Source organism: Pseudomonas sp. AC172 (assembly GCF_979258595.1).
Window position 1 is genome coordinate 678,785 of the sequence record NZ_OZ409868.1, and the last position, 228,209, is coordinate 906,993.

A 228,209-nucleotide genomic window follows, 5' to 3' on the forward strand; every position below is an offset into this window, starting at 1 on the left:
GCGGACGCACCAGCCCGACGTTGTTCACCAACCCGTCGAACTCATAGGTGCGCGCCAGCTCCGCGAGAACCTCACCGGTCAGCTTGCGATCGCTCAGGTCCAGCGGAAACAGAATCCCCGGAAAGCTCAGATCCGGCTGGCGAGCAATCCCCACCACGCGATGCCCGGCGCGGTCCAGATGTTCGGCCAGCGCCCGGCCAATGCCTTTGCTGGCGCCGGTGATGAGGAAAGTACGTCGGGTCATGGCAACTCCAGGGCAGATCATCGATTCAGCCGCGCAATGCATCCAGCATCGCTTCAGGCTCGGGACGCTGAGTGTAATCCGGGTTGACCTCGGCGTAACGAATCACGCCATCCTGACCGATCACATACCGCGCCGGCATCGGCAAGGTCCACGCGGGATCATCGTTGAAGCTCGGCAGGTCATTGCGCAGGTTCTTGTACAGCTCGATCAGGTAGGGCGGCAATTCGAAACGCAGCCCGAAGGCTGCCGCCACGTCATTGCGCGGGTCGCTGAGGATCGGAAATTGCAGCTCGTTGATGCGTTGCGACTTACGGCTGTTGGCAGCGATCTGCGGTGAAATCGCCAGCAGACTCGCCCCGGCGTCCTGAATCGCCGGCAGAAAAGCCTGGAGTGCTTGCAACTCCATGTTGCAGTAAGGGCACCAGACGCCACGATAAAACGTCAGCACCAACGGCCCCTGCGCCAACCGGTCGGCGGACGAGACCGGGTTGCCCTCAGGGTCTTTCAGGGTGAACAGCGGCGCCGTGTCGCCGACCTTCAACGCACGGCTGGCGGCATCAGAGGCGATCAGTTCGGCAGTGGCGCGTTCCATCACCGGGTGGATATCGGCCGGGGCGTTGTAAGGTGGTTTGCCGGCCTTGAAGTCGGCTTTGAAGGCATCGAGTTTTGCTTGCAGCGTCATGGTCGGAAGTCCTGAAGAAGCGCCGGTAGTGGCTGGGTTCAAGAGTGACTGTCAGGCACGGGCAGGAGAACGCCGGTGCGGGGCATAGCATTCATGCTTGGTGGGAATGAATGAAAACTCACACTCTGCAAAACAACCGGACGTCGCTTTGCGGTTTCCTGTGCTTGAATAAAGATAACTCTAGGGTTATTTTTAATAGGCCAAGCCAAGGAGGCGATTGGTGCAGAGCAGGCAATTGATCAAGGAGTTGGAGGAGGCGGGGTGGGTGCTGGATCGGATCACCGGCAGTCATCACATCTTCACTCACCGATACAACCCGTACACGATTCCCGTCCCTCACCCGAAAAAGGATTTGCCACTGGGGACGGTCAAAAGCATCAGGAGGCGTGCCGGGTTGTATAACCCGCCAGCCAGTTACCAAGGAGATCCATAATGCAATATCCAATCTGCATCGAATGGGGTGACGAAAATACCGCCATTGGTATTCAGATCCCCGATATTCCCGGCGCCGTTACGGCAGGGGATAGCTTTGAAGATGCCTACAATGCGGCGGTTGAAATCGCCCACATCATGCTGCAAGAGATTGCGGCGGACGGTGAGTCGATCCCTATGCCGACATCGGCATCCGCCCATCGCAGTAATCCGGAATTCGCCGATATGGGATGGGGCATGCTGGAACTGGATATCTCGCCGTATCTCGGCAAGACCGAGAAGGTCAACGTGACGCTGCCCGGTTACGTTATCCAGCGAATCGATCGTTATGTGCGCGAGCACAACGTCAAAAGCCGCTCCTCCTTTCTGGCGGACGCGGCGATGGAAAAACTGGTTCGATATTGAACGTCATCGCTCCCACGGGCGTAGTGAGTAACCTGTGGGAGCGAGCTTGCTCGCGAAGCTTTTAACGCCTTACGCCGTTGCCAATGAGCCGCGCTGCGAAGCACTCAAAAACCGCAACAACGCCAACAGCGGAAACACACTGCCGACAATCACGATCCACAACCAGCCGCCATGCTCGTACACCGCACTGGCCACCGACGAACCAAACGCGCCGCCGATGAAGATGCTGGTCATGTACAGCGCGTTCAGACGGCCACGGCTTTTCGCGTCCAGCGAGTAAACAGCGCGTTGGCCGAGAACCATGTTCATCTGTACGCAGAAGTCGAGCACCACGCCGGTCACGGCCAGGCCGATAACGCTGTAGGCGGGGTGGATGAACGCGGGCAGGAAGCTCAGGCTGGCGAACAGCATAGCCAGCAGCGAGGCGATGCGGGTATGACCGGCATCGGCCAGACGCCCGCTGATTGGCGCGGCGATGGCACCGATGGCACCGACCAGAGCAAAAATAGCGATCTCGCTTTGCGACAGACCATGGTTGCGCGCCAGTTCCAGCGGCACCGCAGTCCAGAACAGGCTGAACGTGGCGAACATGCAGCCCTGATAAAACGCTCGCTGACGCAATACCGGTTGCTGACGCAGGAGGGTCCACAGCGAGCCAATCAGTTGACCATAAGTGGCGCTGTGATCGGGTTGGCGCTTGGGCACGGTCAGTGCCAAGACAACGCTGATTGCCGCCATCAATGCGGCAGCAATCATGAACATCGCCCGCCAGCCTAAATGGTCGGCGACCACACTCGACACCGGCCGCGCCAGCAAAATACCTAGCAACAAACCGCCCATGATCCCTCCGACCACCCGGCCACGTGATTCTTCCGGAGCCAGATGCGCAGCCAATGGAATCAGAATCTGCACCGACACCGAACTGAAGCCCACTAGCAACGAGATCAGCAGGAACACGTTCGGCTGATCGGTAAACGCCGCCGCCAACAGGCTGGCAATCGCCACCACGGTGGTGATGATCATCAACCGGCGGTTCTCCAGCAGATCGCCCAGCGGCACCAGAAAGAACAGGCCCAGCGCATAACCGATTTGCGTCAGCGAGACGATGAAGCTGGCCATGGTGTCGGAGAGACCGATGTCCGGCGCGATAAGACCGATGATCGGCTGCGCGTAGTAGATGTTGGCAACGATGGCGCCGCAGCAGAAGGCGAACAGCAGCACCATGCCTCGGGTCATTGCGTGAGCGGTGGTGGTCATAAGGTTTCTCGATCCAGCGAAAGGGAGTGCGGTGAGGCTATGGGACAAACCGGGCAGGCAGAAGACGCCGGCGGTTGATATCAGTTATTCCGTTGCGGAATGACCCGATGCTATCGACTTGTCATCCATCGGCGGACCTTGCGTCCGACCGTTGAGGGTCGATGATACATTCACTTACATCCTGTTCGATAGCGTGCTTATGTTTGCATCGGCTTGTTCCACATTCATGACCGGAGGATTGCCATGAAGCTTCGCCTTATCGCAACGATTGTCCTGATCAGCCTGCTCGGCGCGACGAGCGTGCAGGCCGCTGATGCACCTGGGATGCGCATCGGCGTGCGCGGCGAGATCACCGGGGTTAGCGCCGACTCACTGAAAGTCCACGTCAACAGCGGCGAGAACGTGGTGATTCAGCTGGCGACCGACACCAAGGTTCGCGCCGTCACCCTGGCCAACATCGAAGACATCAAACCCGGTAGCTACATCGGTTCGGCAGCAATGCCACAGGAAGACGGCACACTCAAAGCGCTGGAAGTGCACGTGTTCCCGCCGGAGCTGGCGGGGAGTGGCGATGGCCATCGTCCATTCGATCTGGCCAAGGGCAGCAGCATGACCAATGGCAGCGTCGGCGATCTGGTGGTGAGCAACGGGCGGGTGCTGACGGTGAACTACAAGGGCGGGCAGCAAAAAATTCTGGTGCCGGAGGATGTGCCGATCGTCAATCTGACGCCGGGGGATCGGAGCTTGCTGAAGGTTGGAGTGAAGATCGTCACCTTCGTCACGCAAAGTGCAGACGGCACGCTGACTGCGCAGGCGATTTCTGCGGGTAAGGATGGGGTGACACCACCGATGTAGAAGCCCCTCACCCTAGCCCTCTCCCGGAGGGAGAGGGGACTGACCGAGGTGTCTGGCGCTATACATCGACCTGAAAGACTTGCAGCGATTATGGATTCACAGCAGCACTTTCAGGTCGGCGAATCTTTTGAGCATCCCACGGTCGGCCCCCTCTCCCTCCGGGAGAGGGCTGGGGTGAGGGTAAAGCGGCCACAAAAAAAGGCGACCGTTGAGGGTCGCCTTTTTCATGTCAGCTTAACTGTTACTGGCCGGTATAGATCTGATCGAAGACACCGCCATCATTGAAGTGAGTCTTCTGCACCGTACGCCATTCACCAAAGGTCTTCTCAACCGAAAGGAAATCAACTTTCGGGAAACGATCGGTGTACTTCGCCAGCACCGCCGGGTCACGCGGACGCAGGTAATTTGCCGCGGCAATCTCCTGACCTTCCGGCGACCACAGGTACTTCAGGTACTCATCCGCCGCCGCACGCGAACCCTTCTTGTCGACCACTTTATCGACCACAGAAACCGGCGGCTCGGCCTCAGCCGAAACACTCGGGTAGATCACTTCAAACTGATCACGACCAAACTCGCGGGCAATCATTTCCGCTTCGTTTTCGAAGGTCACCAGCACGTCGCCGATCTGGTTGGTCATGAAGGTCGTGGTCGCCGCACGGCCACCGGTATCGAGCACTGGCGCTTGCTTGAACAGTTTGCCGACGAAGTCCTTGGCCTTGTTCTCGTCGCCGCCATTCTTCAACACATAGCCCCAGGCCGACAGGTAGGTGTAGCGACCGTTACCCGAGGTTTTCGGGTTTGGCACGATCACTTGCACGCCGTCCTTGAGCAGATCCGGCCAGTCTTTCAGGGCTTTCGGGTTGCCTTTGCGCACGATAAACACCGTGGCCGAGGTGAACGGCGCGCTGTTGTTCGGCAGACGGGTGACCCAGTTCTCCGGCACCAGTTTGCCGTTGTCGGCGAGGGCGTTGATGTCGGTGGCCATGTTCATGGTGATGACGTCAGCCGGCAGGCCGTCGATCACCGAGCGCGCTTGCTTGCTCGAACCGCCGAAGGACATCTGCACGGTGATGTTTTCGTTGTGCTCGGCTTGCCAGTGTTTCTGGAACGCAGTGTTGTAGTCCTTGTAGAAATCGCGCATCACGTCGTAGGAAACGTTGAGCAGCGTTGGGGCTGCCTGGGCGATGTTGGCCAAGGCCAGGCCGGCGGCGAGAAGTGAGGCGCCAAAGATTTTTTTCACTGCGCATTCCTTGTTTTATCGGTGTAGAAGCAGGGGGTGATGTTCAATTGCCACTGACTATAACGGTGCATGCATAGTCGTTTAAAGATTAAAAAGCTCTTTGCTTATTCCAGTTTCTTGAACAGTGCATTGCCACATCGTGAGCAAAACGCGGCGCCGTGTTCATGGCTGTTTTTCTTGCACACCGGGCAGTCGTGTTGCAGCTGTTCTCCGCGCATGGCGTTGGCCAGTTCGGCGGTGAAAATCCCCGTCGGTACGGCGATGATCGAGTAACCGGTGATCATCACCAGCGAAGAAATCACCTGACCCAGCGGAGTTTTCGGCACGATGTCGCCGAAGCCCACGGTGGTCAGCGTGACGATCGCCCAATAGATGCCTTTGGGAATGCTGGTGAAGCCATGCTCCGGGCCTTCGATCACGTACATCAGCGTGCCGAACACCGTCACCAGCGTGCAGACACTGACCAGAAAGACGACGATTTTCTGTTTGCTGCCGCGCAGCGCCGACATCAAATAGTTGGCTTGCTTGAGGTACGGGCTGAGCTTGAGCACGCGGAAAATCCGCAGCATGCGGATGATTCGAATGATCAGCAGGTACTGCGCATCGCTGTAATACAGGGCGAGGATGCCGGGCACGATCGCCAGCAAATCCACCAGCCCGTAAAAGCTGAAGGCGTAGCGCAACGGCTTGGGCGAGCAGTACAGGCGCAGGATGTACTCGCCGAGAAAGATGATCGTGAAGCCCCACTCGATGTAGGCCAGCACGTCGGCGTAGTTCTGGTGAATGCTGTCGATGCTGTCGAGCATCACGATCACCAGACTGGCAAGGATGATCAACAGCAAGATGCCGTCGAAGCGACGCCCGGCGAGGGTGTCGCTCTGGAAAATCATGACGTAAAGCCGTTCGCGCCAACTGTTGCTGCTGTCCATGGGTAACGCCTGAATCGAAGATCAGCGCAGCCTAGGTTGATTCTCCCCATGAGCGCAAGGCGCACGCTCGACCGGGGTTTTGCCGAGCATCTGAATACCGGCGCGGATCAGCCAGCCGGCGAGGATGAACGGCGCGGTCAGAGTGGCGAGGCCGACGGCAGCAAATAGCGGAGTGACCAGCAGCGCCAGCACGATGCCGAGCAGCGGCAGCCATGGTTGTTGGCGTTGCGCGGAGAATGCAAGGGCGGCGAGCACGGCGTTATAGCTGCCGAGACCGAGCAAAGCGGAGCCGCTTTCGTGATGCAGCAGGCTGGAACCGAGGCCAATGGCAGACGCCAGCATTGCCCAGCAAAACGCCCGGCGATCAGCGATCAACAGGCCGATGGCGATCAGCGCGCCGGCCAGTGGATGGCCGAGGAACATCACTTGGCCCAAACCGCGCAGTTCGGCGGCGAGCAGGTTTAGCGTGTTCATCTCGATGTGCGCCATCGGCGTCGACGGTTCGGCGAACAGCAGCAGAACCCAACTCATCGCCACGAATGGCGAGGTGTAGGCCGGTATGGACCGGCTGCGGTACACGTGTTTGAGCCATTGTTGAGTCACCATCGCGCTCAATCCACCAGCGGCGAGAATCAACGGCGGCAGCATGGGCGACCACGGGAAATACAGGCTCAGCAGCAGGCCGAGCAAGATGCCGTTGTAGCTGAACAGCCCGGCTTGGCGATCAGCCTTGGCGTAGTTGCGTCGTTGCGCGGTGAGCAATCCGGCGACGGCACCGAGCAGCGCACCGGCGAACAACACGGGCGCCGTCAGCAGGATCGCCAACAGGCACAGCAGGCCACACAGCGGATGGCGCTGAAGGAATATTTGACTGAAACCGTTGAGCAAAGCCTCGGCCCAGTCGGGGCAGTGGGTGTTGAAATGATTGGCAGGCATGGGCAGTTCTGAAAGTCAGTGAAACCGAGTTGCCTTTTTCGCCAACAGGCTGGCTCCCACATTGAATCTTTGTTCAGTCATTGAGTTTGTGATGCACACAAATCAACTGTGGGAGCGAGCCTGCTCGCGAAGAGGCCGGTACAGGCGCTAAATCAATGTTTCGATACGCAGCGAGTTAGTCGACCCAGGCTGACCAAACGGCACGCCGGCAGTGATCAGCAGCGTGTCACCACGCTCGGCCATACCCTGAGCCTGGGCGATTTCCAGCGCCGTCGAGCAAACCTCATCGACCTGACGCAGGCGATCGTTGACCACCGAGTGAATCCCCCACGCCACGCTCAGACGCCGCGCAGTTTGCAGGTTCGGCGTCAGGTTGAGGATCGGTGCTTTCGGCCGTTCCCGCGCCGCTCGCAAGCTCGACGTTCCCGACTCGCTGTAGTTGACCAATACGGCCACCGGCAGCACGTTGCTGATGCGCCGGATCGCGCAACTGATTGCATCGGAAACGGTTGCCTCGGCTTTCGGCCGGCTGACGTCGAGCTGGGTCTGATAATCCGGGCCGTTCTCCACCTGACGAATGATCTTGCTCATCATCTGCACGGCTTCCAGCGGGTATTCGCCGGAGGCGGTTTCTGCCGACAGCATCACCGCATCGGCACCTTCGGCCACGGCGTTGGCAACGTCGGTCACTTCGGCGCGGGTCGGGGCAGGGGAGAAGCGCATCGACTCGAGCATCTGCGTCGCCACCACCACCGGTTTGCCCAGTTCGCGGCAGGTGGTGATGATGTTTTTCTGAATCTGCGGCACGCTTTCGGCCGGCACTTCGACGCCGAGGTCACCGCGAGCCACCATGATCGCGTCGCTCAGTTCAGCGATTTCACGCAGCTGTTCAACGGCGGAAGGCTTCTCGATTTTCGCCATCAAAAAGGCTTTGTCGCCGATCAGTGCCCGGGCTTCGACGATGTCTTGCGGGCGCTGCACAAACGACAGCGCGACCCAGTCCACGCCCAGTTCCAGACCGAAGCTCAGGTCGCGGCGATCCTTGGCGGTCAGCGGGCTGAGGTCGAGCACCGCCTGCGGTACGTTCACGCCTTTGCGATCCGACAACTCGCCGCCATTGAGCACGGTGGTATCGATCGCATCAGCGTATTTGGTGACCACGCGCAGACGCAGTTTGCCGTCGTCGAGCAACAGATCCATGCCGGCTTCCAGCGCAGCAATGATCTCCGGATGCGGCAGGTTCACTCGGCGCTCATCGCCCGGTGTCGCATCCAGATCCAGACGGAATGCCTGACCACGATGCAGCTGTACTTTGCCGTCAGCGAACTTGCCGACGCGCAGTTTCGGCCCCTGCAAGTCCATCAGAATACCCAGCGGGTAGTTGAGCTGACGCTCGACTTCGCGGATCCACTGATAGCGCTTGGCGTGGTCGGCGTGATCGCCGTGGCTGAAGTTCAGGCGGAAGATATTCACCCCGGCCTCGACCAGTTCACGGATGTCTTCGATGCCATCGACAGCAGGCCCGAGGGTGGCGAGGATTTTGACCTTTTTATCAGGCGTCATGATTTGCAGCTCTCGAGGATCAGAATGGCGCGGAAGTCGTTGACGTTGGTGCGGGTCGGCTCGGTGACGATCAGCGCATCGAGCGCCGCGAAATAGCCGTAGCCGTTGTTGTTATCCAGTTCATCGCTGGCGCTCAGGCCCAGCGCGGCGGCGCGGGCGTAGCTGTCCGGGGTCATGATCGCGCCGGCGTTGTCTTCCGAGCCGTCGATACCGTCGGTGTCACCGGCCAGTGCGTAGACGCCCGGCTGGCCTTTGAGGCTGTCGGTGAGGCTGAGAAGGAATTCGGCGTTGCGTCCGCCACGGCCATTGCCGCGCACGGTCACGGTGGTTTCGCCGCCGGAGAGAATCACGCACGGTGCTGCCAGTGGCTGACCGTGATGGATGATCTGGCGGGCGATGCCGGCGTGGACTTTCGCCACTTCGCGCGACTCACCTTCGAGGTCGCCGAGGATCAGCGTGCTGAAACCGGCCTGACGGCATTTCACCGCAGCGGCATCCAGCGATTGCTGAGGGCGGGCGATCAGCTGGAAGTGACTGCGCGCCAGGCTCGGATCACCGGGTTTGACGGTTTCCGATTCAGGGCTTTGCAGCCAGGTGCGCACGGACGCCGGGATCTCAATGCCGTAGCGCTTGATGATCGCCAAGGCTTCGGCGGACGTGCTTGGGTCGGCCACGGTCGGGCCGGAAGCGATGACCGTGGCGAGGTCGCCCGGTACATCGGAAATCGCGTAGGTGTAAACAGTGGCAGGCCAGCAGGCCTTGCCGAGGCGGCCGCCCTTGATCGCCGAAAGGTGCTTGCGCACACAGTTCATCTCGCCGATGGTCGCGCCGGATTTGAGCAGGGCTTTGTTGATCGACTGCTTGTCGGCGAGGGTGATGCCTTCAGCCGGCAACGCGAGCAGGGCAGAACCGCCACCGGAGAGCAGGAAGATCACGCGGTCGTCTTCAGTCAGGTTGCTGACCAGTTCGAGCACGCGTTTGGCCACGGCCAGACCGGCAGCGTCCGGAACGGGATGTGCGGCTTCGACCACTTCGATTTTTTCGCACGGGGCGCCGTGACCGTAACGGGTCACAACCAGGCCAGTGACTTCACCTTTCCAGCAGCGCTCGACCACTTGCGCCATGGCCGCAGCGGCTTTGCCGGCGCCGATGACGATCACCCGGCCGCTGCGGTCGGCAGGCAGATGGGCTTCGAGGACCTGGTTCGGATGGGCCGCGTCGATGGCTGTGGCAAACAGCTCGCGCAGCAGTTGTTGCGGATCGACCGACATGGCGGGCTCCCGGAATTCTTGTTATTTGAAAGGGCGGTAGAGATCCCTGTGGGAGCGAGCTTGCTCGCGAAAGCGGTGGATCAGTCAATATCCATGTCGACTGATACGCCCTCTTCGCGAGCAAGCTCGCTCCCACAGGTTTAAGCGGTGGGGCAGTGGCTTATTTGTTGTCGCGAATCGAGAAGTTGGCCATGTGTTCCAGACCTTTGATCAGCGCCGAGTGATCCCAGTTGCTGCCACCGATCGCTGCGCAGGTGCTGAACACTTGCTGGGCGTTCGCGGTGTTTGGCAGGTTGATGTTCAGCTCCTTGGCGCCTTGCAGGGCCAGGTTCAGGTCTTTCTGGTGCAGGCTGATGCGGAAGCCTGGATCGAAAGTGCCTTTGATCATGCGCTCGCCGTGCACTTCAAGGATCTTCGAGGACGCGAAACCGCCCATCAGTGCTTCACGCACCTTGGCCGGATCAGCACCGTTTTTCGAAGCGAACAGCAGGGCTTCAGCGACAGCCTGAATGTTCAGCGCAACGATGATCTGGTTGGCGACTTTGGCGGTTTGACCGTCGCCATTGCCACCGACCAGAGTAATGTTCTTGCCCATGGCCTGGAACAGCGGCAGGGCGCGTTCGAAGGCATCGGCGTCGCCACCGATCATAATGCTCAGGGTTGCGGCTTTAGCGCCGACTTCACCGCCGGAAACCGGTGCGTCGAGGTACTGCGCGCCTTTCTCGTTGATCTTCGCAGCGAAGGCTTTGGTGGCGGTCGGTGAGATCGAGCTCATGTCGATAACGATTTTGCCTTTGCTCAGGCCTGCGGCAACGCCGTCGGCGCGGAACAGTACGTCGTCGACCTGTGGGGTATCCGGGACCATGACGATGATGAATTCAGCTTCCTGCGCGACTTCGCGCGGGTTGGCCAGGGCGACGGCGCCAGCGGCCACCAGGTCGGCCGGGGCGGCGTCGTGGTGCGCGGACAGGAACAGGCTGTGACCGGCTTTCTGCAGGTTCGAAGCCATTGGGTGGCCCATGATGCCGGTGCCGATAAATCCGATTTTAGCCATGAGAAAATCCTCTTTTTATTGTCTTGCTCAAGCAAATAGGGGAGCTGCTTTTATGTGGGAGCGAGCCTGCTCGCGAATGCGCTATGCCAGACGCCATTGATGGTGAATGTGCCGGCCTCTTCGCGAGCAGGCTCGCTCCCACAGGGTTTTGCAGTGTTCTTTAGATTGCGTTGTGCGACTTCAGCCAGCCGAGGCCTGCTTCAGTGGTGGTCAGCGGCTTGTATTCGCAACCCACCCAACCCTGATAACCGATGCGGTCGAGGTGTTCGAACAGGAAGCGGTAGTTGATTTCACCGGTGCCGGGTTCGTTGCGGCCCGGGTTGTCCGCGAGCTGCACATGGTTGATCTCGCCCAGGTGCGATTGCAGGGTGCGGGCCAGATCGCCTTCCATGATTTGCATGTGATAGATGTCGTATTGCAGGAACAGATTGGCGCTGCCGACCTGCTCGCGAATCGACAGGGCTTGCGCCGTGTTGTTCAGGTAGAAACCCGGGATGTCACGGGTGTTGATCGCTTCCATCACCAGTTTGATGCCCGCTGCCTGCAGCTTGTCGGCGGCGTATTTCAGGTTGGCGACGAAGGTTTTTTCTACGGTTGCATCATCAACGCCTTGCGGGCGGATACCGGCCAGGCAGTTGATCTGGGTGTTGCCCAGCACTTGCGCGTAAGCGATGGCCAGATCGACACCGGCGCGGAACTCTTCAACCCGATCCGGCAGGCACGCGATACCGCGCTCGCCCTTGGCCCAGTCACCGGCCGGCAGGTTGAACAGCACTTGAGTCAGACCGTTGGCGTCGAGCTTGGCCTTGATTTCGGCAGAGCTGAAGTCGTACGGGAACAGGTACTCGACACCGCTGAAACCAGCCTTGGCGGCGGCGTCGAAACGGGCAAGGAAATCCTGTTCGGTGAACAGCATGGACAGGTTGGCTGCGAAACGCGGCATGGTGGTCTCCCAAAAAACGGATGTGACACGGTTGGTCAGACTGAACGCGATCAGTCCCCTCTCCTGGGGGAGAGGGAAATGTAGCCACCCTCTCCCAAGGGGAGAGGGGGCTAAAAGCAATCAATCAAGCAGCGAAATCGCCGTTGGCGCATCGTTGCCGACCAGCGCCAGGTCTTCGAATTCGTTGACGGCGTTGATCTCGGTACCCATGGAGATGTTGGTCACACGCTCCAGAATGATCTCGACGATCACCGGCACCTTGAACTCTTCGATCATCTGTTCGGCCTTGCGCAGGGCAGGGGCGATTTCCGAGGGTTCGAATACACGCAGCGCCTTACAGCCGAGGCCTTCAGCCACTGCGACGTGGTCAACACCGTAACCGTTGAGTTCCGGCGCGTTCAGGTTATCGAAGGACAGCTGCACGCAGTAGTCCATTTCGAACCCGCGCTGTGCCTGACGGATCAGACCCAGGTACGAGTTGTTCACCACGACGTGGATGTACGGCAGTTTGAACTGAGCGCCGACCGCCAGTTCTTCGATCATGAACTGGAAGTCATAGTCCCCCGACAGGGCCACGACTTTACGGCTCGGATCGGCCTTCACCACGCCCAGCGCTGCCGGAATGGTCCAGCCCAACGGGCCGGCCTGGCCGCAGTTGATCCAGTGACGCGGCTTGTAGACGTGCAGGAACTGCGCGCCGGCAATCTGCGACAGACCAATGGTGCTGACGTAACAGGTGTCCTTGCCGAACACCTGGTTCATTTCTTCGTAAACGCGCTGTGGTTTCACCGGCACGTTATCGAAATGGGTTTTGCGATGCAGGCTGGCTTTGCGCTGCTGGCAATCTTGCAGCCAGGCACTGCGGTTTTTCAGCTTGCCAGCGGCTTGCCATTCACGCGCCACTTCGATGAACACGGTCAGTGCGGCAGCAGCGTCGGACACGATGCCCAGATCCGGCGTGAACACACGACCGATCTGCGTGCCTTCGATGTCGACGTGAATGAACTTGCGGCCTTCGGTGTAAACGTCAACCGAACCGGTGTGACGGTTGGCCCAACGGTTACCGATCCCCAACACCACGTCGGATTTCAGCATCGTCGCGTTGCCGTACCGGTGCGACGTCTGCAGACCCACCATGCCGACCATCAGCGGGTGATCGTCCGGGATGGTGCCCCAGCCCATCAGGGTCGGGATCACCGGGATGCCGGTCAGCTCAGCGAATTCAACCAGCAGATCGCTGGCGTCGGCGTTGATGATACCGCCGCCTGCTACCAACAGCGGACGCTCAGCCTGATCGAGCAGCGCCAGAGCCTTTTCAACCTGAACGCGGGTAGCGGTCGGTTTGGCCAGTGGCAGCGGCTGGTAAGCGTCGATGTCGAATTCGATTTCGGCCATCTGCACGTCGAACGGCAGGTCGATCAGCACCGGACCTGGACGGCCGGAGCGCATTTCAAAGAACGCTTTCTGGAACGCGTAAGGCACTTGGCCCGGTTCCAGAACAGTGGTCGCCCACTTGGTGACTGGCTTGACGATGCTGGTGATGTCGACAGCCTGGAAGTCTTCCTTGTGCATACGGGCGCGGGGTGCTTGCCCTGTGATGCAGAGGATTGGAATCGAGTCGGCCGAGGCGCTGTAGAGCCCGGTGACCATGTCGGTACCGGCAGGGCCGGAAGTACCGATGCACACGCCGATGTTGCCGGCCTTGGTGCGGGTGTAGCCCTCGGCCATGTGCGAGGCGCCTTCCACGTGGCGAGCAAGGACGTGATCGATGCCACCGACTTTCTGCAAGGCGGAGTACAGCGGGTTGATGGCAGCGCCCGGGATGCCAAAAGCGGTATCAACCCCTTCACGGCGCATCACCAGAACGGCGGCTTCGATTGCTCTCATTTTGCTCATGGTTTTGTGCCTCTTTACGTTTTGTAATTGTATACAAGTGGCTTTGCGCAGAGTGTATTCACGGCGGACGGCGCAGGTCAATCCATTTTCTCAAGCGGCTGTTTCATTCGTCGGAAGCCTGTCTGAGTGTGGCTTTTCGTCGCATGTGGCGCTTTTCGAGAATTATTGTATACAAAAAAATAACTCATTGTGTTCTATTTGTTGCATCGGCCTGCGGCAGAAAAGCGCAGGTCCACGACTTTCCCTATAACAAAATGAGGACGGCACCATGAGCGCTTTAACCTTGAAAGTCGCAGTCAACCTGGTCAACGAAGCCATCAATGCAGGGCGCGGCATCAACGCCGCGCCGCTGACCATCGCGGTACTCGATACCGGCGGCCACCTGATCACTCTGCAACGCGAAGACGGCGCCAGCCTGCTGCGCCCGAACATCGCCATCGGCAAAGCCTGGGGTGCCATCGCCCTGGGCAAAGGCTCACGCCTGCTGGCACTCGACGCGCAACAACGTCCGGCCTTTATTGCCGCGCTGAACAGCATGGGCCAGGGCAGCGTCGTGCCGGCACCGGGCGGTGTGTTGATTCGTGATCAGGCGGGGAACGTGCTGGGCGCGATCGGGATTAGCGGCGATCTGTCGGATATTGATGAGCAAGTGGCGATCAAAGCGGTGGAGGCGCTGGATCTGCGGGCGGATGCGGGGGTGGCTGCTTGAATCTGCGTTGATTGAATAACCGCTATCGCGAGCAGGCTCACTCCTACAGGGATTTGTGTTCAGACACAAAATGTTTGAATACCCCAGATCCCCTGTAGGAGTGAGCCTGCTCGCGATTGCTATCTACAAGACACATCCTGCCAACAGTTGACCGCTCCATCTGTCTTTCCCGGTACTAGCCTTGTCATGACCTGATCACAGAGGGCGAAGGAATGCCGGATCTACCTGCTGCACATAAATTGCGAGCCGGGCGCTTTACCGAAGTCAGTCGAATCTATCTGTTAACCAGCACCACTTATCAACGAAAGCCGATTTTCACGAATTTTGCCTTGGGCAAACTGGTCGCTGATCAATTCCGACACGCTCAAGATTCGGGGCTGGTGAGTTCACTAGCCTGGGTAGTCATGCCAGATCATTTCCATTGGCTGATTGAATTGCGACGAGATTCATTGAGTAAGGTGATGCAAAAGACTAAATCGTTGAGCACCAAGGCTGTCAGGCAAGTGACTGGTGGAAATAACGTTCTCTGGCAGAGAGGGTTTCATGACCGCGCGCTGAGGCGGGAAGACGACTTGGTGAAGATGGCGCGTTATGTCGTGGCCAACCCGTTGCGGGCTGGTTTGGTTAAGAAGCTTGGCGACTATCCGCTGTGGGGTGCTATTTGGGTTTGAGCTGAAACCGAGTTGCCTCGATCGCGAGCAGGCTCACTCCTACATTTGGAATGCGTTCGCCTGTAGGAGTGAGCCTGCTCGCGATGGCGTCTCTACGGTGTTTCAGTCCGGCTCACACCCTTTCAACACCAACCGGATAATCGTCTGCGCCGCCGCTTCATAATCCGCTTCGTCCAGTTTGTCCTTGCCGGTCACCGCAGAAATCTGCCAGTCGAAGTCGGCGTAGGTCTGGGTCGCGGCCCAGATGCTGAACATCAGGTGATTAGGGTCGATCGGGGCGATCTGGCCTCGATCGATCCAGGTCTGGATGCAGTCGATGTTGTGCTTGGCCTGGCCATTGAGCTGCTCGACCAGGTCGGCGCTCAGGTGCGGCGCGCCGTGCATGATTTCGCTGGCGAATACTTTCGAGGCGAAGGGCAGATCGCGGGAGATGCGGATCTTCGAGCGGATGTAGCCGCTCAGCACTTCGCTCGGCACACCATCCGGATTGAACGGCGTCGAGGCCTGCAAAATCGGCACGATGATGCTTTCCAATACCTCGCGGTAAAGGTTTTCCTTGGACTTGAAGTAGTAGTAGACGTTGGGCTTGGGCAATCCCGCCTTGGCGGCGATGTCGCTGGTTTTGGTCGCAGCGAAGCCCTTGTCGGCAAACTCCTCACTGGCGGCACGCAGGATCAGTTCTTTGTTGCGCTCGCGGATTGTGCTCATAAACCCGGTGGTTCCTTGCCTGTTCTGGCGGTTGCGCATGGTAGCACCGGCCTCGCGCGCCGCTCAAGAATGCCCCGTGTGGTCTGTGGTCGCGTTATGCTTCGCAACATTCATACATAAAAGGAAACAGGATTCATGGCAGGAAGCAGTTTGCTGGTGCTGGTCGACGATATTGCCACCGTGCTGGACGACGTGGCGTTGATGAGCAAAATGGCCGCCAAGAAGACCGCCGGCGTGCTCGGTGATGATCTGGCGCTCAATGCCCAGCAGGTCTCCGGAGTGCGTGCCGAGCGGGAAATTCCCGTGGTCTGGGCCGTGGCCAAGGGCTCGTTCGTTAACAAACTGATCCTCGTGCCGTCGGCGCTGGCGATCAGTGCGTTCGTACCGTGGCTGGTGACGCCGTTGTTGATGGTCGGTGGTGCGTATCTGTGTTTTGAGGGTTTCGAGAAGCTCGCGCACAAGTTTCTGCACAGCGAAGCTGAAGATGAGGCCGGGCATGCGCAACTGACAGAGGCGGTGGCCGATCCGGCGACGGATCTGGTGGCTTATGAAAAGGACAAGATCAAAGGTGCGATTCGCACTGACTTTATTCTGTCGGCAGAGATTATCGCGATCACCTTGGGCACCGTGGCTACTGCTTCGCTGACTCAGCAAGTGATCGTGATGTCGGGCATTGCCATCGTCATGACGGTTGGCGTTTACGGCTTGGTGGCGGGCATCGTCAAGCTCGACGATCTCGGTTTGTGGCTGACCCAGAAGCCTGGGCAGATCGCGAAGAAAATCGGCAGCGCCATTCTCAGCGCCGCGCCGTACATGATGAAAACGTTGTCGGTGGTCGGTACGGCAGCGATGTTCCTGGTCGGCGGCGGCATTCTCACCCATGGTGTGCCGGTGCTGCATCACTGGATTGAAGGCGTTGGCGCAGCGGCCGGCAGTGTCGGGTTTGCGGTGCCGATGTTGCTAAACGGTGTGGCGGGGATCATTGCCGGTGCGGTGGTGTTGGCGGTGGTTTCTGTCGTCAGCAAAATCTGGAAAGCCGTGAAGGGCTAATCAGCGACACAAAACAAATGTGGGAGCGAGCTTGCTCGCGAAAGCGGAGTCTCAGTCGACTTAAGTATTGACTGGACTACCGCATTCGCGAGCAAGCTCGCTCCCACCGTGTTTTGTGGCAACCGTTTTTATTCGGCGATCTGCAACTTACGCGCTTCGGTATATACGTAACGCACCTTCTCGTACTCGAACGGCGAGTTCATCTGGCCATATCGGAAACTGGTCTGATAACGCTTGTCGACCGCGCGCAAAGCCCAGACTTCCGGATGGTTGGAGCTGACTTCCGAGACGTTGAGGAAGTTGATCGCCGATTCGGTGGTGTAATCCACCGCCAGACCTGCGGTATCGCGGATGTTCGACGGGCCGAAGATTGGCAGTACGAAGTAGGCACCGCCCGGTACACCATAGAAGCCCAGGGTCTGACCGAAGTCTTCGCTCTGGCGTGGCAGGCCCATGGCCGTTGCCGGATCCCATAGGCCGGCGATGCCGATGGTGGTGTTGAGCAGCAGACGCGCGGTGGTTTCCATCGAGCGCTGGCCTTTGAACTGCAACAGGCTGTTGACCAGGTTCGGCACGTCTCCGAGGTTGTTGAAGAAGTTGCTCACCCCGGTGCGCACGAAGCTTGGCGTGATGTAACGGTAGCCATCGACTACCGGCAGGAACACCCATTGGTCGAAGCGGTAGTTGAAGTGGTAAACCCGGCGGTTCCACGATTCCAGCGGATCGTAGACGTTCAGCGCGTTGAGCGTCGAGCGCTCGAATTCGCGTTGGTCCAGCCCCGGGTTGAATTTTAGTTTTGACAGCGGCTCTTTGAAGCCGTCGCTGTCGACGACCACCGGCGCGTTGGCTTTACTGTTGTCGGCCTGGGCCACGCCTGCGCAGAGGAGCGCTGCCATCAGCAGGAGATATTTAGCCACGGAAGAACTCCAGCATGGCGTCGCTGTTGACGCGGTAGTTAATGTTGCCGCAATGGCCGCCCAGTGGATAAACGGTCAGGCGATCACCGAAGGTCTTGCGCAGGAACCCGAGGTCGCCCGGGCCGAGGATCACGTCGTCGGCGTTGTGCATCACGGCGATTTTCGGGCTGTCATGCAGGTAATCCTTGAGCGCATACAGGCTGACCTGATCGATCAGTTGCAGCAGGCTGCCGCCGTCGGTGCGCGCACGCCACATCGGGATCACCTGATCGGTCAGGTAGCAGTCGAAGTCGCACTGCAGCGCACGCTTGAGGAACGGCGTGAGGCTGGTGCCTTCGGTAATCGGGAACTTCGGTGGAGTGATCAGGCCGCGACGGTTGATCAGGTCCGAAGTGAACGCGATGTCGGCCGCCGAGAAGCGGAACGAGGTGCCGATCAGCATCGCCATCTGTTCGTTGGTCAAATGTTGTTTGGACTGCTGGAAGTCATAGAGCAGCGCATCGTTGAGGTCGATGTAGCCTTTCTGCTGGAAGTAGCGGGTCAGCTTGGACAGCACCAGCTCATAGAATGTCGTGCTGTTGTTGATGCCCTTAACTTCGGTTTGTACCAACTTGTCGAGGTTGGTCACCGAGGTGTAGAGGTTGACCGGCGGATTGAGCAGCAGGACTTTCTTGAAGTTGAAGCTGCGGCGCGTCTCGTCCAGATGCGCGACGAACGCGGCATCAAGGGCGCCGAGGCTGTAGCCGGTCAGGTAATACTCGGTGACTGGCAGCTTGGGATTCTGCGCGCGTACGGCCTGCATCACCCGGTACATGTCTTCGGCGTCTTCCTTGGTCACGCCCGGAGTGGCGAAGCGCGAGGCGGCGCTGATGAAGTCGAAACTGGTCGGCGACGACAATTGCACAACGTGGTAGCCGGCCTTGTAGTAGAGCTTTTTCAGATATTCGTTGAGCGTGCTGTCATAGCGTGCGCCGGTGCCGGCGATCAAGAAGATCAGCGGTGCCGGCTTGTCCTGGGTGGCGATGCGGTAGGTGAGCTTTTTCACCGCCCAGAAGTTGTCCGGCAGGATGAACTCTCGCTCCGGGCGCAACGTCAGGCTGCGGTCCGACTGATTGATGTCGTCGTCCAGCGGCAATTCCGGGCGCAAGTCCGGTGGCGTCGTGGCGATAGTCGCCTCGAACGGGTTGGTCAGGGGGTAGCCATAACTGGCGGCGTCGATATCCACCGCCAGTGCGGACGCACTCAGAATAAGGCCGCTGAACAGCGCGGCGAAGCGCAAGGAACGGAGCATGACTAGATCCCTTAGAGGAAGGTGCCGAATGAAGTTCGCAGGCTATGACCACCGGGTTTGCGCCAAAGTGCCATGCTGCGGCACCAAACAGGCAGAATTCGGAGTAATAGTAGCTGGACGATACACTTTGCACCGTCTGAATGAACAGTTAACAGTTGTTAGTTCTTGCACACGGCTGGCGGCAGATTAAGCTGGCCGCCGATTTCCGATGATTGGAGTGTTTCATGTCCCGCCGTTTTCCCGTGATTTTGCTGCTCGTTCTGTTGCCGTTGTGGCTGGCTGCCAGTTATGGCGCGCGTTATGGCTTTATGGAAGACGGCAAGTGGGTGGGCATCTGCGTCGACGAAGCCGGTCGTTGGGAATGCCTGTTGCGCTCCAATCTCGGCTTGATGATTCACTTCAAGGTGCTGGGCTGGGCGGCGCTCGGTGCGGCGCTGATCGGTTTTGTCGTGCCCGGGCGGGCAGGGTGGTGGCTGGCGGTGCTGGCACTGGTGTTCGGGGCGCCGGCGCTGGCGTTGTACAACACTACATTGGCGGTGTTTGCGTTGGTGATTACCGGGTTGCGGCTGGTCCGCGAGTCTCGTACTGCCTGACAGTCAGTCTTCGCGAGCAGGCTCGCTCCCACAGAGGATTTGTGAACGCCACAGATCTAATGTGGGAGCGAGCCTGCTCGCGAAGAGGCCTGATGTCACTCTGAAGATCAGCGGCTGTGAACGCGCAGGCAGCGCCACAAAGCAGCAACCATCAAGCCGCTCACCAACGCCCAGCCCCACGCCTGCTGATTCTGCAAACCTTCCAGATACAACTGCGGCGCAATCCCCGCGCCGACAATAAACGTCAGCAACGCAATCTCGCGACGCGGCACGCTGACCGGCCGGCACAGATAAACCAGCGCTGGCAGCACAAACGCCATGCTCGCAAAGCTGCGATAACGCGGATCGAAGACCATCTCCAGCATCATCACCGCCGCAGCAAAACCTGCCGCCGCGACCAGCCAGCCGGCGCGACGATCCAGCAGATTGAACGCACGTTGACGCCAGCCAGTCCGCGCACTCAGCGTCAGTGCCGCATGCGCCAACACCAACAGGTTCAACGCCGTCAGCAAGCCGACCCACAGCCATTCGCTGGTAAACCGTGTGGTCACCCGCGCCAGATCACCCCAGGCGCCAATCGAGCAAGCGGCGAGGGCGCCGAGCAATGGCAATACCAAAGCCGAGCGCGTGGTACGAACGCGACCGCCAAGGATCAGTGTGCCAAGGAAAATCAACCCACCGACCGCCAGCCATTCCTTCCAGTACGGCACATTGGTCACCGGCCCGGCCAGCACACCCTTGTCCTGACGATCGGCATCGAACAGGCCCCAATAACCGCCAACCGCACCTTCGCTGCCGCGCTTCCACGGCTGGTCAAACGCTTCGATCAGGTTGTAATGCCAGCCTTCCTTCTCGGCCATCGCGACAAAACCACGAATGAACTTGGCCTCGTTGACCCGACTCGGCAGGGCGGTCTCGCGCTGGCGGCCTTCGCTCGGCCAGCCGGTTTCGCCGATCATCACGTCTTTCGGCGCAAATTTATTGCCGAACACCTGGCGCACATCGGCGACATGCTGCAGGGCGACGTCGATGTTTGAAGGATCATCTTCCCAGTACGGCAGCAGGTGAATGGTCAGGAAGTCCACCGCCGGCGCGATTTCCGGATGCTTGAGCCAGAACTCCCAGACATCGGCGTACGTGACGGGTTGCTTGACCTGGCTTTTAACCTTGTTGATCAGCTTCGCCAGTTGCGCGCCGGTGACTTCTTTGCGCAGCAATGCTTCGTTGCCAACGATCACCGCGCTGACCACGTCCGGGTTGGCATTCGCCGACTGGATCAGCAGGTCGACTTCTTTCTCGGTGTCCACCGGGTTGCTGTTGACCCACGCGCCGATCATCAATTTCAGACCATGCTTGCGCGCCAGATCCGGCAGCGCTTCCAGGCCCGTCATCGAATAAGTGCGAATGCACTCAAAGCGTGTCGCCAGCAATGCGAGATCGGCGTCCATGCGCTCCGGGCGCAGTTTGAATGGCACGTCGAACGGCGACTGATCTTTATCGAATGGGGTATAGGAGGCGCACTGCAATTTATGCGTCGGGGTCGCAGCGTCCGGCAGGATCACCGGTTGGCCGAGGCCGTACCAGAAGCCACCCAGTGCAAACAGCCCCAGCAGGCAGGCGAAGAGATAAGGCAGAAAGGGAAAACGGGAAGTCGCGGACATGGTCAGGCCGAGTGGCTGCAAAGCGACGCATGTTACCTGCATTTATAAGGGGGTTGGTGGCTCGCATGATTCGGGCATGCAAAGTTCGGGCGGATTGTCTGGCGTCAAATATCCAGACGCCATTAATGGCCTTGTGATGTCGTTTCTCGCTGTCTTGAGGTCGCTGGCAGAGCAGGTCGACTGCCGCCTGAGGTTGATGATCAAGCTATCAGTGCTCCGCTGATGTTCTAACGAGTTTGCGGTCAGGCGTGATGGGGGCGCCGTGCACCATAACAATACGTTGACGCCGCCCGTCATCCGTCGGGCGCAGCATTTCGGGGAAGTAACGATGAAGATGCGACGACTTTTAGGCGCAAGTGCTGCTCTGGTGCTTGCGATGAGTTCCACGTTCGCCAGTGCAGAAAAACAGACCCTGAACATCGGTTACGTTGACGGCTGGTCCGACAGCGTTGCGACCACCCACGTGGCGGCCGAGGTGATCAAACAGAAACTCGGTTATGACGTGAAACTGCAAGCCGTTGCCACCGGGATCATGTGGCAGGGCGTTGCCACCGGCAAACTCGACGCCATGCTCTCGGCCTGGCTGCCAGTGACCCACGGCGAATACTGGACGAAGAACAAGGATCTGGTCGTCGATTACGGCCCGAACTTCAAGGATGCGAAAATCGGCCTGATCGTGCCGGAGTATGTGAAAGCCAAGTCGATCGAAGACCTGAAAACCGATGACACCTTTAAAAACCGCATCGTCGGCATCGATGCCGGTTCAGGCGTGATGCTCAAGACCGATCAGGCGATCAAGGATTACGGCCTCGACAAATACAGCCTCAAAGCCAGTTCTGGCGCCGGCATGATTGCCGAGCTGACCCGTGCCGAGAAGAAAAACGAATCCATCGCGGTCACCGGTTGGGTGCCTCACTGGATGTTCGCCAAGTGGAAACTGCGCTTCCTCGACGACCCCAAAGGCGTGTACGGCGCAGCTGAAACCGTAAACAGCATCGGCAGCAAAGAACTCGCGACCAAAGCACCGGAAGTGGCCAAGTTCCTGAAGAACTTCCAGTGGGCGTCGAAAGACGAAATCGGCGAAGTCATGCTGGCGATTCAGGACGGTGCCAAGCCTGACGCAGCGGCCAAGGATTGGGTCGCCAAGCACCCGGATCGCGTGGCTGACTGGACCAAATAACCGCAACACCGCAATACCCTGTGGGAGCGAGCCTGCTCGCGAAAGCGATCTGTCTGTTGATGCAAATATCGACTGATATGACGCCTTCGCGAGCAAGCTCGCTCCCACAGTTGTTTTGTGGGTACCGGAAATTGGCAAAAGTGTCATGGCGTTCTACTACTAAGGTCGTCTGTTACCGCTCCCGCAGCCGCATACATTAGCTATGTTCCAACAATAATCTGTGCTGCGAGGATAAAAACAATGAACGACAGCATTTACCTCTCGATTCAAAACAGTCCCCGATTCAAGGAGCTGGTTCGGAAAAGGGAACGATTCGCCTGGATTCTCTCGGCAATCATGCTCGGGCTTTACTCTGGCTTCATCCTTTTGATCGCTTACGGGCCGCACATACTGGGAGCGAAACTCAGTCCCGAGTCTTCGATTACCTGGGGTATTCCGATCGGTGTCGGACTGATTCTTTCGGCATTCATCCTCACCGGTATCTACGTGCGCCGCGCCAATGGCGAGTTTGACGACCTGAACAATGCGATTCTCAAGGAGGCTCAGCAATGATCCGGCGTCTACTGGCTCTATTGAGTGTTGCGGCTTTCGCGCCGGGTGTCTGGGCGGCTGACGCGTTGACGGGGGAGGTGGCCAAACAGCCGCTGAACATTCCTGCGATCCTGATGTTCGTGGCGTTCGTCGGTGCGACGCTCTACATCACCTACTGGGCCTCGAAGAAAAACAACTCGGCGGCCGATTACTATGCGGCCGGCGGCAAGATCACCGGTTTCCAGAACGGTCTGGCAATTGCCGGAGACTACATGTCGGCGGCGTCCTTCCTGGGGATTTCCGCGCTGGTGTTCACCTCTGGCTACGATGGCTTGATCTACTCGATCGGCTTCCTGGTGGGCTGGCCGATCATCCTGTTCCTGATCGCCGAGCGTCTGCGTAACCTGGGTAAATACACCTTTGCCGACGTGGCGTCCTACCGCCTCGGGCAAACCCAGATCCGCACCCTGTCTGCCTGCGGTTCGCTGGTGGTGGTGGCGTTCTACCTGATCGCGCAAATGGTTGGTGCCGGCAAGTTGATCCAGCTGTTGTTCGGTCTGGACTACCACGTTGCGGTGATTCTGGTCGGTGTGCTGATGTGCATGTACGTGCTGTTCGGCGGCATGCTGGCGACCACTTGGGTACAGATCATCAAGGCTGTGCTGTTGTTGTCCGGTGCCTCGTTCATGGCACTGATGGTAATGAAGCACGTAGGCTTCGACTTCAACACGCTGTTCTCCGAGGCGATCAAGGTTCACGCCAAAGGCGAAGCGATCATGAGCCCGGGCGGTCTGGTCAAGGATCCGATTTCGGCATTCTCGCTGGGTCTGGCGCTGATGTTCGGTACCGCTGGCCTGCCACACATTCTGATGCGCTTCTTCACCGTGAGTGACGCAAAAGAAGCTCGCAAGAGCGTGCTCTACGCAACTGGCTTTATCGGTTACTTCTACATCCTGACCTTCATCATCGGCTTTGGCGCGATCCTGCTGGTCAGCACTAACCCGGCTTTCAAAGATGCGGCTGGCGCGCTGTTGGGCGGCAACAACATGGCGGCTGTGCATTTGGCCAACGCGGTCGGCGGCAGTATCTTCCTCGGCTTCATCTCGGCGGTGGCGTTCGCGACCATTCTGGCGGTTGTGGCAGGCCTGACTCTGGCCGGTGCCTCGGCGGTTTCTCACGACCTGTACGCCAGTGTGATCAAGAAGGGCAAGGCGAACGAGAAGGACGAGATTCGCGTTTCGAAGATCACCACCATTGCCTTGGCGGTGTTGGCGATCGGCTTGGGCATCCTGTTTGAAAGCCAGAACATTGCGTTCATGGTGGGCCTGGCGTTCTCGATCGCGGCGAGTTGCAACTTCCCGGTGCTGTTGCTTTCGATGTACTGGAAGAAGCTGACCACTCGTGGTGCGATGATTGGTGGCTGGTTGGGTCTGGTGAGTGCGGTGGGCCTGATGATCCTTGGCCCGACCATCTGGGTGCAGATTCTGCATCATGAGAAGGCGATCTTTCCTTACGAATACCCGGCGCTGTTTTCTATGATCATTGCGTTTGTGGGGATCTGGTTCTTCTCGATCACTGACAAGTCGGCGGCGGCGGACAAAGAGCGGGCGCTGTTCTTCCCGCAGTTTGTGCGTTCGCAGACTGGGTTGGGGGCGAGTGGGGCGGTTTCGCATTGATGGGTTGATGGTTTTGTAATGTTGTGCTGAATGCCCCGGTTGAGAGATCGGGGCATTTTTTGTGGGCGGTTATCGGACTTTGGTGTGTTTTTTATTGGGTGCATATCCGTTGCTGCGGTAACGGCTGCTTAGGGTTTCGCCCTTACGGCGACTCACTTTTTTTCAAACGCCAAAAAAAGTAAGCAAAAAACGCTTGCTCCTACGTGCGGCCCGCTCGCTGGGGCTCGGGGTCCCTTCGCTGCGGGATCGATCCGGGCGCAGCGCCTACGGTTTGCTTCGCTGCACCTCCTCTCGCTGTATTTGGCTTCGCCAAACGGTCGCTACGCTCCCACGCCCGGATCAATCCCTCCACTCAGCCTTCCGACGTCGCTCGTGGATCAAGATCAAAAGCGGTACTCGAGCTTGCGCTCATTGTTTTGAGTGGTGAGAAGCCGAAGCGATACGAGTAGCTGAGTTTGAACTCAATTCCGGTGGGAGCTGGCTTGCCAGCGATGGCGGCCTTACAGCCTGCCAATCTCTTGAAGTGAAACAATCCTATGTAGGAGCTGCAGAAGGCTGCGATCTTTTGATCTGCTTTGGCTTTGGCTTTGGCTTTGGCTTTGGCTTTGGCTTTGGCTTTGGCTTTTGATGTGGCTTTTGATTTTTTGCCCCTTCGGCAGGCCGAGCGGAGGTGTTCATCAGGGGGTGGGAGCGCAGCGACCGTGCGGCGCAGCCGCATACATCGAGAGGAGGTGCAGCGAAGCAAACCGTAGGCGATGCCCCCGGATGGACACCGTAGCGAGGGAACATTGAGCCTAAGCGAGGTGCCGAACGCCGGGGCCAGCCTTTTGGGTTACCTTTTCGGCGTTTGGAAAAGGTGACTCGCTGTAAGAGCGAAACCGCCAGCGGCAGCACCCGCAGCAACGGATATGCCCCCAACCAAAAAACCAGCACAAACAAAAACGGCCCCTATATAAATAGAGGCCGTTCCCGGTACAACTTAAGACGTTATCGCAAGACAGGTCTTATTTGCGGTCTTCCAGCTTGGAAATATCACGCGACTCGTAGCCAGTGTACAACTGGCGCGGACGGCCAATCTTGTACGGGCTGGAGAGCATTTCTTTCCAGTGCGAAATCCAGCCAACAGTACGTGCCAACGCGAAGATCACGGTGAACATGCTGGTTGGAATGCCGATCGCCTTGAGGATGATCCCCGAGTAGAAGTCGACGTTCGGGTACAGCGAGCGCTCGATGAAGTACGGGTCGGTCAGCGCGATCTCTTCCAGGCGCATGGCCAGTTCGAGTTGCGGATCGTTGTTGATGCCCAATTCCTTCAGTACTTCGTCGCAGGTCTGCTTCATGACAGTCGCGCGAGGGTCGCGGTTCTTGTAAACGCGGTGACCGAAGCCCATCAGTTTGAACGGATCGTTCTTGTCCTTGGCCTTGGCGATGAACTTGTCGATGTTCGAAACATCGCCAATCTCGTCAAGCATGGTCAGCACGGCTTCGTTCGCACCGCCGTGGGCAGGGCCCCACAGTGCAGCGATACCGGCGGCGATACAGGCGAACGGGTTGGCACCCGAAGAACCTGCCAGACGCACGGTGGAAGTCGACGCGTTCTGCTCGTGGTCGGCGTGGAGGATGAAGATCCGGTCCATGGCCTTGGCGAGCACCGGGCTGATCGGTTTGATCTCGCACGGGGTGTTGAACATCATGTGCAGGAAGTTTTCCGCGTACGTCAGGTCGTTGCGCGGGTACATCATGGGTTGGCCCATGGAGTACTTGTAAACCATCGCTGCCAGGGTCGGCATCTTGGCAACCAGACGGATCGCGGAAATTTCGCGATGCTGCGGGTTATTGATGTCCAGGGAGTCGTGGTAGAAGGCCGAGAGGGCGCCGACTACACCGCACATGACGGCCATCGGATGGGCGTCGCGACGGAAACCGTTGAAGAAGGTTTTCAGCTGCTCGTGAACCATGGTGTGGTTTTTCACGGTGCTGACGAACTGGGCCTTCTGTTCTGCGGTCGGCAGTTCGCCGTTGAGCAGCAGGTAGCAGGTTTCCAGGTAGTCCGATTTTTCAGCCAGCTGTTCGATCGGGTAGCCGCGGTGCAACAGAATGCCGTTGTCGCCGTCGATATAGGTGATCTTCGACTCGCACGAGGCGGTCGACATGAAACCAGGGTCGAAAGTGAAGCGGCCCGTGGCCGTCAGGCCCCGAACATCGATTACATCGGGACCAACGGTGCCGGTTAAAATGGGCAGCTCGACGGGGGCTGCGCCCTCGATGATCAACTGCGCTTTTTTGTCAGCCATGTGGCCTCCTATTTATGCTTGAACCATCAGACAGACCCCCCACGCAGGGCCCGCACCACTATAGTGAGATAAATTCGAATGTCAATTTGCCTAAAGTCTTGCTCCAGAAGGCTTTAAGCGCACTTTTTCCTCGAAATTGACTGCCATTTACGCCTTTTATGCAACTTGTGCAATCAGCTATTGGGGGTAGGTGATTGCGTTGTCATTAGTAGCCTAACTGTCTATACTCGGCCACCGACCGCCAAGGGCTTTTGGGCTTGCTTTCATTGGGGGTCGCATCCCTGGGTGGTGGTTACCTGACCAGTGCACTCCCCAACAACTTTGCCCTGATTGTTAGGGGCTCTTCAGTGTGAAAAAAAAGCCGTGAAAAGCCAACGACCTGTAAACCTAGACCTAAGGACCATCAAACTCCCAGTCACTGCTTACACGTCCATTCTTCACCGTATCTCCGGTGTCATCCTCTTCGTGTGCCTTGCCATCATGCTTTATGCATTGGACAAGTCGCTGAGCTCCGAGGAAGGCTTCGGTCAGGTGAAAGCGTGTCTGACCAGTCCGCTAGCCAAGCTAGTGATTTGGGGCATCCTGTCCGCTCTGCTGTATCACCTGGTAGCCGGTGTGCGCCATTTGATCATGGACATGGGCATCGGTGAGACGCTGGAAGGCGGCAAGCTGGGCTCGAAAATCGTTATCGCCGTTTCCGTGGTGGTAATCGTTCTGGCAGGAGTTTGGATATGGTAACTAACGTCACGAACCTGTCGCGTTCGGGCCTCTATGACTGGATGGCGCAACGTGTGTCTGCGGTCGTTCTCGCGGCTTACTTCATCTTTCTGATCGGATACGTCGTGGCCCACCCTGGCCTCGAGTATGCCCAGTGGCATGAACTGTTCGCCCACAACGGGATGCGTATTTTCAGCCTCCTGGCCCTTGTTGCTCTCGGCGCTCACGCCTGGGTCGGCATGTGGACCATCGCGACTGACTACCTGACGCCAATGGCGTTCGGCAAGTCCGCAACGGCGATACGTTTCCTTTTCCAGGCAGTATGCGGCGTTGCGATGTTCGCTTACTTCGTCTGGGGTGTGCAGATTCTCTGGGGTATCTGAGTCATGGCTAACATTCCAACGATTTCTTTCGACGCCATCATTATTGGTGGTGGCGGTGCCGGCATGCGCGCTGCGCTGCAACTGGCACAGGGCGGTCACAAGACTGCCGTGATCACCAAGGTTTTCCCGACCCGTTCGCACACTGTATCCGCTCAGGGCGGCATCACGTGCGCAATCGCGTCCGCTGACCCGAATGATGACTGGCGCTGGCACATGTACGATACCGTCAAGGGTTCCGACTACATCGGTGACCAGGACGCTATCGAATACATGTGTCAGGAAGGCCCGGCTGCCGTTTACGAGCTGGACCACATGGGCATGCCGTTCTCGCGTACCGAACAAGGCCGCATCTATCAGCGTCCGTTCGGTGGTCAGTCCAAGGACTACGGTAAAGGCGGGCAGGCTGCACGTACTTGCGCGGCTTCCGACCGTACCGGTCACGCGCTGCTGCACACCCTTTATCAGGGCAACCTGAAAGCCGGCACCACGTTTCTGAACGAGTACTACGCTGTCGACCTGGTGAAAAACCAGGAAGGCGACTTCGTCGGTGTGATTGCAATCTGCATCGAAACCGGCGAAACCACCTACATCCGCGCTAAAGCCACCGTATTGGCTACCGGCGGTGCAGGCCGTATCTACGCATCCACCACCAACGCCCTGATCAACACCGGTGACGGCGTCGGCATGGCTCTGCGTGCTGGCGTGCCGGTACAAGACATCGAAATGTGGCAGTTCCACCCGACCGGCATCGCCGGCGCCGGTGTACTGGTTACCGAAGGTTGCCGTGGTGAAGGTGGTTACTTGATCAACAAGCACGGCGAGCGTTTCATGGAGCGTTACGCTCCGAACGCCAAAGACCTCGCCGGTCGTGACGTAGTTGCTCGCTCGATGGTTAAAGAAATCATCGCCGGCAACGGTTGCGGTCCGAATGGCGACCACGTACTGCTCAAACTCGACCACCTGGGCGAGGAAGTGCTGCACAGCCGTCTGCCAGGCATCTGCGAACTGTCGAAGACTTTTGCACACGTTGACCCGGTTGTTGCGCCGGTTCCTGTTGTTCCGACTTGCCACTATATGATGGGCGGCGTTGCCACCAACATTCATGGCCAGGCGATCACCCAGGACGCTGAAGGCGTCGACAAGATCATTCCTGGTCTGTTCGCTGTGGGCGAAGTGGCTTGCGTGTCGGTTCACGGTGCCAACCGTCTGGGCGGCAACTCGCTGCTCGACCTGGTGGTATTCGGCCGCGCTGCCGGCCTGCACCTGGAAAAAGCCCTGACCGACGGCATCGAATACGACGACGCTACCGAAGCCGACATCGAAGCTGCCCTGTCGCGTCTGAACGCGCTGAACAGCCGTACCGACGGTGAAGATGTGGCAACCCTGCGTCGCGAGCTGCAGAACTGCATGCAGAACTACTTCGGTGTATTCCGTACTGGCGAATACATGCAGAAAGGTATCGCTCAGCTTGCTGACCTGCGTACCCGCATCGCCAACGTGAAGATCAACGATAAGTCGCAGGCGTTCAACACTGCCCGTATCGAAGCGCTGGAACTGCAAAACCTGCTGGAAGTGGCTGAAGCTACTGCCATCGCCGCTGAAGTCCGCAAAGAGTCGCGCGGTGCTCACGCCCGTGAAGACTTCGAAGACCGTGACGACGAAAACTGGCTGTGCCACACCCTGTACTTCCCGGGTGACAAGCGCGTCACCAAGCGTGCCGTGAACTTCTCGCCGAAGACTGTTCCGACTTTTGAACCTAAGATTCGGACTTATTAAGGGTGGCCGCCATGTTGCAAGTCAGCGTTTATCGTTACAACCCTGATCAGGACGCCGCGCCGTTCATGCAGGAATTCCAGGTCGATACTGGTGGTAAAGACCTGATGGTGCTGGACGTACTGGCCCTGATCAAAGAGCAGGACGAGGGTTTCTCCTATCGTCGCTCTTGCCGTGAAGGCGTTTGTGGTTCCGACGGCATGAACATCAACGGCAAGAACGGTCTGGCGTGCATCACGCCGCTGTCTGCCGTTGTAAAAGGTAACAAGTTGATCGTTCGTCCGCTGCCAGGTTTGCCGGTTATCCGTGACCTGGTCGTTGATATGAGCATCTTCTACAAGCAATACGAGAAGGTGAAGCCTTACCTGCAGAACGACACGCCGGCTCCGGCCATCGAGCGTCTGCAGTCGCCAGAAGAGCGTGAAAAGCTCGACGGTCTGTACGAGTGCATCCTGTGCGCTTGCTGCTCGACCTCTTGCCCGTCCTTCTGGTGGAACCCGGACAAGTTCCTGGGTCCAGCTGCGCTGCTGCAAGCTTATCGCTTCCTGGCAGACAGCCGTGACACCAAGACATCCGAGCGCCTGGCTTCGCTCGATGACCCGTTCAGCGTTTTCCGCTGCCGGGGCATCATGAACTGCGTCAACGTATGTCCGAAAGGCCTGAACCCGACTAAGGCCATCGGTCACATCCGTAACATGCTGCTTTCGAGCGGCGTGTGATTCAGCTGCTGTAACCGCTGTACCGTAGAGGCTGTGGCGCGGGCTTCAACCCGCGTCATGGCTATAACCAGAGCAGTAGCCATAAGCTGCGGCTCTTATTTTGAAGAAATGAGACAAGCAGGGGCATCCGGGCTGGTACCCGGACTATCAGTGTGATCCTAAGTGGCTTGTTTTAGTCGCTGCATTCGGACTTCTGCAAGTTTGCTCGGTGTCGACATCGATGGTGTTCCCCTAACCGAGGGTGACCAAGCATGCAAGAAAGCGTGATGCAGCGCATGTGGAACAGCGCCTACCTTTCAGGTGGAAACGCTGCCTATGTGGAAGAGCTTTATGAGCTCTACCTGCACGACCCTAACGCTGTGCCAGAAGAGTGGCGCACCTACTTTCAGAAGTTGCCTGCCGACGGCAACTCTGCCACTGATGTTTCGCACTCGACAATTCGCGATCATTTCGTGCTGCTGGCAAAGAACCAGCGCCGCGCTCAACCGGTTTCCGCCGGCAGCGTGAGCAGTGAGCACGAGAAGAAGCAAGTTGAAGTGCTGCGATTGATCCAGGCCTACCGTATGCGTGGCCACCAGGCAGCCCAGCTTGACCCGCTGGGGCTGTGGCAGCGTCCTGCACCTGCAGACCTGTCGATCAATCATTACGGCTTGACCAATGCCGATCTTGATACGACCTTCCGTGCCGGCGACCTGTTCATCGGCAAAGAGGAAGCGAGCCTACGCGAAATTCACGAAGCGTTGCAGCAGACATATTGCCGCACCATCGGCGCTGAATTTACGCACATCACCGATTCCGAGCAGCGCCAGTGGTTCCAGCAGCGTCTGGAAAGCGTGCGTGGTCGTCCGACGTACTCCGCCGACATCAAGAGCCACCTGCTTGAGCGCGTGACAGCCGGTGAAGGCCTGGAAAAATACCTGGGCACCAAATACCCGGGCACCAAGCGTTTCGGTCTGGAAGGCGGCGAAAGCCTGATTCCGATGCTCGACGAACTGATCCAGCGTTCCGGTTCCTACGGCACCAAGGAAGTCGTCATCGGCATGGCCCACCGTGGCCGTCTGAACGTACTGGTCAACACCTTCGGCAAGAACCCGCGCGAGTTGTTCGACGAGTTCGAAGGCAAGAAGAAGGTCGAGCTGGGTTCCGGTGACGTTAAGTATCACCAGGGCTTCTCGTCCAACGTGATGACCGCCGGCGGTGAAGTTCACCTGGCCATGGCGTTCAACCCGTCCCACCTGGAAATCGTTTCCCCGGTGGTAGAAGGTTCGGTTCGCGCCCGTCAGGATCGTCGTAACGATCCGACCGGTGAGAAGGTTCTGCCGATCTCCATCCACGGTGACGCTGCATTCGCAGGTCAGGGCGTGGTCATGGAAACCTTCCAGATGTCGCAGACCCGCGGTTTCAAGACCGGCGGTACCGTGCACATCGTGATCAACAACCAGGTTGGTTTCACCATCAGCAACCCGCTGGACTCACGTTCCACCGAGTACGCCACCGACGTTGCGAAGATGATCCAGGCGCCGATCCTCCATGTGAATGGTGATGATCCGGAAGCCGTTCTGTTCGTGACCCAGCTGGCCATCGACTACCGCATGCAGTTCAAGCGTGACGTGGTGATCGACCTGGTCTGCTACCGTCGTCGCGGCCACAACGAAGCTGACGAGCCAAGCGGCACCCAGCCTCTGATGTATCAGCAGATCACCAAGCAGCGCACCACCCGTGAGCTGTACGCTGATCGTCTGACCCAGTCCGGTGTACTGGACGTTGAGCGTGTTCAGGCCAAGGTCGACGAATACCGCAACGCGCTGGACAACGGTCTGCACGTAGTGAAATCGCTGGTCAAAGAGCCGAACAAAGAGTTGTTCGTCGACTGGCGTCCGTATCTGGGCCACGCCTGGACTGCGCGTCACGACACGCGTTTCGATCTGAAGACCCTGCAAGAACTGTCCGCCAAGCTGCTGGAAATTCCGGACGGCTTCGTTGTTCAGCGTCAGGTTGCGAAGATCTACGAAGACCGTCAGAAAATGCAAGCCGGCGGCCTGCCGATCAACTGGGGTTACGCCGAAACCATGGCGTACGCGACCCTGGCGTTCGAAGGTCACCCGATCCGCATGACCGGTCAGGACATCGGCCGCGGTACGTTCTCGCACCGTCACGCTGTGTTGCACAACCAGAAAGACGCGGGCACCTACATTCCGCTGGCACACCTGTACGACGGTCAGCCACGCTTTGACCTGTACGACTCGTTCCTGTCGGAAGAAGCGGTACTGGCTTTCGAATATGGTTACTCGACCACTACGCCGGATGCGCTGGTGATCTGGGAAGCCCAGTTCGGCGACTTCGCCAACGGTGCACAGGTTGTTATCGACCAGTTCATCACCAGCGGCGAGCACAAGTGGGGCCGTCTGTGCGGTCTGACCATGTTGCTGCCACACGGTTACGAAGGTCAGGGCCCTGAGCACAGCTCGGCACGTCTTGAGCGTTACCTGCAACTGTGCGCCGAGCACAACATTCAGGTAGCTGTACCGACCACGCCAGCACAGATCTACCACTTGCTGCGTCGTCAGGTGATTCGTCCGCTGCGCAAGCCGCTGATCGTGCTGACGCCGAAGTCGCTGCTGCGCCACAAGCTGGCCATCTCGACTTTGGAAGATCTGGCCGAAGGTTCGTTCCAGACCGTTATCCCGGAAATCGATGCACTGGACCCGAAAAAGGTCGAGCGCGTTGTTCTGTGCAGCGGCAAGGTCTACTACGATCTGCTGGAAAAACGCCGTGCCGAAGGCCGTGAAGATATCGCCATCGTGCGGATCGAGCAGCTGTACCCATTCCCTGAGGACGACTTGAAAGAAGTCCTGGCTCCATACACCAACGTCAAAAATGCCGTTTGGTGTCAGGAAGAGCCGATGAACCAGGGCGCCTGGTACTGCAGCCAGCACCACTTGCGTCGCAGCATCGGGAACCTCGACAAGTCTCTCGTACTTGAGTACGCGGGCCGTGAGGCTTCTGCTGCCCCAGCTTGTGGTTACGCATCGATGCACGCCGAGCAGCAGGAAAAACTCCTGCAAGACGCGTTTACCATTTAACGCCTTCGCGCACCTGAAACCGAATTTAAGGAACCACAGATAATGGCTATCGAGATCAAAGCCCCCACTTTCCCGGAATCGGTTGCCGATGGCACCGTTGCCACCTGGCACAAGCAACCGGGCGACGCCGTCAAACGTGACGACCTGATCGTCGACATCGAAACTGACAAAGTCGTACTGGAAGTTCTGGCTACCGCCGACGGCGTGCTGGGCGCAATCATCAAGAACGAAGGCGACACCGTTCTGTCCGACGAAGTGCTGGGCTCCATCGAAGCGGGCGGCGCTGCTGCCGCTGCTCCAGCCGCCGCTGCTGCTCCGGCCGCTGCTGCCGCTGCACCGGCTGCTGCCGAAGGCGAAGACGATCCAGTTGCTGCTCCTGCTGCGCGCAAGCTGGCTGAAGAAAACGGCATCAACATCGCTTCCGTTGCCGGCACCGGCAAAGGCGGTCGTGTGACCAAGGAAGACGTGGTTGCTGCTGTTGCTGCCAAGAAAGCCGCTCCGGCTGCCGCGCCTGCCAAGGCTGCTGCTCCTTCGGCCGCCGCTCCTGTGTTCGCCGCTGGCGACCGCATCGAGAAGCGCGTACCGATGACCCGCGTTCGCGCCACCGTGGCCAAGCGTCTGGTTGAAGCACAGTCGAATATGGCGATGCTGACCACTTTCAACGAAGTCGACATGACTGAAGTCATGGCCCTGCGTTCGAAGTACAAGGACCTGTTCGAGAAGTCCCACAACGGCGTACGCCTGGGCTTCATGTCGTTCTTCGTTAAAGCGGCCACCGAAGCGCTGAAACGCTTCCCGGCTGTCAACGCGTCGATCGACGGCGGCGACATCGTTTACCACGGCTACGCAGACATCGGCGTTGCCGTTTCCAGCGACCGTGGCCTGGTTGTTCCGGTTCTGCGTAACGCCGAGCTGATGAGCCTGGCTGAAATCGAAGGCGGCATCGCCACTTTCGGCAAGAAAGCCCGTGACGGCAAATTGTCGATGGACGAGATGACCGGTGGTACCTTCACCATCACCAACGGTGGTACCTTCGGTTCGATGATGTCGACCCCGATCGTCAACCCGCCGCAGGCAGCGATTCTGGGCATGCACAACATCATCCAGCGTCCTATGGCCATCAACGGTCAGGTCGTTATCCGTCCGATGATGTACCTGGCACTGTCCTACGATCACCGTCTGATCGATGGCAAAGAAGCTGTGACCTTCCTGGTGACCATCAAGAACCTGCTGGAAGATCCGGCTCGTCTGTTGCTGGATATCTAAAAAACAGCTGCAAGCTTCAAGTTTCAAGCCACAAGTTCAAAGCGAGCGGGGTGGCTGGAAGCTTGTAGCTTGCGGCTTGTAGCTTTATTGCTAAAGAGGATTTTTTGAATGTCGCAGAAATTTGACGTAGTAGTGATCGGTGCTGGCCCTGGTGGCTACGTGGCTGCCATCAAGGCCGCGCAGCTGGGTCTGACCACTGCCTGCATCGAGAAATACACCGACGCAGAAGGCAAGCAAGCCCTGGGCGGCACCTGCCTGAACGTGGGCTGCATTCCTTCCAAGGCGCTGCTCGACAGCTCCTGGAAATACAAGGAAGCGAAAGAAAGCTTCAACGTTCACGGTATCTCGACTGGCGAAGTCAAAATGGACGTCGCTGCGATGGTTGGCCGCAAGGCTGGCATCGTCAAGAACCTGACCGGCGGCGTTGCCACTCTGTTCAAGGCCAACGGCGTTACTTCGATCCAGGGCCACGGCAAACTGCTGGCTGGCAAGAAAGTCGAAGTCACCAAGCCAGACGGCTCGGTTGAAGTCATCGAAGCTGAAAACGTCATCCTGGCTCCAGGTTCGCGTCCGATCGATATTCCACCGGCTCCGGTTGATCAGAAAGTCATCGTTGATTCGACTGGCGCACTGGAATTCCAGACCGTACCTAAGCGTCTGGGCGTGATCGGCGCTGGCGTGATCGGTCTGGAACTGGGTTCGGTGTGGTCGCGTCTGGGTTCGGAAGTGGTTGTTCTGGAAGCGCTGGACACCTTCCTGATGGCAGCGGACACCGCTGTTTCCAAGGAAGCGCTGAAAACCCTGACCAAACAAGGTCTGGACATCAAGCTGGGCGCTCGCGTGACCGGCTCGAAAGTGAACGGCGACGAAGTCGTTGTGAACTACACCGACGCCAACGGCGAACAGACCATCACTTTCGACAAGCTGATCGTAGCCGTTGGTCGCCGTCCGGTGACCACTGATCTGCTGGCTGCCGACAGCGGCGTGACCCTCGACGAGCGCGGTTTCGTGCACGTTGACGATCACTGCGCCACCACCGTACCGGGCGTTTTCGCCATCGGTGACGTGGTTCGCGGCATGATGCTGGCTCACAAAGCTTCCGAAGAAGGCATCATGGTTGTCGAGCGCATCAAGGGCCACAAAGCCCAGATGAACTATGACCTGATCCCTTCGGTTATTTATACTCACCCGGAAATCGCGTGGGTTGGCAAAACCGAGCAGGCCTTGAAAGCTGAAGGCGTTGAAGTTAACGTCGGCACCTTCCCGTTCGCCGCTTCCGGCCGTGCCATGGCCGCCAACGATACCGGTGGTTTCGTCAAGGTCATCGCTGATGCCAAGACTGACCGCGTATTGGGCGTGCACGTGATTGGCCCGAGCGCTGCAGAACTGGTTCAGCAGGGCGCGATCGGTATGGAATTCGGCACCAGCGCTGAAGACCTGGGCATGATGGTTTTCTCCCATCCGACCCTGTCTGAAGCCTTGCACGAAGCTGCTCTGGCTGTAAATGGCGGTGCCATCCACATTGCCAACCGCAAAAAGCGTTAACAGACAATAAGAAACCACGGCGGTAACGGCCCGTCGTGAGCCTTGCGAGCAAGTCTCACCGCGGAATGTCCGCTGGACGCAGTCTTGCGTAGCTCAGCTACGCAAGCAGCAGTCACAGGTGGCGCGGCACTCAAACGAGCGCAGCGCCGAATGCGCAGTACCTAACGAAGACGGTAAAAAGCATGAATCTTCACGAGTATCAGGGTAAGCAGCTGTTCGCTGAATACGGCCTGCCAGTTTCCACTGGTTACGCAGTAGACACCCCGGAAGCAGCAGCAGAAGCTTGCGACAAAATCGGCGGCAGCGAGTGGGTTGTCAAAGCCCAGGTCCACGCCGGTGGTCGCGGTAAAGCGGGCGGCGTCAAGCTGGTTCGCAGCAAAGAAGACGCCAAAGCCTTCGCACAGCAGTGGCTGGGCAAGCGTCTGGTGACTTACCAGACTGACGCCAATGGCCAGCCAGTCACCAAGATCCTGGTTGAATCGTGCACTGATATCGCTAAAGAGCTGTACCTGGGCGCTGTCGTTGACCGTTCGAGCCGTCGCATCGTGTTCATGGCTTCCACCGAAGGTGGCGTGGACATCGAGAAAATCGCTCACGACACTCCAGAAAAAATTCTCAAGGCCACTATCGATCCACTGGTTGGCGCTCAGCCATTCCAGGGTCGCGAGCTGGCATTCCAGCTGGGTCTGGAAGGCAAGCAGGTTGCTCAGTTCGCCAAGATCTTCGTAGGTCTGGCCAAGCTGTTCAAGGATCACGACCTGGCTCTGCTGGAAGTGAACCCGCTGGTGATCAAGGCTGACGGCGATCTGCACTGCCTGGACGCCAAGATCAACATCGACGCCAACGCAATGTACCGTCAGCCTAAGCTGAAGACTTTCCACGATCCGTCGCAAGACGATCCGCGCGAAGCGCACGCTGCCAAGTTCGAACTGAACTACGTGGCACTGGAAGGCAACATCGGCTGCATGGTCAACGGTGCTGGCCTGGCCATGGGTACCATGGACATCGTCAACCTGCATGGCGGCAAGCCAGCCAACTTCCTCGACGTAGGTGGTGGCGCTACCAAAGAGCGCGTAACTGAAGCGTTCAAGATCATCCTGTCCGACACCAACGTCGCGGCAGTACTGGTCAACATCTTCGGCGGCATCGTTCGCTGCGACATGATTGCCGAAGGCATCATCGGCGCTGTGAAAGAAGTCGGCGTGAAAATCCCGGTTGTTGTTCGCCTTGAAGGCAACAACGCTGAGCTGGGCGCTAAAGTACTGGCAGAAAGCGGTTTGAACATCATCGCTGCTACCAGCCTGACCGACGCTGCTCAACAAGTTGTCAAAGCTGCGGAGGGCAAATAATGAGCGTCCTGATCAATAAAGACACCAAAGTTATCTGCCAGGGTATTACCGGTTCGCAAGGTAGTTTCCACACCCAGCAAGCCATCGAATACGGCACCAAGATGGTTGGTGGCGTTACTCCTGGCAAAGGCGGCACCGAGCACCTGGGTCTGCCAGTGTTCAACACCGTCAAAGACGCAGTAGAAGCCACTGGCGCTACCGCCAGCGTGATCTACGTTCCGGCTCCTTTCTGCAAGGATTCGATCCTGGAAGCGGCATTCGGCGGCATCAAGCTGATCGTTTGCATCACCGAAGGCATTCCTACCCTGGACATGCTGGACGCTAAAGTTAAGTGCGACGAGCTGGGCGTAGTCCTGATCGGCCCTAACTGCCCAGGCGTTATCACTCCGGGCGAGTGCAAGATCGGCATCATGCCAGGTCACATTCACTTGCCAGGCAAGGTCGGTATCGTTTCGCGTTCCGGCACCCTGACCTACGAAGCTGTCAAGCAAACTACTGACGCCGGTTTCGGTCAGTCGACTTGCGTCGGCATCGGTGGTGACCCGATCCCGGGTTCGAACTTCATCGACATCCTGAAGCTGTTCCAGGAAGACCCGAAGACCGAAGCGATCGTCATGATCGGCGAGATCGGCGGTTCGGCTGAAGAAGAAGCGGCTGCCTACATCAAGGCACACGTGACCAAGCCGGTTGTTTCCTACATCGCTGGTGTGACTGCTCCTCCGGGCAAGCGCATGGGCCATGCTGGCGCAATCATCTCTGGCGGCAAAGGCACTGCAGACGAGAAATTCGCTGCTCTGCAAGACGCAGGCGTTAAAACCGTGCGTTCGCTGGCAGACATCGGCAAGGCCCTGGCCGAGCTGACTGGTTGGGCTGTCAAGTAAGCCTCGCGCTTAGCTGACGCTTTACCTAACAAAGGCCACCTTCGGGTGGCCTTTGTCGTTTCTGGCATTCGCTGATTTATAGGCTTTCGCCCAATTACATGCAAAAACGCGACACGGAAACGTCGCGTATCGGATAGTTCGCCCTCTAACAGTGCGTTTGTAAGTCAAATTCGTTAGGCTAGCAGCCATTTTTGCGTCTGCCGCCCACAAGGCATGCAACGCGCTTTAAGGGTCAGTCCCATACGGATCGACAGCATTTCCCTAATTACACAGGGCAATCCCCCTCTAAATTCCGATTCAGTAGTGTGGTATTACCTTAATGAAAGTTTTGAAAGGTCAGGACATCCTGGCACTTGGTTTTATGACGTTTGCCCTGTTCGTCGGGGCTGGCAACATTATTTTCCCGCCGATCGTTGGCTTGCAGGCCGGACCTCACGTCTGGATGGCCGCGCTGGGCTTCCTGATCACTGCGGTGGGTTTGCCGGTGATCACTGTCGTTGCACTGGCCAAGGTCGGTGGGGCAATGGATGCGCTGAGCAGTCCGATCGGCAAGATCGCCGGCGGCATTCTGGCTGCGGCTTGCTATCTGGCGGTCGGCCCGCTGTTCGCCACCCCGCGTACGGCGACTGTGTCCTTTGAAGTCGGTCTGGCGCCATTGACAGGCGAAAGCCCGTTGGCACTGTTCCTCTATAGCTCGGTTTACTTCCTGCTGGTGTTCTTCATTTCGCTCTACCCAGGGCGTTTGCTGGACACTGTTGGCCGCTTCCTCGCGCCGTTGAAGATCATCGCGCTGGCAGTGCTGGGTATCGCTGCATTCGCCTTGCCGGCCGGTGACATCGGTCACGGCACGCCGGAGTACGTGGCGGCACCGTTCTCCCAAGGCTTTATCAATGGTTACCTGACCATGGACACCTTGGGTGCACTGGTGTTCGGCATCGTCATCGTTAACGCGATTCGCTCCCGTGGCGTCGAGTCGCCGGCGCTGATCACCCGTTACGCGATCATCGCTGGTCTGATTGCCGGTGTCGGTCTGGCGCTGGTCTATGTCAGCCTGTTCCGTCTTGGTTCCGGCAGCCACGAAGTAGCAGCGGGCGCGACCAATGGCGCGGCGGTATTGCACGCGTATGTGCAACACACCTTCGGTTCGCTGGGCAGCGGTTTCCTCGCGGTGCTGATCTCGCTGGCGTGTCTGGTGACAGCGGTCGGCCTGACCTGTGCTTGCGCTGAATACTTCAGCCGTGTGCTGCCACTGTCCTACAAGACCCTGGTGATCATTCTGGCGGCGTTCTCGCTGCTGGTGTCCAACCTGGGCCTGACCAAGCTGATTGCGTTTTCGATTCCGGTGCTCACGGCGATCTACCCGCCATGCATCGTTCTGGTCGCGCTGAGCTTCTGCAAAGACTTCTGGCATGAGCATGGCCGGATTCTCGGCCCGGTGATGCTGGTGTCGTTCATCTTCGGCACCATTGACGCGCTGAAAGGCGCCGGTCTGGCCGGCTGGATGCCATCGCAGTTGTCCCACCTGCCGCTGAGCGAGCAGGGGCTCGCGTGGCTGGTGCCGTGCGTGATGACCCTGGTGGTTGCGGTTGTTTGCGATCGCATGCTGGGTAAACGCAGCGAAGCGGTTGCCTGATGTTGCGTGACCCGCCATAAGCGGGTCTTCAACGCTTAAACAGAAATGCCCCGTATCAATCGATACGGGGCATTTTTTATGCGCGTCAGGCAGTGTCTTTTTCCCTGAGCTAACGTCGAAGGGTTGCCGAAATCTCAATGTGGGAGCGAGCCTGCTCGCGAAAGCGGCGTATCGCGCAACATTGATGGCGGCTGACACACCGCTTTCGCGAGCAGGCTCGCTCCCACAAGTAAACAGTGCGTGTACACACCTCACAGGGAATTGCATGTCGTTCATCCAAGCCAACCTTATCCACCTGCTCGCGGCCGTCTGGTTTGTCATATGCTGGGGCGGTTATACCCGTTATGCCTCCTGGAAGGGACGCGATACAGCCTGTCTGGCGAGCGTGCTGCACCTGTACCGCGAAGACTGGATGCGCCGCATGTTGCTGCGTGACAACCGCATCGCCGACGCCAGCGTGATCGGTAATCTTGAGCGCAACGCCTCATTCTTTGCCTCAAGCACGCTGATTATTCTCGCCGGCATTCTCACCGTGCTTGGCGCGTCCGAGCGCGCGGTATCGTTGTTGGCGGATATTCCGATGGTGCAACAGGCGTCGCAGGGCATGTCGGAAATCAAATTGCTGTGTCTGGCGATGGTGTTTGTCTACGCGTTCTTCACCTTCAGTTGGTGCATGCGTCAGTACAACTTCGCGGCTGTGCTGGTCGGCTCGGCGCCGATGATCGGTGAGCGCCATGTCTCCGAGCAGGAGCGTAAGGCGTTCGCGGCACGGGCAGCACGGGTGATTTCGATGGCGGCCAACCAGTTCAACTTCGGTCTGCGCTCCTATTACTTCGGCATGACCATGCTCGCGTGGTTCGTCAGCCCATGGCTGTTCATGTTGATGAGCGCCGGCGTGGTATTGGTCCTGTATCGCCGCGAGTTTCATTCCGACGTTCTCGATGTCATGGTCTATACCCCTACAGAGGCGCCCATTCCCGAGGCGAACAAAGAGGCTGCTTGATGAGTATTCCGTTCTGGTGTGTGTTTATTAGTGCGTTGCTGATCTACGTCGCGCGTATGCCCGTGGCCAAGGCCATGAAAGAGCAGGGCGGTTACAACAATCACCTGCCGCGTCAGCAACAGGCGCAATTGACCGGCTACGGCGCACGGGCGCTGGCGGCTCACCAGAACAGTATCGAAGCGTTCATATTGTTTGCGGTCGGTGTGCTGATGGCGCACACCACACAAACGGCGGGCTGGCTGATCGATACATTGGCGATCATCTTTGTGATCGCGCGGATTTTCTACTTGTGGCTTTACCTGGCTGATCAGCCGTCGTTGCGCAGCCTGGTCTGGTTCGTCGGCTTAGTGTGTTCGTTGTTGTTGATGATTAGTCCGACTTTTAGAACTGTGTTGCTCTAAGGCGCAGCAGGCGTTAAATGACAGGCAAAAGAAAACCCGCACTTGGCGGGTTTTCTTTTTTCTGCAGCAAAAAGCGGATTATTGCTTCTTGGCAGCTTCTTCTTGAGCAGCGGCGTTCGATTCAGCCTGAGCTTTGGCAGCTTCGGCGTTTTCTTTCGCAGCGTCGTTCACTTTATCCTGAGCTTTGTTCATGTCTTGCTGAGCTTGTTCAGCATGTTGGTTGGCATCTTGAGCTTTGTCCTCGGATTTTTTATCGCAGGCAGCGAGACCGAGGGAAGCGGTCAACATCAAGGCAATAGCTAAAGTCTTACGCATGGGGTGTTTCTCCTTATGGAAAATAACTACTGGCCTTAAGAGCTTGGCGCTGAGGGTTAAGTTCCTCATTTCTTTCAGATATATAAGTTTGTTTTTAAGCGGAACTTTTGCTGTATTCCTTACTACTGGCAAAGGGCTCTAACGAGAGTAATTATCAAATGGCCGAAAACCCCGTTTTTGAGCGCGCGACGCGGTTTCTCTCCGCGCTGCGACACTGTCAGGTACTTGGATTGCGCGTGCACAGCGCGTCCAGCGAAGGGCTTACGGTGATCCTTCCGTACAGCACCAAAATCGTCGGTAATCCACAGACCGGCGTGATCCACGGCGGCGCAATTACTTCGTTGATGGATACCGCCTGCGGAATGTCCACGCTGTGCGTTTTGCCGGAATTCGAGGTCTGCCCGACGCTCGACTTGCGCATCGACTACATGCATGCCGCCGAACCCGATAAGGATGTGTATGGCTTCGCCCAGTGCTACCGCGTGACCACCGACGTGATCTTCGCTCGCGGTTTCGCCTATCAGGACGATCCCGAGCACCCGATCGCCCATGTGGTCGGGACGTTCATGCGCATGGGCAAGGGCCTCAAAGGCACCAAAGGCTTTGGCGGCGCAATCAAAGGAGAAGGGTAATGAGCGACGACCTAAAGCAGCAGTTGCAGCAGGCTCACGCTCAGGGCGACTACGCGCCGCTGTTGCAGTTGATTCCCTACGCCGGGCTGATCGGCATTGAGTGCTCGCGAGTCGGCGATGAACTGTTGTTCAAGTTGCCGGCGAACAAGGACAACATTGGTAACCCTTTATTGCCGGCAATTCACGGTGGTGTCATTGCCGGGTTCATGGAGTTGGCCGCCGCCCTGCATCTGCTGATTTTCACCGAAACGCCGGGTGTGCCGAAGATCATCGATTTCTCTCTCGACTACCTGCGCGCCGGGCAGTTCCGCGATACCTGGGCCAAGTGTCAGGTCTGTCGCCAGGGGCGTCGCGTCGCCAACGTCGCCATCACCGCCTGGCAAAGCACCGAAAGCGAACCGATTGCCACCGCTCGCGCGCACTTCAAAATCGATGAGCCCTTGAAATCCTGAACAGCGCCCCAAACTCACAAGACAACCCGCCGCCGACCATTTCGGGTCGCGGCCACTGCCATCTGATTGGAGTTTGATGACCATGAGTGTGGAAACTCAAAAGGAAACCCTGGGCTTCCAGACCGAGGTAAAGCAGCTGCTGCACCTCATGATCCATTCGCTGTATTCCAACAAGGAAATTTTCCTTCGCGAATTGATCTCGAACGCCTCTGACGCTGTCGACAAGCTGCGCTTCGAAGCCCTGGCCAAGCCAGAATTGCTCGAAGGTGGCGCTGATCTGAAAATCCGTGTGAGCTTCGACAAGGACGCCAAGACCGTCACCCTCGAAGACAACGGTATCGGCATGAACCGTGACGATGTGATCACCCATTTGGGTACCATCGCCAAGTCGGGCACCGCTGATTTCATGAAGAATCTCTCGGGCGATCAGAAAAAAGATTCGCACCTGATCGGTCAATTCGGTGTGGGCTTCTACTCCGCCTTCATCGTTGCCGACCAGGTTGACGTGTATTCCCGTCGCGCCGGCACCCCAGCCAGCGAAGGCGTGCACTGGTCGTCGAAAGGCGAGGGTGAGTTCGAAGTCGCCACCATCGACAAACCAGAGCGCGGCACCCGTATCGTTCTGCACCTGAAGGCTGCGGAAGACGAGTTCGCCGATGGCTGGCGTCTGCGCAACATCATCAAGAAGTACTCCGACCACATCGCTTTGCCGATCGAGCTGCCGAAAGAAGCTGCAGCTGCCGAAGGCGAAGAGGTTCCAGCCGTTGAATGGGAAACCGTCAACCGCGCCAGCGCCCTGTGGACCCGTCCGCGCACTGAAGTGAAGGACGAGGAATACCAGGAGTTCTACAAGCACATCGCTCACGACTTTGAAAACCCGCTGGCCTGGAGCCACAACAAAGTTGAAGGCAAGCTTGAATACAGCTCGCTGCTGTACGTGCCGGCCCGCGCACCGTTCGACTTGTACCAGCGTGAAGCGCCGAAAGGCCTGAAGCTGTACGTGCAGCGCGTGTTCGTGATGGATCAGGCGGAGTCGTTCCTGCCGCTGTACCTGCGCTTCATCAAAGGCGTGGTCGATTCCAATGACCTGTCGCTGAACGTGTCGCGTGAGATCCTGCAGAAAGACCCGATCATCGATTCGATGAAAACCGCGCTGACCAAGCGCGTGCTCGACATGCTGGAAAAGCTGGCGAAAAACGAGCCTGAGCAATACAAAGGCTTCTGGAAGAATTTCGGTCAGGTCATGAAAGAAGGCCCGGCTGAAGACTTCGCCAACAAAGAGAAAATTGCCGGTCTGCTGCGTTTCGCATCGACCAACGGCGACGACGGCGAGCAGATCGTTGGTCTGGCCGACTACCTGGCACGCGCCAAGGAAGGTCAGGACAAGATTTACTATCTCACCGGCGAAACCTACGCGCAGGTCAAGAACAGCCCGCACCTGGAAGTCTTCCGCAAGAAAGGCATCGAAGTGTTGCTGCTGACCGATCGTATCGACGAGTGGCTGATGAGCTACCTCAGCGAATTCGACGGCAAGACTTTCGTTGACGTGGCACGCGGTGACCTCGATCTGGGCAATCTGGACTCGGAAGAGGACAAGAAAGCCGCGGAAGAAGTCGCCAAGTCCAAAGAAGGTCTGGTCGAGCGTCTGAAAACCGCGCTGGGCGATTCTGTGGCGGAAGTCCGCGTATCGCATCGTCTGACCGATTCGCCGGCCATCCTGGCCATCGGCGAGCAGGATCTGGGTCTGCAAATGCGTCAGATCCTCGAAGCCAGCGGGCAGAAAGTGCCGGACTCGAAGCCGATTTTCGAATTCAACCCGAGCCACCCGCTGATCGAGAAACTCGACGGCGAGCAGAGCGAAGAGCGTTTTGGCGACCTGTCGCACATCCTCTTCGATCAGGCAGCGCTTGCTGCCGGCGACAGCTTGAAAGACCCGGCCGCCTACGTGCGCCGTCTGAACAAGCTGCTGGTTGAACTGTCAGCTTGATCACGTTGTAGAAAAACCCGCTTCGGCGGGTTTTTTCATTCTGGTGTTTAACAAATCAGGAGTCAGAAATGAGCCAAGTCACTGTACGTTCCGTGGTCTATCAGATTGACGGCCAACCTTATGAAGGTCGTCTGGCGTTCGACGCCGAACACAAAGGCGCGCGTCCGGGTTTGTTGATGGCGCCGAACTGGATGGGCGTCAGCGCCGGTGCAGAAGAAATCGCCAAATCGGTCGCGGCCAAGGGCTACGTGGTGTTGATTGCTGACGTCTACGGTCAGGCGGTGCGTCCGCAGAATGCTGATCAGGCGGGCGCGGCGATGATGCCGTTGAAGGATGATCGTGCGTTACTGCGCAAGCGTATGCAGGCGGCGTTTGAGCAGTTGCAGAAGCAGGGTGAAGCAACGGTTGATACGTCAAAACTGGCAGTGTTCGGTTTCTGCTTTGGCGGTTGCTGTGCGCTGGATCTGGCTCGCACGGGGGCGCCGGTGAAGGCGGCGGTGTCGTTCCATGGCACGCTGGATTCGCCGAACCCGGCCGATGCGCAGAACATCAAGGGCTCGGTGCTGGTGCTGCACGGTGCTGCCGACCCGTTGGTGCCTAAAGATCAATTGCCGGCGTTTGAAGACGAGATGAATGCGGCGAAGGTCGATTGGCAGTTGCTGAGCTACGGCGGTGCTGTGCACTCGTTTACTGATCCGCATGCGAATGTGCCGGGCAAGATGATGTACGACGCGAAGACCGCCAAGCGCGCGTTCAAGTCGATGCATGATTTGCTGGATGAAGTGTTCAAGGGCTGAAGCCTGAAAAGCAAAACCCCCTCACCCTAGCCCTCTCCCAAAGGGAGAGGGGACTGATTGGGGGGGCTTGAGGGTTACGCCGACCTGAAAGTGTCTTGGTGAATCCATAATCGCCAAGACTTTTCAGATCGATGGGTGACGCAAGACACCTCGGTCGGCCCCCTCTCCCTCCGGGAGAGGGCTGGGGTGAGGGTAGCTCTTCAGCGGGGCAACTCGATCCGCTCAACTTCCCCCGGCACCGTCGGCCATTCCCCGGCCGCCCATTTGCGCCGCGCTTCATCGATCGCCGCCGGATCACTCGCGACAAAATTCCAGTTGATCCGCCGAGGCCCATCCAACGGCGCGCCGCCAAATACCACCGCGTGCACATCGCTTTCGGCAAACAGGCTCATTTCTTCCCCGGCCGGCAATACCACCAGTGCATGCGGCTCAATCGCCTCGCCATTCAATTGCGCATCTCCACTCAACACATACACCGCCCGCTCTTCATGCTCGGTCGGAATCAGCAGAGTGGTCGCCGTTTGCATCTTCACTTCCGCATACAGCGTAGGAGAAAGCACCGGCACCGGCGATTCCAGGCAAAAGCCTGACCCGGCAATCATGCGGATCTGTACGCCAAGGTTGTCGCTGATCGGCAATGTCGCTGCCGGGTGATGGCTGTAATGCCCCGGACCTTGTTCATGATCCCTGGGTGATGCCAGCCAGATCTGTAAACCGTGCATCGTGAAGCTTTTGTCCCACAACGGCTCAGGCGTGCGTTCAACGTGAGCAATCGCGCTGCCAGCGGTCATCCAGCTGACGTCGCCAGCGCTGACCACCTGATCCGAGCCAAGGCTGTCCTTGTGCTGGAGCTGGCCTTCAAACAAGTACGTGAGGGTCGACAGACCAATGTGCGGATGCTGTCGGATGTTCATGCCTTTGCCCGTCGGATATACCGTCTCGAGCATGTGATCAAAAAACACGAAAGGCCCGACGCTGCGGCATTTGGCTGACGGCAGCGGGCGCAGAATCGGTTGGCCTTCGACGTCTTCGGCGCGCGGGCGGATGATCAGAGGTTGCGTGTCCATGGTGCATTCCAGGCTGAGCGGGTGATGCCAGAAGCATAACCCGCCGCTGGCATGAGGAGGATTACTGGCTATCAAAGCCTTGCGGGGCGTGGGTTTCGATGGTGACTTCGCTGGTGGTCATCAGTTTGTGGATCGGGCAGCGGTCGGCGACTCGCAGCAGTTCCTCACGCTGAGCATCGGTGAGTACGCCTTTCAGGGTGAGGGTGACGTGCAAGACGTATTTGCCTTTTTGTTCTTCGCTGTTGTCGCGTTTGACGTCGACACCGACGCCGGTCAGCGGGATGTCTTTTTTCTTTGCGTACATCTTCAGGGTCAGCGCTTTACAGGCGCCGAGCGCGGCGTCGAAGTAATCGTGCGGCTCAGGCGCCGAGCCTTCGCCGCCGGCGGATTTCGGTACGTCGGCAAACAATTCGTGATCATCAATCTGTACGGTGTGACGAAAACCTTCAGCGGAGACGGTATTGACGGTAACAGTCATGGGAACCTCGCAGGCAGTAGGAAAAGTCGTTCGATCAAACAAGATCTTGCAGTTATAGAGCATTCCCACCGGTACGCGTTCCACTTTCCTGCGGGATGAACCCTTGTCGTCAGGGCGGGGTCTAGGCTATGCCTACTTCCCGGAGATTACTTGTGTCCCTGTATCGTTTGAGTCTTGCCTGCCTTCTGCTGCTTGCCGGCAGTGCCAGCGCCCGCGAATACACCTACAGCGATGCGCACCTGCATTACGTGGATTTTTTTCAGGAAAGTGCAGGCATGGCGAAACTGCTGACGGCAATGAAGGACGGGTCCGTCGAGCATGTAATGATTTCCGGGATTCCCGTGGCGAAAAAATGGCACGAGGACGAACCCAAGCGTCCGCGTTATTACGCCGGGGATGACGCCGATGCCTATTGGTACAGCGCAACCGACGTGATTGTTGCCGATGCGGTGCAAAAGCTGTCAGCCGAGCAGCGCCCGTACTTTCATCCCTTCCTCTCGGGTTTCAACCCCAACGACAAGAACTCCGCCGCACATATCCAGCGCATGCTCGATCTGTATCCGGGGCTTTGGCAGGGCATTGGCGAGGTGTTCACTCGGCATGATGACCTCACGGCGCTGACGTCCGGCGACACGCCGCGCGCCAACAACGAAGCCATGACCAAGATCTATCACTTGGCAGCCGAGAACGATCTGCCGGTGATGTTGCATTCCAACATCACTTCCAAGCGTGAGAAAAACCCGCTGTACCTGAAGGAAATCGAAGAGCCGCTGCGTAATCACCCGCACACGCGATTCATCTGGGCCCACGCCGGCACCAGCGCTGAAATCCATCGCCATCAAACGCAACTGAAGTTCTTGCTGCCAACCCTGACCCGCATGCTTGAGGCGTATCCGAATCTGTTCATCGATCTGTCATGGAGCATGCTCACGCCGTACTTGCTGGATGAGCAGGGCAAGCCGCGCCCGGAATGGTTGGCACTGGTCGAGAAATACCCCGAGCGCTTTATGCTCGGCTCTGACGTGGTAGGGCGTTTCAACAAGCTCGGTGAGGAAATGCACAGTTTTAAACCGTTCCTTGATGCGCTGCCTGAAGGTGTTGCTAAAAAAGTCGCCAGAGATAACTTCCTGGCGATCTTGCCGCGAACGGAGCTCAAGTCCGGCAAAACCACGCTGAATCGTTAATGCCGACGGTTCGGAGTATTAAGGCCTTTTGATATCACGTTTTGGTCTTACGCAAATTTTCACCGGGCCGATACCTTCTTAAGCAACCAGCTGCAGGGTTGATGCAGCGCTTTTGGAAGGAACCAGAGCAATGAGTATCCGTAGTCTCAATATTGCCCCGCGCGCCGGCCTCGGTTTTGGGCTGTTGGCGCTGATGGTGTTTGCCCTCGGGGCGTTCGCCTTGCTGCAAATGTCGAACATGCGCGCGCAGTCCGACGAGGTCGACAACAATTGGCTGCCCAGCGTGATGGCTGTCGGCGAGATGAGTCAGGACATGTTGCGCCTGCGCGCGCTGACCATGCGCCTGTTGCTCAACCGCGATCCACAGGCGCTGGAGCAGAATGTCGTCAAACTCAATGAGCTGCGCGGGGTGCTAAGTGAGGCTCAGCAGCGTTACGACGTGCTGATCGTACTGCCCGAAGAGCGCAAGCTGTTTGATCGCTTCAAAGTTGCCGAGCACCAGTATCTGGAGTTTCAGGCGCAGGTCATGCAGTTGTCTGCGCAGAATCGCGTTGAAGAGGCTGCGACCATCCTCAACGGCCAGATGAGTCCGCTGGCCGATGAAATTGCAGTGCTTTTGCGCGAACTGGTTGAGCTGAATAAACACAATGCCAATCTCGCCACTGAAGCAGCGCGGCTGGTGTTTATGAATTCGCGGGTGTGGGTCGGGGTGATGATCGGCGTTACCGCGCTGATCACCATTGGCCTGGCCCTGTTGCTGACGCGCAGCATCGTGCTGCCGCTGGCGCAGTCGTTGGGTGTCGCCGAAGTGGTGGCCGGTGGTGATCTGACCGGCGATATCAACATCACCGGCAAGGATGAGCCGGCGCGACTGCTGCAGGCGCTCAAGAGCATGCAACACAACCTGCGCGACACGATTCGGCAAATCTCCGAGTCCTCCAGTCAATTGGCATCGGCGTCGGAAGAGCTGAGTTGCGTTACGGAAGACGCTACGCGCGGTTTGCACCAGCAGAGTCTGGAAATCGAGCAAGCGGCTACAGCGGTTAATCAGATGACGGCAGCGGTGGAGGAGGTGGCAAGCAATGCCGTGGCGACCTCCGAGGCCTCTCGTGAATCTGACCGCATCGCCCAGCATGGTCGCGAACAGGTGCATCAAACGGTTTTGTCCATCGAATCGCTCGCCGATGATGTGACAGCCAATGCGAGTCAGGTGGAAGATCTGGCGAAGAAGGTCTACAGCATCAGCAAAGTGCTGGATGTGATTCGTTCGATTGCCGAGCAGACCAATTTGCTGGCGCTTAATGCTGCGATTGAGGCCGCGCGGGCTGGGGATGCCGGGCGCGGGTTTGCGGTGGTGGCCGATGAAGTGCGCGCACTGGCGCATCGCACGCAGCAATCGACGCAAGAGATCGAGCAGATGATTGGCGGCATTCAGCAGGGCACCGATTCGGCGGTCAGTTCAATGCAGCAGAGTAATGTGCGGGCGCGTTCGACACTGGAGTTGGCCAAGGCTGCCGGGACTGCACTTGAAGAGATCGCCTCGGCGTTCACGCTGATCAATGAGCGCAATCTGGTGATCGCCAGTGCCTCTGAGGAGCAGGCAGCGGTGGCGCGGGAAGTGGATCGTAATCTGATGAATATTCGTGATCTGGCGATGCAGACCTCGGCGGGGGCGAATCAGACGAGTGCGGCGAGTCAGGAGTTGTCGCGGTTGGCGGTGGATTTGAACAGTATGGTCGCCAGGTTTTCTGTCTGAATTAGCACTGAACCCTGTGGGAGCGAGCCTGCTCGCGAAGGCGTCCGATCAGTCAACCTTTTCAGAGGCTGACACTCCGCTTTCGCGAGCAGGCTCGCTCCCACATTGGCTGGTGGTGCTGCAGAAATCGCAGGCGAAAAAAAGCCCCGCTTTTCGCGAGGCTCTTTGTTCTTGCGGCGGATCAGCTGCCTTTAACGGTTTTGCCGTTGACCATGCCGTCCTGGAGCATGATGTTGTACTCCTTACCGTCGGTTTCAACCTGTTGCAGACGAACCAGCAGGTAATCCCAGTCCTTGGCGAACCACAGGACGGTGATGCGCTTGCTTTGTGTCGGGTCGCGTACGCGCTCGACCTTGATCGCGTCGATCTTGCCAGCCTTGGTTTCGACTTTTTCCGAACCCAGTACGCGGAAGTCATAAGTATCGACTTCGCCGTCATCGACCACTTGATAGCTCATGGTCTTCTTGCCGGCAGCCACATCATGTTGCAGCGCCAGTTGATAGGTGGACTTGTCGACCATGCCGCGGTTCAGCGGGATCTTCACCGCATCGCCACGATCGGTGCCGGTGACCATCTTGCTGTTCCAGTCGAAATCCAGATCAGCCTTTTTCGCTTTGCCCAGACCGCCACGTTCGAAGTGGTAGGACTGCGGTAGCAAGGTGTCCTTGTCCAGGGTCAGGGTGCTTTCTTCAGTCAGGCTGGCGATCATCATCGAAGCCTTGAAGCTGAGCTTCCAGACGCCGTTGGCTTCCTTTACCAGACTGCGCTCGGCGGTGCCGCTCATGGGCAACTGCTTCCAGTCGGCGGTGTAGCTGGCGGAGAACGGTTGAAGTTCCGCTGCCTGCGCGAAGGGCAGGGCGAGCAGAGCGCAAGCGAAGAGCAGGGCGCGACGCATAATATCTCCTAGTGTCGAATCAAGTGGCCGCTGGCCGCGAGTAACTGGCCATCCAGTAAAGCACCGTGTTCACCGAGTGCCAGTCTGCCTTCGGCAAACCAGCGCACTGCCATCGGGTAGATCAGGTGTTCCTGAACGTGGACTCGCTGCGCGAGACTGTGCGGCGTGTCGTGCAACTCTACCGGTAATACTGCCTGTACGACCAGTGGTCCGCCATCGAGTTCCTCGGTGACGAAATGCACGGAGCAGCCGTGCTCGGTGTCACCGGCCTCCAGCGCGCGCTGATGAGTGTGTAACCCTTTGTATTTGGGCAGCAGCGACGGGTGGATGTTGAGCAGGCGACCTTGGTAGTGGCGAACGAAATCAGCGCTGAGAATGCGCATGAAGCCGGCCAGCACCACAAGTTTCGGTTGGAATTCATCGATCAGATCGATCAGAGCAGCATCGAAGGCCTCGCGACCTTCGAATGCCTTGTGATCCAGCGAGCGAGTCGCGATACCCGCATCACTGGCGCGTTGCAGGCCGTAGGCGTCGGCGCGATTGGAAATCACTGCAGCGATGCGGGCCGGGTTGTCGCCGGCCCGCGTGCTGTCGATCAGAGCCTGCAAGTTACTGCCGGTGCCGGACAACAGCACCACGACATCACAGGTTGCGGACATTAATGAGCCTTAAGGTTCTGCAGATCAACCTGAGCAGCGCCTTCGGCAGCGGCAGCGATCTGACCGATGACCCAAGGCTGTTCGCCGGCGTCACGCAGGGTTTTCAGGGCTACTTCTACGTGCTCTTGAGCCACGCAGATGACCATGCCGACGCCGCAGTTCAGCACGCGGTGCATTTCGGTTTCGTCGACGTTGCCTTTTTCCTGCAGCCAGTCGAACACGGCAGGGCGAGTCCAGCTCGCTACGTCAACCACCGCCTGAGCGCCTTTTGGCAGTACGCGCGGGATGTTGTCGAGCAGGCCGCCACCGGTGATGTGGGCCATGGCTTTGACGGCGCCGGTGTCTTTGATCAGCTTGAGCAGCGGCTTCACGTAGATGCGGGTTGGAGCCATCAGCAGGTCGGCCAGCGGTTTGCCGTCGAGCTGGATGTTTTCGATGTCGGCACCGGACACTTCGATGATCTTGCGGATCAGCGAGTAGCCGTTGGAGTGCGGGCCGGACGATGGCAGCGCGATCAGCGCGTCACCGGTGGCGACTTTCGAGCCGTCGATGATTTCCGACTTCTCCACGACGCCGACGCAGAAACCGGCCAGGTCGTAGTCTTCGCCTTCGTACATGCCTGGCATTTCAGCGGTTTCGCCGCCAACCAGGGAGCAACCCGACAGTTCGCAGCCTGCGCCGATGCCGGTCACTACCTGGGCAGCGGTGTCGACATTGAGTTTGCCGGTGGCGTAGTAGTCGAGGAAGAACAGCGGCTCAGCGCCGCAAACGACGAGGTCGTTCACGCACATGGCAACCAGGTCGATGCCGATGCTGTCGTGCTTGTTCAGGTTCAGCGCCAGACGCAGCTTGGTGCCGACGCCGTCGGTGCCGGAAACCAGCACGGGCTGCTTGTAGCCGGCCGGGATTTCGCAGAGGGCGCCGAAACCGCCCAGGCCGCCCATGACTTCCGGGCGCGCAGTGCGCTTGGCGACGCTCTTGATGCGTTCGACCAATGCTTCACCGGCGTCGATGTCTACACCGGCGTCCTTGTAGCTCAGGGAGGGTTGCTTGCTCATGATCCAGGCCTTTAGGGGAGGGGATTCAGGGGTAACGACCGAGTTCAGCGGGAACTTCGAAATCGACGGGGCGATGGCCTCACGCGAGTTTCGAGGTGCCCGGCTGTTGCCGGTCTGCGAAGGCGCGCGATTTTATCAGGCTTGAGGGGCAGCGGCCATCCTCGCACCGACGGGCAGGGCCATATCAGCGGAAATTTTTTGCAATTGAGCCATATGAACGCCTGTATAAAGTGTGGCGATTAACCGTCTATCGTTATCACTGTGCAAAATTTTACCGCTGTCGTGTGAATGTTTAGTGCTGGCAGATTGTCACAGCCTTGCTTAACCGGTTCACGCGGCCTGTTCCAGCCGCTCCTGTCGACGGGAATTCTCCATGCGTTTGTGTAAATTGTTGTTTGTGGGTTGTTTGTCTCTGATCAGCCTGGCGAGTCATGCCGAAAATCTCAAAGGCCTTTATCAAGTGCGTGAGCCGGTCAATGGCCAGGCGCCGGAAGAGCGTGATCGCGCCACGCAAGCGGCGCTCGACACGCTGGTATTGCGTTTGACTGGCGATCCGAAGGCTCCGCAAAATCCGGGGCTGGCGGCGATTCGCAAGGACCCGCAGCAAATTATCAGTCAATTCGGTTTCGATGCCGGGCCGCCGGAGGTGCTGAAGGTCGATTTCGATCCGGCGACTACCGAGCAAGCGCTGCGGCGTGCCGGGTTATCGTTGTGGGGCGCCAGTCGGCCGTCGATCCTGAGTTGGTGGCTGAACGATTCGGCTGAAGGGTCGAGTCTGGTTGGTGATGGTCAGGCCGCTGCTGCGCCGTTGCGTACGGCCGCGCAACATCGCGGCTTGCCATTGCGCTTGCCGCTGGCGGACCTGAGCGAGCAATTGGTTGCCACTGCGCCAGCGCTGGAAGGCACCGATCCGGCACCGTTGCGCGGTGCCTCCGAGCGCTACAACGCTGACGCCCTGCTGGCGGTGCATGCGCGCGAAGAAGGCGGGCAGTGGCAGGCCAAATGGCACTTGTGGCTGGGCGATCAGAAAGAGGCAGGCAGCGTTCAGGGCGCCGATCAGGCTGCTGTCGCGGACGCGGTGATGCTGGCGGTGGCCGAGCGGCTGGCGCCACGGTTTGTTGCCAAACCGGGCGCTTCGGGGCAACAGACCCTGGAAGTGCAAGGTATGAATCTGGAGCATTACGCGGCGCTGTTGCGGTTACTCGAACCGTTTGGCGTGCGTCTGCAAAGTGTTGACGGCGATCGCGTCGTCTATCGGGTCAATGGCAGCGCCGATCAGATGCGTGCGCAATTGTCGCTGGCCAAGTTGCAGGAGTTGCCGGCCGAAGCACCCGCCCCGGTGACGGCGCCACAGCCAGTGGCTGGCGGCGCAACACCTGTCGCGGCGCCAGCCCCGACCCCGGCAGCACCGTCGTTGCGGTTTCGCTGGTAAGTCTTTCCTTATATAGAAGCAACAGGAGTGGTACATGGCCGATACGCGGCGTTGGTTCTGGCTCGGTGGGGTAGTCCTGCTGTGCGCGTTTGTATGGTTGTTGCACCCGATCCTCACGCCGTTTCTGGTGGCGCTGTTGCTGGCTTATCTGTTCGATCCGCTGGTGGATCGCCTGGAAAAACTCGGGCTGTCGCGCACGTGGGGCGTGATTGCGGTGTTTGCCTTGTTCACCTTGATCGTCACCGCGCTGTTGCTGGTGCTGGTGCCGATGCTCGCCAAGCAGTTACTGCGTCTGTACGAACTGGCGCCGCAAATGCTCGACTGGCTGCAACACACGGCGTTGCCGTGGGCGCAGGCGAAGCTGGGTCTGTCGGATGGTTTCTGGAAATTCGACAAGGTCAAAGCGGCGATCAGCGAGCACATGGGGCAGACCACCGATATCGTCAGTGTGGTCCTGAGTCAGGCCACGGCATCGAGCCTGGCGCTTATCGGTTGGCTTGCGAATCTGGTGTTGATTCCGGTGGTGAGTTTTTACTTGCTGCGCGACTGGGACGTGATGATGGCCAAGATCCGCAGCCTGCTGCCGCGTGATCGGGAAGAGACCATCGTATCGTTGGCCGGTGAATGTCATGAGGTACTGGGCGCGTTTGTTCGCGGTCAGTTGCTGGTGATGGTGGCGCTGGGCGTGATCTACGCAGCGGGCCTGATGATCGTCGGGCTGGAACTGGGGTTGTTGATCGGCCTGATTGCCGGTCTGGCGGCGATCGTGCCTTACATGGGTTTCGTGATCGGTATTGGCGCTGCGCTGATTGCCGGGTTGTTCCAGTTCGGTGGCGACTTGTATACGATGGTGGGGATCGTTGCGGTGTTCATGGTCGGTCAGGCGCTGGAAGGCATGGTACTGACGCCTTTGCTGGTGGGCGATCGTATCGGTCTGCATCCGGTTGCGGTGATTTTCGCGATTCTGGCCGGCGGCGAGCTGTTCGGTTTCACCGGCGTGCTACTGGCGTTGCCAGTGGCGGCGGTGATCATGGTGCTGGTGCGCCATGTGCACGACTTGTACAAGGACTCCGACATCTATAGTGGCGTTGACGATCCGCAACTGTAATGGCGAAGGGTGGCCCGGCGAATAGCCGGGTTGGCCCGTGTCCTGCAGGTGCTGGCGCCAAAGAATCTGCCATAAAACCAGTGCATTAACGCAAACCTTTGATTTTGCTTGGACTCTGTCGCATTGTGCGCTCAGCTTCACGGGTATAAACTTCGCAAACTTTACACAGAGGCCACTAACGGTTCCTTGAGAACTGTTCAGTCAGCATGAAACCGATTCAGCTGCCCCTAGGTGTGCGTCTGCGTGACGACGCCACCTTCATCAACTACTACCCAGGCGCCAATGCCGCTGCACTCGGCTATGTCGAGCGTCTATGCGAAGCCGACGCCGGCTGGACAGAAAGCCTGATCTACCTGTGGGGCAAACACGGCGTAGGGCGTACGCATCTGTTGCAGGCTGCGTGCCTGCGATTCGAGCAAATGGGGGAGCCGGCTGTGTATTTGCCGTTGGCCGAGTTGATGGACCGCGGCGTCGAAATCCTCGACAACCTCGAACAGTACGAACTGGTTTGCCTGGACGACTTGCAGGTGATTGCCGGCAAGGCTGACTGGGAAGAGGCGATGTTTCACCTGTTCAACCGTCTGCGTGACAGCGGTCGGCGTCTGCTGATCGCCGCATCCACCTCTCCGCGTGAACTGCCGGTCAAGCTGGCAGACTTGAAGTCGCGCCTGACCCTGGCGCTGATTTTCCAGATGCGTCCGCTTTCCGATGAAGACAAATTGCGCGCCTTGCAATTGCGCGCGTCGCGTCGCGGTCTGCACCTGACCGATGAGGTCGGGCATTTTATTTTGACTCGCGGCACTCGTAGCATGAGTGCGCTGTTCGACTTGCTTGAACAGCTCGATCAGGCCTCTCTGCAGGCTCAACGCAAGCTGACCATTCCCTTCTTGAAAGAAACGCTAGGCTGGTAACCGCGCGGCCTTCAGCGTGTTTTGGCATATTTCAGGCGCCAGAAAATCCGCTTTCCTGCACGGTGTGCAGGCCGCGTATCGGTTCAATCGGGCTTAAGCGCTTAGATGTAAACGAGAAACCGGGAAGTCACAAAAAGATCGATTGAATTTGCAAATGAGGTTGATAGCGGGCATAGTCTCGGCTTCTTTACAACTATCAGCCACGGTCGTGCCCATGCTAAAGCGCTTCGCACCCCTCGTGCCTCTCGCACTCGTCACCCTGTTGTACGGTTGCGCTGCTCATTCTCCAGTTCAAGAGCAGCCTCAACAGGTTAAAAATTCTGCCACGGCCCAGTCTTCGGTTATTTACCAGGAAGAGCTGGATACCGAAAAAGAACTCAACGAATTCAATGGCAAGAAGCCTTATCAGCTTCCTGTTCTGGCCGACAGCATCCTCGAACGCGGCATGTCCCTGATCGGTACCCGTTACCGTTTCGGCGGTACCTCTGAAGCCGGTTTCGATTGCAGCGGTTTCATCGGCTATCTGTTCCGCGAAGAAGCCGGCATGAACCTGCCGCGCTCGACACGCGAAATGATCAACGTCGATGCGCCGCTGGTCTCGCGCAGCAACCTTGAGCCGGGCGATCTGTTGTTCTTCGCCACCAACGGTCGTCGCGGTCGTGTCAGTCACGCCGGCATCTACCTGGGTGACAACCAGTTCATCCACTCCAGCAGTCGTCGCAGCGGCGGTGTTCGCATCGACAGCCTGGGTGACAGCTACTGGAGCAAGACTTTCATCGAAGCGAAACGCGCTCTGGCCAACGCTCCGACAGTCGTCACCGCTCGTAAGTAATTCCCCTGTTGTCGCTGCGCTCGCGGCGACAATCAGGCTTCCGGCAACGGAGTAGACGTATACTTTACAAGGTGAAGTTAAAGTCTTACTTGAAGTTTGCCGCGTAGCCGCTAGAATCCTGAATCTAGATTGATGGCAAACCGCCTGCGTGCTTACGCAGGCGGTTTTGTTTTCTGTCCACCGGCAGAAAAAGCCGCAGCCAGATCAGGATGTTCTGCTTATGACGATGTCGGCCCGCCTCACATTGATGCTCTTCGCAGCGCTGCTCAGCGCCTGTGCCAGTCGCACGCCGCCACCTGCGCCGGTGGTTCGCGCGCCGGTCGTGTTCGGCCCCTCCCAATCTTTTTCACCGGCTGCTGAAGACGTGCTGTTTCGCGCGCTCGGTCTGGTTGGCACGCCTTATCGCTGGGGCGGCAACACGCCGGATTCAGGCTTTGATTGCAGCGGGTTGATCGGTTTTGTCTACCGTGATGCGGCGGGCATCTCTTTGCCGCGTTCGACGCGTGAGCTGATAGTCATGCAGGCACCGAATGTCGGCAAGGAAGGCTTGCAGACTGGCGACCTGATTTTCTTCGCCACCAATGGCGGCTCGCAGGTCAGTCACGCGGGGATTTACGTCGGCGAAGGGCGGTTTGTGCATGCGCCTGCCACGGGCGGGACGGTCAAGCTCGACAGCCTGTCGAAGGCGTATTGGCAGAAGGCTTATCTGAGTGCCAAGCGGGTGTTGCAGCCGGAGCATCTGGCGCATAACCCGTAGTAAAATCGCAGCAATCCTAATGTGGGAGCGAGCCTGCTCGCGAAAGCGGTGTATCAGTCAACTCAATAGAGACTGACACTACGCATTCGCGAGCAGGCTCGCTCCCACAGTTGTTTCAGGTCACATTCAACATCACTTCGTGGCCGAGACTCGCCACACTTTGTTGCCAACATCATCCGCCACCAGCAAGCCGCCTTGCTGATCGATCACCACGCCCACCGGCCGACCTAGCGCATTCTCATCCTTGTCGAGGAACCCGGTCAGCACATCCACCGGTTTGCCGCTCGGCTTGCCGCCGGTAAATGGCACGAAAATCACTTTGTAGCCACTGTGCGGTTTGCGGTTCCATGAGCCGTGCTGGCCAATAAATGCGCCTTCCTTGAACTGTGCCGGCAACGTGTTGCCCGCGGCGAAGCTCAGGCCCAGCGAGGCGGTGTGCGGCCCGACCGCGTAATCCGGGGCAATGGCTTTGGCCACCAGATCCGGGTTTTGCGGCGACACACGCGCATCGACATGCTGACCGTAGTAACTGAACGGCCAGCCATAGAAACCGCCGTCCTTCACTGAAGTGATGTAGTCCGGCACCAGGTCACTGCCGATCTCGTCGCGCTCGTTGACCGCTGTCCACAGCGCGCCACTGGTCGGCTCCCAGGCCAAGCCATTGGGGTTGCGGATACCCGAAGCGAAGATCCGGTGATTACCGGTCGCCCGATCAACTTCCCAGATCGCCGCGCGGCCTTCTTCTTTATCCAGACCATTTTCGCCGACGTTGCTGTTCGAGCCGACCGTGACGTACAGCTTGCTGCCGTCCTTGCTGGCGATGACGTTTTTCGTCCAGTGGTGATTCAGCGTACCGCCGGGCAGATCGACTACCTTGATTGGCTGCGACTTGATCTCGGTCGCGCCTGCTTCGTAGTTAAAGCGCAGCAAGCGATCGGTATCAGCGACGTAAAGATCGTTGCCGACCAGCGTCATCCCGAACGGCGAGTTGAGGTTCTGCAGGAACACCGTGCGTGTTTCCGCGACGCCATCGTGATCGGTGTCACGCAGCAAGGTGATGCGGTTCGGACTCGGCACGCCCGCGCCAGCCTTGCCCATGACCTTCTTCATCACCCAGCCGCGAATGCCGCTGCTGTCGTCAGGCTTTGGCGGGGCATTGGTTTCCGCTACCAGCACGTCGCCGTTGGGCAACACGTAGAGCCAGCGCGGATGGTCGAGGCCTTCGGCGAATGCTGCGACCTGGGTGCCGGTGGCGGCTGTCGGTTTAGCGCCCTCGGGCCAGCCGATCGCCGGGGCGATGTTCACCGTCGGGATCAGGGTCTTGTTCGGTTCGGGCAGCTTGGGTGACGGGCCGGTGCCGTCGGAGACTTGCAGGCTGGAGGATTCACCGCAGGCGGCGAGCCCTCCGGCGAAGGCGATGACAAAAACGAGCTGGGGCTTGCGCATTGCTGATCTTCCCTATGAATGCATTCCTAATCATAGAGGAGGGCGCAAGCCCGATGGTTCAACTGCTCAGCCGCGGGCTTCCTTGAACAGCACGGCGATGCCTGGGTGATAGTTGCCGGTTTCGCTGCGCAATTTGCGATAGGCATAGGGGAAATACCAGGCGACCGCGCAGGTGTGTTCCTTTTGCAGATCGTCGACCATGTCCTGCAACTCTTCGGGGCTGGCGCTGTGCTGGGCTTTTTGCGGCGCGACAAACAGGCAGCCAAGCTTGAGGTCGCTGGCATAGCTGATGCGTTTGGCGTCGTTGGTGATGTCCAGCAAGGCTTGAGTCAGATTCAGGTTGGTAACCTTTGGCCAGCGCTGGGTGGCCTGGATAAAGGCGCGGTCTTCGGCACCGGCCAGAAACAGATCGGCGCGGGCGTTGCGCTCGCCTTCTTCATTCTGTTTGCGCGTGGCGGTGTCGTTCAAAGTGACCAGCTCAGCCATCCAGGCTGCGGCCGAGAGCAATCCGAGATTGGCTTTCTCGTCATGCCAGTAAGGCGTGTCGCTGTCGCCGCGTACGGCGTTGTAACGGTCGATACAGTCAAACCAGCGTTCAAGCACCGGGCGCAGGAATTCCAGGCGCGGGTTGCTGATGATCATGCCTTGCATCGTCATCATCCTTTATTGTTGTGGTGGGCTTTTCGGGAAAAGCATGGCTCTTTGATATCATTTGTATCAGTGTGGCACAAGATTGGCGTCGGATAATTGATCGGCGGCAGTTATTCGCCCGATGGCCGCCTCTTTAATTGACGCTCCATCCCCAACCCTCTAACCTTCGCGGCTTGTTTCAGGTGCTCTGTGACCTGCGTCGACAGAGTGAAACAGGGAAGCCGGTGAGGGTTGTCTTCGCACGAAGAACCACCACGATCCCGGCGCTGCCCCCGCAACGGTAAATGAGTGAACACTGCGTCGAATGCCACTGCTCAAAGCGGGAAGGCGCGCAGTCAGGCCAACGCCGCTCATGAGCCCGGAGACCGGCCTGATCCATCCAGCGGCATCACGGTGGGCGATGCCAGGCTTTTTGCCGTCTATTCTTGTGCCTGCCCGCCGTTATCCAGCCTCAACGGAGAGCTCCCCCATGACTGATTCCCCCGAGCGCGACGAACGCCATCTGGCGCGTATGCAGCGCAAAAAAGCCGTGATCGACGAACGCATCGCCAACTCGCCTGACGAGTGCGGCCTGGTGCTGGTGCTGACCGGCAACGGCAAAGGCAAAAGCAGCTCGGCGTTCGGCATGCTCGCCCGCGCCATGGGCCACGGCATGCAGTGCGGTGTGGTGCAGTTCATCAAGGGCCGCAACAGCACCGGCGAAGAGTTGTTTTTCCGCCGTTTCCCCGAGCAAGTGCGTTTCCACGTGATGGGCGAAGGTTTCACTTGGGAAACCCAGGATCGTCAGCGCGACATCGCCGCCGCCGAAGCCGCGTGGGCAGTCTCGCGTGAACTGCTGCGTGATCCGTCGATCGGTCTGGTGGTGCTCGACGAACTGAACATCGCCCTCAAGCACGGCTACCTCGATCTCGATCAGGTGCTCAGCGATTTGCAGGCGCGTCCGCCGATGCAGCACGTGATCGTCACCGGTCGCGCGGCCAAGCCGGAAATGATCGAGATGGGCGATACCGTCACCGAAATGGGCATGCTCAAACACGCCTTCCAGGCCGGCATCAAAGCGCAGAAAGGCGTCGAACTTTGAATCAACCACGTCACTGCCCGGCGGTCCTCATCGCCGCGCCGGCCTCCGGTCAGGGCAAGACCACCGTTACCGCCGCGCTCGCCCGTTTGCATCGCAATCAGGGGCGCGTGGTACGCGTGTTCAAATGCGGCCCGGATTTCCTTGATCCGATGATTCTCGAGCGCGCCAGCGGTGCGCCGGTGTATCAACTGGACATGTGGATGGTCGGTGAGCAGGAAAGTCGTCGTCTGTTGTGGGAAGCCGCTGCCGAGGCCGATCTGATTCTGATCGAAGGCGTGATGGGCCTGTTCGACGGTACGCCTTCCAGCGCTGATCTGGCGCGGCATTTCGGTGTGCCGGTGCTCGGCGTGATTGATGGGACGGCGATGGCGCAGACCTTTGGTGCGTTGGCACTGGGTCTGGCGAGGTATCAGCCGGATCTGCCGTTTGCCGGTGTGCTGGCCAATCGTGTCGGAACTTTGCGACATGCGCAATTGCTCGAAGGCAGTCTCACTGAAGGCCTGCGCTGGTACGGCGCGTTGTCCCGCGAAACGGGTATCGAACTGCCGAGCCGGCATCTCGGCCTGGTGCAGGCCAGCGAGCTGAATGACCTCGATGTGCGTCTCGACGCGGCTGCCGACGCTCTCGCCAGCAGCTGTGAGGTAGCGCTGCCACCGGCGGTTGAGTTCGCCGCGCCTGACGTCATCGCTGTCGAGCCACTGCTCAAGAATGTACGAATTGCCGTCGCCCATGATGAGGCGTTTGCCTTCACCTACGGCGCGAGTCTCGATCTGTTGCGGGCGATGGGCGCCGAGCTGAGTTTCTTCTCGCCGATCCGCGACACGCAATTGCCTGAGGCGGACAGCCTGTATTTGCCCGGTGGGTATCCGGAACTGCACCACGTTGCGTTGTCGCAGAACACCGCGATGGTTGAAGCGATCCGTGCGCATCATGCGGCAGGGAAACCGTTGCTCGCTGAGTGTGGCGGCATGCTGTACCTGCTGGATTCTTTGACCGACGTTGAAGGAACTCGCGCCGAATTGATCGGGCTGCTTAAAGGCGACGCGGTGATGCAGAAGCGTCTGGCCGCATTGGCGTTGCAAGCGGTTGATCTGCCGGAAGGTTCGCTGCGTGGGCACACTTATCATCATTCGCTGACGAAGACTGAGTTGACGCCGATTGCGCGTGGCTTGAGTCCGAATGGTGGGCGCGGTGCCGAGGCGGTTTATCGGGAAGGGCGGATGACGGCGTCGTACGTGCACTTTTATTTCCCGTCGAATCCGACTGCGATTGCCGCATTGTTTGCGCCAGACCGTGAGGCCGCCTTCGCGAGCAAGCTCGCTCCCACAGGGGATCGTGTTTCTTGAGCAAGCACCCCGTCCAATGTGGGAGCGAGCTTGCTCGCGAAGAGGTCATGACAGACAACGCATTCTCCGAAGCCGAACGCGAAGCGGTTTACAGAGCCATCGCCGAACGCCGCGACATGCGCCACTTCACCGGCGGCAGCGTCGAACCGGAGCTGTTGCGCCGACTTTTGGAAGCCGCCCACCAGGCCCCAAGCGTCGGCCTGATGCAGCCCTGGCGTTTCATCCGCATCAGCGACCGAACTTTACGCGGGCAGATCCAGAACCTCGTCGAAGAAGAGCGCGTGCGCACCGCTGAAGCCCTCGGCGAGCGCAGTGACGAGTTCATGAAACTCAAGGTCGAGGGCATCCATGACTGCGCCGAAGTGCTGGTCGCCGCGTTAATGGACGATCGCGAAAAACACATCTTTGGTCGCCGCACGCTGCCGGAAATGGACATGGCCTCGCTGTCCTGCGCGATCCAGAACCTGTGGCTGGCCTCGCGCGCCGAAGGCCTCGGCATGGGCTGGGTTTCGTTGTTCGAGCCGCAGGCACTGGCGGATCTGTTGAGGTTGCCCGCAGGCGCCAAGCCGCTGGCCGTTATTTGCCTGGGCCCGGTCAAGGAATTCTATCCGGCGCCGATGCTGGTACTCGAAGGGTGGGCGCAGGCGCGGCCGCTCAATGAGTTGCTGTACGAAAATTATTGGGGAGTGAGTCAATGAGTGTGGCGTTGTTGAGTGTCGCCGCAGTGGCGCTGGATGCGCTGCTCGGTGAACCGAAACGCTGGCATCCGCTGGTGGCGTTCGGCAATTTCGCCGGGCGCATCGAGCAACGTTTCAACGCCGGTGGCCGGGGCTGGCGCAGCCATGGCGTGACCGCGTGGGTGATCGCGGTGCTGCCGCTGACCTTGCTCGCCACCGCATTTTCCTGGGCGCCGTACGTGGGCTGGGTTGTCGAGATTCTCGCGCTGTATTGCGCCCTCGGCATGCGCAGCCTCGGCGAGCATGTCGCGCCAGTGGCTGCTGCCTTGCGCGCGGATGATCTGGATGAGGCGCGCAAGCGAGTCGGCTATCTGGTCAGCCGCCAGACCGATGAACTCGATAGCACCGCTGTCGCTCGCGCTGCCACTGAGTCGGTGCTGGAAAACGGCAGTGACGCGGTGTTCGCCGCGCTGTTCTGGTTTGTCGTCGCCGGCGCGCCGGGCGTGGTTCTCTATCGCTTGAGCAACACGCTCGATGCGATGTGGGGTTATCGCAACGAACGCTTTGAGCGTTTCGGTTGGGCCGCTGCAAAAATCGACGACGTGTTGAACTACATTCCTGCGCGTCTGGTGGCATTGACCTACGCGTTGCTGGGCAAAACCCGCCTCGCCTTGAAATGTTGGCGCACACAGGCGCCGAAGTGGGACAGCCCCAACGCCGGTCCGGTGATGGCGGCCGGCGCCGGTGCGCTGGGCGTGGAATTGGGTGGGCCGGCGATTTACCACGGCGAACTTCACGACCGTCCGCAGCTTGGCGAGGGCGCAGCGGCTGACGCCGATTCCATCGACCGTGGCTGGCAATTGGTCCAGCGCGGCGTATGGTTATGGCTGCTGATTCTCTGCGTGGGGGCTGAATTCTATGCTTGAGCACGGTGGCCGGCTGCGCAAGGCTGCACTCGATTACGGCATTGCCGAGGCTGACTGGCTCGACCTGTCCAGCGGTCTGGCGCCGTGGCCATTCCCGATCCCGGAAATCCCGCTGCGCGCCTGGGCGCGTTTGCCGGAAACCGATGACGGCCTGGAGCAAGCCGCGTGCGATTACTACGGTGCCGCGCAGGTGCTGCCGGTGGCCGGTTCGCAGATGGCCATCCAGTTGCTGCCGCGTTTACGCCGCGCCGGCAAAGTCGGCGTGTTGTCACCGTGTTATGCCGAACATGCCGAAGCCTGGCGCCGTAGTGGTTACATCGTGCGTGAAGTGCTGGAGCAGGAAGTCGAATTCTTTCTCGACAGCCTCGACGTGCTGGTGGTGGTTAACCCGAACAATCCGACCGGCCTGAGTCTGACCCCGGCACGTCTGCTTGACTGGCATGCGCGGCTCGCCCGGCGTGGTGGCTGGCTGGTGGTCGATGAAGCCTTTATGGACAACACGCCGCAATTGAGTCTGGCGCCGCATGCTCATCAAGTCGGGCTGATCGTGCTGCGTTCGTTCGGCAAGTTTTTCGGTCTGGCCGGGGTGCGTCTGGGCTTTGTCCTGGCCGAGCGCAACTTGCTCAAGCTGCTCGCCGAACAGGTCGGGCCTTGGGCCGTGAGCGGGCCGACGCGTGTGCTCGGGCAAGCGTGTCTGCAAGACACCGAAGGGCACACACGCCAACGGATTCGCAGCGATGAAGCCAGTGAACGACTGGCAGCGCTGCTTGAACGCTACGGCTTCAAGCCCCAGGGTGGTTGCGCGCTGTTCCAGTGGCTGATCACCGAGCATGCCGAAGCGCTGCACGCGTTCATGGCCCGTCGCGGCATCCTCCTGCGCATCTTTACCCACAACAGCAGTTTGCGCTTTGGCCTGCCTGCCGATGCGGCTGAAGAGGCGCGTCTCGAACACGCTTTAAGCGCTTTTGCCAAGGATCACGCATGACCACCCTGATGGTGCAGGGCACCACTTCCGACGCCGGTAAAAGCACACTGGTGACGGCACTGTGCCGCTGGGCGACCCGGCAAGGTGTCGCGGTCGTCCCGTTCAAGCCGCAGAACATGGCGCTCAACAGTGCGGTGACTGCCGACGGCGGTGAGATCGGCCGTGCGCAAGCGGTTCAGGCGCAAGCGGCGAATCTCGAGCCGCACACCGACATGAACCCGGTGCTGCTCAAGCCCAACAGCGATACCGGCGCACAGGTGATCATTCATGGCTGCGCGGTAACGTCGATGAATGCCGTGGCGTATCACGACTACAAAGCCATCGCCATGAAAGCGGTGCTCGCGTCCCACGAACGGCTCAGCGCTGCGTATCCACTGGTGATGGTTGAAGGCGCAGGCTCGCCGGCCGAGATCAATCTGCGCGCCGGCGACATTGCCAACATGGGCTTTGCCGAAGCGGTGGATTGCCCGGTGTTGCTGATTGCCGACATCAATCGCGGCGGGGTTTTCGCCCATCTGGTCGGCACCCTGGAGTTGCTCTCGCCGAGTGAGCAGGCGCGGGTCAAAGGTTTCATCATCAACCGTTTTCGCGGTGACATCGCCTTGCTGCAACCGGGCCTCGACTGGCTGGAACAACGTACCGGCAAACCGGTGGTGGGTGTGTTGCCTTATGTGATGGATCTGCATCTGGAGGCCGAGGACGGCATCGATCAGCGCCAGACCGACAAGGCTGAACAAGTACTGAACGTGGTGGTGCCGGTGTTGCCGCGCATCAGCAATCACACCGACTTCGATCCGCTGCGCTTGCATCCGCAGGTTGATTTGCAATTCGTTGGCCCGGGACAGGCGATTCCAGCGGCGGATTTGATCATTCTGCCGGGCTCGAAAAGCGTGCGCAGCGATCTGGCTTATTTACGCGCCAATGGCTGGGATGCGGCGATCTCTCGGCATCTGCGTTACGGCGGCAAGCTGCTGGGGATTTGCGGCGGTCTGCAGATGCTCGGCGAGCAGGTGCATGATCCGCTCGGCCTCGAAGGTGCGCCGGGCTCCAGCGCCGGTTTGGGCTTGCTGGCGTTCGACACCACGCTTGAAGCCGAGAAGCAGTTGCGCAATGTGCGTGGGCGGTTGGCGCTGGAAGATGCCGAAGTCAGTGGCTATGAAATCCATGCTGGCGTGACGACCGGGCCGGCGCTGGAGAATGCGGCGGTGCATCTGGACGACGGTCGTTGTGATGGTGCGCAGAGCGCGGATGGGCAGGTGTTCGGCACCTATCTGCATGGCCTGTTCGAATCGCCGGCGGCGAGTGCGGCGTTGCTGCGCTGGGCCGGGTTGAGCGATGTGCAGGAGGTGGATTACCACGGTTTGCGCGAGCGCGATATCGAACGGCTGGCGGATCTGGTGGAGAAGCATCTGGATACCAAGCTGTTACGTCAGCTCTGTGGGATTTGAGTTGCCTGTGCCGGCCTCTTCGCGAGCAAGCTCGCTCCCACAATGGACCTGTTGGTCTTAGATTTTGTTTACACCCCATAACCCTGTGGGAGCGAGCTTGCTCGCGAAGGGGCCAACTGTTTCAACACATAATTCTGTGGATGAACCCATGCTCCAACTGATTCTCGGTGGCGCCCGCTCCGGCAAAAGCCGTCTGGCCGAAAAGCTCGCCAGCGAAAGCGGCCTGGCCGTGACTTACATCGCCACCAGCCAACCGCTCGATGGCGAGATGAGCGACCGCGTCGCCCATCACCGCGCGCGCCGTCCCGCCGAATGGGGGCTCATTGAAGAACCCTTGGAACTGGCCCGCGTCCTGCGCGAATCCGCCAGCGCCGAGCGTTGCCTGCTGGTCGACTGCCTGACCCTATGGCTGACCAATCTGCTGATGCTCGACGACGCCGAACGCCTCGCCGCCGAGCGCGAAGCCCTGCTCGACTGCCTGGCAGCCTTGCCGGGTGAAATCATTTTTGTCAGCAACGAGACCGGAATGGGTGTCGTGCCGCTGGGCGAATTGACTCGCCGCTACGTCGATGAAGCCGGTTGGCTGCATCAAGCTCTGGCCGAGGGCTGTCAGCGTGTTGTCCTGACCGTTGCCGGCCTGCCCCTGACTCTGAAAGGACCTGCGTTATGACTCAATCCTGGTGGCTGAACCCGTGTAAACCGGTCGATCTCGACGTCGTTGAACAAGCGGCGGCGCGGCAGCAGCAACTGACCAAACCGGCCGGTTCCCTCGGTCGTCTGGAGGCGGTGGCGGTGCAACTGGCCGGTCTGCAAGGCCAGGTCAAACCGGCGCTGGCGCAGGTCTGGATCACCATTTTTGCGGGCGATCATGGTGTGGTAGCTGAAGGGGTTTCGGCGTTCCCGCAGGAAGTCACCGGGCAGATGCTGCTCAATTTCGTCAGCGGCGGCGCGGCGATCAGCGTACTGGCGCGTCAGCTCGGCGCGCAGCTGGAAGTGGTCGATCTGGGCACGGTGAATCCAGCGCTGAACCTGCCGGGCGTGCGCCATTTGAACATCGGCGCGGGCACGGCGAACTTCGTACTGGGCGCGGCAATGACTCAGGCCCAGGGCGAACTCGCGTTGCAGGGCGGTCGCGACAGTCTGTTGCGGGCGAAAGCGGCGAGCGCGCAGCTGTTCATCGGTGGCGAAATGGGCATTGGCAACACCACGGCCGCCAGTGCGCTGGCTTGTGCCTTGCTCGATTGCCCGGTGGCGCATCTGACCGGCCCCGGCACCGGGCTGAATGCCGAAGGCGTCAGTCATAAAGCGCAAGTGATCGAGCGCGCGCTGGCATGGCACGCCGCACAGCGTGGCGATGTGTTGCAGACCCTGTTCAATCTGGGTGGTTTTGAAATCGCCGCGCTGGTCGGTGCGTATCTGGCAGCGGCTCAAGAAGGCGTTGCGGTGCTGGTCGACGGCTTTATCTGCACAGTCGCGGCGCTGGTTGCGGTGCGTTTGAATCCGGCCTGTCGCGAGTGGCTGTTGTTCGGTCACCGTGGTGCCGAGCCGGGGCATCGCCATGTGCTGGAAACACTGAATGCCGAGCCGTTGCTGGAGCTTGGTCTGCGTCTGGGGGAGGGCAGTGGCGCTGCGCTGGCGGTGCCATTGTTACGTCTGGCCTGTGATCTGCACGGGCAGATGGCGACATTCGCCGAAGCAGCGGTGGCGGATCGTCCGGCATGACATTGCATCTGGATCTGCTGCGCCATGGTGAGACTGAACTCGGCGGTGGTTTGCGCGGCAGCCTCGACGATGCGCTGACCGAAAAGGGTTGGACGCAAATGCGCGCGGCCGTGGTCGAGGGCGGGCCGTGGGATCGGATCGTCAGTTCGCCGTTGCAACGTTGCGCGCGGTTTGCCGCAGAGCTGGGTGAGCAACTGAACCTGTCAGTGCATCTGGACAAGGATCTGCAGGAACTGCATTTCGGTGCGTGGGAAGGGCAGAGCGCGGCCGCGTTGATGGAGACCGATGCCGAGGCCTTGGGGTTGTTCTGGGCCGATCCGTATTCGTTTACGCCGCCGCAGGGTGAACCGGTCAGCGAGTTCGCGGCTCGGGTGCTGGCGGCAATTGCGCGCCTGCACGGTGCTTACGCCGGTGAGCGGGTGTTGCTGATCAGTCATGGCGGCGTGATGCGTTTGTTGCTGGCGCAAGCGCGCGGGTTGCCGCGCGAACAACTGCTCAATGTCGAAGTCGCTCACGGCGCGCTGTTTGCGCTGTCGGCCGAAGCCGATGGCGCGCTCAAGGAAGGGCTCTGACATGTTGCCGCTGTGGATCGCTCTGCAATTTCTCAGCAGCCTGCCGATTCGTTTGCCGGGGATGCCCGAGCCGGAACAGCTTGGCCGTTCGCTGCTGTTTTATCCGCTGGTGGGGTTGCTGTTCGGGGCGATCCTGTGGGCGCTGAGTCTCGCCTTGAGCGGTGCGCCATTGCTGCTTCACGCGGCGCTGTTACTGACGGCGTGGGTGCTGCTCAGCGGCGCACTTCACCTTGATGGTCTGGCTGACAGCGCCGATGCCTGGCTCGGCGGTTTCGGTGATCGCGAGCGCACGCTTACCATCATGAAGGACCCGCGCAGCGGGCCGATTGCGGTGGTCACGCTGGTATTGGTGTTGTTGCTCAAGTTTGCTGCGCTGCTGGCGTTGATCGAGCAGGGGCATGGAATCGCGTTGATCATCGTGCCGTTGCTTGGACGGGCGGCGCTGTTGGGGTTGTTTCTGACGACGCCCTATGTGCGTGCGGGCGGATTGGGGCAAGCGTTGGCGGACCATTTGCCGCGCAAGGCCGGATGGTGGGTGCTCGGCGGTAGTGCGCTGGCTTGCGTGTTGATTGCCGGGTTTGCCGCGTTCGTCGCGTTGGTGATTTCGCTGGGTGTGTTTATCTGGTTGCGGCAGGTCATGATGCGGCGGTTGGGTGGGACGACAGGCGATACGGCGGGGGCGTTGCTGGAATTGCTGGAGATGGTGGTGTTGGTTGGATTGGTTTTGGTCTGACAGTTTTTTATCGGTCATGCAGGCCCCCTTCGCAAGCAAGTCGAATCGTCGCACCGTCGCTCCCACATTTGAAATGCGATCTCCTGTGGGAGCGAGCTTGCTCGCGAAGGCAGCCTCACCGGCAGCACAAATGTTTTGGGTAAACTCATCTGTAACTTGATTTAACACAGTCGCGGGTATATACACGCATCATGCTTCCTTCTCAGTGTTTGTGCACCAACCTGCGTCGCGCCGCTCGTGGCGTCAGCAGGCATTACGACGGCGCTCTCGACGGCTTCGGGATCAACGTTGCCCAGTATTCTTTGCTGTGCAACCTGCAGCGTCTGGACCAACCGAGCATCTCGGAACTGGCTGAAGCCATGGGCCTGGATCGCAGCACCCTCGGGCGCAATCTGCGCGTGCTGGAAGGCGAGGGGCTGGTGGCGCTGGCCGAAGGCGAGGACATGCGTAACCGCATCGTCAAACTCACCGAAACCGGTGTGCAACGCCTGGCAGCGGCACTGCCGGCCTGGGAAGCGGCGCAGCAGCGGTTGATCGACCGACTGGGTGCCGAGAAGCGCGAAACCTTGCTCAGATTGCTGGATGAACTGGCCTGAGGCCGGTTTTTCCAAACTCAAGCGGGTATATACCCGCAAGCGGAGAACAACAATGACATCGATGTGGCGTACGTGCGTTTGGGTGTTGGTCGGGAGTGCGCTGATCCTGGCGTTGTCATTGGGCGTGCGGCACGGTTTCGGTCTGTTCCTGTCGCCGATGAGCGCGCAGTTCGGCTGGGGACGCGAGGTGTTTGCTTTCGCCATCGCTTTGCAGAATTTGATCTGGGGCCTGGCGCAGCCGTTTACCGGCGCATTGGCTGACCGCTTTGGCGCGGCAAAAGTGGTGCTCATCGGTGGGGTGCTCTACGCGGCGGGTCTGGTGTGCATGGGCCTGTCCGATTCGGCGGTGACGCTGTCACTGAGTGCCGGTCTGCTGATCGGTATCGGCCTTTCGGGTACTTCGTTTTCGGTCATCCTCGGTGTCGTAGGGCGTGCCGTGCCGCCAGAGAAACGCAGCATGGGCATGGGCATTGCCAGTGCCGCCGGTTCTTTCGGCCAGTTCGCCATGTTACCGGGCACGCTGGGTCTGATCGGCTGGCTCGGTTGGTCAGCTGCGCTGTTGGTGCTGGGCCTGTTGGTGGCACTGATCGTGCCGCTGGTGAGCATGCTCAAGGACAAGCCGTTGCCTGTGCTTGGGCATGAACAAACCCTGTCCGAAGCGTTGCGCGAAGCCTGCTCGCATTCGGGTTTCTGGTTGTTGGCATTCGGCTTTTTCGTGTGCGGTTTTCAGGTGGTGTTCATCGGCGTGCACCTACCGGCGTATCTGGTCGATCAGCATCTGCCAGCCAGCGTTGGCACGACGGTGCTGGCGTTGATCGGCCTGTTCAATATTTTCGGCACCTACACCGCCGGTTGGCTCGGCGGGCGTATGTCCAAACCGCGTCTGCTAACAGCGTTGTACTTGTTGCGTGCGGTGGTGATCGTGCTGTTCCTGTGGCTGCCGGTGACGACTATGTCGGCGTATCTGTTCGGCATGGCCATGGGGTTCCTGTGGCTGTCGACGGTGCCGTTGACCAACGGTACGGTGGCGACCTTGTTTGGCGTGCGAAACCTGTCCATGCTCGGGGGCATCGTGTTCCTGTTCCATCAGTTAGGCTCGTTCCTCGGCGGCTGGTTGGGCGGGGTGGTGTATGACCGCACCGGGAGTTATGACTTGATCTGGCAAGTAGCGATTCTGCTGAGTCTGCTGGCGGCCGCGCTGAACTGGCCGGTGCGTGAGCGTCCGGTCGCGCGCCTGCAAGCCGCTGCGAGCGCCGCATGAGTCGACTCTGGCCACGTATCGTCATCAGCGCACTCGGCGCTGCTTTGCTGGCGCTGGTGTGGTGGGGCTGGCATCAGGGTGGTCTGGCGCTGATGCAGTTGGGCATGAGCATTTGCTAGAACGAGGCCTGGCGAGTAACGTCGAAGTCTGACGACTGCTCAAGGATGCTCGACATGCTGATGCGCTGGTGTGCTGTTCCCGCGTTGCTGATGGCGCTGACTGGTTTGGCTCAAGCGGCTGACTGTCCCGAATTGCTGCAAGGCTCGCTGCCCAAGTTGCGGGCCAAGGAATCCATCGATCTGTGCCAGCAGTACGCTGACAAACCATTGGTGGTGGTCAATACCGCGAGTTTCTGTGGTTTTGCTCCGCAGTTCGAAGGCCTCGAGGCGCTGCATAAGCGTTACGAGGGGCAAGGGCTGCAAATGCTCGGTGTCCCTTCCAATGACTTCAAGCAAGAGTCCAAGGACAGCGCCGAAACCGCCAAGGTCTGTTACGCCAATTACGGCGTGACGTTCGCCATGACCGAGCCGCAGAAAGTCCGTGGTGATGACGCGACGCATATGTTCCAGGTGCTGGCCGCGCAGAGCAGCGCACCGAAGTGGAATTTCTACAAATATGTGGTCGATCGCCAAGGCAAGGTCATCGCCAATTTCTCCAGCCTGACCAAGCCTGATGATCCGGAGTTTATCGCTGCGATTGAAAAGGCTATCGCCTCGAAACCCCTTGAACCCTAGCGCTCCCACATTGGAACAGTGGTGTTTGAACAGGCATTAAAAAGCCCCGCTTTCTGCAAAGAGAGCGGGGCTTTTTTGTGGGCGAGGGGTGAGCCTCGCCGTGCACCATCAGAAGCGGTAGGTCGCGCCGACACCAAAACCGTTTGCCGAGTTTTCATACTTGGCATCGTAGGTCTGGCCACGATCGTTTTCGTTGCGGATCTTGACCGACTCTTCCTTCAGGTACGAGTAGGCAACGTCGATGGTCAGGTCTTCGGTCGGGCTCCAGCCGGCGCCGATGCTGAAGATGGTCCGGTCACCAGTAGGAATGCGTGGCGAACGGTCGACGTTGTTGGTCGGCGACTGGTCGAAGGTCAGGCCGGTACGCAGTACCCATTCCTTGTTCAGCTGGTACGAAGTACCCACAGCGTAAGCCCAGGAGTCGTGCCAGTTCTGGTCTTCGGTGATTTCACCGAACTGACCGGCCAGCAAAGGCTGCACACCAGAGTTCTTGACGGTGATTTTTTCCAGCTGGCTCCAGCGGGTCCAGGTCGAACCGGCGTAAACGTTCCAGCGATCGTTGATCGCCTGGGTGACCGAGAAGTCGATGGATTCAGGCGTGGTGATCTTCAGCGAAGCGTCGTACTTCTGGTTGGCGCCCAGACCGATCGCACCGAGCACACCGTAGTTGACCTTGGTGTTGCCTTCGAGCTTGTAGTCGACCTTCGAGTGGTAAGTCAGACCCAGGCGCGTGGTATCAGTGGCTTGTACCAGCACACCGACGTTGTAGCCCAGCGCGGTGTCGTCGCCCTTGATCTTGACCTTGCCATCCGGCGCGGCCTGGGTGATCGACAGGTTGGATTCCAGCGTGCCGTCGATGCGGTTGATGGTCGGACCGAAACCGATCGACACCTTGTCGTTGAAGGCGTAGCTGACGGTTGGCTGGAAGGTGATCACTTGTACTTCGGACTTGCTGCCGAAGTAACGGCCGGCAAAGCCTTTTTCGTAGTCGGTAATCAGACCGAACGGCACGTAGACGCCGAGGCCGAATGCCCAATGATCATCGATCGGTTTGACGTAGAAGCCCATAGGTACGGAGGTGAAGGGCACCATGTCGCCTTTGTTGCTGCCGCCATTAGGGCTGGAGCTACCATCGCTGATATCGGTTTTTGCATCGAGGAATGCAACGCCGCCAGTGACTTGTTCGCGCTTGAGGCGCGACATGCCGGCAGGGTTGCCATAAACGGTGCTTGCGTCGTCGGCAGAAGAAGATCGCCCAGCGTAACCAGTGCCCATCCCGCTGATACTGTGTTCGTTGATGGCAAAGCCAGCTGCGAAGATCTGGGTGGATGCCATGGTAACGGCGAGGCTAAGGGTGGTTTTGAGCATGACTTTTTTCATTATTAGAACTCCTGGTGATCACCGGGGCGAAAATTACCAAGATTTTCGTCCCAGCGCTATAGTCCGTATGCCTTGAGTTAGAGCGGTTTTGTAGGACAATCCGACCAGATTCGCGACCTGTTGGCAGATCTTCTGAAACCGGATGTTCAGCAAGCGACCTGATTCACCGTTGAAACACAGGTGTGCCAAGCGTAAGTGAAGTCGCGTAGACGACCTTGGGGTTGAAAAGTCTGACGCCAGATCCGCGCCATTCCCAGCAAATCGTTGGAATCGGGGAGTGTGGGGTTGTGCTCTTCCACCAGCAGCCAGGCAATGGCCGTGGCGTAACGCAGATTGACTGTCAGTTCCAGGTGCGGGCCGGTCAGGAACGCATGTTGACTGGCGAGTCCGCGTACCAGGCTGGCACGTTCCGGATCGAGTGCCAGGTAATCATCCCAAAGGGCTTGATGGCGATGCTCGGCGATGCGGTAGAGGCCGTGGCCACGGCGGTCATGCAGGGCGGAACCCAGGGCTGACTGACTGGCGGCGATGCCCAGCAGCAGAGATTCGGCAGTCGCGCTGTGACGTCCCAGGTAGATCAGCGTAGGACGGATCACGTAGCGGCACAGTTCGCTGGCAGCGATACCCATAAAACCCTCGGTTCTTGTTATTAATGGCGAGTCCTGAAGGGGGGCTTGGCAGCTGTGGATCGGTTCAGGCTCGCCGCAAGCGGATCACGCCGCTTGAGTTGAAGTGTAGTGTCATATTCGCGACGTAAAGGCCTGTTTTTAAAATATTTCCGGCTTCGAGTTATAACCGTTATATCCGTTGGTACTTAAGCGCCGGCGGCTAAAAGTGAAACATCAGGCAATAAAAAGCCCCGCATTTTGTGCGGGGCTTTTGCTTTTGCAGCCTTTTCGGCTTTCAGGCAACCAGTGCCTGACGGGTACGATCGATCACGGCCTGCAGCGGTTCAGCGCTGGAGTACTGATCGGGGTACAGGCGCTCGCTGTGGCGGGCGATACCGTGTTCGTTGACCAGTGTGAAGCTGAAGCAGCCTTTGCGAGCGGCCATGATCAGGCAGTTCATTGGTGCAAAAGCGTTGGTTAGGGTGCGAATGGCATCCTGAGTATGGATTTGAGTAGACATAGTTATTAGGTGTTCCTACAAATGACACGGATAAGAACCGTGCAACGTTAAAACGTTCCAGTAACGTCGACCACCATTGGTCGAACGAAGAACCCGACTGGAACAAAGCAGCCAGTTTGAAGCGCTGATAAGTTGGCGCGCTTGGGCTGGCAGGTAGGTACTTAGGAGGGCAGGCATCACAACGAGGGCAAAGGTTCTGGGCCCGGGGTGAAGATCCTGATCAATTTGCAGGTTGGTTCGGTCAGAGTAAGTGTTCTTCGCAACACCCTTCGCATCATTCGAAGGCAGTGTCGTCGCAAGATTTACCTGGAAACCATCGAGGGGTCGTTCCCGCTTTTTTCGGTAGGGCTTCTTGGTAGAAGGCTGACCGTGGGGATGTGTTCGACCGGAATTGACTTTCAGCTTGGTACTAACGCCGCGGATACTAACGGATCGAAACGGGTAAAGCAAACTTCGTGTAGAAAAAGGTTGCAGCCGGAGATTGTGCCTGCTTTTCCTGTTTGCTCAATTGCCCGCAATTGGCGCATTTTCAGACCGTCGGTCGGTGAAGATATCTTCATCATGCCGCGCGATAGACCGGCTTATCCCCAACCCTGACCCTGAAACGACCCGAAAAAGCGCATAGATATAACCAGGTAACAGGTACTTGTGCACATTAGTTGCGCAAGCTGTAACAGCGCTGTCATACCAATCCTGACTCCAGTGGCTGCCTGCATCGAAAGTTTAAGTCAATGAAAAACATCGCTTTTTTTTGTTGGTGAAAAAATCGTCAGTTTGACTGCGAGCCCCATTCCATAAGGCTTTGCGAGGGTTGGAGGGCGGTTGTCCACTGAGTTATCCACAGCTTCTGTGGATTGTCCCGAGCGCTTGCTCTAGGACGGGCGTGCCGGGTTGTTTTTCGACTTTACCTGTAAGAAAAAGAGAGTACAGTGGCGCGCCTTCCGATTCGTCCCACAGTGCTTTATGAAGTTTCGCTCAGTATCAGACTCTGTTACCTCACAAACTCTTCCTGTTACCTCGCTCAAGCGATTTTCCGTTCGCGTTGCCGAATGGCTGCTCGACAGCCCGCGCCTGAGCGACAGTCATAACGCCAAACACCTTGCTGGCCGCCTGCTCAAACAACCGGCGCGTGATGGCGTGGTGGCTGCGCAAAGCCGACTCGGCCAACTGATGTGCCGCGAGTGCGGTAACGCACGGGATCGTCGCATCGGTCAGGATCTGCTGCGCCAGGCCGCCCGTGCCGGCGATCGTCGCGCGCGGCAGGAACTCGGTCTGCTCGAAGACTGAGCTGTCCAAGACCTGACACCTTGGTTAACCTTCAGGCTTTATAAGATCGGCGGGAATGGCTATGGCGATGGACTTGACCAGCGTATTGCTGGGGCTTGCAGCGGCGGGATTGCCACTGCTGGCGCTGGCCTGGCAACTGCAACGCCGGGCGAGCAATGGGCAGGCGGAGGTCGCCCTGCTCGAAGAGCGTCTGGCCATGGCACAACTGGCACAGGACGGGCTCAACGCGCAGCTCGACGCCAGCCGCGATGAAGTCGCTGATCTTGGCCAGGCGAACGCCGCCAAACAGGCGGATCTGGCGGCTTTGCGCCGGGAAGTCGAACTGCTGCAGATCGAGCGTGACGACGCCCGCGATGCTTCCCATGCCTGGAACCTCGAACGGGCGAACAAAGAAGCCGAGCTGCGCCGCCTCGACGCACAGGCCGCTTCACTGAACGCCGAACTGCGCGAGCAACAGGAAAGCCATCAGCAACGCCTCAACGACTTGCAAGGCTCGCGAGATGAACTGCGTGCGCAGTTTGCCGAGCTGGCCGGGAAGATCTTCGATGAGCGCGAGCAGCGTTTTGCCGAGACCAGTCAGCAACGGCTCGGTCAGTTGCTCGATCCGCTCAAGGAACGCATTCAGTCCTTCGAAAAACGCGTGGAGGAGAGTTATCAGGCCGAGGCCCGCGAGCGTTTCTCGCTGGCCAAGGAGCTGGAGCGCTTGCAGGCGCTCAACCTGCGTCTGAGCGACGAAGCCACCAACCTGACCCGTGCCCTCAAAGGCCAGAAAACCCAAGGCAACTGGGGCGAGTTGATTCTCGAACGTGTGCTCGAACACGCCGGTCTGGAGAAGGGCCGCGAGTACCAGACCCAGGTCAACCTCAGAGGCCCGGATGGCGAGCGCTTCCAGCCTGACGTGATCATTTATCTGCCGGGCGACAAGCAAGTGGTGGTGGACTCCAAGGTGAGTCTCACCGCGTATCAGCAATACGTGGCTGCCGACGACGACACTCTCGGGCAGATCGCGATCAAGCAGCATGTGCTGTCGTTGCGTAATCACGTCAAAGGCCTGGCCGGCAAGGACTACAAGCGCCTGGAGGGCCTGCACAGCCTTGATTTTGTTTTGCTGTTCGTGCCGATCGAAGCGGCGTTTTCGGCGGCGTTGCAGGCTGAGCCAGCACTGTTTCAGGAGGCCTTCGACCGCAACATCGTCATCGTCAGCCCGACCACATTATTGGCGACGCTGCGCGTGATCGACAGTCTGTGGAAGCAGGAGCGCCAGAGTCAGAACGCCCGGGAAATCGCCGAGCGCGCCGGGTGGCTGTACGACAAGTTCGTGCTGTTTATTCAGGATCTCGACGAGGTCGGCAATCGACTGCAACAGTTGGATAAAGCCTACAGCTCGGCGCGTAACAAACTGACAGAGGGGCGCGGTAATCTGGTCAGTCGCAGTGAACAGCTCAAGTTGCTCGGTGCACGGGCTAGCAAGAGCTTGCCTGCTGATTTGCTGGAACGGGCGATGACCGATGTCGATGGTCTCGTCGAACTCCCGGAATAACCCCAAAAGCTTGACCGTGAACAGAGTATCTACAGGGATCACCGAAACCTTGTGGGAGTGAGCTTGCTCGCGAAGGCGTCAGTAAAGTCACCACCTACAGCGGCAGATACCGACTCAACAACGCCCGCAACGCCGCCGGCTTCACCGGTTTGGCCAGATAATCCAGCCCCGCCGCATGCACCTGCGCGACCATCTCCGGTCGCCCGTCAGCACTGATTACCACCCCGGGCACCGGTTCACCCAGGCGTGTGCGCAACCACGCCATCAGCTCGGTGCCGGTGTCACCGTGATCGAGGTGATAGTCGACCAACGCCAGTTGTGGTCGCACGCCGTCACTCAGCAGCGCCGCACATTCCTCGCGATTACGCGCCGTCCACACCTGACAGCCCCAGCGGCTCAGCAGGCTGTTCATGCCGATCAGAATGCTGTCTTCATTGTCGATGCACAGCACCTGCGCGCCGCTCAGCAACTTGCCATTCAATTCAGCGGCGGCGCTGGCCGGCACGACTTGTGAGCGAGCCAGCGGCACGCTGACGCTGAACACACTGCCGCGCCCCGGCCATGAGCGCACACGAAGGGTATGGCCGAGTACACGGCACAAACCATCGGCAATCGCCAACCCCAGCCCGAGGCCTTTTTCGGCGCGGGTCTGATGACTGTCGAGGCGTTTGAACTCCTCGAAAATCACCTGCTGTTTATCTTCCGGGATCCCCGGCCCGCGATCCCACACTTCCAGGCACAGCTCGCCGCCGCGTCGGCGCACGCCCAGCAGCACCGGACCTTTGGCATAGCGGAATGCGTTGGTGAGGAAGTTCTGCAGAATCCGTCGCAGTAATTTGATGTCGCTGTCGATGCGCAAATGACTGCCGCGCACACGGAAGGTCAAACCTTGTTCCTGGGCCAGTGCCTTGAACTCGGCACCGAGAATGTCGAACAGCTCATTGACGGCGAACGGCTTGCGGTCGGGGTTGATCTTGCCGTTTTCCAGTCGGGAGATATCCAACAGATCGCTGATCAAGTCCTCGGCCGAGCGCAGCGAGCTGTCGAGGTGCTGCACCAGTTTCTGCGCCTCGCTGCTCAAGCCGTCGTCCTGATGGGAGAGGGCGGCGGAGAACAGTCGAGCGGCGTTCAGCGGCTGCATCAAGTCATGGCTGACTGCCGCGAGGAAACGGGTTTTCGACTGGTTGGCCGCCTCGGCAGTGCCCTTGGCTTCGGTCAGTGCGACGTTGAGTTGCGACAGTTCCTGGGTGCGTTCGCTGACGCGTTGCTCCAGCCCTTCGTTAGCTTCGGTCAGCGCTTGTTCGGCTTCGCGGAACGCGGTGATGTCGGTGAAACTCATGACGAAGCCGCCGCCCGGCATCGGGTTGCCGATCAACTCGATCACTCGGCCGTTGGGGAACAGCCGCTCAGACGTGTGCGCGCGGCCCTGACGCATCCAGTGCAAACGGCGGGCAACGTGCACTTCGGCTTCACCGGGGCCGCACAGACCACGTTCGGCGTTGTAGCGAATAATGTCGGCGATCGGTCGGCCGACACTGATCAAACCGTCCGGGTAGTTGAACAGTTCCAGATAACGCCGGTTCCACGCCACCAGTTTCAGCGACTGGTCGACGACGCTGATGCCTTGGGTAATATTCTCGATCGCACCTTGCAGCAGGGCGCGGTTGAACTGTAGGACCTCCGAAGCTTCATCGGCGATTCGGACTACATCCTCCAGTTGCATTTCCCGACCTTCGATGGCGGCTTTTACCACGGCGCGCGTCGAAGAAGCGCCAAGCACACCGGCCAACAAACGCTCGGTGTGGGCGATCCATTCGCCGTCAGCATTCTGGTTCGGGTTGAAGCCTTTGCCCTGGCGATAGGCGAAGCGGATGAAGCTTTGGCGCGCACGTTCTTCACCGACAAAGCGCGCAGCCAGTTGCAGCAAGTCGTCGATCTGCACCGCCAGCATCGAGCGTGCACTCGGCCGCGCGCTGATTTCCTGACCGATGAAACGCCCGGCCTGCCAATGCTCGGATACTCGCGTACGCGACAGCACCGAAACCCAGGCAAACAAGGTGAAGTTACCGGCCAGCGACAACACCACACCTTGGGTCAGTGGGGTAATCGGCAGGTTCAGCGGATTACTGTGCAACCACGCCAGCCCCGGAAAACTGCTCAGCGACCAGCCAAGGCTGTGCGCGGCAATCGGCAGGATCAACGTGTAGAACCACAAGAAAGTACCGGCGGCCAGACCTGCGAAAACACCGCGACGGTTGGCCTGTTTCCAGTACAGCGCGCCGAGCATCGCTGGCGCCAGTTGGGTCACTGCAGCGAAGGCAATCTGGCCGATGGTCGCCAGACTGGCAGTGGAGCCGAGCAAGCGATAGCTGACGTACGCCAGCAACAGAATCACCACGATGCTCACGCGGCGAACCGAGAGCATCCACTGGCGGAACACTTCGAAGGGGCGCTCGGCGTTATTGCGGCGCAGCAACCACGGCAACAGCATGTCGTTGGAGACCATGGTCGACAACGCCACGCTGGCGACAATCACCATGCCGGTTGCCGCTGATGCGCCACCAATAAACGCCAGCATCGCCAGCGCCGGATGCGCCTGCGCCAGTGGCAGGCTGATCACGAAGGAGTCGGGCAGTACGTCGCTGGGCAGCAGCATCTGACCGGCCAGCGCGATCGGAACTACAAACAACGCGGCCAGCGCGAGATAGGCAGGAAACACCCATTTGGCCAGACGCAGATCCTGCGGATCGATGTTCTCCACCACCGTCACATGGAACTGCCGGGGCAGGCAGATGATCGCCATCATCGCCACGCCGGTTTGCACCACCATCGACGGCCAGTTGATGGTTTCTTTCCAGTATTCCTCGAGGCGTGGGGCGAGCATGGCCTGGTTGAACAGGTCATCGAAACCGTCATACAGGCCATAAGTGACGAAGGCGCCGACGGCGAGAAAGGCGAACAGTTTGACCAACGATTCGAAGGCAATTGCCAGCACCATGCCACGGTGGTGTTCAGTGGCGTCGAGGTTGCGCGTACCGAAGACAATGGTGAACAGTGCCAGCACCAGCGACACGATCAGCGCGGTGTCCTGGGCGCGGGTGCCCATGGCGTCCGCCCCGGCACCGATCAACAGATTTACGCCGAGGACGATGCCTTTGAGTTGCAGGGCGATGTAGGGGAGGACGCCGACCAGGCAGATCAACGCCACGACCACCGCCAGCGATTGCGATTTGCCGTAGCGTGCAGCGATAAAGTCAGCGATGGAGGTGATGTTCTCCTGCTTGCTGATCATCACCATTTTCTGCAGAACCCACGGCGCGCCCACCAGCAGCAGGATCGGCCCAAGGTAAATCGGCAGGAATGACCACAGTTGTTCCGCCGCCTGTCCAACTGCGCCGAAGAACGTCCAGCTGGTGCAGTAAACCGCCAGCGACAGGCTGTACACCCAGGCACGCATCCGCGGCGGCAACGGCGCGCTGCGTCGGTCGCCGTAGAAGGCGATGGCGAACATGATGGCCATATAGGCCAGGGCGACGGCGGCGATCAGCCCGGTGGACAGCGACATGCAACACTCCCGACAAAAGACTCCCCGGCACTCCTGCCCGGGCGGACAGTCTCGCATGCGCGGGGCGGTTAGTCAGTGTCGACCAAGGTCGTGGCGTGGCGGGGTGTCGCAGGGCGAGAACCGGGTGGTTTTTGTGCTGACTCTTAAGGCCCCATCGCGAGCAGGCGAAGGCCTGCATTTGGATTGCATTCCCCTATGGGAGCGAGCCTGCTCGCGAAGGCGTCAGTCCTGCTGCAATGCAATCTCGATCAGCCGATGAAGCTCATCCACCTCCAGCGCCGCCGCCGAAAACAGGATCCGGAACACCACCGGCGCGACCACCAGATTGATCAGCCGATCGACACTCGGCGCCACCTCATCGGGATGTCGCTCAACAATCGTCTGCAACTGCGCACCAATGATCGTCACGCAGTACCCCGGCGTGGCGCTCGCCTGCACGTCGCGCATCATGTTGCGGCCGGGCTCGGAGCTCATCTCATCGAGGTACTGCTCGGCCCACGCGCGAATATCACTGCGCAAGCTACCGGTTTGCGCCGGCTCGCTGTCCGGTCGCATGCGGGCGAGGGCGACGTCGGCCAACAACGCCGACAAGTCCCCCCAACGCCGATAAATTGTCGATGGCGTGACCCCCGCACGTGCGGCGATCTGCGGGACGGTCACGGTCGAACGCTCCTGCTCCTGCAGAAGTGCGCGAACTGCCGAATGAATTGCATCTTGCACCCGGGCACTGCGGCCACCAGGGCGTAAACCTTCTTTAATAGCCATGCGGCAGACCTTAACACAAAGAATTTGCTTTAAGCGTTGAGCGGTAGCACACTCTGCAAAAGCAAAAAATTAGCTTTTGCGGAGTGTGCACATGAATAGCGCTGTTTCACATCGTTCGAATCTGTGGTTTCTGGCGATCACCTTACTGAGTTTTCTCGCCGCTTCCACTGCACCGACGCCGTTGTATCACCTGTATCAGGATCAACTGCACTTCTCGGCCGCGGTGCTGACGCTGATCTTTGGCGTGTATGCGCTCAGTCTGTTGGTCGCGCTATTAACAGTGGGCTCGCTGTCCGATCACGTCGGACGCAAGCCGGTGATCTTCACCGCTGTACTGCTCAACGCGTTGGCGATGCTACTTTTTATCTACGCCGACAGTGTGATTTGGCTGATCAGTGCGCGGGTACTGCAGGGGTTTGCTACCGGCATGGCCACGGCTGTTTTAAGCGCGACATTGCTCGACACCGATCGCCAGCAAGGACCGTTGATCAACAGTGTCGCGCCGTTGCTGGGCATGGCATTGGGCGGCATGGGGTGCGGATTGTTGGCCGAGTTCGCCCCGGCACCGTTGCAACTGACCTATTGGCTCCTGCTCGCACTGTTTGTATTGCAGGGCATTTATGTATGGCGCTTGCCGGAAAGCGTTACGCCGCAAGCCGGAGCGTGGGCATCGTTGCGGCCGACTTTGCATGTGCCGGTGCGGGCACGTTCAACGTTGTGGCGAGTGTTGCCGCTGAACACCGCAACCTGGGCGCTCGGTGGTTTCTACGCCTCCCTCGCGCCATCGCTGGTGCGCACCGCCACCGGTTCTACCTCGAACCTGATCGGCGGCGCAACCGTGGCAGCCTTGACGGTGACCGGAGCATTGATGATTTTCACGCTGCGCAATCGTCCCGCGATTCGGGCGTTGCAGTTGGGCGCGAGCCTGCTGCCGATCGGCCTGGTATTGATTCTGCTGGGGGTACACAGCGCCAGTCTGTCGCTGTTTTTCCTCGGTACGCTGTTGGCCGGTTGCGGCTTCGGTTCGGGCTTTCTCGGCGCCGTACGCAGTCTGGTTCCACTGGCCTTGCCACATGAGCGCGCAGGGTTGATGGCGGCCTATTACGTGCTCAGTTATCTGGCGTTCTGCCTGCCGGCGCTGCTCGCCGGGCACTTGTCGCGCAGTTACGGTTTGCTGGCGACCACTGATGGTTACGGTGCGGTGTTGATTGTGTTGGCTGTCGGCGCACTGTTGCTCAGCCTGCGTCCTTCGGCAGCGAAGGCGTGCAGCGCTCCATAACTGCTGCGGTTTCGGTTAGCCTTGGCCAGCCTTCTTCTCACGGATCGACTCATGAAGATCATTCGCAGCAAGACCTTCACCGCCGAGCGCGCCTGGGGCGCGCTGGACATCGCCAACATGAATGGCATCACCACGCGCCTGCACTGGACGGATCAGCCGTACAAATGGCACGTCAACGACGGCGAGGAGGTGTTTGTGGTGCTCGATGGCCAAGTGCTGATGCATTACCGCGAGCAGGGCGAAGAAAAGCAGGTGCAGCTGGATGTCGGTGACATCTTCTACGCGAGCGTCGGCACCGAGCACGTTGCTCATCCGCAAGGCGCAGCACGGATTCTGGTGATCGAGAGCGAAGGCAGCGTTTAACTGCTTATTGGCAAAACAGATAACAGTTAGAGATATTACCCGTTATATAGATATTCGATTCGGTTCTACCATGGGCTCAACCTCACCAGAGGACAGGAGTTCATGATGATTTGCCCCAACAGCGCCAAACCCGGCATCAAGCCGTTCAGCCAGCTTCAGCATCCGCGCGAAGTGATCCGCCAGTTCACCCCGAACTGGTTTGCCGCCACCATGGGCACGGGTGTGCTGGCGTTGGCCCTGGCGCAACTGCCCTTGGCCATTCCAGGCCTGCACGCCATCGCCGAAGGTTTGTGGTTGTTCAACATCCTGTTGTTCAGCCTGTTTACCGCTGCCTATGCTGCGCGCTGGATCTTGTTCTTCGATGAGGCGCGGCGGATTTTCGGCCACTCCACGGTATCGATGTTCTTCGGCACCATTCCCATGGGCCTGGCGACGATTATCAACGGTTTTCTGCTGTTCGGCCTGCCACGTTGGGGCGACGGCGTGATTCATCTCGCCGAAGTGTTGTGGTGGATCGATGTGGCCATGTCGCTGGCCTGTGGCGTGTTGATTCCGTACATGATGTTTACCCGCCAGGAACACAGCATCGACCAGATGACTGCGGTTTGGCTGCTGCCGGTCGTGGCAGCAGAAGTGGCGGCGGCCAGCGGTGGTTTGCTCGCACCGCATCTCACCGATGCCCACTCGCAACTGCTGGTACTGACGACGAGTTACGTGCTCTGGGCTTTTTCCCTGCCGGTAGCGTTCAGCATTCTGACGATCCTGCTGCTGCGCATGGCCCTGCACAAACTGCCCCACGAAAACATGGCCGCCTCAAGCTGGCTGGCCCTCGGCCCGATCGGCACCGGCGCGCTGGGTATGTTGCTGTTAGGCGGTGATGCGCCAGCGATCTTCGCGGCAAACGGTCTGCCGGGCATCGGTGAAATCGCCTCGGGTCTGGGGCTTATTGTCGGCATTACCCTGTGGGGTTTTGGTCTGTGGTGGATGCTGATGGCGCTACTGATCACCGTGCGTTACTTGCGTGACGGCATCCCGTTCAACCTTGGCTGGTGGGGATTCACCTTCCCGTTGGGTGTGTATTCTCTGGCCACTTTGAAACTGGCTAGCACCCTGAACCTGACGTTTTTCAGCGTTGTCGGCACGCTGTTGGTGATGTTGCTGGCGGTGATGTGGCTGATCGTCGGTAAACGCACCTTGCAAGGCGCCTGGCGTGGCGAGCTGTTCGTCTCGCCGTGCATCGCAGGTTTGAAGAAATAACCCGAAAAGTTTAGGTAAGGTGTGGCCTGGATCGCGGTTCGATAATCCAATAAGCAGTACCCAGGCCTCTCTACCTTAAACATCAGGGAAACACGGAAGATGAGTCACCCCTCACAGTTCAACCTGCTGCGCACGCGGCGCTTCTTGCCGTTTTTTATCACGCAGTCGCTCGGCGCGTTCAACGACAACGTGTTCAAGCAGTCGCTGATCCTCGCCATTCTCTATCGCTTGACCATCGAGGGTGACCGTTCGATCTGGGTCAACCTGTGCGCGTTGCTGTTCATCCTGCCGTTTTTTCTATTCTCGGCACTGGCCGGGCAGTTTGGTGAAAAGTTCGCCAAAGACGCGCTGATCCGTCTGATCAAACTCGCGGAAATCGCGATCATGGCCGTAGGATCGGTCGGTTTCCTCTTTGATCACCTATCGCTGATGCTGGTGGCGCTGTTCGCCATGGGCACGCACTCGGCGCTGTTCGGGCCGGTAAAATATTCGATCCTGCCGCAGGCGTTGCGTGAGGATGAACTGGTTGGCGGCAACGGCCTGGTGGAAATGGGCACGTTTCTGGCGATTCTCGCCGGGACGATCGGCGCCGGGGTCATCATGTCTTCGACCCATTACGCGCCGCTGGTCTCGACAGCCATTGTCGGTATCGCCGTGCTGGGTTATCTGGCCAGCCGCAGCATTCCGCGCGCAGCGGCGTCCTCTCCGGAGATGCGCCTGAACTGGAATATCTTCAGCCAGTCGTGGGCCACGTTGAAACTTGGTCTGGGCCAGACTCCGGCGGTATCGCGTTCGATTGTCGGCAACTCATGGTTCTGGTTTGTCGGGGCAATTTACCTGACGCAGATTCCGGCCTATGCCAAAGAGTGGATGCACGGTGACGAAACCGTCGTCACGCTGATTCTGACGGTGTTCTCGGTCGGTATCGCGCTCGGCTCGATGCTCTGCGAGAAGCTTTCCGGGCGCAAAGTCGAGATTGGCCTGGTGCCGTTCGGCTCATTCGGTCTGACCGCGTTCGGTCTGTTGCTGTGGTGGCATTCCGGTGGAATCCCCGACAGTGTCACCGGCCACAGCTGGATTGAAGTGCTGGGCTTTGTGCACACCTGGGCGGTGCTGATCGACATCCTCGGCCTCGGGATTTTTGGTGGTTTCTACATCGTGCCGCTGTATGCCTTGATCCAGTCGCGCACCGCCGAGAACGAGCGCGCGCGAGTGATTGCCGCCAACAACATTCTCAACGCGCTGTTTATGGTGGTCTCGGCCATCGTCTCGATCGTGTTGTTGAGTGTGGCCAAGCTGTCGATCCCGCAGTTGTTCCTCGTGGTGTCACTGCTGAACATTGGCGTTAATGCCTACATCTTCAAGATCGTCCCCGAGTTCAGCATGCGTTTCATGATCTGGCTGCTCAGCCATTCCATGTACCGCGTCGAGCACCGCAACCTTGAGGCGATTCCGGATGAAGGCGCGGCATTGCTGGTGTGCAACCACGTGTCGTTTGTCGACGCCTTGCTGATTGGCGGCGCGGTGCGTCGGCCGATTCGCTTTGTCATGTACTACAAGATCTACAACTTGCCGGTGCTGAACTTTATCTTCCGTACGGCGGGGGCGATTCCTATCGCCGGGCGCCAGGAAGATATTCAGATCTACGAAAAGGCCTTCACGCGGATTGCTCAGTATCTGAAGGACGGCGAGCTGGTATGCATCTTCCCGGAAGGCAAATTGACTGCCGATGGCGAGATGAACGAGTTCAGAGGCGGGCTGACGCGGATTCTCGAGGAGACGCCGGTGCCGGTGATTCCGTTGGCGTTGCAGGGGTTGTGGGGGAGTTTCTTCAGTCGCGATCCGAACAAAGGCTTGTTTCACCGGTTGTGGTCGCGGGTGACGTTGGTGGCGGGAGCGCCGGTCGATGTTGAAGCGGCTGAGCCGGCGCAGTTGCAGGTGTTGGTCGGGGAATTGCGCGGGGCAGTAAGATAGCCGGCGATTCTAAGGGCCTCTTCGCGAGCAGGCTCGCTCCCATAGTTGATCGTATTCCTCTGACGGAGCGCGATTGAATGTGGGAGCGAGCCTGCTCGCGAAAACGCTAGTGGCCTAGGCGCTGACCTTGAGGCCAATCAAACCCGTGATGATCAGCGCCACACTGGCCAGCCGAATCAACGCCATCGACTCGCCAAACAGGATGATCCCGGCAATCACCGTGCCCACGGCACCGACGCCGGTCCAAATCGCATAAGCCGTGCCCAACGGCAATTCCTTCATCGCCAGGCCCAGCAGGCCAAGGCTGATGGCCATAGCCGCAACAGTCAAAACGGTGGGCAGTGGGCGGGTAAAGCCGTCGGTGTATTTCAGGCCGACGGCCCAGCCGACTTCGAACAGGCCGGCGAAAAACAGAATGATCCAGGACATGAGAAACCTCCATCGATTGATGGGGTCGTCCCCAGAGTAATGACTCGATCGAGCCGCAGGGTCGTCCCCGCGTTGCGCGCTAGTTTGACCAGCATTAACCCGGGGATCAAGTTTCGAGGTCAGTCGGCCGCTTGCTGCGACAGTGCCTCGCGATCTTCCTTCTCGCTCATGCGCCGGAAATACGTCGACAGCAGTGCGCCGGAAATATTGTGCCAGACGCTGAACAGCGCACTCGGCACCGCCGCCAATGGCGAAAAATGCGCACTGGCCAATGCCGCGCCCAACCCCGAATTCTGCATGCCCACTTCCAGTGCCAACGACTTGCGCTGGGCCAGCGGCAACTTGAACAGGCGCCCGGTGAAGTAGCCCAGCAAATAACCGAAGCTGTTGTGCAGCATGACCACGGCCATGATCAGCAGACCGGATTCGGCGATTTTTGCCTGACTGGCCGCCACCACGGCGGTGACGATAATGACGATGCTGACCACCGACACCAGCGGCAACACATCGACGGCGTGACGAACCTTGTCGCCAAGCAAACGCTGGGCCACCACGCCAAGAATGATCGGTAGCAACACCACTTGCAGGATCGACCAGAACAGCTCCATGAACGACACCGGCAGCCAAGCCGAAGCCAGCAGCCAGATTAACGCCGGGGTCAGCAGTGGGGCGAGGAGGGTGGTGACGGCGGCGATTGCCACCGACAATGCCAGATCGCCGCGAGCCAGCCAGGTCATCACGTTGGACGAGGTGCCGCTCGGGCAGCAGCCGACCAGAATCACCCCGACGGCTATTTCCGGCGGTAGATGGAACACTTGGCAGAGCAACCACGCCACACCGGGCATGATCACGAAATGCGCGACTACGCCCAACGCTACACGCCACGGGTGGCGAGCAACGGCAGCGAAGTCGTCGAGTTTGAGGGTCAGGCCCATGCCGAACATCACCAGCCCGAGCAGCGGCACGATCGCGCCTTTGAGACCGAGGAACCACGCCGGTTGCAGGAACGCAATCACCGCGAAAATCAGAACCCAGTAAGCGAAGGTGTTGCCGACAAAGCGGCTGAGTGCAGCCAGTGCGCGCATGGCTTGATCCTTATTATTAAATGAACAACACAAAACATTGTGGGAGCGAGCCCGCTCGCGAAAGCAGTGTGCCAGACACATTAATGTTAACTGTCACTGCGCCTTCGCGAGCAGGCTCGCTCCCACAGTTTTGAAACTCTCCAGGCGTTAGATCCCCTGCGGAGTCTCTTCCCCACCCAACGCTTCAACCAGCGCCGGCAGGAAGTCGCCAAACGTCAGCATCATCAGGGTGAAGCTGGCATCCAGTTGACCCAGTGCCTCATCGCCGCCGTCCTGTTCAGCCTGATCCTGCAACAGATCTTCGAACTTCAGACGTTTGACGGTCATCTTGTCATCGAGCATGAACGACAGTTTGTCCTGCCAGGCCAGCGACAGTTGAGTAACGACTTTGCCGGTGCTCAGGTGCAGCTGGATTTCTTCGCTGGTCAGGTCCTGACGTTTGCAACGCACGATACCGCCGTCTTCGTGGGTGTCGCGCAGCTCGCACTCGTCGAGTACATAGAAGTCATCGGCGGCTTTTTGCGTGGTGACCCATTCGGTCATGACGGCTGTCGGTGCCATTTTCACGGTCAGCGGACGGACGGGCAGGGTGCCGATCACTTCACGCAGGGTCGACAGCAGGTCTTCGGCGCGTTTCGGGCTGGCCGAGTTGACCAGGATCAGACCCTGTTTCGGCGCGATGGCGGCGAAGGTCGACGAGCGCCGGATAAAGGCGCGCGGCAGGAACGCCTGGATGATTTCATCCTTGATCTGATCGCGTTCCTTCTTATAGACCTTGCGCATCTGCTCGGCTTCGATCTCTTCGACCTTTTCCTTGACCGCGTCGCGCACGACGCTGCCCGGCAGAATGCGTTCTTCTTTACGCGCGGAAATCAGCAGGAAGTCACCGCTGACGTGCACCAATGGAGCATCTTCGCCTTTGCCGAACGGCGCGACGAAACCGTAGGTGGTCAACTCCTGGCTTGCACATGGACGCGCCAGTTTGGTGGCCAGTGCAGTTTCCAGCGCCTCGGCATCGACAGGCAGGTCTTGGGTCAGGCGATAGATAAGCAGGTTTTTGAACCACATGGGGTGAGTCTCTCCTTTATACAAAGGGGGGCATTATTGTCTTCGCCGTCTGATAGGCCAACCCTTCTCTAAGCCTTTGGAAGGCCTGAGAAAATTATTTAAAAAAGTGCTTGCCAGAGGTTGGGTCGCTCCGTAGAATGCGCGCCACACCGAAGCGAAGGGTGATTAGCTCAGCTGGGAGAGCGTCTGCCTTACAAGCAGAATGTCGGCGGTTCGATCCCGTCATCACCCACCATTCGTTTCAAGTGTTTAGCGCAGCGGTAGTTCAGTCGGTTAGAATACCGGCCTGTCACGCCGGGGGTCGCGGGTTCGAGTCCCGTCCGCTGCGCCATATTCGGTAACCTGGACCACTGAACGCCAGGTCACCACGGAAAAACCCGCCAAGGCGGGTTTTTTTCTGCTCCAAGGTTGTACCCGCGGGATGTGTCGTTTTACTGGTTTTCAGATTTATTTGAAAAAAACTTCAATTAAATCAACACTTTACGAAAACTTGTGGCATAATGCGTCCCGTAACGAAGCGAAGGGTGATTAGCTCAGCTGGGAGAGCGTCTGCCTTACAAGCAGAATGTCGGCGGTTCGATCCCGTCATCACCCACCATTCGTTTCAAGTGTTTCGCGCAGCGGTAGTTCAGTCGGTTAGAATACCGGCCTGTCACGCCGGGGGTCGCGGGTTCGAGTCCCGTCCGCTGCGCCATATTCGGAATCTGGAACGCTGAACGCCAGATTCCACAGAAAGCCCGCCTAGTGCGGGCTTTTTGCTGTCTGGCGTTTGAGTATTTTTCGCTGCATATATCTATGTAGTGCCTGCCAGCCAAGCCGCTTTCGGACAATGGGCAACGTTGTTCATGACTCATTTTGCGTCATGAATTGATTCATTGCCTACCGAGAGACCGAGCGCATGGATACTCCCCCTTCCAAAGAGTCGCAAGACAAAATATTCCGGGCGTACAACCCGTCCTTCCTGACCTGTGATGATGCAGCAGCTTGCCTGCACGACGTGTTGATTCTTCAGCGCGGGACCGAACTTCGCTGGTTCATCCTCAAAGACGAAGATGGTCGGTTTTTCTTCGCCGAAGCCGCAGAACCCAGTGCTACGCCTGCTGAAGAAGCTGAGGAAGCCGAAGAAGCCGAAGAAGCTGAGGAGGACGAACAGCCTGAACTGCTGGTTTCACTCGTCGTACCCGTCAGTGCAACCGGTCAACTGAGCGTTCCGCAAGGCTATACGGTCGAAGCCGTGTTCCGCATGCATCCCCCGAGCGATCAAGGCGTCGGAGAAACGGTGTCGGAGTGGAGTCAGCGCAACCGCTTTTTCTCTATATCCGACCTGGCTGACGTTATGAATACACGTCGACAGTACGCCAGGTGCTACCTGTCAGTAGACGGCAACTTGCTTTCGTACACCTCAACGAATTCGGTATTTGAAAAGGAGTTGGCACCCCGAATTGCCAAAGACCGCAGTGGTGCAGTGCGAATGTTTGAAAGTATGTATGGGCGAGGGCAGTTGCCGAGCAGTATCTGGATTCTATTGGCTGTTACGGCGGGTGAGGTTCTCACGGTTGTGTCGGGTGTCCTTTGGCGCAAACGGGGTGTGATCAACGCCAGCTGGCGCTCGGACATCTTTCAGGAAACACCCTCGAATTCGCAGATGCCGATCTTTGGCCAGGTCTGTCAGGATGCCAGGGAAGTCGCATATCACCTGCGCCTTCGACACCGGGAGACGTCAGCCGGCCGGCAATCGATGGGCTTTATCCTCAAGCACAAAATCCAAGACCTGTTCGTCGCCACGGCACCGAGTTTCAGCCAGTACGCCGATTTTGACCGGGCAACGCTTTTTCCCAAGGATCAGCATGGTAATCCGATGCTGCCCAAAGACTTTCGTGTGCATGGCATTTATCACTCGACCCAACCATTTGTCGCTAACATTTTGCCGGGTGGGGAAGATGAGCACTTTTTCTCCCCTGCCGACCTCAAGGTCGGGCTCAACCGACTATTGGCAGCCCCCCATCAGCGTTTGTTTCTTGTTACTTCGGATGGCGCTGTGTTGCGCTTTGCCAAGTCTGAAACGTCTCTGATAACAGGGTTGCTATCGGAGTTCGACGAAGGGCTGGAGCAGAAAATAGTCTCGGGTCAAATAACCCCGCAAATGTTTATCGACAAAGTTGCAGCGGTCGGGACCTTGGGTGTCATGGTCCCGAGCAAAAAATGGCCGACTCTTGGCAGGGTAACGTCTTCGTCTGGCCATCAGTTGGCAGCCCCCCAATCATGAAACCGGTTACTCACCATTACGCTGGTGACGATAATCACTGACTGCCTCGTAAACCGCTTTGCGCAAGCGGTTGATCCCGCCGATCGGTCGGTGCGCCTCAATGCCAAACCAAGGATTAAAGGACAGGTTATCGCATTGAAGATTCAACGCCGGGGTATCGAAATCCTGTGGTGGCAGGGTGATCCGTGCGACGGTTTCGAAGGGCGAATCCTGCTCGCGCCATTCGATGCTGGTGTCCTCGATCGGCATATATCTATGGGCATCCTGGCGCTGGATCTGCAGCACGAAGCAGGCGGGTACCCGATCCGTCGACAGCTGCTGACTCAATGCGCTGCGCAGGAAGTTTGGCAGGTCGTGGTTTTGTTTGGGTAATGTGTACGCGGGGCAATTGTCCGGATCGGGCGCTACCCGGAACTTTGCATTCATCTCGCCGAATTTGTAGGGCGAAACCGAAAAGTAGGTAGCCGCCGTCGGGCTATCCGGCGGCGGCGACAAGGTTGCCAGCGCAATCAACAAATGGCGGATCTGCCAAGTGCGAGGATCCCAGCCGGGGAAGAAGGCCATGACCTTCTTGCCGTCGGCTTGGGCCGCCACATTCTGACGGTATTCGGCGACATCGCTGACAAAGAAGCTCGGGTGGCTGAACATCACGAAATCCTGTTCAGGCTGTGCCTGGCGGTTGCCGAGCAGCTGTTTTCCAGAAACCTCCAGCAGTTTGATTGCCATGCCTCTGGCGTCGCGGATGCTGTCGAATTGTGGGTAGGCATTGCCGTTGGACAGGCGAATCATCGCTTGCCAGGTTTTGCCGGGCTCACTGAACACGCCCTGTCGCAGCGACTGCGCCAGTTCCGGCAACACCTGCACCTGCGCCTTCACGCAACCATGAGCCTTGGCATGGGCGTCGCGCAGATAGCGTGTGCTTTCACGGTGTTGATCGACGATGCGTACGGCGGTCTGGATCACGTCCTGGGTCATCGCCGCTTCGCCGGTGGGAATCTGCTCTTGCGCCGACACCGGGCCACGGTGTTGCCAGGCAAACCAGACCGTAGCGATGGCCCAGCCGAGCAGGCCGATGGCGAGCACTATCAGCACAGTCTTGCCAAACAAACGTCCAAGCCATAACCAGATTCTGGCCAGCAACGACTGTTCTTTCTTGAAGGTCGAGATCATGGTAATTGCGCCTCCAGTGGGCCGCCGAGGACTTTCAGGTATTCCAGCAGCGCCCAGCGTTCTTCCGGCTGCAACAACCGGCCAATAACGCCGTTACCACGTTCGCCGGCACGGAATTCATGGCCGCTGTTGTGGTTGCCGGTGATCCGCGTATCGAACAAGAAGCCATTGGCAAACGCTTCGGTGCGATACCCCAGATGGCGCGGATCGTACTCGACGGTGCCTTTGAAGAAGGTTGTGGCGCGTTCATCCTGCGGCGACAGCAACTGATAAATGCTCGGCACCGAACCGTTGTGCAGAAACGGCGCGGTGGCCCAGACACCGGCCAGTGGGCGCGCCTTGTAAGCGACTTTTTCGCGTACGCCGATGGGCAGGCCGAAGCCGTCCAGGCGTGGTTTCTCCTGCGGCGTGACGTTGGCCTCGCGATAGGCGCGGTCTTCGACAAAAGCGGTGACGTAAGCAAGCCCCTTGGCCACTGACAATTGGCTTGGATCCAGTGGCTCCTTGGGCTTTGGATGCAGTTTGACGTCCATTTTTTCGAGTTCCTTCAGATCCCATTGCAGGGCAGTCAGATCGAAACGGTGGCTGGCGATATTGTTGGCGGCGGTCGGGTCGGTACCGATGACATCGACCGGCAGCATGTGCAGATGCTGCACCCAGCGCTCACCTTCCTGACTCTGGCGCGGTACGTGACAACCGGCGCAATTCTCGGCAAACAGCGTGCGCCCCTTGGCTGCCAGGGGGTTGTCGATGGCACCAAACAGATCCTCTGGCCAAGCTGGCGGCTTGAGCCTTTGCAGGGTTTCTTCGATTTTGTGCAGATCACGCACGCGCACGCTGGAGGCATAGCGTGCGTCGCCTTGCAGTGGCTGGCCGTTGGCATCGAAAAAATTCAGGGTGGCGCCGACACCCAACGCTTCACCGATATTGCGCGCCATTGGTTGCTGCGCCGAGCCGTTCCACTGCACCCAATCGAACGTCCACATGTCCCAGAGCTGCGGGTAATCCACCGGAGCATTGGCCACGCGATAGTTGGCGGGGGAAATCGCATCGCCAAACGTCGCATTGGCAATGCGTCCAAAGGCGTCGGCGCGGCCGGGGCCTTCTTCGGTCGGGTAGAGGCCGCGATGGGTATCGTTCCAGGCCACTCTAAGGAATGTGTTCAGTGAAGTTTTGAAGTCTTTGCGCAATTGCTCGTGGCGCGCGTCGTATTCGTCACCCAACACGGTTCTGGCAAAGCGTTCGAATTTCCATGGGTTGTAGTAAGTCGAGGTCAGACTTGCCACCAGAGCCTGTCCGAAACTTCCGCCGCGCAAAGTAGGAACACTGGAAGGCAACACATGTTGCGCGGTACCGCCGTCGATCCGTACGGCCTGGCCTTTGAAACGCAATTCGCCGGTGTGGCAAGCGGCGCAGGTGATGTCCAGATATTGCTCGGAGCTGCCGGGATTCTGGTGGCGGGCAAAACCGACAGGGAGGTTGCCGGGGTTGTTCGTCGTGGCTTGCTGTTGCGGATCGACCAGAAAACCAAAGCGGGCGAGGTAGTCGGGAGAGGCGAAACGTTGCACCGAAAAGGGCAGTTCCAACGCCTGGAACCACTCGTAACGCAAACCTTTGACCTGCGTGCCTTGGGGCGTGAAATAGTAGGTTTGCCGGTCTTCGACACTCCACTGATTGAGGTAATGCACCTGCTCGGCGGGCGTGTAGAAAGGCAATTTCGGGTTGGCAACGTAGTACAGCACCACTGCGAGAACAAGTCCCAGCAGCACGACGATCAGAATCAGCACACGGAATAGAAGGCGCAAGATAAACATCCTTGTCGAGTTGTTCCGCTGTTATGCCTGAGCCTGCCCTATGCGGCAAGTGGCCATTACGCCAGATGATGCAAGAAGAAACGACGCTGATTGTCGGGACAAGATGACAGAAGCTTCATCGTCGCTTCGCGCCAATGCGTTTTAATCCCTGAACTTATCGTCGCTTTACTGCTCTCATGCCGGTAGCCATTGGTCGTGGCGGCCTGATAAGCTCGCGGCTTTACTCGATTGCCCTTTCGGCGCATGAACAAGGAAATAGCATGAAACAGCATCGGTTGGCGGCGGCGGTAGCCCTGGTTAGCCTGGTCCTCGCGGGTTGTGATTCGCAGACCAGCGTAGAGCTGAAAACCCCGGCGCAAAAAGCTTCCTACGGTATCGGCCTGAACATGGGCAAGAGCCTGGCTCAGGAAGGCATGGATGATCTGGACTCCAAAGCGGTAGCCCAGGGCATCGAAGATGCCGTCGGCAAGAAAGAACAGAAGCTGAAAGACGAAGAACTGGTCGAGGCCTTCGCCGCACTGCAAAAGCGTGCTGAAGAGCGCATGGCCAAGATGAGCGAAGAGTCGGCTGCGGCTGGCAAGAAATTCCTCGAAGAGAACGGCAAGAAGGCTGGTGTAACCACCACCGCTTCCGGCCTGCAGTACGAAGTGGTCAAGAAAGCCGACGGCCCACAGCCTAAGCCGACTGACGTAGTGACTGTTCACTACACCGGCAAGCTGACCAACGGCACCGTGTTCGACAGCTCCGTCGAGCGCGGCAGCCCGATCGATCTGCCGGTAAGCGGCGTGATCCCGGGCTGGGTTGAAGGTCTCCAACTGATGCACGTTGGCGAGAAGTACAAACTGTACATCCCTAGCGATCTGGCTTACGGCGCTCAGTCGCCAAGTCCGGCAATCCCGGCCAACTCGGTTCTGGTCTTCGACCTGGAACTGCTGGCAATCAAGGATCCAGCCAAAGAAGCAGCTGCTGCCAAGTAATTGGCAAAGGCTTCAACAACAACGCCTCGCTTATGCGGGGCGTTGTTGCATCTGGAGTCTGGCAAGGGTAAACAGAGCGAACCGATGGCAGCCGGGAGAGTCATAGCCATTGAGGCTGCCATCGCTAGCCGCCCTGAGCAGCCAAGTCAATGAAATATTGGGGTTTTTTATGTGAGTAAAAAACGCCCGATCTGAGCGCAGCCCTTATGAAACGGGGCTTTCAGCGCTGAAATGCAGCTCTGTTCACAAGGTTATCCACAATTTGTGTGGATAACATTTCAACGGGAGGAATAGATGAAAGCTCCGTGGAATTTCGCTCGATTCCTGCCCCTGGCCGGCCGCCTGCTGGCGCGTGGGCGTTTGCCGACCTTGCTGTTTGCGGTCGCCAGCAAAGGCGCCGCACAAGGCAATCGTCTCGGTAAACTCAAGGATGATTTACGTTTGCTCCAGGCGCTGTGCCTGGCCTATTGGCGCGGCGAGTATCGGGCCATCAGCGGCAAAGCACTGGTTTCGGTGGTGGCGGGTTTGATGTACTTCCTCAGCCCGGTAGATGCGATTCCGGATTTCATACCTGTGTTCGGCATGCTCGACGACATCGCCGTCCTCGCCTGGCTGATGAAGACCCTGGACGATGAACTCAATGCCTTCCGACTCTGGCGCAACCGCCAGCAACCGGAAAAACTTGCCGTGGTCGAACGGCTGCCCGATGCCCCTGAACAACTGCAACTTCAGGGGCCGAAAAAGCCCTGATTCATTAAGTCTTCCTGTAGATAGATACCCCCCGCGACCTTGGCCGCTGTTAGGATTACACTTCTAGGGAAAAGTGCCGACTTGCTAAGTGTTGTTGTCCTACGGGGTAGTCATGGATATTCAGATAATTGCACGCGATGGCGAACCCGAATACGCGGTTCTGCCGTGGGCTCAGTATCAGGCTCTACTACAAGCAGCAGGCATCAATGAAACACCGTCGCGTCCGGCAGTTGCGCCGCTCGCGGCCACACCAGACCCGATTCTTCCAGGTCTGGATCAACTACGCTGTTTGCGCGAAGGGAAGGGCATCGCCATTGAGGCGCTGGCCCGCACGGTAGGCATCAGCCCGTCATATCTGGCCATGATCGAAAGTGGCGAGCGTCAGCCCGACGCCGCGATTCGCCGCAGCCTGGCCTGGGAGTTGACGGTGCCAGGGTGGAGGGATGAATCGTGAGCGTACGCATCAGTCGTCAACATTGGGATGGATTGCTCGGAGAACTGGATCAGGCGCGCCGCCAGCGCCATCTGCTGACTTATCGGGCCTTGCTCGAACGATTGCAATTGCCGACACCGGCCATGCAAACCTTGACCGCCGCGCTTGAGCATCTGGCCGCGCTGGATGCCAAGGCCGAACAACCGTTGCGCAGTTCGCTGGTGATCAGTCAGGGGGCGAGTCGCCTGCCACGCACCGGTTTCTTTGAATGTGTTGAACGTCTGGGGCGCTTTTCCGGGCCGTCCGATGGCGTTGCCGCAGCCTCGTGGCATGCTTCGGAAGTCGTCCGTGTTTTTGAATACGAGTACCCGGAATCGGCGGAGGCCTGAGTGTTTTTACGACTCAAGGCGCGGGCGAGTTACTGGCTGGCCCGCAGGCTGTTTCACTGGTCATGGTTTGTTCGCCAACCGCGCGGCTGGCGCTGGCTCGAAGGTCAGTTTGCGCGCATGGCCAACCTTGGCGATGTCGGTGCGCAGAGCTTCTATGGGCACATCCTGACCTTTCGCGGTGTCGGCCTGGGTGCACGTGAAGAAGGTGTGCGCCTGTTGCGGTTGGCGGCGCTCGCAGGCGATGGCAAAGCGGCTTATCAGGTCGGTGTGATCTGCCTGGCCGGGACACCGAGCAAACCGCCGGATCCTGCCGAAGCCGCACGCTGGTGGGGCATGGCTGCCAAGGCCGGGCACCCGTTGGCGGAGCTCAAATTGAAAGAGCTGAGTACTCGCGACTCAACACTGTAAATCCATTTATGTCTGCTCAAATAAACGCGGCGTGAGGTTTTCCTCATGCCGCGTTTGCGTTTGTGTGCACCTGTTTATCTATGAGTGATTTTTTACAGACAAGTCCTACAGTCATCGCCTACTTGCCTGACTTCTTTCCTGATTGATCCCCCGCACAGTTCCTGCGCCTAATTTTTTGCGCGAGGGAACGCTCATGTTTGATCCGCTTATTCAGTCCACTTCGCACACCCGCGTGCGCTGATGGAAGCCGTCACCCGCATCGAGCAAGCACTCGACAGCTTTCCCGCCACCCTCAGTATTTACCGCGAACAGCTCAGTCATTGGGCCAGTCGAGCGGCGGACAAGGTTAGCCACGCTGCGGATTTGCCGTCGTTGATGGGCATGGAGCGGATCATTCGCTTCGGTTCCGACAGCACTGCCGTCAGCAGCTCCGACAAAGAGTTTTTCTCCGGCGTCGTCCAGTGCCCGGAGGGCGGGGTGATGCTGATCGAAAGCAAGTTCGAGTCGGTATACGAAATCCCGCTCGGCAACATCGTGGTCGATGTGATCGCCATGGACGGTGGCGAAACCACCCCCATCACCCTTGATGCGCAAGGCAAGGGCTCATTCAAAGGAATACCTGGCAAGTTCTATCAGGTGCAGGTGCACAGCGATGTCACTCCGGATCAGGTCGAGGATCTTTTCAAAGCGTATGACGGCCTGACCGCGGAGCTGGATAGCTGGCTGCGCAGTGAATGGAAGGGTTTCAAGCCGCAGTGGTCGCAGTCGGTGGCGACGGCGGCAGGCAACGGCACGCTCGCCGGGAGCTGGGCGGCCATCGAGGGGGTGTGGGACAGCATTGGTTTGCTCTCGGACATTCTCAAGGATCCCGGCGAGTTTGTTGAGCGCTTGGGCAGTGGCGCGGCGGATCTGATCGAGCTGGCGAAAACTGCGCCCCAGGTCATGGAGAAGCTGCAACTGCTGGTCAGTGACGAAGCTGCACTGTGTTTATTGCTGCGCACGGCCAGCCTTTGGCTGGAGATGGTGCCGCCCAGTGAAATCGCCGACAAAACCGCTGAAGCAGTGTCGATGATGATGGTGCAGTTGCTCATCGATGTGTTGATCAGCGTCGTTTTAACGTTTGTGAGCGGTGGCGCAGGCATCGCTTATCTGACGTTGCGTCTGGCAGATCGCGCCGTGCAATTGCTGTCGGCGATGAAGCGTTTGGTGAAGGCGATGTTCGGCATCGTCGAGGGGTTCATCAAATACGTTGATCAATACAAAGCCGTTGCCGCCCGTGGCATCGCCGCCGGGGTGAAAAAGGGCCGGATGCAATTGCGCTGGGATGCCAGGCGCAACACTTTGTTGAAGAAAGACGAGCCGCATGACGACTTGCCGGATCAGGCGAAAAACCCCAACGGTGACAGCGCTGATTGCGTGCCCTTCACCTGCACCAACGGTTGCCCGGTGTCGATGGTCACCGGTGAGGAACTGCTGACGCTGACTGATGCGGTGCTCGATGGCGTGTTGCCGTTTGAGTTCACCCGGTTGTATCGCAGCAGCGCGGCGGAGATTGATGTCGGGTTGGGGTTTGGCTGGAGTCATTCGCTGGCGCATCGGTTGGTCTTTGAAGGCGATGTTGTTGTCTGGGTTGACCACGAAAACCGCCGCACTCGCTTTCCGTTGCCCAGTGCTGCACGACCGGCGATTCACAACAGCCTGTCGCGGGCAGCGATCTTTCTGGGTGATGAGCCGGAAGAGCTGATCCTCGCGCTGGCTGGGGATACGGCGCGGTTTTATCACTTTCGCGCAGGACGGCTGACGGCGATCAGCGATGCCTATGGCAATCGTCTGACGCTGCAGCGCGATCGGTCTGACCGGGTGCGGCGCCTGGACAACGGGGCCGGGCGTTCGCTGCTGTTGCGCTATGACCGCGCGCAGTTGTTGGGTGTCGATTATCAGGTGTTTCGCGACGGAGCCTGGGGCACCGAACAGACACTGGTCAGTTACCGCTACGACGCCTATCGGCACCTGATCGAAGCCAGCAACGCCGTCGGTGACAGCGAGCGTTACGACTATGACGACGCCCACGTAATCCTGCAGCGGCAACTGGCCGGCGGCGCGAGCTTCTTCTGGGAGTGGGAGCGGTCTGGCAAGGCTGCCCGCTGCGTGCGCCACTGGGCATCGTTTTCGCAGATGGACACGCGCTACGTCTGGGCGGGCGACGGCAGTGTCGCGGTGCATTACGTCGACGGCACCGAAGAGACCTACGTTCACGACGAGCGTGCGCGGTTGGTGCGCAAGGTCGAGGCCGACGGTGGCGAGCAGCTCAAGGCCTACGACGATGCCGGGCGCTTGATCGCCGAGCAGGATGCCTTGGGCGCGGTCACCGAATACCGCTACGACGAAGTCGGACGGCTGATCGCGCTGATTCCACCTGTTGATGCGCCCACGTCCTACGAGTACCGCAACGGTTTCCTTTATCGGCGTTCGCGCGGTGATGCGGTGTGGATCTACCGGCGTAATGCCGAGGGCGATATCACCGAAGCGGTCGATCCCGACGGCCAGGTCACCCATTACTACTACGACACCCGTGGCCAGTTGCTGTCGATCCGCTATCCGGACAGCAGTCGGCATCGGCTGGTATGGAATGCCCTGGGTCAGTTGACCGAGGAAACCCTGCCCGACGGTGGCGTGCGGCGCTTTTCCTACGATGCGCTGGGGCGACGGACCACCACCGCCGACGAACATGGCGCAGTCACCCGTCAGCATTGGGACGCCGTTGGCCGACTGATTCAGACGACATTTCCTGACGGTGCGACCCGCGCCTACAGCTACGGCGCCTATGGTCAGGTCACTGCCGAGCGCGATGAACTCGGGCGCATCACCCGCTACGAATACGACGATGACCTGCATCTGGTCTCGCGGCGGATCAACCCCGACGGCACGCGGGTGCAGTACCGCTACGACCATGCGCAACTGCTGCTCACCGAGATTGAAAACGAGTCCGGGGAAAAGTACCGGCTGGACTACACGCCGACCGGGATGATCCGTCAGGAAAGCGGTTTTGACGGCCGCCGCACGGCGTACACCTATGACCTCAACGGCCATCTGTTGGAGAAGACCGAGTTCGGTGATGACGGCTCACAGTTAGTCACGGCATATAAACGCGATGCGGCCGGGCGTCTGCTGGTCAAAACCCTGCCCGACGGGATCAAGGTCAGCTATCAATACGACCGCCTCGGCCGTTTGATCGGCGTCGACGACGGCCAGCAACACCCGCTGGCCTTCGAGTACGACCGTCAGGACCGGCTGATCACCGAGCATCAGGGCTGGGGCACCCTGCGCTACCGCTACGACGCCTGCGGCCAGCTCAAACGCATGCGTCTGCCGGACAACAGCGTGCTCGACTACCGCCACGCCAAGGGCGGCGCGCTGACCGACATCGACCTCAACGGCACGCCACTGACCCGTCACATCTATAAGTCCGGCCGCGAACTGCAACGCCAACAAGGTTTGCTGCTCAGCGAATATACCTACGACGATCAAGGACGATTACTCGCCCACGCCGTAGGCCATCAGCGCGATGCGCTGTACCGCCGCGATTATGCCTACAACGCCAACGGCAATCTCGCGCACATTGCCGACAGCCGCCACGGCCAGCGCACCTACGGCTCCGACGCCCTCGACCGCCTGATCCGCGTACGCCACTCGCGCGACGAACTGCCGGAATCCTTCGCCCACGACCCGGCCGGCAACCTGCTGATGCAGGACCGCCCCGGCCCGAGCCAGATCAAGGGCAACCGCCTGCTCATGCAGGGCGACCGCCACTACGACTACGACGCCTTCGGCAACCTGATCCGCGAACGTCGCGGCCGCGCGCAGACACTCGTCACTGCATACCGCTACGACAGCCAGCACCGCCTGATCGGCCTGACCCGCCCCGACGGCCAAACCGTCAGTTACCGCTACGACGCCTTCGGCCGACGCATCAGCAAAACCGTCGGCGACGACACCACCGAATTCTTCTGGCAAGGCGACCACCTCGTCGCCGAAAGCAGCGAACGCGAATACCGCAGCTACGTCTACGAACCCGGCACCTTCCGCCCCCTCGCGCTGCTCGACGGCAAAGGCCCGAAAAAAGCCTGCCCGTTCTACTACCAACTCGACCACCTCGGCACCCCGCAGGAACTCACCGACTACAGCGGCGACATCGTCTGGTCCGCGCAATACGACGCCTACGGCAAAGTCGCCGCACTGACCCTCGCTGGTGATGACTACCTGAACCAGCCGCTGCGCTTTCAGGGGCAGTATTTCGATGCGGAAAGCGGCCTGCATTACAACCGCCACCGGTATTACGACCCGCGGCTGGGGCGGTATCTGACGCCGGATCCGATCAAGTTGGCCGGTGGGTTGAATCAGTACCAGTACGTGCCGAATCCGACGGGGTGGGTGGATCCGTTGGGGTTGAGCTGTAACTGTCCCGGAGGCATTCCTGCTGATGGACCTTATAGCGAAATTGTTCCAGGTGGAGGATTAGATGCCCATGAGACTCGCGGTGGACATGCTATTGCGAGACATGTAGATAGATCGGAGGCTCAACTCAGAGCTAGGCTAGCGGCCGAGCCGAACATACCTATTGCGTCAACATTTCTAAATAGGTCAGAAGCTGAAGCTGCACTCGCGAATGTTATTAGAAACAACAAGGTGACAATTGATAATTTTGTGCAGGGTAATGCAAGCAAACTTGTAATTAATGAACAGGTGTCAGCTCCTGCAGGGGTGGGTGTAGTGAGGCAGAGCGGAAGGTTGGAGCCTTTGTCTAGCATTAGATTGGTGTTGCGGCGAGATGCAACTTCACCGCTTGGATACTTTATTTTGACGGGATTTGTAAATGACAATTGAAGATTTTCCTAGTCTGTTTCAGTTTCTCGGGGCCTATTTTCATGAAGACTGGATGTGTGAGTTTGACTCCGCAGATGATGTTGTTAAATCTTTCATAGCGGACTCAGAACCTCGCGTACTTGAGAAGGTGGTAAAGGAAATCGATTCTTTTTTGGCGATGAAAATTTCAGAAAATGAAACTCGAGATTTTTTGCTGAAAAAAAATGGTTGTTGCTATTGCTATTGGAATGAGTGGCAAGACGGAAATACGTGGTTGAAGCACATTTCTGTGCTGTTTGGTGATTCTTCGCATAATGATATTTAAGTGTTTCTGGGATTGTTAGTGTCATTTGTTATTCGTTGAATAAGAACGTGGCTTTAAGAGGAGTAAGTATTGTGGTTGAGCAGAGTCGTAAAGTTGGTTTTTTATCAAGGATTTTTTTTTGTTGTAAAGGTATAGGGTTGTTTGTGATGCAAAGGTCGAAGCTTCAGTTTCAGAAAGTTGAAGAGTCAGCTAGCCATGAGCGAGCGTTAAATGAGGGGGCTGTTGCTAAAGTTAAAAAATCTCGAGGAGTTCATGGTTCTCGCTTTTTGAGTTACAGAGCGCAAATGAATGCATATAACGAGGCGATGACAAGAGAGTCCAGAAAAATGCCTCGCTTCACTGGAGAGGATAGTATGGGAAATCTGGTAGTGCGAATGGAGACTGAAAATATTGGTGAAGGATATGAGCCAAATCCCGCAGATCCATCTGATCCACGCTACATCTCTGAAATGTATGGTTTTGAAATGAGATTTGATTTCGAGACACTGGAGCCTTGGGCTCTTTATCCGATAGAGAAAGCATAATGTTGATGCATCCTTATCTTGATATTCCTTATCGTCCAAGGCTGTCTCACTTTCTCGGTGGGTTTGATACGTATGATCGCGAAGAAAGCTTGGGTGAGACGCTGTCTGCGTACGATCCTGAGGATCCATCAGACAGAAGTATTTTAATATCCAGGTACGTAATCAAGCGGTTTTCAAAACTGAGCCATCGGCATAAGTTCGTTTTGTTTGCTGTGTTGGGAGAGGCGCTTGAAGAAAGCGGTGATGTCTTTCAAGAGGTGCTGGAGCATGATCCATACTCTCACTCCTTGCTACCAGAAGGCTGGGATGAGATGAGTGATCCAAAGGCATTTTTCGAAAGCATGTACTTTCAGTTGTCCGAAGCATGGATGCACGAGCTTTACAAAGCCAGCCGAGAAGACTCATCAACTTGGTAACCGCGACTTGTTGCTCGCTGCAATTTTGTAAGTTTTGGGGGCATTCAAAGGGTGAAGATGCTGGTTGCACGAATTCGGTTATGTCGAATCACCGATGTCCGAGTGTAAGTGCTTCTGCAGGTGGCTGAGCGAACAGACTATCAATCACATACACGCTATACCCCGGAACATTCTTCGCATGGTGTTTCGCCTGCGATGCCATCTCAGCAAGGTGACTGGCATCCAGCTGTGCGCAGGCCTCCGGGTGTAGATGCACGACGCCGATGGACAGCGACAACAGTGGAAACTCCTGCCGCACGCCTTGGCGATTCGGGGCGATGAAGCAGCCGGCGTCGAGGTGTTCAGTGCGATAGAAGCGTCGGCATTGGCTCTGGAAGTCATCAAGTAATTGATTAAGTCGTTTGCGCCAGTCTTCGGGGCCGAGGACCAGGAGAAAGTCGTCGCCACCAATGTGGCCAACGAAGTCGCGGGTAGGGTCGACGCGTTCGTTGAGGCATTGCGCCAGACACAGCAACACTTCGTCACCACGCCCGTAGCCATAGATGTCATTGAAGGGTTTGAAACTGTCGATGTCGACGTAGCAGATGACCGATTCGCGCCCCTGCTGCAGCAACCGCGTCAGGCATTGCTGAATCGGCACATTACCCGGCAACAAAGTCAGCGGGTTGGCATAACGAGCCTGCTGGATCTTCAGCTCGGTGATCAGCTTAAGCACGTCGATCACCCGGCCGAGGCCCAGGTAGCCGCCGTTAAGAGTAATGATGAAGTCTTCTTCGATGCGTTGCCGGGCGCGGCTGGTGATCAGGCGGCTGACTTGCTGCAATGACTGGCTCATTTCCACGGCGAGGAAGTCGTCGTTCATCAGGCGGCTGATCGGTTTGCGCGCGAACAGGTCGGTGGCGAACGGTTTGAGCAGGGCATCCGATAAGGAGTGGCGGTGGACGATGCCGCAGGGTTGGCCTTGTTCGTCGAGTACCGCCAGTGAGTTGAGGTTGGCCTGGCGGCGAAAGGCTTCCAGCACGGTGGCGGTCGGTGTGTCGCGATGCACGGCCGGTTGGTCGTTGAGCAGGGCGCTGAGGTCGCTGCCTTCGTCGTTCAGCGCAACGCTGCTGCTGTCGTGTTTGGGCATCAAGGCGCGAGCATCGCGGGGCGGGTGTTCCTGGGGGCGACCGAGCAAGTAACCCTGCACCAGATCGACGCCCATTTCAGTCAGCACCGCGAGTTCTTCCGGCAGTTCGATTCCTTCGGCGATGACTTGCGCGCGCGAGGCTTTGGCGATTTGCAGGATCGAGCCGACGAACTCGCGCTTCAGCGCGTCCTGATGAATGCCGTCGATGAAGTGCCGATCAATCTTCACGTAGTCAGGGCGCAGCTCCGACCACAGACGCAGGCTCGAGTAGCCGGCACCGAGATCATCCAGCGCAATGGAAAAACCCATCGCCCGATAGTGATGCAAGGCGGTTTGCAGCAACTGAAAATCGTCGATCGGTGTTTGTTCAGTCAGCTCGATGACGACCTGACTCGGCGGAATGCCGAAATCCTGCAGCAGCTGCAACGTGCGCCCCGGTTGATGCGCGGCTTCAAGCAAGGATTCCGGCGAGACGTTGAGAAACAGTTTGCCCGGCAGTTGCTGCTCGTTGAAACGACGGCAAGCACTTTGCCGGCAGGCGATTTCCAGCTCGCTCAAACGTCCGGCCTGACGCGCTACGGCGAACAGTGCGATGGGCGAGTGAAGAGGGCTGTTGGACGGGCCACGGGTGAGGGCTTCGTAGCCGAGAATGCGGCGTTCCGAGAGAGAGATGATCGGCTGGAACAGGCTGTGCAAACCGCTTTGAGTCAGGATCGAGCTCAAGGCACTCAGCTGTTCGGTCGTGGTCATGGCAATCTCTGGCGATAAAAAAAGGACTGGGAGCGCTCTCGATGAAGAGAGTGGCTCCCAGTCCTTTATTGCACGACAGAATGATGACTGTTTGATGACGATCCGGGGATCGTCAGCATTAAATTGCCATCATCTTACTTCTTGGCCACCTGATTACTCAGCTTCAGGTAATCCAGCAACACGCGCCCGGTTTCGCTCAGGTAGGCGTCGTCTTCCGGTTTGACCTTGTCCGGGTCAGCGGCCGCGAGGGCGTCTTCGTCTTCTTTCTTCAGCTCTTTGAGCGGCTCTTCGCCTTTGGCCTTGCGACGGATGTTTTCCATCGCCAGTTGCTTGGCGTCGATGTCGTTGTGCTGGGCACGGCGCTCGGCTTCGTTGAGGCTGACGGTTTTTTCTTCCATCAACTTCTGCGCCAGGGCCAGCTTGTCGCGGATGAACACGAACTCGGCATCCTTGGCGGTGCGCGTGTCATGTTCGGACTTGAGCTGGGCCAGGAACGGTTTGAACGGGTCGGCTGCCGGTTTGATTGCCGCACGGATGGTGTCCCACGGCATGGCTTCCGGCAGTGCGCTCTCGCCGATTTCCTTGGTGTCGATCAGCGACGGGTAGTCGATGTCCGGCAATACGCCCTGATGCTGGGTGCTCTGGCCGGAAACCCGGTAGAACTTGGCCAGTGTCAGTTTCAGTTCGCCATGGTTCAGCGGCTGAATGGTCTGCACGGTGCCTTTGCCGAAGGTCTGACCACCGATGATCAGCGCGCGATGGTAGTCCTGCATGGCGCCGGCGAAAATCTCCGAAGCCGAGGCGGACAAGCGGTTGACCAAGAGTGCCATCGGACCTTTGTAGAAGGCGCCCGGGTTTTCATCTTCGAGTACGTCGACACGGCCATCGGCGTTACGCACGAGTACGGTCGGGCCTTTGTCGATGAACAGACTGGTCAGCTCGGTGGCTTCCTGCAGGGAACCGCCGCCGTTGTTGCGCAAGTCGATGACCACGCCATCGACTTTGTCTTTCTGCAGCTCGGTGAGCAGCTTCTTGACGTCGCGGGTGGTGCTCTTGTAGTCGGGATCACCGGCACGGAACGCCTTGAAGTCGAGGTAGAAGGCTGGAATCTCGATGACGCCGAGTTTGTAGTCCTTGCCGTCCTGTTTCAGGTTGAGCACGGACTTCTTCACCGCCTGATCTTCAAGCTTCACTGCTTCACGGGTGATCGGCACGATCTTGGTGGTCTGGTCGTTCGGCGCATTGCTCGCCGGAATCACTTCCAGACGCACCACGGTGCCTTTCGGACCACGGATCAGCTTGACCACCTCGTCCAGACGCCAGCCGACCACGTCGACCATCTCTTTGTTGCCTTGGGCAACGCCGATAATCTTGTCGGCCGGGGCGACCTGTTTGGTCTTGTCGGCCGGGCCAGCAGGCACCAGACGCACGACTTTCACCTGGTCGTTGTCGCTCTGCAACACGGCACCGATGCCCTCGAGGGACAGGCTCATGTTGATGTCGAAGTTTTCCGCGTTATCCGGCGACAGATAGTTGGTGTGCGGATCGTACGACATGGCGAAGGTGTTGATGTACGCCTGGAAGATGTCTTCCGGACGGGTCTGGTCCAGGCGCGCCAACTGGTTCTTGTAGCGCTTGGTCAGGGTTTCCTGGATCTGCTTCGGCTCTTTGCCGGCGATCTTCATCCGCAGCACTTCGTCCTTGACGCGTTTGCGCCACAGGTCGTCGAGTTCAGCAGTGGATTTGAGCCAAGGTGCGTCCTTGCGATCGATCAGCAAGGTTTCCCTGGTGGTGAAGTCCATCTTGTCGACGCCTTTGTTCAGCTCGGCAAGGGCGTAGTCCAGACGCGCCTTGACGCGGTCCAGATAGCGCTTGTAGATGGTGAACCCGGCGTTGAGGTCGCCGCTTTTGAGGAAGTCGTCGAACTGGGTCTTCCACTTGTCGAATTCGGTGATGTCGCTGGCCATGAAGTAGCTGCGTGACGGATCCAGCAGCTTGAGGTAGCTGTCGTAGATGATCACCGAGCGCGCATCGTCGAGCGGCGGCTTGCTGTAGTGGTGACGCTTGAGCAACTCGACGACGTTCAGGCTGGCGATGACTTCATCGCGATCAGGCTGCAATTTGTCCCAGCTGTTGGCTGCGAATGTATTGCCCGACACCGGCAACAAACCGATACCGATGAAAAGAGCGAGGGCGGTGCTGGGGAGCAAATGCTTCATGCTGATTCGACGCGGGGACAATTGATAACGCATATTAGGCCGTCTTTGAAGTCGCCGGTTCTACGAGAGCCGGTCGCATAATGCAAAAAGCCCGGCGCTACAGCTTCGGGCTCAGTCCAGACTCACTATGGAGGCACTGTGAAGGCATTGCAAGGCGTTGACGGTCAAGTGGCATGGGTTGAAGAGCCGAGTCCTACGTGTGATGTAGGACAAGTCCGCATCCGAGTGGCGGCAGCGGGCCTCAATCGCGCCGATTTATTACAGAAAGCAGGACTTTATCCACCACCACCAGGTGCCAGCCAAGTGCTCGGTCTTGAGTGCTCCGGAGTCATCAGCGAGGTCGGCGCGGGCAGTGCGTGGCAGGTCGGCGATCGGGTTTGCGCCTTGCTGGCCGGGGGTGGCATGGCCGAAGAGGTAGTCGTCGACGGGCGGCACGTGCTGCCGGTTCCCGAAGGCGTCTCGCTGATCGAGGCCGCTGCATTGCCCGAGGTTTATGCAACAGTCTGGCTGAATGTGTTTCAACTTGCGGCGCTCAAACCGGGTGAGAAAGTTCTTCTGCATGCCGGCGCAAGTGGAATTGGTTCAGCCGCCATTCAGTTGTGCAAGGCGTTCGGCAATCCCTGTTGGGTCAGCGTCGGTTCGGCTGAGCGCTTGGCCTACTGCGAGGCACTGGGTGCGCAGGGCGGGGTGGTGCGCACCGATGATCTGGAGAGCCTGCGTGATTTCGGGCCGTTCAATGTGATTCTCGACCCGGTCGGTGGCAATTATTCGGCGCTGAATCTCAAGCTGATGGCGCTGGACGGGCGTTGGGTGTTGATCGGTTTGATGGGTGGCCGTGAGGCAAAACTGGATCTGGCGCAGGTATTGGCCAAGCGTGTGCAACTGCTGGGCTCGACGTTGCGCAGTCGCGACGATCAGTTCAAGGCGGATCTGTTGAGTGATCTGGGCCAGCAGGTGTGGCCGCTGTTTGCCGAAGGGCGCTTGAGTCCGCAGATGGCCAAGGCGTTCCCGGTGAAGGATGCCGAGGCGGCGTTTGCGGAGCTGGCGAGTAATACGGTTTCCGGGAAATTGGTGTTGGTGATTGACGAAAGTCTGAGCTGAGCAGGGAAAAGCCCCTCACCCTAACCCTCTCCCAAAGGGAGAGGGGACTGACCGGGTTGTTCTGTCGAGGTACATCGACCTGACACATGGAGTCGAACTCAGGTTCGGGGTGTCAGCGTGCAATTGCAGATTAAATCTTTGTCATTTCCAAAGGTGGATTGGCCAGTTGGCCTTTTCGGAGTGCTCCAGCAACACCGGGTCCGGGTTGACCACGTGCGGGAAATCCACCTTCAGCAACAACGGCAAATCATTGCGCGAGTCGGAATAGAAACTCGCACCTTCCAGGTTCTCTTCTTCAGCATCCAGCCATTCCAGCAACCGCGTGATCTTGCCTTCGCGGTAGGTCAGGGTGCCGACGGTGTGGCCGCTGTAAACGCCGTGGGCGACTTCCAGTTCGATGCCGAGAATTTCATCGATGCCCAGTCGATCGGCAATCGGTTTGACCAGGTGCGTGCCTGACGCCGAAATCACCAGAATCCGGTCGCCAGCCTTGCGGTGTGCGGCAATGGTTTTGGTCGCATCGCTGAAGATGATCGGTTCGATGAAGTCTTCAACCCATGGCCCGACCAAGTGCTCGACTTCTTCCGGCGTGCGGCCGATCAGCGGTTCGAGGCTGAACTCCATGTACTCTTCCATGCGCAATTTGCCGTGGCTGTAAGCGTCCATCAGTTCGTTGTTCTTGCGCATGAACGACTCGGGATCGACCCAGCCGAGGCGCCCCATCTGCTCGCTCCAGAGGGTGGCGCAGTCGCCGTGGATCAAGGTTTCGTCCAGATCAAAAATTGCCAGGGCCATCAGTGCAGTTCTCTCTTCAACGTCAGCAAAGTCATCAGGCTACCTCACACAGGGCCGTCGGATCGATTGAAAGCGCCAGACGCTGACCGTCGGGATGCAGATCGGCGGCCGAGCGGTTAAGCACATCCACCACCAGTTCCACGCCGCGTGCTTCGATCCGGTAGCGGATAACGTTGCCGAGCAGGCTGTGGCTGCGGATCTGCGCGTCGAGTTCGCCTTCAAGGCTCAGTTCGATGGCTTCCGGGCGAATGGCGATGCGGTGGTTGATCGGGCGTTGCAACAGCTTCGACGCGTCGTCGGCATCGAGCAGGTTGTAGTTGCCGATGAAGCCGGCGGCGAACACATCGACCGGCGCAGTGTAGAGGGTTTCGGCATCGCCGCTTTGTACGATTTTTCCCTGATTCATCAGGAAAATCCGGTCAGACATGGTCAGCGCTTCTTCCTGATCGTGTGTGACGAAGATCGTTGTCAAACCGAGCTCGCGCTGAATCTGCCGAATCTGTTCGCGCAGGTGCTTGCGAATGCGCGCATCGAGCGCCGACAGCGGCTCATCCAGCAGCAGCAAGCGCGGGCGAGTCACCAGCGAACGGGCGAGGGCCACACGCTGACATTGGCCGCCGGATAACTGATGTGGGTAGCGGCTGGCGAAGTCGTTCAGTTCAACCAGTTTCAACACTTCCGAAACGCGTTTATGACTGTCATCGGCGTTGACCTTCTGCATGCGCAAACCGAAGGCAACGTTTTGCTCGACGGTCATGTTGGGGAACAGCGCGTAGCTCTGGAACACCATGCCGATCCCGCGTTTCTGTGGGCTCAACGGCACGATGTCGACGCCATCGAGCAGGATCTTGCCGCCATCCACCGGCGTCAGGCCGGCGATGCAACGCAGCAGAGTGGATTTTCCGCAACCGGACGGACCGAGCAGGGTAACGAATTCGCCTTTGTTGATTTCGCAGTTGATGTCGCTGAACACCGTGGTGCCCGCGTAGTTTTTCTGCAGGTGTTGGACGCTGACATAGCTCATTCGCTTTTGTCCTTGTTCAAGATGTTGGCGATCCAGGTCAGGACCAGCACGAAAAAGAAATACGAGATGACCAGCGCACTGGTGAAGTGACCGCTGCTGTTGCGCATGTTGTTCAGGTACACCTGCAGGGTTTCGTAGCGGGTGCCGACCAGAATATTGGCGAAGACGAACTCACCGAAGAGGAACGAGAACGACAGCAGCAACGCGACCATCAGGCCTTTGCGCAGATTCGGCAGCACCACCAGAAACGCCGCTTGAAAGGTGCTGGCGCCAAGCAGTTGTGCAGCGTCCATCAGGTCGCGCAGGTTGATCGCTTGCAGGTTGTTGGTGATCGCCCGGTACATGAACGGCAGGGCCACGGTGAAGTAGCAACCGATCAGAATCCACGGCGTGCCGACCATCGCCATCGGCCCGGAACCGTAGAGCTGCAACAAACCCACCGAGGACACCACCGGCGGCACCGCGAAGGGCAGCAGGATCAGGATGTTCATCAGCGCATCGAGCTTCGGAAAGTGGTAATGCACCACGAACAACAGCGGCAGGATCAGCACCACCGACAGCACCAGCGCACCGACGCACACCAGCAATGACTGACCGAAGGCGTGAAGGAAGCGCGGATCGCTCCACAGCTGGATGTACCACTTGAAGGTGAAGCCGCTGGGCAGAATGGTCGCCGACCAACTGCTGGCAATCGAATAGACCAGGGTGCCCACCAGTGGCAGCAAGAGGATGGCGAACAGCAGATAAACCACGACGCGGTGGTAGAGGCCGGCCGGGCCGGATTCAGCGCGAGACATGGTAGCTCCTCTTCAACAGCAGTTGATGCACGACAGTGACGATGGTCATCAGCGCCACCAGCACCACGGCCAAGGCGCTGGCCAGATTCGGGTCGAGGGAAATGTCACCGGAGACCATCGCTGCAATACGGATTGGCAGGACGTTGAAGTTGCCCGTCGTCAACGCGTACACCGTGGCATAGGCACCGAGGGCGTTGGCCAGCAGGATCACGAACGTGCCGAGCAACGCAGGGGTCAGCACTGGCAAACCAATATGCCGCCAGAACTGCCAGCCATTGGCACCGAGCAGCGCAGCTGACTCGCGCCAGTCTTCACGCAGCGCGTCGAAGGCCGGGTAAAGCAGCAGCACGCCGAGGGGAATCTGAAAGTAGGTGTAAAGGATGATCAGCCCGGTTTTCGAGTACAGGTTGAAGTCCTGAATGATCCCCGACTGCTTGAGCATGATGGTGATGCTGCCGTTGAAACCGAGCAGAATGATGAACGCGAAGGCTAGAGGCACACCGGCGAAGTTGCTGGTCATGTTGGCGAAAGCGTTCACGAAGTTGCGCAGTTTCGAATCGACGCGGCGCAGGGAATACGCACCGAGTACGGCGATGATAATGCCGAACACGCTCGACCAGAAACTGATCTCGAGACTGTACTGGATCGCCTGCAAATAGAACTTCGAGCTGAAGATCTTGCTGAAGTTGGCCAAGCCCCAGCCGAACTCCTCCGATTGCAGGCTGTTGATCATCACCCAGACCAGCGGGGCGATTTCGAAGACGATAAAGAACAGCGCGAAGGGCACCAGGCACAGCGCCGCCAGCCATTTGCCGCGAGTCATGGCATTCACTTGAGCAGCTCCCGGCACACAGGTTTGTCGTGGGGCACGCCGAGCAGTTCGCAAACGGTGCCGCAGATTTCCGTTTGCTTCGGCGCTGCGCCGGCGTCTAGGCTGAACGCATCACCGAGGACAAACAGCGGCACCTGACGTTCTTCCGGCAACAGGCCGTTGTGCGAGCGATCGTTGTTCATGCCGTGGTCGGCGGTCACCAATACCTGATAGCCAGCGTCGAGCCAGCTCTGCAAATAGTCGGCAAGGATGATGTCGGCGAAGCGCGCGCTGTTGCGGTATTGCGAAGAGTCGAGGCCGTGCTTGTGCCCGGCGTCGTCGATGTTCATCGGGTGAATCAGCAGGAAGTCCGGATCGTGGCGCAGGCGCAGGTTTTCCGCGTCAGCGAACAGGTGCGAATCCGGGTAGTGATCGCTCCAGTAGAAATGCCCGTGCTGGATCGGCAGCGACAGATTGTCGGTGTGGCGGTCGCGTGCTGCCACGAACGGCGAACGGTTGTACAACTCGCTGACCCAGTGATACGCCGCCGCAGCCGTTTTCAGACCAGCATCGCGGGCGTAGTGATAAATGCTGCGCTGATTGGACAGGCGCGAGACGTTGTTGTGGACGATGCCGCTGTCGATCGGCGGCACGCCGGTGAGGATGCATTCATAAAGCGGTCGGGACAGGGCCGGCAGCTCGCACTCCAACTGATAGAGCGCGGCGCGTCCTGCGCCAACATAAGCCTGCAGATGCCCCATGGCGTGACGCGCGACCTCGTAGTTGAGGCCGTCGAGCACGACAAGGATGACGTTGTGCTTCATAGGGGCAAAAACTCCGCGAAATTCAAATATTCCGAAATCCACTCAATCCCTTGTGGGAGCGAGCTTGCTCGCGAAGGCGTCATGTCAGCCAACATCAATGTTGAATGAATAACCGCATTCGCGAGCAAGCTCGCTCCCACAGGGATCTTTGTCGGATCAAACAGTGGGTCAAGCCATCACTTCATCTCTACGATGACTTCTTCGTTCCACGCCTGTGGCAGGGCCTTGGAAGTTTTTTCCCACGCATCGGCGTCTTTGATCGGGGTGACCTTCTTGTACTGCTCGTTCGGCAGCAGTTTGGCCTTCACGTCTTCCGGCAGTTGCAGGTGTTCGGCGCGGATCGGGCGCGCGTTGCCGCGGGCGAGGTTGGTCTGGCCGGCATCGCTGAAGATGTATTCGCGGGTCAGCTTGGCGGCGTTAGGGTTTTTCGCGTACTTGTTGATGATCGTGGTGTAGCCGGAAATCACCGAACCGTCGGACGGAATCAACACCACGTAGTCATCCGGGTTGGCCATCTTGGCTTTGTAGCTGAGGCCGTTGAAGTCCCAGACTACACCGACTTCGATCTCGCCTTTTTCCATGGTGGCGATGGTCGGGTTGGCCATCGACAGACGACCTTGCTTGGCGATGTCAGCGAACAGCAGCAGCGCAGGCTTGATGTTTTTCTCGTCGCCACCGTTGGCCAGTGCGGCAGCCAGAACGCCGTTGGCAGCTTGTGCGGCGGTGCTCACGTCACCGATCGAGACCTTGTATTTGCCGCCCTTTAGGTCTGCCCATTTGGTCGGTACTTCGGAGCCGTGCAGCAGCTTTTTATTGACGATGAAGGCAATGGTGCCGGTGTAGGCCAGTGCCCAGTTGCCGTCCTTGTCCTTGGCCCAGTCCGGGACCTGATCCCAGGTGCTTGGTTTGTACGGTTGCACTACGCCTTGCTTGACCGCGATCGGGCCGAAGGCGGCACCGACGTCGCCGATGTCGGCGGTGGCATTGTCTTTCTCGGCGGCGAACTTGGCGATTTCCTGAGCCGAACTCATGTCGGTGTCGATGTGTTTCAGGCCGTAAGTCTTGGCCAGGTCTTCCCAGGTGCCTTTCCAGTTGGCCCAGTCATCGGGCATGCCGACGCTATTGACGGCGCCTTCCGCTTTCGCAGCGGCTTCGAGGGTTTTCAGATCGGTGCCGGCCGCCATGGCGGAGGTGCACATTGCAATGGTCGAGCCTAACAGTGTTGCCAGGAAAAGCTGTTTCATTCCGAAGCTCCTTGGTCGTGTTCAACGCTGCGATTGCGGTTTGTGTTGGTCTAGGTCAGCAATACCTGAGCCAATTTAAGGGGGCTGGATGACACTTTGATGTCGGTGGCCCTGCGTCAGGCCTATTGTTTGCCCGATATCAGCGGCTGCCCGATAAGCGTAGACCATGCTCAGGCCCCCGAAGACAAGGGACTTGGCCGATGTATTGCAAGCTATGAGCATGACCGTTCGGTAGTTTTGTCATCTCTCGGTCATCTGCACTGCCTAGGCTTGCAACACACGGAAACGGCTCGATTGCCGTGCGGTTTTGCCCCGAAACAGTGCTGGTCTAGTCCAGATAGGTAACGTTGATGCGCGATGAGGCAACAAAAGCGGTGACAGCGATTTGCCAGGTGTTGCAAGAGCAACTCGACCACGGCTTGCTGGCGGCGGGCAGCAAGTTGCCGGCCGAGCGCAAGCTCAGTGAGTTGTTTGGCACCACGCGGATTACCGTGCGTGAGGCGTTGTTGCAACTGGAGGCGCAGGGGCAGATTTATCGCGAGGAGCGGCGCGGCTGGTTCGTGTCACCGCCGCGTCTGGCCTACAACCTGATGCAGCGCAGTCACTTTCACGCGATGGTCAGTGCGCAGGGGCGGGTGCCGTCGACTGAGGTGATTTCGGCGCGGTTGCAGCCGGCTTCGGCGGCGGTGTGTGCCTGGCTGCAACTGCCGGCGTTGTCGAGCGTGATTCAGATTTGCCGGTCGCGGCGCATTGATGGGCGGCTGGTGTTGTATGTGGAGCACTATTTGAATCCGCAGTTTTTTCCGGGGATTCTTGAGTTTGATTTGAATCAGTCGATGACTGAGCTTTATGCGCGGCATTTTGATTTGCACTATGGGCGGGTGCGCTTTGAGATTGTGCCTACGTCGTTATCGGTGGATGCGGCGGCGGCTTTGCGGGTGTCAGTGGGGAGTCCGGGGTTGCGGATTGCTCGGGTTAATTATGATCAGCATGAGCGGTTGATTGATTGTGATCTGGAGTTTTGGCGGCATGATGCGATTCACGTCGGGGTTGATGTGGTTTGAGCTTTGACCTTGGCGGCCTGTGGGCCGACCAGGTTCTTGGGGGTTTAGGTGTATATCCGTTTCTGCGGGTGTCGCCGCTGGCGGTTTCGCTCTTACAGCGAGTCACTTTTGCAGACGCCGAAAAGTAAGCAAAAGGCTGGGCCCCGGCGTTCGGCCCGCTCGCTGGGGCTCGGGGTTCCTTCGTTACGGGATCGATCCGGGCGCATCGCCTCCGGTTTGCTTCGCTGCACCTCCTCTCGATGTGTTCGACTTCGTCGAACGGTCGCTACGCTCCCACCCCCGGATCAATCCCTCCACTCAGCCTGCCGAAGGGGCCGGCACGGCAAGATCAAGAGCGGTACTCGAGCTTGCGCTCATTGTGTTGAGTGGTGAGAAGCCGAAGCGATATAGGTTTGCCGGTTGGACTCAATCCTTGTGGGAGCTGGCTTGCCAGCGATGGCGGCCTGACAGCCGACCAATTTCTGCCAGGCTGCATATGGTCAAAATGTGGGTGCGAGCTTGCTCGCGAAAGCGCCCGGGCAGCCGACCAATCTCTGTCGTATGTACTCAATCCAATTGTAGGAGTGAGCTTGCTCGCGATGGCGGCCTGACAGCCGATCAATCTCTGTCGGATGTACTCAATCCCTGTGGGCGCGAGCCTGCTCGCGAAAGCGCCCGGACAGCCGACCAATCCCTGTCGGATGTACTCAATCCCTGTGGGAGCGAGCTTGCTCGCGAAAGCGCCCGGACAGCCGACCAATCTCTGTCGGATGTACTCAATCCCTGTGGGAGCGAGCTTGCTCGCGAAAGCGCCCCAACAGTCACCTCATCTCTACTTGTCGACCCGCGCATTGGCATACAGATAATCCGTCGCCAACGACGCCAATGTCCTCACGCCCACCACCAGCGCCGACTCATCCACAAAGAACCCCGGATTGTGATTCGGCGCCGCTTTGCTCATGTCTTGATCCCTCGGGGTCACGCCCAGAAACAAAAACAGCCCCGGCACTTCCTTGGCAAAGAACGAGAAGTCTTCCGCGCCACCCACCAACGGCGCATTCACCACATCATCCTTGGCCGCCCACTTCAGCGTCGGCAGCATTTTTTCCGTCAGTGCCGGGTTGTTAATCGTCGGGTCGTATTTTTCGATGATGGTGACGTCGGCTTTCGCACCACCGCTTTCGGCGATTTTTTCCACGGTCTGGCGTACGTCGGCGTGCAGTTTCTGGCGGATACCGTAGTCGTACGAGCGGATCGTGCCGGTCATGTCGACCGATTCGGGAATGATGTTGTAGCGCGTGCCGCCGTTGATGGTGCCGATGCTGACCACTGACGGGTACGAGGAGATATCGGTGCGGCGGCTGACCACGGTTTGCAGGCCGACGATGGTTTGTGCGCCGACGGTGATCGGGTCGATGCCGTCCCATGGGCGGCCGGCGTGGGTCTGTTTGCCGAGGATTTTGATGCGCAGGTCGTCGGAGCTGGCGAGGGTGGCGCCTGGGCGGTAGGCGATCTGGCCGGCGGGTATGCCGGCCCAGACGTGCAGGCCGAAAACCGCGTCAGGTTTCGGTGATTTCATTACGCCTTCCTCGACCATCATTTTTGCGCCCCAGGTGTTTTTGCCGTCGGGGATGAAGTCGCTCGGGCCTTCTTCGGCGGGCTGGAAGTAGAACACCACGGTGCCGGGTAATGTGTCGCGCATGCCCGTGAGAATTTTCGCCGTGCTGAGCAGGATGGCGGTGTGGGCGTCGTGGCCGCAGGCGTGCATGACGTCGACTTCTTTGTCGAGGTAGGTGCCTTTGGCTTTCGAGGCGAACGGCAGGTCGGAAACTTCCTTGACCGGCAGCGCGTCCATGTCGGCGCGCAGGGCCACGGTCGGGCCGGGCAGGGCGCCTTTGAGGATGGCAACCACACCGGTGCGGGCGACGCCGGTTTTGACTTCGAGGCCCATGGCTTTGAGTTGTTTGGCGACCAGGTCTGCGGTGCGTTTTTCCGTGTTGCCGAGTTCCGGGTGGGCATGGATATCGCGGCGGGTTTCGAGCAGTTCGGGCTCAAGCTGTTTGGCTTGTGCGGCGATTTGTTCGCGGGTGCTGTCCAGCGTGGCAGCACCGGCGTGACCAGCGAGCAGGGTAATGAAAACGGCTTGGGCAATGCGTGTCAGCTGCATCGGGTTTCTCCTTGTTTATTGTTCTTGGCTTCCCTGTCTGTGACAAACGCCCAGCAGGTAAGTGCTCTTGAGTGATTGAAGCGCTGCGCTACCTTCCAAAGTTGCTGAAGAAAAAGAGTAGTAGAGAAACTTCCTACTGCTTTATCAGTTCCGTCCGGCGTGACAGAAAAACCGCGCACGATAAATATGTACCGCACTGCGCAGCATTTATTTCCATAAATTTCTCTAGGTGCCGGTCACGTTATTGGCTGTTTGAAGGTGACCGGCCAGCGCGACAAAACTATTGTCCATGGAGGATTATAAATGCAGCGTAATGGAATAACGCTTCCGCCGAGTGTGGTGCGTCCGGATAAACAAGATGAATATTTACATTATTTAGGGGCGGGAGACGGTTCGGGGCCAAACATCAACTTTGCGCCTTTGGGTGAGATACTCGATATGGAAAGTATCTATAAAGATACTTCCAGGAATATTGCTCAGGTCATTGAACATGAACTGGCAGAAGTGCGGGCAGCAGGTGATCAAAGTGTATTGCCTCCTTTGGATGCGCTGGCGCGGGAGATGCGATTCAGGGATTCGCTGACGACACGTAAATTCAATGCGTTTTTCGTGGCGAGAGACGTTGCCATTCAACGTTTCAGTCATGCCCAAATTGAAACTTTTTTAACGGTGGCCGGTTACCACAGGTAAATCGGCGAGGCAGCGGTGTCAGCGTTCGGCAGGCCTATAGCGCCTTGTTCAATGCCAAGTTGCTGGTCGAAGGCATCAACTTGTTGAACAGCCAGTCGGCCACGGTCAAAGGCATGATTGCTGTGGTGCAAGCGCAGGAAGCCGAGCGGATCGCCCAGGAGCACGCGCGGTTGGCGGCGGAACACGCCAGGCAGCTTGCACAGGAACAGGCCCGCGTCGCTCAAGAGCATGCTCGACGGCTGGCGGAAGAACTGGCGCGGCAGGCCGCCGCCAATGAACTCAGGCAGCTCGAAGAAGAACAGGCCCGCCTGGCCGCTGAGGAGCAGCATCGGCGGGAGGCCATCGAAGAGGCCAATCGCCTGCTTGAGGAGCAGCAACGTAGCCGCGGTCATGGCAGCCTTTTGCGCCTTCAGGGCAATGTCAGCAACGCCCAACTGGTATTTGCGACATCCGGCGGTGCGGTTGCGATCGCGGACAATCTGATGGCGGGGCTAGCTGCCGTCATTCGCTCGGCGGTAGCCGGCCTGTCGGGTCTCGCTGCAGGCACGGCGTCGGGTCTGATGGTGGGTGTGAGTGCGTTCATCTACTCACCGACGCTGGGCAATGGTGAGTTGCCTGAACGCTTTCTGCTCAGCCTTCCGTTGTCGGACCTGCTTCCCGGGCCTTTACCGGATCTGCACAGGCTGGCAAGCGAAAGGGCGTTGCTGGATTTACCCGTACGTTTAAGTCCCCGGCCATTGACAGGCAATCTTGCAGAACTGCTCGTTGTTCCGGTAGGCGGCAAAAGACTCCCTTCCGGCGTGCGAGTGATTGCAGCTGGCTATAACCCCGGGGATAACACCTACGCCACCACGCTTACTGACCTTCCGCCAACAACCGTGGTCTGGACGCCCTCAGTAACGCCGACTGACAGTTCAACGCAGTTGCCCGTCGAAGAGTCAGCTCTACCGCGATACTTCGGCGGCAATCTCGTCCCGATTGAAGGACGGATCGATACCTATCCAGTCCCGGGCAACATTCACTTCGACGACTTCATTCTGGTTTTCCCGCCGGAATCGGGACTGCCACCGCAGTACGTCATGTTCCGGGACCGTCGGAATGATCCGGGGGTTGCCAGCGGCTATGGAGAGCCGGTTGTGGGTCGATGGCTGGAGGGGGCTGCGCAAGGTGAGGGGGCGGCGATTCCAGCGGAGATCGCTGAGAAGTTGAGAGGGAGGCAGTTCAAAAGCTTCAGGGCTTTTAGAGAGAGATTGTGGAAGGCTGTTTTCAACGAGGAAAGATTAGCTGAATTGTTTAATGCGGCGAGTTTAAATGAAATGAAAAAAGGTAAAGCTCCGATAGTAAGAGATAGTGATTTTGCGGGAGCAAGAGTGAAGTACGAGCTGCATCACAAGATGGGTTTGGCAGAGGGTGGGGATTTATATAATGCTGACAATATAAGTATTGTCACCCCTAAGGCGCATATTGAAATTCATAAAGGGCTTTGATGTGAAATCGATACAGGAAATGAGCGAAAAAAGTTTTCTTGAGTTTGTCAAAAAAATCTATAACTCAGAATTTCGTACAGAGAAACAGCAAATTGCTGCCATTCTTGAGTTTAAGCAGCTAGCTGAGCATCCTTCTGGCTCAGATTTGATCTACTACCCGGAAGAAGGTAAGGATGGGCCTGAGAAAGTTATAATCGAGGTGAAAAAATGGCGCTCCGCTAACGGTAAGCCTGGTTTCAAAGATCAGTAGAAGTAACCCCCTATTGGCGTTTTCTGCCATAGGGGGCACCCTTCGGTTCAGTTGTCCTTTTTATACTCCGCGCCCGGTGTGATCACCTGCACGCTCATGCGCGGCGTTGCCAAGTCGAGTCCTGCTTCGTCCAGGTGACGTTTGAGCGATAGGTTGAAGGCCCGCGAAACTTCCCACTGTTTGATCGGCGCAGTCTTGAACCGCGCGCGCAGAATCGCGCTGCCGGATTCGAAACTTTCCACACCCTGAATCTCCAGCGGCGACCAGATATTGCGCCGCTGCAGCGGGTCGGTGCGCATCTTCTGGCCGACTTCGCGCATCAGTTTGATCGCGTCATCGATCTCCATGTTGTACGGCACCGCCACACGGAAGATCGCGTAGCCGAACTCCCGTGAGTAGTTCTTGATGCTTTTGATTTCGCTGAACGGGATGGTGTGAACGATGCCGTCGATGTCGCGCAGGCGCACGGTGCGGATGGTCAAACCTTCGACGGTGCCGAGGTGGCCGCCGACGTCGACGTAGTCATCGATGGCCAGCGAGTCTTCGATGATGATGAACAGGCCGGTGATCAGGTCAGCGACCAGCGACTGCGCACCGAAACCGATGGCCAGACCGATCACACCAGCACCGGCCAGCAGTGGCGTGACGTTCATGCCCATGTTCGCCAGCGCGACGATCAACGCGATGATGAAAATCGCCACGAACAGCACGTTGCGGATCAGCGGCATCATCGTTTGTGCACGGGCATTCGCCAGGCCTTTGCGCGAGCGGGTGAGGGCGTGGTGCACGGCGGTGTCGGCGAGGATCCAGATCAGCCAGGAGAAAATCAGTGTGCCGATCAGGCTGAACAGTTTGACACTGACGTCGTGCCCTTCGCCTTCGGCGAAACCGATCAGCGACTGGCCCCACACGCGCAGGCCCAATTCGATAAAGACCAGCCAGACCACCAGGTGCGCGAGGGTGTAAAAAAAGCTTTTCAGGCGTTCGGAGTAGAGCGCATGACGTTTTGGCCCACGCTGTGGTTTCAAGGAGTGCCGGCGGACGAGGCCGTTGATGACCATGCACATCACCAGCAGCACGGTGCAGATCAGCGACTGGCGCAAGGCCGTACTGGTGTCGCCTGCGGATACGAACGTGGCGAACAGCGAGATGCCGACCAGTACCAATGCCGGCACGTACCAGAAGGTGCCGAGGATTTCGATCGTGTCGCTGAGGGCGCGGCGGGTCAGGCGCCGTGACAGCGGCTGGTTGCGGATCAAGTGCGCGATCGGTCGCCGGAAACGCAGGATGAACAGGCCGGTCGACAGTGCCGCGAGTACATTGGCTATGGTCGCGGCGGTGTGGGCCAGATGCACGCCGAGGCTTTCGATCAGGCGTGGATCGTTCAGCGCTTCACCGAACGCGGCGAAGCTGCCGATCAGCCACAACGGCCGGAACGCCTGATGACGCAGGATATACAGCGCGCGATGGCGGTGCGGGCCGTCGAGCAGGGAAAACGCGATCACGCAAATCGCCGAGAAACAGGTGCCGACCACCAGCGCATAAGCCAGCACCATCGCCAGGCTTTTGCCCAGTGACGACGGTAGTGCATAGCTCATGTAAACGGTCATCACCAACGCGATCAACCACGGCCCGAGCTTGCGCAGCGCAAAGCGCAGCATGTCGAGGGCTTTGGGGTGTTGCGGCAATTCTTCGGTAAGGCCGAAACGCATGCGCACCCGATGGCCGAGCCAGATCAGCGCGGCGGCAAGCAGGCTCCAGACCATCAGAATCATGGCGAAACCGAAGATGATCGGCAGCCACTCGTTGGCCGGCAGCATCATGCCGCTCAGCTCGTCCTTGGCCAGCTCGAACTCGTTGCCCCAGCGGTTGAGCGGGCTATCGGCGCCGGTGAATTGTTTTTCGAAGTTGGCGAGGGTGCCGCCGATCAAGCCGAGCACGCCCTCTTCGGGGCTGGCCTGAGCCTTTTTGGTGGCGTCGCGCAGCTTTTTCAGGTCGGTCAGCAACTGCGCGCGTTGCTTGTCGTTTTCCAGCGATTTGATGACTTCGTCAAGGGACTGGCCGAGCGGTTCCTGGGCTTCTGGCTGCGCTTTGTTGGTGTTGAGCAGGCCTGGCAAACCGACCGCGTGGGCGGGCGCCAGCGGCAGCAGCGTCATCAGGCAGACAAGGAACAGACTGGGCAAAGCAAAAAGACGAGCGAACACTAGGCGGTCAACCTCGCAAGGGGCGGATTCGCTGGAGTGTACGAGGCCCACCAAAGCAATGCGAGCCGGGCGCGGATTTATTCGTTGAGTTTGGCGAGGATCTTGTAGACCACAGTGGCGAGGATCATCAGCATGCCAACCCACATGGCAAAAACACCGGCGTTCTTGTCACGGAAGTTGAAGCCGATGGCCAGCAGGATCATTCCGCTCAGAATCGGAATGAGCATGGCGTGGAACGAAGACATCGAGATCATGGAGACTGCCTTGTCGAAATGAATGATGTAAGTCTAGGTCGGTTTTGGCGGAGCGGTTCTGATGTGTATCAGAATTGAGCCGGTTTCAAAATGAAATTTGTGCTGCCTGGACTGACGCTTTCGCGAGCAGGCTCGCTCCCACATTGGAATGCACTTCAAACTGTGGGAGCGAGCTTGCTCCGGGCGGCGATCCGACGAAGCTTTTAAGGCAGCTCGCGGCAGGCGTAGAACGCGCTCAGCACTTTGACCAGATGCGCCAGGTCGTGGCTGCCGCACAGTTCGCGGATCGAGTGCATGGCGAAGGTCGGCAGGCCGATATCGACGGTGCGCACACCGAGGTGGCTGGCGGTAATCGGGCCGATGGTCGAGCCACAGCCCATGTCGCTGCGCACTACGAAACTTTGCACTGGCACTTCTTCGGCCATGCACAGATGGCGGAAGAACCCGGCGGTTTCGCTGTTGGTGGCGTAGCGCTGGTTGCTGTTGACCTTGATCACCGGGCCGGCGTTGAGTTTCGGGCCGTGGTTGGCGTCGTGCTTTTCTGCGTAGTTGGGGTGCACGCCGTGGGCGTTGTCGGCCGAGACCAGCAGGGATTTCTGGATGGTGCGGACGAACTCGTCACCTTCCGGCAGCAGGCGGCGCAGGGTCTGCTCAAGCATCGGGCCATCGGCGCCGCAGGCCGAGCAGGAGCCGACTTCTTCGTGGTCGTTGCACACCAGCACGCAGGTTTCGTCGGTTTCGGCGGTGAGCAAGGCTTGCAGGCCGGCGTAGCACGACAACAGGTTGTCGAGGCGCGCGCCAGCGATGAAGTCACCGTTCAGGCCGATGACCGCAGCACTTTGCGTGTCGTAGAAACTCAGCTCGTAATCGAGCACGACGTCGGCGTTCAAGCCGTGTTCGCGGGCCAGTTGATCAGTCAGCACGGCCCGGAAGTCGACGCGCTCGTCACCGGCAAATTGCGCGAGGATCGGCGGCAGCTCGGTCTGCGCGTTGATCGCCCAGCCCTGATTGGCTTCACGGTTGAGGTGAATGGCCAGGTTCGGAATGATCGCGATCGGTGCCTTGAAGTCGATCAATTGGCTTTCGACTTTGCCGTCGCGGCGGAAGGTCACGCGACCGGCCAGCGACAGGTCGCGGTCGAACCAAGGTGCCAGCAGTGCGCCGCCGTAGACTTCAACGCCCAGTTGCCAGAAGCCCTGACGCTGCAGTTCCGGTTGCGGCTTGACCCGCAGGCACGGGCTGTCGGTGTGCGCACCGACCAAGCGGATGCCGCCGTGCAGCGGCGAAGTGCGGCCCATTTTGATCGCGACAATCGAGGAGTCGTTGCGGGTGACGTAATAGCGGCCGTTCGGCTCGGTGGTCCATGGCTCGCGCTCGTCGAGGCGCACGTAACCGGCGGCCTCCAGACGCTGAACCAGACTGGCAGTAGCGTGGAACGGGGTAGGGGAGGCCTTGAGGAAGTCGATCAGGCCTTGGTTCAACTCTTCGCGCATAAGAAACTCCAGACAGCAATGGGCGGGAGTTTAACGCATCGGCTTGAAGCTTGGGGCATGACATGCGGTCTTGAAATGCATGCAAAAAACTGTGGGAGCGAGCTTGCTCGCGAAAGCGGTATCACCTTCAACATCAATGTCGACTGATCAATTGCTTTCGCGAGCAAGCTCGCTCCCACAGGGGGTCGGTGGTGTCCGTCAGAACGGCGCAGGGCACTCGAAGCGCAGGCGTTCGCCGGTTTGCGGATGGGTGAAGCTGAGCATGCTCGCGTGCAGGCACAGTCGTGGCCATGCCGCCAGTGCCTGTTCGTGGGCGTAGAGCCCGTCACCGAGCAGCGGATGCCCGATCGACAGCATGTGCACGCGCAACTGGTGCGAACGACCAGTGATCGGTGTTAGCTCAACGCGACACCAGTCGCCACAACGCTCCAGCACGCGCCAGAAGGTCAGCGCATGCTTGCCGAATTCGTGGTCGACCACGTGGCGCGGTTTGGTCGGCGGGTCGTAACGCAGTGGCAAGTCGATGCTGCCGCTGTCGAGTTCCGGCTGACCCCAGGCCAAAGCGGTGTAGGCCTTTTCGGTTTCGCGGTCGTGAAACTGCCGCGACAGTTCGCGGTGAGTGTCGGCGTCACGGGCGAGCAGAATGATGCCGGAGGTTTCCCAGTCCAGGCGATGGACGATGCGCGCTTCCGGGTAGCCGTTTTCCTGCAAACGGGTAATCAGGCAATCCTTGTTGTCGTCGGCGCGACCGGGCACCGAGAGCAGCAACGTCGGTTTGTTCACCACCAGTACGGCGGCGTCCTGATGGATGATGTGGATGTTGGACAGCGGCATTAAAACAGCCTCGTAACAAATGCCAACGGCGGTTCAGGGCCATTCCCGCGTGGGGATGGCCCTGAACCGCCGTCGTTCCTGCCGGATCGACTCAGCGATCAGGCAGGGTGATGTTGAGTTCCAGAATCGAGCAACTGCCCTGGCTTTCCAGTGCAACATGTACGTCGTCGTTGCCGATGTTGACGTACTTGCGGATCACGTCGACCAGTTCCTTCTGCAAGGCTGGCAGGTAATCCGGCGTGCTGCGCTGGCCGCGCTCATGCGCCACGATGATCTGTAGACGCTCTTTCGCTACCGAGGCGGTACTTGGCTTTTTGTTGGCACGAAAGAAGTCAAAAAGGTTCATTACCTACCTCCAAACAGGCGCTCGAAGAATCCCTTCTTCTCGACATCGAGGAAACGGTGGGCTTTTTCTTTGCCCAGCAAACGGTCGACGGTATCGCTGTAAGCCTGACCGGCATCGCTTTGGTCGTCGAGAATCACCGGCACGCCCTGGTTGGATGCCTTGAGCACGGCCTGGGATTCCGGGATCACGCCAAGCAGCGTTACCGAGAGGATTTCCTTGACGTCTTCAACGCCCAGCATTTCGCCCTTTTCAACGCGCTCCGGGTGGTAGCGAGTGATCAGCAGGTGTTCCTTGATCGGGTCTTCGCCACGTTCGGCGCGACGCGATTTGCTCGCCAGCAGGCCGAGCATGCGGTCAGAATCTCGTACCGAGGACACTTCCGGGTTGGTCACGACGATCGCTTCGTCAGCGAAGTACATGGCCAGGTGTGCACCTTTCTCAATGCCGGCCGGGGAGTCGCAGACGACGAACTCGAATTGTTCCTTGAGCTCCATCAGGACTTTTTCCACGCCTTCGACAGTCAGCGCGTCTTTGTCGCGGGTCTGACTGGCGGCCAGTACGTAGAGGTTTTCCAGACGCTTGTCTTTGATCAATGCCTGTTGCAGGTTGGCTTCGCCGTTGACCACGTTGACGAAGTCATACACCACGCGGCGCTCGCAACCCATGATCAGGTCAAGGTTACGCAAGCCCACGTCGAAGTCGACGATCACTGTTTTGTGGCCGCGCAGAGCGAGGCCGGTACCGATAGCGGCGCTGGTGGTGGTCTTACCCACACCACCCTTGCCGGATGTAACCACGAGAATCTTGGCCAAGGTGTTTCACCCCTAAGGAAGAAGGACTTTTTAGCCCCTGAAAAACATCTCTTGAAAACTACTGCAGTCGGACAGCCTTGGCTGGAATTCGGCGTTGAGCCTTTTTCCTACTTCGTTTGAGCCGTTTTCGCTACGTTTTAGAGATGCTTGGAAAATGCGGCAGTATCCGTTAAAGCCGAATGATGTTCAACACGTCGCCCGACAGGCTGACCTGTACGCCCGAGCCCCACATTGGGTCGCGACGCAAATCTTCGGAAACCTTGTAATGACCGGCGATGGAGATCAGTTCAGCGCTCAATTGCTGACAGAAAATCCGTGCCTTGGTGTCACCCTTCACGCCGGCCAGCGCCCGACCGCGCATCGGGCCGTATACATGGATGTTGCCATCGGCGAGAAGTTCCGCCCCCGGGCTGACCGAGGACACCACGACCAGATCGCCACCCTGGGCATATATCTGTTGGCCACCACGCACTGGCGTAGTGATGACACGGGTCGGTTTGATGGTCGGTTCCAGCGGTTTTTCCGGCTTCTTTTTGACTTCGGCTTCGGGTGTTTCCAGCGGTCGTTCACGCGCGCCCGACGGCGGCAGCACCGGAATGTCGATGGCGATGGCGGCGGCGATGTCTTCGATGCGGCTGGCGCGAATCGCCAGGGTGCGCAGGCCATGTTGACGGCAGACGCGCATCAGGCCCGGCAGATCGACGGCACCTTCGCTCGGCGGCAGTTTGTCCAGCGCCAGAACCAGCGGCGCGTTGCTGAAGAAGTTCGGCGCCTGGGCGACTTTGGCGGCCAATTGCCGATCGAGGCTTTCGAGGTCGTTACGGGCCAGTTCCAACACAGTAATGGCCAGCATGCTGCCCTTGAGCTGGAATACGGGATCTTGGTCTAACGGTTCGGTTTGGCTCATGTCGGCATACAACGGCTTGTCACTAAAAGTGCCGAGACTTATAACGAGAACGCCCGCAGGCCGCAAGCCGGGTCGAACGATGTAGAATGCGCGGCCACTGTATTTACGGAAGCTTTAATGGATCGCCCGCGTTTTCGAAAAGCATTTTTATCGCCACGCTTCTGGCCGCTCTGGTGCGGTCTGGGGCTTCTGTGGCTGATCGTGCAGTTGCCGTATCCGGCCTTGCTGACCATCGGTCGAGTTTTGGGCGCGCTGATGTATCGCGTGGCCGGCGACCGGCGGCGCATCGCCAAGCGCAATCTTGAGCTGTGCTTCCCGGAAAAATCCGCCGCCGAGCGCAAACGTCTGCTCAAGGAAAACTTCGCCTCCACCGGCATCGCTTTTTTTGAGATGGCCATGAGCTGGTGGTGGTCGCGTGAGCGTCTAGCCAAGCTGGCCCACGTTGAAGGCCTGGAGCATTTACAAAAGGCCCGGCGCGAAGGCAAAGGCGTGATCCTGATGGCGGCGCATTTCACCACGCTGGAAATCGGCGCGGCGTTGCTCGGTCAGCAACACACCATCGACGGCATGTACCGCGAACACAAGAATCCGTTGTTTGACTATGTTCAGCGTCAGGGCCGTGAGCGGCACAATCTCGATTCGCTGGCGGTGGAGCGTGATGACGTGCGCGGCATGCTCAAACTGCTGCGTTCCGGTCGCGCGATCTGGTACGCGCCGGATCAGGACTACGGCGCCAAGCAGAGCATCTTCGTGCCGCTGTTCGGCATTCAGGCCGCGACCGTGACGGCGACCACCAAGTTTGCTCGTTTGGGTAAAGCGTTGGTGGTGCCGTTCACCCAGGAGCGTCTGGCCGACGGCAGCGGTTATCGCTTGGTGATTCACCCGCCGCTGGAAGATTTCCCCTGTGAAACCGAAGAAACTGACTGCATCCGCATCAATCAGTGGGTCGAGAGCGCTTTGCGTGCCTGCCCCGAGCAGTATCTGTGGGCGCACCGTCGCTTCAAGAGCCGCCCACCGGGCGAGCCGAAGCTGTACGCCAAACGCGGTTGATTCACCCATCCTTTCAAGCACCATGGAGTGTTGCGATGAGCCCAGCTGAACCGGTCACAGGTTTGATTCTTTCCGGCGGCGGGGCTCGGGCGGCGTATCAGGTGGGGGTGCTGGCGGCGATTGCCGAGTTGCTGCCGTTGGGTGCGGACAATCCGTTTCCGGTGATTGTCGGCACCTCGGCCGGGGCGATCAACGCGGTCAGTCTGGCCAGCGGCGCCACGGATTTTCGCGCTGCCATCGAGCGTCTCACTTTGTTCTGGCAAGGCTTTCGCAGCCATCGCGTGCTGCGCAGTGACTGGCCCGGCGTTATTCGTCAGGCCAGCCGCTTTGTCAGCCACAGCCTGCTCGGCCTCGGTCGGCAACTGCCGGTGGCGCTGCTCAACAGTTCGCCGCTGCGCGAACTGCTCAATGAAAAGCTGCACCTGCCTGGCATCGCCGAATCGATCGCGCGCAAGCAATTGCATGCGGTGGCGGTGACGGCGTTCGGCTACGAATCCGGGCAAGCGGTAACGTTCTATGAGGGCGGCGGCAAGATCGATTCATGGCTGCGCCATCGGCGTATTGGTGTGCCGACGCAACTGTCGGTGGATCATCTGTTGGCCAGCTCGGCGATTCCGTTGTTGTTCGCGCCGGTGAAAATCGGTGATGAATATTTTGGCGATGGCGCGGTGCGGCAATCGGCGCCGATCAGTCCCGCATTGCACTTGGGCGCGAGCCGGGTGCTGGTGGTCGGTGTCAGCGGCAACCCGCGCGGGTTTGATCCGCAGCAGCCGCAGGAGCGCGCCTACACCGGCCAACAGCCGACGCTGGCGCAGATCGGCGGGCACATGCTCAACAGCACGTTCATTGACAGCCTGGAGAGCGACATCGAGTTGCTCCAGCGTCTCAACCAGTTCAGCCACTTGATGCCCGCCGGCACACCGACGCGCGAATTGGGTGTGGCACCGGTGGAGGTATTGGTGATATCGCCGAGTCAGCCAATCGATGAGATCGCGGCGCGGCATCGCCAGGAATTGCCGGCGGCGTTGCGCTTGTTTTTGCGTGGGCCGGGGGCGACCAAGACCAGTGGGGCAGGGGTGTTGAGTTATCTGCTATTCGAGGCGGGGTATTGCAGCGAGTTGATTGATCTGGGGCGGCGCGATGCGTTGGCCAAGCGCGAGGAGCTGTGCCGGTTTCTCGGGATATCCGAAACGGTGGCTCCCGCCTGAGATCGGTGGTGCGGCAATCGCTGGCAAGCCAGCTCCCACAGGGCTTTGCGTCGTAAACAGATTTTGTCTACACCAAAGAACTTGTGGGAGCTGGCTTGCCAGCGATGGCGTCCTCGCAGACGCCACTTACACCCGCATCAGAAGTGGAACTTCACCAGGAAGCTCGTAGTGCTCTGATTGGTCTTGAACGCACCAGTGTCGTCGATGCCGTACTTGTCTTTCCAGTAGTCGTATTCAACACCGACATACAACTGCTTCTCGCCGAAACTCAGCGCCTTGCCCAAGTCATATTTGATCTGCGGGTTGAAGTGCAGGTTGGCGTGGTAATCGCCTTTGGAATTGGAGTCGTTGTCGGTGACCCAGTCCATGAAACCGTCGATCAGGATGTCCGACTTGCCGACCGGGATGGTGTAGGACCAGACCGGAGTGATCTGCCAGACGTTGTCACCGGCGCGAGCACCCTGGGTGTGGCGCTGGTAGAAGTTCAACTGGAAGTAGTCGAAGCCCGGGATCGCCAGGTCAAAGCCTGGACCGATCAGGTACGACTCGGTATCGCCTTCGCCGAATTCGTAAGTCATCGCCACCAGGACGTCTTTGATCGGGCCGAACTCGATCTTCTGGTCGAGCACCTTGCCCAGCGAGATGCGCGGGCTGAACTCACCGTAGTAAGTGTTCGGACCGTTGCTGAAGTCCTTGCCACCGTTGTAGAAGATCTTGTCGAGGAAGAAGAAGTTGTCCCCGTACTTCCACGCATCGGCATGCTCGAAGGTGACGGTCTGCTGGATGCGCGGGTTGACCTGGAAGTCCTTGCCATACAGGTAGGTCAGGCTGTTGTTCTGCCACTGCAGCAGGCCCTCGGCCATAGCCTGGCCTCCGGCCAACATCGATCCCGCGAGCATCAGGCTGGTGCACATACGTTTCATTCGGTTGCTCCCAAAGTAGGTTTTCCACGTTTATTTTTTTAAGATCGGCGCTCTGGTGTGGCGCCTTTTTTCGTTGCTGCAAAAGTCATCCGATCGGTCAGCTTCGTTGCTGTTAGCAAGAGCCGAGCCAAGGCTTTCGAAAAGCAAAAAAACACCCGCTCGGCTGCTGAAAAACAGTCGATTGAGTGTGTTTTCGGGATGCCTCGGTGCTGACCGGGCCGGGATAAGTTGGCTTTTCGGTCAGGAATTAAATCCGGGCTTTTTTTTAGACCGAATTCATGAGGCCGCGGAGAATACTGACTCAACGGCCAGGTCTCAAGTGCCCCGCAACAGAGCACCGACGACAGGCATGGGGCACGGTTGCGGGCCATCTTAAAAATGCACCTTGACCAGCAGGCTGGCGGTGTTCTGATTGGTGTCGAAGTTGTGGGTGTTTTCGACGCCGTATTTATTTTTCCAATAACTGTATTCGCTGCCGACATACAGTTGCTTGTGGCTCCAGCCCAAGGCTTTGCCCAGGTCATATTTGATCTGCGGGTTGATGTGCAGGTTGGCGTGGTAGGTACCGCGCGAGTTTTCATCGTTGTCGACCACCCAATCGAGATAGCCGTCGATCAGCACATCGGAATTGCCCAGGGGAAAGCTGTAGGACCAGCCGGGGGTGATCTGCCAGACGCCGTCGCCGGGGCGGGGGCCTTCGGTCTGGCGGCGGAAAATGTTCAGCGTGACGTAGTTGAAGCCGGGCACCTTGAGGTCGAAACCGGGGCCGATCAGATAGGCCTCGCTGTCGCCTTCGCCGTACTCGTAAGTCATCGCCAGCAGCACGTCCTTGATCGGGCCGAACTCGAGTTTCTGGTCGAAGATCTTGCCGAACGAGAAGCGCGGGGTGAATTCACCGTAGAAGGCGTGGGGGCCTTTGTTCGCATCTTCTTTGCCGTTGTAGAAGATCTTGTCGACGAACAGGAAGTTGTCGCCGTACTTCCACTTGTCGGCGTGTTCGAAGGTCAGCGTCTGCTGGATCGACGGGTTGATCGCGAAGTTCTTGCCGTACAGATAGCTGAGGCTGTTGGTCTGCCACAGCAGAAGATCGCCGGCCATGGCTTGACTCGCGGCCAGCAGGCCGCCACTCAACAGAACGTTGGTTTGCGTGCGAATCATCTGTTGCTCCCTCTTGTTTTTATTGTTGAGGCAGGGTGTTGCACAGTCCCTGTGGGAGCGAGCTTGCTCGCGAAAGCGGTGTGTCATTCAACAGTGATGTTGACTGACATGGCCTCTTCGCGAGCAAGCTCGCTCCCACAGGGATAATCGGTGATGCTGTTAATGCGCGTGGCAATCGTTAATGGCTGCGCGCTCTTTGCCGCCGAGAATGTTGAACAGCAGGTTCAGCGTCAGCGCACTGAGCGTTGCCATGGCGATGCCGCTGTGAGTAATCGGGCTCATCCACAGCGGCAAGTGCGCGAAAAACTCGGGACGTACCACCGGGATCAGGCCCATGCCGATGCTCACCGCGACCAGCAACTGGTTGCGACGGTCACCGATGTCGGCTTCCTGGAGAATCTTGATGCCGGTGGCCGCGACCATGCCGAACATCGCAATCGCTGCGCCGCCCAATACGGCTGGCGGAATCGAGGCGACGAGGAATGCCGCTTTCGGCAACAGGCTCAACACGATCAGCAAGCCACCGGCAACGATGGTCACCGAGCGGCAGCGCACGCCGGTCATCTGCACCAGACCGATGTTCTGCGCGAAAGAGGAGTGGGTGAAAGTATTGAAGAAACCAGCGACAAACGAGGCGCCGGCATCACACAGCAAGCCGCGACGCAGCATGCGCGGGCAGACTTCCTGGCCGGTGATTTTGCCCAGCGCGAGGAACATCCCGGTGGATTCTACAAAGATGATCACCACTACCAGGCACATCGACAGGATGGGTGCCAGTTCGAATTTCGGCATACCGAAATGCAGCGGGGTGACGAACTGAACCCATGGCGCGTTGGCCATGCCACTCAGGTCAACCATGCCGATCGCGCCGCACAGGATGTAGCCGAAGCACATGCCGATCAGTACGGAGATGTTGACCCAGAAACCGCGCATGAAGCGGTGGATCAGCAGAATGGTGCCTAATACCAGAGCGGCGATGGCCAGATAAATCGGTGAGCCGAATTGTGCTGCGGCGGCGCCGCCACCGGCCCAGTTCACGGCCACGGGGAACAGCGACAAACCGATCGAGGTGATGACCGTGCCGGTCACCAGCGGCGGGAAGAAGCGCACGACTTTGGACATGAATGGCGCGATGATCATGCCGAAGAAACCGGCGGCGATCGTTGCGCCGAAGATGCCTTGCAGGCCGATACCGGGCATGCCGGCCATGGCGACCATGCTGCCGACCGCAGCGAAACTGGCGCCCATCATCACCGGCATGCGAATGCCCATCGGGCCGATGCCCAAGGATTGCACGATGGTGGCGATGCCGGCGACCAGCAGGTCGGCGTTGATCAGGAAGGCAATTTCTTCACGACTCAGGCCAGCGGCCTGTCCAATGATCAGCGGCACCGCGATGGCGCCACCGTACATCAGCAGAACATGTTGCAAACCGACCAGGATCAGTTGCAAAAGGGGCAATCGCTGAATGGCGGGTGCGTCGGGGATGCGCGCTTTGGACAGCTCGGACATGCAACACCTCGGATCTTTTTATTCTTGTGATTAACAGCTGCCGGGTTGCTCACAGCTGTTTATTTGCATCAGGCGACCGCATTGCGGCCATTCGCGAGCAAGCTCGCTCCCACAGGGATTGAAGGTGTCCTTGTGGGAGCGAGCCTGCTCGCGAAGTTTTACGGCTTAGTTGGTCTGTGCTCCCTGGGCGATCCATGCACCGATCAGGTCACGTTCCTGCTGGGTCATCTGAGTGATGTTGCCCAGTGGCATGATCTGCGTGGTGATGGCTTGCGCCTGGATGCGTGCCGCGTTCTGGCGGATCTGCTCAGGGGTGTCGAACATCACACCGGCAGGCGCCGCACTGAACAGCGGGCTGGTTGGCTTGGCCGAGTGGCAAACCGCGCAGCGTTCCTGGATCACTGTGTGCACTTTATCGAAACCCGGGCCAGCATTCGACGCCTGTGCCGGTGCTGCAGGTGCTTCTGCGGGTGCAGCAGGTGCCGCCGCTTCAGCCGGTTTCGCGCCACCGCCCAATGCCGTTTCCGGCAACGGTTGGTACTCGATTTTCGCTGGTGCCTTGGCCACTTCCGGCGCGGTCGACATCGGTGCAGGACCGGTGACGTATGCCAGGGTGATCATGCCCACCGCTGCAACCGGCAGGGTCCAGGCAAACTTGTGGCTGTCGTGGCGAGTGTTGAAGTAGTGACGCACCAACACCGCCAACACCGCGATCCCGGCGAGGATCAACCAGTTGTACTGGCTGCCATAGGTGCTCGGGAAGTGGTTGCTGATCATGATGAACAGCACCGGCAGGGTGAAGTAGTTGTTGTGACGCGAACGCAGCAAGCCTTTGGCCGGCAGTGCCGGATCCGGTGTGCGGTTCTCGGCAATCGCCGCCACCAGTGCGCGTTGCGCCGGCATGATGATGCGGAACACGTTACCGACCATGATGGTGCCGATGATCGCGCCGACGTGCAGGTACGCACCACGACCGCTGAACACTTTGCTGAAGCCATACGCCGCGCCGATGATCAGCACGAACAGAATGAAACCGAGCAGAGCAGGGCGTTTGCCCAAGGCCGAATCACAGAGGAAGGAGTAGATGAACCAGCCGATAAACAGTGAGCCGATACCGATGGCCACACCTTCAGGGCCGCTCAGGGTGCTGCCCGGAGCCAGCAGGTAGAGCGTTGGGTTGGAGTAGAACACCACGCACAGCAGCGCAATACCCGACATCCAGGTGAAGTAGGCTTCCCACTTGAACCAGTGCAGGTTGTCCGGCATTGCCGGCGGGGCCAGTTTGTATTTTTCCAGGTGATAGATACCGCCACCGTGGATCGCCCACAGATCACCGGCCAGGCCGGTTTTCGGGTTGACGCGGTTGAGGTTGTTCTCCAGCCAGACGAAGTAGAACGACGCGCCGATCCAGGCCACGCCAGTAATCATGTGAACCCAGCGCACGCTCAGGTTCAGCCATTCCAACAGATGTGCTTCCACAGTCTTTACCTCTCGCCTGTCACTCTTGTTGTCGAGTGATCAGACCTTCTCTTATTGGTGGGGGGCGAGGATCAACCGCTCATCCTCTTTGAAAAAATGCTCATCGCAGTTATTGCCTGTGCCACTGCGATCAACCACCAGGAAGTCATCCCGCTTTTCGATCGTCAGCACCGGATGGTGCCAAACGCCGCGATGGTAATTAATGCCCTGCCTGCCGTTGGTGACGAAGGCGCGGACCAAGCCTGATACAGGTTCATCGCCAACGGGCGCGACCACGATCAGAAAGGGGTTGCCGAGCAGCGGGATGAAAGCCTGGCTGCCCAGCGGATGGCGTTCCAGCATGCAAACGGTCAGCGGCATGTCCTGCGCGTCGGCGCGGAAGATGCTGATGATCGCGTTGTCCTCAGGCTGAGCGGTTTCGACCGTCGCCAGTTTATGGAAGCGCATGGTCGAACCATTGTTGATCATGAAGTGATCGCTGCCGTCGGTTTCGATCACGTCACCGAAAGGGGCGAAGGCTTCTTTGCTCAGCGGTTCAATCGTTAGTGTGCGCATGCTGTTCTTCTTATCCGAATTCTGTGTTGTTAGAACTATCGCCATCGCGGGCAAGCCCGCTCCCACAGTGGACTGTGGCGTTCACAAAACCTGTGGGAGCTGGCTTGCCAGCGATTGGGTTCAAACCTATTTAGCGACCTTGCCGAGAACGCGCAGGCGGCTCACACCACCGTCCGGGAACACGTTCAGGCGAATGTGGGTGATCGGGCCCAGTGCTTTGATCTGCTCGACGAAAGTGTGTTCGGCGTGCATTTCCAGCTTCTGGCTTGGCAGCAGATCGCGCCAGAACAGCGACTGGGTTTCGATCTGGCTGTCAGTACCGCCCTTCACGAACGCGCCCTGAATCGAGCAAGTGTCCGGGTAGTTGCCTTTGAAGTGCAGGGTGTCGACGACGATCTTCTCGATCTCGCCCGGGTGACCCAGTGCGACGATCACCCAGTCATTGCCCGGCGTGCGACGACGTGCAGTTTCCCAGCCGTCGCCCATGTTGATGCCACGGCCCGGGTTGAGGATGTTGCTCATGCGGCCGAAGTGTTCGTCGGAGCAGGCGAGGGCGCGGCCACCGTTCAGAGCTGCTGCCAGATCGACTTGCTCGTTGTCGCCAACCGCCGACCAGTCGCGATGCGGCACACCGTACACGCGCAGACGGGCAACACCGCCGTCCGGGTAGATGTTGAAGCGCAGGTGGCTGAACGCCTGGTCGTTGCTGATTTCGTGGTAGTGGTGGCTGTTGCCCTGCAGCTCGACGGCCGACAGCACTTCAGTCCACTGGGTGTTTTCATCAGGCTCGCCCGAGGCCAGGAAGCACGCTTCCAGAGAGGCCGATGGCGGGAAGTTGCCGGTGAAGAATGAAGTGTCGATGTCCACGCCTTTGATCGAGCCCGGTACGCCCAGACGGATCACTGCGCTGTCGAAGCCTTCGAAGCGCTTGCGGCGCGATTCCCAGCCGTCCATCCACTTGCCGTTGTCATCGAACACGCCCTCCTTCCATACGGCCGGGGTCGGTTGGAACAGACGATTGGCGTCTGCGAACCAGTCATCGGTGACCGAGATGATTTTGGTGCCCAGACGGGCATCGGCCAGGTTGACGAATTTTTCGAAAGGTACGGCGTAAGCTTTCATTCTTCTTGTCTGCCTTTGAATAAGTGGCTGGGGATGCTTGCAAGACCCTGGGTACTCTCCGCGTTTGATGTACTCGGGTCAGGCTTGCTAAAGAGTCAGTAAACGGAACAGGGCGATCTTGTTGATCTCCGCCAGCGCGCATTTGAACTCGGTATCTTCCGAGTTGTGAATGCGCGTTTCGAACGCCGCGAGGATCTGATGCCGGTTGCTGCCTTTTACCGCCATGATGAAGGGAAACTTGAACTTGGCTTTGTAGGCGTCGTTCAGCTCGGTGAAGCGCTGGAACTCTTCGGCCGTGCATTGGTGAATACCGGCGCCAGCCTGTTCATTGGTGCTGGCTTCGGTCAGTTGGCCCTGGACGGCGGCTTTGCCGGCCAGGTCCGGGTGAGCGTTGATCAGGGCCAGTTGACTGGCGTGATCGGCGCTCAACAGGATGTCGCTCATGCGCTGGTGCAGGGTTTCGATCTCGTCGATCGAAGCGTCCACGCCCAGGTCGTAAGCCTTCTCGGCCACCCATGGCGAATGTTCGTAGATGTCGGCGAAGGCTTTGACGAAAGCGTCGCGGCTCAGGGTCGACGGTTGCAGGGTTTGAAAGCGGCTCATTTCGCGGCCCCTTGATACGGCTGGGTTTCGTGCCAGTGACGCGCGATGTCGACGCGACGGCTGAACCACACCTGTTCATGACTTTTGGCGTATTCGATAAAGCGTTTGAGCGAGGCGATGCGACCCGGACGGCCGATCAAGCGGCAGTGCAGACCGATCGAGAGCATCTTCGGTGCTTCAGCGCCTTCGGCGTAAAGCACGTCAAACGCATCTTTAAGGTATTCGAAGAAGTCGTCACCCTTGTTGAAACCCTGCACTTGCGTGAAGCGCATGTCGTTGGTGTCGAGGGTATACGGGATCACCAGATGCGGCTTGCCGGTCGGGTTGTTCGGTTCCCAGTAGGGCAGGTCGTCGTCGTAGGTGTCGCAGTCGTAGAGGAAACCACCTTCTTCCATGACCAGACGACGGGTGTTCGGGCCGGTGCGGCCGGTGTACCAGCCCAGTGGGCGCTCACCGGTGATTTCGGTGAGGACGCGGATCGCCTCGAGCATGTGCTCGCGTTCCTGCGCTTCGTCCATGTACTGGTAGTCGATCCAGCGATAGCCGTGGCTGCAGATTTCGTGGCCGGCATCGACCATCGCGCGGATTACATCCGGGTGGCGCTGAGCGGCCATGGCGACGGCGAAGATGGTCAGCGGAATGTCGAATTCCTTGAACAGTTTCAGGATCCGCCAAACGCCGGCACGGCTGCCATACTCGTAAAGCGATTCCATGCTCATGTTGCGCGCGCCCTGCAGCGGCTGAGCGGCAACCATTTCGGAGAGGAAGGCTTCGGATTCTTTGTCGCCGTGCAGAATGTTGCGCTCGCCGCCTTCTTCGTAATTGAGTACGAACGACAGGGCGATGCGGGCACTGCCCGGCCAGTGTGGGTGAGGAGGGTTACTGCCGTAACCGATCAGGTCGCGTGGGTAGTCAGCGCTCACTGCAGTCTTCCTTCTTGTTCGTTGACAGATGGGTGTGGCGGCCTGGCAGGCTGGCGTCACAGCGATGGGCTGATTGTATACAACTTTATTCGCAATTTGTAAGCCTGAATTTTCGCATTTTTCACCGACTGTCATCTTTTGCTGCTCTTGGCGTAAGCCTGCAAGAAACCTGCCTGACCAGTCAGCTAATGGATAGGAGGTTCAATGAATAGGCGTGTTGCTGGCAGAACGCGGGGAAACCCCCGAATGACGGGGGTGATGTTAAAAATGTCGTTTTTATTGTGTACAATTTTTTTGAAAAGTGTCTTAATCAGTCGCTCGCCGCAGCTTTTCGTGCTCCGAATCGGTGCGGTCTCCTTTTCAACTGACTTCGGGAGGCGCGAAGTCTGACTGCTCCATGCAGGCAGGCGCGCAGAATCAATGGGACGTTTGACAACACACGTTTTGGACGCTGCACACGGTTGCCCGGGCAGTTCGATCAAGGTCGAGCTGTACCGCGTTGAAGGTTCGCAACTGGAATTGGTCGCCAGTGCGGTCACCAACAGCGATGGCCGGGTCGATGTACCGCTGCTGCAAGGCGACGATTATCGCACCGGGGTTTATCAGGTTCAGTTCCACGCCGGCGATTACTACCGCGCCCGTGGCGTTCAGTTGCCGGAACCGGCATTTCTGGACGTAGTTGTGCTGCGCTTCGGCATCTCTGCCGAACAGGATCACTACCACGTGCCATTGCTGATTTCGCCGTACAGCTATTCCACGTATCGGGGCAGCTGACCCCCAAGCAGCTGCCCCCACCGGGAAGCGACTGCGCATATAGCTTCTTTGGTCTTTCGCCCGCCCACACTGCGGGCTTTTTTTATTTCTGCGGCTTGATGATCTGCATGATCTTAGCTATGTCGGGTGACGATAAGGTTGTCTTCGTGAGTGGGAAGACGCTCGTTGGTGCCCAACAGATAAATGATCTTGTTGCTGTGGAAATGCTCTCTGAGGTCGTCTTTGACGTGAGCGTCCATTTTATTGACGAGTGCTCTTTTTTTGAGCCATGTCACCGGATCAGGGAGTAGAACAGTGTTGTTATGAACCCTGTCCATAAACATGATGAAAATAGGGTCAACCCCCAATCGCTTGATCAACAGAGCATCGCCAAGGTTGGCGCCAAAATCATGGGCAATGGAGTAGCCGTGCCCGCGAAGAATATCTTTGAAAAGCGATCGCGTGGATTGGCGCTGCCTCTGATATTGCGAGCCAAAAAACAGTTTCGGATTGAAGTCGATTCTTTGCAGACCTTCAGCCGAAGGTAGTGGCATATGCATGTTGCCATTGGCGTCAGTTGCAAGCGGCGAAAGGAGCATCAGCGGGTCGCTCAGATCCTGACGAATGAACCTGTTATCACCATTGGGCATATAACGATTACTCCACTTCTTGAACGTCTCGAACAATGCATGGATCCCCGGTCCTGTTATTTCATCGGATTGATTGGCCCGATTGAACATTTCCCGCGCAACTTTGTTTGCGGAGTGATCAGAAAGGTAGGTGAACTGATCGCTGACATGTTGAGTAAGGCTTTTTTCAAATGGCAGACCCTCGACAATTTTCCATGTGTCGCTGCCTTCCCCCGTCCACCCGTCCGCCAATTTCACCACGCCCCTGGGCTGCAACTCAGGCGTATTCAGCAGCAACTGTTCGAAAGCGTCGAAACGCGTAGCGGAAAACTGTGGAGGCTTGATAAAGGCAAGCGCGTCAACGGTATGGGTTGGCTGCTCAACAATGGAAAAGTGCTTGCCGCCGATTTCGATGGAGTGACCGGTTAACGGTTTTGTGACGCTTCCCCATTGTTGCCAAAGCTCGCTGATGCGTATGAGTTCGAATGGATCGAGGGCATTACTGTTGGCAAGCGTTCGAGCACGTTTAACAGGGCCTGGACCGGATTCATCTGGCTGACTGAGGTCGCGAGAGCTGCCCGGTAGCGGATCTTGGTGTGCATGGTGGTTGATTTGCAGTTTGCGGCGCCACACCGATTGCCCGGGAATCTGTTCGAGCGTTATGTCGGGCACGTTCATCGTCGTCGCACTGGCCAGTTTGTATTCGCCTTGTTCGATTTTGCGAACCATGACGGTGCCTTCAGCGAGGTTGACGTAGATTTTTCCACGGGGGCCCATTCGAATGCCGTCAACGGCTTCATGTGCGGCGGGGAGAAGCGTTGCCAGGTTTGGATCGACATGGAAAATCGCCAGCGGGTCTTCGGCGGTCAGTCGCGGCATGAACAGGCTGCCCTGCGCCGACTCGCTTGCGTACCACTGTGCCTCGATGCGCCAACGTGATTGACCCGGGATTTGTTTCAGAATCGGCGGTGTCACACCCGGCGCGGCGGGCCACGGAATCTGGTAGTTCCCCTCGGCGTTGAGCTCCACGCGGTAATAGCGGCCTTCCTCCAGGTGAGCGTAGGTCTGACCGCTTGGGGCAAGGTACAACCCGTCGACGGATTCGTGCGGTTGCAGGAGATGGGTCTGCAATCCTGGCAGCGCGATTTCTGCCAGCCTTGCATTGGCTTCCGTAATGACCGGATCGGATATATAGGTCACCACCACGCGCGGTTCTTCGACAACCTCGGTCCTTGGCGGTAATAAAGTTGAAGTGCCCGGCTGTGGATTCAGATCGGGCATCAGTGAATCTGGATCTACGTTATTTCTTACGGTGCCTGCGCCAGCATCGCTGTCGACTCTGGTAATCGTGGAAGTGCTGGACGAAGCAGGGCGCACAGTCGTTTTTGTCGGCTTTATCATTGATGTGTCTCAGCGTGGATCATGGTTACATTGCTCACTGTCTCGATGGATCTTTCGTTGGTTACTTGTCTCTGATCACAAATAGCGTTGTCTGCCCGAGCACATCGGTTTGAGTTCCACCGAGCAGGTAAATGATCTTGTTTTCTTCGCGGAACGTGGACAGTGGCTTTTGCTCGGTGATGAGAGTCCGCATTTGGCTTTCACTGAACTCAGGGCTTTCCAGCGTCATTCGTTTGAGCCTGCCGTCGATAACGGGTGGCAGTTTCAGCACGAATAGCAGGTCGATCCTCTTTCGATAAAACACCAGCCCATCGTCGCCCGGTGTTTGAAAGGAGGTGTTCACCTCGTAACCGTCATCCGCCAGTATCCTGCTGAACAATGTGCGCAAGTTGGCTGTGGTCCGAGCCGCTGCGTAGTCGTTCCAGTGTTGAGAAAACCTTCCGGGATCAAAATCCAGTCGCATCAAGCCGTCACCCAGAGAGGGGGGAATTGTCAGCGTGTCTGACCGTCCTTCAGTCCTGCGCAACATCAGCAGCGGGTCGCTCAATTCTCGATGTGGAACAGGGGGCAGCGGCCTGTTTGCCCAGTAACGAAACACTTGATTCATCAGCGCCAGTCCATGACCGCTGATGACCTCGGATCGATTGGCCTGGTTGAACATGGCTCGGGCAAGGGAGCTGACTGATTGATCAGACAAATACTTGAAGGTACGGGAGATGTACTGCGTGATCGGCATCTCGAATGGAACAACGTTGTCCAGAACCGTCCATTGATTGTTTCGCTTGACCGCCCATTTCGGTTGCAAGGCCGGGTTGTCCCGCAGCATGTATTCGAAGGCGTCGTACAAAGCGGGTGAAAACAGCGGGTGTAGCAGATATACGAGGGTCGGATTCGCCCCCGGATTCTGATGCATGATCCGATAGTATTGCCCGTCGATTTCGATGTGCTGGCCCGGTTGCTGAGGAACATTTCGCCCCCAGTTTCGCCATAAGCCGTAACTCAGATTGATCGCTTCGGGATTGGCCGAAAGCAGGCTCTCGGTCAGTGCTTGTGTCGGGTCTGGGTCTTCTTCCTGATGCGCCCGTTTGCCAGGGCCTGGGGCAGTTTCCTCGCTGTCGGTCCGGGCTTTGCGTTTGGCCTGTTGCGAATGTTCCGGGGATGGCTGATTCGCCTCGCTTTTGCGCCGCCACAGCTTTGTGCCGGGAATCGGTTCGAACAAGATCGGCGAAGCCTCGCGTGCGCCTGCAAACGCCTGCTGATAATGACCGTCGGCGTTTTTGCGCACCATGACGGTTCCATCCGCCGTATCGATATAGGTTTTGCGATGTTTGTCATAGCGCAACCCGTCTGCGCTCTGCTCCGCCGAAGAAAGCAGGGTCGCCACTTCGGGTGCCAGGTAGACGGGCTGTTCCAGCATGGGCAACTCAGCGGCGGCAGGTCGCTGATCGTGGTCAGGGTTGTGCGCAAGCCAGCCGGGGCGCTCGAAGGTCCAGGTGGTCTGACGCTCCGTTTTCACCAGGAAGGGCCCCGGCAGATGAGGAGTGAAGTTGAAGAGAATCTGGTAGCGGCCATCATCATGTCTTTCGACCAGCAGATGGCCTTCATTTTCTACATGGGCGTACAACTTGCCATCGGGGCTGGTGAGCAGCCCGCTGTCGGGATCCAGTCGCTGTAGCAGGTTTACCTGGTCGGCAGGCCAGGTGATTGATCGCAGAGCTGCCTCAACTGATAGCGCGTAAGGGGGCGGAATCTCGTTGAGCAGCACCGACGGTTGCCGCCCTGCGGAGGCCGGCTCGCCAGCAGAAGGTTCCAGGGTTGGCTGGTTTTCGCCCGGGAGTCTGAGGGCAGTGCTACCGGTATTTTGGCGAATTTCGGACGGAGTGACCTCGGCCACACGCTTCGGTGGTTTGACCATTGAATTAATCTCGTAATTGGATAGGTGAGGGCGATCAGGTTGCGGATGGTCCCCAGGAAACTGCGGGCGATCCGTTCACGCGCTTAGAGACCTTCACCCCTCTCGCACAATGAAGATCGACGGGTTGTCGGGGGATATCTGTTGTATGCCCCCGACCAGGTGAATGACTTCGGTATGAGTCAGGTGGCTGTCCAATCGCTGTCTTTCCGCTGGGCTGAGTCTGCTCTGAAAGGCCGGATCGGTAAGTTCGTGTCCGGCGGGGGTGGTGCGAGGTACCTGACTTCCAGCAACCGGCGGCAGCTTCAACACGAATACCGCGGCAACGCCTGGACGGTGAAAGATCACGGCGCCTTCGCTGAGCCGGCGCGTGGTCGGATTGATGCTGTAACCGTTGTGCTGAAGAAGACTCATGAGTAATGCGCGCAGGCTTCCTGCAGTCGGCGCGGAGGCATACAGAGCCCACTCCTGAGGGAACCGTTTCGGATCGAAATCCAGACGTTGCAGACCGGCAGAATTGTGCGCAGGCAAAGTGAGTAAACCGCCGCTGGCCAGACTGCCAGTGGGTGCCGGCAGTTTTGGCAACATCACCAATGGGTCCGACAAGCTGTGCATGGGCGCCTCGTTATTCACCCGGTCTATCCAGTGGCGAAACGTCAGTGCCATCACCGAAAGCCCATGAGCATTGACTCCCTGAGGCAGTGAAACCCGTTCGAATACAGCTCTGGCGAGATTGCTGACCGACTGTTCCGACAGATAGTTGTACGCAGTGGAAACATATTGTGTGGCAGACATTTCGAACGGCCGATGGTTGTCCATGACTTTCCATTGGCCCTTGAGTTTCAGTGCCCATTTCGGCTGGCGCGAAGGTTCATGGCGTAGCATGTTTTCGAAAGCGTCATAGCTGTCCGGTGAAAATCCCGGGTGTTGCAAATAGACCAGCCCGGTCTCGGCACGCAAACCTTGCGCGACGATCCGGTAGTGCTGCCCGTCGATTTCTATCGACTCGCCGGAATCGGGTTTTGTGGCTTTTCCCCAGTTTTTCCATTGACCTGCGGAAAGATCCAGGGCGACGTTCTGTTGAGAGAAAAGCTGTTCGACCAGCGCGCTCGTGCCGGTTGCGACAAGGGTGTGTTCGTCCAGGCCGGGGCGCCTGCTCGGCCCGGATGTAGCGTCGCTCGTTTCGGCAGACACCGGATCGGGTACGGCATGAAGGCCTTGGCGCGGCACGTCGAGTTCACGCCAGAGCTTTGTACCGGGAATCTGCTCAACCCGTTGACCCGTTGGAGTCGATTCCCCGGCATGGGTCTGTCGCCAGCCGTCCAGGGTTTTGCCCACCATGACCATGCCGCCGTGCATTTCGACATAGGCCTTTTTGTGTTTGTCGTATCGAAACCCCTCTGCGGTACTAACCTGCAATTTGAGTTGGCTTGCCGATTCGGTGTTGATGAAGACCGGCTGCGGCGGTGCTTCACTCATGGACGTGCCGGCATGCGCGGACGGTTGCACTTCGATGGAGTGCTGCCTCACCCACTCCGCTGCGCGCAATAGGCCCAATTGGCTTTCCCGGCTCAGTGCAGGGCTGATGATGACGCTGGGACGGGCGGCGGCTGCGTTTGGCGACGCGTGTGGGGAAGAGGCATCGGACCGCGGATTGCCGGTCGTCCCGCTCGGCTCGGCATGCCCCGTTTCACCGGGAAATACTCCGAGTGGATTCAGCACAGGATTTGTCGAGGTCACGGACGTTTCCGGTGATGTGGACCGAGGAATTTTCTTGGGTGGTTTTGCCATTGAATTGCTCCGATGATTCGCTGATCAGTGGTAGGGCCGGCATATCAACAAGCTGACTCGATGTGCGCTTGCGCGACATCGCGTTCACCTGGCCCGTTGGCTTCAAGGGAGTGATGTTCGGCAAAAGGTCACCAAGGCGTGCGGTATATATGTATTGATCCGAGGGCAAGTGCTGCGAGGTGTTGCGAGGATTTCGAGAAGCCAGTCCGCTCTCACCGGCAGGGCCGGCGAGAGTTGGAGAGGGAACTTAGCGCTCTCTGATAATGAACACCGAATCCGGATTCGACTCGACCTTCAAGACACCGCCAATGAGCCACACCACTTTGTTTTGTGCGGTGGCGGTTGTCAGGGCAACAAACGCATCGTTGCCAATCCTGTCGGGCAAGCTTGCGTCTGCCAGCTCATTGCCGGGGGTGTGCGACAGGCCGACATGTTCGACTGCGCCCAGTTTCATGAAGTAAACCTGGTCATGGGTGGCGCGCCTGAATACCAGCGTTGGCATACGATGTTCGTGAGTCAGGGGGAAAACATCGTAGCCACTGCGCACCAACAGGGCACCGAGCAGGCGTCTGAGGTTCAGGTCCGTCGGATAGGTTTTGTAGTGATTCCACTCCGTGGGGAAACGCTTGGGATCGAAGGTGAGCCGTTGCAGTTCACTGTCGAGCTGGGACAGCATCGGGATGATTTTTTTACCGCCGACATCGATGGCGGGCGCCACTGCCAGCATATTCAGCGGATCGGCGTAAGCAGGTGCGGTGGGAAACGGCCTTTGTTTCCACTGATGCAGGACGGCCTGAATATTGACCAGTCCGGTGCCGGTAATCACTGGTGAGTTGTCCGCCAGTTCGAACAGTCTTCTGGCGACGCTGCGAGCAGTGGCGTCGGAAAAATCGGGGAAGGTATTGGCAACGGATTGCGAGATCGGCTCATCGAAGAAACGTTTGCCGGGGTGTATTTCGCCCGGATCGTTACCGATGCGAAACGTTGCTACAGGCTGCATGGCTGGCGCTGTCAGCAGCATGTGTTCGAACGCCTCGAAGTGTGTTGGCGCAAAGTCGGGATGCTGCACAAAGTAGACTTTTGGCGTGGGATTGGAGCCAGTGGGCACAATCGGATAATGGAACCAGCCGAGCTGAACGGACTCCCCCGTGGACGGTTTGTTCAGATGCCCCCAGGACAACCAGAAAAACGGTGTTTGCTCGGCGGGGGCGTTGGTCTGAAGGGGTGTGGGTCTTGCTGGATCTTCGGGGGCACCGAGCCGCGCTCGTTTGCTTGGGCCGGTTTGCGGTTCGTCCGGTTCGTCCGGTTCGACGATTGGCCGAGGTCTGCCTGCAACGGGTGTTTCCTGGGCTGGCGAGTCCGGTGTTTTTCGGCGCCAGAGTGTCGAGGCGGGAATCTGTTCAAAGTAGACATCGAGCACGTCTCGGGTCGTCGCAGAGCTGTATTGATACTCCCCTTGTTCGTTTCTACGGACCATGACCGTGCCTTCAGCCGTATCGACGAAGGTGTGTTTGCGCTTGTTGTAACGGATGCCAGCCGTTGAGAGTTCTGCTTTGGTCAACGTGTTGGCGTCATCAGGTGCCAGGTAGTAAAGCGCATGTGCCAGGGCAGGAGTACCGGCCCGAGTCTGTGTTGATTGCCAGCCGGGTCGCTGGATGTGCCAACTGGCCTGGCCTTCCATTCTGATCAGCACCGGGCCGGGAACACCGGGCGCAAAGGTCAGTGGAACGTAATAGTTGCCGTGCAAATCCTGCTCGACGACGAACCGGCCTTCGCTGCCGATTTGCGCGTAGGTGCGCTGATCCGGCCCAGTGAACAAACCGTTGTTTTCTGCGATCGGCGTCAGTTCGTTCAATCGATTCTCAGGCCAGGCAATTGCATTGCGCGCAGCACTGTAGGAATCCGGGATCTCGTTGACGATGATGGCTGGCTGGCGAGTAGCGGTGGTACTCGTTGCTGGTGACCCTGTGGTTGAATCGATACCTGACAGTGGGAGGTCAGGCGTGTTTGTGGTGATGCGACTGCCAGAGCCTGATTGCACCGGTCTTGTTGTAACCGTTGTATCAGCTGCTGCTGTCACAGAGATTTTCTTCGGGGGCTTTGCCATATGGAGTTACTCATTGAGAGGGGACGCCGGGTGCACATCAGTGCCTCGCCGTATTGTTCAGGCGCACTCGTCTACACCCCGGAAAATTCAGGCGGGGAAGGCGATAGAGAAGTTCGGTTACTTCAACTGCAGAGTGCGCACGTGGTTATCGGTCTTGACGGAAACCGTTACGCGGGTGGGACATTGATCAATGGCGGTGGCGTAAAGATCCGAGGATCTTGATGGCTGCAACGGTTGACCACTCGCAAATCCGAAAACCCGATTCGGGATTTGTCGCTGCGCAGGATCCAGCCGTGTGCGGCAAAACTGTAATTCAGTGTCCCGGGCCCGTTGTCGGCAAGGACGATGTTTCTCACTTTGATGTCTTTATTGGCCATCGGCGCAAAGACTTCCGGCAAGGCTTTTGTCGAGTCGGGCTCGTCAAAGAAACGCGCATCGAGGCCATCCAGGTAAACCCTGTCGAAGGAGAGATCGACGGTATGGACAACGCCTTTTTCCGTAATGACGCGTACCTGATCTATCAGGTCTTCGCTTTCGTATTGGGGCAGATGAACAATGCACGTGCCAACGTGCAACTGGTTGTTCTCCAGTTTGATGTCGACCTTGCCAAGGGCTGTTGCATCGAGTTCCCAGGTAGAAGAATAAGGCAGTCGTACTTTGGCGTCGGCCAGCGCACCAGGGGTCGAGAGTTTGATGGTCATGTTGGCAACGAGGTGTATCAAATAGGTGGAACCTTCCCCTTCCAGACTTTCCATGGCGGTTTGACCGGCGTAGGACGCAAGCATGGCGCAGCCGTTTTTTGCGCTTAGTTTGTAGGCCTCATTTGTCGGCAGGTCATATGGGTAGTGGCCCGTTCGAAGTTTCAACGGCAGCTCAATTGGCGTTGTCCAGCGCTTGAATGAATAAACCTCGTAGTGACTATCGGCAGGCGCGACAGCCGTTTCTGGGGTGAGGCCCGCGTTCAACGCGACACCGTCGTTGAATATCAGCACGTATTTATGATGGGTGCGAATGCACATGGTCCGCAGGATCTTGATCATGTTTCTGGGGTCGGAGCCTCCTCGTGCACCGGCAAAGTATTTGAGCGTGATGGATTTTTCGCCAAGGTGATAAGTGAGATCACACCCGGCCATCAAGTCATGATCTTTATCCGACTCTCTTGCAAGGAAGTGCGCTTCGACTTTTGTCAGTTCAGTACTGGCATAGTCCAGGTAGAGCGTGGTCACCGCATCAGCGCGTTCAACTGAGTAAAACAGAGTGTTTTGTGTGGATCGCGGCAGATAATAGCGTGCATCGTTTTGATGCATGATCCAGCAATCAGGGGTGTAAAGAATGGTCGGCTTTACCGGGTGTCCCTGTTTTACGATGACAGCCTCGATGTCGAGATTTGTATCGTTTTCGATTCTTTCAGGCAGTTCAGGCTTCAGAATAAAACCGTCTTTGGTCATGATCGTCAGCTTATTGTTCAGAAGCTGGGCTTTTTGCTCGTCTGGCTTGTAGATATCACGAAAGATCACCATGTTTTTACGGCTGTCGTGGAAGTCGAAACCTGAGGTGATGACGAGTGAATGGTTGGTGATGCTCCAGCTTTCAATCAATGCCATCGGCCATTTCAATACGATGATGCTTTCCTGCTCACCATCCTCATTGATGACCGTGTGGCCTGCTTCGTGGGCGATGAAGTATTCGTCGATGCCGGCTTCACCCGCGGCGATAGCCCCTGTATGCCATAAATGGATCTGATCGCTTCCCGGCCCCGCGTTAATCGTGTCCCGTCCACGGGAAATGATGATGTTGCTCGCTTGCGTGCCGGTGACAACACTGTCGGCACCGCTGACGGTTTCAACGTTCTCGAAACCTTCCAGGAAACTGTGGAATGTATGTTTTATTCCGTCGTCGGCAGCGGGATCGGCCGTGATCGTCTGGAGCGTTTGTGCCAGTAAGTCGGCGTCATACCCGGCTTTAGCTGCTCCATAATGACTGCCACCCAACACAAATGTATCGTTGCCTGCGCCTGCCTTTAATGTCGAAAACTCCAAATTCCGGGGACCTTGTTTAAGTGAGTCTCCGGCACCCTCGAACACGAAGCGGTCGTCTTGTTCGCCACCGGTCAGTTCCTTTTTTCCGGATCGGTAATGGAAGGTGTTGGGCTTTTTTTCAACCCCCTTGATCGAGTCTCGACCGTCACCGAGCAACCAGAGAACGCCCTTGTTTTCAGCGGCTGTTCCCAACACCGCGCCAGGTGTGTCCCTGGTCACGCCATTGCGGGCATCGATGGTGTCATCGCCTCCCACGATCTCCGGGATGTTGACGGTTTTCCAGCTGTCTTGTTTGGTCCACCAGTTACGTGTCCATACCTGGGTAGGTTTCATGTGTACTTCGAAGGAACCATGAACAACAGCTTCGATAGTTTCCTTCAAGGCGCCGGCCAACAATCTTTTTGCTGTTTCTCTCAATTGAGTCGAGTGTTGCAGTCTGGTTTTTGCCTGGCTGTAACGATCCTGTACGCCTTGGTCGATATCCATCATGCAGAACGAAAACCAGCCTGTGCGCCAGCGTTCGTCGAGGGTAAGTTCGATGTAATCATTAATGTCATCGACGACACGTACTGCGCCATAAACCTGCGAGCCGATCGCGAGGATTGCGCCCGCTGCAAGCCCGACGGGACCTGCGAACGAAAACCCTGCCATTGCGGCGGCCCCGAGAATCACAGTCATGGCCGCACTGGTGATGCTCAGACCGGCACTGACGTAGTGGTCCATGGCTTCTTTGCCGGTTACATTTTTTGCGGCGTTGAAGGACCTGACAGCGGTAAAGATATCGAATGGCAATGTCAGCGCGCCGCCGATCAAACCACCGGAGCGACCCAGTCTCAGGGCAAATCTGGTTTTGGCAAAATCCCTGAAAGCGTGCTGTCCGGCGGTCAGCATTTCTGTCGCGATTTTGCTCACGGCTACGTCGACAGCGATGGAGCCGAGTTCAGAGGCTATGCCAGCGCTGTTGATTGCAACTTCAGCACGGTTATTGGCCTTGATTGCATCGACCACGCCACGCAATCCCATGAATATTCCGAAGCCTTGAATACCTACACTTGAACCAAGGGTTGAATAGCTCTTGGCCATTGCCACCCAGCGCGGGTTGTTTTTTGGCAGATGGGCATGGCGCAGGTCGAGCTTTTGCGCGGAACCTAAAAGCTTGACCAGTTTGTTGCGATAGTTGGTCCCCGCCGTATCGACTTCCAGGTTATCCCTGATCATGTGGGGGGCGGTTAAAGGGCGGCGGCTGGCTATTTCAAAAAGCAATGTCGGCAACAGGTAGTTATCGCCACCGTCTGACAACTTTATGTGTTGCTCGATATCGCTGGCGCTGAATTGCAACGAGTTGATGAATGACCGCTTGGGCACTCGGAAAAAAGTGTTCTGGCCGTTCAAAGGGTGGCCGTCAATCGTCGCGCCCAGCGCATGCAGAGACACTCTGGTTATTGATATCTCGCCTATTTCTAACGGGCCGAACACCGAGTCATTGATTTTCAATTGCTCGATTTTGCTTTTGAGCTGCGGATCTGAAGCTGAAGGGGGATCAGCTTTTATGTCGATGGTAAAAGCATTACGTTCATTGGTTTCAAACTTCATGTCCGTAATGATGATCGGATCAGTTTGTATCGGAGCATCGCTTATGAGGGTGGCCATTTGAACTTCCTTGTTCTGGCAGGCTGTCGTTAAAAACGGACGGAGATAGTACGGGGGGCTTTCGAGGGATGTACATCAATGGGTTGTTGCGGTGTATTGCACATCAAACAATGCAATGACTGTTGTGTGAGGGTGAAGTGCGCGACGCTAATCGGTCGTGGAGAGGGGCCGCCTGACTTGATCTTTCACGTCAGGCGGGCTGCGGCTGAATACAAAATCAACAGTGTCTCAGTGACTGCTGAGCAACGATGCAGCGCCGGCACCTCCGAACAATCCGGCACTGATCCGGTTGAACCAGCTCTGTCCCTTGCCACTGCGCAAGTAACGCGCGGCACCATGGGCACCGAGACCGTAGGCCAGCTTGCACAACAGATCCAGCAGGGTCCAGGTGGCGATCATCACCAGCAACTGTGGCAGGAAGGGCTGTTCGGCGCTGAGGAATTGCGGCAGGAAAGCGGCGAAAAACAGGATGTCTTTCGGATTGCTGGCACCCAGTACAAATGCGCGCCCGAACAACGCGCGAAAGCGTGGGACGGCTGCCGCTTGCGGCACGACGGCGCCCACCGATGGCTGACGCGATTGCTGCCAGCTCTGCCAGGCCAGATAGAACAGGTACAGACCACCGACGATTTTCAGGGCACTGAACAATTGCTCCGATGCCAGCAACAAGGCACCCAGCCCCAGCGCCGAAGCACTGAGCAAACAGATCGAGGCGAATACGCCGCCGAGAAATGCCGGATACGAGCGGCGCAATCCATAATTCAGGCTGTTGCTGATCATCAACAGCGACAGTGGCCCCGGAATCAGAATCACCACCAGCGCAGCGCCACTGAACAGCAGCCAGGTTTCCAGACTCATCACTTCCTTCCTTTTTGTTGTGTTGAAAAATGCACAAAGCCCCACCCATCAGGGTGAGGCTGTTTTGAAGCTTGAACCGCGTAGCGCTTACAGGAAGATGAACTTGGCGATGAAGATCGCGCAGAGCACCCACAGGCTCACGGAAATCTCCTTGTACTTGCCGGTCCCGGCCTTCAACGCCACATAGGTGATGAAGCCCAGCGCGATGCCGTCGGCGACCGAAAAGGTCAGTGGCATCATGATCGCGGTGACGATGGCCGGGATGGCGTCAGTGGCTTCGTCCCATTCGATGTGGGCCATGCCGCCCATCATCAGCATCGCAACGTAGATCAGTGCACCGGCGGTGGCGTAAGCGGGAATCATGCCGGCCAGCGGTGCGAAAAACATTGCCGCTATAAATAACACACCAACGGTGACTGCGGTAAGACCAGTCCGACCACCAGCGGCCACACCGGCAGCACTTTCCACATAGCTTGTTACTGGAGGGACGCCGACCACGGCGCCGAATACGCTGGAGGCACTGTCGGCTTTCATCGCACGGGAGAGGTTTTCGATGCGGCCGTCAGCGTTGACCAGATTGGCGCGCTGGGCGACGCCCATCAGGGTGCCGGCGGTGTCGAACATGTGCACAAAGAGGAAGGCGAGTACCACGCTGATCATGCTGACGTTAAACACGCCGGCAACATTCATCGCCATGAAGGTCGGCGCCAGACTCGGCGGGGTCGACATGATCCCTTCGTAATGCACGATACCGAGGCCCCAACCGGCCAGCGTTACGGTGATGATGCTGATGAGAATCGCACCGAACACCTTGTGATAGCTGAGGATCGCAATCATCAGGAAGCAGATGGCCGCGAGCAGCGGGCCAGGTTCACGCAGGGAGCCGAGTTTGATCAGCGTGGCCGGGCTATCGACGACGATGCCTGCAGTTTTCAAACCGATGAGGCCGAGGAACAAACCAACGCCAGCCCCCATCGCAAAGCGCAGGCTGACCGGAATGCTGTTGAGCAGCCACTCACGAATCCGCGAGAAAGTCAGGATCATGAACAGTACACCGGAAACAAACACCGCACCCAGCGCAGTTTCCCAGTTGTAGCCCATGGTGCCGACCACGGTGTAAGTGAAGAAGGCGTTGAGGCCCATGCCCGGCGCCAGCCCCACCGGCCAGTTGGCGTAGAGGCCCATCAACAGGCAGCCCAGTGCAGCGGCAATACAGGTGGCGACGAAGGCTGCACCGTGGTCAATCCCGGCATCGGCCATGATGTTCGGGTTGACGAAGATGATGTAAGCCATGGTGATGAAGGTTGTCAGACCGGCAATCAGCTCGGTCTTCACCGTGGTGCCATGCAAGCTGAGTTTGAACAGACGTTCCAGCAGACCACTGCGTAATGGTGGCGAGAGGTCCAGCGTCGATGCTTCGGATTTGCGGCTTTCCACAGCGAGTACTCCTCAAGAGTTTTATTGTTATTTCCAGGGCCGGACCCATGAGGGGTGGCAGCGGCCCTTTGAGGCATACGCGAATTTGTTGACCATGCGGTCAGGAACTCGCACGCTGTGGATTATGCTTTTGTGTACAAATAAAGCAAATATTGTTTTTGGTTTTGTTTGCGAAAGTTCCGTCGATAGGGATATATCGCCTGTGTGGGCCCCTTCGCGAGTCAGCTCGCTCCCACATTTGAAATGCGATCCCCTGTGGGAGCGAGCCTGCTCGCGAAGAAGCAGTCCCATTCAATCGAGAGCCGTCTGACTTTTCCCCAATGCCAGATTCACCGCCAACCAGCCATTCACTGCCGCTTCCCCAGCCTCGGCAAACACCCGCTCCAGCAATTTCACCTGCTCACGCCGCAAAGCCTGCTCAAACTTCGCGCCTTCCGCCGTCAACTCCAGCAGGCGCTTACGCTTGTCAGCTTCCGACGCGACGCTGTCGACCAGATGCATTTCCTGCAACTGCCGCAACGGCATGTTCAATGCCTGCTTGCTCACGCCGAGCAACCCCAGCAATTCCTTCACGCTCAAATTCGGATATCGGGCGATGAAAAACACAATGCGCTGGTGCACCCGCGACAGCCCACGGCGCTCAAGCATTTCATCAGCCTTGGCGGTGAACGCCTGATAGCCGAAGAAAAACGCTTCCATTGCCTGTTGCTGACTGGACGGATTTTTAAGGTCAAGCATGTTGACGTACTCGCTCAAGCTGTCGTAATTTCAGTCAATCAGTTTGACTTATTTTTCCCATGCCTTGCTACCGGTGACTTCCATGGCTTTTTCCGAACGTGTCTCGCGCCTCAAGAGTTCTCTGATCCGTGAAATCCTCGCCGCCGCCCAGCGCCCGGAAGTCATGTCGTTCGCTGGCGGTTTGCCCGCTGAAGCCATGTTGCCGAAGGTTGAGTGGGCCGACATGCCGTTGGCGCTCGGCCAATACGGCATGAGCGAAGGCGAGCCGGCGTTGCGCGAGGCTCTTGCGGCGGAGGCGAGGGCGCTTGGACTGGAATGTCAGGCGAGTCAGGTGCTGGTAGTCAGCGGCTCTCAACAAACCCTCGATCTGGCGGCCAAACTGTACATCGACAAAGGCACGGAAATTCTGCTGGAGGCACCGACTTATCTGGCCGCACTACAGATATTCCAGCTGTTCGGCGCCGATTGCCTGACCGTGCCGCAGGAGTCCGACGGCCCGAATCTGGCGCAGTTGCGCGAGCGTCTGGAGCAACATCACCCGGCCTTCATCTACCTGATTCCGACGTTCCAGAACCCGTCAGCCGTGCGCTATAGCGAAGAAAAGCGTGCAGCGGTAGCGGCTTTGCTCGACGAATTCGGCGTCACGCTGATCGAAGATGAGCCTTACCGCGAACTGACGTTCGATGGCGGCAGCGCGAAACCGATTGCCGGGCGTCTGAAGACGGCGAGTTGGATCTACACCGGTACCGTGTCGAAAACCTTGCTGCCCGGTTTGCGTGTCGGCTACCTGATCGCCAGTCCCGATCTGTTCCCGCAACTGCTCAAGCTCAAGCAATCGGCAGATCTGCACACCAACCGCATCGGTCAATGGCAGGCGCTGCAATGGGTCGGCACTGAGAAATATCAGCAGCACTTGAGCGAATTGCGCGGCTTCTATCGACAGCGGCGGGATGCCTTTCAAGCGGCGCTGGAAATCCACTTTGCTGATCTGGCCGACTGGAACATGCCGCAGGGTGGGTTGTTTTTCTGGCTGACGTTGAAGCAACCGCTGGACACGCGAACGTTGCTCAATGAGGCGTTGGCCAATGATGTGGCGTTTATGCCGGGGGAACCGTTCTTTCCCGATCCGGATAACAATCTTGGGCACTTGCGCCTGAATTTCAGCCATATCGATCCGGCGCGGCTGGATGAAGGTTTGAAGCGATTAGCGGCGGTGGTGCGCCAGGCGCAGCTGGAAAAAGCGGCCTGAAAAGCAAATAAACCGGCTCGAGGGCCGGTTTGTTTCTGTCTGGGATTTGCTGTGTCTGTGCGGGCCACATCGCTGGCAAGCCGGCTCCCACAGTGATCTGTGGCGTTCACAAAACCTGTGGGAGCTGGCTTGCCAGCGATGAGGCCATCAGCATCACCACATAATCATCAGACCGCCGCAAACCGCTTATCCAGATAATCAATAATCACCTTGGACTCATACATCCACGTCGTCTGCCCATTCTCTTCAATGCGCAGGCACGGCACCTTGATCCGGCCACCCTGTTCCAGCAGGGCCTGACGATCCTGCTCGTTATTCTTCGCATCCTTCAGTGCCACCGGCACGTTCAAGCGGCGTAGCGTACGGCGGGTTTTCACACAGAACGGGCAGGCGTGGAACTGATAAAGGGTCAGATCTTTTGCCGCTGCATCGACCTGAGCCTGAGCGGCCACGGGACGTTTTTTCTTGCCCGGACGGGTGATGAAGTCGATGAAGATAACCAGTTGGCCGAGGCCGACACGAAGCGCTTTGACGAACACGTTGAAGCCTCACGGTGCAGATTGAGAAAGGCGCGCAGCTTACCCGATTTTTCACGGGCGAAAAAAAACCGGCGATGAATGCCGGTTTTCTTCGTGCTGCGAATTACTTGATCAGGCTGAGAAACTCGCTGCGGGTCGCGGCGTTTTCGCGGAACTCACCGAGCATCACCGAGGTGATCATCGACGAATTCTGCTTCTCGACACCGCGCATCATCATGCACATGTGCTTGGCCTCGATCACCACGGCTACGCCCAGTGCGCCAGTCACTTGCTGGACAGCATCGGCGATCTGACGGCTGAGGTTTTCCTGAATCTGCAGGCGGCGGGCGTACATGTCGACGATCCGCGCGACCTTCGAAAGGCCCAGCACTTTGCCGCTCGGGATGTACGCAACATGCGCCTTGCCGATGAACGGCAGCAGGTGGTGTTCGCACAGCGAGTACAACTCGATGTCCTTGACCAGCACCATTTCGCTGTTGTCGGAGCTGAACAGGGCACCGTTGGTGACCTCTTCGAGCGTCTGTTCATAACCGCGGCAGAGGTACTGCATGGCTTTGGCGGCACGTTTTGGCGTGTCGAGCAGGCCCTCGCGGGAAACGTCCTCGCCCAATTGGCCGAGAATCGCGGTGTAATTCTGTTCCAGGGACATGAAACTACCTGTGGGGATTTTCGCAAAGGGCAAGGGTACGGTGGCGGACACAACCCTGCAAGTTCGGTGTAACGGGATTATTCGTCGCGGCCTTCCATCATGGTGCGTTTGAGCATCACGTAAACCGCGCCGGCACCGCCGTGTCTGGCCTGGCACGAGCAGAAACCGAGCACCTGCGCATGTTGACGCAGCCAAGTGTTGACGTGGCTTTTGATCATCGGCCGCTTGCCGTCCAGCCGCACAGCCTTGCCGTGAGTAACACGCACACAGCGGATTTCGAATTTGGTCGCTTCGGCGAGAAAGGCCCATAGGGTTTCGCGGGCCTTTCCCACGCTCATGCCATGCAGGTCGAGGCTGCCTTCGAACGGGATCTGGCCGACCTTGAGCTTGCGCATCTGACTTTCCTGCACGCCGTCGCGGGACCACATCAACTCGTCTTCCGGGCCGACGTCGATCACGAACTGATCGGACAGACCGTCAACAGTCGCGGTGTCGGTGCGCACGGTGGCGGATTGGCGCAGCTTGGCGATCTGTGCGCGGTCAGCCTTGGGTTTGCCGGTGTCGGCGCGGTCGTGCTTGATCGGCTTGACGCCGCGCAGCTCGTTTTTGAACAGGGAAAAATCGTCGTCTTGCATGTCAGCCTCCGCGAAGGGCGGCCAGTTTACCCAAGTCGAAACAAAACGGCCCGGCAAAAAGCCAGGCCGGTGAGTCAGTCGTGTTTTTTCATCAGGTGCGGGGACATGTTCAGTTCCCGCGATTGCCGTGCGCGACGGCGGCAGCGACGCCACAGGGCGACACCGAAATACAGAAACAGCAAACCGACCGCCAGAATGATTGCCGAGCCCATCGGCGTAGCGTTCAAGTCACCGAGTGCCGGTGGGCGCCCAAGCAGGCTGGCCGCCCCGGCCATCGCCAGCAGCACGCCGAACGTGGCCAGAATGGCCGCGATCGCTGCGCCGAATCGAAAACGCCAGTTGCTTTGGCCTTTGGGCCGCAAGCGGCGAGCGTCAAATCCATCGGATAACTTCATTCCGACCTTCCTCAATGGGTATCGGCCCTTCGACCGGGAGTTGACCGGGTTGTTCCTGAGGCTATGGCATTTGCGGCAAATGAGAGGGTTTTGCGGATGAGCGGCGCCGTGAGCCGCTCATCTGAAGTGGATCTGCGCAGATCAGATCAGGTCTTGAGTCAGTGCGAGCGTGGCGAAGTTGTCCGCCATGATCGCCATTTCGGCTTCCTGCACCACGGCGGCGCTGAGCACGCGGCCCTTGAACGGCAAGTCGCGGGTGGCGCAGGCGTCTTCGACCAGGGTGCAGCGGAACCCCAGGTTCTTCGCCGCGCGCACGGTGGTGCTGACGCTGGAATGGCTCATGAAACCGCAGACGATCAGGTCCAGCGAGCCAAGGTTTTGCAAGCGATCGAGCAACTCGGTGCCGTGGAAGGCGCTCGGCAGCAGTTTGCCGATAATGGTTTCATCACCTTGTGGTTCGAGGCCCGGGATGAATTCGCCGCGTTCGCCCTGCGGGTCGAACAGGCCACCGACAGTGCCGAGGTGACGCACGTGCACGATCGGCCGACCGGCTGCACGGGCTGCGGCAACCACTTGTTTGATGTTCGCGACGGCCGCGTCCATGCCGTTCAGGGCCAGCGGGCCACTGAGATATTCTTTCTGGGCATCGATGATGACCACGGTGGCATGGCTCAGAGTGGCCGCTGCGTAGCCGCGACCGCTGAGTTGAAACATCGTTTTTGGAACGGACATTCTGGGGCTCCTTGGGGTGGGGCTTTTGCGACATTGTCCTCTGGCTGAGCGGTTCTGTGAATCGCTACCATCGTAGGCACCGTCGTTACTGGCCTGCAGCCTTGTCAAGTTACACGTTCTGTTCAATAGCTGATGCAAAAAACAGAAAACTCCTACTGTCGGCGCGATGTTTTTCCCGCGTCGTCGTCAGGCGTTTTGGCTGCTAGAATCGCCAGTCGTTTTTTCTGGAGTTTTGCCCCGTGATCACTTCCCGACTTCGTACCCTGCGCGACCACATTCGTTGGGCCGTCAGCCGCTTCCATGGGGAGGATCTGTTTTTCGGCCATGGCACCGACAATGCCTGGGACGAAGCCCGGCAACTCGTGCTCGGCGCTTTGCACCTGCCTTGGGAAATCGCCGACAGCTACCTCGATTGCGCGCTGGAAGACGATGAGTTGGTCAATCTGCAACGCCTGCTCAAGCGCCGGATCGAAGAACGCATCCCGACCGCTTACCTGTTGGGTGAGGCTTGGTTCTGCGGCATGTCGTTCATCGTTGACGAGCGCGTGTTGATACCGCGTTCACCGATTGGCGAACTGATCGAAAACCGCTTCGCCCCGTGGATCGGCACCGAACCTGCGCGGATTCTCGACCTCTGCACCGGCTCCGGTTGCATCGGTATCGCCTGCGCTTACGAGTTCCAGAACGCCGAGGTGGTGCTGGCCGATCTGTCGTTTGAAGCGCTGGAAGTGGCCAACCAGAACATCGAGCGCCATGGCGTCGATGAGCGCGTCTACACCGTGCAGGGCGATGGTTTCGATGGTTTGCCGGGTCAGCGTTTCGACCTGATTGTGTCGAACCCGCCATACGTGGATGCGGAAGATTTCGCTGACATGCCGGACGAATATCAGCATGAACCAGAGCTGGGTCTGGCGTGCGGCGATGATGGTCTGAATCTGGTGCGACGCATGCTCGCTGAAGCGGCGGATCACCTGACCGAGAAGGGCTTGTTGATTGTCGAGGTGGGCAACAGTCAGGTGCACGTTGACGCGTTGTACCCGGAAGTCGATTTCGCCTGGCTGGAATTCGAGCGTGGCGGGCATGGCGTGTTCATGCTGACGGCGGAGCAGTGCCGCGATCATCAGGCCTTGTTCGCTTCCCGCGTCTGACCCTTAAAAGCTTCGTCGGAACGCCGCCCGGAGCAGGCTCGCTCCCACAGGGAAATGCATTCCAAGGTGGGAGCGAGCCTGCTCGCGAATGGCCGCACTGCGGTCTCAAGCCATCAGCGGTGCGTAGCAATCCAGATCAACAACCCTGCCTGAAACACCGCAAACGCCACCAGACACGTAATCGTGAAACGCAGCCCAGCGTCTTCACGCTTGAACTTGCTGACCTTGTCTTCCTGCTTCTTCAGCTTCACTTCCTGCTCGGCCAGATTCTGCTCGGCCTGTTGAAGCATCTGCGCCGCTTCAAGAATTTCGACGATCTGCAGCTTTTCGCTGTTCCAGTCGCCGAGCAAATCGCCAACCTGTACTTCCTTGACGCTGCCCTTCAAATGCTGGGCATCGGCGTACACCACATCAAAGCCGTGCACGCGCAGGAAATGATCGCGACGCAGCCGCGTGTCTTCGTTCAGCGCGTCCTTGTTGTTCAAGTCCATGCCGTCGACGGTGTAGGTCGGCCAGCGCTTTTTCGCCCAATTGATGCCTTGCGCGGCCATGTAACGGCCGATGCCACGGTTCATCGGTTCGATCTGCAGGCCGCTGTCCGGGCCGAAGTGCACACGCTTGGTCGTGTGATCAACCCACACGTCCAGCTGATTCTGCTCTTTGCGCACACGCTGGCCGGGCAGTTTGATCGCCATGCGCATCAGGCTTTTTTCTTTGCTGGTGCGCTCGGCATAGCCGAATTCGACGAAGCGCAAGGGGCGGCCGCCGGTGTTGCGGTCGGTCTGCAGTGGGGCCAGGCGGAGCATCTTGTGGTGCTCGACGTGGACATCCGCCCACGGCAGCTCGACCGCTGGCGGTGCGTCTTTTTCAGCGGTGGTGTCGGGTGAAGTCTGGGTATCAGTCATAACGGCGAGATCCTGTCCAAGCCCTGCTTGTCGCCAGCCGTTGCGCTGGCGACAAAGGCTTATCGGCCGTTTTTTGCAGGACTAGAGGGCAAACAACCGTTAACGGGTGCGAAGTCCGTCAATAAACTCGATGATTTTTGCGCCGAGTTCGGCGGCCAGCGGCAAATTAGGGTCCTTGTACGAGGCCAATTGCCGCTTCATATCGTTGTGCACGATGCGCATGACGTGGTTCATGCCATCGATCACCGCCAGTTCGGCGTCGGGTTTGGCAGATTTCAGCGCCTGCGCATCGCCAACGCCGACCTGCATGTCGTTGCTGCCCTGAACAATAAGCGCCGGCATCTGCAATTGCGCGAACGCTTTTGCCGGATCCTGACGAAACAGCGAAATCAGATACGGCTGCACGCTCGGGCGGAAAATTACCTGCAACGGTTGCGGCACATTGTCATCGGTGTGGCCGGCCTTGAGGCTGTCGAGCAGTTCGTTACTGCGCAGCATCAGCGGCGGCGGCAGGCTGCGGGCCAGTTGCTCGCGGATCACCTGATCGACCGGGCGGGCGCTGCCGGACAAGGAAATCACCGCCGCGGCATCGACTTTCGGCGCGGCGAGGCTGGCAATCAGCGCGCCTTCACTGTGGCCCAGCAGGATCAATTTGCCGAAACGCGGATCGGCCTTGAGTTTCTGCCCCCACGCCACGGCGTCTGCCGCGTAGGCTTCCACCGACAAATTGCGCTCATCGGGCGTCGCCGCCAGGCTCGCGGCCACCCCGCGCTTGTCGTAACGCACGCTGGCGATGTTGTGTTTGGCCAGCACCCACGCCAGGCGCTTGAGGCTGTCGTTGCGCCCGCCGTCGGGGTTGTTTCCGTCACGGTCCGTAGGACCTGAGCCAGAAATGATCAGGACAACCGGCACCGGGTTGTCAGATTTTGGCAGCAGCAGCGAACCGAAAAGTTCGCCGGTGCCGGTATCTAAAGTGACCGGGCGTTGTAGGACCGTCGCTTGGGCAAAGCCCGTAAACAGGGTAAGACTCAAGATCAAAACTCGCAGCATCATCACGCCATCATTCGCCAAGGTGCCGGTTGGACTCGCCAGCACCACTAAGGTTCGAGGATGAACTACTCGGTTAGCCTGCGTATACTGGCGCGCATCACGAATTTGGGTTTGATTTCACGGAGCGTCCTGCATGTCCGGCAATACCTACGGCAAGTTGTTCACTGTCACCACCGCTGGCGAGAGCCATGGTCCGGCGTTGGTCGCCATTGTCGACGGCTGCCCGCCGGGCCTGGAGATCTCCCTTGAAGACCTGCAGCGCGACCTCGATCGCCGCAAGCCAGGCACCAGCCGCCACACCACCCAGCGTCAGGAAGCCGACGAAGTCGAAATCCTCTCCGGCGTGTTTGAAGGGCGCACCACCGGTTGCTCGATCGGCTTGCTGATCCGCAACACCGACCAGAAGTCCAAGGACTACTCGGCGATCAAGGATCTGTTTCGCCCGGCCCACGCCGACTACACCTACCACCACAAATACGGTGAGCGCGACTACCGTGGCGGTGGCCGCAGCTCGGCCCGCGAAACCGCAATGCGCGTGGCGGCCGGTGCGATCGCCAAGAAATATCTGGCCAGCCAAGGCATCGTCATCCGCGGCTACATGAGCCAGCTCGGCCCGATCGAAATCCCGTTCAAGACCTGGGATTCGGTGGAAGAAAACGCCTTCTTCAGCCCGGATCCGGACAAAGTCCCTGAGCTGGAAGCCTACATGGACCAATTGCGTCGCGACCAGGACTCGGTCGGCGCCAAAATCACCGTGGTTGCCGAAGGCGTGATGCCCGGTCTGGGCGAGCCGATTTTCGATCGTCTCGACGCCGAACTGGCTCACGCGCTGATGAGCATCAACGCCGTCAAAGGCGTGGAAATCGGCGCCGGTTTCGCCTCGGTCGCCCAGCGCGGCACTGAGCACCGCGATGAAATGACCCCGGAAGGTTTCCTCAGCAACAATGCCGGCGGCATTCTCGGTGGTATTTCTTCCGGTCAGCCGATCGTTGCGCATCTGGCGTTGAAACCGACTTCCAGCATCACCACTCCGGGCCGTTCGATCGATATCCACGGCAACCCGGTCGACGTCATCACCAAGGGCCGTCATGATCCGTGCGTCGGCATCCGCGCCACGCCGATTGCCGAAGCGATGATGGCCATTGTGCTGATGGATCACCTGCTGCGTCACCGTGGGCAGAACGCCGATGTGCGAGTGAGCACGCCGGTGCTGGGTCAGCTTTGATGGCAGGCCCTGAAGCCGTCGCGGCATAACCGGCGTGGCGGCGCTCCCTTACTGGCGGCTGTCCAGTTTCTACCTGTTCTATTTCGCCTTGCTCGGGTCGACAGCGCCATTTCTGGCGCTGTACTTCGATCACCTCGGCTTCAGTCCGGCGCGGATCGGTGAACTGGTCGCCATCCCGATGCTGATGCGCTGCGTGGCGCCGAACATCTGGGGCTGGCTTGGTGATTACACCGGCAGACGCCTGGCCATCGTGCGTTTTGGCGCGGTGTGCACACTGCTGACCTTCTCGTTGATTTTCGTCAGCAAGACCTACGCCTGGCTGGCGATGGTCATGGCGCTGCATGCGTTCTTCTGGCACGCGGTGCTGCCGCAATTTGAAGTGATTACGCTGGCACATTTGCAAGGGCAGACCTCGCGTTACAGCCAGATCCGTCTGTGGGGCTCGATCGGTTTCATCATTACCGTGGTCGTTCTGGGGCGGCTGTTCGAATGGCTCAGCCTCGATATCTACCCGGCGGCGCTGGTGCTGATCATGGCCGGCATCGTCCTCAGCAGCTTGTGGGTGCCGAATGCGCAACCGCCGCAAGGCAATCGTCCCAGCGGCGAGGGTTTCCTCAAGCAACTGCGCAACCCCGGTGTGCTGGCGTTTTATGGTTGCGTGGCGTTGATGCAGATGAGCCACGGCCCGTATTACACCTTTCTGACTTTGCACCTTGAACGACTCGGCTACACGCGCGGCACGATCGGCATGCTCTGGGCCGTGGGTGTCGTTGCCGAAGTGCTGATGTTTATGGCGATGAGCCGGATTCTTGCGCGGTTTTCCCTGCGTCGGGTGCTGATGGCGAGTTTTCTGCTGGCGGCGCTGCGCTGGTTGCTGCTAGGTTCGTTCGCCGAGTTTCTCTGGGTGCTGTTGTTCGCGCAGGTTCTGCATGCGGCGACCTTCGGTAGCTTTCACGCCGCTGCCATCGCTTTCGTGCAACGTAGCTTCGGCGCGCGTCAGCAAGGGCAGGGCCAGGCGTTGTACGCAGCACTGGCCGGCACCGGCGGCGCGATGGGCGCGTTGTATTCCGGTTACAGCTGGAATGCCCTCGGCGCGACATTGACCTTTAGTATTGCCAGTCTCGCGGCGCTCGCTGCTGCCGTTATCATTGCCATACGTATGCAAGAGGACAGGCCATGAGCCTTACGCGTGAACAACTCGCCCAGCAAATCGTCGATGCCGGGCGCTTTCTTTATGGTCGCGGCTGGTCGCCGGCCACCAGCAGCAATTACTCGACGCGCCTGTCGCCGAGCGAAGCGCTGTTGACCGTGTCCGGCAAGCACAAAGGCCAGTTGGGTCTGGACGATGTGCTCGCCACCGACCTTTGCGGCAACAGCCTGGAACCGGGCAAGAAGCCGTCCGCCGAAACCTTGCTGCACACTCAGCTTTATAGCTGGCGGCCTGAGATCGGCGCAGTGCTGCACACCCATTCGGTCAACGCCACCGTGTTGTCGCGCCAGACCCCGGAAGACTTCATCGAGTTCGAAGACTACGAACTGCAGAAAGCCTTCAGCGGCATTTCGACCCACGAATCGCGGGTGTGCGTGCCGATTTTCGACAACGATCAGGACATTGCGCGCCTCGCCGCCAAGGTGCAGCCTTGGCTCGACGCCCATCCCGATTGCGTCGGTTATCTGATTCGCGGCCACGGCCTCTATACCTGGGGCGCGCAGATGAACGACGCGCTACGGCAGATCGAGGCCTTTGAATTTCTGTTTGAATGCGAGTTGAAAACCCGCAGCGTCATGAACCGCCAAGGCTGACTTCACCGGAAGTAGCCCATTTGCCTGATGAAATGCTGTGCCCGACCGGTCTGCAAGAACCGGACGGCAAGGCCGATACCGAGGAATTGCCCCAATGAGCAGCCTGTCCGTCTATCACGTCTCCAGCCCCGACATTCCCAACAAAGTGCTGACCCACTTTGAAGACATCGCCTCGACCCTGGCCGAGCAGGGCGTGCGCTTCGACCGCTGGCAAGCCGCCGCAAAGATTCAGCCCGGCGCCACGCAAGAAGAAGTGATCAGCGCTTACAAAGAGCAGATCGACAAGCTGATGACCGAGCGCGGTTACATCACCGTCGATGTCATCAGCCTGAACAGCGATCACCCGCAAAAAGCCGAACTGCGCGCCAAGTTCCTTGAAGAACATCGCCATGGCGAAGACGAAGTACGCTTTTTCGTTGCCGGCCGTGGCCTGTTTACCTTGCACATCGACGATTACGTCTACGCCGTGCTGTGCGAGAAGAACGATCTGATCTCAGTGCCGGCCGGCACCAAACACTGGTTCGACATGGGCGAGCATCCGCACTTCGTGGCGATTCGCCTGTTCAACAACCCCGAAGGCTGGGTTGCCAATTTCACCGGCGAAGACATCGCCGGCCGTTTCCCGCGTCTGGAGGACTGATTCGATGTCGATCAAAGCCATTGTCACCGACATTGAAGGCACCACCAGCGCGGTGAGTTTCGTCTTCGACGTGCTGTTCCCGTACGCGGCCAAACACTTGCCGGATTTCGTCCGCCAGAACGCCGAACGTGCCGATGTGGCCGAGCAACTCGACGCCGTACGCCGTGACAGCAACGCGCCGCAGGCCGATGTTGAGCGGGTTGTTGAAATCCTCTTGAGCTGGATAGAGGAAGATCGCAAAGCCACGCCGCTCAAGGCCTTGCAAGGCATGGTCTGGGCGCAGGGTTATCACGCCGGGCAGTTGAAGGGGCATGTCTACCCGGATGCCGTTGAAGCGCTGCGCCGCTGGCATGCTGCGGGTTATCAGCTGTTCGTGTACTCGTCCGGCTCGATTCAGGCGCAGAAGCTGATTTTCGGCTGCTCGGAAGTGGGGGATCTGACGCCGCTGTTCAGCGGGTATTTCGACACCACCTCGGGACCCAAGCGTGAGGCGCAGTCATACACCAATATTCAGCAAGCGATCGGTGTTGAAGCGGGGGAGATTCTGTTTCTCTCGGACATCGTCGAAGAACTCGACGCCGCACAAGCGGCAGGCCTGCAAACCTGTGGCCTGGCCCGCGAAGGCGGGGAGCTGGGTAGCCACATCACCGTCGAAACGTTCACCGGCATAGAACCCGAAGCTTTCTGACCACACCAATAAAATGTGGGAGCGAGCTTGCTCGCGAAGGCGGAACATCAGATAAAAAATTTCTCCCTGACACACCGCTTTCGCGAGCAGGCTCGCTCCCACAGGGGATTGGCGTCAGGCACAAAAAAACAGGCCGTGAAGCGAAAGCTCCACGGCCTGTTTTGTTTAAAACGCTTTAAAAATTACAGCGAGTGATACGTCGGCAGGGCAAAACGCTGCTGGCTTTGCAGCATGGCAATTTGCGGCAGCTCACTGGCTTGTTCAGCCAGGTCACGACGAATTGCACTGATCGCCCACGACAGTTGGTCGCCGGCATGCAGTTGTTGATAAGTCAGTGCGCGCTTAAACACTTTGCCGTCGCTGCTGCGCAGCGTCAGCAGGATCCCGCCATCGGGACGTGGCGCAGTGGTGACGTCGAAGTTGGAGAACAGGGAGGTAAATTTTTCTTGGATCAGGCTCATGTCTTTCAGCTCCGTATGCACTTGAATGGCAAGCATGCAGAGGAGGTTGCAGCGATTGTGCCAGCATTTGAGAATAATAAAATCCTTGAAAATCAATGACTTAAAAAATATGAAAATTCCGGGTGTCGTGCAAACTGCATGAATGGCCATCGTGCATCCTGCATTTTGCGGGATCGTTGTCCAATCCACGGAACCAATCGCCAACCCGGTGATCATCACAGCCGCCGGCCGATCCGCGGATACAAAACATTGCAAAAACCGCGTGTACAGCGTGAGAAGCGCTGACGTATTTTCGATCTCGACCCGCGCTCGCACGCGTCGGTTGCATCAAGTCAAAGCCCGAAAAATAAAAACATCGACCTGCACGCCAAGGTCGGACGGGGAGCTTTTATGAGCCACGCGCCAAGCGACACGATTACCTGGGGCATGATGCTCCGCAAACTGCCGATGATTGCCAAAGCTATCCCACGGGTGGTCAAGGGCATGAAGGTGGCCAACGTCACGGATCCGACCCGAAGCTGTGGCCTTGGCTGGACATTTGAGCAAGCGACGTTGCGCAACCCCGAGGGGCCGGCGTTATTGCAGGGCGATGTGCGGCTGACCTATGCGCAGGTCAACCAGTGGGCCAACCGCATCGCTCATTATCTGAACGGGCAGGGCATCGGCAAGGGCGATGTAGTCGCGGTGTTCATTGAAAACCGGCCGGAATTGCTAGTGACCATTCTGGCGCTGGCCAAGGTCGGCGCGGTCAGCGCGCTGCTCAATACTTCACAAACCCGCGATACGCTGATCCACAGCGTGAATCTGGTGGCGCCGGTGGCGGTTGTCGTCGGTGAAGAACTGGTTCCGGCTTATGCGGCGATTCGCGACCAAGTGGCGATTACCGCGCCGCGCACCTGGTTTGTCGCCGATCAGGACACCTACAGTCATCCGGGCATTGCGCCCGAAGACTACGTCAACCTGATCAGCGCCAGCGCCGACGCATCCAGTGAGAATCCGCCGAGCAGCCAGCAGATCTTTTTCGACGATCCGTGTTTCTACATCTACACCTCCGGCACCACCGGCCTGCCCAAGGCCGGGGTGTTCAAGCACGGGCGCTGGATGCGCAGCTCCGCCAGTTTCGGCATGATTGCCCTCAACATGGGCCCCGACGATGTTGTCTATTGCACCTTGCCGCTGTACCACGCCACGGGTCTCTGTGTGTGCTGGGGCTCGGCGGTCAACGGCGCTTCGGGTTTCGCGATTCGCCGCAAGTTCAGCGCCAGTCAATTCTGGAACGACGTGCGCCGTTATCGGGCGACCACCCTCGGTTACGTCGGCGAGTTGTGCCGTTATCTGGTCGATCAACCGGCCAGCGCCGATGACAGCTGCCACGATGTGCGCAAAATGATCGGCAACGGCTTGCGCCCCGGCGCCTGGGCCGAGTTCAAGACGCGCTTCGCCGTCGACCACATCTGTGAACTGTATGCGGCGAGCGACGGCAACATCGGTTTTACCAATATCCTCAATTTCGACAACACCATTGGCTTCTCGCTGATGGCCTGGGAGCTGGTGGCCTACGATCATGACAGCGGTGAACCGCTGCGCAGCGCCGACGGTTTCATGAGCAAGGTTGGCAAAGGCGAGCAGGGCTTGCTGCTGGCGCGGATTGACGAGAAGGCGCCGCTGGACGGCTACACCGATCCGCAGAAAACCGCCAAGGTCGTGCTGCACGACGTGTTTACCAAGGGTGACCGTTTTTTCAACACCGGTGATCTGCTGCGCAACATCGGTTTTGGTCACGCACAATTTGTTGATCGGCTCGGTGATACCTATCGCTGGAAGGGCGAAAACGTCTCGACTACTGAAGTCGAAAACCTGTTGCTGCAACACCCGCACATCTCCGAAGCGGTGGCCTATGGCGTGGAAATTCGCAACACCAACGGCCGCGCCGGTATGGCGGCGATCACGCCAGCGGAGTCCCTCGCGACGCTGGATTTCGCCGAGTTGCTGACCTTTGCCCGGGAGCGTATGCCGGCCTATGCCGTGCCTTTGTTCCTGAGAGTGAAGGTCAAGATGGAAACCACCGGCACCTTCAAATACCAGAAAACCCGACTGAAAAATGAGGGCTTCGACCCCGTCCAGGCGGGCGATGACCCGATCTACGCGTGGCTGCCCGGCACGCAGACTTACGTTCGGGTCACTGACGAAGTGCTGGCAGAAATTCATCAGGGCAAACATCGCTATTGAATCTGGCTATGGGGCGGCTTGAGAAAAAGGGGGTGACAGCCACGGTCTCGCTCGGGAAACTGTCGGCTTTCCGATAGACCGAAAGTGGAGTTGCCCCATGTCCGACCAAAGCCGCCAGATGACCCCTGAAGAAGCTGCCGAATTCACCGAGCAGGTTTTCAACAAGGCGCGCGACGGTGATGCCGAGATGCTTGATCGTCTGGTCACGGCCGGTTTGCCGGTGAACCTGAAGAACAGCAAGGGCGACACCCTATTGATGCTGGCCAGCTACTACGGCCATGTGGATGCGGTGCAAGTGCTGCTTAAACACAAAGCCGATCCGGAAATGCGCAATGGCAACGGCCAGAGTCCGATTGCCGGTGCGGCGTTCAAGGGCGATCTGGCAGTGGTCAAGGCGTTGGTCGAGGCGGGCGCCGAGATCGAAGGCTCGTCGTTTGATGGCCGGACTGCGCTGATGATGGCGGCAATGTTCAACCGTGTTGAAATCGTCGATTACCTTATCAGCAAGGGTGCGAACGCCCAGGCCAAGGATGCCAATGGCGTGACCGCACTGGATGCGGCGCGCACCATGGGTGCCGTCGATACCACCGCTCAACTGGAAAAACTCCAGGCCTGATAAGGTCAAAAGATCGCAGCCTGCGGCAGCTCCTACGCTGAACTTGTAGGAGCTGCCGCAGGCTGCGATCTTTTGCTTTGTGCGCTATCCTCCGCGCCCTCGAAATTCACCTTCGCCACAGGATCCGCCCTCATGAAAGCCGCACTCGTCGAACTCATCAGCAAAATCAGCTCCGGCTGCATGGGCGAGGACGAGATCCTGAAAGTCGCCGACGAAGCGGCACTGGCCTACGCCGATGCCGATGCTTTTCTGGCAGCCAACCCCGACATCAACTACGACGACACCTTCCCGATCCCGCTGGGCGAGTGGGTCGTGGTCGGCAGCTTGCCGGAAACCGTGCTGTTCCAGGCCGACACCTACGTTGATCTGTTTGCGCAGATCGTCGCCTCGTTCGGCCCGGGCGTGGATTTCAACCTCAAGCCAAAGCAACTGGCCAAGACCGAAGCGCTGACCGCGCTCAATCGCATCCAGGTGCAGATGAGCAGCATGAACAAGGAAAACGGCGGTTACACACTGATGAACTTCAGCCAGTTGCTCGACGACGAACTGCAAATGGTCCTGGTCTTCGGCAACGACGTGCCTCGAGTGCTGGAACTGTGCACCGAAGTCGGCATCGCCGCCGCGCCATCGCTCGAAGCCCTGAAGATCGCCGTTCACGTCTGAGTGCAATAAAAGGGAACCCTGTGCGCGACCGTCTATCCTAAAAGTGCATGCCACTATTCTGGAGCGACACCATGGGTTCCACGTTCAACGGTCTGATTGGCCTGATCATCCTTGCCCTCGACATCTGGGCCATCATCAATGTGCTGAAAAGCGGCGCAACCACCGGGATGAAAATCGTCTGGGTGCTGCTGATCATCCTCCTGCCAGTGCTGGGCCTGATCATCTGGGCGATTGCCGGACCGCGGGGCAACGTGCGGATCTGATAACACCGCACTACCCCTGTGGGAGCGAGCCTGCTCGCGAAAGCGCTGGATCAGTCACCGACAATGTTGACTGGTACGCCGCCTTCGCGAGCAGGCTCGCTCCCCCAGGGGATTGTTGTTGGCCGATGAAGTGAGGTTCGACCTGTCATCTTCGGCAACGTAGAATGCGCGCCTTTCCCGGGCGATCGTCCCCTCGATCGGCGCCCGCGCATTCATCGGAGCACTTGACCATGACCGTCACCAAAACCAGCGAGTACCTGGAAACCCTCTACGAAGGCTACGGCCAGCGTTTTCGCATGGAAAAACTGCTGCACGAAGTGCGCACCGAACACCAGCACCTGGTGATCTTCCAGAACCCGCGCATGGGTCGCGTGATGGCGCTGGACGGCGTGATCCAGACCACCGAAGCCGACGAATTCATCTACCACGAAATGCTAACCCACGTGCCGCTCCTCGCCCATGGCAGTGCCAAGCGCGTACTGATCATCGGCGGCGGTGACGGCGGCATGTTGCGCGAAGTGACCAAGCACGCCGGCGTTGAACACATCACCATGGTCGAGATCGACGGCACCGTGGTCGACATGTGCAAAGAGTTCCTGCCGAACCATTCCAGCGGCGCCTACGACGATCCGCGTCTGAACCTGGTGATCGACGATGGCATGCGTTTCGTCGCCACCACCACGGAAAAATTCGACGTGATCATCTCTGACTCCACCGACCCGATCGGCCCGGGCGAAGTGTTGTTCTCGGAGAACTTCTACCAGGCTTGCCACCGCTGCCTGAACGAAGGCGGCATTCTGGTGACCCAGAACGGCACGCCGTTCATGCAGATCGACGAAGTGAAAACCACTGCCGGTCGCCTGAACAGCCTGTTCCCGGACTGGCACTTCTATCAAGCCGCAGTGCCGACCTACATCGGCGGTTCGATGACCTTCGCTTGGGGCTCGACCAACCCGGCCTACCGCAAACTGAGCCGTGAAACCCTGCAACAGCGCTTCATCGGCAGCGGCATCGTCACCCGTTACTACAACCCGGAAATCCACATCGGCGCGTTCGCCTTGCCTCAGTACGTGCTGCAGGCGATCAACAAGCCAAGCAACGATTAAAAGAACACCGCAACTCCCCTGTGGGAGCGAGCTCGCTCCCACATTTGCTTCCCCGTAAAGCAGATGTCGTTTTTTTCATCTTCGCCCGCTGTAATCCTTTTGAACCAACTTTCGGCATGCACAGTCGAGATACGTGTAAGCCCATTTGCGGGTTTGATCGAGGAGGCACCGATGCAAAAGTGGAAAGTCACTTTCGTGGACGATCATGGTGAAATTGTCGATGAGGTGTTCGAGCGCGCGGAATGCCCCAGCGACGATGAGGCTGCTCGATTGATCAAGGCACGGCTTCTGCCCGTCGCCGCCGAACTGGATCTCAACGATCTGGAAGGGCGCACGGCCGATGCGGGCGTGAAAAACCTGAAAACCCAGAACAGCATCGAAATCCGCAGCATTACTCCAATCTGAAAATCTTCCTTTCATCCGAAGCAACCAGGCCTTGGCAGCAGCTCTATCTTGGGGCTACTCTGCAAGCGAGATCAGCGAACGGATCGCTAAGGTCTGGTCTTGTCAGCTACATGCTTGTTCCCGCGTGCAACCACGTTGCCGTAGTACTTTGGCCAAAGGCCCGGGGCGGGAATACGGAAAGTCTATCCATCTATGCGAGGGGGACGATTCATGAGCACAGCCTATCAAGAAGACATCAGCAGCAATGTTCTGCGCCGCATGAAAGAAGGCGGTTTCGATTTTTCCCGATTCCATCCCATCGAGTTCTACGCCATTTTCCCGGACGAGGAGCGGGCGCGCAGGGCTGCAGGCAAATTTCGCGGTGAATCCATCAATGCCCAGGTCAGCGTGCGTGATGACGGTGCGTGGGCGCTGGAATTGAGCAAAGTGATGTACGCGACCTATGACGATATCGGCGATTTCGAGCAGGGCTTTTCGGCAGTGGTCGAGCCCTTGGGCGGCATTATCGAGGGTTGGGGCGTGAAGCAGGAGGTGCGCAATCGCCACCGTTTGAACTGATCTCTTGCGATAACTGTTGAGCAACGGCTGACCTTCGGGTCGGCCGTTGTCGTTTGCGGCGCTCGAAAACCATCGTGGCAAAACCCTGAAACAAGAAACCGAGGCAAAAAAAAGCCACCGGAGAGGGTGGCTAAAAGGGAAGACCGATAAGGAGAGGAAACCGGTCAGGGTTACAGCGGGGCGGGCTGCGAGGGCAGTCCAGGTCAGTTGAGCTGGCGACTTCGCGGCGCAATGCGCGGGGAAGCTTTGCAGCGAATGCGCGGATTATCCGCAGGCAGCGCCGGGCAGTGAAATCAACTCTGACTATGCTGGTGATAGGCGATGCAGTGCGTCGCAATGAAGCGGGGGCAATCCGGTTGGGGCAATTGCCGCACAGGAATGGTGCGGTGCTTGCGGCGTGTATTTCCAACCGATTGAAATCAAAGCGTTTATGCCGATGGCACGGGCCTTGCGAAGGTCTGTATGTCCGGGTGACAAGGAGTACGGCATGATCCGCACCTATTTTGATGAAATGTACGATGCCGGCGGCCAGGTTCGCCCGCATTATCGGGAGTTCGCCCGCTGGCTGGCCGAAACGCCTGACGAGCTGCTGGCCCAGCGGCGACGCGAGGCTGACTTGCTGTTCCATCGCGCCGGGATCACTTTCACGCTCTATGGCGACGAGCAGGGCACCGAGCGCCTGATTCCTTTCGACACCATCCCGCGCAGCATTCCCGCCAGCGAGTGGCGAATCGTCGAGCGCGGCTGCATCCAGCGGGTCAAGGCGCTGAACATGTTTCTCGCTGACCTCTATCATGAGCAGCGCATCATCAAGGCCGGGATCATTCCTGCCGAACAGGTGCTGGCCAATGAGCAATATCAGTTGGCGATGCAAGGCCTCGATCTGCACCGTGATATCTATTCGCACATCTCTGGCGTCGATCTGGTGCGCGACGGCGACGGCACCTATTACGTCCTCGAAGACAACCTGCGCACACCGAGTGGCGTGAGCTATATGCTCGAAGACCGCAAGATGATGATGCGCCTTTTCCCTGAGCTGTTCGCCGCCCAGCGGATTGCGCCAATCGATCACTACCCGAACCTGTTGCTCGACACCCTGAAAAGCTCCAGCCCGATTGATGACCCGAGCGTCGTGGTGCTGACGCCGGGGCGCTTCAACAGTGCGTTCTTCGAACACGCGTTTCTCGCCCGGGAAATGGGCGTGGAGCTGGTCGAAGGCGCCGATCTGTTCGTGCGTGACGACAAAGTCTTCATGCGCACTACCGATGGCCCGAAAGCGGTGGACGTGATCTATCGTCGTCTCGACGACGCGTTCCTCGACCCACTGGCGTTCAATCCCGATTCGATGCTCGGTGTGCCGGGGCTGCTCTCGTCTTATCGCTCCGGCAACGTAGTGCTGGCAAACGCCATCGGCACTGGCGTGGCGGACGATAAATCGGTGTATCCGTTTGTCACCGACATGATCCGGTTTTACCTCGATGAAGAACCGATCCTGAAAAACGTGCCGACCTGGCAATGCCGCAACCCGTCTGAACTTTCCCATGTGCTGGCCAATCTTCCAGATCTGGTGGTCAAGGAAACCCAAGGCTCCGGTGGTTACGGAATGCTGGTGGGGCCGGCGTCAACGACGGCGGAAATAGATGCCTTCCGCGAACGGATAAAGGCCAAGCCACACGCATACATCGCGCAGCCGACATTGTCGCTGTCGACCTGTCCGACCTTTGTCGAAAACGGTATTGCGCCGCGCCATATCGATTTGCGTCCGTTTGTCTTGTCCGGGCGCGAGACCCGTGTGGTGCCCGGCGGTTTGACCCGCGTCGCATTGCGCGAAGGCTCTCTGGTGGTGAATTCCTCCCAGGGTGGCGGAACCAAGGACACCTGGGTGGTCGAGGATTGAAGGAAGCTTGCCATGTTAAGTAGAACTGCCTCGGATCTGTATTGGATGTCGCGTTACCTGGAGCGGGCGGAAAACCTCGCACGGATGCTCGACATCAGTTATTCGCTGTCGCTGATGCCGCAGGACGGACGCGGCGATGGTTTGCACGAACTGGCCATGCCGCTGCTCATCACCGGCACCCTCGACGATTACCTGGAGCGCCATGGCGCACTGCATGCTGAGCGTCTGCTGCACTTTTTCGCCCTCGATGCGGCCAACCCTGCGAGCATTTACAGCTGCCTCGGCGCGGCGCGGGCCAGTGCCCATGCGGTACGCGGACGCATCACGGCGGACATGTGGGAGAACATCAATTCGACGTGGCTGGAGATTCGCGGAATCGCCGAGCAGGGCCTCAGTCGCTATGGCATGAGCCGTTTCTGCGAATGGATCAAGGAGCGTTCGCACCTGTTCCGTGGTGCGTCTTACGGCACGATCATGCGTAACGATGCGTTTCGTTTCATTCGTCTCGGTACCTTTATCGAACGGGCGGACAACACGCTGCGGTTGCTCGATGCCCGCTATGAAATGGCTGGCGATCAGGCTGAAGCGGTCAGCGACGGTACGGCCCACGCCTATTACCAGTGGAGTGCCTTGCTGCGTGCCTTGTCGTCATTTGAGGCCTACACCGAAATCTACCGCGATGCGCCCGGCGCCCGGCATGTTGCCGAGTTGCTGCTGTTGCGTGCCGATGTACCGCGTTCGCTAAGGGCCTGTACCGAAGAGATTGATCAGATTCTTGCGCAACTGCCCGGTGCCAACGGTCGTCCCGCACAACGTCTGGCGGCAGAGATGGACGCGCGCCTGCGCTACACCGGCATCAACGAAATTCTCGAGGAAGGCCTGCACGCCTGGCTGACCGAATTCATCCCGCTGGTGCGCCAGTTGGGTAACGCCATTCACAGTTCCTACCTGGAGGCTGCATGAGACTTTCCATAAGCCACGAAACCACCTATCACTACGAGGATCAGGTGCGGGCGAGCATCCAGTATCTGCGGCTGACCCCCCACGACAGCGAGCGTCAGCATGTGCTGAGCTGGCAACTCGACCTGCCGCGCCCGGTGCGCGCGCAACTCGATCCGTTCGGCAATATCCTGCATGTGCTGACCATGGATGAACCGCACGAAGCGATCATCATCGGCGCGCGCGGGCAGGTCGATATCGACGAACTGCGCGAGGCCGAGCATGAGAGCCAGTCGGCGCTGCCGTTCCTGCGTTTTACCCGTTTGACCGAGGCGGATGAGGCCTTGCGTGCGTTCGCGGAAAAATCCTGCAAGCAGCGGCGCGATCGCACGGCGCTGATTGATTTGATGCACGGTTTGAATCAGCACATGACCTACACGCCGGGCTCCACCGAAGTTGATACCAGTGCGGCGCAAGCCTTCGCCGGGCGTGCGGGTGTTTGCCAGGATCATGCTCACGCATTTCTGGCTTGCGCACGCAGCCTCGGGATTCCATCGCGTTATGTGTCGGGCTATTTGTACAGTGAGGATTGCGAGCATCTGGCCAGTCACGCCTGGGCAGAAGCGTGGCTGGATGACGCCTGGTACAGCTTTGACGTGACCAACGAACTGGCGCGGCCGGAGCGGCACCTGAAGCTGGCGGTGGGCCTCGATTATCTTGACGCCTGCCCGGTACGCGGCATGCGCCGGGGCGGTGGATGTGAGCAGATGCATGCGAAGGTATTCGTCTCACCGACCCCAGTGATCTCCGTTCAGCAACAATAGATTCAGGATACCGCGATCGCTGGCAAGCCAGCTCCCACAGGATGACCGCTGATTCGAACTCTGCGCATACCCTGTGGGAGCTGGCTTGCCAGCGAAGAGGCCTGTAATAACACCCTAAGGCTTACGGTTTAACTTTGCGTCCGGCCATGTGCTTCAGATACCCGACCAACATTTCCAGATCCCCATCCGGCAACACATCCGCCGAAAACCCCGGCATCTTCGCCTGCGGCCACTGACGCAAACTCTGCGGATCACGAATGTAACGCTTGAGGAAGCCCGCGCCAAAATACTCGGTCGGGTTATACGGAATATTCAGATCCGGCCCGAACTGCGCATCTCCCGCGCCGTTCAATCGGTGACACGCCAGACAGTTTTTCTGAAACAGCGCAAAACCTCGGTTCACCGGGTCATTCGCCTTCAACGCAGGATCCGGCAGCAGGGCAGGGAAGCGCTCGGCCACCGGCGCCATGAGCTTGATGCTTGCGACTTCGAACGGCCATTGCTCCGGGCTGATATTGCCCGCCTGCGGATCCGTCCAGACCAGATAAAACGGCCCGGCGCTGCGTTTGCCTTCCGACAGCGCTGGCCACGGCTGTACCGGATCTTCGATAGCAAGCCAGGCCCGCGCGCCTTTTGTATTCAGCAGCGGTGCAGCGGTTAACTCGGCGGCGAATCCGTCCAGCGCCACTGCTTGCAGGTGATCTTGCGGTTTGACTCCGATCAGCATCGCAGCCACAGGCACGGCGCGATAGGTCATGTCCTTTTTGTAGGACACATCGTTTTTGATCGTGAGGGTTTGCACTTGAGGATGCTTGAGCAGTTCTTCGGTCTGCCAGGTGCGGCTGTTTGCGCCCAGTTGCAGATCCAACTGTGCGGCAGACAAGGGCATGCTCAGCAGCATGGCCCCGAACACAATGAGCGCTTTCAAATGATCGCCGTCCATGTCGTGGGAGTGCGCAAAGGTTGGCACAGCCACGCTGGCCCGGATAGCGGGCCAGTCATATTTTCAGTGGCGATAAACAGCACCTGCCGCTCGATTCAGCCGATGACCTTGGTCAGATTCGGCAAAATCAACAACAGCGTCGTGGCGAAAAGAATGAGCCCTGCTTGACGAACTTTCGGTTGTTTGAACATGGCTTGACCGCCTTTATTGTTATTTCCTGATGCTTGCCTGCATATCCATGACGGCAAGCGCTGCACTTCCTGTTGAAGAACGTCGGTCTCGGCAAAACCCGACGACCCTGACGTACATGTACTACCTTAGGGCCCGCGTCACGCTTGGCTTAGATCCATTTCATATGGAAAGCTTGGAAATTGCGATTAAAAAGGCATGAGGCGTATTGCCAGCTTCTTTGCCGCCCGCTGGCTAGACAACTCGCCGACCTGAACCGGTTCACCCAGTCTTCTGTGACCGTCCGTCTGAGCGTGTGCGTCAAGCGCATTGAGCGCTGTGGTCATTGAATCCGCGACCGCTCGGGTCAAGAGTGAAGGCACAAGAAACCACTCCCCGCACAGGTTCGAGGACGTCATGACCCAAGCTTTTATTTTCGATGCGTTACGCACGCCCCGCGGCAAAGGCAAGGCCGATGGTGCCTTGCACAGCGTCAAACCGGTGAATCTGGTCGCCGGTTTGCTGGCCGCGCTGCAATCACGCACTGCGCTGGACACCAGCCAGGTCGACGACCTGGTGCTCGGCTGCGTGACGCCGATTGGCGATCAAGGCTCGGACATCGCCAAAACCGCCGTGCAAGTGGCCGATTGGGACGTCAGCGTCGCGGGTGTGCAGATAAACCGTTTCTGCGCCTCGGGGCTCGAAGCGGTCAATCTCGGCGCGATGAAAGTGCGCTCCGGGTTTGAAGATCTGGTGGTGGTCGGCGGCGTCGAGTCGATGTCGCGGGTACCGATGGGCAGCGATGGCGGCGCCTGGGCGCTGGATCCGCAAACCAACCTGCACAGCCACTTCACCCCGCAGGGCGTTGGTGCGGACCTGATCGCCACGCTCGAAGGCTTCAGTCGCGAGGACGTCGATGCCTACGCCCTGTATTCGCAACAGAAAGCGGCACGGGCGCGCGCCGATGGCTCGTTCAACAAATCGCTGGTGCCGGTGCAGGACCAGAACGGCATTATCCTGCTCGATCACGATGAGTTCATTCGCGCCGAGTCGACCCTTGAGGGCTTGGGCAAGCTCAAACCGAGTTTCGAAATGATCGGGCAGATGGGCTTCGACGCGACCGCACTGCGGGTGTACAGCCATGTCGAGCGAATCAATCACGTGCACACACCGGGTAACAGTTCCGGGATCGTCGATGGTGCGGCGCTGATGTTGATCGGCTCCGAAGCCAAAGGTCGGGCGCTGGGCCTGCAACCTCGGGCGCGAATTGTCGCCACGGCGGTCACCAGTACCGATCCGACCATCATGCTCACCGGTCCCGCGCCTGCAACGCGCAAGGCATTGGCCAAGGCTGGCCTGCGCGTGGAAGACATCGACCTGTTCGAAGTCAACGAAGCGTTTGCTTCGGTGGTGCTGAAGTTCATCAAGGACATGGCGGTCGACCCCGACAAGGTCAATGTCAACGGCGGTTCCATTGCCATGGGCCACCCGTTGGGCGCTACGGGGTGCGCGATCCTCGGCACCTTGCTTGATGAGCTGGAAGCGCGGCACCTGCGCTATGGCCTGGCGACGCTGTGCGTAGGCGGCGGCATGGGCATTGCCACCATCATCGAACGCCTCTGAGCCCCGAATTCAAGGAACCTTGTTATGAGCGAAGCCATTCGTTACGAAAAAGGCCAGGACGCTATTGTCGTCCTCACCATCGACATGCCGGGCCAGAGCGCCAACACCATGAACGCCGTGTACCGCGAGGCCATGGCCACTTGCGTCGCCCGGTTAGTGGCAGATAAAGACAACATCGCCGGAGTCATCATCACGTCGGCGAAGAAAACCTTCTTTGCCGGCGGCGACCTCAATGAACTGATCAAGGTCGGCAAGCCGCAAGCCAAAGCCTTCTATGACATGGTGCTGACCCTAAAGGGGCAATTGCGCACTCTGGAAACCCTCGGCAAACCGGTGGTCGCGGCGATCAACGGCGCAGCACTGGGCGGCGGGTGGGAAATCTGCCTCGCCTGTCATCACCGCGTGGCTTTGGATGATGCAGCGGTGCAACTCGGTCTGCCGGAAGTGACCCTCGGCCTGTTGCCGGGCGGCGGTGGAGTGGTGCGCATGGTGCGCATGCTCGGCATTGAGAAAGCGCTGCCGTATCTGCTTGAAGGTAAAAAGGTACGTCCGCAACAGGCGTTGCAGGCAGGTTTGATCGATGAACTGGCGACGGATCGCGACGATCTGCTGGCCAAGGCCCGTGCATGGATCGTTGCCAATCCGGCAGCGGTGCAGCGTTGGGATGTGAAGGGTTATCAGATTCCGGGCGGCACGCCGTCGAATCCGAAAGTCGCGCAGATGCTGGCGATTGCGCCGTCTATTCTGCGCGCTAAAACCCAAGGCACACTGCCGGCACCGGAGAAAATTCTGTGTGCGGCGGTTGAAGGTGCTCAAGTCGATTTCGACACCGCGCACCTGATCGAAACCCGCTACTTCACCGAACTGACCACCGGGCAGGTCTCGAAAAACCTGATCGGCACGTTCTGGTTTCAGCTCAATGAAATCAATGCCGGTGGCTCGCGGCCACAGGGTATTGCGCCTTACAGGACGCAGAAAGTCGGCGTGCTCGGCGCCGGCATGATGGGCGCCGGGATCGCTTTTGTCAGCGCTTCGGCCGGTATCGAAGTGGTGCTCAAAGACATCAATCTGGCGGCTGCCGAGAAGGGCAAGGCGCACTCGGCGGCGTTGCTGGACAAGAAAGTTGCCCGTGGGCAGATGGATGCATCGCAACGTGAGGCTGTGCTGGCACGGATTCATAGCACTGAAAGTGATGCGGATCTGGCGGGTTGCGATCTGATCATCGAAGCTGTATTTGAAGACCGCGACCTCAAGGCCAAAGTCTCTTCTGCAGCCCAACGCGTGGTGGGTGCCGAAGCCGTGATCGCTTCGAATACGTCAACACTGCCAATCACGGGACTGGCCACGGCTGTGCCTGATCCGGGCAAATTTATCGGCCTGCATTTCTTCAGCCCGGTGGAAAAAATGCCGCTGGTGGAAATCATCAAAGGTGCGCACACCAGCGATGAAACCCTCGCTCGTGGTTTTGATTTCGTTCTGCAAATCAAGAAAACCCCGATTGTGGTCAATGACAGTCGCGGCTTCTTTACCTCGCGCGTCTTCGGTACTTTCACCAACGAAGGTATCGCCATGCTCGGCGAAGGCGTGAGCGCACCGATGATCGAGACCGAAGCGCGCAAGGCCGGGATGCCGGTCGGGCCTCTGGCGATCTCTGACGAAGTTTCTCTCAGCCTGATGAGCCATATCCGTCAGCAAACCGCCAAGGACCTACAAGCGGAAGGGAAACCGCTGATTGAGCACCTGGCCTTCGCTGTGATTGACTTGCTGCTCAACGAATACAAGCGCCCGGGCAAAGCGGCAGGTGGCGGTTTCTACGATTATCCGGCGGGTGGTCAGAAGCATTTGTGGCCACAACTGAAGGCACGTTTCGAGAAGGCCGACGGGCAAATCTCGCCGAAGGATGTGCGTGATCGACTGCTGTTCGTGCAAGCCATTGAAACTGTGCGTTGCGTGGAGGAGGGCGTGTTGACGTCCACAGCGGATGCCAACGTTGGCTCGATCTTCGGCATTGGGTTTGCCGCGTGGACCGGTGGTGCGCTGCAATTCATCAATCAGTATGGGGTAAATGATTTCGTCGCCCGGGCGCAGTATCTGGCTGAACAATATGGCGAGCGCTTCACACCGCCAGCGCTGCTGCTGGATAAAGCCGCGAAAGGTGAAATGTTCTAAGGGGAGCGAGCACTTCGGGGCTTGCCTTGCCAGGGTGTTTCGAGGCAGGCTCTGGGTGTTCATTATTCCCATCACGTGTCAGGTATTTTTTATGTCGTTACGCATCTGCATTCTGGAAACCGACATTCTGCGTCCGGAACTGGTCGATCAGTATCAGGGTTACGGGCAGATGTTTCAGCGCCTGTTTTCGCAGCAGCCGATCGCCGCCGACTTCACCGTCTACAACGTGATGCAGGGGGAATACCCGAGCGACGACCAGACGTTTGACGCGTACCTGGTCACCGGCAGCAAGGCCGATTCGTTCGGCACCGACCCGTGGATTCAAACCCTCAAGGAATACCTGCTGACGCGTTACGAGCGTGGCGACAAGCTTCTTGGCGTGTGCTTCGGCCATCAACTGCTGGCGCTGTTGCTCGGTGGCAAGAGCGAACGCGCCACGCAAGGCTGGGGCGTCGGCACTCATAACTACAAACTGGCGGCCAAGGCACCGTGGATGAGCCCGGTGCGTGAAGAACTGACGCTGCTGATCAGCCATCAGGATCAGGTCACCGCGCTGCCGGAAAACGCCACGGTCATTGCATCCAGCGATTTCTGCCCGTTCGCGGCGTACCACATCAACGATCAGGTGTTGTGCTTCCAAGGCCACCCGGAGTTCATCCACGATTATTCGCGGGCGCTACTGGATTTGCGTCAGGAAGCGTTGGGTTCGCAGATTTACAGCAAAGGCGTGGCGAGTCTGGAGCAGGAGCACCATGGCGCTACGGTAGCGGAATGGATGATGCGCTTTGTGGCGCATAAGCCAGAAACTGTTCAAGGCTAAAAAGATTCGCGAGCAGGCTCGCTCCCACATAGATCTTCGATTCAACAAAGATCATGTGGGAGCGAGCCCTCGCGAATAGTCCAGTCAACCCGGTCTGACTTACAACCACCCCGACTTCTTGAAACTCGCCCACAAACTCACACACCCCACCGTAATAAACCCCAGCACACCAAAATAGCCGTAGTGCCAGCTCAGTTCCGGCATGTTCTGGAAGTTCATCCCGTAAATCCCCGCCACCGCCGTCGGGAACGCCAGAATCGCCGCCCACGCAGCGAATTTGCGCTGCACCACGCTTTGCCGTGAGGCCTCAAGGAGCACACCAATCTCAATGGTTTGGCTGGCAATGTCGGCCAGCGTGCTCAGGTCTTCCATCTGCCGTGTGACGTGGATCTGCACATCACGGAAGTACGGGCGCATATTCTTGTCGATAAACGGGAAACTCAGCTTCTGCAATTCCTCGCCAATTTCCACCATCGGCGCCGCGTATCGGCGCAGGCGCACGACATCGCGGCGCAAGCCATGCAGCTTCTGAATGTCACGCTCGTTCAACGCGCTACACAATACGTTGCGTTCCAGTTCATCGATTTCGGCATGAATGGCTTCGCCCACCGGTTGGTAGTTCTCGATGACGAAATCGAGCAGCGCATACAGTACGAAATCTTCGCCATGCTCCAGCAGCAGCGGGCGCGCCTCGCAGCGTTGGCGGACATGCGCGTAGGACGCCGAGTGACCGTTACGCGCCGTGATGATGTAGCCCTTGCCCGCAAAGATATGCGTTTCGATGAACTGCAGAACGCCGTTTTCACGGATGGGCGAATAGGTGACGATAAACAAAGCGTCGCCAAAGGTTTCCAGCTTCGGTCGGCTGTGTTTTTCCAGGGCATCTTCAATGGCCAGTTCGTGCAGGTTGAACTGACGTTGCAGATTGGAAAGCTCCTGAGCGTCCGGCTCTTCCAGACCGATCCAGACAAAGTGACCGGTTTTCGCGGCCCAGGCAGCGCCTTCGTCGAGGGTAATATTGGTGACTTTCTTGCCTGCGCTGTACACCGCAGCAGCAACAACTCGACCCATGGTGGTGATTCACTTCTTCTTGACAGGTGGCAGGGAATACAAGGCATCAGCTTAGCCGTGTCGCTGCTTCAGAGTCAGTGAAATCTGTACAGTTCCGGGCAAAAGAAAACCCGCACAGGGCGGGTTTCGATTTCAGGCGGCTTGCAGTTGTCGATCCATCGATTCGATGCATTCGCGCATCTGCTCGCGGCATTGATTGATGAGCATGGGCATGTCGTCCATGGTCAATCCGGCTGTAGGAATCGCCGGCAGCGAGCGTATGAGGATTTTTCCACTGCGCCAGCGATTCAGGCGCATGTGCTTGATGTAACTGCTCACGCAAACCGGAACGATTGGTACGCCGGCGGCAATTGCCATCTGGAACGCCCCTTTCTTGAAGGGCAGCAATTCTTCGCCGAGGTTGCGCGTGCCTTCCGGGAACACCCAGATTGAGGTGTCTTCGTTCTGCAGGGTGTTGGTGGTGGTCAGCATCGACTGGCGCGCCTTGTGCGCATTGCCGCGATCGATCAACACATTGCCGGCGAGCCAGAACAGCTGTCCGAACAGCGGCACCCACTTCAGGCTCTTCTTGCCGATACACACAGTACGACGGGGCACGACGTTGCCGAACACGAACAGATCGTAGTTGGACTGATGGTTGGCGATGATCACGCAGCTGTCAGGCTTGTTCATCAGGCCGCTGACGTCCGTTTTCACTCGCAGGCGCAAAATGCACATGGCTGGCAATGCGTAGAGGCGGGCGCACAGACGGCTGTTGTCCGGATTGAACGGGCGGCAGATCCCGAGGATCACCCCGAGTATGCCTGCCAGAATAAAGTGCAGGCCCATCAATAACATACGAAACACGAACAGCATTTTCAGGCCCCACCGGGACAAAAGGTGGCGCAGTGTACGGATGTGCACTGTTTTGGGCAATTGCCGCTATAGAGTGCGGAGATAGCCGATGTTTAAGCGCATGTTTCAGAGGGGCTTGTCAGACCCGTCCTAGAGCCGCCATGGCATTTTCAACCGAACGTGCAAGAAAAAGCCCGACACGCTGGTCGGGCTTTTCTTTATTACATGTGTCCGGGGTTAACCGAGATGTTCCTGATCCTGGATGATCGCGTTATCCAGAGTTTCGAGCAGCGCCTTGCGCACTTTCAACTTGGTGTTTTTGTGCGCGAGCATGTTGATCTTCTTCAACTGACGCGCAGCGGCGAGGGCGGCACCTTGCAACTCCTCGGCGGAAACAACTTTGTCGAGGAAACCGGCATCCACCGCACTTTGCGGATCGAACATCTCGCCGTTGATCACCGAGCGGTGGAACGCGGAACGACGCAGACGATCACGCGCCAGCTCGATACCCGCGTGATGCATGGTCATGCCGATCTGTACTTCGTTCAGACCGATGCTGAACGGGCCGTCGACACCGATACGGTAGTCGGCAGACAACAGAATGAAAGCGCCTTTCGCCACAGCATGACCCGGGCAAGCGACGATGACCGGGAAGGGGTGAGAGAGCAGGCGACGCGCCAACGTCGAACCCGCAGTTACCAGCGCCACTGCCTCTTTAGGGCCGGCGGTCATCACTTTCAGATCGTAGCCACCAGACAGAATCCCTGGCTGGCCGGTAATGATCACGATGGCACGATCAGTCACTGCCTGATCCAGCGCCGCGTTGAATGCCGCAATCACGTCCGGAGAAATGGCATTGACCTTGCCATTGCTCAAGGTCAGGGTCGCGATACCGTCTTCGAGGTGGTAGGAAATCAACTCACTCATGACGCTATTCCTTGTAAGAAAGATGCGCAGACGTTACCCACCGCCGCAGGCCAGGTAAAGCGCCGTGACTGACCCGCCAGTCACCGTTTCCTGGCGCAGCCAGCGTGGAGAGGCATTCTGCTTCTATATAGAAGGGTCACCTCCACCGAAGATTGGCAGGTTTGCCATGGCCCGACAGGCAGCGAAATGACTTTTTCTCTTAACCGCATGAAAATTCTGAAAAAAAGTTTGCCATCGCAAAAGCTTTCGACTACATTAGCGCGCCTCGACAGACAGAACATGTTTGAAGAGATACGGTGAAGTGTCCGAGTGGCTTAAGGAGCACGCCTGGAAAGTGTGTATACAGGAAACTGTATCGAGAGTTCGAATCTCTCCTTCACCGCCACATTCAGTACGCAAAACCCCTGATTTCGAAAGAAGTCAGGGGTTTTGTGCATTCTGACGTCTGGATTTTATGAGCGGCGAGTTGAGCTCAGTGTTGAGCGATTACAATCGCCGGCTTATTTATTAGTAAAGGGACGCCATTCCATGATCATTTCCACCACGCACGCCATTGAAGGTCGGCAGATTACCGCATACCTGGACATCGTCAGTGCCGAGTCGGTGCAGGGCGTTAATGTGATCCGTGACATGTTTGCCGGTATGCGCGATTTTTTCGGCGGGCGTTCGCAGACGCTGGAACGGGCTTTGAAGGAGGCGCGTATTCAGGCGACCGAAGAAATACGGGAGCGTGCGCGTGCTCTGCAGGCTGATGCGGTGGTCGGGGTGGATTTCGAGATCAGCATGCCTGGCGGCAAGGGCGGGATGGTTGTGGTGTTTGCGACGGGTACAGCGGTGAAGTTGCGCTGAATTTGTTTGACGGGTGTGTGAGCCCATTCAGAGGTTGAATGGGCTCGATCTTTCTGTGTAATCAGCCTTGTGGCTTGAGGATCACAGTGCCTCTTTCGTCATAGGTCAGTGGTGTATCTATGGCGACCAGAGGGGGTGTATCAGAAGGTAGGTTGGGTTCGACTGGCTTGCTGGGATGGTAAATGACCCCGGGTTGCAGAACCGGTGTATCCGGACCTGGATGCTTGATGGTGATTTCACCGGAAGCGATCTTTTCCTTGAGTTTTTCAGCGCCAGCCTTGCCGGCTGCGATCTGTTCGTCGGTGAGTTTTACGACAGGCATATTGGGAAATCCGTTGATTTGCATGTTCTCTCCTTGAGATTCATTTGTATCAAAAAGGGCAACGGCCGGTGCTCAGGATTCTTTAGCAAAGCGTGACCAACGGTTCATCGTTGTGTTTGAGTTTTGTAGGCCGCTCGTCGGGCGTCGGCTGATCTGAATAACAAGTCCAGGAATGACCAACTAGTCTTAAAAGCCTTGGAGGTCGATATTTTTTCAGGCAAAAGGGTTTTTGCCGGTGTTGACCTGTTGCGAAGGGGCGATGGTATGACTGATCCGTATATCGAAGACGATGGTGCTGAATTTTCCTTCAATAACTGCGTACGGTGCGGCCAGACCGAGTATCAGGCAGGCTTTGGCGAGGATCCGGTGCAGACTGGCAAGATCAAATCAACCGCACCTAAAGGGCCCAAGGCAAAATTTTTGCCCAAAGTCACCGCTCGAGCCAGAAAGTAGTCTTTCTCTAGATAACCCCGTCATTGAGCGGGGTTTTTTATATCTGAATGTGTGAAGAAATTTCTTACAGGCGATAGCGGATAATTCGCTGGGCTTTCACAAACTTTTCACGTCTGCCGCAGTAGGGTGAAGCCATCCGTTAGAAAGCAAGTCTCCAGCCCGTCTCCCCAGCGGGCTTTTTTTTGCCTGTCATAAAACCTTTTCCAGAATCACTGTCCAATCGGCGCCGAGTGCGCGAAGCCTCTGATTTCGTCTGGACTTTTGAGCGGCGACGGCATTAAATCCCGGCCCTTTTTGTCTTCCCAATTTCTTGAGGTTTTCGTCATGCGTTTAACACTGCCCGCTCTGGTTCTGGGACTTCTGGTTGCTCAAGGTGCAATGGCTGCGGGTGATGGCACCGCGGCGCTGGGCGGTGGTCTGGGTGGCGCACTGGGTAATGTCGTCGGTCAGAAAATGGGCGGCAGCACTGGCGCGGCAATTGGTGCCGGCGTAGCAGGCGCGGCGGGCAGCGCTATGGCGGCGCGCAAGGGTAGCCGGACCAAAGCGGCCATTGGCGGCGGTGTCGGTGCAGCCGGTGGTTCGGTGATCGGCAACAGCCTGGGCGGCAGAACAGGCGCCACGATTGGTGCAGGCTTGGGCGGTGCGGCTGGCGGCGCAGTGGGCAGCAACTTGTCCAAAGGTCACAAGCGTCACTGAGACTGATCCTTTGTCAGAAAAAGCCCGGCTTGATGTCGGGCTTTTTCATGGCTGAACGTTTTCCCCGTTGGTGTCTCCAATCTCACATAGGCCCATGTTTGGGCGAGCTGTCCCGCTTCGGGAACTGTGAGGTTCATATGCGCTTGTCATTATCTGCACTGTTTTTCGGTTTGCTGGTAGCACAAGGGGCGATGGCCGCCGGTGATGGCACCGCCGCTGTGGGTGGCGGACTGGGCGGCGCGCTCGGCAATGTGGTCGGTGGACAACTCGGTGGCAGTACTGGCGCGGCGGTAGGCGCGGGTGTTGGTGGCGCGGCCGGCAGTGCCGTTGGGGCGAATAAACGCAATCGAACCGAAGCTGCCATTGGCGGTGGTCTCGGCGCGGCGGGTGGCTCGGTCGTCGGCAACCGCCTCGGCGGCTCGACCGGTTCGACCATTGGCGCAGGGTTGGGCGGCGCGGCCGGCGGTGCGGTCGGCAATAATCTGGGTGACGATGGTGGCTCTCATTCGGGTGGTGGCCACAAGCACAAGAACAAACATAAAAACCGCCATCATTGATGGTGGGTTAAACGGAAACCCGGCATTTCGCCGGGTTTTTTGTATTTGCTCGTCGGACTTCGGAACGATTGGCTGTAAGGCTTTTCGAACGTCATACACTCCCTGAAATGACGAGGTTGGCATGACTCCCGAAACTGAAGGCAAGGAAGAGAAAGGCTCGAGTGGACTGCCGTTTATCAACGATCCGGGGAATGAGGATCCGGGGTCGCTGATGGATGATGCGACAGTGCCGTTGAATGATTCGGATGAGGCGGATATGGAGTATGAAGAGGATGAGGATGAGCAATAAGTTGTCTTGAGATTCGAGCGTGGCAGGGCACGGAATTTAAATACCCGGGGCCTGTACTTCAGGCCCTTTGATTCGGATCGGTTTTCTCGCGAGGTCAAGGATAAAACAGTCGTCAAAGCGGACGAAAGCAAACCGGCACAAATTTTATTGTTTGGCAGTTAAGTCAGGGTTGGCAAGTATGTAAAGGTTGTCTGATTTCGACATTTTTTCTATTCGACCTGATGCGATGTGTTCTCGAAACTCCTTTTCAACTGTTTTTTTGTCACAGTATTTTTTATATTTAGATGGCCTATCGCTAGCGTAAATGTAAAGGCGCCATACATCAAAGCCGTCGACTCTGTTATCCGAACCATAATCAAAGTCCACTGAATCTGATGGGAAATGAATGGCGCACCCTACGCCGTGCAGTTCATATTGAATTCCATCAGTTATTTCACCGCAGCGTTCGATTTGCTTGCTCCGCCAAAGTCTTAAAATATTCCGAGTGCCAAATTTTTTTTGTAGTAACTCCGTGCCATAGTCTACTTTTGAAAGAAAGTCATTTATTAGATCCTCAAGATTTTTATCGGCTGTTTTCATCTTCTTCTGTGATGCTCCAATCGGTCGTGTCCTACATTGTTAGCTGATTCAATGACTTCTTCGATAGTATTAAGTTCTCCTTTGTGTTCTCTGATGTTTGTGATCAATTTTATAGTTATTGGCGTTGCTGTTTGTTTTGCAGCTGCTGCACGGTGATGTCCATCTAGAATATAGAGGGTGCCCTGATGTTCTGCTACGTCTATGGGATAGCTGACATCGTAGCCACCTGCTCGCATTTGATCCCTTATTTTTTCGACGCGTTTAGTTGAATTTTTTCCCATAATTGCATGCGTTCGCTTCACTGAATGTGGGTCAACGCCATGAATCAAGTCCGGTAGTTGTGGCTCACCCTCATCAACCTTAGCCCCAGCAATTCCACCCGGCACCTCACACCCAGGCTTATTCGGCGGCGGACAGTTGGAGCTCAACCCCAACGGATCCACCCACCCCGTCGGATTCGGCACGTACTGGTACTGATTCAACCCACCGGCCAACTTGATCGGGTCCGGCGTCAGATACCGTCCCAGCCGCGGGTCGTAATACCGGTGGCGGTTGTAATGCAGGCCGCTTTCCGCATCGAAATACTGCCCCTGAAAGCGCAGCGGCTGGTTCAGGTAGTCATCACCAGCGAGGGTCAGTGCGGCGACTTTGCCGTAGGCGTCGTATTGCGCGGACCAGACGATGTCGCCGCTGTAGTCGGTGAGTTCCTGCGGGGTGCCGAGGTGGTCGAGTTGGTAGTAGAACGGGCAGGCTTTTTTCGGGCCTTTGCCGTCGAGCAGCGCGAGGGGGCGGAAGGTGCCGGGTTCGTAGACGTAGCTGCGGTATTCGTGTTCGCTGCTTTCGGCGACGAGGTGATCGCCTTGCCAGAAGAATTCGGTGGTCTCGCCGTTGACGGTTTTGCTGATGCGTCGGCCGAAGGCGTCGTAGCGGTAACTGGCGGTTTGGCCGTCGGGGCGGGTCAGGCCGATCAGGCGGTGCTGGCTGTCGTAGCGGTATGCAGTGACGAGTGTCTGCGCGCGGCCGCGACGTTCGCGGATCAGGTTGCCGAAGGCGTCGTAGTCGTAGTGGCGGTCGCCCTGCATGAGCAGGCGGTTGCCCTTGATCTGGCTCGGGCCGGGGCGGTCCTGCATCAGCAGGTTGCCGGCCGGGTCGTGGGCGAAGGATTCCGGCAGTTCGTCGCGCGAGTGGCGTACGCGGATCAGGCGGTCGAGGGCGTCGGAGCCGTAGGTGCGCTGGCCGTGGCGGCTGTCGGCAATGTGCGCGAGATTGCCGTTGGCGTTGTAGGCATAATCGCGGCGGTACAGCGCATCGCGCTGATGGCCTACGGCGTGGGCGAGTAATCGTCCTTGATCGTCGTAGGTATATTCGCTGAGCAGCAAACCTTGTTGGCGTTGCAGTTCGCGGCCGGACTTATAGATGTGACGGGTCAGTGGCGTGCCGTTGAGGTCGATGTCGGTCAGCGCGCCGCCCTTGGCGTGGCGGTAGTCGAGCACGCTGTTGTCCGGCAGACGCATGCGTTTGAGCTGGCCGCAGGCGTCGTAGCGGTAGCGCAGGGTGCCCCAGCCCTGATGCTCGGTGATCAGCCGGTCCTGACGGTCGTACTCGAAGGCCAGCGGGTGTTGCTGGCCGTCGTCGACGCCGATCAAACGGCCGAGGCGGTCGTATTGATAGCTGACCTTGATCCCGTCGGGCAGGGTTTTGACCAGCAGACGCCCGGCCGCATCGCGTTTATATGCCGTGACTAACTGTGAGCCGTCATCACCGAACTCGGTCTTCTCCAACAGATGGCCGTTGAGGTCATAGGTGTACGCCGTGCGGCGGCCGTCAAAACCGCTTTCCTGACGGATCATCCCGGTCGGCGTGTAGTCCAGCCGGTACTTTTCCCCGGACTCGTTTTCAATCTCGGTGAGCAGCAGCTGCGGATGGTCGTAGCGGTACTGCACCCGCGTGCCGTCGGGGTTGATCCGCCGCGAGACCAGATGCAGGTCATCGTCGTATTCGTAGCGGGTGATGCGCCCGAGTTCATCGCGCTCGGCAGTGACCTGACCATAGGCGCCGTAGCTGTAGGCGCGGGTCGCACCGTCAGGAAATGTCGTCTGAATCAGTCGGCCAACGGCGTCCCAATGCTGACGGGTGACTGCGCCATGTTCGTCGGCGGTGGTGGTCCGTCGCCCCAGCGCATCGTAGGAAAAGCGCCGCACGCCACCGTCGGGCAGGGTTTCCTCGGTCAACTGACCCAGGGCATTCCATACCAGCCGATGCCGACTGCTGTCCGGATAGCGGATCGACAGCAACTGGCCACGGGTGTCGTAGTAGTAATGGGTGACCTGGCCGTCGGGATCGACCGCTTCGGTGATATCGCCCTCGGCATTACGCCGGTAGATCCACACCGCATCACCGCGCGAACGCCGATAAAGGAAACCGTTGCGGTACTCGTAGGACGTGGGCGCATCAACAGGTGGAATCAGCGCGATCAGCCGTCCGACTTCGTCGTAGCGGTATTCGGTGACCGCGCCCAAGGCATCCTGCTCGGCGATCAAGCGCCCGGCATCGTCGTAGGCCTTGAGCTGCTCGCCACCGTCGGCCTCGACCTTGCGCACCAACCGCGCACGCTCGTCGTGAACGTAGGTCTCTTCGGTGCCGTCGACGTAATGCACCGCGACACTGCCGTCGCCCGCCCAGACGTAGCGCGTGTCCATCTGCGAAAACGATGCCCAGTGGCGCACGCAGCGGGCAGCCTTGCCAGACCGCTCCCACTCCCAGAAGAAGCTCGCGCCGCCGGCCAGTTGCCGCTGCAGGATTACGTGGGCGTCGTCATAGTCGTAACGCTCGCTGTCACCGACGGCGTTGCTGGCTTCGATCAGGTGCCGATAGGCGTCGTAGCGGTAACTGACCAGTGTCTGTTCGGTGCCCCAGGCTCCGTCGCGAAACACCTGATAATCGACACCCAACAACTGCGCGCGGTCATAACGCAACAGCAGCGAACGCCCGGCACCGTTGTCCAGGCGCTGCACCCGGTCAGACCGATCGCGCTGCAGCGTCAGACGATTGCCATAGGCATCGCTGATCGCCGTCAGCCGTCCTGCGCGAAAGTGATAAAACCGCGCTGTTTCCCCGGCCAGCGCCAGGATCAGTTCCTCCGGCTCATCACCCAGAAAGATCGCCGCCCGCGACAGGCTGTTGTGAATCGCCGGGCGCTCAATACTCGGCAGCGGAAACCGAGTGCGGCGGTTTTCATGGTCAACCCAGACAACAACATCGCCTTCAAAGACCAACCGATGCGCCAGCGAATGACTCCAGCCAAACCCCAACCCGACATCAATCTCCGCCGCGCTGCTGCGATACAACCGGGTGAACTCAAACGGCAACACGCCATCGAGCACCGCATCAGTCAGCGTCAGCAGTTCCTCACCGGTGACCATCGACACCGGGCAACCGTTGGTGCAGGTACGCGGCACACAATCGGCGCTGTCGCCGTTGGGATTTTTCGCCTGATCCGAGGCATCGTCGTGTGGCTCATGCCGTTCCAGCCGGCTCGAAGCGCCAGGCTTGTCCCGCACAACAGGCGCCGGATTCTGCACGGTCAACACCAGCGAGTCGGCCTGATGAATGTTCAGCGGTATCGACGGTGTCGGTTTCAACTCGACTTCACGCGCGTGGAGCATGAGTGGTTTCAAGGCGCTCGCGTGTTTGCTCAGTTCCGGCGCCGACGTCAGCTCCGCCAGTCGCAACGCGGACGCTGCCAGCCATTCCCGCGCGCGGGGCGACTTGATCTTCGCCAGCACCTTGCTGCTCAAGCGCAGCGGCACGCCGACGCCGCCCAACAACCCCATCAACAGAAAACTGACCAGCAGTTCGGCCCGAACCTCGGCCACCACTTCGGCCAGATACTGCGGCGGCAGCATCTTCAGCCAACTGGTAAACGCGGCCAGATGAATAAACAGAAGAGGTTCGTCACTGAGGATCAGCAGGCCGTTGGCAATGGCGTCGCTGGAGGCATTCAACAACGCCTCAAGCTCGGCCTCGCTGAGGTATTCCAGCAATTTTTCACTGTTGGCCTGCAAGTCGGCGAGCAGGGCGAATACCTGTTTGATATCGTCCCAAACGCCATTCAGGGCTTGCTCGAACCCGCGCCAGTCGGCTTGTTGCAACTGACCGTAACGGTCAAGAAACCCGGCGCTGGAAAACTCCGTCCACTGCGGCTGAAATTCACTCCATTCCCCGCGCAGCCAGCCCTCCAGACCATTGATGATGCCTTGATAGGAGGCATACAACGCCTGCACATGGTCTGTGGACACATCGGGAAAGAAGGTGATTCGATAACGCTGGCCCCGATCGCAATCGGTCACCTGCAGAATGCCGCTGGGGCCGATGGTGTAATGCAGCGGCTCGCCGAAAGTCAGCACACCGCCGACATCGGCAAGCACCGGTTCGAGGGTTACCGGGGTGTTGCCGATCGGCACAAACCGCGCGGCCTCGAACATGTGCACCAGCGTTAATGCCCCGTTGGCCGAGCACATGACCACCGATGAACTGAGCGGTTGGCGCGACTTGATCGGCGCGCTGAGGCGCACGTCGTTGCCGACAGTGAAGACCTGCTCGATATCCAGCGCGGTGCCGGTCCAGAACTGCTCGGCCCAGGCGTCGTAGTGGTTCAGGCACAGGCGGAATTCGCGGATCAGGTGCTCGAAGTCCGGCTCGTCCGGGTTCAAAGCAGCAACAACGAGCAGGCCGATGCTGTTGTTCAGGGCCAGCAGCCGATCGGTTGGAAGCATTCGCAGTCTCTCGCGCACATCAAAAAGGTGCGGGGACTTTGCGGGGGATCAATCAGGAAAGAAGTCGGGCGAGTAGCTGATGTCTGTAGGATATTTCGCTAAATACTTGCGGGTTGTTCATCGCCGCAACGGACATTGCCCGTTGCTCAATGTCTGTCGCGCTCGTTATGCTGCTGAACCCTTTAATCAGATCCGAGCAGCGGCATCACCTGCCGCCTGGGATGTCTTTGTTAACGGATCCGATGATGAATGCACCGCTGAAGGCGTTTGGCCCAATCAAGGCCGTGATTTTCGATATGGACGGTTTGCTGCTGGACACCGAGGGCATTTACACCGAAGTCACCTCGCTGATTGCCGAGCGCTATGGGCGAACCTTCGACTGGAGCATCAAGCAGAACATCATTGGTCGCGGGGCCAATGATCTGGCGAATTATGTGGTGCAGGCACTGGATCTGCCGATCACCGCCGAAGAGTTTCTGGTCATCCGTGAACCGCTGATGCGTGAGCGTTTCCCTACCGCGCAAGCGATGCCGGGTGCCGAAGAGTTGATCCGCCACCTCAAGGCGCACAATATTCCGATCGCTGTGGGCACCAGTTCATCGCGTCAATCGTTCGGCCAGAAAACCACGCTGCACCGCGACTGGTTTGCGTTGTTCGACTTCATCGTCACGGCAGACGACCCGGAAGTCGGCGCGGCCAAACCGGCGCCGGATATCTTCCTGACCGCTGCCCGTCGTTTGGGTGTCGCGCCTGAAGATTGTCTGGTGTTCGAGGATTCGCCGTTTGGCGTGACCGCCGCGAAAGCCGCAGGCATGACCGCGATCGCCATCCCGGATGCTGCCATGGCCGATGAAAAGTACGCACATGCTGACGGGATTCTTCGTACCCTGAAAGCGTTCACGCCAAGTGCCTGTGGTTTGCCGGCGCTGGAATGGACGTAAACATCTGACGCAAAAAAACGCCGCCCTTCTGTAACAAGAGGGGCGGTGTTTTGCGTTCAGGCGACCCGGAAAAATCAGGCGCCGAAACCACCGTCAATGGTCAGGCTGGCACCGGTGATGTAGCCGGCTTCCGGGCCTGCCAGATAGGCGACGAAGCTGGCGATTTCTTCGGCTTTACCGTAACGACCCACGGCCATCAGCGGGATCAGGCTTTCGGCGAAGTCACCGTGGGCCGGGTTCATGTCGGTGTCGACCGGGCCGGGCTGCACGTTGTTGACGGTAATGCCGCGTGGGCCGAGGTCGCGGGCCAGACCTTTGGTCAAACCGACCAGCGCCGATTTGCTCATCGCATACACACCGCCGCCGGCAAAGGGCATGCGGTCGGCGTTGGTGCTGCCGATGTTGATAATACGCGCGCCTTCGCCCATGTGTTTGGCGGCTTCTTGCGAGGCAATGAAGACGCTGCGAATGTTGATCGCTACGGTCTGGTCGAAGTCTTCAAGTTTGAAGTCTTCGAGCGGTGCGACGGCCAGCACGCCAGCGTTGTTGACCAGAATGTCGAGGCGGCCAAAGGCTTCGACCGCGGCGCTGACGGCGTGGCGAATGGCGGCGGCATTGGCGCTGTCGGCCTTGATTGCCAGGGCTTTGCCACCGTTGGCGGTGATGCTGTTCTGCAATTCTTCGGCTTTGGCGGTGGAGCTGACGTAAGTGAAGGCTACTGCAGCGCCTTCAGCGGCCAGGCGTTTGACGATGGCTGCGCCGATACCACGGGAACCGCCTTGAATCAGAGCAACTTTACCGCTGAGGTGTTGAGTGGTCATGTTCGATCTCCAGAGTGTTCAAGGCAGAATGCCTTGGTATTGGTGGCGAGTATCGGCGTGCTATCGACAACTGTGTAGACCATGATTGCTATAGTCTGTGTAAACCAGAAGTTTATAGTGGTGATCATGGAAACCTTCAGCAGCATTGAATGCTTCGTGCGCAGTGCCGAAGTCGGCAGCTTTGCCGAAGCCGCAAGGCGCTTGAGTCTGACCCCGGCGGCAGTCGGCAAGAGTGTGGCCAAACTCGAAGTGCGGCTAGGCGTGCGGCTGTTCCAGCGTAGTACACGCAGCCTGACGCTGACCGAGGCCGGGCAACTTTTCCTGGATCAAGTCAGTGGCAGTTTGACCACGATTCAGAATGCCGTGGCCAATCTGTCCAGCGTCGAAGGGCTGCCGGCGGGAACGCTGAAAGTCAGCATGGGCGCAGCGTTTGGCTGTCTGCATATCGTGCCGATGCTCGGTGAGTTTCTGCAGCGATACCCCGCGATCAATCCTGACTGGCATTTCGATAATCGACAGGTCGATCTGATCGGGCAGGGCTTTGATGCAGCCATCGGCGGCGGCTTCGAACTGCCCCAAGGCGTGATCGCACGCAAACTGAGCCCGGCGCACCGGATATTGGTGGCGTCCGCCGACTATTTACAGGCCAATCCCAAGATTATCGAACCGGACGACCTCAGCCACCACGACGGCATTCTGATCCGTTCGCCGCAAACCGGACGCGTGCGTTCATGGCAATTGACCGGGCGCAATCCACAGAACTGTCGGCCGTTGGTGCTCAAGGCGCGAATGACCCTGAGCGATTCCGAAGCGGCGTGCGCGACGGCGGCACAGGGCTTGGGGATTGCACTGGTGAGCATGCCGTTTGCGGTGGGGTATCTGGAGGCGGGGACGTTGCAGCGGGTGTTGCCGGACTGGTTTGTCGATGATGGCAACATTTCGATTTACTACGCCGAGCATAAGTTGTTGCCGGGGAAGACGCGGGCGTTTGTGGATTTTTTGATTGAACAGTTTGCGGAGAAAGGGTTGGCGCGGCGGTTCAGTGCGATTTGAGCATGGTTTTAGACCGCGGCGCGGCCATCGCGGGCAAGCCCGCTCCCACAGGTTTTTGTGTTGTGCACAAAATCTGTGGGCAACTCAGAACCTGTGGGAGCGTGGCTTGCCCGCGCTGAACGATAACGCGGTCTACCGGGCAAACCGCCCCGGCCAACCAATGATGTTCTTCGGCCGTGGCGTTGCATAAGTCCGTACTTTCGACGTCGACAAGCGCAACCGCACCAGCGATTCGGCAATCGTCACCGCCGCCGTCACGCCATCCACCACTGGCACACCCGTACGTCGACGAATCTGTTCATCCAGCCCGGCCATGCCGCCGCAACCCAGGCAGATCACCTCGGCTTTGTCCTGCGTCACCGCCAGTTCAGCCTGATGCACGATCGCTTCCAGCGCACGCTGCGGCTCGTGTTCCAGCTCCAGAACGGCCAGACCACTGGCCCGCACTGACGCGCAACGATCCCACAGACCCGACAGCTTCAGCCGATCCTCAATCAATGGCACGGTGCGATCCAGCGTGGTCACCACTGAATAGGCGTGACCGAGAAACATCGCCGTACTCGCTGCAGCATCAGTGATATCCACCACCGGCACATTGAGCAATTCCTGCAAACCTTCACGGCCATGTTCGCCATAACCGGCCTGAATCACCGCATCGAACGGCTGATCGTAGGCCATCACCCGATCCATCACCGCGATGGCCGCCAGGTAGCTTTCGAAATTGCCTTCAATCGAGTCGGCGCCGAAATATGGCGTCAAACCGACAATTTCCGTTCCGGGTGAAGCTACGGCCTGTGCCGATCGGGCAATGGCCTCGGTGATGGACTCGGTGGTGTTGACGTTGACCACGAGAATACGCATGGGGAAATCCTTATAGCGGGCAGTTCGGCGGCCCGAAAACCGGGCCGCGAGGGAGTTAATGGCAGACGTTGTCGACAGCGATCGATTCGCCGCTGATGTCGGCGTAGTGCGGTTGGCGTTTGGCGATGATCAGATAAAGCATTCCGGCAATCCCCGCGCCGATCAGCCACGAGAATGGCGAGACGCTGTGGAAACCCGGCACCAGCGCCAGGACGATGGCGATCAATGCCGCAGGAATAAACGCCGCCACCGCGCGGAAATTGATCCCGCGGCTGTAGTAATAAGCGCCGTTGGGATCTTCGCTGTAGAGCTGCGGTACGTTGATCCGGCCTTTGCGGATCAGCCAGTAGTCGACCATGATCACGCCGTACAACGGGCCGAGCAGGGCGCCGAGGCCGGACAGGAAATACACGATTACCAGCGGGCTGTTGTAGAGATTCCACGGCAGGATCAGCACCGCGATGGTCGCGCTGATCAGTCCGGCGCGGCGGAAGGTCAGGTACTTCGGCGCCAGGTTGCTGAGGACGAACGCCGGGGCGACGAAGTTGGCCATGATGTTCACCGCCACGGTAACGATCAGGAACGCCAGGCAACCGAGCACCAGGAAGAACGTGTTGGGAATCGAGGCGATGATTTCGGTCGGGCTTTCAATGATCCGGCCATTGATCTGAAATTGCGCGCCGCAGAGCAGTACAGTAATCGCGGCGAACACCAGAATATTCACCGGCAAACCCCAGAAGTTTCCTACCTTGATGGTCTTGCGGCACGGCGAAGAACGGGCGAAATCGCAGAAGTTGAGAATCAACGTGCCGTAGATCGCCAGCCACAAGGCGCCGCCGGCAAAAATGTTGCGCCACATCTCGCCACCGGTCAGCGGCTCGCGAGTCGACCAGGCGATGGTCGCGTTGGCCTGGAAGTACATCCACGCGGCGAGCGCGGCGACAGTCAGCAGAATCACTGGCCCGGCGAACGCTTCGTAGCGGCGCACCATTTCCATGCCGTAGGCGAGAATCGCCAATTGCACGAACCAGATTGCCACGAAACATACCCAGCCCAGCGTCGACAGACCAAGGATCGAATCGTGGTCGTATTCGGCAAAACCGGGATGCACCGCTGTGAGCAACACGCGGAACACCACCGAGGCCAGATACGTCTGAATCCCGAACCAGGCAATGGCGATAACCGCCCGGATCAGTGCAGGAATTTGCGCGCCGTGAATGCCGAAACTGATCCGACTGATGACAGGAAACGGCACACCGGTTTTCTGCCCCATGTAGCCGGACAGGTTCATGAAAAAATACACCAGCGCCGCGCCAATCCCCAGCGACAGCAGAATCTGCCAGCCACCCAGGCCCAAGGCATACAGCCCAATGGCGAAGGAGTAGTTGGCGATGTTGTGCACGTCGTTCGTCCACAGGGCGAAGATGCTGTATTTGCCCCAGCGTCGACCTTCGGCCTTGGTCGGTGCCAAGTCGCTGTTGTGCAGCCGCGGACTGAGTTGCAACGGCTCGGTGAGTCCGTCATGGGGTAACGGTTGGGTAACGGGAGAGGCGGGCAGATTCAGCGCGATGTTATTGGAGAGACTTGTACGCATTCCGGCAGGCTCCTGATGTTCAGGGCCGCGATGACTGTGCATAAGCCACAGGGCTCGACAAATCTTCGTCGCGACAGTGAAACATCACTGGTTACGGGGCATCTGCAGCCTGTACGGGATAGGGCGCTTCAGGCTTGCGGATCGAAAGTGTGTATGTTTTGCAGTTTTGTATACAAAACATGTATGCACTAAAGCCAGATTTGTGCCAGTTAGCGATCTATGCGCAGCAGTGTTCATTTCGAAAAGTTATCGATGCACGCTAAGTCTTTGAAAATAAGTGGTTAAAAATTGACCGTTTGGACAGGTATTTATTTTGAGTGAGGGATTTTGAGGGGAGGCGAGGGCGAGGGATTCTCAGGCGGGATGTAACTTTTCAGGGCGCGGAAACAAAAAAGTGCACACATAAATGGCACCGATGGTGACATTCGTGTGTACACATTTTCTGATGGCTCCGCATAACATTGTAGGAGTGAGCCTGCTCGCGATAGCGGTGTATCAGCCGATGAATTTTTTGGCTGATACATCGCTATCGCGAGCAGGCTCACTCCTACAGGGGGAAATCAGCGCGGCAGGGAGTTACGCCTTGCTGATGATATTCCCGGCGTGCAACCCGCACTCTTTCTGCGTCGCCTCTTCCCACCACCAGCGGCCTTCGCGCTCGTGCTGGTTCGGCAGCACCGGACGGGTGCACGGCTCGCAGCCGATACTGATAAAGCCACGTTCATGCAGGCTGTTGTACGGCAGTTCGAGCATGCGGATGTAACCCCAGATTTCTTCACTGGTCATCTGCGCCAACGGGTTGAACTTGTACAACGTACGCTCCGGCGTAGAGAACGCGGTATCGATTTCCATCACCGCCACAGCGCTACGCGTGCCCGGGCTCTGGTCGCGGCGCTGGCCGGTGGCCCAGGCTTTGACGCCGGACAGTTTGCGCCGCAGCGGTTCGATCTTGCGGATGCCGCAGCATTCGCCGTGGCCGTCCTTGTAGAAACTGAACAGGCCTTTTTCCTTCACGAACGGTTCGAGTTTCGTGTAGTCCGGCGACACCAGTTCGATGTCGATCTTGTAGTGCTCGCGCACCTGATCGATGAAACGGTAAGTCTCCGGGTGCAGACGGCCGGTGTCGAGGCTGAACACCTTGACGTTTTTGTTGAGCTTCCAGGCCATGTCCACCAGCACCACATCCTCGGCGCCGCTGAAAGATATCCACAAGTCATCGCCGAACTCGGCAAAGGCGAGTTTGAGGATGTCCTGGGCGGATTTGTTGGCATAGGTCGTGGCGAGTTCCACGACGTCGAACGTTGCACTCATCAGGGCGGCTTCCTACAGGTCGGTGGCGCTGGGCGCTCTATATGGCGCTGATGGTAACAAAAAGCTGCACGGCTCGGGGGCGTGCTGTGCGTTGCGCGTCTGCATGTGAGTCGCTAGAGTTCGGCCTCGCTCGACTCAAATAATCAATACAAACGGGAGTGTCTTGTGGAAATTGCTTGCCTGGATCTTGAAGGGGTGTTGGTGCCGGAAATCTGGATCGCCTTCGCTGAAAAAACCGGAATCGACTCCCTCAAGGCCACCACCCGGGACATTCCCGATTACGACGTGCTGATGAAGCAGCGTCTGCGCATCCTCGATGAGCACGGCTTGAAACTGTCGGACATTCAGGAAGTGATCGCCACACTGAAGCCGCTGGACGGCGCGGTGGAGTTCGTCAACTGGCTGCGTGAGCGCTTTCAGGTGGTGATTCTGTCGGACACGTTTTATGAGTTTTCCCAGCCGCTGATGCGTCAGTTGGGCTTTCCGACCTTGCTTTGCCATCGTCTGATTACTGACGAGACCGGGCGGGTGACCAGCTATCAGCTACGCCAGAAAGATCCCAAGCGCCAGTCGGTGCTGGCATTCAAAAGCCTGTATTACCGGGTGATTGCGGCGGGGGATTCGTATAACGACACGACGATGCTGGGCGAGGCGGACGCGGGGATTCTGTTTCATGCGCCGCAGAATGTGATTCGCGAGTTTCCGCAGTTTCCTGCAGTGCACACCTTCGCTGAGTTGAAGCAGGAATTCCTCAAGGCTTCCAACAGAGAGTTGAGTTTGTAGTCGTCTGAAAGGACGCATTCGCGAGCAGGCTCGCTCCCAGTTTTGGAATGCATTCCCCTGTGGGAGCGAGCCTGCTCGCGAAGCTTTCACGCGTTTAAAGGTTCTGCAGGGTTTCGAGGAGGATTCGGACTTTGGTGATCGACTCCTGATACTCCGCCTGCCAGTCCGAATCCGCGACAATCCCGCCACCGCCCCAGCAGCACACCTGCCCATCCTTGACCAACAGACTGCGAATCGCGATGGAGCTGTCCATCTCGCCGCGTACGTCCAGATAAAGCAGTGACCCGCAATACAAGCCGCGCCGGGTTGGCTCCAGTTCATCGATGATCTGCATCGCACGAATCTTCGGCGCGCCGGTGATCGAGCCGCCGGGGAAGCTGCCGGCAATCAGATCCAGTGCGTCGCGATCATCCGCCAGTTCGCCGGTCACGCTGCTGACCAAGTGATGCACGTTCGGATAGCTTTCCAGGCTGAACAACTCCGGCACCCGCACCGAGCCGATGCGACAGGTGCGGCCGAGGTCGTTGCGCAGCAGGTCGACGATCATCAGGTTTTCCGCGCGATCCTTGGGGCTGGCCAGCAGTTCGGCGGCGTTGGCGGCATCTTCGGCCGGGGTCAGGCCACGCGGACGGGTGCCTTTGATCGGCCGGGTTTCGACCTGACGCTGGCTGACTTTGACGAAGCGCTCGGGTGACAGGCTCAGCACGGCGCCGCCGTCGGGCAGGCTCTGGAAACCGGAGAACGGTGTCGGGCAGGCTTCGCGCAATGCGCAATAAGCCCGCCACGGATCGCCCTGACACGCCGCACGGAAGCGCTGGGCGAAATTGACCTGATAGCAATCGCCGGCCTGGATGTAATGCTGAATGCGTTCGAAGGCTTGACGGTAATCGTCGGCCGAGAGGTCGGCGGTCATCGGGTTGTTCAGTTTGAACGGTGCCAGTGCCTCAGCGTGCGGCTCGGTGAACAGCGCGATCAGCCGGTGTTTCTCGCTGTCGAGCACTGTCGGGTGAAAGATCAGTTGGCTGGTGGCCGTCTGGTGATCGCTGATCAGTGCCCAGTCGTACAGGCCAAACCGGGCATCGGGCAATTGCAGGTCATCTAGCGCCTGACTCGGCAAGTTTTCCAGGTGCCGACCGAAGTCGTAGCTCAGGTAACCGATCAAACCGCCTGCGAATGGCAGTTCGAAACCCGTTGGCAAATCAGCCTCGCCCAAACGACTCAGATTATCGCGCAGACGTTGCAGGAAATGGCTGCCGCTCTCGTCCGGCAATACCGCCAGTTGTTCCAGCGGCCAGGCGCTGAGCAGGTCATAACGGCCACGGTCGGCACTCGGTCGGCCGCTGTCGAGCAGCACGGCGCCGGGCGCGTTGCGGATGGCCGCGAAGTAGTCGGCGGGATTGGCGCGGTAGGGCAGCGGGTGTACGGAACAGGTCAACATGGGCGGGGCAGATCGGCCGTTGAGGCGGGGTGGGGATTGTAGTCCTCTCTCGGCTGTCAGATCAAAATCAAAAGCCTACCCCCTCACCCCAGCCCTCTCCCCCAAGGGGGGCGAGGGGGAAGGGGGCTGATCGGGGGCTTTTCAAATCCTGAGTTCGACTCAAGGCTTTCAGGTCGGCGTATTTCCAGCATCCACCTCGGTCAGTCCCCTCTCCCTTTGGGAGAGGGCTAGGGTGAGGGGCTTTTGGTTTTTCAGCTTTTAGCCTTCCACAGCAGGAATATGCCCAAACATCTCCTGAGTAAACGCCACACGCTCCTCAACCGTTTCCGTCACCCCACGCGCCTTCAGCTCTTCCAGTCGCGCCTCCACCGCATGGGTGCGCAACGTCAACCCACAGTCATTGGCGATCTGGATATTCAGCCCCGGCCGCGCATTCAACTCAAGAATCAGCGGACCTTTTTCCTGATCCAGCACCATATCAACACCGATATAGCCCAACCCGCACAGCTCATAACAGCCTGCCGCGAGTTTCATGAAGCCGTCCCAGTAGGGCAGTTGCACGCCGTCCACCGCGTTGGTGGTGTCGGGGTGTTTGGTGATGATGTTGTTCAGCCAGGTGCCGCGCAATGTCAGACCGGTCGCAAGATCCACGCCGACACCGATGGCGCCCTGGTGCAGGTTGGCCTTGCCGCCGGACTGCCGGGTCGGCAGGCGCAGCATTGCCATCACCGGATAGCCCATCAACACGATGATGCGGATGTCCGGCACGCCTTCGTAGCTGATGCTTTTGAAGATCTGATCCGGGGTCACGCGGTATTCGATCAGCGCCCGGTCACGGTGGCCGCCCAGCGAATACAAACCGGTGAGAATGCTCGAGATGTGATGCTCAAGCTCTTCGTGAGCAAGGATCTTGCCCGACACCGTGCGATAGCGACCTTCGAAACGGTCGGCGATGACAATGATGCCGTCGCCGCCCGCGCCCTGGGCCGGTTTGATCACGAAGTCGCTGCGCCCGCCGATGATCTCGTCGAGCTTGTCGATTTCCTTCTCGGTGGAAATCACGCCATACAGTTCCGGAACATGAATGCCGGCCTCGATCGCGCGTTCCTTGGTGATGATCTTGTCATCGACGATCGGGTACAGGCTGCGCTTGTTGTACTTGAGCACGTAGTCGGCGTTACGCCGATTGATGCCCATGATGCCCCGCGCCTCCAGCGCCTTCCAGGTCTTCCAGAAACCGAACATCAGGCGTCAGCCTTCTTCAGGAAAGCCTTGAAGCGCACCAGTTCGGTCAGGCGGTAGCCGCGATAGCGACCCATCGCCAGCATGAAACCGACCAGAATCAACAGGATCGCCGGGAACGTAAACACGAAGTAAACCAGCTCCGGCACAGTCATGATCAAGTGCGCCAGAGAAGCGGCGAACAGCGTGCCAATCGCGACTTTCATCGCATGGCTGGCACCGCGCTCTTCCCAGGTGATCGACAGGCGTTCGATGGTCATGGTCAGAATCACCATCGGGAACAGCGCCACCGACAAGCCGCGCTCCAGACCGAGCTTATGGCTGAACAGACTGATCGCCGCGATCAACACCACCACGAAGGTCAATACCACCGAGAGTCGCGGCAGCATTTGCAGCTTCAGGTGTTCCAGATAGGAGCGTAATGACAGCCCCAGCGCCGTGATCACGGTAAACAGCAGAATGCCGAAGCCCAGCTGCGTTTCACGGAAGGCGAGGGCGATCAGCACTGGCGTGAACGTACCGAGGGTCTGCAGGCCGATCAGGTTGCGCAAAATCAGAATCACCAGCACGCCGATCGGGATCATCACCATGATCATGAACGTCTGCTGGGTCTGCAGCGGCAAGCCGTACAGCGAGTATTCGAGGAAGTTGGCGTCGGTGTTCTCGTCGGTCAGCTTGGCCAGACGAATCGCGTTCATCTCGCTGTTGTTCAGGCTGAAGGTCACGTTGGCTTTCTTGCCGCCGTCGACGGTGATCAGGTTTTCATCGCCGGTCCACCACAACAGGCGGTCGGTAGGCAGGCCTTGCTCGCCGGTTTCCGGGTTGAAGTACAGCCAGTCGTTGCCGTTGAAGCTGCGCAGCCACAGTTCAGGCGTTTGCGGCTGATCGGCGACGAGGCGAATGGTGTGGACTTTCTCTACCGGAACGTGGGCGATGGACAGGAGCAATTCGACGATTTTGGCTTTGTGCGCGGTCGACGGGTCGCCAGCCAGCAGCAGTTTCACGTTGTCGTCGTTGAGGTTGTTGACGCGCTTGATCGCCTCGCCAATAAAGGTTTCGACGTCGGCCGAGTGCTGGCGAATCGGCGCGAGCAGGGCTTCTGCGGCGATTTTCTCCGGGCCTTCGATGGCGATGCTGTCGCGGAAGGTCGGGCCTTTGATCTTGGTTTTTTCTGCGGTGTAGCGCTTGGTCAGCACCAGACGGTAATAAAGGGTCTGGTTGCCCTTGGCGCGGCGTGCCGACCAGGTCACCTTGCGGTTGCCATCGACGCGGTTCACGGCGACGCCGTAGTTATTCGAGATGAAGCTTTCGTTGAGGCTGACGTAATCGCGGCTCAACGGCGGCACGAACATCTGGATCTTCACCGGATCCTTGGTGCTGGCGACGAACTCGACCTTGGCGTCGATGTTCCACAAGTCGTCGGTCGCATCTTCGGTCACCGGGATGCCGAGTACGAAAATCTGATAGGCCGTAACCGAAACGCCCAGTAACACCAGAATGGTGATCAGGATTTTCAGGTGGAAGGTTAGAGAACGCATGGAAATTACTCGGCGGTATGAGCGGCGATGGTGCAGGCGGGTTTGCCGGCAGCGTATTTAAGACTGGGGTCGACCAGCGCGTCGAAGCGTTTCAACGCTTCGGAGCCGATCAAAAGCGGGTATTGGAACGCACTTCGGTCGGTCAGGTTCACTTCGATGCTGCGCATCGCCGTGCCCATGCAGATATCCAGCTCGATTACCGGACGGGCGGTGTACTTCTTGCCTTCTTCCGGGTCGTAGTCGCCGGCGCGGCGTTTGATTTTGCTGACGCGGGCCAGTGGCCGTTCGATCGGGTGCGAATGCGCGGCGTCGACCGCCAGGTAGAAACGTACCCAGGACTCACCGTTGCGTTTAAAGCGTTTGATGTCGCGGGCACTCAGCGAGGCGGTTTTCGCGCCGGTGTCGAGTTTGGCCGCGACTTCGAGATTGATGCCGTCAAGCGAAGCGTATTCGTTGAGGCCGTACACGGTTTTTTCCCCCGCGGCGGCGAGGCCGGGCAGGCAAAACAGGGCAAAGAATGTGGGAAAAGGCTTGAGTCTCATAAATCCTGGTGCGCAGCGTTCCGTTTTCGGTTCAGGTCCCTGGCAAAACTTGCGCAAGGCCCTTCGTGTGCCTGGCAGCTTTTTATGACAAGCCGTACAAATGGCCAGCAAATGCGGGCGGCATTCTAGCACGGTGGGTTTATGGCGCCAGCGCTTGAGCCGGTCTATAACCCTTGGGGTTTTCCTGTGGGAGCGAGCCTGCTCGCGAAGGCGGTGTGTCATCCACAGCAGATGCTGACTGACACTACGCTTTCGCGAGCAGGCTCGCTCCCACAGGGTTAGGCGTTAAGGACAGGCGTCTGGGGTTATTAGACGATTGTCGACAATATCCATTTATCCTTTGACTCGTGCGGGCGAATTGGCTAGTTTTTGCCGCATTGGATTTAAAGGTGTCGACAATCATGCTGGATCAACTCGATCCCCCGGTCATCAGCGGCGACGATTCCGAGACGCTCTCGGAAAACGTCTTCCGGCGTATTCAGGCGGCCATCGTCAAAGGCGAGATCGCCCCGGGCAGCAAGATCTCCGAGCCGGAACTGGCGCGCACCTACGGCATCAGTCGCGGGCCGCTGCGTGAGGCGATTCACCGACTCGAAGGCCAGCGCTTGCTGGTGCGCGTTCCGCACGTCGGCGCACGGGTGGTCTCGCTCAGCCATGCCGAATTGCTCGAACTCTACGAAATCCGCGAATCTCTCGAAGGCATGGCCTGCCGTCTGGCGGCCGAGCGCATGAGCGTCGAAGAAATCGATGAACTGCGTCGCGTGCTGGAAACCCATGAACGCGATGCCGCGTTTCAGGCCGGCGTTGGCTACTACCAGCAGGAAGGCGATTTCGACTTTCACTACCGGATCATCCAGGGCAGCGGCAACCGCACGCTGACGCAGATGCTTTGTGGCGAGCTGTATCAACTGGTGCGCATGTACCGCATCCAGTTTTCCACCACGCCGAACCGCCCGCGCCAGGCCTTCGCCGAACACCACCGGATTCTCGATGCCATCGCCGACCGTGACGGCGAACTCGCGGAATTGTTGATGCGTCGTCACATCGGCGCCTCGAAACGCAACATCGCCCGTCACTACCAGGACGGCGCCCACAATAAGACAGCCACTGAACGAGGTGAGTCATGAGTTCCAAGCACAGCACTCCAGGCCAGCGTTTCCGCGATGCGGTCGCCAGCGAGCATCCCTTGCAAGTGGTCGGCGCGATCAACGCCAACCACGCGTTGCTGGCCAAACGCGCCGGTTTCAAGGCGATCTACCTGTCCGGTGGCGGGGTGGCCGCAGGCTCGCTCGGCGTGCCGGATCTGGGCATCACCGGTCTGGACGATGTGCTGACCGATGTGCGCCGCATCACCGATGTTTGCGATCTGCCGCTGCTGGTCGACGTCGACACCGGGTTCGGCTCGTCGGCGTTCAACGTGGCGCGCACGGTCAAATCGATGATCAAGTTCGGTGCGGCGGCGATTCACATTGAGGATCAGGTCGGCGCCAAGCGCTGTGGCCACCGTCCGAACAAAGAAATCGTCAGTCAGCAGGAAATGGTCGACCGCATCAAAGCCGCGGTCGACGCGCGTACCGATGACAGCTTCGTGATCATGGCGCGCACCGACGCACTGGCGGTGGAAGGTCTGGAATCGGCACTCGATCGCGCAGCAGCGTGCATCGAGGCTGGTGCTGACATGATTTTTCCGGAAGCCATCACTGAACTGGAAATGTACAAGCTGTTCGCCAGCCGCGTGAAAGCGCCGATCCTGGCCAACATCACCGAGTTCGGTTCGACACCGCTGTACACCACCGAGCAACTGGCCGGCGCCGACGTGTCGCTGGTGCTGTATCCGCTGTCGGCGTTCCGCGCGATGAACAAGGCGGCGGAAAACGTTTACACCGCGATCCGTCGCGACGGCACGCAGCAGAATGTCATCGACACCATGCAGACTCGCATGGAGCTTTACGATCGCATCGATTACCACACGTTCGAGCAGAAGCTCGACGCGTTGTTTGCACAAAAGAAAGGCTGAATTAGACCCCTGTGGGAGCGAGCCTGCTCGCGAAAGCGGTGGATCAGGCAATATCAAAGTGACTGACAGGACGCTTTCGCGAGCAGGCTCGCTCCCACAAGTTTTCCCCATACAAATTCAAAAAGATTGGAGAACACAATGGCCGAAGCAAAAGTACTCAGTGGCGCCGGACTGCGTGGTCAGGTTGCCGGGCAAACCGCACTGTCCACCGTGGGCCAGGCCGGTGCCGGGCTGACCTATCGCGGCTACGACGTGCGCGAACTGGCAGCCGATGCACAATTTGAAGAAGTCGCGTACCTGCTGCTCTACGGCGAACTGCCGACCAAGGCGCAACTCGACGAATACCAAGGCAAGCTGAGCAAGCTGCGCGACCTGCCGCAAGCGCTGAAAGAAGTGCTCGAACGCATCCCCGCCGACGCCCACCCGATGGACGTGATGCGCACCGGTTGCTCGTTCCTCGGCAACCTCGAACCGGAGAAAGACTTCTCCGAACAGCGCGACAAGACTGACCGCCTGCTCGCCGCGTTCCCGGCGATCATGTGCTACTGGTATCGCTTCAGCCACGACGGCAAACGCATCAATTGCGTCAGCGACGAACCAACCCTCGGCGGCCATTTCCTGCACCTGCTGCACGACAAGAAGCCGAGCGAACTGCACGTCAAGGTGATGAACGTGTCGCTGATCCTTTACGCCGAGCACGAATTCAACGCCTCGACCTTCACCGCGCGCGTCTGTGCTTCGACCCTGTCCGATCTGTATTCCTGCGTAACAGCGGCCATCGGTTCGCTGCGTGGCCCGCTGCACGGCGGTGCCAACGAAGCGGCGATGGAAATGATCGAGCGCTTCGCGTCGCCGGAAGACGCGATCAAAGGCACCCTCGGCATGCTCGAGCGCAAAGACAAGATCATGGGCTTCGGCCACGCGATCTATAAGGACAGCGATCCACGCAACGAGGTGATCAAGGGCTGGGCGAAACAGCTAGCTGACGAAGTCGGTGACAAGGTGCTGTTTTCGGTTTCGGAAGCCATCGACAAGACCATGTGGGAACAGAAAAAACTCTTTCCCAACGCCGATTTCTACCATGCCTCGGCGTACCACTTCATGGGCATTCCGACCAAGCTGTTTACGCCGATCTTCGTCTGCTCGCGCCTGACTGGCTGGGCCGCGCACGTGTTCGAACAGCGCGCCAACAACCGCATCATCCGCCCAAGCGCCGAATACATCGGCGTTGAACAGCGCAAGTTCGTGCCAATCGAACGTCGCTGAAATGGTGAGTGCCAAGCGCTGATCCAGAGGTTCACCGGAGAACCTGTGGGAGCTGGCTTGCCAGCGATGACTGAGTCATATCCGACATCAATGTCGACTGACCCACCGCTATCGCTGGCAAGCCAGCTCCCACAGGGTTGAGTGTGAATTTCGAGGTTGGCGCCAGGCATCACCCTTTGAAACTACCGTGACCCGAGTCCTGACCCGATGAACACAGAATTCCGTAAAACCCTGCCCGGCAGTCCTCTGGATTATTTCGACGCCCGCGCGGCGGTCGAGGCGATTCAGCCCGGCAGTTACGACACCCTGCCGTACACCTCCCGCGTGCTGGCGGAAAATCTCGTGCGTCGCTGCGACCCGGCCACGCTCAGCGATTCCCTCAAGCAACTGATCGAGCGCAAACGCGACCTCGATTTCCCGTGGTTCCCGGCGCGTGTGGTCTGCCATGACATTCTCGGCCAGACCGCGCTGGTCGACCTCGCTGGCCTGCGGGACGCCATCGCCTTGCAGGGCGGCGACCCGGCGCAGGTCAACCCGGTGGTGCCGACGCAATTGATCGTCGACCACTCGCTGGCGGTGGAGGCGGGCGGTTTCGACAAGCAGGCGTTCGAGAAAAACCGCGCCATCGAAGACCGTCGCAACGAAGACCGTTTTCACTTCATCAACTGGACCAAAAAAGCCTTCAAGAACGTTGATGTGATCCCGCCAGGCAACGGCATCATGCACCAGATCAACCTGGAGAAAATGTCTCCGGTGATCCAGGTGCGTGAAGGCGTGGCGTTCCCTGACACCTGCGTCGGCACTGACAGCCACACCCCGCACGTCGATGCGTTGGGCGTGATCGCCATCGGCGTCGGCGGCCTCGAAGCCGAGAGCGTGATGCTCGGTCGCGCGTCGTGGATGCGCCTGCCGGAAAGCGTCGGCGTCGAGCTGACCGGCAAGCTGCAATCGGGCATCACCGCCACCGACATGGTGCTGGCGCTGACCGAATACCTGCGCAAACAGAAAGTCGTCGGCGCGTGGCTGGAGTTTTTCGGCGAAGGCGCAGCGGCGCTGACCCTCGGCGACCGCGCAACCATCTCCAACATGGCCCCGGAATACGGCGCCACGGCAGCGATGTTCTACATCGATCAGCAAACCATCGATTACCTGAAGCTGACCGGTCGTGAGGACCAGCAAGTGCAGTTGGTCGAGCAATACGCCAAGCTCACCGGCCTGTGGGCAGACAGTTTGAAAGGCGCGCAATACGAGCGTGGTCTGACCTTCGATCTGTCCTCGGTCGTGCGCAACATGGCCGGCCCGAGCAACCCGCACGCTCGCGTTGCAGTGTCGGATCTGGCGGCCAAAGGCATCTCTGGGCAGTGGGAAGACGTGCCGGGGCAAATGCCTGACGGCGCGGTGATCATCGCCGCCATCACCAGTTGCACCAACACCAGCAACCCACGCAACGTCATCGCCGCCGGCCTGCTCGCGCGCAACGCCAACAAGCTCGGCCTGACTCGCAAACCATGGGTGAAATCCTCGCTGGCACCGGGTTCGAAAACCGTGGCGCTGTACCTCGACGAAGCAGGGTTGACCACTGAGCTGGAGCAACTCGGTTTCGGCGTCGTCGCCTTCGCCTGCACCACCTGCAACGGCATGTCCGGTGCGCTCGATCCGCTGATTCAGCAAGAGATCATCGACCGCGATCTGTATGCGACTGCCGTACTCTCCGGCAACCGCAACTTCGACGGCCGCATTCACCCGTACGCCAAACAAGCGTTCCTCGCTTCGCCGCCATTGGTGGTCGCTTACGCCATTGCCGGGACCATCCGTTTCGATATCGAAAAAGACGTACTCGGTGTTGTGGACGGCAAGGAAATCCGCCTGAAAGACATCTGGCCGAGCGACGAAGAAATCGACGCCGTGGTGAAGTCTTCAGTCAAGCCTGAGCAATTCCGTCAGGTCTATATTCCGATGTTCGCCGTCCACGAAGACACCGGCCCGAAAGTCACGCCGCTGTACGACTGGCGCGAGATGAGTACCTACATTCGCCGTCCGCCGTACTGGGAAGGCGCGCTGGCCGGCGCACGTCCGCTGAAGGGCATGCGCCCGCTGGCGGTGCTGCCGGACAACATCACCACCGATCACCTGTCGCCATCGAACGCCATCATGCTCGACAGCGCCGCTGGCGAATACCTGGCGAAAATGGGCCTGCCGGAAGAGGACTTCAACTCCTACGCAACGCACCGTGGCGACCACTTGACCGCGCAGCGCGCGACCTTCGCCAACCCGAAATTGTTCAACGAAATGGTCGTGGAAAACGGCAAGGTCAAACAGGGTTCGCTGGCGCGGGTCGAGCCGGAAGGCAAGGTCATGCGCATGTGGGAAGCCATCGAAACCTACATGGAGCGCAAGCAGCCACTGATCATCATCGCCGGCGCCGATTACGGTCAGGGTTCGTCCCGTGACTGGGCGGCGAAGGGCGTGCGTCTGGCCGGTGTCGAAGCGATTGCCGCTGAAGGTTTCGAGCGCATTCACCGCACCAACCTGGTGGGCATGGGCGTGTTGCCGCTGGAGTTCAAACCGGGCACCGACCGGCACACGCTGGTCATCGACGGCAGCGAAACCTACGACGTGATCGGCGAGCGCAAACCGCGCGCGGATCTGACGCTGGTGATCCATCGCCAGAACGGTGAGCGCGTTGATGTGCCGGTGACCTGCCGTCTGGATACCGCTGAAGAAGTGTCGATCTACGAGGCCGGCGGCGTGTTGCAGCGCTTCGCTCAGGACTTCCTTGAAGAGTCGGCGGTTGCCGTTTAAATCAACTGATGTGGGCAGGGGATTTTAAGTCCCGTGCCCTCGGTAAGGAGCATCATGGCTCACGCACCACAAATCAAAATCCCCGCCACCTACATGCGCGGCGGCACTAGCAAAGGCGTGTTTTTCAGCCTCAAGGATCTGCCCGAGGCGGCGCAAATTCCCGGCCCGGTTCGCGACGCTTTATTGCTGCGCGTAATCGGCAGCCCCGACCCGTACGACAAGCAGATCGACGGCATGGGTGGCGCGACTTCAAGCACCAGCAAAACCGTGATCCTGTCGAAAAGCATCAAGGCTGATCACGACGTCGATTACCTGTTCGGTCAGGTTTCCATCGACAAGCCTTTTGTGGACTGGAGCGGTAACTGCGGCAACCTCTCGGCAGCGGTCGGTTCGTTCGCCATCAGCAATGGCTTGGTCGACGCCAGCCGCATTCCGCACAACGGTGTCGCGGTGGTGCGCGTGTGGCAGGCCAACATCGGCAAAACGATAATTGCCCATGTGCCAATCACCAACGGCGAAGTGCAGGAAACCGGTGATTTCGAACTCGACGGGGTGACCTTTCCGGCCGCCGAAGTGCAAGTCGAATTCATGGACCCGGCGGCGGAAGAAGAGGGCGGCGGTGGTTCGATGTTCCCCACCGGCAACCTGATCGATGAGCTGGAAGTGCCGGGCGTCGGCACCTTCAAGGCGACCATGATCAACGCCGGCATCCCGACGATTTTCGTCAACGCCGAAGACATCGGTTACACCGGCACCGAACTGCAAAGCGCGATCAATAGTGATCCGCAAGCGTTGCAGATGTTTGAGACGATTCGCGCTTACGGCGCATTGCGCATGGGCTTGATTGCCAATCTCGATGAAGCAGCGAAACGGCAGCACACGCCGAAAGTCGCGTTTGTCGCCAAGCCTGCGAATTACGTGGCGTCCAGTGGCAAGGCGATTGGTGCCGGTGACGTGGATTTGCTCGTGCGCGCGTTGTCGATGGGCAAGTTGCACCACGCGATGATGGGCACGGCGGCGGTGGCGATTGGTACTGCGGCAGCGATTTCCGGCACTTTGGTAAACCTCGCCGCGGGTGGCGTTGAACGCAATGCCGTGCGCTTCGGGCATCCGTCCGGAACCCTGCGCGTTGGTGCTGAAGCCAGCCTGGAAAACGGTGAGTGGGTGGTGAAGAAAGCCATCATGAGCCGTAGTGCGCGGGTTCTTATGGAAGGCTACGTACGCATCCCGGGCGATTCTTTCTGATTTGAGATGTTTTACCCTCATCGGAACGCCGCCCGCCCAGCCCTCTCCCAAAGGGAGAGGGGGCCGTCCGAGGTGTTTGAAATTGCGCATTGACCAGATCGATTATGGATTCAATGGAGATCGTTCACGTCGGTGAACCTCCACAGCATCTCCCAATCGGTTCCCTCTCCCTCGGGAGAGGGCTAGGGTGAGGGGCTACTCACTCAAGCAACACCAAAAGAGCAGGCACCCCAGACCTGCAATCACCCAAACCCGCCAAGCCCTGAGGAAGACCGCACCACTCATCATTTCCCGCACAGGAGAACCGCAATGAGCGCCAACGTCGACCTGAACAATCGCCCCGACTACGACCCTGTCCTGCAGGACATCGCCGATTACGTCCTCACCTTCAAAGTCAGCTCTGCCGAAGCCCTCGACACCGCCCGCAACTGCCTGATGGACACACTGGGCTGCGGACTGCTGGCACTGCGTTTCCCCGAGTGCACCAAACACCTAGGCCCGCTAGTCGAAGGAACGGTGGTTCCTTACGGTGCGCGGGTCCCCGGCACCAGCTATCGCCTCGACCCGGTCAAAGCCGCGTGGGACATCGGCTGCATCGTCCGTTGGCTCGATTACAACGACACCTGGCTCGCCGCCGAATGGGGGCATCCCTCGGACAACCTCGGTGGCATTCTCGCGGTGGCGGATCACCTCTCGCAGAAGCGCGTGGCCAACGCTGAAGCACCGCTGACAATCCGCGATGTGCTCGAGGCAATGATCATGGCCCACGAGATCCAAGGCGTGATCGCTCTGGAAAACTCCTTCAATCGTGTAGGACTCGATCACGTCATCCTGGTGAAAGTCGCCTCCACAGCTGTTACCGCCAAACTCATGGGCGCCAATCGCGAGCAGCTGTTGTCGGCGTTGTCCCACGCGTTCGCTGATGGCCAAGCCCTACGCACCTATCGTCATGCGCCGAACGCCGGTTCGCGAAAATCCTGGGCAGCGGGGGATGCTTCGAGTCGTGGTGTGCGTCTGGCCGACATCGCCCTGCGCGGCGAAATGGGCATTCCCGGGGTACTGACGGCAAAACAGTGGGGCTTTTATGATGTGCTGTTCAGCCACACCAACAGCGATCTGGCGCTGAAACCGCAAGACAAACGCGCCTTCGGTTTCTCGCGGCCATTCGGCAGTTATGTGATGGAAAACGTCCTGTTCAAGATCAGCTTCCCCGCTGAATTTCATGCGCAAACTGCTTGCGAAGCAGCGGTGACACTGCATCCGCAAGTGCGCAATCGCCTGCATGAAATCGACCGCATCGTCATCACCACCCACGAATCGGCGATCCGCATCATTTCCAAGGTCGGGCCATTGGCCAACGCTGCCGACCGCGACCACTGCATCCAGTACATGACCGCCGTGCCGCTGGCGTTTGGCAATCTGGTCGCCGAGCAATACGAAGACGATTTCCACCGGGCGCATCCGGTCATCGATGTATTGCGCGAGAAAATGATCATCGTCGAAGAGCCGCGCTTCACCCGCGAATACCTTGAGGCTGACAAGCGCTCGATCGCTAACGCCGTACAGGTGTTTTTCAAGGACGGCAGCAGCACCGAAAATGTCGTGGTGGAGTACCCGATCGGTCATCGCCGGCGCCGTGTCGAGGGCATTCCGTTGCTTGAGGACAAGTTCAAAGCCAACCTGGCCACGCGCTTCACTGGTCAGCGCAGCAGCGAGATCTTCGCGTTGTGCAAGGATCAGACGCTGCTTGAAGCCACCCCGGTAAACCGCTTTGTGGATATGTTCGTTATCTGAACCACTTTTCCACAGGCAATTTGGTAATCGCAAAACCGCTCAACAAAATTGCCGAATAGATCATCAGCTCCCGGGACAGGGTTTGCCCTTCGTACCAGGCGCCGATGATCACGGCGAACACCGGGAAGATGATAAACACGAACGACAGAATGATCGGGCTCAGGCGTTTAAGCAGCAAAAAATAAACGATGAATCCGCCGACCGAGGCCACCAGTCCCAGATACAGCAGGGCGCCCCATGAGCGTGCGCTCACCTGCGCAAACACCGGTGCCTCAATGCTCAAGCCGACAATAAATAACATCAGCCCGGCGATACCGATCGGCAGCGTGTTGTAGGTGATCACACTGATGGCGCTGCCGTGTTTTTTCGTCACCACGTAACACAGCGCGTGCATCACCGCTGCGCACAGAATCGCCAACACGCCAAGCCATTCCGCCTGATCAAGATGCAGACCCTGACTGCGAATAATCATGAACAGACTGCCAAAGCCAATCGCGATACCGAGCATTTGCGACGGGTAGATCTTCTCGCGCAGAAACAGCGCCGAGAACAGCAGGATAAACACCGGCATGCAGCTGAACAGCAGCGCTGTCAGGCCGGATGATACGTGCATCTCGCCGTAGTTGAGCAGGTAGTAGGGCAGGCTGAAATACGACAGCGTGACGAACACAAAGAACCCGCGACTTTGCTTTGGAAAAAACAGCGGTTCCTTGCGCAACAGCGCGAAGCTCAGGAACAGCGGAAAAGCGATCAAAAAACGCAATCCAGCGGCGGTCAGTGGCGGCACGCTTTCCACCGCAATCTTGATCCCCAGCCATGTCGTGCCCCAGCTCAGGCAGACGATCAAAAACAGCGTGCTGGTGAACAGTCCAGCGAGCCAGGGTTTGCTGATATTCATCGGTGTGCTGACGGCGGTCGACATGTGGCGTGCTCCGAACGGTGGAATTGACCTGATCGCGGAAACCGGATATTTCTAAATGAACCTGTTTTAAGCACGCTATTCGGGGCGAGAATGACTGTCAAAGTAAGTATTGCCATGGTGTCAATCCTCCGCGACGGCCTCGCCAATGGCGTCGGTGTGAAGTACAAGCGCTTGGCTGATGCGGTCGCACAGGCCATCGAGGAAGGGGTGATCGATGCGGGATGCAAGTTGCCGCCGCACCGATTGCTGGCCGACAGCCTGGGCGTGACCATCGGCACCATCAGTCGTGCCTACGGTGAATTGGAACGCGTGGGATTGGTCGTCGCCCGCGTCGGAGATGGCACTTATGTCTGTCAGCGCGGGATGGAGCGGCCGCAGGACAAAGGCTTTCGCAATGTCAGCGATGAGCCGTCAGCCTGTTTTGACATGAGCCGCAATCAGCCGATTCCCGCGCAGGAAGCGGCGTTCATGAGCCAGAGTCTGCAGGAACTGGCCAGTGATCCGCGGGTGTTACAGCAGTTGACCGGGTACACCGCTGAAGGTGGGCTGGCACGGCACCGATTGGCGGGGGCGGTCTGGCTGCAGCACGAAGCGTTCGTGCCGCATGCCGATCAGGTGTTGTGCGTCAACGGTGGTCAGCATGGTTTGTTGTGCGCGCTGATGGGCTTGCTCAAGGCCGGTGACACAGTGGTCACCGAGCATTTGTCCTACCCCGGATTGATCGGCGTCGCACGCCAGCTTGGGATAAAACTTGTCGGCGCAGCGATGGATGACGAAGGATTGTTGCCGTCGGCACTGGAGGACATCTGCCGTCAACATCGTGTTTCGGCGCTGTATTGCACGCCAACGATCCAGAATCCTACAGCCGCCGTGATGTCGATCCCACGGCGTGAGGCGATTGCCGACCTCTGTCGCCAGCACAACCTGTTGATGATCGAAGACGAGGCTCACGCCGTTCTTGACCGCCAACGGCCATTGCCGCTCAGTTATTTCGCACCGGAGCGCTCGGTGTTGATTGGCAGTTTGAGCAAAGCTGTTTCCGCCGGATTGCGCGTCGGTTACCTGCACGCCCCGCAGGCGTTGATCGGCCGTTTGAGTGCCGCCATCCGCGCAACGTGCTGGATGGCCAATCCACTCTCGATGGAAGTGGCCAGTCTGTGGATCGAAAGCGGCATGGCCGAGCGTTTGCTGGACGAACAGATCAGCGAGATCGCTCGGCGCAAAGCCTTGGTGGCGCCTGTTCTGCAGGGTTTGAATTACAGGACTCACCCTTACAGCCCGCATTTCTGGGTGGAAGTGCCTGAGCTGTGGCGGGCGTCGCAGATTGCGGCGGAGTTGAAGGAGAACAACTATCTGGTGGCCACCGCCGAGGCGTTTGCGGTCGGGCATGCGGCGGTGCCACAGTTTATTCGGGTGAGTGTGTGTAATGCGGTGGGAGATGATCGGTTGTTGCTGGCAGGTTTTGAAGCTCTGGCCAGGGCATTAACAGACACCGTGTAATGGTTCTTCGCGAGCAGGCTCGCTACCACAAGGGGGGTGGGGGGAATGCAGCATGTGCAAACACCCGAGAACCCTGTGGGAGCGAGCCTGCTCGCGAAGGCGTCGGATCAGGAATACAGACCTATTTGAACCGCCGCTCCACGCCTTTCTCTACCAGAATCTTCGCCGAAATCTCTTCCACCGAAAAATGCGTGGAGTTGATGTTGGGAATATTCTCGCGGCGGAACAGGTTCTCCACCTCACGCACTTCGAATTCGCACTGCGCATAACTCGAATAACGGCTGTTGGGCTTGCGCTCGTTGCGGATCGCGGTGAGGCGGTCCGGGTCGATGGTCAGGCCAAACAACTTGTGCTGATGGGCGCGCAGGGCTGTCGGCAGGGTCAGGCGTTCCATGTCGTCTTCGGTCAGCGGATAGTTCGCCGCGCGGATGCCGAACTGCATGGCCATGTACAGGCACGTCGGCGTTTTGCCGCATCGCGACACGCCCACTAGTATCAGGTCGGCTTTATCGTAATAGTGGGTGCGCGCACCGTCGTCGTTGTCGAGGGCAAAGTTAACCGCCTCGATACGCTCCATGTAATTGGAGTTGTGCCCGATCGAGTGCGACTTGCCGACGGTGTAGGAAGAATGCTCGGTCAGTTCCTGCTCCAGCGGGGCAAGAAAGGTCGAGAAAATGTCGATCATGAAACCATTGGACGTTGCGAGAATCTCACGGATGTCCTGATTGACGATGGTGTCGAAGATGATCGGGCGAAAGCCGTCGGTTTCAGCGGCTTTGTTGATTTGTTGTACCATGGCCCGCGCTTTTTCAACGCTGTCGATGTACGGTCGCGTGAATTTGCGGAAGGTAATGTTTTCGAACTGCGCCAGAAGGCTTTGACCCAGGGTTTCGGCAGTGATGCCGGTGCCATCGGAGATGAAGAAAGCAGATCGTTTCATTTGCACCTTGGGCCTTAAGCTAATGAGCATTTCTGGATATGATAGGCGCGATTTGTCGGCCGCGACTGGCCCGCATTCTCACTTATTTTCCAGGTCCAGGCCATACAACCGGCCATGGCTCCCCCGGGCCGCCGGTTTCTGAGCTTTTCCAACACAGTTAGTGGAGAGATCACCTTGGTAGAGTACGTAGTTTCCCTCGATAAGCTCGGCAAACACGATGTTGAGCATGTGGGGGGCAAGAACGCATCCCTGGGCGAGATGATCAGTAACCTGGCAGGTGCCGGTGTTTCGGTCCCCGGCGGCTTCGCCACGACGGCTCAGGCTTATCGTGATTTCCTCGAGCTGAGCGGCCTCAACGACCAGATCCACGCGGCCCTCGACGCGCTCGACGTTGACGACGTCAACGCCCTGGCCAAGACCGGCGCGCAGATCCGTCAATGGATCATGGAAGCCCAATTCCCTGAAAAACTGAATGCCGAAATCCGCACCGCGTTCGCCGCGCTGTCGGCCGGCAATCCTGACGTGGCCGTGGCCGTGCGTTCTTCCGCCACCGCCGAAGACTTGCCGGACGCGTCGTTCGCCGGTCAGCAGGAAACCTTCCTGAACATCCGTGGCGTGGAAAACGTTATCCGCGCCGCCAAAGAGGTGTTCGCTTCGCTGTTCAACGACCGTGCGATTTCCTACCGCGTGCACCAGGGCTTTGACCACAAACTGGTCGCCCTGTCGGCTGGCGTGCAGCGCATGGTGCGTTCGGAAACCGGCACTGCCGGCGTGATGTTCACCCTCGATACCGAATCCGGTTTCCGTGACGTGGTGTTCATCACCGGCGCTTACGGTCTGGGCGAAACCGTCGTCCAGGGCGCGGTCAACCCGGATGAGTTCTATGTGCACAAGGGCACGCTGGAGGCCGGCCGTCCGGCGATCCTGCGTCGCAATCTGGGCAGCAAAGCCATCAAGATGATCTACGGCGACGAAGCCAAGGCCGGTCGTTCGGTCAAGACCGTCGACGTCGACAAGGCTGAGCGCGCGCGTTTCTGTCTGACCGACGCTGAAGTCAGTGAACTGGCCAAGCAAGCGATGATCATCGAAAAGCACTACGGCTGCCCGATGGACATCGAGTGGGCCAAGGACGGTGACGACGGCCAGCTGTACATCGTGCAGGCGCGTCCGGAAACCGTGAAAAGCCGCACCCAGGCCAACGTCATGGAACGTTACCTGTTGAAAGAAACCGGCACCGTGCTGGTGGAAGGTCGTGCGATTGGCCAGCGCATCGGCGCCGGTAAAGTACGGATCATCAAAGACGTTTCCGAGATGGACAAGGTCCAGCCGGGCGACGTGCTGGTTTCCGACATGACCGACCCGGATTGGGAACCGGTGATGAAGCGCGCCAGCGCCATCGTCACCAACCGTGGCGGGCGTACCTGCCACGCGGCGATCATCGCTCGCGAGCTGGGTATTCCGGCAGTGGTCGGTTGCGGTAACGCCACCCAACTGCTGAAGGATGGCCAGGGCGTGACCGTTTCGTGCGCCGAGGGCGACACCGGTTACATCTTCGAAGGCGAACTGGGCTTCGACATCAAGAAGAACTCCGTCGACGCCATGCCGGAGCTGCCGTTCAAGATCATGATGAACGTCGGCAACCCGGACCGCGCCTTCGACTTCGCGCAACTGCCGAACGCCGGTGTCGGCCTGGCCCGTCTGGAATTCATCATCAACCGCATGATCGGCGTCCACCCGAAAGCGCTGTTGAACTACGACGGTCTGCCGCAGGAGATCAAGGACAGCGTCGACAAGCGTATCGCCGGTTACAACGACCCGGTCGACTTCTATGTCGACAAACTGGTGGAAGGTATCAGCACCCTGGCTGCAGCGTTCACGCCGAAAAAAGTCATCGTGCGCCTGTCCGACTTCAAGTCCAACGAATACGCCAACCTGATCGGCGGCAAGCTCTACGAGCCGGAAGAAGAAAACCCGATGCTGGGTTTCCGTGGCGCTTCGCGTTACATCAGCGAATCGTTCCGTGACTGCTTCGAACTCGAATGCCGCGCGCTGAAACGTGTGCGCAACGAGATGGGCCTGACCAACGTCGAAATCATGGTGCCGTTCGTCCGTACTCTGGGCGAAGCCAGCCAAGTGGTCGATCTGTTGGCCGAAAACGGCTTGAAGCGCGGCGAAAACGGTCTGCGCGTGATCATGATGTGCGAATTGCCATCCAACGCGATCCTGGCTGAAGAATTCCTCGAATTCTTCGACGGGTTCTCGATCGGTTCCAACGACCTGACTCAGCTGACGCTGGGCCTGGACCGCGACTCCGGTATCATCGCGCACCTGTTCGACGAGCGTAATCCGGCGGTCAAGAAGCTGCTGGCCAACGCGATTGCCGCGTGCAACAAGGCCGGCAAGTACATCGGTATCTGCGGTCAGGGTCCTTCGGACCATCCGGATCTGGCCAAGTGGCTGATGGAGCAGGGCATTGAAAGCGTGTCGCTGAACCCGGACACCGTGCTGGAGACCTGGTTCTTCCTCGCCGAAGGCCAAGCGCCAGCCTGATCAGTATGTGAACGGCCCGCTCCCTTTGTGGGAGCGAGCCTGCTCGCGAAGACGGACTGACATTTAACATTGATGTCGACGGATGTACCGCTTTCGCGAGCAAGCTCGCTCCCACATTGATGGGGCAGGATTTTGAGATTTGAGTAGGGCGGGCTCCTGTAGATGCCGCCCTTTTTTGTGCAAGAGCATTATGCAAAGCAGCAGCAACCTGTTTCCTGTCGCCCTGATCAGCGCCGAACGGCGCGGCGATCTGAGCGAAGACGTGTATCGACTGAAACCCGGCAACAGTCCCGACTGGTCCGTGGAAATCGCTGTGACCCGCTTGGGCATGGCTGATGACTCGGCGCCTCGCGGTGTGCCGGTGATTCTGCTGCACGGCAGTTTTTCCAATCGACGCTTCTGGTTTTCACCCAAAGGTCTGGGCCTGGGCGCCTATTTGACGCGTCTGGGTTTCGACGTGTGGATTCCGGAGATGCGCGGCCACGGTTTGTCGCAGCGCAACGAGGAATACCGGCGCAACCGTGTCGCCGACTATGCCCGTTACGACTTGCCGGCGATTGCCGCGTTTGTGCGTGAGCAGAGCGGCCAGGTTCCGCACTGGATCGGCCATTCGCTCGGCGGCATCACCCTGGCGGCTGCGCTTGGCGGTGAATACCTTGGCGACCCTGCCGTGGCATCGGCAGCGTTTTTCGGCACCCAGGTCAGCCGCACTTACTGGCCGCTGAAAATTCCGCCAGTGGAGTGGAGCGGGCGCTTTATTCTCAAGCGCTTCGCGCAGCTGTCGGGCTCGCGTCTCAAGCGTGGCCCGGAGGATGAGCCGATCGGTCTGGCGCTGGAAAGCATGCGCTGGTACGGCTTGTTCGGCCGTTTTGGCGACAAGGACAAGGATTGGTGGGCGGGGCTGGCCGATGTTCAAGTGCCAGTGCTGGCGGTGACTGCAGCAGGGGATCATCAGGATCCGGCCTGGGCTTGTCGCAAACTGTTCGAGCAGATCGGCTCGGAGCACAAGCAGTTCGTCAATCTGGGCCGCGAGCAGGGCTTCAACGATAATTTCGGCCATGTCGAGATGCTGGTGAGCAAAGCGGCGCAGACTGAGGTATGGCCATTGGTGGCGCGCTGGTTGAACGATCAGCACACGCCATTGCTGGGCGAGAAGCCGGATTTGGCTGCTGCGGTCTGAGATGGAGGCCCTTTAAAAGGGCATTTCGTTCGGGTCGGCTTGCGGCTAAGATATGACGAATTGTGCGGTTCTGGTCATATTCGGTGGCAGTTTAGCGATTACGTTTCAGCGTTTGTTCAGGTTCATTCAGCGAACATTCAATGAGCTAAGGTAAACAGCGACCAGCGGAACTCGTCTCTTCAGAACGCGGCATTCTTGATCGTCTTGCTTTTTACAGGAGTTTTTCGATGAACCATTACCTTACGCCTGACCTGTGCGACGCCTATCCGGAGCTGGTGCAGGTGCTGGAACCGATGTTCAGCAATTTCGGTGGCCGTGATTCATTCGGCGGCGAAATCGTGACCATCAAGTGTTTCGAAGACAACTCGCTGGTCAAGGAACAGGCTGAACTCAAGGGCAACGGCAAGGTATTGGTGGTTGATGGCGGCGGTTCGCTGCGCCGCGCGTTGCTGGGTGACATGATTGCCGAGAAAGCTGCAAAAAACGGCTGGGAAGGGCTGGTGATCTACGGTTGCATCCGTGACGTTGACGTCATTGCGCAGACCGACTTGGGCGTGCAGGCATTGGCCAGCCACCCGATGAAAACCGAAAAACGCGGCCTCGGCGACCTCAACGTCCCGGTGACCTTCGCCGGTGTGACGTTCCACCCGGGCCAGTACATTTATGCGGACAACAACGGCGTGATCGTTTCGCCGAGTCCGCTGAAGATGCCTGAATAAGCTTTCAACAAAGGGATGCGGATGTTCGAGGAAGAAAACGCGCAATGGGGGCTGGTGCATGCCCTGGTGCTGGACGGAAAAGGCGGTGCGCGTTCGATAGCCCGGACTGAGCTCGACGATTTGCAGTTGCAGGCCCATGAAAGCCTGTGGCTGCATTGGGATCGCAGCCATCCGCAAACCCAGACCTGGCTGCGCAAATCCAGCGGTCTCAATGAATTCACCTGCGATCTGCTGCTGGAAGAGAACACTCGACCGCGCCTGTTGCCGTTGCCGGATTCCGAGCTGCTGCTGTTTCTGCGTGGGGTCAATCTCAACCCGGGTGCGGAGCCGGAAGACATGGTCTCGGTGCGGATTTTCGCTTCCGCCCAACGGGTAATCTCGTTGCGTTTGCGCCCGTTGCGCGCTACCGATGAACTGTTGGTGCAATTGGCGGACGGCAAAGGCCCGAAAACGGCTTCTGAACTCATCCTTTACCTGGCGCAGTTCCTCACCAACAAGGTGCAGGATCTGGTCACTTGCCTCTCGGAAATCGCCGATGAGGAAGAAGAAAAGATGGATGCCGACGAACGGTATACTCCCGAGCATGGCGCCATTTTGCACATCCGCCGCAGGGCCGCCGGGCTGAAGCGTTTCCTTGCGCCGCAGCGGGATATTTTCGGGCAACTGACGCGGATAAAACTGCCGTGGTTTGTCGATGACGATGCCGATTACTGGAACGAGTTGAACAACAGCCTGACCCGCTATCTCGAAGAGCTCGAATTGACCCGAGAGCGCGTGGGGCTTGTGCTGGAGGCTGAAGACCGACGTTTGAGCGAGCGCATGAATCGTACGATGTACCGTTTCGGCATCATCACCTGCATCTTTTTGCCGATGAGTTTCATCACCGGTCTGCTGGGCATCAACGTCGGCGGAATTCCGTTCTCCAGCAGCCCTTATGGTTTCCTGATTGCCTGTTTGACGGTGCTCGCCCTGGCCTTCGGTCAGTGGTGGTTATTCCGTCGTTTGCGCTGGGTCTGAACATGGCGCATGTGACCCGACCAAATTTGCCCGCGTCTTTCACAGACATCACGAGAGGTGCGTATGCACGATCCGTTTGAACAGTCTTTGCGCGACATGCTCAACGCCTCGCCGTCCAGCCGCGACGACGATGCCTGTCTGGGCCGCGTACTCAAAACCGCCAACCGCCAGGTCGGCGCCGGTGATCTGTTCAGCCTGCTGGGCCGCTGGCTGCCCGCGCTGATGATCGCCCTGAATAACGGATCGGCCCATGTCTCGCCGGTTTCCCGTCTTCGTAAACCTACCGCTCGCACTGCTGATAAGGCTGATTGAATATGGAACTCGACCTCTGGACTCAGAGCCTCGTCACTGCAATGACTGCGTTGTGGACCAAAGTGGCCAACTTCATTCCGAACCTGTTCGGCGCACTGGTCGTGCTGCTGTTGGGCTTCGTCGTGGCCAAACTGCTCGATACCTTGCTGTCGAAACTGCTCGCCAAACTCGGCCTCGATCGCCTGATGGGCGGCACCGGTTTGACCAAATTGATGTCGCGAGCCGGGCTGCAAGTTCCGATCTCGACCCTGATCGGCAAAATCGTTTACTGGTTCGTTCTGCTGATTTTTCTTGTTTCTGCAGCAGAATCCCTTGGCCTTGAGCGAGTTTCAGCTACGCTGGATATGTTGGCGCTGTATTTGCCGAAAGTATTCGGCGCCGCGCTGGTGTTGCTGGTAGGTGTTTTGCTTGCACAACTGGCCAACGGGCTGGTGCGCGGGGCGGCGGAAGGCGTAGGCCTGGACTACGCTTCGGGACTTGGTCGGATAGCTCAGGGGCTGGTGATCATCATCAGCATTTCGGTTGCGATCAGTCAGCTTGAGGTCAAGACCGACCTGCTGAACCATGTGATTGTCATCGTTTTGATTACCGTTGGTCTGGCCGTTGCGCTGGCCATGGGTTTGGGAAGCCGGGAAATTGCCGGTCAGATTCTTGCGGGAATCTATGTGCGTGAGTTGTATCAGGTTGGGCAACAAGTGCGTGTTGGCGAGGTCGAAGGGCAGATCGAGGAGATCGGCACGGTGAAAACCACATTGCTGACCGATGAGGGTGAGCTAGTCTCTCTTTCCAATCGGATCCTGCTGGAACAGCATGTGAGTAGCCGCTAATCCGGCAAACCCTGCTAATGTATGCCGCCGCAAAATGCCAGCTGATGCTGGTTGCGGTGGACATTGACCTGACTGTCGGCACGACTTGTTTTGAATAAAGCCCAAACGCTATCCACGCGCTACGACCCCCGCGAGCTCTCTGATGAGGAGTTGGTCGCGCGCTCGCATACCGAGCTGTTCCACGTAACGCGCGCCTATGAAGAACTGATGCGGCGTTACCAGCGAACATTATTTAACGTTTGTGCGAGATATCTTGGGAACGATCGCGACGCAGACGATGTCTGTCAGGAAGTCATGTTAAAGGTGCTGTACGGCCTGAAGAACTTCGAGGGGAAATCGAAGTTCAAAACGTGGCTCTACAGCATCACGTACAACGAATGTATTACGCAGTATCGGAAGGAACGGCGAAAGCGTCGCTTGATGGACGCATTGAGTCTTGACCCCCTCGAGGAAGCGTCCGAAGAAAAGGCGCCGAAACCCGAGGAGAAGGGCGGGCTTGATCGCTGGCTGGTGTATGTGAACCCGATTGACCGCGAAATTCTGGTGCTACGATTTGTCGCAGAGCTGGAATTTCAGGAGATCGCAGACATCATGCACATGGGTTTGAGTGCGACAAAAATGCGTTACAAACGTGCTCTAGATAAATTGCGTGAGAAATTTGCAGGCATTGCTGAAACTTAGTTCAGCGCAAATATCTCTTACGTGTAGGCAAGTTCTGATAGACTTGCCGCCGAGTTGTCCCCCGGTTTGCGGGACTGCTTCACAATCACCAGATGGGGATTTAACGGATGAAACTGAAAAACACCTTGGGCTTGGCCATTGGTTCTCTGATTGCCGCCACTTCGTTCGGCGCTCTGGCACAAGGCCAAGGCGCAGTTGAAATCGAAGGCTTCGCAAAGAAAGAACAATTCGACAGCGCTCGTAACTTCAAGAACAACGGCAACCTGTTCGGCGGTTCGATCGGTTACTTCCTGACCGACGACGTTGAACTGCGTCTGGGCTACGACGAAGTGCACAACGTGCGTTCCGACGACGGTCGTAACATCAAGGGCGCTAACACCGCTCTGGACGCTCTGTACCACTTCAACAACCCAGGCGACATGCTGCGTCCATACGTATCGGCTGGTTTCTCCGATCAGAGCATCGGTCAGAACGGTTCCGGCGGTCGTGACCGCTCCACCTTCGCCAACCTGGGCGCTGGTGCCAAGCTGTACTTCACCGAGAACTTCTACGCCCGTGCTGGCGTTGAAGCTCAGTACAACATCGACCAGGGCGACACCGAGTGGGCTCCTAGCGTTGGTATCGGTGTGAACTTCGGTGGCGGCTCCAAGCCTGCTGCTGCTCCAGTTCCAGCACCAGCTGAAGTCTGCTCCGACAGCGACAACGATGGCGTTTGCGACAACGTTGACAAGTGCCCGGACACCCCAGCCAACGTAACTGTTGACGCTGACGGCTGCCCAGCAGTTGCTGAAGTTGTTCGTGTTGAGCTGGACGTTAAGTTCGACTTCGACAAGTCGGTTGTGAAGCCAAACAGCTACGGCGACATCAAGAACCTGGCTGACTTCATGAAGCAGTACCCATCCACCACCACTACTGTTGAAGGTCACACTGACTCCGTCGGTCCTGACGCTTACAACCAGAAACTGTCCGAGCGTCGTGCAAACGCCGTTAAGCAAGTTCTGACCAACCAGTACGGTGTTGAATCGTCCCGCGTTCAGTCTGTTGGCTACGGCGAATCCCGCCCAGTTGCTGACAACAAAACTGATGCTGGCCGCGCTGTAAACCGTCGCGTAGAAGCGCAGGTTGAAGCTCAAGCTAAGTAATTAGCTGCCGCTCTGAGAAAAGCCCGGCTTAGGCCGGGCTTTTCTTTGCCTGCGATTCGGGTTTAAAGGGTGCACGCAGATCCCATGTAGGAGCTGCCGCAGGCTGCGATCTTTTGCTCTTCAACAACAGCCGCCACCACCCCGATCACCAGAATCGCCGGGCTTTTCAATCCAAACGCACACGCATCATCACTCATACTCGCCAGATCACTCCGGCATTCCCGCTGCCCGGGCAATGACGCATTCTCGATCATCGCCACCGGCGTATTCGCCGTCATCCCGCCCGCCAGCAACTGATCGCGAATCTCTCCCAGCTTGGCAACACCCATATAAACCACCAGCGTCGTACCGCCCTGCGCCAGCGCCTGCCAGTTCAATTGGCTGTCGTCCTGCGTGTGCGCAGTCACCAGCGTCACCCCGCGCGCCACACCGCGCAACGTCAGCGGAATATCGCACTGCGTCGCCCCGGCCAGACCGGCGGTGATGCCATTGACTAACTCCACTTCGACGCCACGCTCACGCAGCCAATGCGCCTCTTCGCCCCCTCGGCCGAAAATGCACGGATCGCCACCCTTGAGCCGCACCACACACTTGCCATGGCGTGCATAGCGCAGCATCAACCGATGGATAAATGCCTGCGGCGTGGAACGGCAACCACCGCGTTTACCCACGGCAATGATGCGGGCGCCAGGGCAGTGTTCCAGCACCGCGTCATTGACCAGATCATCGATCAGCACCACATCGGCCTCGCGCAGGGCGCGCACCGCTTTGAGGGTCAGCAGTTCGGGATCACCAGGACCTGCACCCACCAGCCAGACTTTTGCATTCATGGTGTTTCCTCATCAGATGACGGCGACTGGCTGCACGTCGGCAGCCAGCAAGCGTTTTATTTCCGGGACACAGGAGCCGCATTGCGTGCCGCAGCCCAAGTTGTTTTTCAAACCTTGCAGATCCAGCCCTTGGCGAATGCCGGCGCAGACCGCGTTGAGGCTGACGTTCTTGCAGTTGCACAGGGTTTTATCCGCAGCGATCTGCGCCCCGGCACTGCCCGGCGGAGCACTCATCGGTGCCAGCAACCAGCGCCGCAGTTGTTCGTCCGCACGACCCTCCAGCCACAACCCTTGCAGCCAATGCCGTGCGAGGGTTTCGCCGGCCAGTCGGATCGAGGTGATCCGGCCGTTTTCAATGCGCACGCGCTTGCCGATGGCCCGACGTGGATCGTCGTAAGCCAGTACCGGGCCGTCGATCAGTGACAGGCATCGGTCGATTTCACTGAGCAATTGCGCATCCGGCGCCTCGCTGCTGGCTGCCCGTATCAGCAATGCCGATCGTTCACGTCCGACAAGGCTGAGACTCACGTAGGAAAATGCCTCACAGAGTGGTCGTAGGGCCTCGAAATGCCGTTGAACATCGCCTTCGATCAGTGCGAAAAGCTGCCACGGCAGACTCACCGGTTCCAGGCGCACGCCGCTGTGTTTCAGTTCCGGTTGTTTCGACAATGGATCAAAGGCCGGCAGGGTCAGGCTGTTCACACCACCCTTGAGAAAGCGGTCACCCCAGTGCATCGGCAGAAACGCTTGTCCCGGACGTACGCTGTCGTCGCTACCAACTGCGACGATCACTGCGCCGCGACGACTTTTAAGATTGACCAGGTCTCCCGGCTGCAAGCGATGCCGGCGCAGTTCGTCCGGGTGCAGGCTCAACACTGCTTCGCTGACATGCCCGAACAATTGCGCTGCCGTACCGGTGCGGCTCATACCGTGCCATTGATCACGCAGACGTCCAGTGATCAACGTCAGTGGAAAGCGTGCATCGCGCTGTTCTTTAGCGGCGCGATAAGGGTCTGCGATGAACTGAGCGCGTCCGTTGGCGGTTGGGAAAATCCCGTCCTCGTACAGTCGTGGTGTTCCTTGTCGTGCGCCGACAGGGAAGGGCCATTGCTGCGGTCCGATCTCGTCGATCAGCGCATGACTGATCCCGGACATATCCAGATCGCGGCCATGCGTCAGCCCTTTGAATTCATCGAACAACTGCGCGGGCTGAGTGAACGTGAACAGGCTTGGCTCGGCGGGGCGCAGACGTTTCTCCAGGCGTTGTGCGAAATCTACCGTGATCGCCCAGTCCGGCCGCGCTTCGCCCGGTGGGAGGATGGCTTTGCGCACGTGGGAAATACGCCGCTCGGAATTGGTCACCGAGCCTTCCTTCTCGCCCCAACTGGCGGCGGGTAGCAGGAGATCGGCGAACGCTGCGGTTTCGGTGGTGCGAAAGGCTTCTTGCAGAACCACAAACGGGCAAGCTTCCAGCGCCGAGCGCACCGCGTTCTGATCGGGCATCGATTGCGCAGGGTTGGTGCAGGCGATCCACAACGCCTTGATCTTGCCGCTGCGCACTTGCTCGAACAGTTCGATGGCGCTGAGCCCAGTGCTGTCCGGCAGTTGATCCATACCCCAATAAGCCGCCACTTCGGCGCGGTGTTCAGGGTTGGCGGCGTCACGATGCCCCGGCAACAGGTTCGACAAACTGCCGGTTTCGCGCCCGCCCATGGCATTTGGCTGACCGGTAAGGGAGAAAGGTCCTGCACCCGGACGGCCGATTTGTCCGGTGGCCAAGTGCAGATTGATCAGCGCGCTGTTCTTCGCGCTGCCAGCCGTAGACTGGTTCAGGCCCATGCACCACAGCGACAGAAAACTCGGCGAAGTGCCTACCCATTCGGCGCACTGCTGCAATTGCTCGACGCTGATGCCGCATAACTGCGAAACCATTTGCGGGGTGTAGTCGCGCACCAGACTCTTCAGTTCAGCAAGGCCTTCCGTGTGCGTTTTGACGAAATCGCGGTCGATCCAGTCTTCCCACAACAACAGATGCAAAATCCCATGGAACAAAGCGACATCGGTACCGGGCAGAATCGCCAGATGCAGATCAGCGAGATCGCAAGTGTCGGTGCGCCGTGGATCAATAACGATGACTTTCATCTGTGGGCGGCGGGACTTTGCCTCTTCCAGTCGACGGAAAAGTACCGGATGGGCGTAGGCCATGTTACTGCCGACAATCATCACGCAATCGCTGAGTTCCAGGTCCTCATAGCTACACGGTGGGGCGTCGGCGCCGAGGCTGCGCTTGTAGCCGACCACCGCCGACGACATGCACAGGCGTGAGTTACTGTCGATGTTGTTGGTCCCGACCAGTGCCCGTGCCAGCTTGTTGAAGGCGTAATAATCCTCGGTCAGCAACTGTCCGGAGATATAGAACGCCACGCTGTCGGGGCCGTGCTCGGCGATGGTCTCGGCGAACACGTTGGCGGCATGCTCCAGTGCAGTGTCCCAGTCTGTGCGGCTGCGCGCCAGGCCTTTGCCCAGACGCAGTTCCGGGTACTGCGCGCGAGCTGCAAGGTCGCCAGTCAGGTGCAGGGTCGAGCCTTTGCTGCACAGTTTGCCGAAGTTGGCCGGGTGCGCCGGATCGCCGCTGACGCCGAGGATGCGCTCGCCGTCATGCTCAATCAGCACGCCGCAGCCGACCCCGCAATAGCAGCAGGTCGAGGCGGTCGTCTGGCGGTTCATCAGATGGCGTCCCGCAGGGCCAGTTGCACACGACCGTTTTCGACCCGCGCCGGGTGATGGTGCGCGCAACCGATGTCCGGCGCCTGCGCTTCGCCAGATTCGAGGTCGATTTGCCAGTTGTGCAGCGGACAGGCCACGCGTTTGCCGTAGATCAAACCTTGTGACAACGGCCCACCCTTGTGTGGGCAGCGGTCGTC

General features: G+C 58.6%; 209 protein-coding genes, 5 tRNA genes and 1 riboswitch (2 of these 215 running past the window's edge). Of the genes, 119 read left to right on the forward strand and 95 right to left on the reverse strand.

Going from position 1 to position 228,209, the window contains the following annotated elements:
• Positions 1–244, reverse strand: the start of a protein-coding gene (locus ACZ0A4_RS03195) for an SDR family oxidoreductase (protein ID WP_463573039.1). It extends 476 nt beyond the left edge of the window; the window shows 244 of its 720 coding nt (coding positions 1–244); its start codon is at positions 242–244; its stop codon lies beyond the left edge, outside the window.
• A gap of 25 nt (positions 245–269) precedes the next feature.
• Entirely contained in the window at positions 270–926 is a 657-nt protein-coding gene (locus tag ACZ0A4_RS03200) for a peroxiredoxin-like family protein (RefSeq protein ID WP_463573040.1), read from the reverse strand.
• 220 nt (positions 927–1,146) lie between these two features.
• Between ACZ0A4_RS03200 and ACZ0A4_RS03205 the strand changes: the two genes are divergently transcribed.
• Both ACZ0A4_RS03205 and ACZ0A4_RS03210 read left to right on the forward strand, forming a co-directional pair.
• Positions 1,147–1,359 carry a type II toxin-antitoxin system HicA family toxin gene (locus ACZ0A4_RS03205; RefSeq protein ID WP_108226823.1) on the forward strand — a complete coding sequence of 71 codons (213 nt, stop codon included), beginning with the start codon at positions 1,147–1,149 and terminating at the stop codon, positions 1,357–1,359.
• Positions 1,359–1,763, forward strand: a complete 405-nt coding sequence (locus ACZ0A4_RS03210; RefSeq protein ID WP_122844880.1) for a type II toxin-antitoxin system HicB family antitoxin — start codon at positions 1,359–1,361, stop codon at positions 1,761–1,763. The genes ACZ0A4_RS03205 and ACZ0A4_RS03210 overlap by 1 nt, the downstream gene beginning before the upstream one ends.
• 69 nt (positions 1,764–1,832) lie before the next feature.
• On the opposite strand, the gene ACZ0A4_RS03215 is transcribed toward ACZ0A4_RS03210, so the two are convergent.
• On the reverse strand, positions 1,833–3,020 hold the full coding sequence (locus ACZ0A4_RS03215) for an MFS transporter (protein WP_463573041.1): 1,188 nt from the start codon (positions 3,018–3,020) through the stop codon (positions 1,833–1,835).
• 243 nt (positions 3,021–3,263) lie between these two features.
• On the opposite strand from ACZ0A4_RS03215, the gene ACZ0A4_RS03220 reads away from it, so the two are divergent.
• Complete coding sequence (locus ACZ0A4_RS03220; protein ID WP_463573042.1) at positions 3,264–3,875, forward strand: hypothetical protein; 612 nt, start codon at positions 3,264–3,266, stop codon at positions 3,873–3,875.
• A 241-nt stretch (positions 3,876–4,116) separates the two neighbouring features.
• On the opposite strand, the gene ACZ0A4_RS03225 is transcribed toward ACZ0A4_RS03220, so the two are convergent.
• The 8 genes from ACZ0A4_RS03225 to gcl form a co-directional block, all read right to left on the reverse strand.
• Entirely contained in the window at positions 4,117–5,115 is a 999-nt protein-coding gene (locus ACZ0A4_RS03225; RefSeq protein ID WP_463573044.1) for a sulfate ABC transporter substrate-binding protein, read from the reverse strand.
• A 104-nt stretch (positions 5,116–5,219) separates the two neighbouring features.
• On the reverse strand, positions 5,220–6,044 hold the full coding sequence (locus ACZ0A4_RS03230) for an ion transporter (protein ID WP_016987501.1): 825 nt from the start codon (positions 6,042–6,044) through the stop codon (positions 5,220–5,222).
• 21 nt (positions 6,045–6,065) lie between these two features.
• Positions 6,066–6,980 carry an urea transporter gene (locus tag ACZ0A4_RS03235; protein WP_463573046.1) on the reverse strand — a complete coding sequence of 305 codons (915 nt, stop codon included), beginning with the start codon at positions 6,978–6,980 and terminating at the stop codon, positions 6,066–6,068.
• A 147-nt stretch (positions 6,981–7,127) separates the two neighbouring features.
• The gene (gene pyk, locus ACZ0A4_RS03240) at positions 7,128–8,543 is read right to left on the reverse strand and encodes a pyruvate kinase (RefSeq protein ID WP_463573048.1); all 1,416 of its coding nucleotides are present in this window, start codon (positions 8,541–8,543) and stop codon (positions 7,128–7,130) included.
• Complete coding sequence (locus tag ACZ0A4_RS03245; protein ID WP_463573049.1) at positions 8,540–9,814, reverse strand: glycerate kinase type-2 family protein; 1,275 nt, start codon at positions 9,812–9,814, stop codon at positions 8,540–8,542. The genes pyk and ACZ0A4_RS03245 overlap by 4 nt, the downstream gene beginning before the upstream one ends.
• Positions 9,815–9,974: 160 nt before the next feature.
• Positions 9,975–10,868 carry a 2-hydroxy-3-oxopropionate reductase gene (locus ACZ0A4_RS03250; RefSeq protein ID WP_007919937.1) on the reverse strand — a complete coding sequence of 298 codons (894 nt, stop codon included), beginning with the start codon at positions 10,866–10,868 and terminating at the stop codon, positions 9,975–9,977.
• Positions 10,869–11,028: 160 nt separating this feature from the next.
• Positions 11,029–11,811, reverse strand: coding sequence for a hydroxypyruvate isomerase (gene hyi / locus ACZ0A4_RS03255; RefSeq protein WP_064390895.1), 783 nt, complete (start codon positions 11,809–11,811; stop codon positions 11,029–11,031).
• Between the two features lie 120 nt (positions 11,812–11,931).
• Positions 11,932–13,707: a glyoxylate carboligase gene (gene gcl / locus ACZ0A4_RS03260; protein WP_007919935.1), complete on the reverse strand. Its 1,776-nt coding sequence runs from the start codon at positions 13,705–13,707 to the stop codon at positions 11,932–11,934.
• Positions 13,708–13,975: 268 nt separating this feature from the next.
• On the opposite strand from gcl, the gene ACZ0A4_RS03265 reads away from it, so the two are divergent.
• Both ACZ0A4_RS03265 and ACZ0A4_RS03270 read left to right on the forward strand, forming a co-directional pair.
• Positions 13,976–14,416 (forward strand): heme-binding protein, encoded by a 441-nt coding sequence (locus ACZ0A4_RS03265; RefSeq protein ID WP_397483225.1) that lies wholly within the window; start codon positions 13,976–13,978, stop codon positions 14,414–14,416.
• 212 nt (positions 14,417–14,628) lie between these two features.
• Complete coding sequence (locus tag ACZ0A4_RS03270; RefSeq protein ID WP_463573050.1) at positions 14,629–15,087, forward strand: REP-associated tyrosine transposase; 459 nt, start codon at positions 14,629–14,631, stop codon at positions 15,085–15,087.
• Positions 15,088–15,189: 102 nt separating this feature from the next.
• Here ACZ0A4_RS03270 and ACZ0A4_RS03275 read toward each other — a convergent pair whose 3' ends face one another.
• Complete coding sequence (locus ACZ0A4_RS03275; RefSeq protein ID WP_007959290.1) at positions 15,190–15,795, reverse strand: TetR/AcrR family transcriptional regulator; 606 nt, start codon at positions 15,793–15,795, stop codon at positions 15,190–15,192.
• A 135-nt stretch (positions 15,796–15,930) separates the two neighbouring features.
• Here ACZ0A4_RS03275 and ACZ0A4_RS03280 point away from each other — a divergent pair, with 135 nt between their 5' ends.
• Positions 15,931–16,845, forward strand: coding sequence for a DUF808 domain-containing protein (locus ACZ0A4_RS03280; protein WP_463573051.1), 915 nt, complete (start codon positions 15,931–15,933; stop codon positions 16,843–16,845).
• A 128-nt stretch (positions 16,846–16,973) separates the two neighbouring features.
• Here ACZ0A4_RS03280 and ACZ0A4_RS03285 read toward each other — a convergent pair whose 3' ends face one another.
• Both ACZ0A4_RS03285 and ACZ0A4_RS03290 read right to left on the reverse strand, forming a co-directional pair.
• Positions 16,974–17,762: an MlaA family lipoprotein gene (locus tag ACZ0A4_RS03285; RefSeq protein ID WP_463573053.1), complete on the reverse strand. Its 789-nt coding sequence runs from the start codon at positions 17,760–17,762 to the stop codon at positions 16,974–16,976.
• On the reverse strand, positions 17,755–19,053 hold the full coding sequence (locus tag ACZ0A4_RS03290; protein WP_116032398.1) for a serine/threonine protein kinase: 1,299 nt from the start codon (positions 19,051–19,053) through the stop codon (positions 17,755–17,757). The genes ACZ0A4_RS03285 and ACZ0A4_RS03290 overlap by 8 nt, the downstream gene beginning before the upstream one ends.
• A 224-nt stretch (positions 19,054–19,277) precedes the next feature.
• Between ACZ0A4_RS03290 and ACZ0A4_RS03295 the strand changes: the two genes are divergently transcribed.
• Complete coding sequence (locus ACZ0A4_RS03295; protein WP_463573054.1) at positions 19,278–19,646, forward strand: hypothetical protein; 369 nt, start codon at positions 19,278–19,280, stop codon at positions 19,644–19,646.
• A gap of 107 nt (positions 19,647–19,753) precedes the next feature.
• Here ACZ0A4_RS03295 and ACZ0A4_RS03300 read toward each other — a convergent pair whose 3' ends face one another.
• Positions 19,754–21,349: a glycoside hydrolase family 17 protein gene (locus ACZ0A4_RS03300; protein ID WP_463573056.1), complete on the reverse strand. Its 1,596-nt coding sequence runs from the start codon at positions 21,347–21,349 to the stop codon at positions 19,754–19,756.
• Positions 21,350–21,635: 286 nt separating this feature from the next.
• Here ACZ0A4_RS03300 and ACZ0A4_RS03305 point away from each other — a divergent pair, with 286 nt between their 5' ends.
• From ACZ0A4_RS03305 to ACZ0A4_RS03315, 3 genes are all read left to right on the forward strand, one after another.
• Positions 21,636–22,487, forward strand: coding sequence for a glycine betaine ABC transporter substrate-binding protein (locus ACZ0A4_RS03305; protein ID WP_016987515.1), 852 nt, complete (start codon positions 21,636–21,638; stop codon positions 22,485–22,487).
• Positions 22,488–22,727: 240 nt separating this feature from the next.
• On the forward strand, positions 22,728–23,039 hold the full coding sequence (locus tag ACZ0A4_RS03310; protein ID WP_463573058.1) for a DUF485 domain-containing protein: 312 nt from the start codon (positions 22,728–22,730) through the stop codon (positions 23,037–23,039).
• Positions 23,036–24,694, forward strand: a complete 1,659-nt coding sequence (locus ACZ0A4_RS03315; protein ID WP_038363942.1) for a cation acetate symporter — start codon at positions 23,036–23,038, stop codon at positions 24,692–24,694. Before ACZ0A4_RS03310 ends, ACZ0A4_RS03315 begins: the two co-directional genes overlap by 4 nt.
• A gap of 352 nt (positions 24,695–25,046) precedes the next feature.
• Here the strand turns inward: ACZ0A4_RS03315 and ACZ0A4_RS03320 are convergent, their stop codons facing one another.
• Positions 25,047–25,412 carry a hypothetical protein gene (locus ACZ0A4_RS03320; protein ID WP_463573059.1) on the reverse strand — a complete coding sequence of 122 codons (366 nt, stop codon included), beginning with the start codon at positions 25,410–25,412 and terminating at the stop codon, positions 25,047–25,049.
• Between the two features lie 286 nt (positions 25,413–25,698).
• The gene (gltA, locus tag ACZ0A4_RS03325; RefSeq protein WP_007919904.1) at positions 25,699–26,988 is read right to left on the reverse strand and encodes a citrate synthase; all 1,290 of its coding nucleotides are present in this window, start codon (positions 26,986–26,988) and stop codon (positions 25,699–25,701) included.
• A gap of 363 nt (positions 26,989–27,351) precedes the next feature.
• On the opposite strand from gltA, the gene sdhC reads away from it, so the two are divergent.
• The 12 genes from sdhC to ACZ0A4_RS03385 all read left to right on the forward strand — a co-directional run bounded on the left by sdhC (position 27,352) and on the right by ACZ0A4_RS03385 (position 41,741).
• Positions 27,352–27,726: a succinate dehydrogenase, cytochrome b556 subunit gene (gene sdhC / locus ACZ0A4_RS03330; RefSeq protein ID WP_016773673.1), complete on the forward strand. Its 375-nt coding sequence runs from the start codon at positions 27,352–27,354 to the stop codon at positions 27,724–27,726.
• Positions 27,720–28,088 carry a succinate dehydrogenase, hydrophobic membrane anchor protein gene (sdhD, locus tag ACZ0A4_RS03335; protein WP_003222999.1) on the forward strand — a complete coding sequence of 123 codons (369 nt, stop codon included), beginning with the start codon at positions 27,720–27,722 and terminating at the stop codon, positions 28,086–28,088. The genes sdhC and sdhD overlap by 7 nt, the downstream gene beginning before the upstream one ends.
• A gap of 3 nt (positions 28,089–28,091) precedes the next feature.
• A complete protein-coding gene (gene sdhA / locus ACZ0A4_RS03340; protein WP_008077944.1) occupies positions 28,092–29,864 on the forward strand; it encodes a succinate dehydrogenase flavoprotein subunit in 1,773 nt (590 codons plus the stop codon).
• An 11-nt stretch (positions 29,865–29,875) separates the two neighbouring features.
• Positions 29,876–30,580: a succinate dehydrogenase iron-sulfur subunit gene (locus ACZ0A4_RS03345; protein WP_003223007.1), complete on the forward strand. Its 705-nt coding sequence runs from the start codon at positions 29,876–29,878 to the stop codon at positions 30,578–30,580.
• A gap of 251 nt (positions 30,581–30,831) precedes the next feature.
• Entirely contained in the window at positions 30,832–33,663 is a 2,832-nt protein-coding gene (locus ACZ0A4_RS03350) for a 2-oxoglutarate dehydrogenase E1 component (RefSeq protein ID WP_463573060.1), read from the forward strand.
• Positions 33,664–33,705: 42 nt separating this feature from the next.
• Positions 33,706–34,929, forward strand: coding sequence for a 2-oxoglutarate dehydrogenase complex dihydrolipoyllysine-residue succinyltransferase (gene odhB / locus ACZ0A4_RS03355; protein WP_463573062.1), 1,224 nt, complete (start codon positions 33,706–33,708; stop codon positions 34,927–34,929).
• Positions 34,930–35,037: 108 nt separating this feature from the next.
• Positions 35,038–36,474 (forward strand): dihydrolipoyl dehydrogenase, encoded by a 1,437-nt coding sequence (lpdA, locus tag ACZ0A4_RS03360; protein ID WP_102356807.1) that lies wholly within the window; start codon positions 35,038–35,040, stop codon positions 36,472–36,474.
• Positions 36,475–36,656: 182 nt separating this feature from the next.
• Entirely contained in the window at positions 36,657–37,823 is a 1,167-nt protein-coding gene (gene sucC, locus ACZ0A4_RS03365; RefSeq protein ID WP_007919879.1) for an ADP-forming succinate--CoA ligase subunit beta, read from the forward strand.
• Entirely contained in the window at positions 37,823–38,704 is an 882-nt protein-coding gene (gene sucD, locus ACZ0A4_RS03370; protein ID WP_008082972.1) for a succinate--CoA ligase subunit alpha, read from the forward strand. The genes sucC and sucD overlap by 1 nt, the downstream gene beginning before the upstream one ends.
• Before the next feature lie 319 nt (positions 38,705–39,023).
• Positions 39,024–40,337 (forward strand): branched-chain amino acid transport system II carrier protein, encoded by a 1,314-nt coding sequence (gene brnQ / locus ACZ0A4_RS03375; protein ID WP_007919876.1) that lies wholly within the window; start codon positions 39,024–39,026, stop codon positions 40,335–40,337.
• Positions 40,338–40,602: 265 nt separating this feature from the next.
• The gene (locus ACZ0A4_RS03380) at positions 40,603–41,340 is read left to right on the forward strand and encodes a DUF599 domain-containing protein (RefSeq protein WP_095119943.1); all 738 of its coding nucleotides are present in this window, start codon (positions 40,603–40,605) and stop codon (positions 41,338–41,340) included.
• Positions 41,340–41,741: an MAPEG family protein gene (locus ACZ0A4_RS03385; RefSeq protein WP_463573064.1), complete on the forward strand. Its 402-nt coding sequence runs from the start codon at positions 41,340–41,342 to the stop codon at positions 41,739–41,741. The genes ACZ0A4_RS03380 and ACZ0A4_RS03385 overlap by 1 nt, the downstream gene beginning before the upstream one ends.
• Before the next feature lie 78 nt (positions 41,742–41,819).
• Here ACZ0A4_RS03385 and ACZ0A4_RS03390 read toward each other — a convergent pair whose 3' ends face one another.
• Positions 41,820–42,056 (reverse strand): hypothetical protein, encoded by a 237-nt coding sequence (locus ACZ0A4_RS03390; protein ID WP_007959016.1) that lies wholly within the window; start codon positions 42,054–42,056, stop codon positions 41,820–41,822.
• Positions 42,057–42,214: 158 nt separating this feature from the next.
• Between ACZ0A4_RS03390 and ACZ0A4_RS03395 the strand changes: the two genes are divergently transcribed.
• From ACZ0A4_RS03395 to ACZ0A4_RS03410, 4 genes are all read left to right on the forward strand, one after another.
• Entirely contained in the window at positions 42,215–42,688 is a 474-nt protein-coding gene (locus ACZ0A4_RS03395) for a PaaI family thioesterase (RefSeq protein ID WP_463573065.1), read from the forward strand.
• Entirely contained in the window at positions 42,688–43,140 is a 453-nt protein-coding gene (locus ACZ0A4_RS03400; protein ID WP_141126769.1) for a PaaI family thioesterase, read from the forward strand. The genes ACZ0A4_RS03395 and ACZ0A4_RS03400 overlap by 1 nt, the downstream gene beginning before the upstream one ends.
• 82 nt (positions 43,141–43,222) lie before the next feature.
• Positions 43,223–45,127 (forward strand): molecular chaperone HtpG, encoded by a 1,905-nt coding sequence (gene htpG, locus ACZ0A4_RS03405; RefSeq protein ID WP_463573067.1) that lies wholly within the window; start codon positions 43,223–43,225, stop codon positions 45,125–45,127.
• 68 nt (positions 45,128–45,195) lie between these two features.
• Positions 45,196–45,924 (forward strand): dienelactone hydrolase family protein, encoded by a 729-nt coding sequence (locus tag ACZ0A4_RS03410; RefSeq protein ID WP_463573069.1) that lies wholly within the window; start codon positions 45,196–45,198, stop codon positions 45,922–45,924.
• A 200-nt stretch (positions 45,925–46,124) separates the two neighbouring features.
• Here ACZ0A4_RS03410 and ACZ0A4_RS03415 read toward each other — a convergent pair whose 3' ends face one another.
• Both ACZ0A4_RS03415 and ACZ0A4_RS03420 read right to left on the reverse strand, forming a co-directional pair.
• Complete coding sequence (locus ACZ0A4_RS03415) at positions 46,125–46,991, reverse strand: pirin family protein (protein WP_463573070.1); 867 nt, start codon at positions 46,989–46,991, stop codon at positions 46,125–46,127.
• 61 nt (positions 46,992–47,052) lie between these two features.
• Positions 47,053–47,469: an OsmC family protein gene (locus ACZ0A4_RS03420; RefSeq protein WP_008082948.1), complete on the reverse strand. Its 417-nt coding sequence runs from the start codon at positions 47,467–47,469 to the stop codon at positions 47,053–47,055.
• Positions 47,470–47,597: 128 nt separating this feature from the next.
• On the opposite strand from ACZ0A4_RS03420, the gene ACZ0A4_RS03425 reads away from it, so the two are divergent.
• Entirely contained in the window at positions 47,598–48,653 is a 1,056-nt protein-coding gene (locus ACZ0A4_RS03425; RefSeq protein ID WP_463573072.1) for an amidohydrolase family protein, read from the forward strand.
• 130 nt (positions 48,654–48,783) lie between these two features.
• Positions 48,784–50,409 (forward strand): methyl-accepting chemotaxis protein, encoded by a 1,626-nt coding sequence (locus ACZ0A4_RS03430; RefSeq protein WP_463573073.1) that lies wholly within the window; start codon positions 48,784–48,786, stop codon positions 50,407–50,409.
• 181 nt (positions 50,410–50,590) lie between these two features.
• On the opposite strand, the gene ACZ0A4_RS03435 is transcribed toward ACZ0A4_RS03430, so the two are convergent.
• Genes ACZ0A4_RS03435 through purM form a run of 3 tightly spaced genes read right to left on the reverse strand, consistent with a single transcriptional unit; the run spans position 50,591 to position 53,021 of the window.
• Positions 50,591–51,304, reverse strand: a complete 714-nt coding sequence (locus tag ACZ0A4_RS03435) for a DUF3108 domain-containing protein (protein WP_463573075.1) — start codon at positions 51,302–51,304, stop codon at positions 50,591–50,593.
• An 8-nt stretch (positions 51,305–51,312) separates the two neighbouring features.
• On the reverse strand, positions 51,313–51,963 hold the full coding sequence (purN, locus tag ACZ0A4_RS03440) for a phosphoribosylglycinamide formyltransferase (protein WP_463573076.1): 651 nt from the start codon (positions 51,961–51,963) through the stop codon (positions 51,313–51,315).
• The gene (gene purM, locus ACZ0A4_RS03445; protein ID WP_463573077.1) at positions 51,963–53,021 is read right to left on the reverse strand and encodes a phosphoribosylformylglycinamidine cyclo-ligase; all 1,059 of its coding nucleotides are present in this window, start codon (positions 53,019–53,021) and stop codon (positions 51,963–51,965) included. The genes purN and purM overlap by 1 nt, the downstream gene beginning before the upstream one ends.
• Positions 53,022–53,394: 373 nt before the next feature.
• Here purM and ACZ0A4_RS03450 point away from each other — a divergent pair, with 373 nt between their 5' ends.
• The 5 genes from ACZ0A4_RS03450 to ACZ0A4_RS03470 all read left to right on the forward strand — a co-directional run bounded on the left by ACZ0A4_RS03450 (position 53,395) and on the right by ACZ0A4_RS03470 (position 58,061).
• Positions 53,395–54,453 carry a DUF2066 domain-containing protein gene (locus tag ACZ0A4_RS03450; protein ID WP_463573078.1) on the forward strand — a complete coding sequence of 353 codons (1,059 nt, stop codon included), beginning with the start codon at positions 53,395–53,397 and terminating at the stop codon, positions 54,451–54,453.
• A 34-nt stretch (positions 54,454–54,487) separates the two neighbouring features.
• Positions 54,488–55,561, forward strand: coding sequence for an AI-2E family transporter (locus tag ACZ0A4_RS03455; RefSeq protein ID WP_463573079.1), 1,074 nt, complete (start codon positions 54,488–54,490; stop codon positions 55,559–55,561).
• 206 nt (positions 55,562–55,767) lie between these two features.
• Entirely contained in the window at positions 55,768–56,472 is a 705-nt protein-coding gene (gene hda, locus ACZ0A4_RS03460) for a DnaA regulatory inactivator Hda (RefSeq protein WP_007919828.1), read from the forward strand.
• Between the two features lie 214 nt (positions 56,473–56,686).
• Positions 56,687–57,304 carry a C40 family peptidase gene (locus ACZ0A4_RS03465; protein ID WP_007919826.1) on the forward strand — a complete coding sequence of 206 codons (618 nt, stop codon included), beginning with the start codon at positions 56,687–56,689 and terminating at the stop codon, positions 57,302–57,304.
• 220 nt (positions 57,305–57,524) lie between these two features.
• Positions 57,525–58,061, forward strand: coding sequence for a C40 family peptidase (locus ACZ0A4_RS03470; RefSeq protein ID WP_123449657.1), 537 nt, complete (start codon positions 57,525–57,527; stop codon positions 58,059–58,061).
• 132 nt (positions 58,062–58,193) lie between these two features.
• On the opposite strand, the gene ACZ0A4_RS03475 is transcribed toward ACZ0A4_RS03470, so the two are convergent.
• Together ACZ0A4_RS03475 and ACZ0A4_RS03480 are read right to left on the reverse strand one after the other, a co-directional pair.
• Positions 58,194–59,507, reverse strand: a complete 1,314-nt coding sequence (locus ACZ0A4_RS03475; protein ID WP_463573081.1) for a PQQ-dependent sugar dehydrogenase — start codon at positions 59,505–59,507, stop codon at positions 58,194–58,196.
• 66 nt (positions 59,508–59,573) lie between these two features.
• Positions 59,574–60,158 carry a hypothetical protein gene (locus ACZ0A4_RS03480; protein WP_463573082.1) on the reverse strand — a complete coding sequence of 195 codons (585 nt, stop codon included), beginning with the start codon at positions 60,156–60,158 and terminating at the stop codon, positions 59,574–59,576.
• 163 nt (positions 60,159–60,321) lie between these two features.
• Positions 60,322–60,546, forward strand: a riboswitch (cobalamin riboswitch).
• A gap of 81 nt (positions 60,547–60,627) precedes the next feature.
• Between ACZ0A4_RS03480 and cobO the strand changes: the two genes are divergently transcribed.
• The 14 genes from cobO to ACZ0A4_RS03550 all read left to right on the forward strand — a co-directional run bounded on the left by cobO (position 60,628) and on the right by ACZ0A4_RS03550 (position 72,239).
• Positions 60,628–61,239, forward strand: a complete 612-nt coding sequence (cobO, locus tag ACZ0A4_RS03485; RefSeq protein ID WP_003223053.1) for a cob(I)yrinic acid a,c-diamide adenosyltransferase — start codon at positions 60,628–60,630, stop codon at positions 61,237–61,239.
• A complete protein-coding gene (locus ACZ0A4_RS03490) occupies positions 61,236–62,585 on the forward strand; it encodes a cobyrinate a,c-diamide synthase (RefSeq protein ID WP_463573083.1) in 1,350 nt (449 codons plus the stop codon). The genes cobO and ACZ0A4_RS03490 overlap by 4 nt, the downstream gene beginning before the upstream one ends.
• A gap of 47 nt (positions 62,586–62,632) precedes the next feature.
• Entirely contained in the window at positions 62,633–63,283 is a 651-nt protein-coding gene (gene bluB, locus ACZ0A4_RS03495; RefSeq protein WP_463573084.1) for a 5,6-dimethylbenzimidazole synthase, read from the forward strand.
• Complete coding sequence (cbiB, locus tag ACZ0A4_RS03500) at positions 63,280–64,188, forward strand: adenosylcobinamide-phosphate synthase CbiB (protein WP_064117343.1); 909 nt, start codon at positions 63,280–63,282, stop codon at positions 64,186–64,188. The genes bluB and cbiB overlap by 4 nt, the downstream gene beginning before the upstream one ends.
• The gene (gene cobD, locus ACZ0A4_RS03505) at positions 64,181–65,173 is read left to right on the forward strand and encodes a threonine-phosphate decarboxylase CobD (RefSeq protein WP_463573085.1); all 993 of its coding nucleotides are present in this window, start codon (positions 64,181–64,183) and stop codon (positions 65,171–65,173) included. The genes cbiB and cobD overlap by 8 nt, the downstream gene beginning before the upstream one ends.
• A complete protein-coding gene (locus ACZ0A4_RS03510) occupies positions 65,170–66,621 on the forward strand; it encodes a cobyric acid synthase (RefSeq protein WP_463573086.1) in 1,452 nt (483 codons plus the stop codon). Before cobD ends, ACZ0A4_RS03510 begins: the two co-directional genes overlap by 4 nt.
• A 148-nt stretch (positions 66,622–66,769) precedes the next feature.
• A complete protein-coding gene (cobU, locus tag ACZ0A4_RS03515) occupies positions 66,770–67,291 on the forward strand; it encodes a bifunctional adenosylcobinamide kinase/adenosylcobinamide-phosphate guanylyltransferase (protein WP_463573088.1) in 522 nt (173 codons plus the stop codon).
• Complete coding sequence (gene cobT / locus ACZ0A4_RS03520) at positions 67,288–68,343, forward strand: nicotinate-nucleotide--dimethylbenzimidazole phosphoribosyltransferase (protein ID WP_463573090.1); 1,056 nt, start codon at positions 67,288–67,290, stop codon at positions 68,341–68,343. The genes cobU and cobT overlap by 4 nt, the downstream gene beginning before the upstream one ends.
• Complete coding sequence (gene cobC / locus ACZ0A4_RS03525) at positions 68,340–68,915, forward strand: alpha-ribazole phosphatase family protein (RefSeq protein WP_463573091.1); 576 nt, start codon at positions 68,340–68,342, stop codon at positions 68,913–68,915. Before cobT ends, cobC begins: the two co-directional genes overlap by 4 nt.
• A gap of 1 nt (position 68,916) precedes the next feature.
• A complete protein-coding gene (locus ACZ0A4_RS03530) occupies positions 68,917–69,648 on the forward strand; it encodes an adenosylcobinamide-GDP ribazoletransferase (RefSeq protein WP_463573092.1) in 732 nt (243 codons plus the stop codon).
• A gap of 191 nt (positions 69,649–69,839) precedes the next feature.
• Positions 69,840–70,244: a MarR family winged helix-turn-helix transcriptional regulator gene (locus ACZ0A4_RS03535; RefSeq protein ID WP_007919794.1), complete on the forward strand. Its 405-nt coding sequence runs from the start codon at positions 69,840–69,842 to the stop codon at positions 70,242–70,244.
• A 52-nt stretch (positions 70,245–70,296) separates the two neighbouring features.
• The gene (locus tag ACZ0A4_RS03540) at positions 70,297–71,505 is read left to right on the forward strand and encodes an MFS transporter (RefSeq protein ID WP_463573093.1); all 1,209 of its coding nucleotides are present in this window, start codon (positions 70,297–70,299) and stop codon (positions 71,503–71,505) included.
• Positions 71,502–71,624, forward strand: coding sequence for a hypothetical protein (locus tag ACZ0A4_RS03545; RefSeq protein ID WP_016987843.1), 123 nt, complete (start codon positions 71,502–71,504; stop codon positions 71,622–71,624). Before ACZ0A4_RS03540 ends, ACZ0A4_RS03545 begins: the two co-directional genes overlap by 4 nt.
• Positions 71,625–71,678: 54 nt before the next feature.
• A complete protein-coding gene (locus ACZ0A4_RS03550; protein WP_463573094.1) occupies positions 71,679–72,239 on the forward strand; it encodes a glutathione peroxidase in 561 nt (186 codons plus the stop codon).
• Between the two features lie 108 nt (positions 72,240–72,347).
• On the opposite strand, the gene ACZ0A4_RS03555 is transcribed toward ACZ0A4_RS03550, so the two are convergent.
• The 3 genes from ACZ0A4_RS03555 to ACZ0A4_RS03565 all read right to left on the reverse strand — a co-directional run bounded on the left by ACZ0A4_RS03555 (position 72,348) and on the right by ACZ0A4_RS03565 (position 74,747).
• Positions 72,348–73,619 (reverse strand): OmpP1/FadL family transporter, encoded by a 1,272-nt coding sequence (locus tag ACZ0A4_RS03555; protein WP_141126804.1) that lies wholly within the window; start codon positions 73,617–73,619, stop codon positions 72,348–72,350.
• A 146-nt stretch (positions 73,620–73,765) separates the two neighbouring features.
• Complete coding sequence (locus ACZ0A4_RS03560) at positions 73,766–74,248, reverse strand: hypothetical protein (protein ID WP_141126805.1); 483 nt, start codon at positions 74,246–74,248, stop codon at positions 73,766–73,768.
• Positions 74,249–74,522: 274 nt separating this feature from the next.
• A complete protein-coding gene (locus ACZ0A4_RS03565) occupies positions 74,523–74,747 on the reverse strand; it encodes a hypothetical protein (protein WP_003214941.1) in 225 nt (74 codons plus the stop codon).
• A gap of 963 nt (positions 74,748–75,710) precedes the next feature.
• Here ACZ0A4_RS03565 and ACZ0A4_RS03570 point away from each other — a divergent pair.
• Complete coding sequence (locus ACZ0A4_RS03570; RefSeq protein WP_463573096.1) at positions 75,711–76,034, forward strand: sel1 repeat family protein; 324 nt, start codon at positions 75,711–75,713, stop codon at positions 76,032–76,034.
• A 175-nt stretch (positions 76,035–76,209) separates the two neighbouring features.
• Entirely contained in the window at positions 76,210–77,574 is a 1,365-nt protein-coding gene (locus ACZ0A4_RS03575) for a DNA recombination protein RmuC (RefSeq protein WP_463577480.1), read from the forward strand.
• A 94-nt stretch (positions 77,575–77,668) separates the two neighbouring features.
• Here the strand turns inward: ACZ0A4_RS03575 and ACZ0A4_RS03580 are convergent, their stop codons facing one another.
• Both ACZ0A4_RS03580 and ACZ0A4_RS03585 read right to left on the reverse strand, forming a co-directional pair.
• Positions 77,669–81,139: a hybrid sensor histidine kinase/response regulator gene (locus ACZ0A4_RS03580; protein WP_463573097.1), complete on the reverse strand. Its 3,471-nt coding sequence runs from the start codon at positions 81,137–81,139 to the stop codon at positions 77,669–77,671.
• A gap of 222 nt (positions 81,140–81,361) precedes the next feature.
• The gene (locus tag ACZ0A4_RS03585; RefSeq protein WP_463573098.1) at positions 81,362–81,904 is read right to left on the reverse strand and encodes a TetR/AcrR family transcriptional regulator; all 543 of its coding nucleotides are present in this window, start codon (positions 81,902–81,904) and stop codon (positions 81,362–81,364) included.
• A gap of 91 nt (positions 81,905–81,995) precedes the next feature.
• Between ACZ0A4_RS03585 and ACZ0A4_RS03590 the strand changes: the two genes are divergently transcribed.
• The 4 genes from ACZ0A4_RS03590 to ACZ0A4_RS03605 all read left to right on the forward strand — a co-directional run bounded on the left by ACZ0A4_RS03590 (position 81,996) and on the right by ACZ0A4_RS03605 (position 86,777).
• Positions 81,996–83,183 carry an MFS transporter gene (locus tag ACZ0A4_RS03590; RefSeq protein ID WP_463573099.1) on the forward strand — a complete coding sequence of 396 codons (1,188 nt, stop codon included), beginning with the start codon at positions 81,996–81,998 and terminating at the stop codon, positions 83,181–83,183.
• Positions 83,184–83,234: 51 nt separating this feature from the next.
• Complete coding sequence (locus tag ACZ0A4_RS03595; RefSeq protein ID WP_116032295.1) at positions 83,235–83,546, forward strand: cupin domain-containing protein; 312 nt, start codon at positions 83,235–83,237, stop codon at positions 83,544–83,546.
• A gap of 105 nt (positions 83,547–83,651) precedes the next feature.
• Positions 83,652–84,803 (forward strand): TDT family transporter, encoded by a 1,152-nt coding sequence (locus ACZ0A4_RS03600; RefSeq protein ID WP_463577481.1) that lies wholly within the window; start codon positions 83,652–83,654, stop codon positions 84,801–84,803.
• A 99-nt stretch (positions 84,804–84,902) separates the two neighbouring features.
• Positions 84,903–86,777: an MFS transporter gene (locus tag ACZ0A4_RS03605; protein WP_463573100.1), complete on the forward strand. Its 1,875-nt coding sequence runs from the start codon at positions 84,903–84,905 to the stop codon at positions 86,775–86,777.
• A gap of 114 nt (positions 86,778–86,891) precedes the next feature.
• Here the strand turns inward: ACZ0A4_RS03605 and sugE are convergent, their stop codons facing one another.
• The 3 genes from sugE to rdgC all read right to left on the reverse strand — a co-directional run bounded on the left by sugE (position 86,892) and on the right by rdgC (position 89,359).
• Positions 86,892–87,206, reverse strand: coding sequence for a quaternary ammonium compound efflux SMR transporter SugE (sugE, locus tag ACZ0A4_RS03610; protein WP_003223093.1), 315 nt, complete (start codon positions 87,204–87,206; stop codon positions 86,892–86,894).
• Positions 87,207–87,325: 119 nt separating this feature from the next.
• A complete protein-coding gene (locus ACZ0A4_RS03615) occupies positions 87,326–88,291 on the reverse strand; it encodes a bile acid:sodium symporter family protein (RefSeq protein WP_141126814.1) in 966 nt (321 codons plus the stop codon).
• Positions 88,292–88,438: 147 nt separating this feature from the next.
• Complete coding sequence (rdgC, locus tag ACZ0A4_RS03620; RefSeq protein WP_127926381.1) at positions 88,439–89,359, reverse strand: recombination-associated protein RdgC; 921 nt, start codon at positions 89,357–89,359, stop codon at positions 88,439–88,441.
• A 159-nt stretch (positions 89,360–89,518) separates the two neighbouring features.
• On the opposite strand from rdgC, the gene ACZ0A4_RS03625 reads away from it, so the two are divergent.
• The 5 genes from ACZ0A4_RS03625 to ACZ0A4_RS03645 all read left to right on the forward strand — a co-directional run bounded on the left by ACZ0A4_RS03625 (position 89,519) and on the right by ACZ0A4_RS03645 (position 91,625).
• Positions 89,519–89,594: transfer RNA gene (locus tag ACZ0A4_RS03625), tRNA-Val, on the forward strand.
• Between the two features lie 19 nt (positions 89,595–89,613).
• A tRNA-Asp gene (locus ACZ0A4_RS03630) sits at positions 89,614–89,690 on the forward strand.
• 191 nt (positions 89,691–89,881) lie between these two features.
• Positions 89,882–89,957 (forward strand) — tRNA-Val (locus ACZ0A4_RS03635).
• A 19-nt stretch (positions 89,958–89,976) separates the two neighbouring features.
• Positions 89,977–90,053, forward strand: a tRNA-Asp gene (locus tag ACZ0A4_RS03640).
• Positions 90,054–90,257: 204 nt separating this feature from the next.
• Positions 90,258–91,625, forward strand: a complete 1,368-nt coding sequence (locus tag ACZ0A4_RS03645; protein ID WP_463573101.1) for a hypothetical protein — start codon at positions 90,258–90,260, stop codon at positions 91,623–91,625.
• Positions 91,626–91,631: 6 nt separating this feature from the next.
• Here ACZ0A4_RS03645 and ACZ0A4_RS03650 read toward each other — a convergent pair whose 3' ends face one another.
• Positions 91,632–92,765, reverse strand: a complete 1,134-nt coding sequence (locus tag ACZ0A4_RS03650) for a catalase family protein (protein WP_463577483.1) — start codon at positions 92,763–92,765, stop codon at positions 91,632–91,634.
• Positions 92,766–92,791: 26 nt separating this feature from the next.
• A complete protein-coding gene (locus ACZ0A4_RS03655; protein WP_463573102.1) occupies positions 92,792–94,600 on the reverse strand; it encodes a di-heme-cytochrome C peroxidase in 1,809 nt (602 codons plus the stop codon).
• A gap of 269 nt (positions 94,601–94,869) precedes the next feature.
• On the opposite strand from ACZ0A4_RS03655, the gene ACZ0A4_RS03660 reads away from it, so the two are divergent.
• From ACZ0A4_RS03660 to ACZ0A4_RS03700, 9 genes are all read left to right on the forward strand, one after another.
• Complete coding sequence (locus ACZ0A4_RS03660) at positions 94,870–95,586, forward strand: FKBP-type peptidyl-prolyl cis-trans isomerase (RefSeq protein WP_007919751.1); 717 nt, start codon at positions 94,870–94,872, stop codon at positions 95,584–95,586.
• 294 nt (positions 95,587–95,880) lie between these two features.
• Positions 95,881–96,336, forward strand: a complete 456-nt coding sequence (locus ACZ0A4_RS03665) for a YkvA family protein (RefSeq protein ID WP_463573103.1) — start codon at positions 95,881–95,883, stop codon at positions 96,334–96,336.
• 112 nt (positions 96,337–96,448) lie between these two features.
• Positions 96,449–96,790 (forward strand): helix-turn-helix domain-containing protein, encoded by a 342-nt coding sequence (locus ACZ0A4_RS03670; RefSeq protein ID WP_463573105.1) that lies wholly within the window; start codon positions 96,449–96,451, stop codon positions 96,788–96,790.
• Positions 96,787–97,158, forward strand: coding sequence for a hypothetical protein (locus tag ACZ0A4_RS03675; protein ID WP_003223109.1), 372 nt, complete (start codon positions 96,787–96,789; stop codon positions 97,156–97,158). The genes ACZ0A4_RS03670 and ACZ0A4_RS03675 overlap by 4 nt, the downstream gene beginning before the upstream one ends.
• Positions 97,159–97,566, forward strand: a complete 408-nt coding sequence (locus ACZ0A4_RS03680; RefSeq protein ID WP_463573107.1) for a tetratricopeptide repeat protein — start codon at positions 97,159–97,161, stop codon at positions 97,564–97,566.
• A 240-nt stretch (positions 97,567–97,806) separates the two neighbouring features.
• A complete protein-coding gene (locus tag ACZ0A4_RS03685; protein ID WP_463573109.1) occupies positions 97,807–102,450 on the forward strand; it encodes an RHS repeat-associated core domain-containing protein in 4,644 nt (1,547 codons plus the stop codon).
• Positions 102,440–102,754, forward strand: a complete 315-nt coding sequence (locus ACZ0A4_RS03690; RefSeq protein ID WP_463573111.1) for a contact-dependent growth inhibition system immunity protein — start codon at positions 102,440–102,442, stop codon at positions 102,752–102,754. Before ACZ0A4_RS03685 ends, ACZ0A4_RS03690 begins: the two co-directional genes overlap by 11 nt.
• Before the next feature lie 71 nt (positions 102,755–102,825).
• Positions 102,826–103,278: a hypothetical protein gene (locus ACZ0A4_RS03695; RefSeq protein WP_463573112.1), complete on the forward strand. Its 453-nt coding sequence runs from the start codon at positions 102,826–102,828 to the stop codon at positions 103,276–103,278.
• Complete coding sequence (locus ACZ0A4_RS03700) at positions 103,278–103,694, forward strand: hypothetical protein (RefSeq protein WP_463573114.1); 417 nt, start codon at positions 103,278–103,280, stop codon at positions 103,692–103,694. Before ACZ0A4_RS03695 ends, ACZ0A4_RS03700 begins: the two co-directional genes overlap by 1 nt.
• An 88-nt stretch (positions 103,695–103,782) precedes the next feature.
• On the opposite strand, the gene ACZ0A4_RS03705 is transcribed toward ACZ0A4_RS03700, so the two are convergent.
• Together ACZ0A4_RS03705 and ACZ0A4_RS03710 are read right to left on the reverse strand one after the other, a co-directional pair.
• Complete coding sequence (locus ACZ0A4_RS03705; RefSeq protein WP_463573115.1) at positions 103,783–105,573, reverse strand: bifunctional diguanylate cyclase/phosphodiesterase; 1,791 nt, start codon at positions 105,571–105,573, stop codon at positions 103,783–103,785.
• A 134-nt stretch (positions 105,574–105,707) separates the two neighbouring features.
• Entirely contained in the window at positions 105,708–107,792 is a 2,085-nt protein-coding gene (locus tag ACZ0A4_RS03710; protein WP_463573116.1) for a carboxy terminal-processing peptidase, read from the reverse strand.
• Between the two features lie 138 nt (positions 107,793–107,930).
• Here ACZ0A4_RS03710 and ACZ0A4_RS03715 point away from each other — a divergent pair, with 138 nt between their 5' ends.
• Positions 107,931–108,893 (forward strand): zinc-binding dehydrogenase, encoded by a 963-nt coding sequence (locus tag ACZ0A4_RS03715; RefSeq protein WP_463573117.1) that lies wholly within the window; start codon positions 107,931–107,933, stop codon positions 108,891–108,893.
• Positions 108,894–109,034: 141 nt separating this feature from the next.
• On the opposite strand, the gene ACZ0A4_RS03720 is transcribed toward ACZ0A4_RS03715, so the two are convergent.
• The 6 genes from ACZ0A4_RS03720 to ACZ0A4_RS03745 form a co-directional block, all read right to left on the reverse strand.
• Complete coding sequence (locus ACZ0A4_RS03720) at positions 109,035–109,688, reverse strand: HAD family hydrolase (protein ID WP_463573119.1); 654 nt, start codon at positions 109,686–109,688, stop codon at positions 109,035–109,037.
• A gap of 34 nt (positions 109,689–109,722) precedes the next feature.
• Positions 109,723–110,712, reverse strand: coding sequence for an ABC transporter ATP-binding protein (locus ACZ0A4_RS03725; RefSeq protein WP_016983773.1), 990 nt, complete (start codon positions 110,710–110,712; stop codon positions 109,723–109,725).
• A complete protein-coding gene (locus tag ACZ0A4_RS03730) occupies positions 110,709–111,509 on the reverse strand; it encodes an ABC transporter permease (protein WP_007916333.1) in 801 nt (266 codons plus the stop codon). The genes ACZ0A4_RS03725 and ACZ0A4_RS03730 overlap by 4 nt, the downstream gene beginning before the upstream one ends.
• Positions 111,496–112,332, reverse strand: a complete 837-nt coding sequence (locus ACZ0A4_RS03735) for an ABC transporter permease (RefSeq protein WP_163013661.1) — start codon at positions 112,330–112,332, stop codon at positions 111,496–111,498. Before ACZ0A4_RS03735 ends, ACZ0A4_RS03730 begins: the two co-directional genes overlap by 14 nt.
• Before the next feature lie 5 nt (positions 112,333–112,337).
• Positions 112,338–113,144, reverse strand: coding sequence for an alkaline phosphatase family protein (locus ACZ0A4_RS03740; RefSeq protein WP_463573120.1), 807 nt, complete (start codon positions 113,142–113,144; stop codon positions 112,338–112,340).
• A 176-nt stretch (positions 113,145–113,320) separates the two neighbouring features.
• Positions 113,321–114,388, reverse strand: coding sequence for an ABC transporter substrate-binding protein (locus ACZ0A4_RS03745; protein WP_093441622.1), 1,068 nt, complete (start codon positions 114,386–114,388; stop codon positions 113,321–113,323).
• A gap of 350 nt (positions 114,389–114,738) precedes the next feature.
• Here ACZ0A4_RS03745 and ACZ0A4_RS03750 point away from each other — a divergent pair, with 350 nt between their 5' ends.
• The gene (locus ACZ0A4_RS03750; RefSeq protein ID WP_463573122.1) at positions 114,739–115,452 is read left to right on the forward strand and encodes a UTRA domain-containing protein; all 714 of its coding nucleotides are present in this window, start codon (positions 114,739–114,741) and stop codon (positions 115,450–115,452) included.
• 811 nt (positions 115,453–116,263) lie between these two features.
• On the opposite strand, the gene ACZ0A4_RS03755 is transcribed toward ACZ0A4_RS03750, so the two are convergent.
• Positions 116,264–117,598, reverse strand: a complete 1,335-nt coding sequence (locus ACZ0A4_RS03755; RefSeq protein WP_463573123.1) for an amidohydrolase — start codon at positions 117,596–117,598, stop codon at positions 116,264–116,266.
• Between the two features lie 303 nt (positions 117,599–117,901).
• Between ACZ0A4_RS03755 and ACZ0A4_RS03760 the strand changes: the two genes are divergently transcribed.
• From ACZ0A4_RS03760 to ACZ0A4_RS03770, 3 genes are read left to right on the forward strand one after another with little or no spacing between them, the layout of a single operon-like run.
• The gene (locus ACZ0A4_RS03760; RefSeq protein ID WP_463573125.1) at positions 117,902–118,288 is read left to right on the forward strand and encodes a hypothetical protein; all 387 of its coding nucleotides are present in this window, start codon (positions 117,902–117,904) and stop codon (positions 118,286–118,288) included.
• Positions 118,289–118,332: 44 nt separating this feature from the next.
• The gene (locus ACZ0A4_RS03765) at positions 118,333–119,775 is read left to right on the forward strand and encodes an S-type pyocin domain-containing protein (RefSeq protein WP_463573126.1); all 1,443 of its coding nucleotides are present in this window, start codon (positions 118,333–118,335) and stop codon (positions 119,773–119,775) included.
• 19 nt (positions 119,776–119,794) lie between these two features.
• Entirely contained in the window at positions 119,795–120,025 is a 231-nt protein-coding gene (locus tag ACZ0A4_RS03770; RefSeq protein WP_463573128.1) for a bacteriocin immunity protein, read from the forward strand.
• 47 nt (positions 120,026–120,072) lie between these two features.
• On the opposite strand, the gene ACZ0A4_RS03775 is transcribed toward ACZ0A4_RS03770, so the two are convergent.
• The 7 genes from ACZ0A4_RS03775 to minC form a co-directional block, all read right to left on the reverse strand.
• The gene (locus ACZ0A4_RS03775) at positions 120,073–122,229 is read right to left on the reverse strand and encodes a mechanosensitive ion channel family protein (RefSeq protein WP_463573129.1); all 2,157 of its coding nucleotides are present in this window, start codon (positions 122,227–122,229) and stop codon (positions 120,073–120,075) included.
• 77 nt (positions 122,230–122,306) lie between these two features.
• The gene (locus ACZ0A4_RS03780) at positions 122,307–122,483 is read right to left on the reverse strand and encodes a hypothetical protein (protein ID WP_007965354.1); all 177 of its coding nucleotides are present in this window, start codon (positions 122,481–122,483) and stop codon (positions 122,307–122,309) included.
• 203 nt (positions 122,484–122,686) lie between these two features.
• Entirely contained in the window at positions 122,687–123,976 is a 1,290-nt protein-coding gene (locus tag ACZ0A4_RS03785) for a M18 family aminopeptidase (RefSeq protein ID WP_034151767.1), read from the reverse strand.
• 198 nt (positions 123,977–124,174) lie between these two features.
• Positions 124,175–124,810 (reverse strand): RluA family pseudouridine synthase, encoded by a 636-nt coding sequence (locus tag ACZ0A4_RS03790; protein WP_034151766.1) that lies wholly within the window; start codon positions 124,808–124,810, stop codon positions 124,175–124,177.
• Positions 124,811–124,901: 91 nt separating this feature from the next.
• Complete coding sequence (gene minE / locus ACZ0A4_RS03795) at positions 124,902–125,156, reverse strand: cell division topological specificity factor MinE (protein ID WP_003223146.1); 255 nt, start codon at positions 125,154–125,156, stop codon at positions 124,902–124,904.
• Positions 125,156–125,968 carry a septum site-determining protein MinD gene (gene minD / locus ACZ0A4_RS03800; RefSeq protein ID WP_007913953.1) on the reverse strand — a complete coding sequence of 271 codons (813 nt, stop codon included), beginning with the start codon at positions 125,966–125,968 and terminating at the stop codon, positions 125,156–125,158. The genes minE and minD overlap by 1 nt, the downstream gene beginning before the upstream one ends.
• 169 nt (positions 125,969–126,137) lie before the next feature.
• On the reverse strand, positions 126,138–126,875 hold the full coding sequence (minC, locus tag ACZ0A4_RS03805; protein WP_463573130.1) for a septum site-determining protein MinC: 738 nt from the start codon (positions 126,873–126,875) through the stop codon (positions 126,138–126,140).
• Positions 126,876–126,992: 117 nt separating this feature from the next.
• On the opposite strand from minC, the gene ACZ0A4_RS03810 reads away from it, so the two are divergent.
• A complete protein-coding gene (locus ACZ0A4_RS03810) occupies positions 126,993–127,925 on the forward strand; it encodes a lipid A biosynthesis lauroyl acyltransferase (RefSeq protein WP_463573131.1) in 933 nt (310 codons plus the stop codon).
• 35 nt (positions 127,926–127,960) lie between these two features.
• Entirely contained in the window at positions 127,961–129,133 is a 1,173-nt protein-coding gene (locus ACZ0A4_RS03815) for a patatin-like phospholipase family protein (RefSeq protein ID WP_463573132.1), read from the forward strand.
• Positions 129,134–129,270: 137 nt separating this feature from the next.
• Here the strand turns inward: ACZ0A4_RS03815 and ACZ0A4_RS03820 are convergent, their stop codons facing one another.
• The 8 genes from ACZ0A4_RS03820 to puuE all read right to left on the reverse strand — a co-directional run bounded on the left by ACZ0A4_RS03820 (position 129,271) and on the right by puuE (position 137,408).
• The gene (locus ACZ0A4_RS03820) at positions 129,271–130,056 is read right to left on the reverse strand and encodes an outer membrane protein OmpK (protein ID WP_077571766.1); all 786 of its coding nucleotides are present in this window, start codon (positions 130,054–130,056) and stop codon (positions 129,271–129,273) included.
• A 372-nt stretch (positions 130,057–130,428) separates the two neighbouring features.
• On the reverse strand, positions 130,429–131,214 hold the full coding sequence (locus tag ACZ0A4_RS03825; protein WP_463573133.1) for an outer membrane protein OmpK: 786 nt from the start codon (positions 131,212–131,214) through the stop codon (positions 130,429–130,431).
• Positions 131,215–131,373: 159 nt separating this feature from the next.
• Entirely contained in the window at positions 131,374–132,726 is a 1,353-nt protein-coding gene (locus ACZ0A4_RS03830) for a nucleobase:cation symporter-2 family protein (protein ID WP_463573135.1), read from the reverse strand.
• A gap of 165 nt (positions 132,727–132,891) precedes the next feature.
• Complete coding sequence (locus ACZ0A4_RS03835) at positions 132,892–134,205, reverse strand: urate hydroxylase PuuD (RefSeq protein ID WP_463557397.1); 1,314 nt, start codon at positions 134,203–134,205, stop codon at positions 132,892–132,894.
• A 51-nt stretch (positions 134,206–134,256) separates the two neighbouring features.
• Entirely contained in the window at positions 134,257–134,760 is a 504-nt protein-coding gene (locus ACZ0A4_RS03840; RefSeq protein ID WP_034151759.1) for an ureidoglycolate lyase, read from the reverse strand.
• Between the two features lie 126 nt (positions 134,761–134,886).
• A complete protein-coding gene (alc, locus tag ACZ0A4_RS03845) occupies positions 134,887–135,882 on the reverse strand; it encodes an allantoicase (protein ID WP_008080896.1) in 996 nt (331 codons plus the stop codon).
• Between the two features lie 87 nt (positions 135,883–135,969).
• Positions 135,970–136,485 (reverse strand): 2-oxo-4-hydroxy-4-carboxy-5-ureidoimidazoline decarboxylase, encoded by a 516-nt coding sequence (gene uraD, locus ACZ0A4_RS03850; protein WP_463573136.1) that lies wholly within the window; start codon positions 136,483–136,485, stop codon positions 135,970–135,972.
• A complete protein-coding gene (gene puuE / locus ACZ0A4_RS03855; protein ID WP_463573137.1) occupies positions 136,482–137,408 on the reverse strand; it encodes an allantoinase PuuE in 927 nt (308 codons plus the stop codon). The genes uraD and puuE overlap by 4 nt, the downstream gene beginning before the upstream one ends.
• A gap of 420 nt (positions 137,409–137,828) precedes the next feature.
• On the opposite strand from puuE, the gene uraH reads away from it, so the two are divergent.
• Positions 137,829–138,182: a hydroxyisourate hydrolase gene (gene uraH / locus ACZ0A4_RS03860; RefSeq protein ID WP_463573138.1), complete on the forward strand. Its 354-nt coding sequence runs from the start codon at positions 137,829–137,831 to the stop codon at positions 138,180–138,182.
• A gap of 113 nt (positions 138,183–138,295) precedes the next feature.
• On the opposite strand, the gene ACZ0A4_RS03865 is transcribed toward uraH, so the two are convergent.
• The 8 genes from ACZ0A4_RS03865 to ACZ0A4_RS03900 form a co-directional block, all read right to left on the reverse strand.
• The gene (locus tag ACZ0A4_RS03865; protein WP_463573139.1) at positions 138,296–140,071 is read right to left on the reverse strand and encodes a hypothetical protein; all 1,776 of its coding nucleotides are present in this window, start codon (positions 140,069–140,071) and stop codon (positions 138,296–138,298) included.
• 181 nt (positions 140,072–140,252) lie between these two features.
• Positions 140,253–142,106 carry a hypothetical protein gene (locus ACZ0A4_RS03870; protein WP_463573140.1) on the reverse strand — a complete coding sequence of 618 codons (1,854 nt, stop codon included), beginning with the start codon at positions 142,104–142,106 and terminating at the stop codon, positions 140,253–140,255.
• A gap of 93 nt (positions 142,107–142,199) precedes the next feature.
• A complete protein-coding gene (locus ACZ0A4_RS03875; protein ID WP_463573142.1) occupies positions 142,200–143,894 on the reverse strand; it encodes a hypothetical protein in 1,695 nt (564 codons plus the stop codon).
• A gap of 247 nt (positions 143,895–144,141) precedes the next feature.
• Positions 144,142–146,001: a hypothetical protein gene (locus ACZ0A4_RS03880; protein ID WP_463573143.1), complete on the reverse strand. Its 1,860-nt coding sequence runs from the start codon at positions 145,999–146,001 to the stop codon at positions 144,142–144,144.
• A gap of 167 nt (positions 146,002–146,168) precedes the next feature.
• Positions 146,169–149,690, reverse strand: a complete 3,522-nt coding sequence (locus tag ACZ0A4_RS03885; RefSeq protein ID WP_463573144.1) for a calcium-binding protein — start codon at positions 149,688–149,690, stop codon at positions 146,169–146,171.
• A gap of 228 nt (positions 149,691–149,918) precedes the next feature.
• Positions 149,919–150,548 (reverse strand): LysE family translocator, encoded by a 630-nt coding sequence (locus ACZ0A4_RS03890; RefSeq protein WP_038366975.1) that lies wholly within the window; start codon positions 150,546–150,548, stop codon positions 149,919–149,921.
• A gap of 87 nt (positions 150,549–150,635) precedes the next feature.
• A complete protein-coding gene (locus ACZ0A4_RS03895; RefSeq protein WP_141129337.1) occupies positions 150,636–151,985 on the reverse strand; it encodes an NCS2 family permease in 1,350 nt (449 codons plus the stop codon).
• Between the two features lie 291 nt (positions 151,986–152,276).
• Positions 152,277–152,723, reverse strand: coding sequence for a MarR family transcriptional regulator (locus tag ACZ0A4_RS03900; RefSeq protein ID WP_122843393.1), 447 nt, complete (start codon positions 152,721–152,723; stop codon positions 152,277–152,279).
• A gap of 82 nt (positions 152,724–152,805) precedes the next feature.
• On the opposite strand from ACZ0A4_RS03900, the gene ACZ0A4_RS03905 reads away from it, so the two are divergent.
• A complete protein-coding gene (locus ACZ0A4_RS03905) occupies positions 152,806–153,972 on the forward strand; it encodes an aminotransferase-like domain-containing protein (RefSeq protein ID WP_463573146.1) in 1,167 nt (388 codons plus the stop codon).
• A 167-nt stretch (positions 153,973–154,139) separates the two neighbouring features.
• Here ACZ0A4_RS03905 and ACZ0A4_RS03910 read toward each other — a convergent pair whose 3' ends face one another.
• The 5 genes from ACZ0A4_RS03910 to ACZ0A4_RS03930 form a co-directional block, all read right to left on the reverse strand.
• Positions 154,140–154,511, reverse strand: coding sequence for a glutaredoxin family protein (locus tag ACZ0A4_RS03910; protein WP_463573148.1), 372 nt, complete (start codon positions 154,509–154,511; stop codon positions 154,140–154,142).
• 103 nt (positions 154,512–154,614) lie between these two features.
• The gene (gene folE, locus ACZ0A4_RS03915; RefSeq protein WP_003204506.1) at positions 154,615–155,160 is read right to left on the reverse strand and encodes a GTP cyclohydrolase I FolE; all 546 of its coding nucleotides are present in this window, start codon (positions 155,158–155,160) and stop codon (positions 154,615–154,617) included.
• A gap of 77 nt (positions 155,161–155,237) precedes the next feature.
• Entirely contained in the window at positions 155,238–155,795 is a 558-nt protein-coding gene (locus ACZ0A4_RS03920) for a Smr/MutS family protein (RefSeq protein ID WP_463573149.1), read from the reverse strand.
• A 74-nt stretch (positions 155,796–155,869) separates the two neighbouring features.
• Positions 155,870–156,190 (reverse strand): hypothetical protein, encoded by a 321-nt coding sequence (locus tag ACZ0A4_RS03925; protein WP_007914024.1) that lies wholly within the window; start codon positions 156,188–156,190, stop codon positions 155,870–155,872.
• 141 nt (positions 156,191–156,331) lie between these two features.
• Positions 156,332–156,922 carry a cysteine hydrolase family protein gene (locus tag ACZ0A4_RS03930; protein ID WP_463557407.1) on the reverse strand — a complete coding sequence of 197 codons (591 nt, stop codon included), beginning with the start codon at positions 156,920–156,922 and terminating at the stop codon, positions 156,332–156,334.
• A gap of 239 nt (positions 156,923–157,161) precedes the next feature.
• Here ACZ0A4_RS03930 and prmB point away from each other — a divergent pair, with 239 nt between their 5' ends.
• Complete coding sequence (prmB, locus tag ACZ0A4_RS03935; RefSeq protein ID WP_122605429.1) at positions 157,162–158,070, forward strand: 50S ribosomal protein L3 N(5)-glutamine methyltransferase; 909 nt, start codon at positions 157,162–157,164, stop codon at positions 158,068–158,070.
• Positions 158,071–158,183: 113 nt separating this feature from the next.
• Here the strand turns inward: prmB and ACZ0A4_RS03940 are convergent, their stop codons facing one another.
• Both ACZ0A4_RS03940 and ACZ0A4_RS03945 read right to left on the reverse strand, forming a co-directional pair.
• A complete protein-coding gene (locus ACZ0A4_RS03940; protein WP_116032873.1) occupies positions 158,184–158,975 on the reverse strand; it encodes a hypothetical protein in 792 nt (263 codons plus the stop codon).
• A gap of 99 nt (positions 158,976–159,074) precedes the next feature.
• Positions 159,075–160,028, reverse strand: coding sequence for an alpha/beta hydrolase (locus tag ACZ0A4_RS03945; protein ID WP_141129886.1), 954 nt, complete (start codon positions 160,026–160,028; stop codon positions 159,075–159,077).
• Positions 160,029–160,158: 130 nt separating this feature from the next.
• Between ACZ0A4_RS03945 and aroC the strand changes: the two genes are divergently transcribed.
• The 5 genes from aroC to mtnC all read left to right on the forward strand — a co-directional run bounded on the left by aroC (position 160,159) and on the right by mtnC (position 164,381).
• Positions 160,159–161,250: a chorismate synthase gene (gene aroC / locus ACZ0A4_RS03950; RefSeq protein ID WP_077571784.1), complete on the forward strand. Its 1,092-nt coding sequence runs from the start codon at positions 160,159–160,161 to the stop codon at positions 161,248–161,250.
• A gap of 34 nt (positions 161,251–161,284) precedes the next feature.
• Positions 161,285–162,430 (forward strand): MFS transporter, encoded by a 1,146-nt coding sequence (locus tag ACZ0A4_RS03955; protein WP_463573150.1) that lies wholly within the window; start codon positions 161,285–161,287, stop codon positions 162,428–162,430.
• Positions 162,427–163,053 (forward strand): methylthioribulose 1-phosphate dehydratase, encoded by a 627-nt coding sequence (locus ACZ0A4_RS03960; protein ID WP_463573151.1) that lies wholly within the window; start codon positions 162,427–162,429, stop codon positions 163,051–163,053. Before ACZ0A4_RS03955 ends, ACZ0A4_RS03960 begins: the two co-directional genes overlap by 4 nt.
• Before the next feature lie 94 nt (positions 163,054–163,147).
• Positions 163,148–163,693: a 1,2-dihydroxy-3-keto-5-methylthiopentene dioxygenase gene (locus tag ACZ0A4_RS03965; RefSeq protein ID WP_007914042.1), complete on the forward strand. Its 546-nt coding sequence runs from the start codon at positions 163,148–163,150 to the stop codon at positions 163,691–163,693.
• Positions 163,694–163,697: 4 nt separating this feature from the next.
• On the forward strand, positions 163,698–164,381 hold the full coding sequence (gene mtnC, locus ACZ0A4_RS03970; protein WP_463573152.1) for an acireductone synthase: 684 nt from the start codon (positions 163,698–163,700) through the stop codon (positions 164,379–164,381).
• Positions 164,382–164,563: 182 nt separating this feature from the next.
• Here mtnC and ACZ0A4_RS03975 read toward each other — a convergent pair whose 3' ends face one another.
• Positions 164,564–164,842, reverse strand: coding sequence for a DUF3509 domain-containing protein (locus ACZ0A4_RS03975; protein ID WP_008080936.1), 279 nt, complete (start codon positions 164,840–164,842; stop codon positions 164,564–164,566).
• Between the two features lie 390 nt (positions 164,843–165,232).
• Between ACZ0A4_RS03975 and ACZ0A4_RS03980 the strand changes: the two genes are divergently transcribed.
• The 10 genes from ACZ0A4_RS03980 (at position 165,233) to ACZ0A4_RS04025 (ending at position 174,342) form a co-directional block, all read left to right on the forward strand.
• Complete coding sequence (locus tag ACZ0A4_RS03980; RefSeq protein WP_463573153.1) at positions 165,233–167,071, forward strand: long-chain-acyl-CoA synthetase; 1,839 nt, start codon at positions 165,233–165,235, stop codon at positions 167,069–167,071.
• Positions 167,072–167,168: 97 nt separating this feature from the next.
• Positions 167,169–167,687 (forward strand): ankyrin repeat domain-containing protein, encoded by a 519-nt coding sequence (locus tag ACZ0A4_RS03985; protein WP_463573154.1) that lies wholly within the window; start codon positions 167,169–167,171, stop codon positions 167,685–167,687.
• A gap of 132 nt (positions 167,688–167,819) precedes the next feature.
• Complete coding sequence (locus ACZ0A4_RS03990) at positions 167,820–168,350, forward strand: hypothetical protein (protein ID WP_463573155.1); 531 nt, start codon at positions 167,820–167,822, stop codon at positions 168,348–168,350.
• Positions 168,351–168,421: 71 nt separating this feature from the next.
• Entirely contained in the window at positions 168,422–168,613 is a 192-nt protein-coding gene (locus tag ACZ0A4_RS03995; RefSeq protein ID WP_007914053.1) for a PLDc N-terminal domain-containing protein, read from the forward strand.
• 230 nt (positions 168,614–168,843) lie between these two features.
• Positions 168,844–169,719, forward strand: a complete 876-nt coding sequence (gene speE / locus ACZ0A4_RS04000) for a polyamine aminopropyltransferase (protein WP_463573156.1) — start codon at positions 168,844–168,846, stop codon at positions 169,717–169,719.
• A 171-nt stretch (positions 169,720–169,890) separates the two neighbouring features.
• Complete coding sequence (locus ACZ0A4_RS04005) at positions 169,891–170,124, forward strand: hypothetical protein (protein WP_463387665.1); 234 nt, start codon at positions 169,891–169,893, stop codon at positions 170,122–170,124.
• A 210-nt stretch (positions 170,125–170,334) separates the two neighbouring features.
• Complete coding sequence (locus ACZ0A4_RS04010; RefSeq protein ID WP_007914059.1) at positions 170,335–170,682, forward strand: ribonuclease E inhibitor RraB; 348 nt, start codon at positions 170,335–170,337, stop codon at positions 170,680–170,682.
• A gap of 487 nt (positions 170,683–171,169) precedes the next feature.
• Positions 171,170–172,579: a circularly permuted type 2 ATP-grasp protein gene (locus ACZ0A4_RS04015; RefSeq protein ID WP_463573157.1), complete on the forward strand. Its 1,410-nt coding sequence runs from the start codon at positions 171,170–171,172 to the stop codon at positions 172,577–172,579.
• 12 nt (positions 172,580–172,591) lie between these two features.
• The gene (locus ACZ0A4_RS04020) at positions 172,592–173,542 is read left to right on the forward strand and encodes an alpha-E domain-containing protein (RefSeq protein ID WP_016982907.1); all 951 of its coding nucleotides are present in this window, start codon (positions 172,592–172,594) and stop codon (positions 173,540–173,542) included.
• A complete protein-coding gene (locus ACZ0A4_RS04025; protein WP_463573158.1) occupies positions 173,539–174,342 on the forward strand; it encodes a transglutaminase family protein in 804 nt (267 codons plus the stop codon). The genes ACZ0A4_RS04020 and ACZ0A4_RS04025 overlap by 4 nt, the downstream gene beginning before the upstream one ends.
• A 121-nt stretch (positions 174,343–174,463) precedes the next feature.
• On the opposite strand, the gene ACZ0A4_RS04030 is transcribed toward ACZ0A4_RS04025, so the two are convergent.
• Positions 174,464–175,285, reverse strand: a complete 822-nt coding sequence (locus tag ACZ0A4_RS04030; RefSeq protein WP_463577485.1) for a c-type cytochrome — start codon at positions 175,283–175,285, stop codon at positions 174,464–174,466.
• A gap of 585 nt (positions 175,286–175,870) precedes the next feature.
• Here ACZ0A4_RS04030 and ACZ0A4_RS04035 point away from each other — a divergent pair.
• From ACZ0A4_RS04035 to ACZ0A4_RS04045, 3 genes are all read left to right on the forward strand, one after another.
• Positions 175,871–177,076, forward strand: a complete 1,206-nt coding sequence (locus tag ACZ0A4_RS04035; protein ID WP_463573159.1) for an acetyl-CoA C-acetyltransferase — start codon at positions 175,871–175,873, stop codon at positions 177,074–177,076.
• Positions 177,077–177,100: 24 nt separating this feature from the next.
• Complete coding sequence (locus tag ACZ0A4_RS04040) at positions 177,101–179,245, forward strand: 3-hydroxyacyl-CoA dehydrogenase NAD-binding domain-containing protein (RefSeq protein WP_463573160.1); 2,145 nt, start codon at positions 177,101–177,103, stop codon at positions 179,243–179,245.
• 91 nt (positions 179,246–179,336) lie between these two features.
• Positions 179,337–180,065 (forward strand): amidotransferase, encoded by a 729-nt coding sequence (locus ACZ0A4_RS04045; protein WP_463573161.1) that lies wholly within the window; start codon positions 179,337–179,339, stop codon positions 180,063–180,065.
• Positions 180,066–180,164: 99 nt separating this feature from the next.
• On the opposite strand, the gene ACZ0A4_RS04050 is transcribed toward ACZ0A4_RS04045, so the two are convergent.
• The 3 genes from ACZ0A4_RS04050 to ACZ0A4_RS04060 form a co-directional block, all read right to left on the reverse strand.
• Entirely contained in the window at positions 180,165–181,136 is a 972-nt protein-coding gene (locus ACZ0A4_RS04050; protein ID WP_141129874.1) for a magnesium and cobalt transport protein CorA, read from the reverse strand.
• 132 nt (positions 181,137–181,268) lie between these two features.
• Entirely contained in the window at positions 181,269–181,991 is a 723-nt protein-coding gene (locus ACZ0A4_RS04055) for a lysophospholipid acyltransferase family protein (RefSeq protein WP_463573163.1), read from the reverse strand.
• Positions 181,992–182,207: 216 nt separating this feature from the next.
• On the reverse strand, positions 182,208–182,897 hold the full coding sequence (locus ACZ0A4_RS04060; RefSeq protein ID WP_016985527.1) for a crotonase/enoyl-CoA hydratase family protein: 690 nt from the start codon (positions 182,895–182,897) through the stop codon (positions 182,208–182,210).
• Positions 182,898–183,192: 295 nt separating this feature from the next.
• Between ACZ0A4_RS04060 and ACZ0A4_RS04065 the strand changes: the two genes are divergently transcribed.
• Together ACZ0A4_RS04065 and ACZ0A4_RS04070 are read left to right on the forward strand one after the other, a co-directional pair.
• A tRNA-Ser gene (locus tag ACZ0A4_RS04065) sits at positions 183,193–183,282 on the forward strand.
• A gap of 143 nt (positions 183,283–183,425) precedes the next feature.
• Positions 183,426–183,746 carry a YbjQ family protein gene (locus ACZ0A4_RS04070; protein ID WP_016985528.1) on the forward strand — a complete coding sequence of 107 codons (321 nt, stop codon included), beginning with the start codon at positions 183,426–183,428 and terminating at the stop codon, positions 183,744–183,746.
• Positions 183,747–183,807: 61 nt separating this feature from the next.
• Here the strand turns inward: ACZ0A4_RS04070 and ACZ0A4_RS04075 are convergent, their stop codons facing one another.
• Entirely contained in the window at positions 183,808–184,092 is a 285-nt protein-coding gene (locus ACZ0A4_RS04075) for a hypothetical protein (protein ID WP_463573165.1), read from the reverse strand.
• 240 nt (positions 184,093–184,332) lie between these two features.
• Between ACZ0A4_RS04075 and ACZ0A4_RS04080 the strand changes: the two genes are divergently transcribed.
• The 4 genes from ACZ0A4_RS04080 to ACZ0A4_RS04095 all read left to right on the forward strand — a co-directional run bounded on the left by ACZ0A4_RS04080 (position 184,333) and on the right by ACZ0A4_RS04095 (position 186,063).
• On the forward strand, positions 184,333–184,521 hold the full coding sequence (locus tag ACZ0A4_RS04080) for a hypothetical protein (RefSeq protein WP_122594862.1): 189 nt from the start codon (positions 184,333–184,335) through the stop codon (positions 184,519–184,521).
• A gap of 324 nt (positions 184,522–184,845) precedes the next feature.
• Entirely contained in the window at positions 184,846–185,217 is a 372-nt protein-coding gene (locus ACZ0A4_RS04085) for a glycine zipper domain-containing protein (RefSeq protein WP_016983669.1), read from the forward strand.
• A gap of 137 nt (positions 185,218–185,354) precedes the next feature.
• A complete protein-coding gene (locus ACZ0A4_RS04090; protein ID WP_463573166.1) occupies positions 185,355–185,774 on the forward strand; it encodes a YMGG-like glycine zipper-containing protein in 420 nt (139 codons plus the stop codon).
• Positions 185,775–185,895: 121 nt separating this feature from the next.
• Positions 185,896–186,063: a hypothetical protein gene (locus ACZ0A4_RS04095; RefSeq protein WP_007914082.1), complete on the forward strand. Its 168-nt coding sequence runs from the start codon at positions 185,896–185,898 to the stop codon at positions 186,061–186,063.
• Positions 186,064–186,207: 144 nt separating this feature from the next.
• Here the strand turns inward: ACZ0A4_RS04095 and ACZ0A4_RS04100 are convergent, their stop codons facing one another.
• A complete protein-coding gene (locus ACZ0A4_RS04100; RefSeq protein WP_463573167.1) occupies positions 186,208–186,642 on the reverse strand; it encodes a DUF6896 domain-containing protein in 435 nt (144 codons plus the stop codon).
• Positions 186,639–191,417: an RHS repeat-associated core domain-containing protein gene (locus ACZ0A4_RS04105; RefSeq protein ID WP_463573168.1), complete on the reverse strand. Its 4,779-nt coding sequence runs from the start codon at positions 191,415–191,417 to the stop codon at positions 186,639–186,641. The genes ACZ0A4_RS04100 and ACZ0A4_RS04105 overlap by 4 nt, the downstream gene beginning before the upstream one ends.
• A 245-nt stretch (positions 191,418–191,662) precedes the next feature.
• Between ACZ0A4_RS04105 and ACZ0A4_RS04110 the strand changes: the two genes are divergently transcribed.
• A complete protein-coding gene (locus ACZ0A4_RS04110; RefSeq protein ID WP_463573170.1) occupies positions 191,663–192,358 on the forward strand; it encodes an HAD-IA family hydrolase in 696 nt (231 codons plus the stop codon).
• 74 nt (positions 192,359–192,432) lie between these two features.
• On the opposite strand, the gene ACZ0A4_RS04115 is transcribed toward ACZ0A4_RS04110, so the two are convergent.
• Positions 192,433–193,179, reverse strand: a complete 747-nt coding sequence (locus ACZ0A4_RS04115; protein ID WP_463573171.1) for a 3-oxoacyl-ACP reductase family protein — start codon at positions 193,177–193,179, stop codon at positions 192,433–192,435.
• Positions 193,180–193,305: 126 nt separating this feature from the next.
• Between ACZ0A4_RS04115 and ACZ0A4_RS04120 the strand changes: the two genes are divergently transcribed.
• Complete coding sequence (locus ACZ0A4_RS04120; RefSeq protein WP_463573173.1) at positions 193,306–194,232, forward strand: LysR family transcriptional regulator; 927 nt, start codon at positions 193,306–193,308, stop codon at positions 194,230–194,232.
• Positions 194,233–194,364: 132 nt separating this feature from the next.
• Here the strand turns inward: ACZ0A4_RS04120 and ACZ0A4_RS04125 are convergent, their stop codons facing one another.
• The 3 genes from ACZ0A4_RS04125 to ACZ0A4_RS04135 all read right to left on the reverse strand — a co-directional run bounded on the left by ACZ0A4_RS04125 (position 194,365) and on the right by ACZ0A4_RS04135 (position 197,998).
• On the reverse strand, positions 194,365–195,093 hold the full coding sequence (locus ACZ0A4_RS04125) for an aspartate/glutamate racemase family protein (protein WP_095047763.1): 729 nt from the start codon (positions 195,091–195,093) through the stop codon (positions 194,365–194,367).
• Positions 195,094–195,148: 55 nt separating this feature from the next.
• Entirely contained in the window at positions 195,149–196,687 is a 1,539-nt protein-coding gene (locus ACZ0A4_RS04130) for an NCS1 family nucleobase:cation symporter-1 (protein ID WP_463573174.1), read from the reverse strand.
• A 576-nt stretch (positions 196,688–197,263) separates the two neighbouring features.
• The gene (locus tag ACZ0A4_RS04135) at positions 197,264–197,998 is read right to left on the reverse strand and encodes a phosphoadenylyl-sulfate reductase (RefSeq protein WP_141129074.1); all 735 of its coding nucleotides are present in this window, start codon (positions 197,996–197,998) and stop codon (positions 197,264–197,266) included.
• 165 nt (positions 197,999–198,163) lie between these two features.
• Between ACZ0A4_RS04135 and thrH the strand changes: the two genes are divergently transcribed.
• Positions 198,164–198,781 carry a bifunctional phosphoserine phosphatase/homoserine phosphotransferase ThrH gene (gene thrH, locus ACZ0A4_RS04140; RefSeq protein WP_463573176.1) on the forward strand — a complete coding sequence of 206 codons (618 nt, stop codon included), beginning with the start codon at positions 198,164–198,166 and terminating at the stop codon, positions 198,779–198,781.
• 94 nt (positions 198,782–198,875) lie between these two features.
• Here the strand turns inward: thrH and pabB are convergent, their stop codons facing one another.
• From pabB to rloA, 4 genes are all read right to left on the reverse strand, one after another.
• Positions 198,876–200,219, reverse strand: coding sequence for an aminodeoxychorismate synthase component I (gene pabB / locus ACZ0A4_RS04145; protein ID WP_463573177.1), 1,344 nt, complete (start codon positions 200,217–200,219; stop codon positions 198,876–198,878).
• 258 nt (positions 200,220–200,477) lie between these two features.
• A complete protein-coding gene (locus ACZ0A4_RS04150) occupies positions 200,478–201,464 on the reverse strand; it encodes an alpha-L-glutamate ligase-like protein (protein WP_077571819.1) in 987 nt (328 codons plus the stop codon).
• Positions 201,464–202,999 carry an osmotic stress tolerance membrane protein RloB gene (gene rloB / locus ACZ0A4_RS04155; protein WP_129391393.1) on the reverse strand — a complete coding sequence of 512 codons (1,536 nt, stop codon included), beginning with the start codon at positions 202,997–202,999 and terminating at the stop codon, positions 201,464–201,466. Before rloB ends, ACZ0A4_RS04150 begins: the two co-directional genes overlap by 1 nt.
• A 5-nt stretch (positions 203,000–203,004) precedes the next feature.
• Positions 203,005–203,541: a retropepsin-like aspartic peptidase RloA gene (rloA, locus tag ACZ0A4_RS04160; protein ID WP_463573178.1), complete on the reverse strand. Its 537-nt coding sequence runs from the start codon at positions 203,539–203,541 to the stop codon at positions 203,005–203,007.
• A 404-nt stretch (positions 203,542–203,945) separates the two neighbouring features.
• On the opposite strand from rloA, the gene ACZ0A4_RS04165 reads away from it, so the two are divergent.
• The 6 genes from ACZ0A4_RS04165 to prpD all read left to right on the forward strand — a co-directional run bounded on the left by ACZ0A4_RS04165 (position 203,946) and on the right by prpD (position 212,665).
• Positions 203,946–204,668, forward strand: a complete 723-nt coding sequence (locus tag ACZ0A4_RS04165; RefSeq protein WP_172828118.1) for a GntR family transcriptional regulator — start codon at positions 203,946–203,948, stop codon at positions 204,666–204,668.
• Positions 204,665–205,558: a methylisocitrate lyase gene (gene prpB, locus ACZ0A4_RS04170; protein WP_283437135.1), complete on the forward strand. Its 894-nt coding sequence runs from the start codon at positions 204,665–204,667 to the stop codon at positions 205,556–205,558. Before ACZ0A4_RS04165 ends, prpB begins: the two co-directional genes overlap by 4 nt.
• A gap of 138 nt (positions 205,559–205,696) precedes the next feature.
• Positions 205,697–206,824 (forward strand): bifunctional 2-methylcitrate synthase/citrate synthase, encoded by a 1,128-nt coding sequence (gene prpC / locus ACZ0A4_RS04175; RefSeq protein WP_463573179.1) that lies wholly within the window; start codon positions 205,697–205,699, stop codon positions 206,822–206,824.
• Positions 206,825–207,031: 207 nt separating this feature from the next.
• The gene (acnD, locus tag ACZ0A4_RS04180; protein WP_463573180.1) at positions 207,032–209,626 is read left to right on the forward strand and encodes a Fe/S-dependent 2-methylisocitrate dehydratase AcnD; all 2,595 of its coding nucleotides are present in this window, start codon (positions 207,032–207,034) and stop codon (positions 209,624–209,626) included.
• Between the two features lie 54 nt (positions 209,627–209,680).
• Positions 209,681–210,871, forward strand: a complete 1,191-nt coding sequence (gene prpF, locus ACZ0A4_RS04185) for a 2-methylaconitate cis-trans isomerase PrpF (RefSeq protein WP_463573181.1) — start codon at positions 209,681–209,683, stop codon at positions 210,869–210,871.
• 309 nt (positions 210,872–211,180) lie between these two features.
• Positions 211,181–212,665 (forward strand): 2-methylcitrate dehydratase, encoded by a 1,485-nt coding sequence (prpD, locus tag ACZ0A4_RS04190; protein ID WP_463573182.1) that lies wholly within the window; start codon positions 211,181–211,183, stop codon positions 212,663–212,665.
• Here the strand turns inward: prpD and ACZ0A4_RS04195 are convergent.
• Positions 212,658–213,563, reverse strand: a complete 906-nt coding sequence (locus tag ACZ0A4_RS04195; protein ID WP_463577486.1) for a DMT family transporter — start codon at positions 213,561–213,563, stop codon at positions 212,658–212,660. The genes prpD and ACZ0A4_RS04195 overlap by 8 nt on opposite strands.
• Before the next feature lie 114 nt (positions 213,564–213,677).
• On the opposite strand from ACZ0A4_RS04195, the gene ACZ0A4_RS04200 reads away from it, so the two are divergent.
• Positions 213,678–215,087 (forward strand): aminotransferase-like domain-containing protein, encoded by a 1,410-nt coding sequence (locus tag ACZ0A4_RS04200; protein ID WP_463573184.1) that lies wholly within the window; start codon positions 213,678–213,680, stop codon positions 215,085–215,087.
• Positions 215,088–215,208: 121 nt separating this feature from the next.
• On the opposite strand, the gene ppsR is transcribed toward ACZ0A4_RS04200, so the two are convergent.
• A complete protein-coding gene (ppsR, locus tag ACZ0A4_RS04205; RefSeq protein WP_463573185.1) occupies positions 215,209–216,027 on the reverse strand; it encodes a posphoenolpyruvate synthetase regulatory kinase/phosphorylase PpsR in 819 nt (272 codons plus the stop codon).
• 174 nt (positions 216,028–216,201) lie between these two features.
• Here ppsR and ppsA point away from each other — a divergent pair, with 174 nt between their 5' ends.
• The 8 genes from ppsA to ACZ0A4_RS04245 all read left to right on the forward strand — a co-directional run bounded on the left by ppsA (position 216,202) and on the right by ACZ0A4_RS04245 (position 224,455).
• A complete protein-coding gene (ppsA, locus tag ACZ0A4_RS04210) occupies positions 216,202–218,577 on the forward strand; it encodes a phosphoenolpyruvate synthase (protein ID WP_463573186.1) in 2,376 nt (791 codons plus the stop codon).
• A gap of 190 nt (positions 218,578–218,767) precedes the next feature.
• Complete coding sequence (locus tag ACZ0A4_RS04215; RefSeq protein WP_463573188.1) at positions 218,768–219,757, forward strand: alpha/beta fold hydrolase; 990 nt, start codon at positions 218,768–218,770, stop codon at positions 219,755–219,757.
• 227 nt (positions 219,758–219,984) lie between these two features.
• Complete coding sequence (gene rraA / locus ACZ0A4_RS04220) at positions 219,985–220,476, forward strand: ribonuclease E activity regulator RraA (RefSeq protein WP_463573189.1); 492 nt, start codon at positions 219,985–219,987, stop codon at positions 220,474–220,476.
• A 21-nt stretch (positions 220,477–220,497) separates the two neighbouring features.
• The gene (locus ACZ0A4_RS04225) at positions 220,498–221,493 is read left to right on the forward strand and encodes a zinc transporter ZntB (protein WP_077571829.1); all 996 of its coding nucleotides are present in this window, start codon (positions 220,498–220,500) and stop codon (positions 221,491–221,493) included.
• Positions 221,494–221,556: 63 nt separating this feature from the next.
• Positions 221,557–221,805, forward strand: coding sequence for a hypothetical protein (locus ACZ0A4_RS04230; protein ID WP_008076827.1), 249 nt, complete (start codon positions 221,557–221,559; stop codon positions 221,803–221,805).
• A 2-nt stretch (positions 221,806–221,807) separates the two neighbouring features.
• Complete coding sequence (locus ACZ0A4_RS04235) at positions 221,808–222,632, forward strand: mechanosensitive ion channel family protein (RefSeq protein ID WP_007916401.1); 825 nt, start codon at positions 221,808–221,810, stop codon at positions 222,630–222,632.
• A gap of 90 nt (positions 222,633–222,722) precedes the next feature.
• Positions 222,723–223,313, forward strand: a complete 591-nt coding sequence (gene sigX, locus ACZ0A4_RS04240; protein ID WP_011333251.1) for an RNA polymerase sigma factor SigX — start codon at positions 222,723–222,725, stop codon at positions 223,311–223,313.
• 107 nt (positions 223,314–223,420) lie between these two features.
• On the forward strand, positions 223,421–224,455 hold the full coding sequence (locus ACZ0A4_RS04245; protein WP_150751636.1) for an OmpA family protein: 1,035 nt from the start codon (positions 223,421–223,423) through the stop codon (positions 224,453–224,455).
• 62 nt (positions 224,456–224,517) lie between these two features.
• On the opposite strand, the gene cobA is transcribed toward ACZ0A4_RS04245, so the two are convergent.
• The 3 genes in view from cobA to nirD are tightly spaced (at most 12 nt apart) and all read right to left on the reverse strand, a layout consistent with a single transcriptional unit that may run on beyond the window.
• Positions 224,518–225,285 (reverse strand): uroporphyrinogen-III C-methyltransferase, encoded by a 768-nt coding sequence (gene cobA / locus ACZ0A4_RS04250; protein ID WP_463573191.1) that lies wholly within the window; start codon positions 225,283–225,285, stop codon positions 224,518–224,520.
• A 12-nt stretch (positions 225,286–225,297) separates the two neighbouring features.
• On the reverse strand, positions 225,298–228,012 hold the full coding sequence (locus ACZ0A4_RS04255) for a nitrate reductase (protein WP_463573192.1): 2,715 nt from the start codon (positions 228,010–228,012) through the stop codon (positions 225,298–225,300).
• On the reverse strand, positions 228,012–228,209 hold the 3' portion of the coding sequence (nirD, locus tag ACZ0A4_RS04260) for a nitrite reductase small subunit NirD (RefSeq protein WP_016985592.1). Its footprint extends 120 nt past the window's final position; only the last 198 of its 318 coding nucleotides appear in the window; its start codon lies beyond the right edge, outside the window; its stop codon occupies positions 228,012–228,014. Before nirD ends, ACZ0A4_RS04255 begins: the two co-directional genes overlap by 1 nt.

Coding starts and splice junctions, on each gene's coding strand:
- uraD (WP_463573136.1), bottom strand. CDS start 136,485: ATGAGCCGCTTTCAAACCCTGCAACCGTCGACCCTGAGCCGCGACGCT.
- ACZ0A4_RS03600 (WP_463577481.1), top strand. CDS start 83,652: ATGATTTGCCCCAACAGCGCCAAACCCGGCATCAAGCCGTTCAGCCAG.
- ACZ0A4_RS03725 (WP_016983773.1), bottom strand. CDS start 110,712: ATGAGCTATGTCAGCGTCCAACACCTGCAGAAAAACTACGCGGGCACC.
- ACZ0A4_RS04075 (WP_463573165.1), bottom strand. CDS start 184,092: ATGCAAATCAACGGATTTCCCAATATGCCTGTCGTAAAACTCACCGAC.
- ACZ0A4_RS03945 (WP_141129886.1), bottom strand. CDS start 160,028: ATGATGCTGCGAGTTTTGATCTTGAGTCTTACCCTGTTTACGGGCTTT.
- ACZ0A4_RS03735 (WP_163013661.1), bottom strand. CDS start 112,332: ATGACTCGCGGCAAATGGCTGGCGGCGCTGTGCCTGGTGCCCTTCGCG.
- ACZ0A4_RS04225 (WP_077571829.1), top strand. CDS start 220,498: ATGTTCGAGGAAGAAAACGCGCAATGGGGGCTGGTGCATGCCCTGGTG.
- ACZ0A4_RS03480 (WP_463573082.1), bottom strand. CDS start 60,158: ATGCAAGGCATGATCATCAGCAACCCGCGCCTGGAATTCCTGCGCCCG.
- folE (WP_003204506.1), bottom strand. CDS start 155,160: ATGTCCCTGGAACAGAATTACACCGCGATTCTCGGCCAATTGGGCGAG.
- ACZ0A4_RS03595 (WP_116032295.1), top strand. CDS start 83,235: ATGAAGATCATTCGCAGCAAGACCTTCACCGCCGAGCGCGCCTGGGGC.
- ACZ0A4_RS03270 (WP_463573050.1), top strand. CDS start 14,629: ATGCCGGATCTACCTGCTGCACATAAATTGCGAGCCGGGCGCTTTACC.
- ACZ0A4_RS03210 (WP_122844880.1), top strand. CDS start 1,359: ATGCAATATCCAATCTGCATCGAATGGGGTGACGAAAATACCGCCATT.
- lpdA (WP_102356807.1), top strand. CDS start 35,038: ATGTCGCAGAAATTTGACGTAGTAGTGATCGGTGCTGGCCCTGGTGGC.
- ACZ0A4_RS03200 (WP_463573040.1), bottom strand. CDS start 926: ATGACGCTGCAAGCAAAACTCGATGCCTTCAAAGCCGACTTCAAGGCC.
- ACZ0A4_RS03665 (WP_463573103.1), top strand. CDS start 95,881: ATGAAAGCTCCGTGGAATTTCGCTCGATTCCTGCCCCTGGCCGGCCGC.
- ACZ0A4_RS04055 (WP_463573163.1), bottom strand. CDS start 181,991: ATGCTGTTCGTGTTTCGTATGTTATTGATGGGCCTGCACTTTATTCTG.
- hda (WP_007919828.1), top strand. CDS start 55,768: ATGAAACCGATTCAGCTGCCCCTAGGTGTGCGTCTGCGTGACGACGCC.
- ACZ0A4_RS04255 (WP_463573192.1), bottom strand. CDS start 228,012: ATGAACCGCCAGACGACCGCCTCGACCTGCTGCTATTGCGGGGTCGGC.
- ACZ0A4_RS03425 (WP_463573072.1), top strand. CDS start 47,598: ATGCCTACTTCCCGGAGATTACTTGTGTCCCTGTATCGTTTGAGTCTT.
- ACZ0A4_RS03720 (WP_463573119.1), bottom strand. CDS start 109,688: ATGGCCCTGGCAATTTTTGATCTGGACGAAACCTTGATCCACGGCGAC.
- odhB (WP_463573062.1), top strand. CDS start 33,706: ATGGCTATCGAGATCAAAGCCCCCACTTTCCCGGAATCGGTTGCCGAT.
- ACZ0A4_RS04015 (WP_463573157.1), top strand. CDS start 171,170: ATGATCCGCACCTATTTTGATGAAATGTACGATGCCGGCGGCCAGGTT.
- alc (WP_008080896.1), bottom strand. CDS start 135,882: ATGAAAGCTTACGCCGTACCTTTCGAAAAATTCGTCAACCTGGCCGAT.
- ACZ0A4_RS04245 (WP_150751636.1), top strand. CDS start 223,421: ATGAAACTGAAAAACACCTTGGGCTTGGCCATTGGTTCTCTGATTGCC.
- ACZ0A4_RS03790 (WP_034151766.1), bottom strand. CDS start 124,810: ATGCCGCTGTCCAACATCCACATCATCCATCAGGACGCCGCCGTACTG.
- ACZ0A4_RS03750 (WP_463573122.1), top strand. CDS start 114,739: ATGCGCGATGAGGCAACAAAAGCGGTGACAGCGATTTGCCAGGTGTTG.
- ACZ0A4_RS03885 (WP_463573144.1), bottom strand. CDS start 149,690: ATGGCCACCCTCATAAGCGATGCTCCGATACAAACTGATCCGATCATC.
- ACZ0A4_RS03290 (WP_116032398.1), bottom strand. CDS start 19,053: ATGCTCCGTTCCTTGCGCTTCGCCGCGCTGTTCAGCGGCCTTATTCTG.
- mtnC (WP_463573152.1), top strand. CDS start 163,698: ATGTCGATCAAAGCCATTGTCACCGACATTGAAGGCACCACCAGCGCG.
- ACZ0A4_RS03465 (WP_007919826.1), top strand. CDS start 56,687: ATGCTAAAGCGCTTCGCACCCCTCGTGCCTCTCGCACTCGTCACCCTG.
- ACZ0A4_RS03645 (WP_463573101.1), top strand. CDS start 90,258: ATGGATACTCCCCCTTCCAAAGAGTCGCAAGACAAAATATTCCGGGCG.
- aroC (WP_077571784.1), top strand. CDS start 160,159: ATGTCCGGCAATACCTACGGCAAGTTGTTCACTGTCACCACCGCTGGC.
- ACZ0A4_RS04025 (WP_463573158.1), top strand. CDS start 173,539: ATGAGACTTTCCATAAGCCACGAAACCACCTATCACTACGAGGATCAG.
- ACZ0A4_RS03660 (WP_007919751.1), top strand. CDS start 94,870: ATGAAACAGCATCGGTTGGCGGCGGCGGTAGCCCTGGTTAGCCTGGTC.
- sucD (WP_008082972.1), top strand. CDS start 37,823: ATGAGCGTCCTGATCAATAAAGACACCAAAGTTATCTGCCAGGGTATT.
- ACZ0A4_RS04135 (WP_141129074.1), bottom strand. CDS start 197,998: ATGAGTGCAACGTTCGACGTCGTGGAACTCGCCACGACCTATGCCAAC.
- ACZ0A4_RS03900 (WP_122843393.1), bottom strand. CDS start 152,723: ATGCTTGACCTTAAAAATCCGTCCAGTCAGCAACAGGCAATGGAAGCG.
- ACZ0A4_RS04070 (WP_016985528.1), top strand. CDS start 183,426: ATGATCATTTCCACCACGCACGCCATTGAAGGTCGGCAGATTACCGCA.
- ACZ0A4_RS03455 (WP_463573079.1), top strand. CDS start 54,488: ATGGCCGATACGCGGCGTTGGTTCTGGCTCGGTGGGGTAGTCCTGCTG.
- pabB (WP_463573177.1), bottom strand. CDS start 200,219: ATGTTGACCTGTTCCGTACACCCGCTGCCCTACCGCGCCAATCCCGCC.
- ACZ0A4_RS03980 (WP_463573153.1), top strand. CDS start 165,233: ATGAGCCACGCGCCAAGCGACACGATTACCTGGGGCATGATGCTCCGC.
- ACZ0A4_RS04030 (WP_463577485.1), bottom strand. CDS start 175,285: ATGGACGGCGATCATTTGAAAGCGCTCATTGTGTTCGGGGCCATGCTG.
- ACZ0A4_RS03840 (WP_034151759.1), bottom strand. CDS start 134,760: ATGCGCACACTAACGATTGAACCGCTGAGCAAAGAAGCCTTCGCCCCT.
- ACZ0A4_RS03820 (WP_077571766.1), bottom strand. CDS start 130,056: ATGAAACGTATGTGCACCAGCCTGATGCTCGCGGGATCGATGTTGGCC.
- ACZ0A4_RS04215 (WP_463573188.1), top strand. CDS start 218,768: ATGCAAAGCAGCAGCAACCTGTTTCCTGTCGCCCTGATCAGCGCCGAA.
- purM (WP_463573077.1), bottom strand. CDS start 53,021: ATGAGCAAGCAACCCTCCCTGAGCTACAAGGACGCCGGTGTAGACATC.
- sdhD (WP_003222999.1), top strand. CDS start 27,720: ATGGTAACTAACGTCACGAACCTGTCGCGTTCGGGCCTCTATGACTGG.
- ACZ0A4_RS03400 (WP_141126769.1), top strand. CDS start 42,688: ATGAGCGACGACCTAAAGCAGCAGTTGCAGCAGGCTCACGCTCAGGGC.
- ACZ0A4_RS03435 (WP_463573075.1), bottom strand. CDS start 51,304: ATGCGTCGCGCCCTGCTCTTCGCTTGCGCTCTGCTCGCCCTGCCCTTC.
- ACZ0A4_RS04105 (WP_463573168.1), bottom strand. CDS start 191,417: ATGCTTCCAACCGATCGGCTGCTGGCCCTGAACAACAGCATCGGCCTG.
- ACZ0A4_RS03510 (WP_463573086.1), top strand. CDS start 65,170: ATGACCACCCTGATGGTGCAGGGCACCACTTCCGACGCCGGTAAAAGC.
- ACZ0A4_RS04195 (WP_463577486.1), bottom strand. CDS start 213,563: ATGAATATCAGCAAACCCTGGCTCGCTGGACTGTTCACCAGCACGCTG.
- ACZ0A4_RS03985 (WP_463573154.1), top strand. CDS start 167,169: ATGTCCGACCAAAGCCGCCAGATGACCCCTGAAGAAGCTGCCGAATTC.
- ACZ0A4_RS04120 (WP_463573173.1), top strand. CDS start 193,306: ATGGAAACCTTCAGCAGCATTGAATGCTTCGTGCGCAGTGCCGAAGTC.
- minC (WP_463573130.1), bottom strand. CDS start 126,875: ATGAGCCAAACCGAACCGTTAGACCAAGATCCCGTATTCCAGCTCAAG.
- ACZ0A4_RS03760 (WP_463573125.1), top strand. CDS start 117,902: ATGCAGCGTAATGGAATAACGCTTCCGCCGAGTGTGGTGCGTCCGGAT.
- ACZ0A4_RS03930 (WP_463557407.1), bottom strand. CDS start 156,922: ATGTCCGTTCCAAAAACGATGTTTCAACTCAGCGGTCGCGGCTACGCA.
- ACZ0A4_RS04005 (WP_463387665.1), top strand. CDS start 169,891: ATGCAAAAGTGGAAAGTCACTTTCGTGGACGATCATGGTGAAATTGTC.
- ACZ0A4_RS03295 (WP_463573054.1), top strand. CDS start 19,278: ATGTCCCGCCGTTTTCCCGTGATTTTGCTGCTCGTTCTGTTGCCGTTG.
- sucC (WP_007919879.1), top strand. CDS start 36,657: ATGAATCTTCACGAGTATCAGGGTAAGCAGCTGTTCGCTGAATACGGC.
- ACZ0A4_RS03245 (WP_463573049.1), bottom strand. CDS start 9,814: ATGTCGGTCGATCCGCAACAACTGCTGCGCGAGCTGTTTGCCACAGCC.
- ACZ0A4_RS03475 (WP_463573081.1), bottom strand. CDS start 59,507: ATGCGCAAGCCCCAGCTCGTTTTTGTCATCGCCTTCGCCGGAGGGCTC.
- ACZ0A4_RS03385 (WP_463573064.1), top strand. CDS start 41,340: ATGAGTATTCCGTTCTGGTGTGTGTTTATTAGTGCGTTGCTGATCTAC.
- ACZ0A4_RS03755 (WP_463573123.1), bottom strand. CDS start 117,598: ATGCAGCTGACACGCATTGCCCAAGCCGTTTTCATTACCCTGCTCGCT.
- ACZ0A4_RS03235 (WP_463573046.1), bottom strand. CDS start 6,980: ATGCCTGCCAATCATTTCAACACCCACTGCCCCGACTGGGCCGAGGCT.
- ACZ0A4_RS04200 (WP_463573184.1), top strand. CDS start 213,678: ATGACTGTCAAAGTAAGTATTGCCATGGTGTCAATCCTCCGCGACGGC.
- cobA (WP_463573191.1), bottom strand. CDS start 225,285: ATGAATGCAAAAGTCTGGCTGGTGGGTGCAGGTCCTGGTGATCCCGAA.
- ACZ0A4_RS03710 (WP_463573116.1), bottom strand. CDS start 107,792: ATGAAGCATTTGCTCCCCAGCACCGCCCTCGCTCTTTTCATCGGTATC.
- ACZ0A4_RS03890 (WP_038366975.1), bottom strand. CDS start 150,548: ATGAGTCTGGAAACCTGGCTGCTGTTCAGTGGCGCTGCGCTGGTGGTG.
- ACZ0A4_RS03830 (WP_463573135.1), bottom strand. CDS start 132,726: ATGTCCGAGCTGTCCAAAGCGCGCATCCCCGACGCACCCGCCATTCAG.
- ACZ0A4_RS03300 (WP_463573056.1), bottom strand. CDS start 21,349: ATGCAGGTAACATGCGTCGCTTTGCAGCCACTCGGCCTGACCATGTCC.
- ACZ0A4_RS03535 (WP_007919794.1), top strand. CDS start 69,840: ATGCTTCCTTCTCAGTGTTTGTGCACCAACCTGCGTCGCGCCGCTCGT.
- ACZ0A4_RS03745 (WP_093441622.1), bottom strand. CDS start 114,388: ATGAAACAGCTTTTCCTGGCAACACTGTTAGGCTCGACCATTGCAATG.
- ACZ0A4_RS04095 (WP_007914082.1), top strand. CDS start 185,896: ATGACTCCCGAAACTGAAGGCAAGGAAGAGAAAGGCTCGAGTGGACTG.
- bluB (WP_463573084.1), top strand. CDS start 62,633: ATGACAGACAACGCATTCTCCGAAGCCGAACGCGAAGCGGTTTACAGA.
- rdgC (WP_127926381.1), bottom strand. CDS start 89,359: ATGTGGTTCAAAAACCTGCTTATCTATCGCCTGACCCAAGACCTGCCT.
- ACZ0A4_RS03450 (WP_463573078.1), top strand. CDS start 53,395: ATGCGTTTGTGTAAATTGTTGTTTGTGGGTTGTTTGTCTCTGATCAGC.
- ACZ0A4_RS04020 (WP_016982907.1), top strand. CDS start 172,592: ATGTTAAGTAGAACTGCCTCGGATCTGTATTGGATGTCGCGTTACCTG.
- ACZ0A4_RS04085 (WP_016983669.1), top strand. CDS start 184,846: ATGCGTTTAACACTGCCCGCTCTGGTTCTGGGACTTCTGGTTGCTCAA.
- ACZ0A4_RS03690 (WP_463573111.1), top strand. CDS start 102,440: ATGACAATTGAAGATTTTCCTAGTCTGTTTCAGTTTCTCGGGGCCTAT.
- ACZ0A4_RS03780 (WP_007965354.1), bottom strand. CDS start 122,483: ATGATCTCGATGTCTTCGTTCCACGCCATGCTCATTCCGATTCTGAGC.
- speE (WP_463573156.1), top strand. CDS start 168,844: ATGACCGTCACCAAAACCAGCGAGTACCTGGAAACCCTCTACGAAGGC.
- cobT (WP_463573090.1), top strand. CDS start 67,288: ATGACTCAATCCTGGTGGCTGAACCCGTGTAAACCGGTCGATCTCGAC.
- ACZ0A4_RS03865 (WP_463573139.1), bottom strand. CDS start 140,071: ATGCCCGATCTGAATCCACAGCCGGGCACTTCAACTTTATTACCGCCA.
- ACZ0A4_RS03580 (WP_463573097.1), bottom strand. CDS start 81,139: ATGTCGCTGTCCACCGGGCTGATCGCCGCCGTCGCCCTGGCCTATATG.
- ACZ0A4_RS03310 (WP_463573058.1), top strand. CDS start 22,728: ATGAACGACAGCATTTACCTCTCGATTCAAAACAGTCCCCGATTCAAG.
- ACZ0A4_RS03920 (WP_463573149.1), bottom strand. CDS start 155,795: ATGCAAGACGACGATTTTTCCCTGTTCAAAAACGAGCTGCGCGGCGTC.
- ACZ0A4_RS03530 (WP_463573092.1), top strand. CDS start 68,917: ATGTTGCCGCTGTGGATCGCTCTGCAATTTCTCAGCAGCCTGCCGATT.
- ACZ0A4_RS03275 (WP_007959290.1), bottom strand. CDS start 15,795: ATGAGCACAATCCGCGAGCGCAACAAAGAACTGATCCTGCGTGCCGCC.
- gcl (WP_007919935.1), bottom strand. CDS start 13,707: ATGAGCAAAATGAGAGCAATCGAAGCCGCCGTTCTGGTGATGCGCCGT.
- ACZ0A4_RS03390 (WP_007959016.1), bottom strand. CDS start 42,056: ATGCGTAAGACTTTAGCTATTGCCTTGATGTTGACCGCTTCCCTCGGT.
- ACZ0A4_RS04080 (WP_122594862.1), top strand. CDS start 184,333: ATGACTGATCCGTATATCGAAGACGATGGTGCTGAATTTTCCTTCAAT.
- brnQ (WP_007919876.1), top strand. CDS start 39,024: ATGAAAGTTTTGAAAGGTCAGGACATCCTGGCACTTGGTTTTATGACG.
- ACZ0A4_RS03320 (WP_463573059.1), bottom strand. CDS start 25,412: ATGCGGCTGCGCCGCACGGTCGCTGCGCTCCCACCCCCTGATGAACAC.
- purN (WP_463573076.1), bottom strand. CDS start 51,963: ATGTCCGCAACCTGTGATGTCGTGGTGCTGTTGTCCGGCACCGGCAGT.
- ACZ0A4_RS03350 (WP_463573060.1), top strand. CDS start 30,832: ATGCAAGAAAGCGTGATGCAGCGCATGTGGAACAGCGCCTACCTTTCA.
- ACZ0A4_RS04035 (WP_463573159.1), top strand. CDS start 175,871: ATGACCCAAGCTTTTATTTTCGATGCGTTACGCACGCCCCGCGGCAAA.
- uraH (WP_463573138.1), top strand. CDS start 137,829: ATGGGACGTTTGACAACACACGTTTTGGACGCTGCACACGGTTGCCCG.
- prpB (WP_283437135.1), top strand. CDS start 204,665: ATGAGTTCCAAGCACAGCACTCCAGGCCAGCGTTTCCGCGATGCGGTC.
- ACZ0A4_RS03230 (WP_016987501.1), bottom strand. CDS start 6,044: ATGGACAGCAGCAACAGTTGGCGCGAACGGCTTTACGTCATGATTTTC.
- cbiB (WP_064117343.1), top strand. CDS start 63,280: ATGAGTGTGGCGTTGTTGAGTGTCGCCGCAGTGGCGCTGGATGCGCTG.
- ACZ0A4_RS03555 (WP_141126804.1), bottom strand. CDS start 73,619: ATGAAAAAAGTCATGCTCAAAACCACCCTTAGCCTCGCCGTTACCATG.
- ACZ0A4_RS04045 (WP_463573161.1), top strand. CDS start 179,337: ATGTCGTTACGCATCTGCATTCTGGAAACCGACATTCTGCGTCCGGAA.
- rloB (WP_129391393.1), bottom strand. CDS start 202,999: ATGCGTTCTCTAACCTTCCACCTGAAAATCCTGATCACCATTCTGGTG.
- ACZ0A4_RS03590 (WP_463573099.1), top strand. CDS start 81,996: ATGAATAGCGCTGTTTCACATCGTTCGAATCTGTGGTTTCTGGCGATC.
- ACZ0A4_RS03785 (WP_034151767.1), bottom strand. CDS start 123,976: ATGCGCGAAGAGTTGAACCAAGGCCTGATCGACTTCCTCAAGGCCTCC.
- ACZ0A4_RS03770 (WP_463573128.1), top strand. CDS start 119,795: ATGAGCGAAAAAAGTTTTCTTGAGTTTGTCAAAAAAATCTATAACTCA.
- ACZ0A4_RS03975 (WP_008080936.1), bottom strand. CDS start 164,842: ATGAGCCTGATCCAAGAAAAATTTACCTCCCTGTTCTCCAACTTCGAC.
- ACZ0A4_RS03410 (WP_463573069.1), top strand. CDS start 45,196: ATGAGCCAAGTCACTGTACGTTCCGTGGTCTATCAGATTGACGGCCAA.
- ACZ0A4_RS03430 (WP_463573073.1), top strand. CDS start 48,784: ATGAGTATCCGTAGTCTCAATATTGCCCCGCGCGCCGGCCTCGGTTTT.
- ACZ0A4_RS03395 (WP_463573065.1), top strand. CDS start 42,215: ATGGCCGAAAACCCCGTTTTTGAGCGCGCGACGCGGTTTCTCTCCGCG.
- ACZ0A4_RS03560 (WP_141126805.1), bottom strand. CDS start 74,248: ATGGGTATCGCTGCCAGCGAACTGTGCCGCTACGTGATCCGTCCTACG.
- ACZ0A4_RS03940 (WP_116032873.1), bottom strand. CDS start 158,975: ATGACTGATACCCAGACTTCACCCGACACCACCGCTGAAAAAGACGCA.
- ACZ0A4_RS03700 (WP_463573114.1), top strand. CDS start 103,278: ATGTTGATGCATCCTTATCTTGATATTCCTTATCGTCCAAGGCTGTCT.
- ACZ0A4_RS03730 (WP_007916333.1), bottom strand. CDS start 111,509: ATGTCTCGCGCTGAATCCGGCCCGGCCGGCCTCTACCACCGCGTCGTG.
- ACZ0A4_RS04125 (WP_095047763.1), bottom strand. CDS start 195,093: ATGCGTATTCTCGTGGTCAACGTCAACACCACCGAGTCCATCACCGAG.
- cobO (WP_003223053.1), top strand. CDS start 60,628: ATGACTGATTCCCCCGAGCGCGACGAACGCCATCTGGCGCGTATGCAG.
- ACZ0A4_RS03470 (WP_123449657.1), top strand. CDS start 57,525: ATGACGATGTCGGCCCGCCTCACATTGATGCTCTTCGCAGCGCTGCTC.
- ACZ0A4_RS03815 (WP_463573132.1), top strand. CDS start 127,961: ATGAGCCCAGCTGAACCGGTCACAGGTTTGATTCTTTCCGGCGGCGGG.
- ACZ0A4_RS03905 (WP_463573146.1), top strand. CDS start 152,806: ATGGCTTTTTCCGAACGTGTCTCGCGCCTCAAGAGTTCTCTGATCCGT.
- ACZ0A4_RS03875 (WP_463573142.1), bottom strand. CDS start 143,894: ATGGCAAAACCACCCAAGAAAATTCCTCGGTCCACATCACCGGAAACG.
- ACZ0A4_RS03345 (WP_003223007.1), top strand. CDS start 29,876: ATGTTGCAAGTCAGCGTTTATCGTTACAACCCTGATCAGGACGCCGCG.
- ACZ0A4_RS03420 (WP_008082948.1), bottom strand. CDS start 47,469: ATGACTGTTACCGTCAATACCGTCTCCGCTGAAGGTTTTCGTCACACC.
- ACZ0A4_RS03870 (WP_463573140.1), bottom strand. CDS start 142,106: ATGGTCAAACCACCGAAGCGTGTGGCCGAGGTCACTCCGTCCGAAATT.
- ACZ0A4_RS03540 (WP_463573093.1), top strand. CDS start 70,297: ATGACATCGATGTGGCGTACGTGCGTTTGGGTGTTGGTCGGGAGTGCG.
- ACZ0A4_RS03315 (WP_038363942.1), top strand. CDS start 23,036: ATGATCCGGCGTCTACTGGCTCTATTGAGTGTTGCGGCTTTCGCGCCG.
- acnD (WP_463573180.1), top strand. CDS start 207,032: ATGAACACAGAATTCCGTAAAACCCTGCCCGGCAGTCCTCTGGATTAT.
- prpC (WP_463573179.1), top strand. CDS start 205,697: ATGGCCGAAGCAAAAGTACTCAGTGGCGCCGGACTGCGTGGTCAGGTT.
- ACZ0A4_RS03565 (WP_003214941.1), bottom strand. CDS start 74,747: ATGTCTACTCAAATCCATACTCAGGATGCCATTCGCACCCTAACCAAC.
- ACZ0A4_RS04115 (WP_463573171.1), bottom strand. CDS start 193,179: ATGACCACTCAACACCTCAGCGGTAAAGTTGCTCTGATTCAAGGCGGT.
- ACZ0A4_RS04040 (WP_463573160.1), top strand. CDS start 177,101: ATGAGCGAAGCCATTCGTTACGAAAAAGGCCAGGACGCTATTGTCGTC.
- ACZ0A4_RS04050 (WP_141129874.1), bottom strand. CDS start 181,136: ATGGGTCGAGTTGTTGCTGCTGCGGTGTACAGCGCAGGCAAGAAAGTC.
- ACZ0A4_RS03670 (WP_463573105.1), top strand. CDS start 96,449: ATGGATATTCAGATAATTGCACGCGATGGCGAACCCGAATACGCGGTT.
- ACZ0A4_RS03685 (WP_463573109.1), top strand. CDS start 97,807: ATGGAAGCCGTCACCCGCATCGAGCAAGCACTCGACAGCTTTCCCGCC.
- ACZ0A4_RS03880 (WP_463573143.1), bottom strand. CDS start 146,001: ATGGCAAAGCCCCCGAAGAAAATCTCTGTGACAGCAGCAGCTGATACA.
- ACZ0A4_RS03215 (WP_463573041.1), bottom strand. CDS start 3,020: ATGACCACCACCGCTCACGCAATGACCCGAGGCATGGTGCTGCTGTTC.
- rraA (WP_463573189.1), top strand. CDS start 219,985: ATGAACCATTACCTTACGCCTGACCTGTGCGACGCCTATCCGGAGCTG.
- hyi (WP_064390895.1), bottom strand. CDS start 11,811: ATGCCGCGTTTCGCAGCCAACCTGTCCATGCTGTTCACCGAACAGGAT.
- ACZ0A4_RS03995 (WP_007914053.1), top strand. CDS start 168,422: ATGGGTTCCACGTTCAACGGTCTGATTGGCCTGATCATCCTTGCCCTC.
- ACZ0A4_RS03585 (WP_463573098.1), bottom strand. CDS start 81,904: ATGGCTATTAAAGAAGGTTTACGCCCTGGTGGCCGCAGTGCCCGGGTG.
- ACZ0A4_RS04100 (WP_463573167.1), bottom strand. CDS start 186,642: ATGAAAACAGCCGATAAAAATCTTGAGGATCTAATAAATGACTTTCTT.
- ACZ0A4_RS03960 (WP_463573151.1), top strand. CDS start 162,427: ATGAGCCTTACGCGTGAACAACTCGCCCAGCAAATCGTCGATGCCGGG.
- cobU (WP_463573088.1), top strand. CDS start 66,770: ATGCTCCAACTGATTCTCGGTGGCGCCCGCTCCGGCAAAAGCCGTCTG.
- ACZ0A4_RS03280 (WP_463573051.1), top strand. CDS start 15,931: ATGGCAGGAAGCAGTTTGCTGGTGCTGGTCGACGATATTGCCACCGTG.
- ppsR (WP_463573185.1), bottom strand. CDS start 216,027: ATGAAACGATCTGCTTTCTTCATCTCCGATGGCACCGGCATCACTGCC.
- ACZ0A4_RS03250 (WP_007919937.1), bottom strand. CDS start 10,868: ATGGCTAAAATCGGATTTATCGGCACCGGCATCATGGGCCACCCAATG.
- ACZ0A4_RS03705 (WP_463573115.1), bottom strand. CDS start 105,573: ATGACCACGACCGAACAGCTGAGTGCCTTGAGCTCGATCCTGACTCAA.
- cobD (WP_463573085.1), top strand. CDS start 64,181: ATGCTTGAGCACGGTGGCCGGCTGCGCAAGGCTGCACTCGATTACGGC.
- ACZ0A4_RS03380 (WP_095119943.1), top strand. CDS start 40,603: ATGTCGTTCATCCAAGCCAACCTTATCCACCTGCTCGCGGCCGTCTGG.
- sugE (WP_003223093.1), bottom strand. CDS start 87,206: ATGTCCTGGATCATTCTGTTTTTCGCCGGCCTGTTCGAAGTCGGCTGG.
- ACZ0A4_RS03825 (WP_463573133.1), bottom strand. CDS start 131,214: ATGATTCGCACGCAAACCAACGTTCTGTTGAGTGGCGGCCTGCTGGCC.
- ACZ0A4_RS03965 (WP_007914042.1), top strand. CDS start 163,148: ATGAGCAGCCTGTCCGTCTATCACGTCTCCAGCCCCGACATTCCCAAC.
- ACZ0A4_RS04060 (WP_016985527.1), bottom strand. CDS start 182,897: ATGAGTGAGTTGATTTCCTACCACCTCGAAGACGGTATCGCGACCCTG.
- htpG (WP_463573067.1), top strand. CDS start 43,223: ATGAGTGTGGAAACTCAAAAGGAAACCCTGGGCTTCCAGACCGAGGTA.
- ACZ0A4_RS03415 (WP_463573070.1), bottom strand. CDS start 46,991: ATGGACACGCAACCTCTGATCATCCGCCCGCGCGCCGAAGACGTCGAA.
- prpF (WP_463573181.1), top strand. CDS start 209,681: ATGGCTCACGCACCACAAATCAAAATCCCCGCCACCTACATGCGCGGC.
- prpD (WP_463573182.1), top strand. CDS start 211,181: ATGAGCGCCAACGTCGACCTGAACAATCGCCCCGACTACGACCCTGTC.
- ACZ0A4_RS04010 (WP_007914059.1), top strand. CDS start 170,335: ATGAGCACAGCCTATCAAGAAGACATCAGCAGCAATGTTCTGCGCCGC.
- ACZ0A4_RS04110 (WP_463573170.1), top strand. CDS start 191,663: ATGAATGCACCGCTGAAGGCGTTTGGCCCAATCAAGGCCGTGATTTTC.
- ACZ0A4_RS03305 (WP_016987515.1), top strand. CDS start 21,636: ATGAAGATGCGACGACTTTTAGGCGCAAGTGCTGCTCTGGTGCTTGCG.
- ACZ0A4_RS04130 (WP_463573174.1), bottom strand. CDS start 196,687: ATGCGTACAAGTCTCTCCAATAACATCGCGCTGAATCTGCCCGCCTCT.
- ACZ0A4_RS03925 (WP_007914024.1), bottom strand. CDS start 156,190: ATGAAGTTATCCGATGGATTTGACGCTCGCCGCTTGCGGCCCAAAGGC.
- ACZ0A4_RS03545 (WP_016987843.1), top strand. CDS start 71,502: ATGAGTCGACTCTGGCCACGTATCGTCATCAGCGCACTCGGCGCTGCT.
- ACZ0A4_RS04150 (WP_077571819.1), bottom strand. CDS start 201,464: ATGTTCGGTTTCTGGAAGACCTGGAAGGCGCTGGAGGCGCGGGGCATC.
- cobC (WP_463573091.1), top strand. CDS start 68,340: ATGACATTGCATCTGGATCTGCTGCGCCATGGTGAGACTGAACTCGGC.
- ACZ0A4_RS03990 (WP_463573155.1), top strand. CDS start 167,820: ATGAAAGCCGCACTCGTCGAACTCATCAGCAAAATCAGCTCCGGCTGC.
- ACZ0A4_RS03570 (WP_463573096.1), top strand. CDS start 75,711: ATGAAGTTTCGCTCAGTATCAGACTCTGTTACCTCACAAACTCTTCCT.
- sdhA (WP_008077944.1), top strand. CDS start 28,092: ATGGCTAACATTCCAACGATTTCTTTCGACGCCATCATTATTGGTGGT.
- ACZ0A4_RS03265 (WP_397483225.1), top strand. CDS start 13,976: ATGAGCGCTTTAACCTTGAAAGTCGCAGTCAACCTGGTCAACGAAGCC.
- ACZ0A4_RS03220 (WP_463573042.1), top strand. CDS start 3,264: ATGAAGCTTCGCCTTATCGCAACGATTGTCCTGATCAGCCTGCTCGGC.
- minE (WP_003223146.1), bottom strand. CDS start 125,156: ATGAACCTTTTTGACTTCTTTCGTGCCAACAAAAAGCCAAGTACCGCC.
- ACZ0A4_RS04090 (WP_463573166.1), top strand. CDS start 185,355: ATGCGCTTGTCATTATCTGCACTGTTTTTCGGTTTGCTGGTAGCACAA.
- ACZ0A4_RS03550 (WP_463573094.1), top strand. CDS start 71,679: ATGCTGATGCGCTGGTGTGCTGTTCCCGCGTTGCTGATGGCGCTGACT.
- ACZ0A4_RS04235 (WP_007916401.1), top strand. CDS start 221,808: ATGGAACTCGACCTCTGGACTCAGAGCCTCGTCACTGCAATGACTGCG.
- ACZ0A4_RS03740 (WP_463573120.1), bottom strand. CDS start 113,144: ATGAAGCACAACGTCATCCTTGTCGTGCTCGACGGCCTCAACTACGAG.
- ACZ0A4_RS03605 (WP_463573100.1), top strand. CDS start 84,903: ATGAGTCACCCCTCACAGTTCAACCTGCTGCGCACGCGGCGCTTCTTG.
- pyk (WP_463573048.1), bottom strand. CDS start 8,543: ATGACGCCTGATAAAAAGGTCAAAATCCTCGCCACCCTCGGGCCTGCT.
- ACZ0A4_RS03810 (WP_463573131.1), top strand. CDS start 126,993: ATGGATCGCCCGCGTTTTCGAAAAGCATTTTTATCGCCACGCTTCTGG.
- gltA (WP_007919904.1), bottom strand. CDS start 26,988: ATGGCTGACAAAAAAGCGCAGTTGATCATCGAGGGCGCAGCCCCCGTC.
- ACZ0A4_RS04230 (WP_008076827.1), top strand. CDS start 221,557: ATGCACGATCCGTTTGAACAGTCTTTGCGCGACATGCTCAACGCCTCG.
- rloA (WP_463573178.1), bottom strand. CDS start 203,541: ATGAGACTCAAGCCTTTTCCCACATTCTTTGCCCTGTTTTGCCTGCCC.
- ACZ0A4_RS03615 (WP_141126814.1), bottom strand. CDS start 88,291: ATGCGCGCACTGGCTGCACTCAGCCGCTTTGTCGGCAACACCTTCGCT.